Origin of the sequence: uncultured Tenacibaculum sp. (assembly GCF_947499065.1) — a bacterium.
Taxonomy (GTDB): domain Bacteria; phylum Bacteroidota; class Bacteroidia; order Flavobacteriales; family Flavobacteriaceae; genus Polaribacter.
In genome coordinates this window covers 173015-403700 of the sequence record NZ_CANMMT010000004.1, presented here as the reverse complement: position 1 = coordinate 403700, position 230686 = coordinate 173015, and the positions used below count along the sequence as shown (strand labels likewise).

Annotated in this window: 175 protein-coding genes (2 of these 175 cut by a window edge); 72 read left to right on the top strand and 103 right to left on the bottom strand. The window is 30.1% G+C overall.

Going from position 1 to position 230686, the window contains the following annotated elements; all coding sequences use genetic code 11:
* A protein-coding gene (locus Q0958_RS11290) for a cellulase family glycosylhydrolase (RefSeq protein ID WP_299123100.1) crosses the window boundary here: on the top strand, positions 1-1164 show its 3' portion. 351 nt of this gene lie to the left of the window's left edge; 1164 of the gene's 1515 nt are visible here — the last part of the coding sequence; its start codon lies beyond the left edge, outside the window; it ends in the stop codon at positions 1162-1164.
* A gap of 18 nt (positions 1165-1182) precedes the next feature.
* Here Q0958_RS11290 and Q0958_RS11285 read toward each other — a convergent pair whose 3' ends face one another.
* The 3 genes from Q0958_RS11285 to Q0958_RS11275 all read right to left on the bottom strand — a co-directional run bounded on the left by Q0958_RS11285 (position 1183) and on the right by Q0958_RS11275 (position 4049).
* On the bottom strand, positions 1183-2388 hold the full coding sequence (locus tag Q0958_RS11285) for a glycosyltransferase (protein WP_299123098.1): 1206 nt from the start codon (positions 2386-2388) through the stop codon (positions 1183-1185).
* A 103-nt stretch (positions 2389-2491) separates the two neighbouring features.
* A complete protein-coding gene (locus tag Q0958_RS11280) occupies positions 2492-3757 on the bottom strand; it encodes an oligosaccharide flippase family protein (protein ID WP_235274827.1) in 1266 nt (421 codons plus the stop codon).
* A 19-nt stretch (positions 3758-3776) separates the two neighbouring features.
* On the bottom strand, positions 3777-4049 hold the full coding sequence (locus Q0958_RS11275) for an STAS domain-containing protein (protein WP_150899548.1): 273 nt from the start codon (positions 4047-4049) through the stop codon (positions 3777-3779).
* Positions 4050-4190: 141 nt separating this feature from the next.
* Between Q0958_RS11275 and Q0958_RS11270 the strand changes: the two genes are divergently transcribed.
* A complete protein-coding gene (locus tag Q0958_RS11270) occupies positions 4191-6266 on the top strand; it encodes a tetratricopeptide repeat protein (RefSeq protein WP_299123091.1) in 2076 nt (691 codons plus the stop codon).
* A gap of 47 nt (positions 6267-6313) precedes the next feature.
* Here Q0958_RS11270 and Q0958_RS11265 read toward each other — a convergent pair whose 3' ends face one another.
* The 30 genes from Q0958_RS11265 to Q0958_RS11120 all read right to left on the bottom strand — a co-directional run bounded on the left by Q0958_RS11265 (position 6314) and on the right by Q0958_RS11120 (position 67221).
* Complete coding sequence (locus Q0958_RS11265; protein WP_299123088.1) at positions 6314-8764, bottom strand: DUF4114 domain-containing protein; 2451 nt, start codon at positions 8762-8764, stop codon at positions 6314-6316.
* 290 nt (positions 8765-9054) lie between these two features.
* A complete protein-coding gene (locus Q0958_RS11260) occupies positions 9055-11646 on the bottom strand; it encodes a T9SS type A sorting domain-containing protein (protein WP_299123085.1) in 2592 nt (863 codons plus the stop codon).
* Between the two features lie 115 nt (positions 11647-11761).
* Entirely contained in the window at positions 11762-12478 is a 717-nt protein-coding gene (locus Q0958_RS11255; RefSeq protein WP_299123083.1) for a LytTR family DNA-binding domain-containing protein, read from the bottom strand.
* Between the two features lie 5 nt (positions 12479-12483).
* Positions 12484-12801 (bottom strand): Hpt domain-containing protein, encoded by a 318-nt coding sequence (locus Q0958_RS11250; protein ID WP_299123081.1) that lies wholly within the window; start codon positions 12799-12801, stop codon positions 12484-12486.
* Positions 12802-12804: 3 nt separating this feature from the next.
* Positions 12805-13851 carry an ATP-binding protein gene (locus Q0958_RS11245; protein WP_299123079.1) on the bottom strand — a complete coding sequence of 349 codons (1047 nt, stop codon included), beginning with the start codon at positions 13849-13851 and terminating at the stop codon, positions 12805-12807.
* The gene (locus Q0958_RS11240; protein WP_299123077.1) at positions 13851-14990 is read right to left on the bottom strand and encodes an FIST N-terminal domain-containing protein; all 1140 of its coding nucleotides are present in this window, start codon (positions 14988-14990) and stop codon (positions 13851-13853) included. The genes Q0958_RS11245 and Q0958_RS11240 overlap by 1 nt, the downstream gene beginning before the upstream one ends.
* 6 nt (positions 14991-14996) lie before the next feature.
* Positions 14997-17093 carry a PAS domain S-box protein gene (locus Q0958_RS11235; RefSeq protein ID WP_299123076.1) on the bottom strand — a complete coding sequence of 699 codons (2097 nt, stop codon included), beginning with the start codon at positions 17091-17093 and terminating at the stop codon, positions 14997-14999.
* A 279-nt stretch (positions 17094-17372) separates the two neighbouring features.
* Positions 17373-17912 (bottom strand): heme NO-binding domain-containing protein, encoded by a 540-nt coding sequence (locus Q0958_RS11230; protein WP_150899557.1) that lies wholly within the window; start codon positions 17910-17912, stop codon positions 17373-17375.
* A gap of 3 nt (positions 17913-17915) precedes the next feature.
* Positions 17916-18329, bottom strand: a complete 414-nt coding sequence (locus Q0958_RS11225) for a response regulator (RefSeq protein WP_150899558.1) — start codon at positions 18327-18329, stop codon at positions 17916-17918.
* 151 nt (positions 18330-18480) lie between these two features.
* Positions 18481-20847 carry a hypothetical protein gene (locus Q0958_RS11220; protein WP_299123069.1) on the bottom strand — a complete coding sequence of 789 codons (2367 nt, stop codon included), beginning with the start codon at positions 20845-20847 and terminating at the stop codon, positions 18481-18483.
* 30 nt (positions 20848-20877) lie between these two features.
* Positions 20878-22230, bottom strand: a complete 1353-nt coding sequence (locus Q0958_RS11215; RefSeq protein ID WP_299123066.1) for a hypothetical protein — start codon at positions 22228-22230, stop codon at positions 20878-20880.
* A 139-nt stretch (positions 22231-22369) separates the two neighbouring features.
* Positions 22370-23167: a hypothetical protein gene (locus Q0958_RS11210; RefSeq protein WP_299123063.1), complete on the bottom strand. Its 798-nt coding sequence runs from the start codon at positions 23165-23167 to the stop codon at positions 22370-22372.
* A gap of 6 nt (positions 23168-23173) precedes the next feature.
* Positions 23174-25864 carry a TNT domain-containing protein gene (locus Q0958_RS11205; RefSeq protein ID WP_299123061.1) on the bottom strand — a complete coding sequence of 897 codons (2691 nt, stop codon included), beginning with the start codon at positions 25862-25864 and terminating at the stop codon, positions 23174-23176.
* A gap of 9 nt (positions 25865-25873) precedes the next feature.
* A complete protein-coding gene (locus tag Q0958_RS11200) occupies positions 25874-26563 on the bottom strand; it encodes a hypothetical protein (RefSeq protein WP_299123059.1) in 690 nt (229 codons plus the stop codon).
* A 2-nt stretch (positions 26564-26565) separates the two neighbouring features.
* Positions 26566-32091, bottom strand: a complete 5526-nt coding sequence (locus Q0958_RS11195; RefSeq protein WP_299123056.1) for a fibronectin type III domain-containing protein — start codon at positions 32089-32091, stop codon at positions 26566-26568.
* A 13-nt stretch (positions 32092-32104) separates the two neighbouring features.
* Entirely contained in the window at positions 32105-33457 is a 1353-nt protein-coding gene (locus Q0958_RS11190; protein WP_299123053.1) for a PKD domain-containing protein, read from the bottom strand.
* Entirely contained in the window at positions 33457-40704 is a 7248-nt protein-coding gene (locus Q0958_RS11185; RefSeq protein ID WP_299123051.1) for a T9SS type A sorting domain-containing protein, read from the bottom strand. Before Q0958_RS11185 ends, Q0958_RS11190 begins: the two co-directional genes overlap by 1 nt.
* Positions 40705-40729: 25 nt before the next feature.
* On the bottom strand, positions 40730-42562 hold the full coding sequence (locus Q0958_RS11180) for a hypothetical protein (RefSeq protein WP_299123049.1): 1833 nt from the start codon (positions 42560-42562) through the stop codon (positions 40730-40732).
* Positions 42563-42574: 12 nt separating this feature from the next.
* Positions 42575-43912 carry a hypothetical protein gene (locus Q0958_RS11175; protein WP_299123047.1) on the bottom strand — a complete coding sequence of 446 codons (1338 nt, stop codon included), beginning with the start codon at positions 43910-43912 and terminating at the stop codon, positions 42575-42577.
* Between the two features lie 9 nt (positions 43913-43921).
* Positions 43922-45997, bottom strand: a complete 2076-nt coding sequence (locus Q0958_RS11170) for a hypothetical protein (RefSeq protein ID WP_299123045.1) — start codon at positions 45995-45997, stop codon at positions 43922-43924.
* A gap of 17 nt (positions 45998-46014) precedes the next feature.
* Positions 46015-50745, bottom strand: coding sequence for a hypothetical protein (locus Q0958_RS11165; protein ID WP_299123043.1), 4731 nt, complete (start codon positions 50743-50745; stop codon positions 46015-46017).
* Positions 50746-51003: 258 nt separating this feature from the next.
* The gene (locus Q0958_RS11160) at positions 51004-52440 is read right to left on the bottom strand and encodes an alpha-amylase family glycosyl hydrolase (protein WP_299123041.1); all 1437 of its coding nucleotides are present in this window, start codon (positions 52438-52440) and stop codon (positions 51004-51006) included.
* A 3-nt stretch (positions 52441-52443) separates the two neighbouring features.
* Positions 52444-54552, bottom strand: a complete 2109-nt coding sequence (locus Q0958_RS11155) for a glycoside hydrolase family 97 protein (protein WP_299123038.1) — start codon at positions 54550-54552, stop codon at positions 52444-52446.
* Between the two features lie 2 nt (positions 54553-54554).
* Positions 54555-56216, bottom strand: a complete 1662-nt coding sequence (locus Q0958_RS11150) for an alpha-amylase family glycosyl hydrolase (protein WP_299123036.1) — start codon at positions 56214-56216, stop codon at positions 54555-54557.
* 2 nt (positions 56217-56218) lie between these two features.
* Positions 56219-59701: a TIM-barrel domain-containing protein gene (locus Q0958_RS11145; RefSeq protein WP_299123034.1), complete on the bottom strand. Its 3483-nt coding sequence runs from the start codon at positions 59699-59701 to the stop codon at positions 56219-56221.
* A 6-nt stretch (positions 59702-59707) separates the two neighbouring features.
* The gene (locus Q0958_RS11140) at positions 59708-61639 is read right to left on the bottom strand and encodes a glycoside hydrolase family 13 protein (protein WP_299123031.1); all 1932 of its coding nucleotides are present in this window, start codon (positions 61637-61639) and stop codon (positions 59708-59710) included.
* Between the two features lie 46 nt (positions 61640-61685).
* A complete protein-coding gene (locus Q0958_RS11135) occupies positions 61686-63992 on the bottom strand; it encodes a glycoside hydrolase family 65 protein (RefSeq protein WP_299123029.1) in 2307 nt (768 codons plus the stop codon).
* Positions 63993-64036: 44 nt separating this feature from the next.
* Positions 64037-64690: a beta-phosphoglucomutase gene (pgmB, locus tag Q0958_RS11130; RefSeq protein WP_299123027.1), complete on the bottom strand. Its 654-nt coding sequence runs from the start codon at positions 64688-64690 to the stop codon at positions 64037-64039.
* A gap of 2 nt (positions 64691-64692) precedes the next feature.
* Positions 64693-66069, bottom strand: coding sequence for an MFS transporter (locus tag Q0958_RS11125; protein ID WP_299123025.1), 1377 nt, complete (start codon positions 66067-66069; stop codon positions 64693-64695).
* A 135-nt stretch (positions 66070-66204) separates the two neighbouring features.
* Positions 66205-67221, bottom strand: coding sequence for a LacI family DNA-binding transcriptional regulator (locus Q0958_RS11120; RefSeq protein WP_299123023.1), 1017 nt, complete (start codon positions 67219-67221; stop codon positions 66205-66207).
* 197 nt (positions 67222-67418) lie between these two features.
* Between Q0958_RS11120 and Q0958_RS11115 the strand changes: the two genes are divergently transcribed.
* The 10 genes from Q0958_RS11115 (at position 67419) to thrC (ending at position 84325) form a co-directional block, all read left to right on the top strand.
* Positions 67419-70340, top strand: a complete 2922-nt coding sequence (locus Q0958_RS11115) for a SusC/RagA family TonB-linked outer membrane protein (protein ID WP_299123021.1) — start codon at positions 67419-67421, stop codon at positions 70338-70340.
* Between the two features lie 10 nt (positions 70341-70350).
* Positions 70351-71961, top strand: a complete 1611-nt coding sequence (locus Q0958_RS11110; protein ID WP_299123019.1) for a RagB/SusD family nutrient uptake outer membrane protein — start codon at positions 70351-70353, stop codon at positions 71959-71961.
* A 19-nt stretch (positions 71962-71980) separates the two neighbouring features.
* Positions 71981-73102: a SusE domain-containing protein gene (locus Q0958_RS11105; RefSeq protein ID WP_299123017.1), complete on the top strand. Its 1122-nt coding sequence runs from the start codon at positions 71981-71983 to the stop codon at positions 73100-73102.
* A gap of 30 nt (positions 73103-73132) precedes the next feature.
* Entirely contained in the window at positions 73133-74806 is a 1674-nt protein-coding gene (locus Q0958_RS11100; protein ID WP_299123015.1) for a SusE domain-containing protein, read from the top strand.
* A gap of 58 nt (positions 74807-74864) precedes the next feature.
* The gene (locus tag Q0958_RS11095) at positions 74865-77972 is read left to right on the top strand and encodes an alpha-amylase family glycosyl hydrolase (RefSeq protein ID WP_299123013.1); all 3108 of its coding nucleotides are present in this window, start codon (positions 74865-74867) and stop codon (positions 77970-77972) included.
* Positions 77972-78667, top strand: a complete 696-nt coding sequence (locus Q0958_RS11090) for a hypothetical protein (RefSeq protein ID WP_299123010.1) — start codon at positions 77972-77974, stop codon at positions 78665-78667. Before Q0958_RS11095 ends, Q0958_RS11090 begins: the two co-directional genes overlap by 1 nt.
* A 343-nt stretch (positions 78668-79010) precedes the next feature.
* Positions 79011-81452 carry a bifunctional aspartate kinase/homoserine dehydrogenase I gene (gene thrA / locus Q0958_RS11085; RefSeq protein ID WP_299123008.1) on the top strand — a complete coding sequence of 814 codons (2442 nt, stop codon included), beginning with the start codon at positions 79011-79013 and terminating at the stop codon, positions 81450-81452.
* 9 nt (positions 81453-81461) lie between these two features.
* Entirely contained in the window at positions 81462-82097 is a 636-nt protein-coding gene (locus tag Q0958_RS11080; protein ID WP_299123006.1) for a class I SAM-dependent methyltransferase, read from the top strand.
* Positions 82094-83026 carry a homoserine kinase gene (locus Q0958_RS11075; RefSeq protein WP_299123004.1) on the top strand — a complete coding sequence of 311 codons (933 nt, stop codon included), beginning with the start codon at positions 82094-82096 and terminating at the stop codon, positions 83024-83026. Before Q0958_RS11080 ends, Q0958_RS11075 begins: the two co-directional genes overlap by 4 nt.
* A 12-nt stretch (positions 83027-83038) precedes the next feature.
* Positions 83039-84325 (top strand): threonine synthase, encoded by a 1287-nt coding sequence (gene thrC / locus Q0958_RS11070; protein WP_299123002.1) that lies wholly within the window; start codon positions 83039-83041, stop codon positions 84323-84325.
* A gap of 44 nt (positions 84326-84369) precedes the next feature.
* On the opposite strand, the gene Q0958_RS11065 is transcribed toward thrC, so the two are convergent.
* A complete protein-coding gene (locus Q0958_RS11065) occupies positions 84370-85494 on the bottom strand; it encodes an alpha/beta hydrolase-fold protein (protein ID WP_299123000.1) in 1125 nt (374 codons plus the stop codon).
* Positions 85495-85673: 179 nt separating this feature from the next.
* Here Q0958_RS11065 and Q0958_RS11060 point away from each other — a divergent pair, with 179 nt between their 5' ends.
* The 3 genes from Q0958_RS11060 (at position 85674) to Q0958_RS11050 (ending at position 90962) form a co-directional block, all read left to right on the top strand.
* Positions 85674-87446 (top strand): long-chain fatty acid--CoA ligase, encoded by a 1773-nt coding sequence (locus Q0958_RS11060; RefSeq protein ID WP_299122998.1) that lies wholly within the window; start codon positions 85674-85676, stop codon positions 87444-87446.
* A gap of 72 nt (positions 87447-87518) precedes the next feature.
* The gene (locus Q0958_RS11055; protein ID WP_299122996.1) at positions 87519-89291 is read left to right on the top strand and encodes an AMP-dependent synthetase/ligase; all 1773 of its coding nucleotides are present in this window, start codon (positions 87519-87521) and stop codon (positions 89289-89291) included.
* Between the two features lie 45 nt (positions 89292-89336).
* Complete coding sequence (locus Q0958_RS11050) at positions 89337-90962, top strand: RluA family pseudouridine synthase (protein WP_299122994.1); 1626 nt, start codon at positions 89337-89339, stop codon at positions 90960-90962.
* A gap of 2 nt (positions 90963-90964) precedes the next feature.
* Here Q0958_RS11050 and Q0958_RS11045 read toward each other — a convergent pair whose 3' ends face one another.
* Entirely contained in the window at positions 90965-92260 is a 1296-nt protein-coding gene (locus Q0958_RS11045; RefSeq protein ID WP_150899587.1) for an MFS transporter, read from the bottom strand.
* Positions 92261-92339: 79 nt separating this feature from the next.
* On the bottom strand, positions 92340-93149 hold the full coding sequence (locus Q0958_RS11040; RefSeq protein ID WP_299122964.1) for a M48 family metallopeptidase: 810 nt from the start codon (positions 93147-93149) through the stop codon (positions 92340-92342).
* Positions 93150-93274: 125 nt separating this feature from the next.
* Between Q0958_RS11040 and Q0958_RS11035 the strand changes: the two genes are divergently transcribed.
* From Q0958_RS11035 to Q0958_RS11020, 4 genes are read left to right on the top strand one after another with little or no spacing between them, the layout of a single operon-like run.
* The gene (locus Q0958_RS11035) at positions 93275-94150 is read left to right on the top strand and encodes an alpha/beta hydrolase (protein ID WP_299122961.1); all 876 of its coding nucleotides are present in this window, start codon (positions 93275-93277) and stop codon (positions 94148-94150) included.
* Positions 94147-94623, top strand: a complete 477-nt coding sequence (msrB, locus tag Q0958_RS11030; protein ID WP_272149571.1) for a peptide-methionine (R)-S-oxide reductase MsrB — start codon at positions 94147-94149, stop codon at positions 94621-94623. The genes Q0958_RS11035 and msrB overlap by 4 nt, the downstream gene beginning before the upstream one ends.
* 49 nt (positions 94624-94672) lie before the next feature.
* The gene (locus Q0958_RS11025) at positions 94673-95227 is read left to right on the top strand and encodes a DUF1572 family protein (protein WP_299122957.1); all 555 of its coding nucleotides are present in this window, start codon (positions 94673-94675) and stop codon (positions 95225-95227) included.
* Between the two features lie 21 nt (positions 95228-95248).
* Positions 95249-95782, top strand: a complete 534-nt coding sequence (locus tag Q0958_RS11020; protein ID WP_299122954.1) for a GNAT family N-acetyltransferase — start codon at positions 95249-95251, stop codon at positions 95780-95782.
* Here the strand turns inward: Q0958_RS11020 and Q0958_RS11015 are convergent.
* From Q0958_RS11015 to Q0958_RS11000, 4 genes are read right to left on the bottom strand one after another with little or no spacing between them, the layout of a single operon-like run.
* Entirely contained in the window at positions 95779-96534 is a 756-nt protein-coding gene (locus Q0958_RS11015; RefSeq protein WP_299122951.1) for a LytTR family DNA-binding domain-containing protein, read from the bottom strand. The two genes, Q0958_RS11020 and Q0958_RS11015, sit on opposite strands and share 4 nt — an antisense overlap.
* Positions 96535-96538: 4 nt before the next feature.
* Positions 96539-97561 carry a histidine kinase gene (locus Q0958_RS11010; protein ID WP_299122947.1) on the bottom strand — a complete coding sequence of 341 codons (1023 nt, stop codon included), beginning with the start codon at positions 97559-97561 and terminating at the stop codon, positions 96539-96541.
* The gene (locus Q0958_RS11005) at positions 97558-98592 is read right to left on the bottom strand and encodes a histidine kinase (protein WP_299122943.1); all 1035 of its coding nucleotides are present in this window, start codon (positions 98590-98592) and stop codon (positions 97558-97560) included. Before Q0958_RS11005 ends, Q0958_RS11010 begins: the two co-directional genes overlap by 4 nt.
* Before the next feature lie 54 nt (positions 98593-98646).
* Entirely contained in the window at positions 98647-100002 is a 1356-nt protein-coding gene (locus Q0958_RS11000) for a hypothetical protein (protein ID WP_299122940.1), read from the bottom strand.
* 145 nt (positions 100003-100147) lie between these two features.
* Between Q0958_RS11000 and Q0958_RS10995 the strand changes: the two genes are divergently transcribed.
* The 3 genes from Q0958_RS10995 to folD all read left to right on the top strand — a co-directional run bounded on the left by Q0958_RS10995 (position 100148) and on the right by folD (position 103058).
* Entirely contained in the window at positions 100148-100672 is a 525-nt protein-coding gene (locus Q0958_RS10995; RefSeq protein ID WP_299122937.1) for a DinB family protein, read from the top strand.
* Between the two features lie 110 nt (positions 100673-100782).
* Positions 100783-102111 (top strand): signal recognition particle protein, encoded by a 1329-nt coding sequence (gene ffh, locus Q0958_RS10990; protein ID WP_299122933.1) that lies wholly within the window; start codon positions 100783-100785, stop codon positions 102109-102111.
* A 68-nt stretch (positions 102112-102179) separates the two neighbouring features.
* Positions 102180-103058, top strand: a complete 879-nt coding sequence (gene folD / locus Q0958_RS10985) for a bifunctional methylenetetrahydrofolate dehydrogenase/methenyltetrahydrofolate cyclohydrolase FolD (protein ID WP_299122931.1) — start codon at positions 102180-102182, stop codon at positions 103056-103058.
* A gap of 70 nt (positions 103059-103128) precedes the next feature.
* On the opposite strand, the gene Q0958_RS10980 is transcribed toward folD, so the two are convergent.
* The 5 genes from Q0958_RS10980 to Q0958_RS10960 form a co-directional block, all read right to left on the bottom strand.
* Positions 103129-104841: a thiol-activated cytolysin family protein gene (locus Q0958_RS10980; RefSeq protein WP_299122929.1), complete on the bottom strand. Its 1713-nt coding sequence runs from the start codon at positions 104839-104841 to the stop codon at positions 103129-103131.
* A gap of 519 nt (positions 104842-105360) precedes the next feature.
* On the bottom strand, positions 105361-105948 hold the full coding sequence (locus tag Q0958_RS10975) for a DUF4252 domain-containing protein (RefSeq protein WP_299122927.1): 588 nt from the start codon (positions 105946-105948) through the stop codon (positions 105361-105363).
* Positions 105949-106020: 72 nt separating this feature from the next.
* A complete protein-coding gene (locus tag Q0958_RS10970) occupies positions 106021-106527 on the bottom strand; it encodes a DUF4252 domain-containing protein (protein ID WP_299122925.1) in 507 nt (168 codons plus the stop codon).
* A 43-nt stretch (positions 106528-106570) separates the two neighbouring features.
* Positions 106571-107044: a hypothetical protein gene (locus Q0958_RS10965; RefSeq protein WP_299122923.1), complete on the bottom strand. Its 474-nt coding sequence runs from the start codon at positions 107042-107044 to the stop codon at positions 106571-106573.
* Positions 107031-107540 carry a sigma-70 family RNA polymerase sigma factor gene (locus Q0958_RS10960; RefSeq protein ID WP_299122921.1) on the bottom strand — a complete coding sequence of 170 codons (510 nt, stop codon included), beginning with the start codon at positions 107538-107540 and terminating at the stop codon, positions 107031-107033. Before Q0958_RS10960 ends, Q0958_RS10965 begins: the two co-directional genes overlap by 14 nt.
* 158 nt (positions 107541-107698) lie before the next feature.
* On the opposite strand from Q0958_RS10960, the gene Q0958_RS10955 reads away from it, so the two are divergent.
* Complete coding sequence (locus tag Q0958_RS10955; RefSeq protein WP_299122919.1) at positions 107699-109147, top strand: S41 family peptidase; 1449 nt, start codon at positions 107699-107701, stop codon at positions 109145-109147.
* Positions 109148-109189: 42 nt separating this feature from the next.
* Here Q0958_RS10955 and Q0958_RS10950 read toward each other — a convergent pair whose 3' ends face one another.
* Entirely contained in the window at positions 109190-110083 is an 894-nt protein-coding gene (locus Q0958_RS10950) for a DUF72 domain-containing protein (RefSeq protein ID WP_299122917.1), read from the bottom strand.
* 4 nt (positions 110084-110087) lie between these two features.
* Positions 110088-111041 (bottom strand): patatin-like phospholipase family protein, encoded by a 954-nt coding sequence (locus Q0958_RS10945; RefSeq protein WP_299122915.1) that lies wholly within the window; start codon positions 111039-111041, stop codon positions 110088-110090.
* A gap of 48 nt (positions 111042-111089) precedes the next feature.
* Here Q0958_RS10945 and Q0958_RS10940 point away from each other — a divergent pair, with 48 nt between their 5' ends.
* The 5 genes from Q0958_RS10940 to Q0958_RS10920 all read left to right on the top strand — a co-directional run bounded on the left by Q0958_RS10940 (position 111090) and on the right by Q0958_RS10920 (position 117721).
* Entirely contained in the window at positions 111090-112133 is a 1044-nt protein-coding gene (locus tag Q0958_RS10940; protein ID WP_299122913.1) for an oxidoreductase, read from the top strand.
* 77 nt (positions 112134-112210) lie between these two features.
* Positions 112211-115153 carry an amidohydrolase family protein gene (locus Q0958_RS10935; RefSeq protein WP_299122911.1) on the top strand — a complete coding sequence of 981 codons (2943 nt, stop codon included), beginning with the start codon at positions 112211-112213 and terminating at the stop codon, positions 115151-115153.
* Positions 115154-115172: 19 nt separating this feature from the next.
* Positions 115173-116471: an amidohydrolase family protein gene (locus tag Q0958_RS10930; protein ID WP_299122909.1), complete on the top strand. Its 1299-nt coding sequence runs from the start codon at positions 115173-115175 to the stop codon at positions 116469-116471.
* 94 nt (positions 116472-116565) lie between these two features.
* Positions 116566-117360: an RNA methyltransferase gene (locus Q0958_RS10925; RefSeq protein ID WP_299122907.1), complete on the top strand. Its 795-nt coding sequence runs from the start codon at positions 116566-116568 to the stop codon at positions 117358-117360.
* Between the two features lie 55 nt (positions 117361-117415).
* On the top strand, positions 117416-117721 hold the full coding sequence (locus Q0958_RS10920) for a DUF6787 family protein (RefSeq protein WP_235274740.1): 306 nt from the start codon (positions 117416-117418) through the stop codon (positions 117719-117721).
* A 102-nt stretch (positions 117722-117823) separates the two neighbouring features.
* Here Q0958_RS10920 and Q0958_RS10915 read toward each other — a convergent pair whose 3' ends face one another.
* The 9 genes from Q0958_RS10915 to Q0958_RS10875 all read right to left on the bottom strand — a co-directional run bounded on the left by Q0958_RS10915 (position 117824) and on the right by Q0958_RS10875 (position 127759).
* Entirely contained in the window at positions 117824-118012 is a 189-nt protein-coding gene (locus Q0958_RS10915) for a hypothetical protein (protein WP_299122903.1), read from the bottom strand.
* An 86-nt stretch (positions 118013-118098) separates the two neighbouring features.
* Positions 118099-118953 carry a mechanosensitive ion channel family protein gene (locus Q0958_RS10910; protein ID WP_299122901.1) on the bottom strand — a complete coding sequence of 285 codons (855 nt, stop codon included), beginning with the start codon at positions 118951-118953 and terminating at the stop codon, positions 118099-118101.
* Positions 118953-119639, bottom strand: a complete 687-nt coding sequence (locus Q0958_RS10905) for an aspartate/glutamate racemase family protein (RefSeq protein ID WP_299122899.1) — start codon at positions 119637-119639, stop codon at positions 118953-118955. Before Q0958_RS10905 ends, Q0958_RS10910 begins: the two co-directional genes overlap by 1 nt.
* Positions 119640-122354 (bottom strand): DNA gyrase/topoisomerase IV subunit A, encoded by a 2715-nt coding sequence (locus Q0958_RS10900; protein WP_299122897.1) that lies wholly within the window; start codon positions 122352-122354, stop codon positions 119640-119642.
* A 215-nt stretch (positions 122355-122569) separates the two neighbouring features.
* Complete coding sequence (locus tag Q0958_RS10895; protein ID WP_235274733.1) at positions 122570-124429, bottom strand: DNA topoisomerase IV subunit B; 1860 nt, start codon at positions 124427-124429, stop codon at positions 122570-122572.
* Positions 124430-124545: 116 nt separating this feature from the next.
* Entirely contained in the window at positions 124546-124908 is a 363-nt protein-coding gene (locus Q0958_RS10890; protein WP_299122893.1) for a hypothetical protein, read from the bottom strand.
* Positions 124909-125072: 164 nt separating this feature from the next.
* Positions 125073-125738: a response regulator gene (locus tag Q0958_RS10885; RefSeq protein ID WP_299122891.1), complete on the bottom strand. Its 666-nt coding sequence runs from the start codon at positions 125736-125738 to the stop codon at positions 125073-125075.
* A gap of 2 nt (positions 125739-125740) precedes the next feature.
* Positions 125741-127525, bottom strand: coding sequence for a tetratricopeptide repeat-containing sensor histidine kinase (locus tag Q0958_RS10880; RefSeq protein ID WP_299122889.1), 1785 nt, complete (start codon positions 127523-127525; stop codon positions 125741-125743).
* A 48-nt stretch (positions 127526-127573) separates the two neighbouring features.
* Positions 127574-127759 carry a hypothetical protein gene (locus Q0958_RS10875; protein WP_299122887.1) on the bottom strand — a complete coding sequence of 62 codons (186 nt, stop codon included), beginning with the start codon at positions 127757-127759 and terminating at the stop codon, positions 127574-127576.
* 373 nt (positions 127760-128132) lie between these two features.
* Here Q0958_RS10875 and Q0958_RS10870 point away from each other — a divergent pair, with 373 nt between their 5' ends.
* Complete coding sequence (locus Q0958_RS10870) at positions 128133-128696, top strand: hypothetical protein (protein WP_299122885.1); 564 nt, start codon at positions 128133-128135, stop codon at positions 128694-128696.
* A gap of 152 nt (positions 128697-128848) precedes the next feature.
* On the opposite strand, the gene guaB is transcribed toward Q0958_RS10870, so the two are convergent.
* Entirely contained in the window at positions 128849-130324 is a 1476-nt protein-coding gene (gene guaB, locus Q0958_RS10865) for an IMP dehydrogenase (RefSeq protein ID WP_299122884.1), read from the bottom strand.
* 187 nt (positions 130325-130511) lie between these two features.
* Here guaB and Q0958_RS10860 point away from each other — a divergent pair, with 187 nt between their 5' ends.
* The 3 genes from Q0958_RS10860 (at position 130512) to Q0958_RS10850 (ending at position 134279) form a co-directional block, all read left to right on the top strand.
* Positions 130512-131732 carry an imelysin family protein gene (locus Q0958_RS10860; RefSeq protein ID WP_299122882.1) on the top strand — a complete coding sequence of 407 codons (1221 nt, stop codon included), beginning with the start codon at positions 130512-130514 and terminating at the stop codon, positions 131730-131732.
* An 86-nt stretch (positions 131733-131818) separates the two neighbouring features.
* Entirely contained in the window at positions 131819-133216 is a 1398-nt protein-coding gene (locus tag Q0958_RS10855; protein ID WP_299122880.1) for a di-heme oxidoredictase family protein, read from the top strand.
* 1 nt (position 133217) lies between these two features.
* Positions 133218-134279 carry an imelysin family protein gene (locus Q0958_RS10850; RefSeq protein ID WP_299122878.1) on the top strand — a complete coding sequence of 354 codons (1062 nt, stop codon included), beginning with the start codon at positions 133218-133220 and terminating at the stop codon, positions 134277-134279.
* 58 nt (positions 134280-134337) lie between these two features.
* Here Q0958_RS10850 and Q0958_RS10845 read toward each other — a convergent pair whose 3' ends face one another.
* From Q0958_RS10845 to Q0958_RS10800, 10 genes are all read right to left on the bottom strand, one after another.
* Entirely contained in the window at positions 134338-135063 is a 726-nt protein-coding gene (locus Q0958_RS10845; protein ID WP_299122876.1) for an ABC transporter ATP-binding protein, read from the bottom strand.
* 2 nt (positions 135064-135065) lie between these two features.
* A complete protein-coding gene (locus Q0958_RS10840) occupies positions 135066-136679 on the bottom strand; it encodes an iron ABC transporter permease (RefSeq protein WP_299122874.1) in 1614 nt (537 codons plus the stop codon).
* Between the two features lie 36 nt (positions 136680-136715).
* A complete protein-coding gene (locus Q0958_RS10835) occupies positions 136716-137762 on the bottom strand; it encodes a Fe(3+) ABC transporter substrate-binding protein (RefSeq protein WP_299122872.1) in 1047 nt (348 codons plus the stop codon).
* A gap of 46 nt (positions 137763-137808) precedes the next feature.
* Positions 137809-140304 carry a TonB-dependent receptor gene (locus Q0958_RS10830; protein WP_299122870.1) on the bottom strand — a complete coding sequence of 832 codons (2496 nt, stop codon included), beginning with the start codon at positions 140302-140304 and terminating at the stop codon, positions 137809-137811.
* Positions 140279-141646 (bottom strand): HTTM domain-containing protein, encoded by a 1368-nt coding sequence (locus tag Q0958_RS10825; protein WP_299122868.1) that lies wholly within the window; start codon positions 141644-141646, stop codon positions 140279-140281. The genes Q0958_RS10830 and Q0958_RS10825 overlap by 26 nt, the downstream gene beginning before the upstream one ends.
* The gene (locus tag Q0958_RS10820; RefSeq protein WP_299122866.1) at positions 141639-142736 is read right to left on the bottom strand and encodes an imelysin family protein; all 1098 of its coding nucleotides are present in this window, start codon (positions 142734-142736) and stop codon (positions 141639-141641) included. Before Q0958_RS10820 ends, Q0958_RS10825 begins: the two co-directional genes overlap by 8 nt.
* A gap of 115 nt (positions 142737-142851) precedes the next feature.
* On the bottom strand, positions 142852-144048 hold the full coding sequence (locus Q0958_RS10815) for a DUF4856 domain-containing protein (RefSeq protein WP_299122864.1): 1197 nt from the start codon (positions 144046-144048) through the stop codon (positions 142852-142854).
* A gap of 102 nt (positions 144049-144150) precedes the next feature.
* Positions 144151-145662 carry a bifunctional metallophosphatase/5'-nucleotidase gene (locus Q0958_RS10810; RefSeq protein WP_299122862.1) on the bottom strand — a complete coding sequence of 504 codons (1512 nt, stop codon included), beginning with the start codon at positions 145660-145662 and terminating at the stop codon, positions 144151-144153.
* An 18-nt stretch (positions 145663-145680) separates the two neighbouring features.
* A complete protein-coding gene (locus Q0958_RS10805; RefSeq protein ID WP_299122859.1) occupies positions 145681-146502 on the bottom strand; it encodes a hypothetical protein in 822 nt (273 codons plus the stop codon).
* A gap of 3 nt (positions 146503-146505) precedes the next feature.
* Complete coding sequence (locus Q0958_RS10800) at positions 146506-147363, bottom strand: hydroxymethylglutaryl-CoA lyase (protein WP_299122857.1); 858 nt, start codon at positions 147361-147363, stop codon at positions 146506-146508.
* A 201-nt stretch (positions 147364-147564) separates the two neighbouring features.
* Between Q0958_RS10800 and Q0958_RS10795 the strand changes: the two genes are divergently transcribed.
* From Q0958_RS10795 to Q0958_RS10785, 3 genes are read left to right on the top strand one after another with little or no spacing between them, the layout of a single operon-like run.
* Positions 147565-148131, top strand: coding sequence for an RNA polymerase sigma factor (locus Q0958_RS10795; protein WP_246175104.1), 567 nt, complete (start codon positions 147565-147567; stop codon positions 148129-148131).
* The gene (locus Q0958_RS10790; RefSeq protein ID WP_299122854.1) at positions 148121-148651 is read left to right on the top strand and encodes a hypothetical protein; all 531 of its coding nucleotides are present in this window, start codon (positions 148121-148123) and stop codon (positions 148649-148651) included. The genes Q0958_RS10795 and Q0958_RS10790 overlap by 11 nt, the downstream gene beginning before the upstream one ends.
* Positions 148638-149711, top strand: coding sequence for a hypothetical protein (locus Q0958_RS10785; RefSeq protein WP_299122852.1), 1074 nt, complete (start codon positions 148638-148640; stop codon positions 149709-149711). Before Q0958_RS10790 ends, Q0958_RS10785 begins: the two co-directional genes overlap by 14 nt.
* Here the strand turns inward: Q0958_RS10785 and Q0958_RS10780 are convergent.
* Positions 149701-150267: a lysoplasmalogenase family protein gene (locus Q0958_RS10780; protein WP_299123138.1), complete on the bottom strand. Its 567-nt coding sequence runs from the start codon at positions 150265-150267 to the stop codon at positions 149701-149703. The genes Q0958_RS10785 and Q0958_RS10780 overlap by 11 nt on opposite strands.
* Positions 150268-150403: 136 nt before the next feature.
* On the opposite strand from Q0958_RS10780, the gene Q0958_RS10775 reads away from it, so the two are divergent.
* Positions 150404-151129, top strand: coding sequence for a head GIN domain-containing protein (locus tag Q0958_RS10775; RefSeq protein WP_299122850.1), 726 nt, complete (start codon positions 150404-150406; stop codon positions 151127-151129).
* Positions 151130-151205: 76 nt separating this feature from the next.
* On the opposite strand, the gene Q0958_RS10770 is transcribed toward Q0958_RS10775, so the two are convergent.
* The 3 genes from Q0958_RS10770 to Q0958_RS10760 all read right to left on the bottom strand — a co-directional run bounded on the left by Q0958_RS10770 (position 151206) and on the right by Q0958_RS10760 (position 156450).
* Positions 151206-152054, bottom strand: a complete 849-nt coding sequence (locus Q0958_RS10770; RefSeq protein ID WP_299122847.1) for a hypothetical protein — start codon at positions 152052-152054, stop codon at positions 151206-151208.
* A gap of 159 nt (positions 152055-152213) precedes the next feature.
* On the bottom strand, positions 152214-153653 hold the full coding sequence (locus tag Q0958_RS10765) for a hypothetical protein (protein ID WP_299122845.1): 1440 nt from the start codon (positions 153651-153653) through the stop codon (positions 152214-152216).
* A 160-nt stretch (positions 153654-153813) separates the two neighbouring features.
* Positions 153814-156450 carry a valine--tRNA ligase gene (locus Q0958_RS10760; RefSeq protein ID WP_299122843.1) on the bottom strand — a complete coding sequence of 879 codons (2637 nt, stop codon included), beginning with the start codon at positions 156448-156450 and terminating at the stop codon, positions 153814-153816.
* 187 nt (positions 156451-156637) lie between these two features.
* Here Q0958_RS10760 and Q0958_RS10755 point away from each other — a divergent pair, with 187 nt between their 5' ends.
* A complete protein-coding gene (locus tag Q0958_RS10755; protein ID WP_150899648.1) occupies positions 156638-157045 on the top strand; it encodes a DUF1573 domain-containing protein in 408 nt (135 codons plus the stop codon).
* A gap of 53 nt (positions 157046-157098) precedes the next feature.
* On the opposite strand, the gene Q0958_RS10750 is transcribed toward Q0958_RS10755, so the two are convergent.
* Complete coding sequence (locus Q0958_RS10750; RefSeq protein ID WP_299122839.1) at positions 157099-158439, bottom strand: aspartyl protease family protein; 1341 nt, start codon at positions 158437-158439, stop codon at positions 157099-157101.
* Between the two features lie 157 nt (positions 158440-158596).
* Here Q0958_RS10750 and Q0958_RS10745 point away from each other — a divergent pair, with 157 nt between their 5' ends.
* Positions 158597-159787, top strand: coding sequence for a pyridoxal phosphate-dependent aminotransferase (locus Q0958_RS10745; protein ID WP_299122837.1), 1191 nt, complete (start codon positions 158597-158599; stop codon positions 159785-159787).
* A gap of 2 nt (positions 159788-159789) precedes the next feature.
* Positions 159790-160797 carry a UDP-N-acetylmuramate dehydrogenase gene (gene murB / locus Q0958_RS10740; protein ID WP_299122835.1) on the top strand — a complete coding sequence of 336 codons (1008 nt, stop codon included), beginning with the start codon at positions 159790-159792 and terminating at the stop codon, positions 160795-160797.
* On the opposite strand, the gene Q0958_RS10735 is transcribed toward murB, so the two are convergent.
* From Q0958_RS10735 to aqpZ, 4 genes are all read right to left on the bottom strand, one after another.
* Positions 160794-161483 (bottom strand): SCO family protein, encoded by a 690-nt coding sequence (locus tag Q0958_RS10735; RefSeq protein WP_299122832.1) that lies wholly within the window; start codon positions 161481-161483, stop codon positions 160794-160796. The genes murB and Q0958_RS10735 overlap by 4 nt on opposite strands.
* Positions 161467-162036, bottom strand: coding sequence for a hypothetical protein (locus Q0958_RS10730; protein WP_299122830.1), 570 nt, complete (start codon positions 162034-162036; stop codon positions 161467-161469). Before Q0958_RS10730 ends, Q0958_RS10735 begins: the two co-directional genes overlap by 17 nt.
* Positions 162037-162819, bottom strand: coding sequence for a YHYH protein (locus Q0958_RS10725; protein WP_299122828.1), 783 nt, complete (start codon positions 162817-162819; stop codon positions 162037-162039).
* A gap of 146 nt (positions 162820-162965) precedes the next feature.
* The gene (aqpZ, locus tag Q0958_RS10720) at positions 162966-163652 is read right to left on the bottom strand and encodes an aquaporin Z (RefSeq protein WP_299122826.1); all 687 of its coding nucleotides are present in this window, start codon (positions 163650-163652) and stop codon (positions 162966-162968) included.
* Positions 163653-163789: 137 nt separating this feature from the next.
* On the opposite strand from aqpZ, the gene Q0958_RS10715 reads away from it, so the two are divergent.
* The 7 genes from Q0958_RS10715 (at position 163790) to Q0958_RS10685 (ending at position 171213) form a co-directional block, all read left to right on the top strand.
* Complete coding sequence (locus Q0958_RS10715; protein WP_299122824.1) at positions 163790-163996, top strand: membrane or secreted protein; 207 nt, start codon at positions 163790-163792, stop codon at positions 163994-163996.
* A 15-nt stretch (positions 163997-164011) separates the two neighbouring features.
* Entirely contained in the window at positions 164012-165112 is a 1101-nt protein-coding gene (locus Q0958_RS10710; protein WP_299122822.1) for a glycosyltransferase, read from the top strand.
* Positions 165103-165666, top strand: a complete 564-nt coding sequence (locus Q0958_RS10705; RefSeq protein WP_150899657.1) for a sigma-70 family RNA polymerase sigma factor — start codon at positions 165103-165105, stop codon at positions 165664-165666. The genes Q0958_RS10710 and Q0958_RS10705 overlap by 10 nt, the downstream gene beginning before the upstream one ends.
* A gap of 91 nt (positions 165667-165757) precedes the next feature.
* Positions 165758-166978 carry an Nramp family divalent metal transporter gene (locus tag Q0958_RS10700; protein WP_299122818.1) on the top strand — a complete coding sequence of 407 codons (1221 nt, stop codon included), beginning with the start codon at positions 165758-165760 and terminating at the stop codon, positions 166976-166978.
* 143 nt (positions 166979-167121) lie between these two features.
* Positions 167122-167892 carry a hypothetical protein gene (locus Q0958_RS10695; protein WP_299122816.1) on the top strand — a complete coding sequence of 257 codons (771 nt, stop codon included), beginning with the start codon at positions 167122-167124 and terminating at the stop codon, positions 167890-167892.
* A gap of 34 nt (positions 167893-167926) precedes the next feature.
* Positions 167927-168796, top strand: a complete 870-nt coding sequence (gene lipA / locus Q0958_RS10690; protein WP_299122814.1) for a lipoyl synthase — start codon at positions 167927-167929, stop codon at positions 168794-168796.
* Positions 168797-169092: 296 nt separating this feature from the next.
* Positions 169093-171213, top strand: coding sequence for a thioredoxin domain-containing protein (locus Q0958_RS10685; RefSeq protein WP_299122812.1), 2121 nt, complete (start codon positions 169093-169095; stop codon positions 171211-171213).
* On the opposite strand, the gene Q0958_RS10680 is transcribed toward Q0958_RS10685, so the two are convergent.
* The 9 genes from Q0958_RS10680 to Q0958_RS10640 all read right to left on the bottom strand — a co-directional run bounded on the left by Q0958_RS10680 (position 171210) and on the right by Q0958_RS10640 (position 187765).
* Positions 171210-172370: an AGE family epimerase/isomerase gene (locus Q0958_RS10680; RefSeq protein WP_299122809.1), complete on the bottom strand. Its 1161-nt coding sequence runs from the start codon at positions 172368-172370 to the stop codon at positions 171210-171212. The two genes, Q0958_RS10685 and Q0958_RS10680, sit on opposite strands and share 4 nt — an antisense overlap.
* A 4-nt stretch (positions 172371-172374) precedes the next feature.
* The gene (locus tag Q0958_RS10675) at positions 172375-173763 is read right to left on the bottom strand and encodes an MFS transporter (protein WP_299122807.1); all 1389 of its coding nucleotides are present in this window, start codon (positions 173761-173763) and stop codon (positions 172375-172377) included.
* Positions 173764-173773: 10 nt separating this feature from the next.
* Complete coding sequence (locus tag Q0958_RS10670; protein WP_299122805.1) at positions 173774-174787, bottom strand: LacI family DNA-binding transcriptional regulator; 1014 nt, start codon at positions 174785-174787, stop codon at positions 173774-173776.
* Between the two features lie 105 nt (positions 174788-174892).
* The gene (locus Q0958_RS10665; protein WP_299122803.1) at positions 174893-177136 is read right to left on the bottom strand and encodes a glycoside hydrolase family 3 N-terminal domain-containing protein; all 2244 of its coding nucleotides are present in this window, start codon (positions 177134-177136) and stop codon (positions 174893-174895) included.
* Between the two features lie 7 nt (positions 177137-177143).
* Positions 177144-178169: an SMP-30/gluconolactonase/LRE family protein gene (locus Q0958_RS10660; protein ID WP_299122802.1), complete on the bottom strand. Its 1026-nt coding sequence runs from the start codon at positions 178167-178169 to the stop codon at positions 177144-177146.
* 97 nt (positions 178170-178266) lie between these two features.
* Positions 178267-179856, bottom strand: a complete 1590-nt coding sequence (locus tag Q0958_RS10655) for a solute:sodium symporter family transporter (protein WP_299122800.1) — start codon at positions 179854-179856, stop codon at positions 178267-178269.
* A gap of 6 nt (positions 179857-179862) precedes the next feature.
* Complete coding sequence (locus Q0958_RS10650; protein ID WP_299122799.1) at positions 179863-183147, bottom strand: VCBS repeat-containing protein; 3285 nt, start codon at positions 183145-183147, stop codon at positions 179863-179865.
* Between the two features lie 91 nt (positions 183148-183238).
* Positions 183239-184780 (bottom strand): RagB/SusD family nutrient uptake outer membrane protein, encoded by a 1542-nt coding sequence (locus Q0958_RS10645; protein ID WP_299122797.1) that lies wholly within the window; start codon positions 184778-184780, stop codon positions 183239-183241.
* Between the two features lie 12 nt (positions 184781-184792).
* A complete protein-coding gene (locus Q0958_RS10640) occupies positions 184793-187765 on the bottom strand; it encodes a TonB-dependent receptor (RefSeq protein ID WP_299122796.1) in 2973 nt (990 codons plus the stop codon).
* A gap of 218 nt (positions 187766-187983) precedes the next feature.
* Between Q0958_RS10640 and Q0958_RS10635 the strand changes: the two genes are divergently transcribed.
* Positions 187984-188856, top strand: coding sequence for an AraC family transcriptional regulator (locus Q0958_RS10635; RefSeq protein WP_235274678.1), 873 nt, complete (start codon positions 187984-187986; stop codon positions 188854-188856).
* Positions 188857-189005: 149 nt separating this feature from the next.
* The gene (gene bglX / locus Q0958_RS10630) at positions 189006-191306 is read left to right on the top strand and encodes a beta-glucosidase BglX (RefSeq protein WP_299122794.1); all 2301 of its coding nucleotides are present in this window, start codon (positions 189006-189008) and stop codon (positions 191304-191306) included.
* 52 nt (positions 191307-191358) lie between these two features.
* Here bglX and Q0958_RS10625 read toward each other — a convergent pair whose 3' ends face one another.
* Both Q0958_RS10625 and Q0958_RS10620 read right to left on the bottom strand, forming a co-directional pair.
* Positions 191359-192720, bottom strand: coding sequence for a pyridoxal-phosphate dependent enzyme (locus tag Q0958_RS10625; RefSeq protein WP_299122792.1), 1362 nt, complete (start codon positions 192718-192720; stop codon positions 191359-191361).
* Positions 192721-192742: 22 nt separating this feature from the next.
* A complete protein-coding gene (locus tag Q0958_RS10620; protein WP_299122790.1) occupies positions 192743-193978 on the bottom strand; it encodes an FtsX-like permease family protein in 1236 nt (411 codons plus the stop codon).
* A gap of 64 nt (positions 193979-194042) precedes the next feature.
* Here Q0958_RS10620 and Q0958_RS10615 point away from each other — a divergent pair, with 64 nt between their 5' ends.
* The 5 genes from Q0958_RS10615 to Q0958_RS10595 all read left to right on the top strand — a co-directional run bounded on the left by Q0958_RS10615 (position 194043) and on the right by Q0958_RS10595 (position 198368).
* A complete protein-coding gene (locus tag Q0958_RS10615) occupies positions 194043-194627 on the top strand; it encodes a GNAT family N-acetyltransferase (RefSeq protein WP_299122788.1) in 585 nt (194 codons plus the stop codon).
* A gap of 33 nt (positions 194628-194660) precedes the next feature.
* Entirely contained in the window at positions 194661-195911 is a 1251-nt protein-coding gene (locus tag Q0958_RS10610) for a DUF1343 domain-containing protein (protein WP_299122786.1), read from the top strand.
* Positions 195912-196119: 208 nt separating this feature from the next.
* On the top strand, positions 196120-196713 hold the full coding sequence (locus Q0958_RS10605) for a hypothetical protein (RefSeq protein WP_299122784.1): 594 nt from the start codon (positions 196120-196122) through the stop codon (positions 196711-196713).
* A gap of 67 nt (positions 196714-196780) precedes the next feature.
* Positions 196781-197590: a HEAT repeat domain-containing protein gene (locus Q0958_RS10600; RefSeq protein WP_299122781.1), complete on the top strand. Its 810-nt coding sequence runs from the start codon at positions 196781-196783 to the stop codon at positions 197588-197590.
* Positions 197591-197609: 19 nt separating this feature from the next.
* Positions 197610-198368, top strand: coding sequence for a hypothetical protein (locus tag Q0958_RS10595; RefSeq protein WP_299122779.1), 759 nt, complete (start codon positions 197610-197612; stop codon positions 198366-198368).
* 3 nt (positions 198369-198371) lie between these two features.
* Here Q0958_RS10595 and Q0958_RS10590 read toward each other — a convergent pair whose 3' ends face one another.
* The 5 genes from Q0958_RS10590 to Q0958_RS10570 all read right to left on the bottom strand — a co-directional run bounded on the left by Q0958_RS10590 (position 198372) and on the right by Q0958_RS10570 (position 203653).
* Positions 198372-199013: an MIP/aquaporin family protein gene (locus Q0958_RS10590; RefSeq protein WP_299122777.1), complete on the bottom strand. Its 642-nt coding sequence runs from the start codon at positions 199011-199013 to the stop codon at positions 198372-198374.
* A gap of 69 nt (positions 199014-199082) precedes the next feature.
* On the bottom strand, positions 199083-199481 hold the full coding sequence (locus Q0958_RS10585; RefSeq protein WP_299122775.1) for a heme-binding protein: 399 nt from the start codon (positions 199479-199481) through the stop codon (positions 199083-199085).
* Positions 199482-199576: 95 nt separating this feature from the next.
* Positions 199577-200416 carry an AraC family transcriptional regulator gene (locus tag Q0958_RS10580; RefSeq protein WP_366140151.1) on the bottom strand — a complete coding sequence of 280 codons (840 nt, stop codon included), beginning with the start codon at positions 200414-200416 and terminating at the stop codon, positions 199577-199579.
* A gap of 20 nt (positions 200417-200436) precedes the next feature.
* Positions 200437-201435 (bottom strand): pyridoxal-phosphate dependent enzyme, encoded by a 999-nt coding sequence (locus tag Q0958_RS10575; RefSeq protein WP_235274666.1) that lies wholly within the window; start codon positions 201433-201435, stop codon positions 200437-200439.
* Positions 201436-201556: 121 nt separating this feature from the next.
* Positions 201557-203653, bottom strand: a complete 2097-nt coding sequence (locus tag Q0958_RS10570) for a S9 family peptidase (protein WP_299122771.1) — start codon at positions 203651-203653, stop codon at positions 201557-201559.
* A gap of 140 nt (positions 203654-203793) precedes the next feature.
* Between Q0958_RS10570 and Q0958_RS10565 the strand changes: the two genes are divergently transcribed.
* The 5 genes from Q0958_RS10565 to Q0958_RS10545 all read left to right on the top strand — a co-directional run bounded on the left by Q0958_RS10565 (position 203794) and on the right by Q0958_RS10545 (position 206403).
* Positions 203794-204117 (top strand): YbaB/EbfC family nucleoid-associated protein, encoded by a 324-nt coding sequence (locus Q0958_RS10565; RefSeq protein ID WP_299122768.1) that lies wholly within the window; start codon positions 203794-203796, stop codon positions 204115-204117.
* Positions 204118-204125: 8 nt separating this feature from the next.
* Complete coding sequence (locus Q0958_RS10560; protein WP_299122766.1) at positions 204126-204419, top strand: DUF2752 domain-containing protein; 294 nt, start codon at positions 204126-204128, stop codon at positions 204417-204419.
* A gap of 15 nt (positions 204420-204434) precedes the next feature.
* A complete protein-coding gene (locus Q0958_RS10555; protein ID WP_299122764.1) occupies positions 204435-204749 on the top strand; it encodes a CCC motif membrane protein in 315 nt (104 codons plus the stop codon).
* A gap of 164 nt (positions 204750-204913) precedes the next feature.
* The gene (locus Q0958_RS10550; RefSeq protein WP_299122762.1) at positions 204914-205630 is read left to right on the top strand and encodes an ATP-binding protein; all 717 of its coding nucleotides are present in this window, start codon (positions 204914-204916) and stop codon (positions 205628-205630) included.
* Positions 205631-205674: 44 nt separating this feature from the next.
* The gene (locus Q0958_RS10545) at positions 205675-206403 is read left to right on the top strand and encodes a YggS family pyridoxal phosphate-dependent enzyme (protein WP_299122760.1); all 729 of its coding nucleotides are present in this window, start codon (positions 205675-205677) and stop codon (positions 206401-206403) included.
* A gap of 44 nt (positions 206404-206447) precedes the next feature.
* Here Q0958_RS10545 and Q0958_RS10540 read toward each other — a convergent pair whose 3' ends face one another.
* Genes Q0958_RS10540 through Q0958_RS10515 form a run of 6 tightly spaced genes read right to left on the bottom strand, consistent with a single transcriptional unit; the run spans position 206448 to position 212601 of the window.
* Complete coding sequence (locus tag Q0958_RS10540) at positions 206448-207779, bottom strand: DUF58 domain-containing protein (protein ID WP_299123135.1); 1332 nt, start codon at positions 207777-207779, stop codon at positions 206448-206450.
* Between the two features lie 2 nt (positions 207780-207781).
* Positions 207782-208783, bottom strand: a complete 1002-nt coding sequence (locus tag Q0958_RS10535) for a MoxR family ATPase (protein ID WP_299122759.1) — start codon at positions 208781-208783, stop codon at positions 207782-207784.
* An 11-nt stretch (positions 208784-208794) separates the two neighbouring features.
* Positions 208795-210018: a DUF4350 domain-containing protein gene (locus tag Q0958_RS10530; RefSeq protein ID WP_299122757.1), complete on the bottom strand. Its 1224-nt coding sequence runs from the start codon at positions 210016-210018 to the stop codon at positions 208795-208797.
* Positions 210019-210022: 4 nt separating this feature from the next.
* Positions 210023-210754, bottom strand: a complete 732-nt coding sequence (locus Q0958_RS10525) for a DUF4129 domain-containing protein (protein WP_299122756.1) — start codon at positions 210752-210754, stop codon at positions 210023-210025.
* A gap of 4 nt (positions 210755-210758) precedes the next feature.
* Positions 210759-211643 carry a hypothetical protein gene (locus tag Q0958_RS10520; protein WP_299122754.1) on the bottom strand — a complete coding sequence of 295 codons (885 nt, stop codon included), beginning with the start codon at positions 211641-211643 and terminating at the stop codon, positions 210759-210761.
* Positions 211636-212601 (bottom strand): stage II sporulation protein M, encoded by a 966-nt coding sequence (locus Q0958_RS10515; RefSeq protein WP_299122753.1) that lies wholly within the window; start codon positions 212599-212601, stop codon positions 211636-211638. Before Q0958_RS10515 ends, Q0958_RS10520 begins: the two co-directional genes overlap by 8 nt.
* A gap of 119 nt (positions 212602-212720) precedes the next feature.
* On the opposite strand from Q0958_RS10515, the gene Q0958_RS10510 reads away from it, so the two are divergent.
* From Q0958_RS10510 to Q0958_RS10500, 3 genes are all read left to right on the top strand, one after another.
* Positions 212721-213437 (top strand): RDD family protein, encoded by a 717-nt coding sequence (locus Q0958_RS10510; protein WP_299122751.1) that lies wholly within the window; start codon positions 212721-212723, stop codon positions 213435-213437.
* 173 nt (positions 213438-213610) lie between these two features.
* The gene (locus Q0958_RS10505; protein ID WP_299122749.1) at positions 213611-216583 is read left to right on the top strand and encodes an AAA domain-containing protein; all 2973 of its coding nucleotides are present in this window, start codon (positions 213611-213613) and stop codon (positions 216581-216583) included.
* 75 nt (positions 216584-216658) lie between these two features.
* The gene (locus Q0958_RS10500) at positions 216659-217588 is read left to right on the top strand and encodes a hypothetical protein (RefSeq protein ID WP_299122748.1); all 930 of its coding nucleotides are present in this window, start codon (positions 216659-216661) and stop codon (positions 217586-217588) included.
* A gap of 70 nt (positions 217589-217658) precedes the next feature.
* Here the strand turns inward: Q0958_RS10500 and rocD are convergent, their stop codons facing one another.
* The 3 genes from rocD to Q0958_RS10485 form a co-directional block, all read right to left on the bottom strand.
* Complete coding sequence (gene rocD / locus Q0958_RS10495; RefSeq protein WP_299122746.1) at positions 217659-218903, bottom strand: ornithine--oxo-acid transaminase; 1245 nt, start codon at positions 218901-218903, stop codon at positions 217659-217661.
* A 140-nt stretch (positions 218904-219043) separates the two neighbouring features.
* On the bottom strand, positions 219044-219427 hold the full coding sequence (locus Q0958_RS10490; RefSeq protein WP_299122744.1) for a DUF6768 family protein: 384 nt from the start codon (positions 219425-219427) through the stop codon (positions 219044-219046).
* Positions 219428-219431: 4 nt separating this feature from the next.
* On the bottom strand, positions 219432-219977 hold the full coding sequence (locus tag Q0958_RS10485) for an RNA polymerase sigma factor (protein ID WP_299122742.1): 546 nt from the start codon (positions 219975-219977) through the stop codon (positions 219432-219434).
* A gap of 137 nt (positions 219978-220114) precedes the next feature.
* Here Q0958_RS10485 and rlmD point away from each other — a divergent pair, with 137 nt between their 5' ends.
* From rlmD to Q0958_RS10440, 9 genes are all read left to right on the top strand, one after another.
* Positions 220115-221566 (top strand): 23S rRNA (uracil(1939)-C(5))-methyltransferase RlmD, encoded by a 1452-nt coding sequence (gene rlmD / locus Q0958_RS10480; RefSeq protein ID WP_299122741.1) that lies wholly within the window; start codon positions 220115-220117, stop codon positions 221564-221566.
* 6 nt (positions 221567-221572) lie between these two features.
* Complete coding sequence (locus tag Q0958_RS10475; protein ID WP_299122739.1) at positions 221573-222049, top strand: DUF6452 family protein; 477 nt, start codon at positions 221573-221575, stop codon at positions 222047-222049.
* On the top strand, positions 222030-222728 hold the full coding sequence (locus tag Q0958_RS10470) for a DUF6048 family protein (RefSeq protein ID WP_299122737.1): 699 nt from the start codon (positions 222030-222032) through the stop codon (positions 222726-222728). The genes Q0958_RS10475 and Q0958_RS10470 overlap by 20 nt, the downstream gene beginning before the upstream one ends.
* Before the next feature lie 60 nt (positions 222729-222788).
* Positions 222789-223736: a 2-oxoglutarate and iron-dependent oxygenase domain-containing protein gene (locus tag Q0958_RS10465; RefSeq protein WP_299122735.1), complete on the top strand. Its 948-nt coding sequence runs from the start codon at positions 222789-222791 to the stop codon at positions 223734-223736.
* 4 nt (positions 223737-223740) lie between these two features.
* Positions 223741-224064: a translation initiation factor gene (locus Q0958_RS10460; RefSeq protein WP_299122733.1), complete on the top strand. Its 324-nt coding sequence runs from the start codon at positions 223741-223743 to the stop codon at positions 224062-224064.
* Positions 224065-224212: 148 nt separating this feature from the next.
* Positions 224213-225157, top strand: coding sequence for a DUF1835 domain-containing protein (locus tag Q0958_RS10455; protein ID WP_299122731.1), 945 nt, complete (start codon positions 224213-224215; stop codon positions 225155-225157).
* Entirely contained in the window at positions 225158-226027 is an 870-nt protein-coding gene (locus tag Q0958_RS10450; RefSeq protein ID WP_299122729.1) for a nucleoside phosphorylase, read from the top strand.
* The gene (locus Q0958_RS10445) at positions 226028-226888 is read left to right on the top strand and encodes a substrate-binding domain-containing protein (protein ID WP_299122727.1); all 861 of its coding nucleotides are present in this window, start codon (positions 226028-226030) and stop codon (positions 226886-226888) included.
* Positions 226889-226906: 18 nt separating this feature from the next.
* Positions 226907-227068, top strand: coding sequence for a hypothetical protein (locus Q0958_RS10440; protein WP_175578764.1), 162 nt, complete (start codon positions 226907-226909; stop codon positions 227066-227068).
* 53 nt (positions 227069-227121) lie between these two features.
* On the opposite strand, the gene Q0958_RS10435 is transcribed toward Q0958_RS10440, so the two are convergent.
* The gene (locus tag Q0958_RS10435) at positions 227122-227763 is read right to left on the bottom strand and encodes a protein-L-isoaspartate(D-aspartate) O-methyltransferase (protein ID WP_299122725.1); all 642 of its coding nucleotides are present in this window, start codon (positions 227761-227763) and stop codon (positions 227122-227124) included.
* 130 nt (positions 227764-227893) lie between these two features.
* On the opposite strand from Q0958_RS10435, the gene Q0958_RS10430 reads away from it, so the two are divergent.
* Both Q0958_RS10430 and Q0958_RS10425 read left to right on the top strand, forming a co-directional pair.
* On the top strand, positions 227894-228853 hold the full coding sequence (locus tag Q0958_RS10430) for a Gfo/Idh/MocA family oxidoreductase (protein WP_299122723.1): 960 nt from the start codon (positions 227894-227896) through the stop codon (positions 228851-228853).
* A gap of 37 nt (positions 228854-228890) precedes the next feature.
* Positions 228891-229778, top strand: coding sequence for a 3-hydroxybutyryl-CoA dehydrogenase (locus Q0958_RS10425; protein WP_299122721.1), 888 nt, complete (start codon positions 228891-228893; stop codon positions 229776-229778).
* 63 nt (positions 229779-229841) lie between these two features.
* On the opposite strand, the gene Q0958_RS10420 is transcribed toward Q0958_RS10425, so the two are convergent.
* Positions 229842-230686, bottom strand: the 3' portion of a protein-coding gene (locus Q0958_RS10420; RefSeq protein ID WP_299122719.1) for a MoxR family ATPase. Its footprint extends 109 nt past the window's final position; 845 of the gene's 954 nt are visible here — the last part of the coding sequence; the start codon falls outside the window, past its right edge; it ends in the stop codon at positions 229842-229844.

Here is a 230686-nt window from a genome sequence, read left to right as displayed (position 1 = left end):
ATTGAACAAAACACAAAGAATAACATTTCAATAGAATCTACTACAGTTGAACATCATCCTGATATTCTGTTTTTTAGTGAAGACGGACAATTAATTGTTTTAAAAGATGAAAATGTAGTTGAATACAAGAAAATTTACCATAATAAAAAGTTGATTTCTGAAATTACAGAAGTATCAAGTTATAAAATGATTTTACTTCTAGAAGATGGTTTTTGGAGGATTCGTCATTTGGTAAAAGAAAATACAAGTACCTATAATGAACCTAAGAATGATGCTTCTTTAAAATATGCTAACATAAAAGGTATTAACTATTACCCACAAGCAACACCTTGGGATATGTTTGGTAAAAAGTTTGACATTGAAATCATAAAAAAGGATTTTAAAATTATAAAGGATGCTGGATTAAACACCATTAGGATTTTTGTTCAGTATGACGATTTTGGCAAGGCAAAAGTTAAATATGAAAAGCTCGATAAACTAAAACAAGTATTGGACAATGCTGAAAAAGCTGGTATTGATGTCATAGTTACCTTATTTGATTTTTATGGAAATTATAGCACGCTTGATTGGACTTTAAACCATAGACATGCCGAAAAGATTGTTTCGACGTTTAAAGACCATAAAGCAATTATGGCTTGGGACGTTAAAAATGAACCTAATTTAGATTTTAAGTCCAGAGGTAAGGAAAATGTGATTGCATGGCTTAAAAGCATGATTACACTTATAAAATCTATAGATACAAAGCATCCGATTACCATTGGGTGGTCTGATGCCGATAGTGCTCCTATTTTACAAGACAAAATCGATTTTATTTCGTTTCATTATTACAAAGAGTTGAATAACTTTGAAAATGAGTTTTTTAGCTTAAAAGAAAAAATCAAGAACAAGCCTATAGTACTTGGAGAGTTTGGAATTTCTTCTTATGGTGGATTTTGGAGACCTTTTGCAGGCTCTGAAAAGAAGCAAGCACTATATTACAAAAAAATGCAAGAAGTCTTGAAAAAGCATAAAATTCCTTTTATTTCATGGACTTTGTATGACTTTAATAAAATTCCTGCTTCGGTAGTTGGAAGACGTCCTTGGAGAGTATATCCTCAAAAGAAATTTGGTTTCATAAATAAAGATGGCCAAAAAAAGCCATCTTTTGCACATATATCAGAATAATATATTCTTATTACTCTATTAAACAATTAAATCTCTAACGTATACTTCTTTTTTAGACATAATAGAATCGAATTCTTTCATATACATGTCTGTAATTCTTTCCATAGGAAAAGCAGTAGCTGCTTTATAATTAGCTTTTCCTAATGCAACTCTATACAAATCATTGGTAACAATTGTTTTGATTGCATCAGCTAAACTCACAACACTTTCAGGAGCAAAAAACTCTCCCAAATAGCCTTCATCTTTTACTAAAGAAGCTAAATCTCCCAAATCTGGCATTACAACAGCTTTACCATAACTACCTGCTTGGTGTAATACTCCAGAACTTCCTGTAGTAGATGTATATGGAAATACCACCACGGCACTATCATTAAAAATACCTTCAACATCTTCTTCTTCTACATAACCTGTAAAAGTTAACTGTGATACATGTTTATATTGTTCCTTTACTCCATCTAAATAACCTGGTACATTAGGATTATCTGTTCCTGCTATTACTATTTCTAAGTCTAAACCTGTAGCTTTTCTTACTTTCACCACAGCTTCAATCATATTTTCCACTTTTTTATAAGTTCCGAATTTTCCAAAGGTCATAATTTTCATAGGTCCTTCTGGTAATTTATAAGAAGGCTTTTTAGCTACTTCAAAAGTTCCATGTGGTATATTCATTACATTATTAGTTCCATATTTTGATTCTAAAATATCTACATATTTTTTCATCGTAACTGCAACTGTATCGGCCTTCAAAATTAATTTTGTTAGCGTTTTACCTATAAGATTATAGGTTTTTTGTAAAATTTTGTTTGAAGTAAAACCAGCACTTTCCAAATCAACTTGCTCCAAAATATTATGCAACAAAACTATGGTTGGAATTTTCTTTATTTTACATATCCAAGGTAGCATTAACCCTAAAGCTGCTGCTACTTTTTTATCTCCAAACTTCATAAACTGAAGATTAAATAAAATAGCATCTGGCTTTGTCTTGTTAATTGCTTTTACAACCGAGAATATATTTCTATAACTATTAAATTTCCAGCATTCTTTTACTGTTATTTTACATCCTTTTTCCGTAAAATTTAAATCTTTCTCTTTTGGAGTCTCATCTACCAATAAAATCAACTCTGTAATTTTCTCCTTCTGACGAAAACTTTTAACTAAATGATAAGCATACTCATTTAAAGTTACTTTACTTGGTGGGTACGAAGTTACAATGGCTAATTTCATCTAATTTAGTTTTAAGTTATTATATAAATTTGGCTTTTAAATATTAGAAATAATGGCATAACTAGTTTAAATACCATTAAGTGTAGATAAAAGGAATAAAAGCTTAGATATTCTGTTGATTCAGGAATCCTTTTCTATTTTCCAAAAAGAAGAAAAACAGCTGTACAAATAGTAGTAAAAACATAGCTATAATCTGTACATGTACCACCTGGGCTAAGTCTTTATGAAAAAGGACAACTAATACTATTTGCAGCATTCCGAAAATCCCTGATAATACTACTGGGATATATTTTTCTAACGATAAATAGTAGTAAGCAAATATATTGGACAATGCAAAGATACCCGTGGCTAGTGCATACTTCCATAATAGTGGTGTTACGCTTAAATAATCACCTCCAAATAATATCTGAATAATTGTATTTGGGAATAAAAAACAAGCAAATATTATTGCTGCAGAAATTACTGAAATATATCCTACATATTTTAATAAAACTGTATGAGTAGACTTTCCTTCTTTTTTTAATTGAACTACTGTTGGTAATAACATCATTACAAACATCCAAGCTATAAAATATACTACTCTACCAATTAATGCTAACGACGCATATAAACCTGCTTCATAAGCTTCAAAATAATGTTTAACTAGTAGTATATCGCTATTATTAATAATGATTTGAGTTAGTTCGTAAAAAGCTGTGATAATAAAAAAGTTACGCACTAACTTCTTCTGTGAATCATCTAAACTTACAGATTTGAAGAAAGATATATTCTTTAATTTATAAGGAAATAATCCAAAAACAAACGAACAAAGAATTCCTAATGCAATTATGATAGACGATTCTATATTGAGTATATATAATAACCCTAGAGTAATTAACAACCTACTTATCATTTCTGATTGATAAGTTATTGCTAAAGAATTGAATAACTTTTTTCCTTGAAAAACTCCCCTATTTATACTCATCATAAAATAAAAAGGCACTCCTATTCCAAACACAACAAACATATTACTTGTTTTGGTTTTGAAAAAAGCTTGTAATTCTGGTGAAAAAATCACGATGAGTGCTCCAAAAATGATTCCTGTAAAACAGGCACTCTTATAAACGTTTGATATAAACGTATTAAAAGCATCTCCTTCAAAAACTATAGCAAACTTGGCCGTTACCAATTGAAATGTCATAGCTATGAATGAAAGCACTAGTAAAAAAGTGATCATAATTGCTGCATCTGCAAACATTTCAGGCCCTAGTATTCTACCTAGTAATAAATTATATAGATAATTTCCTCCATTTACAAAAAGAGCACTTATCATAAATAAATGCTCTTGGGAAATTTTTATTTTTACTTTTTTTGATAATACAATCAACATTCTTTTTCAATTTATATTACTATGATATACCAAAATTGTTAAGATGTTTGAATGCACCTTTGTATCCAACTGTTAGGAATTTTTTTCGCTTTTTTAATGCAATAGCCATTAATGTTTTTATTGCATCCATACCAGCCATATCAATCTCTTTTACTTTATCCATGTTTATGGTTACGCTTTTACTCTTCGATATGTAATGTTCGAAATAAATTATAAAAGATCTAACGGTAGAACAGTTAATTCTTCCATTTAAGTAATAAACCCCTTTTCTTTCTAAAATTTGTAAAGCCATGATAAAAAAGTTTAATTGGTTAATAGTGAAACAAATATCTTTCTTATATTTAAAAAAAAATGTAATTATCGTTGAAAGGCAATTTCCTTTCGGTGAATGGTCAATAACAAATGCTTAAAGCGCATTTATTAAAAAAAGGTTATGATTTTAAAAAAAGTCCCCTACATCATACTTCTTTTAATGAGTATTTCTGTGGTTTCACAAAATATGAAAGAAGGTTTTACTTACTTAGAAACTGGAAAATATAAACAAGCCGAAACTTTTTTTAAAGAAATTTTAGGAGACTATCCTACCAATAAAACAGCCAGACTTTGCTATGGTAGAGCCGTTGGTTTAAATGGCGATGCTAAAAAGGCTAAAACCATCTTTATCAACTTATTAAAAGATTATGGAAATGATTTTGAAGTAAAGTTAAATTATGCTGAATCTTTACTTTGGGACAAAAATTTTTCAGATGCAAAATCCTATTATAAAAAATTAATTGATGAAGATGCTAAAAGCTTTTCTGCATTACTAGGTTATGCAAATACCTTATCCAACTTAAAAGAATATGAAGATGCTATTGTATATATAAATAAAGCTTTAACGGTTTCTCCAGGGAATCCTAATGCTTTAACTTCTAAAAAGTTTATTTATTTAGGATATGCTTATCAGCAACAACAATTACAAGACTACCCTAAAGCTGAAAGTATTTTAAAGAAAAACTTAACTTTTTTTAATAACGATCAACAAACTTTATTCAACCTAGCCAATCTTTACCTAATTGCAAATGAATTGGATAAAGCAGAAGAAATTTATACGCTTTTAGAAAAAAAAGAAGAAAGTAAACTAGCTGCTTTAAATGGCTTAGCATTAGTTTCTCACTTAAACGGAAAAGAGCCTGATGCTTTAAATACTAGTAAAAAAGCTTATGATTTATTATCAGATTCCTCTTCTCCTACTATAATTCAACAAACAAAAGAGCGTTATGTTCAAGCGTTAATTTGGAATAAAAAATTTAAAGATGCTGAAAGTTTAATCAATAATCTAGTAAAAGAATATCCTAATGAAAACTGGGTACTATCTTTAAGGGCAACTCTTAATATTTATAGAAGTGATTTTAAAAAAAGTGTTGCTGATTACAATCTGATTTTAGAGAATGATAGCTCTTCTTTTGATGGAAACTTAGGAAAAGCTAATGCCTTAAAAGCACTGGGTAATTACGATAATGCTTATAAAAGCGCGGAGAATACTTTAGTTTTTTATAAAAATCAAAAAGATGCTAGTAACTTTATTAAAAAGTTAGATGAAAGTTTTACTCCATTTATAGATAACAAAGCTTCTTATTCTTTTGATAATGGTGACAACGAGGCCTATTCTTACACTGCAAAAATTGAGTTTCCTTTATCTACAAGGTTCAAAGTTTTAGGGAACTATAACTTTAGAACCACAAAAAATACCGTTAGTAATATTAAAGCTACGTCAAATAACTTTTTAGTAGGGATTTCTTATGATTTATTAGGTAATTTAAATTTTAGCGGAAGTGTGGGAATTACATCTTCAAAAGCAGAAACGAAAAGCTTTAATCAAATTTTAAGTGATGTTTCTTTTAACTACAAACCTTTTAAGCTTCAAAACTTAAAAGTAGGTTATAAAAGAGAAATTCAAAATTTTAATGCGGAGCTTATCAATAGAGAAATTGTTCTAAATAACTTTTATGCTAACTATAGTTTAAACACAAACTTTAATGTTGGATTATTTTCTCAATACTTTTATACAACTCAAAGTGATGACAATGTTAGGAACTTACTTTTTGCTTCTTTGTATTATAATATTATGAACAAACCTTCTATAAAAGCTGGTTTCAACTTTCAAAATATATCATTCAAAAATCAAGTTCCTGCTATATATTTTAGTCCAAGTAAGTTTAATGCTTATGAAGTTTTTGTAAACATTATACGAAATGAAGTTGCTATTAAAAGTAAAGAATGGTTTTATGAATTAACTGCCGCTACTGGTTTTCAGTTTATAGAAAATGATGCAAAACAAAGTACTTATAGAGTTCAGGCTAAACTAGGTTACAAAATATCAGATCGTAGTTTGGTAAATATATTTGCTTCTCAAAGTAATATTGCCTCTGCAACTGCTTCTGGGTTTCGTTTTACCGAAATTGGAGTTCGTTTTAAATGGTTACTCATAAAGAAACCTATATTCAAGAAAAAAGAGCAAAAGAATTAACTTTTGCTCTTCAAAACTTAAACTACTGTGGAACTAATATCTCATTTTTAATTAATGAGTAACTTTAATGTGCTATACTTTTTTGAATCGCTTTCAATTCTGCAGATATACATTCCTGACATTAAATCTTTTCTTCCTATTGGAATTAAATTCTCTCCTACTTTTGTAGTGTAATTTGTTTTATAAACCAATTGGCCTAAGTAATTATATATATTTAACTTTACTTCTTCATTAATTTCTGATGTGAAATAGATATTACCTGAATTATTTATTGGGTTTGGTAATGCTAAAACCTTGTTGTTAAACTCAACTACTTCTTCTTCTATTTGCTCAGCTTTTAATCCAAAAGCTACATCATTTACATTCATTTCAAAAGGAACATAAGTACTATAATCTCCTTGTAATGAGAATACAATTGTTTTTACATCTTTAATATTTCCAGGTTTTCCGCTTTTGTCAAGAAAATCATTAAATGAAATACTGTATTCTTTTTCAAACTCATTTGCTGGGATTTTAATTCTTAAACGGTTATCCCAATCTTTTAAACCTTCTTGTACTAATATTACTTCTACTGACTTTGTATTTTGAATTTTAAATTGAATAGACTCAAAATCTGATACATCTAAAGTTTGATCTCCCGGTAACACATGTCTAAATAAGTTAATGGTTCCTTTTACTTGTCCGTTTACTGAAGGCTCTCTCTCTATTTGATAAATATTTTCGTCGTAATCTTCATCATTATTTTCTACAATGAAAGAACTTACATTTACATTTTCTTTCAAATAATCAATTCCCCAAGGACCGTCTGCTAAATATAAAGCATCTTGTTGCTGTGATAAGTTTGTACTTAATGAAAATCCAACATCAAATAATTGACCTGTAGGAATAACTACTTCATCATTCCAAGTACCTTTTAAGCTTATTACTTCAGACATATTCGTTTTATCTGCCACTTCTGTTTTAGATAATACTGCTTCAAAATTCATAGAACTTGCTTTAACTTTATTAACTATACTTAAATGTAAATTCCCATTTTTGTAATATCCAGAGCTAACAAATACTGGTGGTACTACATCTTCTAACGATGTACTAACTAAAGGCTTAATGTTTGTGAATGTATCTAAGATATGGTTACTCAATGTAAATACTTGAGAAAAAGAACTTCCCCATACTTGAAAATTGTAATAATCGCCATTAGGATATTGTTCAATATTCCAAAAACTATATAATTCATTTGCTGCATCTCCTAATTTAACTGAAAATCCTAATGTATATTCTACTTCACCTGTAGCTCTTTTAATTTTTGAACTTATTATTTGATGTCCTCTAACTTTTACTGTTCTAATATCTTCTAGAACCGAGTTATTTAACCTATCACATATTTCTTTTGAATGATCGTATACTTTTCCTTCTGTTGCAGTTGCTAATACTGCTGATATTCTTTCTTCTCCTGTATATAAATCTACTGAAAATACTTCTTTAGCATTGGTAATTCCTAATAAATCTGTTGGTGTTGACACGTATGCTTTTTCAGAACCATACATTCCAGTTTCTGGTAAAAAAGGTTCAATACTTGATGGATTTGCTCCTTTTGCAAGTAACAATTGTTTCTTTTTATATCTTTTTTGTAATGCTTTTTTGTTTAAAAGATTACCATTCTTTTCACGTTTGAAATTTCTTTTAGCAATTAAACTTGCTAACTTTCCATTACTTTCTAATCCTCCATCATGTGCTGATGTTACGTCCGTTGCACTAGATACATCTGCAAAATTTGTAGAAGTAATTGCTGAATATGGGTTTGCTGTTACATAAAAAACTGCATCGTTAAAATCGTTATCACAAGAACCATAATCTCTTCTAATATCTTCAAAACCTAAGATGATTCTTTCATTTTCTGGATCGTTAAGTAATACATTATGATGTCTTAAATTTTCATCTGCTTCAGGATTGTAATCTGGATTAGAATATACTTTCCAGTGTCCGTTCATAACTGTACTGTAGTTAGCACTCCATGCATTTGCTAATAATACCCAACCGATACCTGTTCCTGCTGGAAATGTTCCTATTTTTACTTTATCTCCTACTTGAAGTCCCCCTCCACTACCCAATGCAGACGCATTTGGAAAAATGATAGTGATGTCTTCTGGTGCTGGTGCCGTTGGTGATGGATTGTTTACATCGTACGTGTAAAACCCTAACACATTTCTATATCCTGCTCCTTCACTAATAAAAGTTACATAAATATCAGCCTCTTCTGTTAATTTTAAATCTGTATCGTAACCTGAAGAAATATAGTGTGGATTGTAATCTGGTACTGGGTAACTTTCAGGAATTGAATTGCTAATCATTTCTAATGTTTCTACAGATACTTCATCTCCTGGATTTTCTAAATATAAAGGAGTTCCATTTGATGTAAACTCACCTAAATACTGGTAGTTTTGTGCGTAGATATTTGCCGTCGTTATTAGTATTAATAATGTAAGTAACAATTTCTTCATAGTGCTTAAGTTTTAATGTTAATACTGTAAAATTAGGCACTTATTAAGCTGTTTCTTGAAATCTTCGCTATGTAGAACTTAAGAATAGCTTAAATACAAATTACTATAGTTTAAGGCTTTTTAATACCATTCGTCGATACTAAATTACTTTGTAATCCAATTATCATTATGTATACTCTTCTAAAAAATTTCTATAAATAAAATATCCGCTTAGTTAAGCGGATATTTTATTTAGTATGTTTATAATTTTAACGAGTGCTGAACAACTTAAAATTATTAGTGCACCATTTCTAATGCACTAATAATTTAACTGGCTTAAATGTATTTTTTTTGCCTATTATTTTGCAGAAATACAATCCTGTATGTAAAGATTGACGATTGAAATCGATTTTATTAATTCCAACTTCTGCTTTGTAATTAGCTTTATACACTAGCTTCCCTAATTGATTATACACTACAAATTCTAGATCTTCTTGTTCTTGTGCTTTAAAATATAAGCTTGTACTTAATGTTACTGGATTTGGTACAGCAGTTACTAATCCGCCTTCATACTCAATTAATTCTGTAAAATCTATTTTAGAAAAACGAATATTGTTTAAATTCATTTCTTTGGTTGTTACTGAACCATTTTCTGAAACCATTTTAAAAACTATAGTAGCTATATCATCTAATACTAATTCTCCTCCTTTTTTAGAAACAAAATTTGTAAAAGGTATCACGTAATCTTTAAAAGAATCGGATAATGCTATAGTAGTTTTATATTGATCTTCAAAAGAAGCTATACTTTTCTTAACAAAAGTGATTTCTAACTTACCTGTTCCTTTTGCTTTTAGCTTAAATCCATTGTAATCTGATAAATCAACCGGCATAAAACGTGGAGTTAATGCTCTATATGCTGCTATAAATGTACTTGTTGTTGCTGTTAATGCTACATTTCTTTCAACTGGAAAATCTTTTGCTTCAAAAGTATAATTATTTGGTGCTATTGCATAATTTGACACTACTGTATTTGCTCCCGAAGCATCTACTCCCCATGGACCGTCTGACATAAATAAATCATCTGGTGTAGCAATACCGTCTCCTAGTCTAAATCCTATATCAAATAAATTTCCTGTAGCTACTTTTAGATTTGTTATATAGTTTTGCTCAAGGTTTATAGTTGAATTTGATTTTTTCAAACTACTTGTTTCTGTTTCTCTATAACCTGCATCAAATTCTATTTCACTACTTCTATTTCTGTTTATGATTTGTAAATCTAAAGATCCGTTATTATACTTTCCTTTTCTAACAAAAACTGTTGGGGGTTTTGATGTTTTATAACCTGAAATTGGTTTGACGGCATTTAACAAACTCACTACCTCATTTGCTAAAAGATATAAATCATCTAGTGAATTTGACCATATTTGGAAATTATAAAACCCTACATTGCTCTCATACTTATCTAAATTCCAATGACTTTCTATTTCAAAATTAGCATCGTTATTAACTGCTTTTGCTGAAAGACTTAATGAGAATTCTACTGTATTGTCTGCATTCTTAATCAACGATTTTATAAATTGATGCCCTTCGATTTCTATGGTTGATACTGATATTAACTCTGCTCCAAGTAAACGATCACAAATGTATTTCGTATGTTCATATACTCCATTCTCAGTTTTTAAAGCTAATATTGAAGCTACTGGGGTTCCTTGTTCTACATAATCAACTGCATAAATATCAGTTGCATTTGTAATAGCTATTAAATCTTTTGGCGATGATTCTACTACTTTATCTTCCTTAATTACATCTAAAGGGATAAAGTCTTTTAATTCTACTGCTCCTCCTTTTTTCTTTTTATAATTTGAAGATTTTGTTACTCTAGCTGCTTTACTTCGATCGAACTTATAATTAACTTTTGCTCTGTTGTAATTACGTTTGTTAATTTGTTCTGATAATCTGTTATTACTTTCCAATCCTCCTTCGTTTCCTCCTGAAGTAGGCGCTAAAATTACACTACAATTCCCATAACCAGAACATGATGGATCATCACAATCTACTAAACCATCTCCATCATCATCAATTCCATTATCACAAATTTCTTGTGGTACCGGTGCTGTTGGACATCGTGCTCCATCATTACTTGAACTAGATGGTCCGAAGGCAAATAAATTAGAGTCTATTGCATTAGAACCTGTTAAGTTTTGAACTGCTTGTATTACGTATATAGTACCTGTTTGATTTGCAGACACATAAAATCGACCTGAAGCATCAAAATATACTGCTCCATAGGTATAATTCAGTCCTGACATAATTGGTACTTCTCCTAAGGATTGTACTACACCATTAGAAGGATCTACTCTATATAGTTTATTGGTCTTTTTTTCTACAGTATATAAATTACCATCTACTGCATTAAAGGCCCAATCATGAATATTTAAACTGGCTGATAAGTTTTCTGTCGCTAAATGTTGTCCATAAGTAGCTGAGTCTGGGTCTAAATCTATTTTGTAATAGGTTGTTCCCCCTCCTTTAAGATAGTAAACCCCATCTGCACTAATTCCTCCAATATATCTTCCACTTGAAGATAATTCATCAATGTAATAGGTAGTTACTTGAAAATCATTCCCTATTCGAACAATTGTTTTTGAAGGTGTACTTAATGATCCCCATATAAATCCATCTTGCGGATTGTATGCTGCTGCATTAATGCTACCTGGAGTAACATTTTCTGCAACTAGATAAGAGTTTCCTGATGCTAAATCAATTGAATAGACATCATTGAATTGAAATAAATAAGCATTGTAAACACAATTGAATGGTGTGTTTTGGGAAACAATACTTAAACTAAAAAATGCAATAAATATGCATAATAGCTTTTTTAAAAGAGTAATAGTTTTAATCATAATATAATAGTGTAAAATCTCTATTAAAAATAATTAACTATTAACTCTCCTCTTTAAAAGCTCGTTAAGTTGTAGCTTAAGTGTAGACGAAATGCAAAATTCCTTAGATAAAAAACTATAATAAGTCCAAACGCTTCATTAATTCAGGTCTTTTTGATCGACTTACAGGAATAACATTTTTCTTAATTAAAACACTATTATCCTCTATATCAATTATCTTTTTAACATTTATGATGTACGATCTGTGTATTTTTAGGAACAATGATTCTGGTAGTTTTTCTTCTATTTTTTTAAGAGTAGAATGAACCACATAATCTTTTTCTTCGGTTTTTATATTGATATAATCTCCTTTAGCTTCGACAAGATAAATACTTGGTAAATCAATTTTTATCAAGCGTCTGTCAATATTCACATAAAAATCGTTATTAACCTCTTGCTCTTTTGAAGAAGAAGATTCCTGAACTTTTGCTGCTTCTATACTCTTCTTACTCTTTGCTTTTTCTATAGCTTTATCAAAACGCTCTGCATCAATAGGTTTTAGTAAATAATCTACAATACAATCATATTGAAAAGCTTCAATTGCAAACTGAGGGTCTGATGTAGATAAAATAATTAAAGGAGGATTCTTTAACGTTTTTACAAAGTCAAATCCCGTAAAATCAGGCATATGAATATCTAAAAAGATAAGATCTACTTTATTCTCATTTAAATACTTAATGGCTTGAATTGCATTAGGAAATTCCTCAACAACGGTTATACCTTCCTTTTCATTACAAAGTGCTTTTATAATTGACCTTGCTAGTTTTTCATCATCAATAATAATACTGTTCATAAAGTTTAAATAGTTTTCAAATATTCAGAAATTGTTTGTAAAATTTTGTCAAATCCATCAGCTCCTTCTATACTATCCTCTCTAAGATTATGCTCATATTTATTAGCTTCTTCATAACTCTTAGTTAACCCTAAAATACTAATTTTATGTTTAATTTTATGAACATTTTCTTCAATCTTTTTATATTCTTTTTTTTCGAAGCTTTCTATATATTCTTGCTTTTCACCAGGAAACTCTGATTTAATAACATCTATCAATGTATTTTTTACAGACTCATCTCCTCGTGCTAATTGATCTATGTATGATAAGTTTGGTTGTTCCATAATTTATTTTTTTAGTGTAAAATAAAAAGTTGTTCCTTTTATTAATTCAGACTCTATCCATATTTTACCTTCATACTGTTCTATAATTTTTTTCACTATGGATAATCCTATTCCTGCCGATTTATAATCGTTCTCTAATTTTTGAAAAGCTAAGAATATTTTTTCAAAGTATTGCTCTTCCATTCCTTTTCCATTATCTTTAATACTAAATTCCCAAAAATCTTTTGTATCTGTAAAATCAATTGTTATCTCCCCCTCTTCCTTATCATTAAACTTAACTGCATTATCTATAATACTAAAAAACAATTCTTCAAGTCTAAAATTATCTCCTTGTACTATTGGTAATATTTCAGGGATGCTTACTGTAATATTTTGAGGTATTGATACTTTCTTTAATACTTTATTTACAATTTTATTCAGATCTACTTCATAGGTATCCTTAATTAGTTTTCCAATGGTTGAATATTTGGCTATTCCTTTAACCAACTCATCCATTTTTTCTACATTTTCTCTAATTAAATTAATTTTTTCTCTTCCATCTTCTCCTAACGCTTCTCTATAATCATCTCGTAACCAAAATGTAAGAGCATCTATACTTTGTAATGGCGATTTTAAATCGTGCGTTACTAAATGCGTATATTCATTTAACTCTTTGTTTCTTCGTTCTAAGTTTTCTAATAACCTATCTCGTTGTTTATTTATCTGAAGTATTTCTTTAGTTTGATTATCAATAACATCCACTAATTTTGAAGAATCTAATTCGGAGATTTCATCATTTTCTTCTGTTAAATCGTATGAGTTTAGTGTACTTATTACATTTCTTAGTTTTTCAATAACTTCTTTTTGAGATTTCGACTCTTTTCTAAGTCGCTCATTTGCTTGATAAAGTTCTTCGGAGCTTATGGCTGTTGCTCGTTGCAACATGCTAAACTGCTCCTCAGAAGTATTATAGGATTTACTTACCGCTTCAACAAGACTCTTTACCTCTTCATTCTCTTGTAAAGAAGGGCTAAGGTATTTTCGTAACTGTCTTTTTATTAACGGATTCATTATTCACTAATTAACGTAATTGTCATTGTTTGATTATGCAATTGACAATTTGTTTCATTTCTAAAAGGAGCTATTTCTCCATATGAATAAAGACCACAAATGGTTGTGTCTTTTCCTACTACTTCTAATACTTCTTCTACTTCCTCTTCTACTCTTTGATCTAAAACTAATTTTCTTCCAATACAACTCACTAAAATGGCTAATTCTGGATCTGTTTTTCTTAATTTTAAAGCATCAGAAGCTGCTTTTTCAGAAGCATTAACAATACTATCTACATTTGTCATCATCAATTGTACTCTAGAACCTTCTAATATATCTCCAGCTAAAATCATTGAGTTTTCTTCCTCATTAATATTTAAAATAGTTCTTACAATTGATTGTTTATCGTTTGTCGATTTTACTTTTAAAGGGTATAACAAAGCTGCTCCTGGCAGTTCTTCTGATTTATCTCCCAAGTATTTTTTATATAAATCTAAGGCTGGTAAATCATCTAATTCATATAGAATATTAGCGTCAGATTTTGTTACTATTCGTTCTGGTCCAAAAGGTGTCCAACCTCCATTAATTGAAAAACTTACATCTAAAGTTTCTCCATATAATCCTATAGCTACTATTTCTCCTTTTTTAGGCTGTTCATTGTAAGAAGCAATCGTTTTCTCAAAACGTGCTGCATCTCCACATAATGCTCCTGTAATTAGTAATTCATTATCTGTAGCCGCATTCATTCCTCTTGCTAACTGACTTCCATTTATAAAACTTCCTTCTGAAACAATAAATACATGTTTTAATCCTTCGCTTGAAAACTGTTTAATTAAATTTTCTCCTGTTACAAAACTTTTTTTGTTAGAATCATCATTCAATACATTAGCAGTTTTTATAACATATGTACTTTTTTCAAACTCTATTGCTGTGATTGTTATACTTTCATCATCAACATATTTTGACGTAATATCTCCTGATGTTGATCCAAAAACAATATGTCCATCATCAAATAGTCCTCTTACTTCATTATAAATATTTTCATCTTCTAATAAATATCTATTTCCAAATACCAATACTAAAGGCTCTTTTAACGAAACTTTTTCACTTAAGTATTCCCAATCGGTATTCTTCGTTTTTTTTAATTGTACAGTCTTCATATGTTGTTATTTTTTAATGGTAAAATAAAAGATAGTTCCTTTGTCTACTTCACTATCTAACCAGATTGTCCCTTCATATAAGTCAACTATTTTCTTAACTATTGAAAGCCCTATCCCAGTAGATTCTTTACTTTTATTTAATGAATGGAAAATTTTAAATATGCGGTCATGGAATTTTTTCTCTATTCCTATTCCATTATCTTTTACATAGAATTCATAAAATGAAGGTTCTTCTTTAAATCCAATATCTATAATTCCTTTTTCTTTATTTCCAAACTTTATAGCATTACTAATTAAGTTTTGAAATAATTGCTGGAACTTTGTTTTATCTCCTTTTACTATTGGTAAACCATCCTGTATATTTATAGTGGTATTTTCTGGTATGTAGAGCATTTCCTTTAAATCATTTAAAACCACATTCAAGTCCACATCTTGAGTTTCTGTAGTTACAGAATCTACACTTGAGTAGTTCAAAATATCTGAAATTAAACTCTCCATTTTTTCAAGAGTATTCTCAATTAAATCGAAATTTTGAAGTGTCATTTCGTCTAATTTCCCTTCATTATCTGCTTTTATCCATGAAGTAAGTGCATGCACACTTCTTAGAGGTGATTTTAAGTCATGAGAAACTATATGAGCATATTCATTTAACTCATTATTACTCTTTTCTAATTTATTAAGTAATTGAATATTTTTCTTTTCAGCCTTTTCACGCTCTCTAATATTCATAGCACTCTTTAGTTGCATTGAAACTAAGCTTGCTATGTGTTCTAACGTTTCAAGGTGATCTTTTCTAAAAAAGTTTTTGTCAGGGTGCTCAGAATCTATAACTCCAATTACTTTTCCTTCGCTAATAATTGGTACTGATATTTCAGAAAATCTTTTTTGTCCGTCAATAACATAACGATCGTCTTTAGAAGTATCTTTGATAATTTCTGCTTTTCCTGCATTTGCTACATGCCCAACGATTCCTTTACAAATAGGTAAGGAAAATTTATCTATAATTTCTTTAGCCTCACTTACTTTTGCCCCATAGGACGCTATTTTTTCTAGTGTATTATCTTCTCTATTTACTAAATAAATAACGCAATCGTCAGTACCTAAATATTCCGCAATTTTCTGAGTCATTTCCCATGCTATCTCAAAAATATTATTTTTCCCAAGAATAGATTTTGCCAAATCATTAATCATATCTATAATTAACGTTCTTTCTCTCTCATGAGTAATATCTTCTATAATAGCAACTTGAAATTTGATTTCCTCTTGACTATTTCTAACGGCATTTACATTAGTTTTCGCCCATAAAACTGATCCGTTTTTTCTTTTATACCTTTTGTTTAATACAAAATTATCTATCTCTCCAGAGTTCATCTTATCAATTAACTTTTTTGACTCTGGATAATCTTCTTTAAAAGAAATATCGGCTACAACAAGTTTAGAGAATTCTTCTTTTGTATACCCCAGTGCTTTTTGAAAAGATTCATTGGTTCTTAGAATACTTGTACCTTCTGTAAGTACAATTCCAAACGGTGAATTTTCTACAATGATATCAAGTTCTTTCTTTTGTTCTTCTATTAATGCTGAAGTACGTTTAGTTTCTGTGATATTCCTGATAATTCCTTGTGCAGCAACAGGGTTATTATCTTTATCATAGACTATGCTCGCATTAATTTGCACCCATTTTACTTGCTTATCTTTACTAAAAATTCTTGCAGTGTAATTTGAAAAGGTACCTTTATCCTTTAACTCCGTAAAAGATTTAAATGCATATACTGCATCTTCTGGATATATTAAGTTAACTACGTTTAGTTTTTCTTTTTCTATATCATATCCAAAAATATCAACTGCAGCATCATTCATTCGAAGCACATTTCCTTTTAAATCCATTATAAGGTATGCATCGATGAAGTTTTCGAAAACCCCCTCTAGCTGAGAAGATTTCTCGTTCAGTAAATTTTCGAGCTTAGCATTTGCGGCCTTTAACTCTTCAGACATCAAGTATAGTTCTCTTGATTTGTCTTCTAAGATTTTTTCTGCAGCTTTTCTGGCCGCTTTTTCTCTCGTTAAAGCGCGCTGCAATAGATCTGTCGTTGGGGGACTCATTTATTTTTCTTTTTAAAAACCCTTCTTAATTTTTACCCTTTAAAAAAAACAATAGCTAAGTATTTTTAAAAGTGCTAAATGTTACATTTTATCAGATATTAAATTCAGTATAGTTTATTAGCGTCTGTACCAAATCTAACATTTTTTTTTGATTTTTAAAAATTTTTACACAAGTTTTTTAGCTCAAAACCAACTATTTATGGCTCTAAATAAAATTACGAGGTTCAAAAACTCCCTCAACGACCTGATTATTTATTTACTTCTATTTTCGAAATAACTTTAATTTTTATTAATAATAAACTTTACTTCACTACCATCTTTCTTTGTTCTTTCTAACACTATGGTAGCCGTGCTATTAAAGTATTCAAACGTTTTGTTCATTAAACCTAAGCCAAAGTGATGCATTGCTCTACTTGATTTATAGATTAAAATTAACGAACTCTTCGTTTTTTCTTCTACAATAAATGTAGGAAGTTCTGCTTTCGGGTATATTTTACGCACCTCTACATGAATATGATTCTCTATTGATGCCAATAGTTCTATTGGATCAGTATAAGTGTTTAAAAGCCCTGGATAACTTTCTTCTAAGACGCTAAAAAAATGCTCTCCATATACCAAAAGTAAATTGTCTGTTGAAATCCCAGTATTATTACTCAGATTTCCCAACAATTGAAGCATCTCTGAAAAACGATATGTTCCAATTGAAGTATAGGCACCTCCAGATTCCAATTCAGATTGTGATATAATTTTATCAACCATTTCTAATCCAAACTTACTTTCTACAAGGTCCAAAAACTCTGTAAAAACTATCCCTTTCAATTGTTAACTATTCTTTAGTTCGTTTATTGACCAATATGCTAGGGTTGCTTTTATTTTTTCCACATAATCATCATACTTTAGTGGTTTTAACATATAACCAGATACACCTATTCTATAACATTCGTGAATGTCTTTTTGGTTATCTGATGTTGTTAAAATCACCGTTGGTATGTGTCTTAGATCTTCATCTTTTTTTAAGATTGATAAAAATTCTATACCATTTATTTTTGGCATATTTAAATCTAATAAGATTAGATCTGGTAAATTCTTTTTTGTTTCTAAAATGACCAAAGCTTCTTCGGCCGTTTTAGCTTCTGTGATATTATGTTTTAGTTCTAATAATGAAACTGTTCTATTCATTTTCATTATTTCTATCATATTATCCTCAATTAATAGTACATCTAATATTTTTGCCATCGAATTATTACAAATAAATTATGGGTCCAATTTAAGTTTAATTATCAAAAATTAAAGATAGATTGCGTCTAAATTAAAATAAGTGTCGATAAACGGTAAAAAAGTGTCGGTAAACTAAATATAAAAAAAAGGTTAACTAAATATTTTTTTTCTATTTCAAACTCTCTTGATGATACATTTTTGCAAATGCTATTTCAATATAAATTGCTACTTCAATGTTTGTTTTTCCTTCTTCTAATAACTTAAAAATTGTATTTAAGTGTTTCTTTTTAAAATCGTATAATAACCCTTTAGGTTCTTTTAAATCTAAGTATTTAATATCATTAAGTTTTTCAAGCATAAATTGATTTGCTTTGTAGGCATTTTCTCTTTTTGCTAAAAACTGTTTCATTCTTATACTTTCTTTCTTATTTGAGTTATTATATATAACTAGTGCTTTATTATATTTTTGCTCTACATTCCATTCAATTCTTTTTGCATCATTATAAAGCTTTTTTAAGCCCTTAAAAGTTAAATCGTAGTATGTTTTTAAGAATTTTTGTTGTTTGTGTAAATATTCTAAATAAGCTAGCGCTTTTTTCTTATACTTTCCTTTTGATTTTAATTCTGCATCTTTCATTTCTTGCTCCATCAATGATAACCTATCTCCAATAGTTTCAATCATTTTTACTTCATCAAATTTTGACTGCTTTGAAATTACTAATACTTCAGGAGTAATTTCATAAGGTTCTCCCGTAAATGTATAAGTCTTATATGTAAAGCTAAATTTCCCTTCTTTATTTTTCTTTACTCTTTTTTTAGCTGATAAATCAAATGCGTAATTGTATCCAAATGTAATTGTTAAATCTTGTGTATTTCTAGAACTATTTGATCTAAAAAGTTGGATAGCACTTAAATTGAAATTATGTTTTTCTTTATACACATAATTTGCATTAGCTCTTAAATTTGTTGCACTTGAATTTGTTGTTTTACTTTTGTTTTGATTATATGAAGTACTGAACGTAGCATTTAACTTATCTTTTAAAAACTTTTTATTAATTGCTAAGGTTGGTCCCCAAGTATATGACTCATCTCTTCCTATTGTGTTATATGTTGTATTTAAAGCTGATGTTATATTCATTTTTCTTTGTGGCAAACCAACCGTATAAGATGCATTGAAATTATGAAAAGTGGAACCATTTCCTATACGCACAATTCCATTTTCTGCATTTGCAACTGTTGCTAATGAATAATTTGTATTTAAATTTTGTCGTCTTGTTTTACTATTTTCTAGTATATAACTAACATTAACATTTGCATTTTGTGATAACTGTTTATAATTAAATCGCTCTTCTTGATTATCTAGTAAATTATCATCATTAATAACTTCAAACTGATCTATTTTGTTATTGGTATAAGTAGAGAAATTAGAATAACTTCCTGTAATATTAACCTTTTTACTCAGTGCATAAGTTGCATTTACACTACCTACTGTTCTACTTGTATTAGTTTCTTTCTGATTTGCTAAATCATCTCTCTGATATCCTATATTAAATGAAAGGTTAACTTTATTATTAAATATTGTTGTATTTCCATTTAATGTTATATTCTCAAAATCATTATTAAAATAATAAGCTCCTAGTGTTTGATAACCTGGGTCTATACGTTCGTACCCTACTCCAAAACGATATTTATCAAAACTATACTCCATTTCTGTTTTAAATGCCTTATAATATTCTGTTGAAGCTCTATTATTAAATAACAAACCTGCTACTCCGGTGCTATTACTTATTCTTTGTGCTCTTAAATCTTGTGTTATTGCTGTTGAAGCATATTCTCCTTTGAATTTTAAGCCTTCTGTTAGTATTACCGAACCCGACATACTTAAAACTAAATTTTCTTTTGGTAATACTTTCTTTTCTTCTGGAATAGATGATATTGAGTTTATTTCATCTTTTGCATAGAATCCAATAACCTCTATACTATATTTTTCTTTTTTAAAACCTACTTTAGCTCCATATCCCATACGTTTAAAAGCCGGTTGTGTTCTTGCATCGTTGGTATCTTCTGTTGCTTTTAACAAACGTCCATACATTGCCGAAAATGTAATAGGTCCTTTGGGTGTTAAATCTACCCCTCCTCCTGTAAATTGATGACCTGCTAAGGTGTATGGGGAAAAACTCATACTTACATCTCCAATATGAGCCTGTACCCATTTATATTTTGGATGTAAACTTAAACGATTAAAGCTAAATGGTAGCTGATATTCTAAATCTCCTCCTTGGTTAGAAAAACTATAACTAACTGGTATTGAAAATTCATAAATACTAAAATTTAAACTTCCTTGTAAAAAATATGTAAATGGCGCTCTTGCTACATTTTGATTGGATGAATAAAACACCGAGTTTGCAGCAATACTACCACTTACTTTAAAAGGTTTTCCTCTTCCTATGTTACCAAAATCTAATTGCTGTGCAATTACACTATTTGTGCATAATATCAATAAGGCTATTAACCTTAATATATTTTCCCTCCTCATTTTAATCGTCAAAATGTTCTCTTTCACTTTTTAATTCTTTCTCGCAAAACATCCTTTAGAATCTTTTACTTTTACTCTATATGTTCCTTTTCCTAGACTACTTATTTCTGTACTACTCCCATTTGTAAACGGGAACCAACTTTTCCCTCCTACTATTTGTACTACTCCATTTTTTGTTAACTGATATAAAAATGTTCTTCCTGTTTCTCCTGTGGCTGATACTTCTATATATCCATCATAAATTTCAAAGCAAGTTTCATCTGAAGTTTTTGCTATAGAAAATAAAACTTTTTTAGGCTTTCCTATTGTAAACTTCTCTGAAAACTCTAAGCTTTTCCAGGATAAATCACTGGTATTAATTCCTTCTTCTTTATTATGTGTTTGAAACTTTATTCTGTATGTACCAGCATCTAATGGTTTTTTCCATGTATAACTATAAGTGCCATCTCCATTATCTACAAGTGTTCTTGTAAACTCTTGATTAAATAATGTTGTTTCATCATTACCATCATAGAGCGTCATAACTAAAGTTTCTTTTTTACTTGTATATAAATCCCTTTTAAAATTTAAAGTAAAACTTCCATCATTAGAATAATTACATGTTGTTTCTTTATTTTCAACAGGTTCTTTTAACTCTGGAGAACAACCAACCATGACATAGGTAACTTTTTTCGTAGTTTTTCCAGAACAATAACGTTGCATTCTATATTGAATAGATTTTTGATAATACAGACTTGCTTTATTCCCAAACAATTCTTCTAAATCGAATGTAATTGTATCTACACCTTGAAAACTATTTGGAAAATCCGTCCATTTATCTGTTGCTGTACTTAAAACATCATAATATTGCCATTTATATACTTCTGGAGCAAACCCTTTTACATCTACATTAAGGGTTATTTTACACAATGCATTGTTTACTGGTTGTGGATTAATTTCTGTATAAGGTTCGATAGCTACTTTTATTGTATTGTTAAATCTTGTTAATAAAGTTGTTTTAGAATCACAATGATTAAAATTTACAGGAACCCTTTGATATTCATCTACAACAACATCTCCTCTTGTATTTTCTGCATACAATTTTTCTGAAATTGCATTTGGCAAAAAATTTACATAGGCTACAAAATTCACTTTTTCATCTATTAACTTACTACAGTTTCCTAAAGCCAGTACAAAAGATTTGTTTGTATTTGTATTTTCTAATAAGATACGATCATAAGAATTTCGTATTGGATCTGGATCACAAGGTTCTGCTTGTGCAAAAGCCGTGTATGTAATTTTATATTTTTGAGCATAGCCATATGCATTGCTAAAAAATAAAATTATAACTATCAATATTTTTTTTATATCCATTACCATTCTTTTTCCTGATCTTTTTTTCAAATTTTCACTCTATATGTTTCTTTTCCTAGGCTACTTGTCCTTATACTACTCACATTTGTAAATGGAAACCTGCTTTTTCCTTATGCTATTTGTAGTACTTCATTTTTTGTAAATTGATGTAAAAATGTTTTTATTCACTTTAGCTGTTCTTCATCTGCTCATATTCAAATGGGCGTATCATATTTTCTGGTAATTCAAAAAAACTAGCTCCTTTTATATTTTCTTTCTCCAATTCTTCCTTTATTTCTTCTGAAATTTTTATTACATTAAATACCCCCCAAAGAACATCTACATTATGCTTAAATACTCTATTTATAAACCTTAAATCATTTCTTATTACTTTTCCAGGTCTTTCAAGATCTGGATATGATCCTAGAGTAATTATATTCCCCTGCCCTAAACAAGCTTCTACATATTCTTCTCTTGTATTTATTGTTCCTTCAGGAAATTTATTTACTACAATTCTATTTCCTTCTTCATCTTCCGACAACTCTTTAAAAGTGCATTTATTATAGTCCATAACACTATCTTCACGTCCTGCTTTACCACCAGCAATATGAAAAAGATAATAATCCTTTCTAGTTTCTTTATTATATGCGCAATACATATGAATATTATAAAAGCGATGTGGCGGTAATTGGTACTTTTCTAGTATCTTTTTTACTTTTTCGCTAATAATAACTCCTGCTCCTCCTTTTTCTGGGCAATTTCCTCCCAATGTAAAATCACTAGACCATCGTATTATATCCATAAAAGGAGTTTCTCCATCCCATTCTGATAAATCTTCATAAGAATCTATTAATTCAAACTTTAATGGTAATTCTTGGATTGGAATAAATTGTTCTTTTTTAATAGCTCCAACAACTTCACTAAATTGGTTACTATTTAAAATTACGTCCCATTGGAAGACTTCACTTGAAAAATTATAAAACTTCATATCTTTTTATTTTAACATATTAGAAACATCTTGTTGAGTTATTAATTCATTTACCTTAGTTCTCTCCCATTTTTCAGTTCCTTTACCTGTCCCAATAACACTTTTTTCTACTAACATCTTTTTTACTCCTTTTCTAATTTTTTCTATATCACTTCCTATAAAAATTATAGCTTGAGCTTCACTACCATTATTAATATAATCATTCCATTGATCATCAATAACACTTCTCATTGCTTTATTATATCTATTGTGTGAGGCATGTACTCCTTTTTCGTATTTAAACCTTTCAAGCATTATTACATTTAATAATGATACTTCTCCATTTATATCTATTTCCGTGTGCCCTATCTGTTCATACCATTTTCTAAATCCTCTAGATTTAAATAATTCAACCACCAGTACGTGATGTGATTCAAATACGTTAAACCCATTATTTTTTAATGCATCATAAAAATCTTTCGGTTTTCCAAAATCATTTATAGATTTTAATTCTCCCTTTATTTCTACTTTATAAGCTTCATTAATGTCATCAAATTTATTCCCAAAAGAAAGATCTATTTTTTTCTCCTTAAGGCGAGCAAAAGTATTTGCTGCAACTTTACCTGTTGCTGATGCAGATTTAAAACATATTGGGTAATTAAACATCTGTAATAGTTCAGCTAAATTATAATCTCTTAATCCATAATTAATAACCACATCCTCTATTTCAAATGTTTTATCTACAATATTTTTGATATCTCTAAAACTAAATCTTGCGTTTACAAGTTCTTTATACTTTCTCAACTCCTTCCAAGCATCTATTAAGTCTTGGCCTTTATCTATTTGAGTAAAGTTTTCAATATTATTAATTAGTAAATTAGAATTTATTATAGAGCCACTAGGTCCATTTTTCTTTTTTTGGCTAGCAACAATAAAATCCTGAGTCATAATATCTTCTAAAAATTCTTTTTTTAAAGGTTCATCTAGTTTATTAAATGCTTCTAAAACATGACTAAAACCTTCTAACTTAGAGAAACTTTTTCTCAAGTTTGGTTGTTCTTTTAAAACTCTCCAAGCATCCATATGAGCTTCTGTAACATCTTCTAACTTTTTTATTAATAAATCACCTGCTTTAATTTTTGGGTTTTCATTAATTGCTCTATTATGAAGTAAATCCTCTACAAACTTTGCTTTTTCTTCTGAATCTTTAAATTTTTCTGATACCTTATTAGCTAATGTTGTATTTAATTCTTGTAGTTTAGCCCAATTAATTTGATCTTGAGTTCTATTAGATAGCTCTAAGAAATCATTTAGATATTCAATATCATTATTATTGGTACTATCTGGCCCTCTAGGTCTTGCATTTTCATTTAAGACCTCTTCTTTTTTACCAGCAGTTAATTCATACCATTTAGAGTCGCCACCTATTTCTCTTGGCACACTCGTTATAGCACCATCATTATGTATTCTAATAAATCCGTCAGTTGCGTGTACTTTATAACCTTCCCCTAAGGAATTCGCAAAATTCTGAGCACCTTCTAAATTTGTACATGATAGTAAACGTACCGTTTTACTATTCGGGTACTTTTCTGAAAGCCATTTTTTTAAGTCACTGATATTTTCACTAATATCTACACCATCTACTAATATTTTATTATCAGCTCCATGAACAATAATATCAATTACATCTTTTGTATTATCAGGCCCTATACTATTAATTTTTTCAAACTCTTTAAGTCTATCAATGGTTTTGTTTAAATCTTTACCTAAAACAACCATATTAGAGTTAGAAATAATAGCTTCAGATCCATTTAAAACATCTTTTACAAAACTCTTATTTTTCCAATGTTGTAATTTGGGATCTCCATTTGGTATGTCTTTAATTGTAATTTTTATGTACCCATCATCTAACAAATCCTTTAACGATTTGTATTTACCTGATTTATCAAATTTAAATAGTACTTGTTTCCCTCCTCCTTTATGGTTAAACCAAGGAATAATAGTTGATTCTTCTCCCTTTATAGGCAAATCTTTAAGTACCTCTATTTCATAATAAAGTTTATAACTACTTTCTTCACCTCGTAATGCTCTTTCTGGAAAAGAATATTTACCTGTAGTTGGAACTGGTGCTGTAAATTCTCCATCAAAAATAGGTAGACCATTGTCTCCTAAAGAGAACCAACTTTGATAACGATCAAAAATATCTCCTTTCTTTAATGCTATATTTTTATTATTATATCCACCATTCATCAGTGGCCATCCACCATTTAAGTTAAATTCATTAAATAGATCTTCTATTTTTTTCCATAAATGTGTTTTACCTCCTTTTGCTTGATTATAATAATTATATATAAGTCCTCTATAATGTTTACTTAACCTCTTATCTTTATCAAATGTATCCGCTAAAAGATGTTTAAGTTCAGATTCACTAGGAGCTGATTTCTCTAACCATTCAACCCATTTATGATATCCTCCTTGTTTTGAAACCTCCGATAAATTTTCTGCAACAATCTCAATTTCATTAATATTTTTACTTAAAGGAGACTTCTCTTTTGATAATATTAACCATGATTGAAATTTTTCCTTAGTTTCAAGAGTTTCAGCTAGCTGACTTACATCTGATAAATCATTTGCTAAAGAAACTACATTACATTCTTGAGCGTAAGTATTAATAATACTTGCCAAGATAATATGTAATAAAAAAAGTATTTTTTTCATAACAGATTTTTAATGTGTTAGTTTAATTATTTCTGAGGAAAATTCATTATTCTTGATAAAACTCGCCTCTAAATAAGTTATATTGTCTTTTTGATTTCTGTAAAACAATCTTTTAAACTCCCCTTTTGAAAAAGGTAAAGATGTTTTAGCTATTACTTTTTCTTGCTCAATATTATAATCTATAATTTCTATATTATTCCTTTGTACTATACGGATAACTTGACTGTTAATAAATATTACCCATTCAATATCAAAAGATGAATCAAGCCTTATTTTATGGCTTTCAAGAGATTTCATATTTGTTATTACAATACTTCTCTTATTTATTAAAACATGTTTATCTGAATAAAAATAATTTCCTCTAAAAGAATCATAAGTAATTCTACCTTTTTCTTTTATAAAAACCTTTAGCTTAATTGTTTTTAAATCATCCATTGATATCAAAGTACCATTATCATAAGGGATAAAAACAAATTTATTATTGTGTTCTGATTCTATATGAGTACTATTACTAATTGAACAAGCTATTTTATTTTGTCCAAAGATTTTCTCTGTATAATCTATATTATCCACATAAAGAGAATAATATATTATTTCTTCTCCTCTGTTAGGTTCCTCTGCTTTTAAAAACTTCAACTTTACTCTTTCTTTAGTAGAAACATTTAAATTAGGAATTGTATCTATTTTTTCTATTTTCATAATTAGTTACAAATTTTTTCTCCATATTTTTTTAGAATATTCCACGCCTCTACTCCTTTACTTGGTTTTGTTTTTAATAAATCTTTAAATTTAGAATTACTTTTGATATCGATTAATAATGAGTTTATAGAAGTTTCTTTTAGTTTCATTTTCTTTATAACTTCAACAATTTTATTAGTCTCGTTAACTGTATATCCTAACTCAATAATTCTAGTTTCAATATCTAGTTTTAACCTTTTCTTTATAACCTTTACATATTCTAATAAGGTAGTTTTTTCTTTAATATTTTTAATAGTATTTACTTCACTTAATATATCATCTATAGTATAAACTAAGTTGTCTACCTTTTTTATACTAGTTAACATACTTGGAATCGAAGTAGCTATGGATATCATTTGTAGTTTAAATCTTCCTTCTGGACTTAATGTGTTGTTATTTATTAAAGTTTCAGCAATTCCTGCAGCACTTGATACTAAATCTAAAGCTACAATTGATTTTCTTATAATATTTCCTGCTTTAAAGAATACCATGACTTCTCCAACACCAAATACCATTGTAACTGCATCTATACTTAACCACATTATTTTATCATTAACTATAGCTCTATTGCTATTACTCATAGCATATGCTTGAATCATAGGCATTGTAATAACACTACCTTGTTTAAATTTTTGCCCTAAAAATTCAAAATCACCAGCAACATAAACTACTACTTTTTGATTATAATCTAAAAGTTGATCTTTTATTTTAAATTGGTTTTTATTTTTTATTGTTGAAGAAAAATTATCAATACTCTCTCCAAATTTGAAAATATCTAAATCTGACTCTAACCCTAATAATTTTTCTTTTTTAAACTCTCCTTTATCATTTATTAATGACTCTATTACAACATCTTTAAAATGCCCTGTATTATGGATTTGTCCTCCCATCCAAACAGCAATTTTACCTATAGTTTTACTTGTTTCTTTGGCTTTAAGTTTATCAAAAATACTATCAATACCTATTTCTTCAATTGTTTTTAAAATTGATACATCTGTATCATCAAAACTGGATAATAATTTTAATAAAGCATTATCAATTTCTTGAAAACTTACAGAGCTAAAATCATTAGTACAAGAAAAATATGTTTTTAAAATTTTTAATCTGTCTTTACTGTCTACTTTACTTAAACTAGTTGAATTTTCATTAATATTAATCTGATTAAAAATATCTTTTAAGTTATCACATACAATATTTGTGTCTTTCCAAAAGTTGCTATTTTCAACTTTAACATTCTTTAAATGAATGTTAAGTTGTTCTTTAAATATTTTTAAATATTCTACTAGATTATTAGAAAATAAATCGTCTAATGTACTTTTATGCTCCCAATAATACTTAGCCCAAACAAAAACATCATTTATTTTAACAGTTTTAGAGTTTATAATGTGATTTGTATATATTACATCTACTAATTCTGATGGCCCACAAGAAATTCCAAAATTTACTGGTTTAACCCAAGACCAATCACTAAACACTGAATTTACTTTAGCTGTACAAAAAGCATCTGGTTTGCCAGATTTTTTTATTTTAAAATCTATTTTATCTCCTTGAGTAAAAGTTGAAAAAGCTTCTCTATTATTAAGCCTATCAATTGATAAATCAAATACTATTTTATAATCTGATAAACCTTTACAATCATCTATAAGCATATTAGCAAACAAATCAACTAATCTTGGCATTTTATCTTTCAGATTAAGATATTCTTTTGTTGTAGCTAATAATTCATAAATAAAAACTTTTTTATTTTCTTCTTTAACTACTTTATCATACTTAATTTTTATTAAAGTATTTATAAAATACCATTTGTCTTGGTCTTCTGTTAATTTCTTAATTCGATTAGCTAATAAGTGTAATAAAGAAGTTTCATTGTTATCTCCAAAAATGTAAAAGACTGAATCGTCAAATCTTTTAACTAAATTTTCAAATAAAGTTTGTTGACCTATATCTTCTTTTAATTTTGTTACAAAATTTTGTACGTCATCTTTTCCAATAAATCGTAATAATTTTACAATTGCTTTTTCTTGACCATTTCTTATTGTTGAATCCGAACCTAATCTGAAAAATAATTTTGATAATTTTTCTTTATCTACATTCTCAAAAACACACTTATAATGCATCTGATTTATAACCTCTACTATTTTAGCATTATTTGTTTCGTTAACAAGGTCTCCTATCTTTTTTATATCATTTTCTAATAAGTCTAAAATATCGGGAGAAGTACAATCTATAGAAATCTCTCTCCAAACACTACTATTTGCTTCTACATCTGAACTACAGGCTATTCCTTTTGATCTTGTAGAAGTATATGATGATATCATATTTATTATTTTTTGCTCTACTCCATTTTTACCTGAAGTTATTGCTTCTTGATGATCTTTTATCTCATCATAAGATAAGTTGATATATGATTTTTGTCCGCATCCTTTATTTAAATTAAAAAATAAATTAACAGATTTTTTCTGAGGTAATTTATTTCGGAGTGTTGTACTATAAACATCTGTTGAATCTCTATCATTTACATACCTTTCTTTAACAAAATTCCATGTATACTCCTTTGTAACTTTATTTGTTGACGGATTAACAATTTTAAACCCTGGTAAAGTACCAGTAATTAACATATTTGCCCTAGTAGCTCTTGTATGAATAGTCTTTGAATTATTTATATAAACAAATTTAAAATTTGGAGTTAAAGCATAACTATTTGCAAACTCCCCAGCTTCATCTCCTTGAAACCAGTATAGTTGAATTCCTGGAGCATGTAACTTTTGCCAATCCATATGGCTAAATGCTATACCTTCACCATTATTCATTAAATAATGATTTTCTTCTTTAGCTCCTGAAGCATTGTATTGATCAAATGGATGTTTCAATCCAAAAATACCATGTCCAAGTTCATGTGCTGCTATTCGACCTGCATCTTTTGTCTTAAATACAAAACCAAATTGACGCTTCAGCGGCATAAAACCTTTTAAATCTACCTTATCATCATCTAAGAAGAATAAATAGTACTGATCCTTTTTAGTTCCTTTCTTCTTAAAAGCATTAATAATCGTTTTTTCATCTTCTGTATAATGAGATAGAAGATCACTATCTCCCACTTCTAAAGATTTTATGTTTAATGTTAAATTATCTTCTTTAATATTAAACTTTATTCCAGCTTTGTTATATATTTTATTAATTCTGTCTCCAACACCTGAAATTGGGGTTCCATTTACAGAAACCAGCGTTAAGTTTATATTTTTTTGCTGTGCATGCCAAGTATTTAACTTACCTGCTACTGTATACTTTTTAGTAGAATCCTTAGGTTTTACTGTTGCTAATATTTCGTCTTTTGCAAACTTAAATCTTCTCTTTAACGCTAAGGTAGCTATGCTATCATTAGACCAAGTAGTCTCAACTTTTACTCCTTGTTTGGTTTTAAAAACTACATCTTTTTGTGTTTTTCCATTTGCAAAAGTTACTTCAGCTTTTATAATATCATTCTCATGATCTGGTATATCACTTATTAGTTTATATAAAACAGAATATTCTTTTTTATCATGTGTTTTTACAAACTCATACTCTTTTTTATACTTACTAGATTTTATATTTTCATTATACTTATCGGTACTATAATAGCCAGATGGAATAAACTTTACTCGAACATCTTTAGAAGTAATTTCTTTTACACTACCAGAACTTGCTACTCCTGAAGTATTATCTTTATTTGGCACTCCTCCATCAGCTGCTTTTCCTTCTTCTACAGAACCATCTTCTTTAACAGTCCATTGATCACCATTTTTATCTGTAATCGTAACTGGTTTATCACTAATTACAACATGTGTTTCTCCATCTTCTGTTGTAACTACAATATTTCCACTATCATCAACATCAACATCTTTTATATCTAAATTTGAAGCGTCGTAATTTGATACATCTCCATCATCTCCAGCTATATCATCTACTAAATCGTCTATATCAATAATATTTGACCAATTCGCATCATAATCTGTTACCACGACTCCATCAGTTAATTGATAACTTGAATTAATACTTACTCCACTAAATACTACTTTAATACGTGTAAACTTACCTATGTTTATGCTTTCTGATCCATTCTTATCATTACCATCATCTAAAATAGCATCAGATACAATATTTACAGCATCGACTATTTCTTTTATGTTTTCTAAAAAAGGTAATGTAATATATCCCCAACCACTAAAAGTTCCATTACTTCCAGATACTTCTCGTGTAACTACAGGAAAATCTCCAGCTGTAAACGTTTCATTAACACCTAACTTTGGTAATGGCTCCTTATTAGTTATGTTTATTTGAGGCATTAAACCACAATTATAATAAGCTGCTTCGTCTGTTGTTGGAGTTGTAAACTCTTGAATATTTGAATAAGCAAATCCAGAAAGTTGAGTACATTCTCCTCCTACCCTAAACTCATAAACTGTGTTGGCTTCTAAATTGAATATTTTACCTTCATTCGTATAACTATTTACCTCAAACCAATCGTCATCGCTAAAACCTTTTTTACGGTATTGTATACGATAACGTAAGTGATCGGAAATTTGCCAATTTACTTGCACCGATTCTGCAGTTAGTGCTTGTGAAATAACAAAGGTAGGTGCGCTACAGTCTTCTAAATATTTAAACCAAAATATTTCACTCTTACCATCATTTTTAAATACTGAGGTTTCATTTATTCCATCACTTACAAATGCTCGCACCTGCCAACCATATATTTTACCTGACAATAGTTGTGGTGCCTCTGGACCTACTAATAATGTTGTACTATGAGTTGTTGTTTGATAAAATGGTACTGAAGCTAAAAAGGAAGCTTGCGGGTTTTGTACATCCCATAGCTCTTTTAATGTATACTCATACTGTACATTACTTACGTTGCTATGGCGTGGTGTCCAAGTAAATAATATATTTTGCGGATTGGTAGCTGTTATAATATTATCATTAAATGGTAAGTTTAATATTGGTGGATCATTTTGTAATAAATAAGCCGTTGTACAATTTTTTCCTGATAATTTATGATTGGTAAAATAATCGTACACTTCAAAACAAAAGTCATAACCTCCATTTGGTAACGGACTATTATACTGCCCTGGTGTTATTCCTACTAAATTGTTTAATTGAAAATATGGTTGTAAATCTAAATTTGATAATCGTGTATTAATTCCCCCATCTAAATAAATTGGTGTTTCTCCAATTATTACATCTTGCGTTGTAATTGCTAAACCTTGGCCTTCAATGTACATTTTTAGTCGAACTCTACGTCCTACTTCATTAACATCAGTAAGTAATATATTTACATAAAGTTTCTCACTAGTTGTAGTTGCGTAATCAGATATTTTTAAACTGTACGGCGGTATTAGTTGTGGAGTTACTTGTACTGGATATGTTTGTGCAACTATTAATGTGTTAAAGAAAATACTTAACACTAAAACTAATTTTTGCAATATGTTTTTATAGCTTGGGGTAGTTTTCATAAACTTTTTCTTCTTATTTAGCTTCTTTTTGAATCTTTATGTCAACAATGATGTATGAGTTTAGTCCGTCTTTAACAAACTCTTTTATTTTAATAGCTCCTTTTCGTTTATCTGCTGTTTCAAAAACAATGATTCTTGGCTTTGTAAGACTGTCAAATTCTTTTAAACCTTCTACTGTTTCATTTACATTTAAATTTTTCAAAAATGTATCATTTTGCATTGCATCAAAACTTGCTACTGATACTGATGTTGAACAATTACATGATTCCTGTTTATTTATAAGTTTCGTTGCTATAGCATTTGGTATCTCTTCAAAAGCTAATGTTTGCGCTTTATCTGGACTTATAAACTTATTAAAAGTGAAACTTTCATTTAATCCAAAAAATACAATATCTATATCTTTTCCTATTTCTGAAGTAATCTCATTTTGTGTATATACTTTTCTTGTTACTGTTGAAAAATATGCTCCAATATTATTATTCTTGTGTGATGTATTAATTCCTAGCTTAATATCTTTAAAAACCCTCAAATTTGTATTTTCATACACTGTAATGGTTTTTGAAACTATTTTTTCATTCTTACTGTTTGAAGCTTTTAGTTTTAAATTATAAATGCCTGGATTTTCTAATATTATTTCAGGATTCTCATTAGTACTTTGAGTTATATTAGCTCCTTCAAAAGTCCATTGATATGCTGTAGCACTTACACTTTTATTCTTAAATGAAACTTTAACTGGTACTTGGTAATCATCGTCTTCAAAAGGTACTGAATATTCAAAGTTTGCTTTTAAAAGCGGTGCCACTTCTATTTCTTTTTCTAATACATACTCTTCCTCTCCATTACTTACTTTTAATATAATTTTATGCTTACCTGCACTAGTAAAAACTATATTCTCTGGATGTTGCTTTTTTGACGTATTTGGTAATCCTCCTTGAAAAAACCAATCGTAAGTTGTAGCTCCTGTTGTTGTATTAATTAATTTAACCGTTACAGGAGAAAAATTATTTTCTAAAACTTCTACTTTGAAATCAATATTTACAGCTGGTTTTACTACTATTTTTTCTTCCTTTATATCTACACTTCCATCTCGATTGGATGCTTCTAATTTTAAAATATACTCTCCTTCTTTTTCATAAGTAATTACTCCTGGGTTTTTTGCGTCTGAAGTTGCTGGTATTCCTCCATTAAAAGTCCATTTATAAGTGTCTGCTCCATCTGTAGTATTAATTATTTTAACTTTAACAGGAACTGTTTTATCGTTTTTAACTATTTCTGTTCTAAAATTTGTAACAACTGGTAAAGCTACTTCATTTACACAAGCTAAAACACTAAAAAGTACGATGATAAAAAATATTACTCTCTTCATTACTTAATTATTACTTTTCTAATTCTTTTTCCTTTTGGTGTTTCCAATAATAATACATAAACCCCTACAGATGTATTCATATCATACTCTATAGTATACTCTTTTTTACCTTTTAAATGTTTATCTACTATTACTGTGTTTGCACTTAAACTATATAAACGCAATGATATTTCGGCTTCCTTTTCTAATTCGACATCTACTTTAAACTTACCCTTATTTGGATTCGAGTACACTTCAAATTCTTTTATAAATGGATTTTTTGAATCTCCAACATCAGATAAATCTCTTGCTTTTAAAACATTTACTGTTTTTGTTGCTATTTTTTTACAATTACCTTCTGTTGCAATTAATGATAAATCATAATTTCCAGGAGCTGGGAAACGTAATACTAGTCCTTCTATTGTTTTTTGAACTATTGTTACATTCGAAGGTATTTTCCATTCAGTATTAGAGCTTATTGGATTTGACACATTAATTATTACAATATCCTCATTTACAAAAGCTTGAGATGTTAAAATTAATTGAGCATCAATTTTCACATCAGATTTAAAAATTTCTATATTCCTAGAAACTAAACATCCTTCTTTTGTTGTTACTGTTAATGTATATTTACCTCCTTCTGATAAAGTTACTATACTCTTATTACTTGTAAAACCATTGTCTGAAGTCCAAGTATATTTCGATACTCCATCCATAGTAACATCATATTCTATTGTTTCTCCAGAACATAAAGTAACTTCATCTGGTACTATATCAAAAACAAATTCCTCTACATTCTTTACTATAATACTCTTTACAATTGTACAACCTTTTTTATCTGTAATTGTAGCTGTATATGTTCCATGACATGCATTAGTTATTAATTTTCCTGTATCTCCTGTATTCCAAACTATGTTGTATGGAGCCAAACCTCCTTCTACTTCTAACTCTACTTTTCCTGTACATGTATTATAGCAAGTTACATTTGTTACTTTTGATGTTACTTTTAATGGTGATGGATTTTTTAATACAATATTTTTATTTGTTTTACATCCATTAGCATCGGTTATAACTACAAAATAACTTCCTAAAGACATATTTTTTAACTCTTTAGTTTTTGCACCAGTACTCCAAAAATAACTGTATGGTTTAGTACCTCCTGTGACATTTGCTGTTATTAACCAATCATTATCAGTTCCACAACTACCTGGTGTACCATCTATTGTAACTTCTAACACATCTGGTTGAGAAACAACAATATTTGCACTCTTTGTTTTATTTCCTTTACTATCTGTTACTTGTAGATAATAACTTCCTATTCCTATATTATCTAATGAAATTCCGTTGGATAGTAAAGTATTATTACTATCGTACCAAAAATAATTATAAGGCTTTATTCCTCCTGCAACTATAGATTTTATTGAAGCTCCTTTATCTCCATTACAAAAGACAATGTTGTCTTGCTTTAAGTTTACTAATAACTTATCTGGTTCGTTTACTTTATATGATACATTTACCTCACAGTTATTTTTATCTCTTAAAGCTAATGTATATGTACCTGCTTTAACATTTAATAAATCTTTTGTCAATGATACGATTGTACCAGATACATCTGTCCATGAATAAACGTATGGCTTAGTTCCTCCACTTACATTTAACGCTATTTTACCATTCGATAATCCAAAACCGCTAACATCTGTTATTGTTTCTTTTACTTCTAATAATAGTGGCTGTGTTATGTTAAAGTCTAAAACTTTGATTCCTCCTGATTCTGTTAAATAACAATCATTTGAATCTTTTATTTGAACTTGATAACTATCGCTCGATAAATTCTCTATTGAAACTGTTGAAGCGAATGAATTCCATGTTCCATAAGCATTAGTTCCTTTTTTTATTCTATAAAAATATCCACCTGTTCCTCCTTTAACGGATAATTCTATACTTCCATCTTTACTCTCAAAACACGATAAATTTTTAAAACTACTTGTTGCAGTTAACAAGGTTGGTTCTGTAAGATTATATACAGTACTTGTTGCATCTATTCCGTTTGCATCTACAACCTTTACATAATAAGATTCTGCTCCTAAATTTGAGATACTTACCGTATTACCAATTACTGCATTTGTTGTTGCATTATACCATGTGTAAGTATTTCCTCCAACTCCTCCAGTAGTTTCTAACTCTAAAACTCCTGATAAATCTCCATGACACTGGATACTCGAAGTCTCTTTTATTGATATTAATAATTTTTCTGGTTCATTTACTTTATATGATACATTTACCTCACAGTTATTTTTATCTCTTAAAGCTAATGTATATGTACCTGCTTTAACATTTAATAAATCTTTTGTCAATGATACGATTGTACCAGATACATCTGTCCATGAATAAACGTATGGCTTAGTTCCTCCACTTACATTTAACGCTATTTTACCATTCGATAATCCAAAACCGCTAACATCTGTTATTGTTTCTTTTACTTCTAATAATAGTGGCTGTGTTATGTTAAAGTCTAAAACTTTGATTCCTCCTGATTCTGTTAAATAACAATCATTTGAATCTTTTATTTGAACTTGATAACTATCGCTCGATAAATTCTCTATTGAAACTGTTGAAGCGAATGAATTCCATGTTCCATAAGCATTAGTTCCTTTTTTTATTCTATAAAAATATCCACCTGTTCCTCCTTTAACGGATAATTCTATACTTCCATCTTTACTCTCAAAACACGATAAATTTTTAAAACTACTTGTTGCAGTTAACAAGGTTGGTTCTGTAAGATTATATACAGTACTTGTTGCATCTATTCCGTTTGCATCTACAACCTTTACATAATAAGATTCTGCTCCTAAATTTGAGATACTTACCGTATTACCAATTACTGCATTTGTTGTTGCATTATACCATGTGTAAGTATTTCCTCCAACTCCTCCAGTAGTTTCTAACTCTAAAACTCCTGATAAATCTCCATGACACTGGATACTCGAAGTCTCTTTTATTGATATTAATAATTTTTCTGGTTCTCCTAAATTAAAAACCTGATTTAACTCACATCCTTTTTTATCTAATACCTGTAATTTATATATACCCGCTGGAATATTTAAAATACTATTTGTAGTACTTATAATATTACCTTTATCGTTTTCCCATTTAAAAGTATATGGTTTTGTTCCTCCTATAACAGAAACTGTAATTTCTCCGTCTGATAAACCTGCACCTGTTGGTCTTCTAAAAACATCTGTAACAATTTTATATTCATCAGGCTCTGTTATTGTAATTGTTTCTTCTTTTCTACATCCATTTTCATCTGAGACAACTACCTTATAAACTCCTTTAGTAATGTTCGATAAATCTTGAGTCTTTTTTCCATTACTCCATATATATGTATAAACTCCTGTTCCTCCTACAACTGTTAAATCAATGCTTCCATCATTACCTCCATAACAATTTACATCTGTCTTTGTATAACTTAATACTACTTCTGCATTCTCCTTTAATTTATAATCTTGAAATGCTGTATTCCCTTTGGAATCTTCTACTATTAATCTGTAATCTCCTGCTTTAGTTGTTAATCCTACTCCTGTTCCTATTACCTTAGTTAAGTTTAACTTATTATACCACTTGTAATCATATGATGAACCCGCTGTTAAAAATCCTCCTGTTACTGTTGAACTTATTGAGCCATCTTCTCCATTACATCGAATCTCTGAATTTAATGATAAAGATAATTCCAGTTTCTCTGGTTGATATATAGTATATTCTTTTATTAATTTACAGCCTTGTGAATCTGTTATTGTCATTTCATAAACAATTCCTGATACAGAACCTGCCAAACCTGTTACATTATTTGAAGTTCCTTTTTCTACACCTGTACTCTTTTCTTTTAAAGAGTAGGTATAAGGTGGTGTTCCTCCTGATACTGTTACATTTACACTTCCGTTTAATAAACCAAATCCACTCGCATCTGTTGTATTTGACCCTGAAATTGATAATCCTGCAGTTGGTTCTGATATCGTTACTGTAACTTCTTTTGTACATCCATTCTCATCTGATACAACTACCTTATAAACTCCTTTAGTAATGCTCGATAAATCTTGAGTCTTTTTTCCATTACTCCATATATATGTATAAACTCCTGTTCCTCCTACAACTGTTAAATCAATGCTTCCATCATTACCTCCATAACAATTTACATCTGTCTTTGTATAACTTAATACTACTTCTGCATTCTCCTTTAATTTATAATCTTGAAATGCTGTATTCCCTTTGGAATCTTCTACTATTAATCTGTAATCGCCTGCTTTAGCTGTTAATCCTACTCCTGTTCCTATTACCTTAGTTAGGTTTAACTTATTATACCACTTGTAATCGTATGATGAACCTGCTGTTAAAAATCCTCCTGTTACTGTTGAACTTATTGAGCCATCTTCTCCATTACATCGAATCTCTGAATTTAAGGATAAAGATAATTCCAGTTTCTCTGGTTGATATATAGTATATTCTTTGATTAATTTACAGCCTTGTGAATCTGTTATTGTCATTTCATAAACAATTCCTGATACAGAACCAGCTAAACCTGTTACATTATTTGAAGTTCCTTTTTCTATACCTGTACTCTTTTCTTTTAAAGAATAGGTATAAGGTGATGTACCTCCTGATACTGTTACATTTACACTTCCGTTTAATAAACCAAATCCACTGGCATCTGTTGTACTTGATCCTGAAATTGATAACTCTGCCAATGGCTCTGTTATCGTAATTGTAGCTTCCAATGGTGTACTTGGACAATTATTAATATCCTGTACTAATACTTTATATTTTCCTGCCTTTTGATTCTCTATTTTCTTTAAAGTTGAAAATACTACACTACTTCCTTCTTTAAACCACTTATAAGTATAATTATTTGCACCTCCAACAGCATTAATTTCTATAGCTCCTGTTGATTGACCTTTACATTTTACATTAGTAATTGTTGGTGTTCCTAATACTACTTTATTAGGTTCATTTAAAGTTATTTCATCAAACGCTTTTATTCCGGCTCCATTTCTATCTGTTATTTGAATTCCATATTTACCTGCACTTAAACCTTGTACTGATGAATTTGTTTTCCCAGAAAGAAATGATTTTGAACCATTTGATAAAATCTCATACCAATGATATTTATATGGTTTTAATCCTCCTACTACAGATACTTCTAACTTACCATCATTATCTCCATTACAAAATAAAACTCCATCTGATGGTATATTAATTGTTGGAACCAATTTATCTGGCTGATTTAATGGTACTTCAACTAATGTATCTGTACAACCTTTTGCATCAGTTACTACTAATGTATATTTACCTGCACCTACGCCAGAAAGGTCTTGAGATGTTCCTACATTTACTCCTAATTTATTTGTCCATTTATAAGTATAAGTCCCATTACCACCTGTTACTGAAACATTTATTCTCCCATCAGTTCCATTAAATGATAATGGATCTTGAGAGTTATCTAATGTAATCGTAAGTTCATTTATTGGTTCTCCAACAGTATATGTTTCTTCTAAAGTACATCCGTTCTTATCTGTAACAACAACTTTATAATTACCTTTTGACAAACCACTAATATTTTTTGTCTTAGCATTATTTGACCATAAGTATAAATATGGAGGTGTTCCTCCTCTTACATTTGTTAAATTTATTTCTCCATCATTACCCCCTTTACAGGAAACATTTTTAATTATTTTAACAATAGATAAATTTTCCGACGGTTGATCTATTACAGCAACATTAGATGTTTTTGTTTCTACCGTTTTACTATTATAAATAACTTTTACTTCTACTTTATAATAACCTACTCCTTTTGTTATAGAGCTTCCCGTATCTGATAATGTTGAAATAATACTTCCTGAAGCGGTAGTTTTATACCATTTATATTTATAAACATTACTTGCACCTCCTTTAACAGCTGCTGTAATTGTCCCTGTAGATTCTCCAAAACATTTTACATCCGTTTTTGTCAAATTAATTTCTAAAACATCTGGATCTGTTATAGCTACTGCTTTACTTTTAGTACAAACAGTTGTTTTGTCTACAATTTTAAATATATAATTATCTTTTTTTAATCCCTCAAACTTAACTGTTCCTCCATCTGAAACAATACTTCCAGATAAATTTACACCTGTTAAACTTGTTCCTTTAAATGTATATGTATATCCACTCGTTCCTCCATTAATCCTATATTCCACAAAACCATCTGAGGCTCCTGTCGAAGTTGTATTCCCTTGATCTATTTGACTTATAGATAATTCTTTAGATGGTCCTCCAATCGTAATTCCTGTTTTTAATGTAGTTCTACATTTATTACCATCTTCAATTAAAATTGTATAATTATTTGCTGCTTTTTTACCATTAATAATCTTAGTTCCTGTAAATGCCCCAGGTACTTCAACTCCATTTAAAAACACTTTATATGGAGATGTTCCTCCTGTAGGAGTTACTTTTATTGTTCCATTACTATCTCCAAAACATGTAACTTTTGTTGTTACAATATTACTTGAAGGTAAATCTAAAACACTTGGTTGAGATAAATTTTGAGTAGTAAATTTCTGGATGTATTTATCATTAACTGTAACTTTATAAGTACCATTTTTTAAATTATAAAAAATAATTTGCTTATAAGTATCTTTTGAATGCGCTAAATACGCTGTTTTAACTGGTGTAGTACCACTATTTTTATATAACTTTATTGTATAATTACCAGAAGCAGGTGCTACACCTCCTTTTACAATTACCTTTATAGAACCATCTCCTCCATTACAGGGTATTCCTAAATTTACAGATGCGTTAATTTCTAATAGTTTTGGATTTTTTAACTCTATTTGTTTGACTACTTTATTACAAGATAACCCTGAAGAATACTTATCATCCCTTAATTCTACCTCATACACACCTGAACTCAAACCTGTTATGGTTTTTTGTCCTTCACTTTCTGTTATAATACCTCCTCCTGGAGTTGGGGTTATTAAAACATTATTTTTCTTTATTATATAAGTATAATCTGCCCAACCTCCACTAGGCACTATAGTTAACTCTCCTTGGTTTGAATTATGGAACTCTAACTCTTTAACTGATAAACCTAAATTTAATTTTTCTTTAGGCCCATTTATATCTATTTCATAATAAATATTATTATTATCACTAGGGTCAGCAGTTTGAGAGTATACACCTGATACACTCGTTATTATTAATAAATTAAATAATAGTAATTTTATTTCTTTACTCATAACAGTTATATTCTTTATGAAAATATTATCTCGCATAACAATTTTTACTATCCTGTACTTTGATTCTATATTTCTTTTTCTCTAAACCATTTATAATTATACTTGGCCCTGTAAATTCTGTCCAATTTCTATAAAGTGTTACAGAAGTTCCGTTTACTTGATAAATAATGTACTTATATTTGGTTGTTTCTCCACTTGTAATATTTAATTGTATTTTCCCATCACCAGACTCAAAACAATTTTCATCATTTAGTTTTGTTGCTTTAAAATTTACTTTTGTTGCTCTTAAAACTGAAAATGGTTGAGACTCTTCAGCTGTAGTCCAAGTAATATCTCCACTAGGTAATTCTTGATTAAGATCTTTTAATGTTTGATATTTAACTTTATATACTTCATTAGGATCTAAAAACCCATTATTTAAACCTTTCCATGTGTAACTATAAGTCCCGTTTGAATTATCTGTTAGAGTTTCAACTTTTTCTTGCTTATAAAATTTAAATTTATTGTCTGAAAAATCTTTAAAATACACAGATAAAAACATTCTTTCATTAATTAACTGTCTATCAAAATTTATTTTAAAAGTACCATCAATACTATAATTACAAGTAGTTTTTATCGGTTCAGGTTCATTTGCTAATTTTGGAGCACATGGAAAAACTGTAAATGTTGTTGCCTTTGAACATAAATAAGGAGCCTTCGAACAATCAGCGTTTTTATAATATTTAATTCTGATTTTTACATTTTTATTAAGTGAAGCTCCTGTTAATTTTGAATAATCTAAATCAAAATAACTTTCTCTTCTTGCGTATGGTAATAAAGTTTTAAAATTCAAACCATCTACTGAATATAAAACCTCATAACTTGAAGTTTCATTACAATCATTAACATAAACCCTAAAGGGTTCACATACTTTTAATTCAGGACTACCAGAACCAAAATTTGTTTTATTATTATTTATTTGACGTAAATCACTATAAATACGATAAAAATTCAAATAATTTATTTTAACAGTACTACAAGAGTTAAATAAGTATTTATGCAATAAACAACCAGAGTTTTCATTTATCTTAACATTCTCTGTAGAATAAATTGTACTAAATCTATTTAACCCTCCGTCATTTTGATCTACACACTTTAAAAGAGAATTTGTTTTAAACATCATATCAACACGCCCGCTAATTTTGTTTAAAGGATCTTTAAATCTAACTATACTATCGTATTTTTTATTTTTTATAGATAATGGGTCTGATTCATATGCATCAAATACATCATCTTTATAAATCATTTTACTTTCTACTCCAGTTTTTAATGTTAAATCAAAATTTGCATTATACGCATCAAACTTTATACGATTCAAAGATTTATTATGCAAATCGATATTATACTCGATTTTATAATTATAATCTTTTTTAACTGTCAATACCTCAATATCAAATTTAACATCAATAATAGCTTGTCCTCCACCATTATCATAAGCAGCCATATTTCCTGTAGCAATACCGTTTGTATAACTTAAAACACTGCTAGTTTTATCTACAGACGCTGTATATCCATTACATGTTCCTATCCCATCTTGTTCGTGTATAAAAGAAGTAAAGCGAATACTTTTAGGTTTTTTTATTAAAAACCTATTAAATAATTCTGCTTCTTTTATTATTCTGGTATGATTAGTAAAATACAGTCTATCTGATGTATTATCTTCATAATTAACCCAAATAGCTATATGTTTGGCTGTCCCACATTGCCCACTTTTAGCCTTCATCCAATAATCAAAATTTTTAATTTTCAACTGATAATTATACTGTTGAGCATACCCCAATGCGTGAATAAAAAATATTAGATAAACTATTCTTTTCATTTGATTACTATTTTATCTTGCAAAACAATCTTTGCTATCTTGTACCTTAATTCTATATTTCTTTTTCTCTAACCCTTCAATAATTACCATTGGTCCTGTAAACTCTGTCCAATTCCTATAAAGTGTTACAGAAGCTCCATTAACTTGATAAATTATGTACTTATACTTGGTTGTTTCACCACTTATTATTTCTAATTTAATTTTTCCATCTCCAGACGTAAAACAATTTTCATCATTTAGTTTTTTTGCTTTAAAATTCACCTTTTCGGCAGGTAAAACTGTAAAAATATTAGACTCAGTCACACTTGCCCAACTTGGATCTGTGTGAGGTATTTGACCTCCTCCTTTAAGTGTTTGGTATTTAAGCTTATAATTACCTGGAGGTAAATTACCTTTCCATCTATAGCTATAAGTTCCATTAGAATTAGGCATTAAAACCAAAGTTTCTTCTTGACCATTTGGAGCTATATTATAGTTATTAGGTGTATATTCATAGTAAAGTGTCGCAATTAGTTTTTCTGTTGCTACTAAATTTCGATTTACAGTTAATGTAAAAGTTCCATCTTCTGAATAACTACAAGTTGTTTTTTCTGTAACTGGCGGGTTATTTACTAATTTAGGTGAACATTCTGTTAATTGAATTGTATATCTACTTACAGAATAAATTTTATCATTAGTGAAAGGTGCTGTGAATCTAAAACGTAATTGTAAATTTCCACTAAAGTTATTTCTCCAATTAGCGCCAAAAACATCTAGTAAACTAACATTTAAAGGATATCTATCTTTGAATTTAGGTAATGACTCCCATAAATTAGATTTATTTCTATACTCCCAAACTAAACCTGATACATTATGGTTTTTTCCATCTGAATGTTGAGGAAAAATATCCTGTTCTTCACACCTTCTATCTAAAGGTGCAATTATTTTTGGTAATAAAACAGCTTTATAACTTAAAGGTAAACAACTTTCTGCTCCACATACTATAGGGTCTGGTCCTGTATATGTAATCAATTCTGTATCAAAAAAATTTAATACTCTATTTACTTCTTTTCCTATACAAGCTTCCTGAAATTGCCCACAAGGCCCACTACAATTATCATAAGGATCATCATTATAACCTTCACCATAATCAACTATCAAATTAGCATTATTGTTTGTTATAGAATATTTTCCTTTTGGATGACTCAAAGTATAGCTATATCCATAATCTCCTATTCTACAATCGTTATTTCCATACTTACTACTTGGGGTATTGTTTACAGGAAACTTAGTTAAAACGTACAATTCAGATTGTGAAAAGATTGAAATAGATGTTAACAAAAAAAGTATACAAAGTATTTTTATTTTCATAGGCAATATCTAGTATTTTACTTCAATTCTTTTAATTTGACCTAAACTACCATCAATAAATACTGGACGTATTATATATGTATATATATTATTTGGCTTTACATCTTCATCTACTATTCTATTTATTGCTGGTAACACATTTCGCAATAAAGACATTTTCTTTCCTTTGGCAGCTTTATAAATCATTAATTCAACTATAGACTTTTCATTTACAACCTTCCAAAACAACTCTATAAAAGCATTTTTTTTATCGACATAACTCCCTATACTTTTAACACCATTAAGCAACTCAAACCTTGGAACTTCAATTGTTAATGGTTTAGTATTTAGTGATTTTAACTTGCTTTCATCTACTGCTTTGATTAAGTACTGATAATTCACTGCTCCTTCTACATTTGTATCCTTCCAATCTGTATACTCTACCTTAAGAGAATCTTTTGGTAACGTTGCTATTAAATTCCATTTAATACTATCTCTAACTTTTCTATATACTTCATGTTTAGCCACATCATCACTTTGACTATTTGCCCAAGTTAGATGTACTTTATCTTTTACTACTTCATAAAACGTAATTAAAGGTGGAGCTGGAGGTATAAAATCTGGCTTTTTTAGTGTTAATACATCTGAATATTTAGACATATTATACCTTTTGTCTACAGCAACAATTTTATAATACACTTTATTATTCAAACTCTTAACTGAAACGCTATCATAAAATTTTGTTCCTAAATGAGGATTTACTGTAAGTTGACTATATTCCTCATCTTTATTGTTACCTCTAAAAACTCTATAACCTAGCATATCTGGCTCTAGGTTTGGCTTCCATTTTAAAGTAACTACTCCTAAACTATCTACCTTACCTTCCAGACCTATTGGTTTTACTGGAGGTATTGAATCAACTGGCTGAACTAATACAGGATACGATGTTCTACTATTTCCTTCTTTACCAATAGCTGTAATAGTAAAATAATTAGTAGGATCTAATTTATCATATCTTATTTTTCTTTTATTGATTGGTATATTTCTTATAACTGTTTTATAATTTCCATCGGCTTTATTACTCTTATTCAATTCAAAACTTTGAATAAAATCATTTCCTTCTTTTAGAAATTCCCACTCAAGTATTACACTTTTATTATCATTTATTATTTCTTTTGTACTTATTTTAGGTACATAGGCCAATACTTTTATTCCTTTTCCTGAAATTATTTCTGAAGGTGGACTTAATTCTCCAAATGGTGTTCTTCCTTTTACTCTATAATAATAAGTTTTATTATTAGCTATTGAGTCTACATAATATATTCTTTTGGTATCAACTCTACCTCCACTATTTAATGTCGTATAAGGTAGTTTATTAACTCTATTAAATATCTTTCCATCTTCTGACCTCTCTATAAAATAACTATTATACTCTTGTTTATAAATCGCATAATTCCAATTCAACATTACTTTATTATCAGTAAAAATTGCTGCTAAATCTAATGGTTTTGGTAGTTTAGTATAATCTTGTAACCCTATAAAAACCCCACCACTTTTTATATTCATTTCATTTGTAGGTACTAAAGAAAATACTTTATAAACATATTTTTCTGTGGGTTTTACATTCAAATCTTCAAAACCTAAACCAGCTAATTTTGCAACATTAAAATCCTGATCAGCTACATATAAACCCCATGTAAAACGCTGTTCTTGTTCTTGAGACATATTTATTATTCCTTGTAATGTCCCCACTCCTTGAACATCAAAATTATCTCCAAATAACGATTGTGCCATAATAGCTGCATTATTATTTTTCTCTATAACTTTTAACCATTCATTTGGTTCAGCTGGTTTAAAAACACCTAAATCTTTTTCAATTGGCTTTGTTAATGTTTGCCCACTTATACTAATAGTATATCGTTTTAATTTATAACCATACTTACTCAATTTTCTAAATGCCATAGGTGTAGTTGGTCCCCAGCGTAATAATATTTTATTACCACTTTGGGGTCTAGCAAGAACTTTTATTTCATTCTCATTTGAGTTTTTTTGTGAAAAACTTAATAAAGTAGATAAAGTAAAAACTACGATTAAAACAGATTTCATTTTGTTATAAAATAGCATTAAAATTGGTTTTTATATTTAAATATTGCGCTAGTTCCTGTTATATTACCTGGCATTACGTATTGCATCTTCACTTTGTATTTCCCTGATCTAATTGCTGGAAAAACTCCATCAATTATATAACTGTACTTCTTTATTTCCGAAGCATACTTAGTAGGGTTATCTATATATTTGTTTACAACTTTGTACTGTATATCTACAAAATCTTTCTTGTAATAATAAGGTAAATGATATCTATAAGGCATTCTCGAATCTAATAACGAAAAATTAGGTCTTTCTCTTAAATAAGGTACATACCATGTTAGAATATCTACTCCCCTTTTAGGAGGTATCCCAAGTTTATCTACATCTCTATTTACTGTAAATTCAGGCTCTAAAGGATATTGTTGATATATAAGTTGATAAATTCTATTTTTATAATAAGAATCATCTAATGTTGCTTCTACTAATACTAGTGGTTTTCCTTCTGTAAATTTATCTCCTTCTAACTCTGCAATATCAAATCTCTCAGAACTCCTAACATCTGTTTGTATTGCATGGACATCTGAATAAATTGGTTCTAGATAATGTTCAACAGCATGCTTATTTTCAATTTTATCTTCAAAAGTATCATATGCACTTGTCTTAAAAGTATATTTCAAAATTTCTGTTTCAACATTATTTTTCACTACCGTTTGCACATTTTTATTTTTCACCTTCACTGTGTTCCCTTCATAACCAGGATTTTTCTCAGTATAAGTCACACCGTTTTCTGAACTTTCTTGACTAGCTGGAAAGCTTACAATTTTTAATGTATACTTTTTTATATTATTTAACTTACTAAGCTTAAAATTAACTTGCCTGCCTCCTTTATCATAAGTAACTGTATTATCTACAAGATGTCCTTCTTCATTTTCATAACGAACTCTTTGAGTCCATTCTGTTTCTGGTTTAAATAAATAAGGTTGTCCTCTTTTTAACTTTACATAACCATGTGAACTCTCTTTTTGATAAAAATATGATTGCTCTATTACTGGATATGTATAAACAATATTCTTAGTGGGTATATAGTCTGGCGCTTCTCCTGTTATAAAAGTTCTCTCTTCTATCTCTTGCGCTTTCTTTCCTTTATGCATAAGTGTAACCCATGCTCCTGACTTTAATTCTTGAAAACTTACTGCTACTTTTACCTTGATAGTTGATTTAGGTGGCAATACATCAAACGAAACATAATTTACAACATCATTAGAATCATTCCACTCTAACTCTCCAACTACTTCAGTTCCTTCTTTTGTAACGGTAAATTCGTCTAACAAAATTCTATAGGTTTTAACCCCTTCATCATCTTCTAAATCAAAAGGCTTGTTTATTTTCATATTAAATGCTGCTTGGGGTGTTGTGAAAACATCTACATCTGAAGATTCATTATCAGGACTTACTCCTGATATAATTTTTAAACCTCCCAGCGGTGCTCCTCCCACTATTTCACATTCATCTCCTAATTCTATTTTAAACCTAAATCGCCCACTAATTAATCCTCCTAACACACTAAAATGACCTCCTACATACCCTCTAAACCAAGCTGGATTTGGTAGCTTTGCTTGTAATAATACTGCTGCTCCTGCTTTTAAGATTGGGATTTTAGCTTTATAAAACCATAAATTTACTTTTATACCTAACTCTCCTTCTAAATATGCATATGCCTGTCCGTTTGCATACCATCCATCAATTCCAATTTGACCACTTCCTTTACATGCTGTTTCTCCATAATCTTTGATCATTATATCAAATCCAACTCCAGCTCTCAGACGCGCATAAAATATTAAGAAATTCATTTCTCCTGTATCTACGCTCAAATCCATTCCAATAGCAAAACCTCTACCATCTCCTAATGCATTTAGATCTCTCATATAATCTAAATCATTTAGTTTTACTCCTAAAATATCTGCTACCGCTTGAGGTGGTGGTGGACTTCCTGGGATTTTATCTCCGATCATTAAATAAGTTGTTGCTTTAACACTAAAAGCTCCAATTCCTACTCTTAAACCAATCCGATCTTTTGGTTTCCCCATGTGTAAATACCATCCATCTGGACCTGCATGAAAAACTGCCCAACCTGCTCTACCTCTTGGACCAACTCCACTAAAAAAGTTTCCTGGTGTATTTAAATACACTTCCATTTCACTATGAAAAGAGTTGTTTACAAAATCCATTTCCATAGAAAAATGAGCATCAATCCCCATATCAAAACTTAATCCATCTTGAGGGAAAGACACCTTACTATATTCTACTAAATTAGTTTCTTTTAATTTTTGAATTATTTTATTGTTAGCTCCAAAATTGTTGATTTTATTTTCCATTTCGGTAAGCTTCTTCTTAAACTCATCTCCGAATTTAATATTGATTCCTTTCATTATATGGCCTTCACCAAAAAAGAAAATTCTATTTAACCCCCCATGGTTATTAAAATCTATTTCAAACCCAACTTTTCCATTAAAAGCTTTTTCATTAGGTAAATTAAACCCAATCATTGCTCTAAAACCTAACCCATTCTCTGCATAAGGAGTATAATCCATTCCTGATGGTGGTTTAGGTGTTATTACTGGAACAGGGTTTCCATCTTTATCTAGTTCTCCTTGATATACTAATTTTGGAGCATTTGATGTTTTCTTCATATGATAGTAAGCTCCTCCACCGATACCATTTACTTGAGTAGGTCCTATCATTGGTTTTGTTGATAAATTTGAAAGATCTGCATATGCATCTACATACCAGTATCTTATATCTGTTTTACCAAACCAAGCTGTTGCTTTTACCTTTATATTGTTAAAATCGGCATTTAATTCGCCATAAATTCCATTACCATATACAGGATCATTCTCTTTTACATCGGCAAAACCTTCAAATTTTACTTTTCCTAAATCGGCCTTTATATCAATTCTATGTAATTTTATTTTTTCAAATTTCCAACTCTGAATTTTTTCTTTTTCTTCAAAACTTCCTACTATTTCTAAATCTGTCTTCCCTCTAAATCCTTTACGCATTAGATTTACATCTAACTTAAATTTTAAAGAGGCTATTTTATCATTTGTTGCAACACTAACATCAGATATTGTTACTGGAAATCCAGAGAAATTTGAATCTCCTTTATACCCCATATGGTCAACTGAAATATATGGTGACTCAGTTTGTAATTGAAGATTTTCAAATGTTACTCCTTTAAAATTAATTAGTTTCTTTCCTACATTATTTCCTCCTTTAATGTTTAAGCTACCATATAAATTTGCTTTAGGACGAAATTTTCCATCTTTAACTTTTAATGTAATTTTGGAATTAGATTTTAAATGTGCCTGAGCTGCAAAAACAGGAAAGTGTACTCCATTTTTTGATAAAGGCTCTACTGCTAAACTGTACTCATCATTACCTACATCGATAATAGCAGTATATTTCATAGCTTTTTTTACACCTTTTACATGCTCTGTCTGATTTACTATATCTTCAGTAGTTAGTTTTCCTGTTAAAGGCAAACCTATATGTCCTCCAAAACCTGCACCTGTAATATCTCCTGCTATAAAAGAAGCATATAAATCTGTTACTGATATTGGCCAACCAGAAGCAGAACCTTGCTCTATTGTTAACAAATTTTCAACACCAAATCTACCTGTTAACCCTTCTCCATCTATTAAAAATCCTTCCGCAGAGAATTTAAGTCTATTACTTTCATTTCTTTTTGCAAATTCTTTAGGCAACGTTACTTTTATTTTTTCAATAGCAACTCCTTTCCATAACTCTTCATTACCTGGTATTAAATACTTCTCTTTATACCCTTTTGGGAATTTTACTTTTTCAGAATTTCTTAAATCTGAAAAATCAAAAACAGCATTTTCAACCTCAAAAATAAATCCTCCTTTACCTAGTTTATTTACGGAACCATTTCCCGTTTCTTTTTTTCTTATATGAAATGGATAATTAAAATCTACTTCTGCTAAAATATCATTCCAATCACTTGCTTTTGCTTTAAATGAACCTCTTACCTTCGCCTTTTTATCTTTAACTACCGTATAATCTGGATTAAGAGGCTCTATCATCTTTCTAGAAAAAACGACATCAGCTGCAATACCAAATTCTTTAATTCCAGAGCAATCAATAGATACATAAGTATTATCTTCTTTTGCCCCTGTTTTCATATCAAAATTTCCTTTCAGTTCTAAAAAAGCATTGTTTCCGTTAATAGGTATAGCCACATCTCCTAATAAAGAAATATTCATATCTCCATAAATTCCCCCTTTATGAGATATTTTTACATTATCTGCTCCAAAAAACAGTTCTTTTTGCTTTCCGTTAGCCCCTACTTGTGGTATTGCTATTTTTAAAAATAAAGTTACTTCGGTATAATTAGGATAAAATTTTGCTTCACTAACCCCCATTATAGTTGTGCATGTTCCAATTTTTTTCTTCACCCCTATAGGCAAACTAATCATATCATCTGCCCCCAATACACCAGTATAACTACCCGAACTAGCAATACTATTGAATAGTGCTTTAGCTTTTCCTATAAGGCTATCTGCCTCTGCTGCTACTGGGTAATTTTCTTCTAAATACTTATAATTAAATTCTCCTTTAACTTTTGATGAAAAAGAAAATGCTTTAGATAATTCTTTCTTAACAGAAATACTATCTATAGGATTCAAATTGCTTGAAAATATTGTATATGTAAAAAGTAAAAAAAAGAATAGTAAACTTTTTTTCATAGCTATAAGGGGTTATTTTAATGAAACACAGCGTACAAAACTACAGATTACCAGCTGTAAAAACAAAAAAAATTAACAAAAATTTTAACATAATTATTTTAGGGTGTAAAGATATTTTTACAATCTTAAATTAATAAGATGAATGTTTATTCTAAATTTCTTGTAGAAATAATGATAAAGCCATAAACAATCCTCACACTTATAATAAAACAATTTTTACTCCATAAAAAAACCAAGCATTTAGCTTGGTTTTTATTATTATTTCTTTATTAATATTTTATACTCCCATGGTTCTAATGGAATTTCTTCTCCAGTTAGCTGAATTTCTTCTCCCGACATATAATCAACAAAACTTCCTTCATATTGAATACTTTCTTTAATTGGTTGCTTTGATAGATTTCCTATAAATACCACTTCTTTATCACCTTTTTTTCTTGAGAATACTAAAGCTTCTTTGGTTGCATCAAATAAATCATATGACGCTGCTACTTTTCCTCCACTTAAAGCTACATTAGCTGTTTTAAGCTCTCCTAATTTTTTTAATAAATCCCACTCTTTTCCTTTTGTATGCGGAATAGAATCTTTTTCAAAAAACTTTAATCTGTGATCTAATCCATATTCTTGACCAGAGTATATTAATGGCATTCCTGGAGCTACATAAGTTAATGCTGTAAAAAGCTCTGCAGCATCTCCCATTCTTTCTTTAATTGTACCATTCCAAGAGTTTTCGTCATGATTGGTTACAAAGTTCATTAGAATATCATCTTTTTCATACAAAGTATCTATTTGTACCATTCTTTTATTCCAATCTTTTACACTTTCTTCTCCCTTTGCAATATGATTCATTCTATGGTGTGTATCCCATCCATATCCCATATCAAACAAACCTTCTTTCATTAATTCTGGTTCCCAAGCTTCTGCTAACATAAAAATGTCTTTTTTAGCTCTTAATTGCGGAATTGCTTCTTGCCAAAAGTCAGTAGGTACTGATCCTGCAACATCACAACGGAATCCATCTACTCCTTCTTTTGTAATCCAATATTGCATGTCTTTTACCATCTCTTTACGTAGCTCTTTGTTATCGTAATTTAAATCTGCTACATCTGCCCAACCTACTGGTGTTCCATCTTCATTTAAAGGATCTGTAATTTCTCCTTTATCATTTTTAGTATAAAATTCTGGATTTGTTTTTAACCATGTATGATCCCATCCTGTATGATTTGGCACCCAGTCTAAAATAACATACATATTATTTTCGTGTGCTGTTTTTACTAACTCTCTAAAGTCTTCTATAGTTCCAAACTCTGGATTTATCTTAGTAAAATCTGATACTGCATAATAACTTCCTAATGCTTTTGCTTGTTCTTTTGGATCGGTTAATTTGGATGCAAAATCTCCTCCTGTTGCTTTTCTTTTTGTTTGTGAAATTGGGAAAACTGGCATTAACCAAATAATTTTCACTCCTAATTCCTTTAACTGAGGAATGTCTTTTGTAAACTGTTCAAATGTCCCTTCTTTTGAATATTGACGAATATTTGCCTCGTATATAATAGCATTCTCCATCATTTCATTTGTAACTGGAGCTATTGAAACTTCTTTTGTTTCTTTTACCTCTTTTTTAGCTACTTCTTTTTTCTCTGTTTTACAAGCAAACAACATTGCTGCTACTAAAAAAATACTAATTGTTTTTTTCATTCTTTATTGTTTAATAATACTCATAGCTACACCCCCACCTGAAGCTAATTTTATGTTCATTTTAGTTTTATTGGTTACTTCTATTGTTTCTATTTCTAAATCTAATGGATTGTTATTCCAATGCGCATTTTTACCATCTTTATAAATGGTTACCTTATAAGTTCCTTCTTCTAAAAAATTAAAATCTAATGGTATCTCTCTTGATTTTTCGTTTGTAATTGCTCCTAAAAACCAATTATTGGTATTTCTTTCCTCTCTTGCAATTGTTACATATTCTCCTACCTCTCCATTTAAAACTTTTGTTTGTTTCCAATCTACACCTACCTCTTTTATAAATTGTAAGGCTTTTGGATTTGCTTCATAATGTTCTACTAAATCTGCCGCCATTTGTACTGGACTATAAATAATAACATATAAAGCTAATTGCTGTGCTACAGTGGTATTTACCTGATTATCTTTTTTAAACTCATCAAACTTTATATTGAAAATCCCTGGTGTAAAGTCTATTGGCCCTGCTAACATTCTTGTAAATACAACTATTGGCAAGTGCTCTGGTGGGTTTCCTCCATCAGAGGCCCAAGCGTTAAACTCTTGTCCTCTCAATCCTTCTCTCGATATTGTATTTGGATATGTTCTTCTTAATCCAGTAGCTTTAATTGGCTCATGTGCATTAATTGCTATTTGATATTTTGCAGCCTTCTCTACAGTATTATTGTAATGATTTACCATTTTTTGTCCATGATGATACTCTCCTTTTGGTAATATCTTACCTACATAACCTGTTTTTACTGCATGCATTCCGTACTTTTTCATTAATGCAAAAGCAGTGTCTTGTTGCTTTGTATAAGTAGCTGTTGCTGCTGAAGTTTCATGATGCATTATAATATCTACTCCTTTTTCTTTTCCATAACGAACTATTTCTTCAATATCATAATCTGGATATGGTGTTACAAAATCAAAAACTCCTTCTCTATCTTCAAATCCTATCCAATTTTCCCAACCTGTATTCCAACCTTCTACTAATACTCCTTTGATATTATTCTTTGCTGAAAAATCGATAAATCTTTTTACATTTTCTGTCGTCGCCCCATGTCGTCCATGAGCTTTACCTAAATCTACCCATTTTCCATTTTCATCTTTAGTCATTCCATAATCCCAAGACGATTTACCTAAATGCATTTCCCACCAAACTCCTGTATATTTCATTGGTTTGAACCAAGAAACATCTCCTAACTTATTTGGTTCATTTAAATTAACTATCAAGTTAGATGCTATTAAATCTGAAGCATTATCTGTTACTTGAATTGTACGCCAAGGTGTATTAAACGGTAGTGTTCTTTTTACTTTATAATCATTGTTTTTTGAACCTACCAAAATACTCTTCAGTTTTAATTCTTTTTCATCTACTCCTAATGTCATCCCTGAATAATCTACTAATGCTGCTTCATGAAAACTTAAATGCAACCCGTTTTTACCAACCATAGTTACTGGTGTATTAACGGCATTATGTGGTATTTGTGTTTGGGCTAAATTTCCATGATTTGCTTTTGCTAATGCATCTATTTTCGATAATGGTGTTGTATTATATAAATGCTCGTAACTATCCCAATCTCCTGGAATCCAAAAAGTTTTATAATCTTCCGTTAAATTAAATTCTGTATGTTCTTCTGTTATTAAAACTTCTGATAATCCTTGTTGTTTTGGAAACTCGTATCTGAAGCCTATTCCGTCATTATAAACTTTAAATACTACTGAGAACTTACGTTTTGAACCGTCTTCTTCTAAATTTACTTTCAATTCATTGTAATTATTTACAACTTCTTCTTGCTCTCCCCAAGGCATTTGCCAAGTTTCATTAAAAGTACTTGTTTCTGTATTTAATACTTTTAAGTTTTCTTTTAATGCTTTTGCATTTTTAAACTCAAATCCTAAATACGATGTATCTATTACTATTTCCTTTTTTCTTTTAACGATATAGTATGATGATTTACTCTTATTTAAACCAAACTCTACTTTTAATTTCGCATCTGGTGAAGTTATTTCTATATCTTTTTTACTCTTACTACATGAAAATAAGAGTACTGTAACTGCTAATAAGACTAGTTTTTTCATCTTTAATTTATCTTTTCTAATAAAACTACCGGCTGACTTCCTTTTACCGCTATTTTTCCTTCTTTTACTTCGTAAGTAAGATTTGAAAAAGTATCTTTCAGTTTATCTCCATCTTCAAATATTGGAGAAACCATAATCTCATTGGTTTCATTAGCTAAGTTTAATCCAACCACGACTTTATCTGTATAATCTCCTTCTTTATAAACTCTAGAAAAAACATAAGGTTCTTTAGTTATCATCTGATGTTTTCCCGCTCCTACTGCCGGATGATTTTTACGAAACTGTCCTAACTTTTGCCAGTATTCTAATATTTTTTGCGTTTGTTTATTATTCGTTATTTCTTCCCAATTCATAAATGAACGTAACGTTGCATCTCCTTCTGTTCCTTCTATGACTAAAGAGCGTGCTGACTCATCTCCATAATAAACTTGTGACGTTCCTAATCCTAATAACAATCTATTTGCTGTTTCAAATGGCTTTTCTCTTTTGGGATCAAATGGCTGACCGTCATCATGTGAACTTACATAATTTAAAGTTCCATAACCTTTTAATTTTTTATTTAAAATACTATCGTACTTCACATTCGAGTCTTCATAACTCAATTGTTTTGCATTCCATTTAAATTCAAAATTGATTAAACTATTAAATGCTTTATCAAAATAGTTTACTTTTTTATCGCCAAAATCATAGTTTTTTTCTCCACTTATTCCATATCCATATACTTCTCCTACTAAATAAAATGGTGTTTTATCTAACACTTTCTCTGGGTGATCTTTTTTCCATTTTTCAAATGCATAATCACATTCTTTTTTAAATTCTTGCCATACATTTTCTTCTGTATGCTTTACTGTATCTACTCTATACCCATCTATTCCATATTCTGTAATATAGTCTGTTAACCATTTTATAATATAAAATCTTGGTGCTCTTGGGTAACCTGTTCTAGCAAAAAACTCATCTAATTCTTTTACTTCTTCTTCATATCTACCTTCTTGCTTCCATTTTTCTACTAGTTGTGGTGGTAATTCTACATTTTCATTACTCTCTGTTTTTATATCTGGTAAATTTTTAACCAATGTACATGTTACTGTATTTTTATAATTATTGTATACACATTGTGGTTCTGTCCTTACCCATTCTGATGGCCATACTGGGTCTTTTTCTGTAACTGGACCTGTATGGTTTATTACAGCATCTAACAAAATTCTAATTCCGTTTTTATGTGCTATTTCTACTAGTTTTTTTAAGTCTTCTTTGGTTCCATAATTAGGGTCTATTTTTGTCCAATCTTTTGTCCAATATCCATGAAAACCATAAGTTACTCCTGTTCCTTCATCTGTTCCTCCATGTATTTGTTCAACTATTGGAGTCATCCAAATAGCATTGATTCCTAATTTAGTAAAGTAACCTTCTTTTATTTTTTGGGTAATTCCTTTGATGTCTCCTCCTTCAAAACCTCTTAACTTCCCTGGTTCTTTTGTTCTATCAAAATTAACGTCGTTGGCTGTATCTCCATTATTAAACCTATCGGTTAATAAAAAATATAAGTTTGCTCCATTCCATACAAAAGGAGTTTTTTGTTCTTTTTTTACTGGTTCCTGCACTTTTGTTTTACAAGCTACCATACTTACCACTAGAAGAATTACAATTGCTAGTTTCCTCATTTTTAAAACTTTATTTTTATGTTTTTTGAAGTTGTTGTTTTCCAAGTAACTGGTATTCTTAAAACTTTTGTTTTAGCATTCCAGTCTATTTTTTCTTTCTTTTTCCCTACTTTAATTCTTGTAGGCTTAGCTTCAATATTGTGAATTATTAAACTAATTTCTTTTTCAGAAGTAGCATATTCTTTTCCTTTTTTTGAACTTAATTTAATTTCTAAACCTTTCTTGTCTAATTGACTTTCAAAAGTGATCAATTCAAATTTTCCTTTTTCAAAAGCTTTTACTGTTCTTCCATCATCATTATAGAGCTCTCTTTTACTTTTTTCTACTGAGGCATCATGATAATAATGAACATTTATCTTATTCTGATTATACTCTTCTGTATTTTGAATTATTTCTGTCATCGGAATAAAAGCTCCAGCTCTTACATAGGTAGGTATTGATGCTTCTATTACCTGTACTTTTTTTGTCTTACCTCCAATAATTTTTTCACCTGTATAAAAGTCAAACCAAACATTGTTTTTTGGAAAATACACCTCTTGTTTTCTAATTTTTGATTTCACGATTGGTGTTACTAAAAAATCATTCCCCCATAAATAGGTAGTTGATTTTCCTTGTAAAACTTTGTTTTCTTTTTCCTCAAAAAACAATGGTCTCATTAATGGTTTTCCATATTGGTTATTTTCAAAAACTAAGTGATAGTTATAAGGCAACAACTGATATCTTAATTCTATCGATTTTTTTGCTAATGCTTTTGTTTTTGGCTCTCTAAATACTGGTTCGCTCGCTACTTCTTCTTGTGCATGTGGCCTGTATATTGGCTGAAACACTCCATATTGTAACCACCTAGTATATAATTCGTCATTTAAATTTGCTCCTGCAAAACCTCCTAAATCTGAATGCATATACCCTAAACCTTGCATTCCCATTTGTAATGCTATTTCTGGCTGACTATGTAATCCTCCCCAAGTTCTATTTACATCTCCAGACCATGGTACCATTCCAAATCGTTGTGATCCTGAATATCCTGCTCTCATTAATATAAATGGTCTTTCATTTGGGTATTCTTTTTGGTAACCTTCAAAGATTAATCGTGCCCAATCATGTCCGTAAATATTATGTACTTCATCTGCACTTCCTGTTGCATGTTGTACCCAAGTTGGATGTACTTCTGGTTCTCCTAAATCTCCCCAAAAACCTTGTATCCCTAATGATTTTATATCTTTATAAATATTCCAAAACCATTCTTTTCCTTGTTTACTGTAAATATCTACTATTCCTGTATTACCAAAATAGAAATCGTAATTAGCGGGATTTCCTATAGAATCTTTTGCTAATACATTATTGGCTACAGCATCTTTCCATTTTTTTGATGTTGATACTATAAATGGCTCTGTTATTAAAACTGTTTTAACTCCTTCTTTTTTAAAATCGGAAACCATCTTTTTCATTTCTGGGAAAGAATCTTTATACACCTCTAAATTCCCCATTGTTCCTTGAATATCTTTACCAAACCAATATAAATCAAGGATTACTGCATCTACAGGTATTTTTTCTGATTTAAACTTTGCTATGGTGTTTTCTGTTTCTTTTTGTGAATGATATCCAAATCGACTTGAAAAATTTCCTAGCGCCCAACGTGGTAACATTGGTTGCTTCCCTGTTAAATTGGTATAATTATCTATTAAATTCAACCAAGAATCTCCTGCAATTACCTGATAGGTTTTTCGCCCAGAAATAGTTTCATAAGTCAATGTATTATTTTGTTTACTATCTAAATCTAAATAACCAATTGGAGCATTGTCAAAATGAATAGCATATAGATTTGAAGAGTATACTAATGGTATTGTGTAGTTCATTAGTTTCGATTTCTCTTCATAACCATAATGCGCTCTATTGTACAAGCGTAAACGATTCCCTCTTCTATTCATCCCCAAAGCTCTGGCTCCTCCACCATATAAAACTTCGTTTGGTTGTAAGTTAAATTGTAATGTTTCAAAATCGTCATTTCTTTGGTAACCATTTTTCTCCGAAACTAACTCTTTTCCTTTGTACCAATAAGAAATGTTAAATGGTCTTTTTTGAATGACTACAGAAACATCTTTTGTACTTAATTTTATTTTTTCTTTACTTTCTTTAAACTTAACATCTTTATATACTGAATTAATAACCACTGCATGTGATGCTTTTTTAGCTTCTTTTTGATCTTTAGGAACAAAAGTTGTTTCTACTATTTGAGAGTTTAAAAACTTAATCAAATAAGAACCATCAGAAACCTTTATTTTTAATTCATCTTTTACAAATTGTACTGAATCGAATTTTCTTTCTTCTATTTCATTTTTAAATAGCCATAAAATAGTTTCTTCAAAATTAGTTTTCCATAATTCTTCATTATGCTTTCCTTCTGGAACAACTTTTACTTTTATATTTTCTGATGGAAAATTCTGTTCTTTAAGAACATCTACCATCAAATTCATATCTCTTACTGTCTTACTTATTTCATTAAAAGCTATATTTCCACCTTCTTTTCCACCTGCTAAAAAATACATTTTTGTATCTGATAGATTTCCTTGCTTCTTTGAAAACTCTACAACTTCTGGAGCAAACCAAAAAGAAGGAGAGTACACTCCTATTTTACCAAATACTTTTGGATATTTTAATCCTGCATAATGAGAAATTAATCCTCCCATAGAACTACCAATAATTCCTGTATTTGGTTTATTCTTTAAAGTTCTGTACTTGCTATCTATATATGGTTTTAATGTGTTTACAATAAATTCTAAATAAGCTTCTCCTTCTCCTCCTCCATATTTATTATTCTTCCATGGTGAGTACTCATCTAATCGTTTTGAACCTCCATTGTCAATTCCTACAACTATAAGCTGTAAGTTTTTATCCTCATACAATTTATTTAACGCTTCATCAACTTCCCATTCTCCTGAAAAAGAGGTTTGTTTGTCAAAAAGATTCTGTCCATCGTGCATATACACTACTGGATAAGATTTTTTCGATTTTGTATAACCTGGTGGTAAATACAGTCGAATTGTTCTTTTCCTATTTAATTCTGGAATCTCAAATTCTTCTGATATAACTGTTACGTTTTTAGAAGCTGTTGAACTTTTCTCTGAACTTGTTAAATGAGACCAACCGGCTATTTTGATTTTTAAAGTATCATTTGCTTTATTGAACTTGTATGATCTATTATCTATACTTGTTCCATCAGCTGCCGATTCTGCAGTTTTCCATGAACCTTGCGTAAACTTGAATAAAATGTTTTTTGATTGTTTCGGAAGTGTTATGCTATAAACCCCCTCTTTATTGTCTAATTGATATTCTTTTTTACCACCAGACCAACCTTCAAAATTTCCAGAAATGAATATTGGAGTATCTTTTAAAGTTCCACTTGGTAATTCATCAATTGTAATAGTTACCTGTGCTAATAAATTGTAACCTATAAATAAAAATAATATACTTAAAAGTTTTTTCACTTAGTTTTATTGTTTTGTAGTTAATAACAAGCTTCCTTTTTTATTTAAAAGAAGACTATCTTGCCATACAATAGTTTTGTTTGTAATTATATTTTTAAACGCTTTTCCTTTAAGATTCATTTCTTTAAAGCGATTCAAGTCTAATGTATAAGGTTTATCGTTCTTATTTAAAATCAGTACCACTACTTCATCTTCATATTTTCTAAATAAGACATATACTCCTTCTTTTGGAGCAAAATGCACTGTTTTCCCCTCTTGAATTGCTTTACTTTTCTTACGATAAGTTAATAGTTTTGAAACAAAGCTTTGCATTTCTATTTGTTCTTTAGACAAACCGTTTTTTGTAAATGCATTTATTTTGTCACCTTCCCAACCTCCTGGAAAATCTGTTCTAATTAATCCATGATCTCCAGGTTTAGCAGTATCGTCCATTAAAATCTCAGTTCCGTAATATACTTGTAATATTCTTGGTAAAACTGCATAAGTAGCTAATGCCATTTTTGTATTTACAACATCCTCTTTAAGCTGCGTGTAAATTCTACTTTTATCATGGTTATCTGGAAAAATTAAAATGTCTTTTGGTGTTTTATAGTGAAAGTCGTTGGCTAAACCTTCATATATTTTAACTAGTCCTTTATTCCATTTTTCTGGTTCATTTAATGCATCTACAACATTTTTTTGCATTGCAAAATCCATAGTAGACTTTAAATTTGATTGATAACCATCTCTATTCTTTTTTCCTTTCTGCCAGTATCCTATTAACAATGGATTATAACTCCACTCTTCTCCTACAATTGAAAAATTCGGATATTCATTCATAATAGTATTTACCCAATGTGCCATAAACTTTTTATCTGGATAAGGGTATGTATCTTGTCGAATTCCTCCTAAACCTAAGGTTTCTATCCACCAAATTGAATTTTGAATGATATAGATAGCCATAAAAGGGTTTCGTTGGTTTAAATCTGGCATATCGGAAACAAACCAACCTTCAGTATTTTCTTTCGCATCTATTTCTGAAGCATATAAATCTTGATTTGTTGTTCTTTTATGATTTGAGTGTTTTACAGTTTTCCATGACCAATTTTCTTTATTTTTTTCATAGTATGATTGATAATTAACCCAATTATCAAAAGGTAAGTCTTTCATCCACCAATGCTCTAACCCACAATGATTAGCTACCTGGTCCATTATTAATTTCATTCCTCTTTTAGACAGCTCTAATGATAATTTTTTATATTCATCTAAAGTTCCAAATCGAGGATCTACTTTATAATAATCGGTCATAGCATAACCATGATAAGAAGCATTCGGCATATCATTTATTAAAACTGGAGTTAGCCAAATAGTCGTAAAACCTAAGTTTTCTATATAATCTAAATGATTTATAATCCCTTCTAAATCTCCTCCATGTCGTTTATAATCATCATTTCTATCGACACCAGTTTCTTTAAGGTTTTGAAAACTATCATTTTTTGAGTTTCCATTTGCAAAACGATCGGGAGTGATTAAATAAATTGCATCTGAACTATTGAAACCGATATACTCATCTGCTGATTTTTTTCTTGGCTTTAATTCGTACGTATGTGTTTTTTTTGAGTTATCGTTTAAAGTAAAAACAATATCAAACTTTCCTGGTTTTGTTTTTTTATCAATCGTTAAATCGATGAATAAATAGTTGTTACTTTTTGCTTTATGAACCTTGTTTATAGTTATTCCTTTGTAAGAAATTGCAGGTTTTGAATTTCCTATGTTTTTTTCTTTCACTAGTAACTGAAGTGTATCAGTTGTAAAACCCACCCACCAGTTTGGAGGCTCTACACGTTCTAAAAAAGTATTTGAAACGGCTACCTGAGTTTCTTTTATTTCACCTTCTTTTTTTTCAGAGTTACATGAAATAAAAACTAATAAAATAATATATAAACCTATTTTTTTCATAAGAATAAAACCTCACAGAAATTCATCTGTGAGGGATTAATTTTGATTACACAGTAATCATACTATTAGGGGATATTTTTATGCTTTTTGATTCGAATAAAACTTCTAATTCTTCAGTTCCTTCTAATTCAAATTCAGTCTTTTCGTGATTTACAGATACTTTTAATATTTGATTTCTAAAGTTAACTTTAAAAGAGTATCCATCCCATTGCTTAGGAATCTTTGGTTCGAATGAAAGTTTATTTTCTTTAATTCTCATTCCTCCAAAACCTTCAACAATACTCATCCAAGTTCCTGCCATTGAAGTAATGTGTAGCCCTTCTTCTACTTCTTTGTTATAGTCATCTAAATCTAAACGAGAAGTACGTAAATAGAACTCATATGCTTGATCCATTCTATCTAATTTAGCTGCTTGAATACTATGTACACAAGGCGACAATGAGCTTTCGTGAACTGTAAATGGTTCATAAAAATCGAAGTGTTTCTCTAATTGTTCTTTTGAAAAATGATCTTCAAAGAAATAGAAACCTTGTAATATATCTGCTTGCTTAATATATGGTGATCTTAATATTCGATCCCAACTCCATTTTTGATTAATTGGTCTTTGTGACTTATCTAAATCTGCCACTGACACCAATTCTTTATCTAAAAATCCATCTTGTTGTAAGAATACGTCATGCTTTTCCGAATACGGGAAATACATATTTTCTGCTACTTTTTTCCAAGCTTCTAACTCTTCATTAGTTATTTGAGTTTTTTCTAAAATTCGCTCGTAATCTTTAGCATAGTCCTTAGCTACTTTAGCAATGCTTTCTAAAGCATATTCTATACACCATTTGGCAGTATAATTTGTATACCAGTTATTGTTTACATTATTTTCATACTCATTTGGACCTGTTACTCCAAGAATTACATACTTATCTTTTGCAGTTGAGAATGTAGCTCTTTGCTGCCAAAAACGCGCAATTCCAATAAGTACTTCTAATCCTTTTTCTGGTATATATGAATAGTCTCCTGTATACCTGAAATAATTGTAAATAGCAAACGCTATAGCTCCATTTCTATGAATCTCTTCAAAAGTAATTTCCCACTCGTTATGACATTCTTCTCCATTCATTGTTACCATTGGATACAATGCAGCTCCATTGGTAAATCCAAGCTTTTCTGCATTTTCTATGGCTCTATCTAAATGATGATAACGATATTCTAACAAGTTTCTTGCTACTTTTTCGTCTTTTGTAGCCATGTAAAATGGTATACAATATGCTTCGGTATCCCAATAAGTACTTCCTCCGTATTTTTCTCCTGTAAACCCTTTAGGCCCTATATTCAATAAAGGATCAGTACCTAAATAAGTTTGATTTAATTGAAAAATATTAAATCTAATTCCTTGTTGAGCTTTTACATCTCCAGAGATTGTTATATCTGAAGTTTCCCAAATCTTTGCCCAAGAGTTTTTCTGTAGTTCTAGCAAGTCATTAAATCCTAATGACGTAGCTTTTATTAAAACTGATTTTGCAGCTAAAACTAACTCGCTTTTATCATGATTTCTATCAGCAGTATATCCAGCAAACTTAAATATGGTATAACTTTCTTTCTCCTTAACCTCAGTTGTATAATTAAAAGAAACTTTCTTTTCTGACTTTACTACTTTTGGCTGAATACTTAGTTGTTTTCCATTCAATTCTAATTGAGACTCCATGAATGTACAAGTATGAAACTTAGTTTTCATTGTATGCGCCTCTATAAATGCTTGATTTCCTTCTGTTGATACATTTAGAGTGTTCCAGAATTTCGCATCCCAGTTTGTATCTTCATTAGTAATTCCACTATCTAAATATGGCTCAAAACTAATTGTGGCATTAGAATTTAACGGAGTTATTGTATACTTAATAGCACCTACTTCATCTAATTCTAAACTTAAAAAACGTTTTGCTTCTACAGAAATTTCTATTCCATTTTGTAAAGTCGCTTTGAAGGTTCTTGATAACCAACCTTCCTTCATATTTAACTCTCTTCTGAATTCTGTAATTTTTGAACAGGTATTTAAATCTACTTGTTCGTCATTTACTTTTACGTTAATTCCTATCCAGTTTGGAGCATTTAAAACTTTTGCAAAATATTCTGGATAACCATTCTTCCACCATCCAACTCTTGTTTTATCTGGGTAATAAACCCCTGCGATATAACTTCCTTGAAAAGTGTCTCCTGTATATGTTTCTTCAAAATTGGCGCGTTGCCCCATAGCCCCATTTCCAATACTGAAAAGGCTTTCTGATGATTTTACACGTTCTGCATTAAATCCCTCTTCTATAATACTCCATTCGTTGGATTTGATATAATCTTGATTCATTTTAAATCATTCTATTTTTTAAAACTCTACTTAAGTTTTGTATTCTATTTCTCTATTAACTCTTTTAAAAAAGCGATGCTTATCTCTGTAAAATCACTAAAAACATAATCTGCTTCTTTTAAAACATCTTTATCTCCAATACCTATTGATATCATGTTTGCATTGTTAGCAGCTTGAACTCCTGCTAAAGAATCTTCAAAAACAATACAGTTTTCTGGAGTTATTTCTAACAATTTCGCAGCATTTAAAAACACTTCTGGATCCGGTTTTGCTTTTGATACATCATTACCATCAACAACAGCATTGAAATCTGAAATTAAATTCACCTTTTTTAAAATTTGTCTAGCATTTTTACTTGCTGACCCCAGCGATATTGGCTGGTCTTCTTTTTTTAAGTAATTCAATACTTTAGGAACATCTGGCAAAATCTCACTTTCATCCATCTTGGCTATATAACTCAAATAATCATTATTTTTTTTTGCCATTAGTTCCATAAATTCGTCTTCTGGGATTGTTTTATTCCCCCAAGACAATATTTTTTCTAAAGATTTTACTCTACTTACTCCTTTTAATTGTTCGTTTTGAGTTTCGGTAAAATCAATTCCTATATCATTTGCTAATTTTTTCCAAGCTAGAAAATGATATTTTGCGGTGTCAACAATAACACCGTCTAAATCGAAAATAAATCCTTTCTTCATTTTTATTCTTCTACTGTTTGGTAAGTAATTGCTTTAGGGTTTGTTATTAAGAAGTTTGCTAAACCAGCTAATAGTAAACTTACCCCAGCTACTGTCATTGCATTAATAGCTTCTTCCCCTAATAAACCAGAAATAAAATTAACTCCTCCTAAGGCAGCAACTATCTGAGGTATAACAATAAACATATTGAATATTCCCATAATTACTCCCATTTTTTTGGGATCAACGGAACTTGACAACATTGCATACGGCATTGACAAGATACTTCCCCAAGAAAATCCTATTAAAACAAATGAGATTGTTAAATATTCTGGCGATGGTATAAACTTCATCATTAAGAAACCTAATCCCCCAAGGATTAAAGAAACCATGTGAACATACTTCCTATTAATTCTTCTTTTTGATGTATATAACACTAATAATAATGCAAAAGCCATTGATGATAATCCATATGTCCCCATATATGACCCCACCAAGTTTGATGATTTTTGAAATGCTGTATTCGCTACATTAAATGCTTCTGCTTGTGCAGCCACAGCCATATCATAGTTCGCTTCTATTGGCGCAGGCGTTTTAAACACGTGTTCTGTAAGAGCAGGGTTTGCCATACTCCACATAGTAAAAAAAGCAAACCAACTAAAGAATTGTATTACTCCTAATCTTTTCATAGTCGAAGGCATACTTCCTACATTATTTAAAATATCTGGAATAAATTGATTCTTCTTAGCTTTTTCTTTTTCAAAAGCTTCCATATCCTCTGGCGGATACTCTGAAGTAGTAAAAACTGTGTAAAGAATACTTATTAAGAAAACAAAAGCTCCAATTGCAAAGGCTACTTTTACCGACATTGGTACCACTCCTGAAGCAGCAGAATCACTTACTCCAAATTGTGAAACCATCCACGGTAAATTACTTGCTACCCAAGTTCCAATACCTATAATTAATGTTTGTACAACAAACCCATAAGAACGCTGAGATTCTGGCAACTTATCTGCTACCAAAGCTCTAAATGGTTCCATAGATACATTAATTGACGCATCTAAAATCCATAAGAAACCAGCAGCAATCCATAAAGCTGGAGAATGCGGTACTAAAAATAATGCTAAGGAACTTAAAATAGCTCCTATTAAAAAATAAGGACGCCTTCTCCCCCATTTCACACTCCAAGTTCTATCACTTAGATACCCTATAACTGGTTGAACTAATAATCCTGTTAATGGAGCTGCAATCCAAAGCATAGGAATGTCATCCTTAGCAGCACCAAGAGTTTGAAATATTCGAGACATAAAGCCTCCTTGTAAGGCAAAACCGAACTGAATCCCTAAGAAACCGAAACTCATGTTCCAAATTTCCCAGAAACTTAATTTACGCTTTTTCATTATCGTAATTAATTAGTTTATACTACGATAAGCGCTATGACTTATCTATTTATTTGTGGAATAAAAATTATTGATAAGTCTTTTTGTCGTGATAAAGATATAACTTAGATTGTTAACTATAAAAAAAAGTTACTATTACGATTTCGTAGATTCTCTAATCTTCAAGTTACTGGAAATCACTTTTGTTTGAAACCTTTTTTTATCATCTCCATTCTCTATTCTATCTATTAACATTTCTGCTGCTTGTTTCCCCATAGTAAACCCATGTTGAACAACCGTAGTAATAGATGGTGATGAATATTCTGATATTAAACCATCTGTAAATCCGACTATTGAAATATCTTCAGGTACTCTCAAACCTTTTTCTTTTGCTATTCGTATAGCGATAGCTGCATAAATTTCGTTTACAGCAAACACAGCATCTACCTCATGCTTAAACAATTCTTTTATTTGAGTATAAATATCCTTCTCTTCATCTACTTCAATAATTAAATCCCTATCAATAACTTCTCCTTGTTCTTTTAATGCTTTTTCATAACCTTGCTCTCTATGTAAACCTACTGTTACATGCTCAGGAGTAGTTATAATTGCTATTTTTTTACAACCTAAATCTAATAAATATTTAGTTGCTTTATATCCAGCCCCTATATCATCGACTATTACTTTATCACAATTTATGGATGCGTGCGTTCTATCAAACAACACTAAAGGAACTTCATTTTCCGTTAATCTTTCAAAATGAGAGAAAGTATTATTTTCTAGTGTTTCTTTTGCTATTGAAACTAATAAACCATCAACACTTCCATTAGTTAAAACATCTATAGTTTCTGCTTCTTTCTTCTCATTATTATTAGAAAAACAAACCATGATATTATACCCTCTTTTATTCGCCTCGTCTTCAATACCTTTAATAACTGTTGAAAAAAAGTGGTGTACAATTTTGGGTAAAATAATACCAATAACTTTTGTTTTCTGATTTCTTAATTGTAGGGCTAAATTATTAGGTCTATAATTATAGTAATCGGCATATGCTTTTATACGATCTTTTGTCTCCTTACTAATCTCATAACTGTCTCTCAAAGCTTTAGAAACTGTTGAAACAGATACACCTAACTCTTTCGCTATTATCTTTATGGTAATTTTTGGCTTCATATTTTACAAAACTGATAAATTTTTCGGTTAATATTATCGATATGTTAAGTTAAAGTAAAAAAGTTATTAACACGAAAACGTTTTCGCAGCATTAATAGTACCTAGAAAGACATTTTAATGACTACCTTCACGGAGTGGAATTTAAATTATTGATTGCTTATTAATCAAATTTACAGTTATTATTTAATAATTTATACATGAAAAATTTAAAATTATTGTTCAGTGGAATTCTACTACTTTCCTCTATAACAATGTTTGCCCAACAAACTGTTAAAGGTAAAGTTACAGAAAAAGACACGGGTGAACCTTTACCCGGTGTAAGTATTATCATAAAAGGGACAATTAAAGGTACTGAAACCGACTTTGATGGTAATTATAGTATTCAAAATGTTAAACCTACAGATGTTCTAATTTATTCCTTTATAGGTTTAAAAACAAAAGAAGTATTAGTAGGTAATCAAACCGCAATCAATGTTTCGTTAGAAAACGACAACCAAAACTTAGATGAAGTTGTTGTAGTTGGTTACGGTACTACTACAGTAAAAGATGCTACAGGTTCTGTAGAAGCTATTACAGCAAAAGATTTTACAAAAGGTAATGTTGTAACTCCAGAAAACTTATTAAGCGGACGAGTTTCTGGTGTAGAAATTAAAACAAGTGGTGCACCAGGTTCTGGTTCTGAAATCAGAATTCGTGGTGGTTCTTCTATCAGTGCCTCTAACAATCCTTTAATAATTATAGATGGTTTACCTATTGAAGAAAAAAGTGTTGAAGGGTCTCGTGGTATTTTAGCGAATATAAACCCAAATGATATAGAATCATTCTCTGTATTAAAAGATGCTTCTGCTACAGCTATTTATGGTTCACGTGCCTCAAATGGTGTAATTATCATTACAACTAAAAAAGGTAAAAGAGATTTCACTTTAGATTTAGATTACCAATTTACTTATGGTGAAATTAGAAATAGAGTGAATGTTTTTTCTGCAGATGCTTTTAGAAGCTTAATCCAACAAAGAAGACCAGGAGATACTGGCTTATTAGGTACAGCGAATACAAATTGGCAAGATGAAATTTTTAGATCTACAGGTTCTTCTCTTACTAATTTAACTGCTAAAGGTCAAATCTTCGGAGCTATCCCTACTAGGTTATCTTTAGGGTTTGCAAATCAAGAAGGAAACGTATTAACATCTAACTTTGATAGAAAAACTATATCGTTATCGATGAACCCTACAATATTAGATGATCATTTAAAAATAAGCTTAAATTATAATAGAAATTTTGAAGATAGTAGATTTGCAGACGCTCAAGGACAAATAGGAGCAGCTTTACGTTACGATCCTACACAACCTATTTATGATCCTTCTTCTCCATTTGGAGGTTTTTACCAACATAGAAATGGAGATGTAGTTTTAAATGGAACTCAGAACCCTGTAGCTGCATTATTACAAGCTAATAGTAATGGTAAAGTTTTTAGACATTTTGGGAATTTAAGTTTTGATTATAAACTTCACTTCTTTCCAGATTTGAGGGCTGTAGTTAATGTTGGTTTTGATAAATCTGAAGGTAGTTCAACTTTCTCTAAACCTTTTGATCTTGGAAATGCTAATCCGATATTACGTTTTGCTGGTGAAAGATCATCTAAATACTCACAAAGAAGCAATGAATTATTAGATACATATTTAAATTATACTAAAGAATTAGAAAAAGTAAATTTTGATATTACTGCTGGATATTCTTACCAAAGATTTAAATATTCTGGTGGTGAATCAGGAAATATACTAAACCCTACATCTTTTGCAACAACATTTGCAGAACCTAACGTTGTAAACATTGGTTTCTTTGGTAGAGTAAAAGTTGATTATTTAGATAAATATTTACTTACTTTAAACTATCGTAAAGATGGAACTTCACGTTTTAGTAGTAATAATAGATGGGGAGACTTTGGAGGTGCTGCTTTAGCTTGGAAAATAAGTGAAGAAGACTTCTTAAAGGGGTCTGATGTTATCTCTGATTTAAAATTAAGAGTTAGTTACGGTTTAACTGGACAACAAAATTTACCAGACATTAATGATGTATATTTAAACAGGTATCGTTTTGGAAATCAGAATTCACAATTCCAATTTGGTAATAATCCTATTAAAGCTACGATTCCTTCAGTTATTAACCCTAACTTAAAGTGGGAAGAGACTGCTACTTTAGAATTTGGTATTGATTATGGATTATTTAACAATAGATTTGACGGTTCTTTAAACTATTTTAATAAAAAATCAACAGACTTATTATTTAACACAGGTTTACCTGATGGTATTAACTTTAGTAATCAAGTAATTCAAAATGTTGGTGATTTAGAAATTAACGGTATTGAATTCACTTTTAATGGTGATATTATAAAAACTGAAGATATTAATTGGAATTTTACTTCTAATGTTACATATCTTGATAGAAAAATTACTGCTTTATCAAATAATAGTGATATTAGAACAGGAGATATCTCTGGAGGTACAGGTAATAAAATTCAACTTTTAAGAGAAGGATTTGCTCCAAACTCTTTTTACGTATTCAAACAACTATATAATAGTGCAGGAAAACCTATAGAAGGGGCTTATGCTGACTTAAATGGTGATGGAATTATAAATGACGATGATCGTTATTTAAAAGAAAACCCTGCTGCTGATTTAATTTTCGGTTTCCAATCAAACTTTAACTACAAGAATTTTGATTTATCTTTCAACTTAAGAGCTAATATTGGAAATTATGTTTATAACAATGTAAATTCTGCTAGAGCACAATATGCTTTATTAAAAGATAATGAAGTATTAGGTAATATACCTACTTCAGTTTTAGCTACTGACTTTGTAAATACTTCAGATGTTTTAAATTCTGACATCTTTATAGAAAATGCATCATTCTTAAGAATGGATAATATTACTATTGGTTATACATTTGATAGACCTATTAAAAAGTTTTCAAAAAATAGTATTCGTATTTGGGCTGGGGTGCAAAATGTATTTACTATTACAAACTATAGTGGTTTAGACCCTGAGGTATTTGGAGGAATTGATAATACTATATATCCAAGACCAAGAAACTTCCTTATCGGTACTAATATTAAATTTTAATACTAAAAAAATGAAAAAATATATTCAATCAATAAAGTTCATAGCTTTCTTAGCAAGTATAGCTTTGGTTGTTTCTTCGTGTACTAAAGATTTAGATATTACACCACAAGATGATCAAACTGTATTAAGTGAGGAGTTATTTAAAAATGAAAGTGCCTATAAAGAAGTTTTAGCTGGTGTTTATGCTAATTTATCTTTAACAGGAGTAGATGGAGCTGGAAGTTCAAACGTACAAGGTTTAGATGCTGGTACAAGTCAATATGGTCGTGTATTAGTATACTTACAAACTTTATCAGCAGATCAGATGATTTGGTCGTACGAAAACGATCCAGGTACTAGAGAAATTCAACGTAACATTTGGACTGCTCAAAACCCATTACTATATGGTTTCTTTGGTAGAGCTTCTGTTTCAATTTCTTTTGCTAACAACTTTTTAAGAGAAACTACCGATGCTAAATTAGATGCTAGAAATGTTTCTGCTGCAACAAGAACAAATATTAAAACTTTTCGTGCAGAGGCTAGATTATTAAGAGCATTATCTTATTATCATTTAATGGATTTATTTGGAAAAGCTCCAATGATAATTGAAACTGATCCGGTTGTTAATTTTAATCCACCACAAGCAGATAGAGCTGCTCTTTTTACTTTTATAGAAAGTGAACTAAAAGCTATTGAAGCAGATTTAATGGATCCAATGACAAACGAATATGGACGTGCTGACAAAGCTGTAGCATGGATGATATTAGCTAAAATGTACTTAAATGCAGAAGTATATATTTCCCAGAATAAATATACAGAGTCTTTAACATATCTTACTAAAATAATTAACGGAGGTTATACTTTAGCTCCTGATTATTTAAACAATTTCATGGCGGATAACAATACTAACCCTGCTAAAAATGAAATTATCTTTCCTTTAATTTCTGATGGTATTACAATACAAAACTTTGGTCCAACAACTGTTATGGTTAATGGAGAAGTTGGTAGCATTGAATCAAATGGAGTTTCGTTAGGTGTTGGTGCCAACGGATGGGGAGGTGCTTTAAGGGTTAGAAAGCAATTTGCTGACTTATTTAATGGTGGTGTATTTAACAATGACTCTAGAAATACATTAATCACAGCACAAAGAAATGCAAATATTACTGATATTTCAGATCAGGATCAAGGATATATTATTGCTAAATATTCTAATCGTACTTCAACAGGAGCACAAGGTAGCGATCAAACGTTTGTAGACACAGATTTTCCTTTATTTAGACTTGCAGATGTATACTTAATGTATGCAGAAGCTGTTTTAAGAGGTGGTACTGGTGGAACAAATGCTAATGCCCTTAACTATGTAAATCAATTAAGAACACGTGCAAACAACCCACAGACAATTACGGCTGCTGAGTTAACTTTAGATTTTATTTTAGATGAAAGAGCTCGTGAATTACACTGGGAAGCTCACAGAAGACAAGATTTAATTCGTTTTGGAAGATTTACAGGTGGAAATTACAATTGGGCATGGAAAGGAAATGCTAGTAATGGTATTTCTATCCCTAACCACATGAATGTATATCCAATTCCTAGCAATAGTTTAGCTTCAAATCCTAATTTAACTCAAAATACTGGGTACTAATATTTGAAAACATTTAATTATGAAAAATAAATTTTTAAAACTAACAAGTTTAGTCATTGCATTAGTTACACTTAGTGTGTTTAATGCTTGTGATGATACTTCAGATATATTTACAGTATCCGATGGAACTGCATCAGTTTTAGCCGATGTTAGTATAAATAAAATCACATTAGATCCTGTTAACACTACAACTCCTGCGTTAACTTTAAATTGGTCTAATGCCAATTACGGACAACAAACAGCTATTAATTATGCTGTACAATTTTCTAGTGATGAAGCTTTTACTTCACCTGTAACTGCTACAACATTAACTGGAAAAAACGATGTGACTTTTTCTATGGCTGAATTAAATTCTGCTGCAGGAAATGCAGGTTTAAATCCTTTTGAGTGGAGTACTGTTTATGTAAGAGTCGTTTCTTCACTAGGAACTCAAAATGGAAACCCAGTAAATTCTAACACAATTAATTTAATGGTTTACCCATACTTTAACTATGTGTTTAAAGATTATTATTTAGTTGGAAATGCAACAGCTGCCGACTGGAACAACAACAATAATAATCCTGCTTTATTCCGTAAACCTAACGATGAGAACGAATATACTTATACTGCTTATTTTGGAGCAGGTGAATTTAAAGTTCTTGAAACAAAAGGTCTATGGCAACCTCAATGGGGTACTAATGATGGTAACTTAAATGGAGGGGAATATGCTGGTTCAATTGAAGTAAATCCAGGTGGAGGAACAGATCCGGGTACATTCCCTGCTAATAACAATGCGATAACAGCTGGCTTTTATACACTTACTATCAACTTTGCTAGTAAAAAGTATTCTTTCAAATCTTATGATGCAACTGGAAAAACTAGCCCTGCCTCATTAGCTATACAAGGAACTGCTGTCACTGCTTCTACCCCATTAACAGCATCTACTTTTGATGGTCATATTTGGAATATTAGTAATGTACATTTAACTCCAGGAAATTTAAAGTTTGTAACAGGAGCTGGAGCTTCTTGGGGAAGTAATACTTCATTTTCTGGAACTGCAACTGATGGAGGTGCAGATATTCCTGTAATTGTTGAAGATGATTACGATGTTTGGTTTAATGATTTAACAGGAGAATATATCCTTGTTCCATTAAACTTATAAAAAATAGATTTTAACATAATCACAATAAAAATGAAATATTTACATAAATTAAGCCTAATATTATTAGCTTTCACGCTAATATTTAGCTCTTGTGATACGGAAGAAAGTTTAAATATTGTTACTCCAGAAGCTAAATTTGTATTGAATGCACCTGGAATTTCAAATGTATTTTTAAACTTTTCTTTACCAGACAACCCTGCTTTTACCATTACTTGGATTGATGAAGTTACAGGTAGCACTGATTATATGGTAGAAATGGCTTTAGAAGATACTTTTGCTAGTCCTGTACTTTTAGGAACTACAAATAAGAATAGTTTTACAATGACAGTATCTGAATTCAATACTGTTTTAAGTAATGCAAATATCAAATCATTTACAGAAACTGGTGTTTATATCAGATTAAAAGCTGGTAGTGAAACTTCTAATACTATTTTATTACAAGTATCAAAATTTGCCGTAAAAGTTCCTGTAATAACTAGCCCAGATAATACATTTACAAAAGTATTATCTGATACTGACCCTAGTTTAACTGCATTAACAATTAATTGGAACGACCCAGAGGCAGCTGATAATAGTAGTGTTAAAATTACTTATGAAATAGAAATGGCTCTAGGAGGAACTAATTTTGCTACCGTAAGTAATATTGGATCAACAGAAAACAAATCATTCGAAATTTCTCATGAAGCTTTAAATGATGCAGTTATCGCTGCTGGAGGAGTTGCTAATACTGCTGCTAACTTTGATTTTAGAATAAAAGCAATTGCAAAAACAGCTTCGGGAGATTTATCTAGAACATCTGAAATGATTACTATTTCATTAACTCCATATAAAGGTGCTGTGCCAGACAACTTATTCATGGTAGGTTCACATAATGGATGGAATAATGCTGATGCAACTCAAAAGTTTTATAATGATGGAAACGGAGTATTCTCAAGAGTACAAATGTTCAATGCAAACGACGAATTTAAAATGTTACCTACTTCAGGTTCTTGGGATGGAGACTGGGGAGAAGACCCAACAAATACTGGTAAAATAGTACAAGATGGTGAACAAAACATTAAAGTTACTACTGCAGGAAACTATATCGTAATTATCGACTTTAACACATTAAGTTTTAAGCTTTCTAAAATAGATAACTTATACATGGTTGGAGCTCATAACGGATGGAATAATGCAGATGCAACTCAGCAATTCAATACTTCAGGAAATGGAGTATTTACAAGAATTCAAACTTTCTCAGCAGGTGATGAATTTAAAATGTTACCAACTTCAGGTTCTTGGGATGGTGATTGGGGAGAAAATAAAAACTCTTCAGGAAAAATTATCCAAGATGATGAACAAAACATAAAAGTAGCTGACGCTGGTACTTATATGGTAACAGTTGATTTCAATGACTTATCATATTCATTAGTAACTGTTCCTTCTGCTCTACATTTGGTAGGATCAATTAATGGATGGGATAATACTACTGCAGCTCCATTTACAAAAATTTCAGAAGGAGTATTTGAAATTAATCAAGTATTAACTGCTGCTGATGAATTTAAGTTTTTACCAATGCAAGGATCTTGGGATAACGATTGGGGTGAAAGCTCTAAATATCCAGGAATGATTGTTAGAGATGGTGAAAGCAATGTTAAATCGCCAGGAAATGGTACATATAAAATTACTGTAGATTTTAATAAAGGTACAGTAACTGTTAAATAATTTTTTGAAAAGGCTGGTTTATAACTAAACCAGCTTTTTCTTTTTCTACCAAATTACAATGAAAAAAATCCTACTATCCCTTTTTACATTTATAGTATCAATAGGTTTGTTTTCTCAACAACAAAACATTGATTTTGCTATAAATCCAAATACGTTTAATGAAACAGATGATATAACAATTACTTTTTCAAATATAAATCCTGCAACATGGGGAGTTACTGATTTATATTTATGGAGTTGGTCATATGATACAAATGATTTGAATTCAATGGATGCTCCAAATAATGGTACTTGGACAAGCTCCAATGAAGCTCAAAAACTAACAAAAAACAACAACGGAACATATTCAATTACATTAAAACCAACCACATTTTACAACAGAACTGGTATTGGTAAAATAGGTTTTTTAGTAAAGGCAAAAGATGGTTCTGGAGACAAAAAAACGCAAGATATGTATGCTGAAGTTGGGGCTGCCATTCCTGACCCTATTGTTACAGAAGCTACATTACCAAATGGTATGAAAGATGGATTAAACTTAAATCCTAATGATAATACAAAAGCTACTTTTGTACTATACGCTCCTCAAAAAAAATTTGTAAACCTTATTGGAAGTTTTAATAATTGGCAAAGAGATGATGTAAACTACTTATTAAAAAAAGATAGTGCTAAAGACCGTTTTTGGATTGAAGTAACTAATTTAACACCTCAAACAAATATCACCTATCAATACCTAGTAGATGGTGATTTAAGAATAGCTGACCCCTACTCTACCACAATATTAGATCAGAATAATGATTCTGGTATTAATGCTACAACTTATCCGAATTTACCAGCATATCCAACAGGAAAAACTGAACATGCTGTATCCTTATTCAAAACAGGAGAAGCTGCTTACAATTGGCAAATTACCAACTTTACAAAACCAGCTAGAACAGATTTAGTAATCTACGAACTATTAATAAGAGATTTTGATCAATTACATAGTTTTGACGCTGTCAAAAACCGTTTAGATTACATCCAAAATTTAGGAGTTAACGCAATCGAATTAATGCCTGTTAGTGAATTTGATGGAAATGAATCATGGGGATACAACCCTTCTTTTCATATGGCCTTGGATAAATACTATGGAACAAAAGAAGCGTTTAAGCAATTTATTGATGAATGTCATAAACGTGGAATTGCTGTTATTTTAGATGTAGTTTATAATCACGCTACAGGACAAAATCCGTATTTCAGAATGTGGAATACAAGTAATGGTGGTTACGGAGGTCAACCAGCAGCAGATAGTCCTTTCTTTAATGTTTCTGCAAAACATTCATTCAATGTTTTCAACGACTTTAATCATAGCAAACAAGCTACAAAAGATTATGTAAAAAGAACATCACAATACTGGATTGACGAATTTAAAATTGATGGTTTTCGTTGGGATTTAACCAAAGGTTTTACTCAAAATTGTTCAGATGGTAACGATTCTTGTACAAATGCATATCAAGCAGACAGAGTTGCTGTTTTAAAAGAATATGCGGATTACCAATGGGAAAAAGATGCTAATTTCTATGTTATTTTCGAACATTTAGGAACAAATCAAGAAGAAACTGAATGGGTGAATTATCGTTTAAACGAAGGTAAAGGTATTATGTTTTGGAGCAATTTAAATCATCAATATAATGAAGCTACATTAGGATATCATGATAGTGGAAAATCAGATTTTTCTTGGATAGATTATCGCAAAAGAAACTGGACTACTCCTGCTAACATTTCTTATATGGAAAGTCATGATGAGGAACGCTTAATGTATAAAAACTTACAGTTCGGTAATTCAAACGCAAGTTATAGTGTTAAGAATTTAGCAACAGCATTAGAAAGAATGAAAGTAGCTGGTGCATTTTATTTTACCATACCAGGTCCTAAAATGATTTGGCAATTTGGTGAACTAGGTTATGATATAAGTATTGAAGAAAATGGTAGAACTGGTAATAAGCCTATTCTTTGGAATTATGAAAATGAGCCAAATAGAAAAGCTATTTATGATACTTGGAAAGACTTAATCAAATTAAAAAATGGAGATCCTATTTTTAGAACTGGAGATTTCACTTTAGATGTTAATAAAACTACAGGTTTAAAAACCATTCATTTAACAAAAGCTTCTGCTACAGGTAATGAAGTTAAATATGTTACTATCATTGGTAATTTTGGAATTACAACACAATCAATAAATCCAAAATTTCAAGAAACTGGTGATTGGTATGAGTTTTTAAATAACAACTTAAAAACAACTATTACTGATGTTAATGGGTTAATTTCACTGGCGCCAGGAGAATTTAAAATCTTTGGTAATAATCCTTCTAGTTTATTTGCGAATAATGATACTGATGGTGATGGTGTTTTAAATAGTAATGATAACTGTCCAAATACTCCTGCAGGAGCTAAAGTAGATGTTTTTGGCTGTGAAATATTTACCTTACCTGCAAACAACTTTTCTTTACAAGTTTTAAGTGAAACTTGTAGAACTAGTAACAATGGTAGTATTATAATTTCTGCTCAGAAGAATTTAAACTACACAGCAACGCTTACTGGTAATTCGGTTTCTTTAACTAAAACATTTACTACAACACACACTTTTGAAAATCTTTCAGCTGCAACTTATGAAGTTTGCATTACTGTAGATGGGCAACCTAATTATAAAATATGCTTTAATTCAGTTATTACAGAACCAGAAGATATTACGGTTGCTTCTAAAGTTGCAAAGAAAAGCAAAACAGTGGAGCTTAAATTAGAAGGTAGTAAAAACTATAATATTACGCTAAATGATAAAACTTATAAAACATCAAACTCGTTTATAGAATTACCTCTTTTACAAGGAAAGAATACATTAAAAATTGTAGGTGATAAAGATTGTCAAGGAATTTTTGAAAAAACAATTTATTTAGGCGAAGAAATTAGCACTTTCCCTAACCCGTCAACTACTCATATTAATGTTTATTTAGGTACTTTAAAAGAAAAAGCATCAATAGATATATATGCGTTGAATGGAAGTTTAATTTATCAAACATCAGCAAATTCTGAAACAAAAAGAATCGATGTTTCGGATTTAGCTAAAGGAATGTACATTTTATATGTAACAAAAAACAATGAAAGTAAATCGTTTAAAATAATTAAAGAATAATGGCTTTTCGTAATATATATTTTATCCTTTTTTCAGGTTTAATTTTAACTTCTTGTGGAGGTGGTAGTAGCGCGGAAGATATTCCACCAGCAGCTCCAACTAAAGCTACATTAGTTTTCCCTGAACAAAATTCTGAATGCAACGAAGGAACTATTATTAGTGATACTCAAAGTTCAGTAACATTTAATTGGTCTGATGCGACAAACACAACTAATTATGAAATCTTTGTAAAAAACTTAGACACTGATGTTACTTCTACATATACAAGTAGCGATTCTGAAAAGATTATCACTATTAACAGAGGAACTCCATACTCTTGGTATGTAGTTTCAAAAAATTCAGGTACACAGGTAGCACAAAGTGATACGTGGAAGTTTTATAATGCAGGTAAACCTGTTTCATCACACGCTCCTTTTCCTGCTGATCTAGTGAGTCCATCTATGGGAGCTAACTTAGCTAGTACTACAACAACCGTAAATTTAAAATGGACAGGTAGTGACGTTGACAATGATATCAATAAATATACAATTCAATTAAATACAACAAGCCCCCCTACTAGTTCTATAGGTACAGTAACGACAACTTCGTTAGACACCAATGTAAGCTCTAATACGACATATTATTGGAGAGTAATAACTGAAGATTCTAAAGGTAATACATCAACCTCAGAAATATTTCAGTTTAAAATTAACTAGAAAAAAAGGCATTTACTAAGTAAATGCCTTTTTTATTTCCTCTCTCTAGTGGTAAACACTAGCCCTAACCTATTATTTTTCAAAAAATTAAAAAAGAATAGCATTAATTCAAAAAAAAGTATACATTTGAATCGATGTTAAACAACAAAGGAAATATTAATTCTTTACCAGTCGTAAACTTTACGACTTCTTTTGTTGGCACTACTACAATTACTACTATCATTACGGGTACCCTTTAGGGGGTTCATTTTTTACATATCATCTTAGGCTATAGTTATATTTTTGAAAGACTCAAAAACAGATAACTCATTCAAAATCAATTTATAATTTCACACATTAAACAATGAAAGTTTTAAAATTTGGTGGATCATCAGTTGCCAATCATCAAAACATCAAAAAGGTTTTACATATTGTAAAACAAGTATCTAAACACGAAAAAGTTGCAGTTATAGTCTCTGCTTTCGGAAAAACAACCGATAAATTATTAGCAACAGCACAAGTAGCTTTAAAAGATAATAGTACCGTTAATCAATCAATTACAGAATTAGAAGAGTTACATTTTTCTGTAATTAAAGAATTAATTTCTGAAGAAAAACAATTAAAAGTAATTCAAGAAGTTCAGTTTTTATTTAACAGATTGAAGGCTATTTATGAAGGTATTTTTCTCTTACAAGAGCTTTCCCCTAAAACTCTAGCTAAAGTAGCTAGTTTTGGAGAAAGATTGTCATCTTATATTATTGCCAATGCTGCAAAGGAATTAATAAATGCAACACATAAAGACAGTAGAGAACTTATAATTACAAATAGTGATTCTTTAAATGCTCAGGTAAATTTTGAACTAACTAATAAAAACTGTAGCAGCTTTTTTAAAGAAAACTTTTTTGATGCAGTTATCTTAGGTGGGTTTATAGCTTCCAATGTAAAAAATGAAACAACAACTCTAGGACGTGGTGGTTCTGATTATTCTGCAGCCATTTATGCAGCTGCTCTTAATGCTAATGAACTTCAAATTTGGACAGATGTTAGTGGAATGTATTCAGCAAATCCTAGCATAGTAAAACAAGCATTTCCAATTACTCAAATTTCATATGAAGAAGCAATGGAATTATCGCATTTTGGAGCCAAAGTCTTGTACCCTCCTACTATTCAACCAGTATTAGAAAAAGAAATTCCTATTCGAATCAAAAATACATTTGATCCAGAAAATGAAGGAACTCTAATTTCTAAAGAATCTACCAATCATAAGCCTGTAAAAGGAATTACGCACATAGAAAATATAAATCTCTTAACTCTTGAGGGAAGTGGCATGATTGGTATTCCTGGTTTTTCAAAACGAATGTTCGAAACATTGTCTCAACAAAATATCAATGTAGTATTTATAACACAAGCTTCTTCTGAGCATTCTATTTGTATTGGAGTTTACGAAGAAGACGCTTCACTAGCGAAAGAATCATTAAATGAAACTTTTTCTTTTGAAATTCGACAACATAAACTTAATCCAGTTTTAGTTGAAAACAACCTTGTCATTATAGCTTTAGTAGGTGATAAAATGAAAAATCACCAAGGTTTGAGTGGACAAATGTTTAGTGCTTTAGGAAAAAATAATGTAAACGTAAGAGCAATTGCACAAGGAGCTTCAGAAAAAAATATTTCGGCTGTTATAAATAGTTCTGATGCAAAAAAAGCGCTGAATACATTACATGAACAGTTTTTTGAAGAAAAAGTAAAACAATTAAACCTGTTTGTAACAGGTGTTGGAAATGTAGGTGAACGATTTTTAGCACAGGTTTACCAACAAAAAGAGTTTTTAAAAGAAAACTTAAAATTAAACATTCGAGTAATTGGAGTTTCTAACTCTAGAAAAATGGTATTTCATGAAGAAGGTATCGATTTATCGAATTGGAAAAAACAGTTAAAAAATGGCGAAGAAAGCTCTATACAATCATTTTTTGAACGTTCAAAATCTTTCAATCTTCGTAATTCTGTTTTTGTTGATAACACAGCCAATCAATCGGTTTCTGAAATTTACGAAAACTATCTACGTAATAATATTGCAGTAGTTACTTGCAATAAAATAGCTTGTGCTTCAGATTTAGAAAATTATAAAAAACTAAAGAAAATCTCCAATAAGTATAATGCTCCGTTTTTATTTGAAACTAATGTTGGTGCTGGACTACCAATTATAGATACTTTAAAAAATTTAATCGCTTCTGGAGATAGAGTTCATAAAATACAAGCTGTTTTATCTGGAACTTTAAATTTTGTATTCAATAATTTTAATAACAAGAATACTTTTCATGATGTTGTTGCTGATGCACAAGCACAGGGCTATACTGAACCAGACCCGAAAATTGATTTAAGTGGAATTGATGTTGCTAGAAAAATATTGATTTTAGCTCGTGAAAGTGGTTTTAACTTAGAATTATCAGACATTAAAAACAATGCGTTCTTACCTGAAAAAAGCTTAAAAACAACCAATAATGATGAATTTTACGCTAGTTTAACTGAATATGAAGTTCATTTTCAAAAAATATTTAAAAATGCTAACAATCAAAATTGTCGTTTAAAATATGTAGCTGAATTTGAAAATGGGAAAGCTAATGTTGGTTTACAGCATATTCCTTCTGACCATCCTTTTTACAATTTAGAAGGTAGCGATAATATTGTGTTATTCTTTACAGATAGATATCCTGTAAATCCATTGCAGATAAAAGGTGCTGGTGCTGGTGCAGATGTAACTGCTTCAGGAATTTTTGCTGACGTTATTAGAATAGGAAATAATTAAAATTGAATGGTGAATAAGTATCAACATATCATAGAAACTTATAATAAGGTATCACAGCAATACCATGATAAATTTATGGAAGCAACTGTATATCATCATAGTTATGATAGGCTTTTAAAACATTGTAAAAATGACCATAAAACAATCTTAGATGTTGCCTGTGGTCCTGGAAATATTACTAAGTATTTACTTAATAAAAGGAGTGATTTTAAAATTCTAGGGATAGATGCCGCAGAAAATATGATTCAATTAGCAAAAGAACATGTTAAAGATGCTAGTTTTAAAGTAGAAGACTGTAGAAACATTAAATACTTAAATCAAAAATTTGATCTTATTATTTTCGGTTTCTGTTTTCCATATATCTCAAAAGAAGATTGTATTCAGTTAATTCAAGATGCTTATACTATCTTAAATGAAAATGGATTACTTTATATAAGCACAATGATAGGCGATTATAATACTGACTCTGAATATAAAACTAGTTCAGATGGAAAAAATAGCTTATTTATTCATTACCATAATCGAGAATATTTAGTTGATGCTTTACAAAACAACAAGTTTCAACTATTAGAAAATTACACAAAAAAATACCAAGAAGGTACTACGATTGGTGATACCGACTTATTTTTAATTGCAAAAAAATGAACTATATAAAAATATTTGCTCCAGCAACAGTTGCTAATGTTTCTTGCGGATTTGATTCTATGGGATTTTCCGTAGATACGATTGGCGACGAAATGACTTTTACAAAAACTGTAGAAAAAGGAGTTAAAATAACACAAATAACTGGCGCTAAAGGTTTGTCTTTAAACCCAAAAGAAAATGCGGCAGGAGTAGTTGCTTTAGCTATGCTTAAAGAACATTCAGTAGACTTTGGTATAGAAATTACTATGCATAAGGGATATTCACCTGGAAGTGGATTAGGAAGTAGCGCTGCAAGTTCTGGAGGTACTGCTTTTGGTGTAAATGAATTATTAGGAAAGCCATTTTCTAGCTTAGAGCTTACAAAATTTGCAATGTTAGGTGAAAAAGCTGCCTGTGGGACTCCTATAGCTGATAATGTAGCCGCAGCTATTTTTGGAGGTTTTGTCTTAATAAGAAGTTATGAACCTCTAGACATTATAAAGCTGCCTGTTCCTAATGAATTACAATTAGTTGCTATACATCCACAAATAGAAGTAAAAACTAAGGACGCTAGAGATGTATTACCTCAAAAAGTATCTTTAAAAGATGCTACAACTCAATGGGCTAACGTTGGTGGTCTTGTTAGTGGATTGTATACAAATAATTATCTAGTAATAGCCAATTCATTAACTGATGTTATTGTAGAACCAGTTAGAAAGCATTTAATTCCTCATTTTGATTTAGTTAAAAATGAAGCTATCAAAGCAGGTGCATTAGGAGCAGGAATATCTGGTTCTGGCCCTACAATTTTTGCATTATGTAAAGGTGAAAAAACAGCTAATAATGTATATAAAGCTATACAAAATGCATACAGTGATAAAAACATTGATTTTAATCTTTTTACATCTAAAATAAATACACAAGGAGTTAAAATATTAGAGACAAAATAAACACAACACAAAATGAAATATTACAGTTTAAATAAAAAATCACCAAAAGTTAGTTTTCAAGAAGCTGTTGTAAACGGATTAGCTCCTGATAGAGGTTTATATTTCCCAGAAAATATTACTCCTTTAGACAAAGACTTTATTGAAAATATTGGAGAATATTCTAATGAAGAAATTGCATATAAAGCTATTCAACAATTTGTAGGAGATGAAATACCTACCGAAACTTTACAAGAAATAATTAAAGAGACATTGTCTTTTGATTTTCCTGTTGTTTCAATTGAAGAAAATATTGGAACCTTAGAATTATTTCATGGTCCTACTATGGCTTTTAAAGACGTAGGAGCTCGTTTTATGGCACGTTGCTTAGGATATTTTAATAGAAACAACAACAATAAAGTAACTGTTTTAGTAGCTACTTCTGGCGACACTGGAGGTGCTGTTGCTCATGGATTTTTAGGGGTAAAAGGTGTAGAAGTAGTTATACTCTACCCTAGCGGAAAAGTAAGTGATATTCAAGAAAAACAATTAACTACTTTAGGGCAAAACATTACAGCTTTAGAAGTTAACGGAGTATTTGATGACTGTCAAGATATGGTAAAAACTGCTTTTCTAGATTCAGAAATAAATCGCGTTTTAACTTCAGCTAACTCAATTAACATTGCTCGTTGGTTACCTCAAATGTTTTATTTTTTCTTTGCTTATAAACAGGTCTATAAACAGCAAAAAGATGTTGTATTCTCTGTTCCTAGTGGAAACTTTGGTAACATTTGTGCTGGTATTATGGCTCAAAAATTAGGCCTTCCAATCAAACATTTTGTAGCCGCTACGAATGTAAATGACACTGTTCCTAACTTTTTAAAAGACGGAAACTATAACCCAAAACCATCAATAGCTACAATTTCTAATGCTATGGATGTTGGAAACCCTAGTAACTTTATACGTATTCAAGAATTGTTCAATAATGATTTAAATGCTTTAAAAAGTACTTTCTCATCCTATTCTTTTACAGATAAAGAAACACGTGGTGCAATGAAAGCAATACACAAAGAAAGTAATTATATTGCCGATCCTCATGGAGCCGTTGGGTACTTGGGAGCTAAAGAATATCAAAAAGAAAATCCAAATTCTATAAGTTTATTTTTAGAAACAGCACACCCAGTAAAGTTTTTAGATGTAGTAGAAAATACATTAGGTATTCAAGTAACTATTCCTGAACAAATTCAATCGATTATGCATCGAAAGAAGAGCGCAATAGCCATAAACTCATATGAAGATTTAAAAACTTTTCTTAATTCTTAAAATAAAAAAAGCCTCAATATTTTGAGGCTTTTTAAATAAATAATTTATAATTTATTCTTCGCTATTTTAAGTCCTTTCTTCATTAACTTATCAAACTCAGATTTAGGATATTTCTTTATACCTTCTTCAAAAAACTTAATAGCATTTTTATAATCTTTATGCTTTAAATAGAATTGAGCTAATCTATTTTTCCAATAAGCACTATCATATCTTCTCGTATCTAAAACATCTTTAAACTCTTCCATAAAAAAGCTAAAGTATTTAAAATTGTCACGTCTCCATGCTAACCATATCAATGAATTTTTAGTGCTATTATCTATTTTACCACTACCCCCAAAACGTTTAGCTCTTTCTTTAAAAAAAGACTTTAAATACGGAATTCCTCCTGCTTTTTCATAAGCTTCAATACTTTCAAAGACTAAGGAATCATAATTATGATAATAATACATAATCCCTTTGTACATTGCTAAATGTGGCATTGTTTCATGTACTTCATCATTAAATAATTCATATTTCCAAAGTAAATTTTCGGGATTGTGCTTTTTCAATTCTTTACTAAACGCTTCTGTTGAAGATATATAATAAATATCTTTCTTAGAATTCGCTATGTACAGATATACATCTTTAGTCGATTTAAAATTTTTAATAATCTTCTCAGATGCAAAACCTCCATCAGTTATAATAGCACCATTAAACAATTCGTTTTTTTCTAAAATTAGCTTACTAACATAATATGCAGCTGCTTCCCATCCATATATGAGTCGTTCATTTGTAGTTCTAAAGTTACCATCTATGAAACTAATCACTTCTTTCTCTAAAAATGATGTAAATTTTGTTCTCTCGTTATTAAACAAAGTTCTTCTTAATGGGTTTTTATTTTTAATTCCAACAATAATCATTTCTGGAATAGCTCCTGGAGTCCTTAATGATTTTTGAATCCCTACTCCGTTTGTAAAAAACCACTGCCCATCTAAAATATACATTACTGGATACCTTTCTTTTGAGCTATCATAACTATCAGGTAAATAAACTTGAATTTCTCTATTTTCATTTAAAATAGTTGATTCAATTATATAATTAGTACCAATGGTTATTTCATTTCCTTTCTTTTGAGAATAGGAATGAAATGTAACCAATAACATTAAAATTAAGATTGTTTGTTTAACCATAGTTTGAAAAGTTTTTTCTCAAATTTAAAAATATAGTTATCATATAATTAACGTTTTAGCTTCTTTATAAATATTTTAACTAAAACTTAAAAAACATTGATGATGCTTTACATAATTAATTTTTAACAATTAACTCTTTCACTTTTTTTTCATAGATTTATGGCAAACCGCTTACATTTATGCAAAAACCTACAGAAATTACTCGCCTTTTTGATTTCCCTTATTACCAGTTACATACCTATCCACAACAAAAATGTTTAGTTTATAAAGAAAATGATACTTGGAAAGATATTTCAACTCAAGACTATATAAAACAAGCTAATCAAGTAAGTAGAGCTTTATTAAAATTAGGAATAAAAAAAGGAGATAAAATAGCTGTAATTACGTCTGTAAACCAACCAAAATGGCATATTTTAGATATAGGCGTTATGCAAATTGGAGCCATAAATGTACCGCTATATCCTACATTCTCTGAAAAAGATTATGCATATATTTTAAATCACTCTGATAGTGTATTCTGTTTTGTTTCTGATGATGAATTATATCAAAAAGTGATAAAAGTTCAAGATCAAACGCAAATTAAAAAAGTATACACTTTCGAAGATATTGATGCTGACTATAGCTGGACTTCTTTCTTATCTCAAGGAAAAAATAATGAATTACAATCAGCTGTAGAAAACTCTAAAGATAATGTACAACCTGAGGACTTAGCTACTATTATTTATACATCAGGAACTACAGGTACTCCAAAAGGAGTTATGCTTTCACATCAAAATGTAGTTAGTAATATTTTTGCAGTAGGTGATTCCTTAGATTTACACGACAACCAAAAAAAGGCTATCAGTTACCTTCCTATCTGTCATATTTTCGAAAGAGCAGCGTCCTATTATTGTCAATACATGGGCTTTGAAATTCATTTTGCTGAAAGTATTGAGAAAATTGGAGATAATTTAAAAGAAGTTAGACCTAACTTTATGGCAGTAGTGCCAAGATTATTAGAAAAAGTTTTTGATAAAATTGTAGATAAAGGAAGTAACTTATCAGGTATAAAAAAACGTTTATTCTTTTGGGCACTTAAACTTGGAGAACAATACAAACCTTATAAGGCAAATGGTTGGTGGTATGAATTTCAACTAGGAATAGCTAGAAAACTTATTTTTTCTAAATGGCAAGAAGCTTTAGGTGGTCAGTTAGATTTTATGTTAGCAGGAAGTGCACCAATGCAGCCAAGATTAATTAAGGTATTTACTGCAGCAGGAATCCCAGTTTTTGAAGGTTATGGAATGACCGAAACATCTCCTGCCATTTCAGTAACAGACATGCGTAATAATGGTTTTAAAATAGGCACAGTTGGAAGAATCATTAAAGACGTTGAGGTTAAAATTGCTGATGATGGAGAAATCTTGGTAAAAGGTCCAAATGTAATGATGGGATATTATAAAAATGAGGAACAAACTAATGAAACCATTAAAAACGGTTACTTACATACAGGAGACATAGGAGAAATTGACTCAGAAGGTTTTTTAAAGATTACAGATAGGAAAAAGGAAATTTTTAAAACATCTGGTGGTAAATACATAGCTCCTGCTGTATTAGAAAGTGAATTAAAAAAATCACGTTTTATTGAACAAATTATGGTTATTGGAGAAAGTGAAAGAATGCCTGCAGCACTGATTCAAATATCTTTCGAATTTGTATACGAATGGGCTAAAAGACATCATCATACAATTACTGATGTTTCTACTGATCAAAAACTGATAAATCGTATTCAAAAAGAAATTGATTTTTACAATAAAAAATTTGGTAATTGGGAGCAAATTAAACGGTTTGAAATCACTTCAGATGAATGGACTACCGATGCTGGGCATTTAACCCCAACATTGAAAATGAGACGTAAAATTATCTTAGAAAAATACAACGATTTATATAAAAAAATATATAATTCACAATAAATCAAGCATTAAGCTCAAACTTGTGCAATCGGTCTATTTTTCATAATTTGCAGAGCCCAAAAATTTGAACATATGTCGATTGAAATTACTCGTCTTTTTGATTTCCCTTACTATCAACAAGAAACTTATAATTTAAAAAAAGCTTTTACAACAAAATATAATGGCAAATGGCAATCAATATCAACTCAAGAATATATTGACCAAGCAAATGCTATTAGTAGAGGTTTACTTCGTTTAGGTGTACAGCCAAACGATAAAATTGCAGTAATATCAACAAACAACAGAACCGAATGGAATGTTTGCGACATAGGAATTTTACAAACTGGTGCTCAAAATGTGCCTATTTATCCTACTATTTCTAAAGAAGATTACGAATATGTTTTAAATCACTCAGAAGCAACTTATTGTATTGTTTCTGATACTGAAATTTTAGAAAAATTAAATCAAATTAAAGGCAATACAAAACTTAAAGATGTTTATACTTTTGATGAAATTTCTGGAGAAAAAAATTGGAAAGAAATTTTAGAATTAGGTAAAGATGATAGCAATCAAAACGAAGTAGAAGAACGAAAAAATAATGTAACTTCTGATACACTAGCTACACTAATTTATACTTCAGGAACTACTGGTAGACCTAAAGGTGTAATGCTTTCACATGGAAACATTGTTTCTAATGTTTTATCTAGTGAAAAAAGAGTTCCACTTTTATATGGAGAGGAACGTGGACTTAGCTTTCTACCTGTTTGTCACATTTTCGAGCGAATGATATTGTATTTATACCAATATTGTGGTGTTTCAATTTATTTTGCTGAAGCAATTGATAAATTAAGTGAAAATGCTCAAGAAGTAAAACCTCATGTAATGACAGCCGTTCCTAGGTTGTATGAAAAAATATATGATAAAATTTATGCCAAAGGAGCTGATTTAACTGGAGTAAAGAAAAAATTATTCTTTTGGGCTATTGAATTAGGACTTAAATATAAGCCATATGGTGCAAATGGATGGTGGTATGAAAAACAACTAGGTATTGCACGTAAATTAATTTTCTCTAAATGGCAAGCTGCTTTAGGTGGAGAATTGAAATTAATGGTTTCTGGTTCTGCTGCACTTCAACCTCGTTTAACAAGAGTATTTGCTGCGGCTGGAATGCCAGTTATGGAAGGTTATGGACTTACTGAAACTTCTCCTGTAATCTCTGTAAACGATGTACGTAATGGTGGTTTTAGAGTTGGTACTGTAGGTCGTATGATAGATGGTGTTGAGGTTAAACTTGCAGATACCGGAGAGATATTAGTAAAAGGGCCTAATGTTATGAAAGGATACTATAAAGATCCTGAAAAAACAGCTGAGGTACTAAAAGATGGATATTTCCATACAGGTGATAAAGGAGAGATTTGTCATGATGGATTCTTAAAAATTACAGGACGTACCAAAGAGATGTTTAAAACCTCAGGTGGTAAGTATGTTGTTCCACCTTTATTAGAAGGTGAATTAAAACAATCTCGTTTTATAGAGCAAGTAATGGTTATTGGTGAAGGTGAAAAAATGCCTGCAGCACTTATTCAACCAAATTTTGAGTTTATTAGAGAATGGGCTGTAAGACATCATGTAACTCTAGGCGATAATGAAGATTTAATTAAAAACCCTAAAGTTATAGAGCGTATTCAAGAAGAAGTATCTCTTTGCAATTCTAAATTTGGAAAATGGGAGATGATTAAAAAGTTTGAATTAACATCTGAAGAATGGTCTATAGATGGTGGACACCTTACTCCTACCATGAAAATGAAACGAAAAATAATTAAAGAAATTTATAAAGATTTATACGATAAAATTTATAATAATTAATTTTACTAAAGTGTTGTGTAAGCAACACTTTTTTCTTTTTAAAATATGACTAAGTTTATTCATTTTACATCTAGTATAAATACTATTTCATTACCTCCAAAATTTGATTATCCTCATAACTATTCTCCTCACAAGTTAGCTATAATAGCTGCAAATGAATTACAAAAGTATTTAAAAAAACAAACAGATTTTGAGCATAACTTTGGAATAGAAAACAATACAACTAAAGATGCTTTAGGTAAAATGTTTGGTGTTTTAGTAGTAAAAAACTCAAACGAGGAAATAGGTTATTTGGCAGCTTTTTCAGGAAAAATTGAGAATAGTTCTGTACATCAACATTTTGTTCCGCCTGTTTATGATATACTAGATAAAAATGGTTTTTATATACAAACCGAAAATAAACTCAATCAAATTAATCAAGAGCTTTTTGAACTAGAAAACAATATTCAGTTCACAACAATTAAAAATGATTACAATACACTTTCGTTAACTAATGAAAAACTTTTAAACGAAGAACATTCTAAAATAAAAGCAAGAAGAAAGCTAAGAAAACAACTAGGTAAACAAAACAATCAATTAAATATTAATGAAGAGTTTTATTTACGAGAATATGAAGTTTATTTAAAAGCTAAGATTCCTCCTTTAGAAAAAGAATTTTTAAGCTATCAACAAAAAGTTAATCAATTAAAAAAACAACGAAAAAAACTTTCTGCTTGGGTACAAACTGAAATTTTTAAACACTATCAGTTTTTAAATCAAGAAAAAGAAACTCAAAATCTTTTAGATGTCTTTAAAAACTCAAAGCAAAACATTCCTGCAGGAGCTGGTGACTGTTGTGCTCCTAAACTACTTCAATATGCTTTTAAACATGGTTTAACACCTATTTGTATGGCAGAATTTTGGTGGGGAAAACCCTTAGCTACTTCTGTAAGAAAGCATAAAAACTTTTACCCAGCTTGTACTGGAAAATGCAAGCCTATTTTAACACATATGTTAAAAGGTATATTAGTAACTAAAAATCCTTTATTAGAGCAATTATCTGTCAATAAAAAGGATATTACAGTTATTTATGAAGATGATGCTTTAATGGTTATTAATAAACCAGAAGAATTGCTTACAGTAGCTGGTAAAGAAATACAAGATTCCGTTTATCAACGTATCAAAAATAAATACCCAAAGATTACTGGCCCAATAATCGTACATCGTTTAGATATGTCTACTTCAGGTATTTTATTAATTGCTAAGAATGAATATATATATAAAGCTTTACAAGCTCAATTTATAAACAAAACTGTGCATAAACGCTACGTAGCTTTACTTGATGGAACTTTATCTAAAAATAATGGATCCATAAACCTACCTCTAAGAGTTGATTTAGATGATAGACCCAAACAGTTAGTTTGTAATGAACATGGGAAACCTGCTTTGACTAAATGGGAAACAATTGAAGTTAATGATGGAAAAACAAAAGTACATTTCTACCCAATTACAGGACGTACCCATCAATTACGCGTGCATGCTGCTCATAACTTAGGTTTAAATACTTCTATTGTTGGTGATGATTTATACGGTGAAAAATCTAACAGATTGCATTTACACGCAGAACATATTGAATTTATACATCCAATAACCAAAGAAAAAGTGAGTTTTACCTCAGCTTGTACTTTTTAAAGCTATTCTACATACTTTGTTTTCTTAAGAGTACTTAAGATAATAAATGATATTAAAAAGAAAATTGCCAAACATAATACACTCCACTGCATTGAGTTTGTAATTGCATATAAAGCACCATAAACAGCGGTTCCTAATACGATTGCTATTTTTTCAGTAACATCATAAAAGCTAAAGTAAGTAGCATGATCTTCGGTTTCTGGTAATAGTTTGGAATAGGTAGATCTTGTTAACGATTGAATAGCTCCTTGTACCAAACCTAACAAACCTCCTAGTCCATAAAAATATAATTCAACATTCTCTTGACTTTTGTCTAACATAAATGCTGAAAAACAAACTAGCATCCATATTCCTATAGTAACTTTTAAAGCTGTAAAATTTCCATATCTATCAGAAAATCTTGAAAAGAAAAAAGCTCCTACAATAGCTACCACTTGTACCAATAGTATAGTAATTATCATGTTTGTTGAAGGTAATTCTAATTCAGTAGAACCAAAAATAGCTGCCATTAAAATTATGGTTTGAACTCCAATACTTAAAAAGAAAAAAGCTACTAAAAACTTCTTTAAAGTAGGATAATTCAAAACCTCTTTAAAAACAATTTGCAACTCTCTATATCCTTTCCATATATAATCATTGTCAGGTTGTTTATTATAAATATCATCTGGTAGCTTACGAAAAGTAATTTGTGCAAAACCAATCCACCAAATCCCAACCATTACAAAAGAAAGTCTCGAAGCCATTCCTGTGGTAATTCCTAGAGCATCAGGAAACATAATCATTCCTAAATTGATAATTAATAAAATTACAGATCCAATATAACCATATATAAAACCTTTTGCGCTTGCTCTATCTTGTTGCTCTGGTAGTGCTATTTCTGGCAAATAAGCATTGTAAAATACCCAACTTGCCCAAAAACCAATACTTGCTAAGATGGTAAACCAAATTCCAATCCATACAGTATCTACTCCATCAAAAAAGTATAATGATGCTACAGATAAACCTCCTAACCAACAAAAGAATTTCATAAACTTTTTCTTACTTCCTGTATAATCGGCAATACCCGATAAAATAGGTGAAATAAAAGCTACTACTAAAAAAGAGAAAGATAAAGCATAACTATACAAACTATCTGGATGTTCCCAATCCATTCCTAAAAAACGAACTGTTTTACCTTTGGTTACAGCACTATAATACAATGGAAAAACGGCTGTACTAATTACTAATGAATATACTGAATTAGCCCAATCGTAAAATGCCCAGGCATTAATCAGCTTCTTATCTCCTATTTTATACATATTTATTCTATTCTTTATACAAAAAAAACCGTTCAAAAAAATGAACGGTTTGCAATATAATATAAATTATTGAGTGCTATTATTTTTTAGCAGGTACATTGTATTTTGCTGCTAAACTCCTTGCTTCAGGTAAAAATGCTCTTAATGTTTTAATACGCTCTTCATTTGAAGGGTGTGTACTTAATATTTGTGCAGGCTGCTTACCTTTAGCTCGTTGACTCATTCGTACCCATACCTCAGCAGCTTCTTCTCCATTATATCCAGCCATAATCATAAAAACTAATCCTAACTTATCTGCTTCAGTTTCATGTTTTCTACTAAAAGGCAACATAACTCCTACCTGAGAACCTATACCATAAGCCATATTCCAAATTTTAGCATTCTCACTATTTCTAGTTCCTAAAGCCACTGCAGCTCCACCTAATTGTTGTAACTGTCCTGTAGACATACGCTCTTGTCCATGCTTAGCAAAAGCATGAGCTACTTCGTGCCCCATTACAGCAGCAACCCCATCTTCATTTGCACACATTGGTAAAATTCCAGTATAAAAAACTACTTTTCCTCCTGGTAAACACCAAGCATTTACTGTTTTGTCTTCTATTAAATTAAATTCCCATTTATAGGCATTTGCTTCTGCTACCATTCCATTGGCTCTCATAAATCGATCTACAGCTGCTGAAATTTTCTTACCTACTCTTTTTATCTGATTTGATTTTGCTACATTTTTAGACAGTTTATTTTTTTCTATAAATCCTTTATACTGAGCAAAACTTGCTGGAAGCACCTGAGAATCACTTACAAAATTAATACGTTTCCTTCCTGTAATTGGCACCGTGCTACATTGTATTAAGAATACTGTTAAAAAAGCTAAGGCTATACTTCTTTTCATTATTAATGTTTTTATTTGTTTGAGTTATATTATTGAGACACATCATTCAAAATAATGTCACAATTTTAGAACGCTTTATATTATTTAAAATTACAAATTCTATCTTTATCCAAAAAATCAATTTCATGAATTTTATGAATTCAAATATATTTCCTCCTAGTTTAACAATTCCTAAACCAGTTATTGCTATCGCTAAGGTTACACAATTTTTTTCAACTTCTTTAACTGCTAAACTTGCTTCAAAGCTTTTTATAACTCCTATTGGTTTTTCAATACCAAAAAGAGAAAAAGTAATGTTAGAAAGTGCGCAAAAGAAAACAATAAATATACCATCTATAAATCAAAATATTCAAGTTTTATCTTATGGATATTCCAAAAAGAAAGTTTTATTAGTTCATGGTTGGGCAGGTAGAAGTACACAATTATTTATGATTGCCGATAAACTTTTAGAAAAAGGATATATGGTAATTTCTTTTGATGGACCAGCACATGGAGCTTCTACAGGAAAAACTACTATGATGCCTGATTTTTTGGATACTATTAATGAAATTAATCAACAGTTTGGACCTTTTGAAGCTGCTGTGGGTCATTCTTTTGGAGGAATGTGTTTATACAATAGTATCGATAGAGACAATTTTAATATTAAAAAACTAGTTACTATTGGTTCTGCTGATAAAATTTCAGATGTGATTCTAAATTTCACCAACAACTTAAAAGTGAAAACTATAGTTGCTAAAAAGATTAAAGCTAAATTTGACAAACAATGGCAAACTAATATTGATAAACATTCCTCAAGTACTGTAGCAAAAAGTGTTTCTATTCCAACTTTAGTTATTCATGACTCTCAAGATGGAGATGTTCCTGTAAGTTGTGCACAAAACATTCGTCAAAATTTAAAAAGCGGAAAATTACTCATTACACAAGGCTTAGGACATACTAAAATTTTGCGTGATAAAAATGTAATAAACCGTGCCGTTAATTTTATTATACAAAACGAATGAAACAATTATTAGCTATCTTATTTTTAGGACTTTTTATTAGCTGTGCAGGAAATGCTCAAACTAAAAAAAGTGAAAAAAAGTACAAAGTTGAAAAAACAGCTTCTGAGTGGAAAAAAACACTGACTCCAAAACAATACTATATACTTAGAGAAGCTGGAACAGAACGCCCATTTAGTAGTAAATTAAACAAAGTTTATTCTAAAGGAACTTATGTATGTGCAGGTTGTGATACTCCTTTGTATAAATCTGAACACAAATTTGATTCTGGTTCTGGTTGGCCTTCTTTTGATAGAGAAGTAAAAGGTAATGTTGAACTGGATGTTGATTATAAAATAGGATATGCTCGTACTGAGTTAAAGTGTAATACTTGTGGTGGACATTTAGGACATTCTTTTAACGACGGACCTCGAGATACTACAGGAAAGCGTCATTGTATTAATGGAGCTGCTTTAAAATTTATTCCAAAGAAATAAATTCAAAAAAACAACGTAAATTAGAGCTAATTAAACTAGCTCTTTTTTTATGGATACATCTTACTTAACTAGCGTTAAAAAACAATTTGAATACTATAAAAGTTTAGGCGATAAAACTTTTATTCAGCTTACTGAAGAACAATTTTTTTGGCTTCCAAATGCTGATGATAATTCTATAGCTATTATTGTAAAACATATAGCTGGAAATATGCTTTCTAGATGGACAAATTTTTTAACTGAAGATGGTGAAAAAGAATGGCGAAATAGAGATGATGAATTCATCAACTCTTTTACCACTAAAGAAGAAGTTATTGCTTATTGGGAAAATGGATGGCAATGTCTTTTTAAGGCTTTAAATTCTATAACTGAAGAGAATTCTGACACTATTGTTTATATCAGAAACCAAGGACACACAATTACTGAAGCTATAAACCGACAATTATGTCATTATTCATATCATGTAGGACAAATAGTATTCTTAGGGAGGTTACTTCTGGGTAAAAATTGGCAATCATTATCTATAGCAAAAAATGCTTCTAAAGATTATAATGCAGAGAAATTTTCAAAAGAAAAATCACGTACACATTTTACTGATGATTTATAAGTAAAATTATAAATTTGCACTATGCAAAATTATCTTTTTACTTCAGATCGTTTAGGTTTTAGAAATTGGACAGATTCTGACCTTGACGCTTTACATGAGATTAATTCTAATCCAGAAGTTATGCGTTATTTTCCTACTATTTTAAAAAAAGAGCAAACGCTAGACTTTATTCATCGAATGCAAAAACAATTTAATGAAAAGGAACTTTGTTATTTTGCTGTAGAAATTATCGAAACTAAAGAATTTATTGGTTTTATTGGTCTTTCTGAACAAACCTATGCTGCCGATTTTAATCCTTCTATTGATATTGGCTGGAGATTACATCCTAGTTTTTGGGGCAAAGGTTATGCTACTGAAGGAGCTAAAAGATGCCTTGAATATGGTTTTTCTCAACTAAAACTTAAAGAAATTGTTTCTGTTGCTCCTATAATTAATACTCCTTCAATTATAGTGATGGAAAAAATCAATATGAAAAAAGTAAAAGAATTTAAGCATCCTCTTTTAGGTAACTTTCCTAAAATAGAAGCTTGTGTTTTATATAAAATTAGTGATTAATCACCTTCAAACCAGCTTTTAAAAGCAGATACTTTTTCTCTACTTACAATAATTTCTTTCTCTACATTTACTTTAGGAGTTATTTTTAAACGACTATTTGAGTATACTATAACATCTTCTACTCCATTAAGACTTACAATAAAAGTTCTATTTACTCTAAAAAATTCTGAGGACTCTAAAACTTTAATTAAGTCTTCAAGCTTATAGTCTAAAATATACTTTTTGTTTTCTTTAGTTACTAAATAAACTGTTCTTCCTTCAGCATAGAAAAGCAATATATCTGTAGTTTTTATAGAATGAATATGATTACCTAACCGAACTAAAAATCGATCTTTTGTTTTTAATTTTGTTACACTGCTTTTTACTTTATTGATAGCTTCTTCATTTACAAACAAACTTTCCATTGTTTTTAGTTTCACCATTGCCTTAGATACATCAGTAAATGTTATTGGTTTTAATAAATAATCAATACTATTTACTTTAAATGCATCTATTGCATATTCATCAAAAGCAGTAGTAAATATTACTGGCTTCGTTATTTTTACTTGATTAAATATTTCGAAACTCAAACCATCTGTTAATTGAATATCCATAAATGCAACATCATAATCAATTCCTTTTTCAAACCAAGTTACTGCGTCTACTATGCTACTTAGTTTTATTAAAACAGATACATTTGAATTATACTTTTGTATATATCGCTCTAACTTTTCTGCTGCTAAATGCTCATCTTCTACAATTACTATCTTCATCTCTTTAAGCTTTTTCTATAGTTAATTTTGGTAATAAAATTTTTCTCATCGCACTTGTTTCTTCTATTTGAATCTCAGAAGTACTATAAATACTAAAAACTCTTTCTATTTCTTTTAAATTTTCAGGTTTAAACTGTGTTGTAATTTTATCATTCGGACTATATTCAATAACCCAATAATTTTCCTCCTCTTTAAGAGAAATCTCTAATGTTAAAGAAGAAGTTATTGTTGTTCTTACAATTTGTTCTATAACAAATAACAAACTTTTAGGTACTGTTAGAAAATTAGACGCTATTTCATTTATTAAAACTATATTTCTATAGGGTAAATAATTGAACAAATTAATTAATTCGTTTACTATTTCTATTTCCTCTTCAATAGCTACTAATTGTTTTTTGTTACTTGATAGGATGTATCTGTAAATAGTTGCTAAATAATCTATAAAATCATCTGCTTTATTTTTTTCTTGCTCTATAAGAATTAACAATACTTCTAGGCTTTCAAATAACAATTTAGGATTTATACCTTGCTTAAAATCTATAAAATCGGTCTCTATAATTTGTTTTATTTCCTGCTCTTTAAATAACTTTTCTGTATTTGTTTTGTGCAAATACTGATTGCTTATAAATAATAAAATATAAATAAGTGTTACTACACTGAAAACACTATTAAAAAGCCATAACTCTTCAGAATTTGGTGAAAAACCTAATACTTGTTTATAGTACACAGTAATAGACACACTAACTATTACTATGCATAAAAAAAGTGAAACAATTATTTGCAGTCCTATATTCAACAAGATACTTTCTAACTTAGGTACTTTTTTAAAAAGAATAAGTAATATCCTAGAAAACTCTTGAACAATATATGATAGTCCTATACATACATACAGTTCTTCTCCTAAAAATTGCTCTTGTAATTGTGATACATTATTATTTACTAGTAGTATTAGTAAATAAATAACGGCTCCACTAAATACCGGACTTAATAACCTAAATAGAGGCTTATGGATAAATAATTTTTTCATCGTATGATAGGTATTTTAACAACAAAATTATTTCCATTAGTTATGATAATTCCTTCACCATGTAACAATAAGTATCTAGAACTAATATTTTTCAATCCAATTTTAAAAGAGTTTACTTTATATGGCATTGAAGTTATATTATTTTGAATAGTAATATGTTTTTGATCTGAAGTAATATGAATAGACAATGGTTCTTCATTACTCATAGTGTTATGTTTTACCGCATTCTCTATCAACATTTGCAATGTTAAAGGTGGAATTTTAGTTTCTATTAAATTATCATTTATTGAAATTTTACAACTAAATTTATTTTCAAAACGAGTTTCAACTAAATAAATATAAGAATGTACAAACTCTAATTCTTCTCGTATCGTTATCAATTTTGAATGATAACTTTTTAAGGTATAATCGTACATTTTTGCCAGCTTACGGATAAAAAGCTTGGCTCTAGTTTCATCTTTATAAATTAATGATGAAATTGTATTTAAACCATTAAATAAAAAATGAGGGCTCAATTGAGATTTTAAAGCATTCAACTGCAATTCTACTTGCTTTCGCTCTTGTTTTACTTCTTCTACCTGTAAAGAAGCATAAGAATAATATGAATAAAGAGCAAAATATATTATTTGATATATAATAGCTAGTATAAATAAGAGTATTCCTAACTTTATAAATACTGGTTGATATTTACTCAATATGCCTTCGATATCAGAAAGGTTATAAATACTAAAAAGAATAAAAAATAACGAAAAAGACAGTACAAAATGTGCTATAATTCCTAATAATAATCGAGTTCCAACTTGCTTTTTCCAAGGAATACTTTTATCTAAAAGTTTTGTCATTAGATAACAACCATACCCTATAACTATACCACTAAATGCTGTTAGAAAAAATTGAGGAAGCGTAAAATTTTGTTGCTCGCCAACTAGCAAATAATATCCTAGTAAAGCTCCAATTAAAGCTCCTAATAAAGTTATGAAAAAATGTTTTTTCACTTTAGGTTGATTAATTAGCTGATTGATTTTTTGCATGAAACTAAGGTAAGTAAATTTCGTTCTGAATATTTACTTACCTTAGTGAAGTTTTTAATAAATAGCCTTCATAGCTCTTCCGAAATATGTATCGGAACTTAATGATTTAGCTACATTCATGTAAGCATCTTTTACTCTTTGACTACTATTCTTTACTTGAGATCCGAAAGCAACCAAAGAACTCGATAGATAATTATTTGAACTCATGCTCTTCTTCATAGATTCAAATGTTTTTATCAATTGGCTTTCTGTTAATCTCTTCTTTGCTAATTTTTTATAAATTCCAGAAGCATAATAATCAGAACTCACATTTTTAGATACTAACTCTAATAATTTATCTAATGATTTATTATCTAAATCCTTTTTAAGTAATTCCTTTATAATATTTGAGGCATAATGATCTGACCCTACATCATCCATAGAAGAGATAAAAGTATCGTAGTTTTCAGAAGATAAATTTTTCTTTTTCAAAGCTTTCTTTAAAACTTGTGCTTTATAATAATCAGAACCAATACTTTTTGAAAGCTTCATAATTTTATCCATATTCGACTTATTTAACTCTCTATTTTTAAGAATATCTGATAAAACTTGCGATAAATAATAGTCCGAACCAATGCTACTTGAAATTTGTAATAAATCTGTTAATTGATTATCTGAAATTCCATCAGTTTTTATGGCCTTTCTTAACACTTCTGATAAATAATAATCAGATTTTATGTTTTCTGAAGCTTTGATATAAGCTGATAATGTTTGTGAATTACTTAAAAATGCTTTTTGATTTTTTTGTAATGTTTGCGATAAATAATAATCAGACTTTATATGTTTTCCAGCCGATTGTAATACTTTGACTAAAGCATCATTATTTAAATCTTTTTCTAGCAAAAATCCGAAGTATTTAGATTGAACAAAATCACTTTTCATCTCTCTAATTTCAGCTAGCACAGCATCTACTCCCCCTTTATTATAAAATCTATCTACTCTAGATTTTGCAGCAATTACAGTAGTTCTCACAATCTCTGGTAAAATTTCTGCCAACCATGCTTTACCTTCAGGATTAAACGCTTTTTCATTCCAACCTACATAATATCGTTTATTTAGTTTTCCACTTTCGGCTTCGATAACAACTTTTCGTTTTTTACCAAAACTCGATTTTTTTATGATGATAAAACCTCCTCTTGAAATAGCTATAATATCTTTATCGTCATCTGATAAAGTAATATCTCCTTCATATTCAACACTAAAATTATTCTTATCATTCTTTACATTAATTCTATGTACTCCTGTTTCTGTAGAAGTAACATGCGTATAGTTATCTGAAGATTTTTTTTGTGCAAAAACAAAAGTAGTACTAAACACAAATAAGAAAGCTACTAAACTTATTGTTCTTTTTAAATTAAATATTGATTTCATAATGTTTATTTTTTCATTTGGATACCTCAAAAGTATTTCCTCATTGGAATAAAAAAAAACTAAATGTAGTGAACTGCAGAATTTATGTATTCAATTGTATTTCTTTTTAAATTTCATATTTTTAAAGCTTTAAATAACATCATTTATGGATAAAGAAGGTATTGTTAATTTACTTGAAGAAAAGCATCAGGAGTTTTTTAAATGGATAGAAAATCAACCAGAAGATAGTTTTGAAAAAGGGCCTGAAGATAAATGGACTTTAGGACAGCATACAGTACATTTAGTGGATTCTTTAAAAAAATTAAACACAGCTCTAAGTATTCCTAAATTTATTCTCAAATATAAATTTGGAGTTACAAATCGTGAACTTCGCTCATACGATGAAATCTCAAAGCGTTATCAAGATAAACTTTCTAAAAATCTCGATAAAGCAAGAAAGTTTAATAGTTCAGTAAAAACACCAAGCAAAAAAAAGTTTCAACAACTACTTACTACTCTTCAAGTTCAAAATAAAAAGTTACAGTATAAAACACAGCATTGGAAAGATAAAGATTTGAATAATTTAATTTTACCACACCCTCTTATGGGAAAAATGCCTGTTCGTGAAATAATTATGTGGACAGCCTATCATACTGATCATCACCTGAATATTTTAAAAGAGAAACATTAATTTTAAATTTTCTTTAAAAAAATGAAAATATTCAAATAATCAGCATATAAAAACCTACAGTCCTAACAACTAAATTATTATATTTGTGCCTCTAAAAATGAAGTAGACACATGTTTAATAATTTAAGCGAAAAGTTAGATAAAGCGTTACATACGCTGAAAGGACACGGAAAAATTACCGAAGTTAATGTTGCTGAAACACTAAAAGAAGTTCGTAGAGCTTTATTAGATGCCGATGTTAACTTTAAGATAGCCAAAGAGTTTACTAAAAGAGTACAGAAAAAAGCCATAGGACAAGATGTATTAACTACATTAAATCCTGGTCAGTTAATGGTAAAGTTAGTTAAAGACGAATTAACTGAATTAATGGGTGGAGATACTGTTGGTATAAACTTAAAAGGTTCTCTTACGGTTATTCTAATGTCTGGTTTACAAGGTTCGGGTAAAACAACCTTCTCTGGTAAATTAGCTAACTTCTTAAAAACTAAAAAATCTAAACAAGTTTTATTAGTAGGATGTGATGTTTATCGTCCAGCCGCTATTAATCAATTACAGGTTGTTGGAGAGCAAATTGGTGTTGATGTTTATGCTGAAGAAGGAAACCAAAATCCTGTAGAGATTTCATTAAACGCTATTAAGCATGCAAAAGCAAACGGTAAAAATGTAGTTATTATAGATACCGCTGGTCGTTTAGCTGTGGATGAAGAAATGATGAATGAAATTTCTAACATTCATAAAGCTGTAACTCCACAAGAAACATTATTTGTTGTAGATTCTATGACAGGGCAAGATGCTGTAAATACAGCAAAAGCATTTAACGATGTTTTAAATTTTGATGGTGTAGTACTTACAAAATTAGATGGTGATACTCGAGGAGGTGCTGCATTATCTATTAAAACAGTTGTAAACAAACCTATAAAGTTTATCGGTACGGGTGAAAAAATGGATGCTATTGATGTATTCCACCCAAATCGTATGGCTGATCGTATTCTTGGAATGGGAGACGTTGTTTCGTTAGTAGAACGTGCCCAAGAACAATACGATGAAGAAGAAGCTAGAAAATTACAAAAGAAAATTGCTAAAAATCAATTTGGTTTTGATGACTTTTTAAGTCAAATACAACAAATCAAAAAGATGGGTAGCATGAAAGATTTAGTAGGAATGATTCCTGGTGCAGGTAAAGCTTTAAAAGATGTTGATATTGATGACAATGCTTTTAAAGGTATTGAAGCTATTATTCAATCCATGACTCCTCTTGAAAGAAGCACTCCTTCTACCATAAATGCAAGCCGTAAGAAAAGGATTGCAAAAGGTTCAGGAACTTCTGTCCAAGAAATAAATCAATTGATGAAACAATTCAACCAAATGAGCAAAATGATGAAGATGATGCAAGGTGGTGGCGGAAGAAAAATGATGCAAATGATGAAAGGTATGAGATAATATAAAGAGAAGCTACGGCTTCTCTTTTTTTATATACAACTTAACAACAAACCCACAACACACTAAAAATGATTTTACTAGACGGTAAAAAGACATCCGCCAACATTAAAGAAGAAATTGCTCTAGAAGTATTAGAATTAAAAAACCAAGATAAAAAAACACCTCATTTAGCAGCTGTCATAGTAGGTAATGATGGAGCGAGTTTAACTTATGTAAATGCTAAAGTAAAAGCTTGTGAGCGTGTTGGTTTTGAATCTACTTTAATTAGATTACCTGAAGAAACTACTGAAGAAGAATTATTAAACGAAATAAGCATTTTAAATGTTGACAATGATATCGACGGTTTTATAGTTCAACTTCCTCTACCCGATCACATTGATGAACAAAAAATAATAATGGCGATAGACCCTAATAAAGATGTAGATGGTTTCCATCCAACCAATGTCGGGAAAATGGCTTTAAATCTACCTACATTTATATCTGCTACACCTTTTGGTATTTTAGAATTATTAGACCGTTATAATGTAGAAACTAGTGGTAAAAATGTAGTTGTAATTGGACGTAGTCATATCGTTGGAAGTCCAATGAGTATATTACTGTCTCAGAAAAGAAAAGTGGGTAATGCTACAGTTACTTTAACTCATAGTAGAACTCAAAACTTAAAAGAAATAACTTTACAAGCTGATATTATTATAGCTGCTATTGGTATTCCTGAATTTTTAAAAGCCGATATGGTAAAAGATAATGTAACTGTGATTGATGTTGGAATTACTCGTGTTGCTGATCCTTCTAAAAAAAGAGGTTTCCGTTTAGTAGGTGATGTTGCTTTTGATGAAGTTTCTAAAAAATCAGATTTTATAACTCCAGTTCCTGGTGGAGTTGGACCAATGACTATTGCTATGTTATTAAAAAACACATTATTATCAGTAAAAAATAAGCAAGCTTAATTTTAAGCTGCCCTGTAAAATATAATGGAGGTATTATTAAATTAACACCTCCATTTTTTTTATTTAAAGTTTAATCTAAAAAGTAAATATTATAGAAAATATTTAAAGTACTACCATCAACTTTATTTACAAATACATGTTGACGGTTCCAATCTAATGCATCTAAAATAGTATTACTAGCACCTGGCCTACCACCATGTCCAGTCCAAGTTTTAGAAGCTGCACTGTATTCATAAAATACTGGAGCAACTCCTCCATTTGGTAAAACAGTACAAGTTGCATCACATTCTCTAGCTGTTGATACAACTCTAAAACGCTCTCCATTAATTTCGTCTATATCAAAGTCTACAAAACGACTTCCTCCTAAAATACTATAACTATTACTATACTTATAATAATCTCTTTGAGTATGTTCTACTCCATACCCCCACCAAAATGGGCTAACGGCATCGTACCATTGATTTAAATCTCTATCATACTTTTGTACTTTAAACCATCCTTGTATTTCTAAGCCTGATGTATTATGATCATAAGAATAGTAATCTAATAAAACTGCTGTAGGATTAAAACGTACTCTTCTTCTAGTTACTAATTCACAATTTCTTTGTGTATATTTCACATTACTAACTACTTTATATGGAGAATTATTTGATACATAATTTACTTTATATGAAATTGGGTATCCTGGGTTAGTTCTAGATACATTTGCTCCTTTTTCTAAGAATGCATTTATAGCAGTTAAATCTCCAGCCATTGCTCTTAATCCTGCAGTAATTCCAGGTTGAGCATCACCACCTATTTGTTTAACTTTTACTGTAGTATTCTGTAATGTTTGACTATATTTTGTTGATACATCTGCAGTTACAGAACCTATTGCTCCTTTATAAGCAAAGTTTAAGGCAGCCGATACATTTCTAGCACTTTCAGATGATTCATATATTAAAGTAAATAATCTACCATAAGTTACAGATTCTACATAACCTGCAGGGTTCATATCAACATTTGAAACCTCGCTTTTAAAGTCTGTTACGTAAGGAGCTAAGTCGTTTGGAGTAACATTTGAATTGTACCAACCTCTTTTTCCTATTAACTGAGCTTTAGGAGTCACAGTTGCTGTAAAAAAACGTTGTTTTAATGTTACAACATAACGAGTTTTTTTCTCATTAAAATTGATTCCTAATTGCCCCGCAACATCAACTCCATATCCTGAGTATCCAGCTTTTAAAGCAAATTGTAAATCACTTGCATTGTGAACTCTTTCTATAGAAACTTCAAACGCCGCTGGAAAGCTAGCACCAGAGTCATAGTAATTCCCCAGAATTCTATTTAACTCATTTCTAACAGTACCAGGAGAAGGGCTTCCCACTACTGTAGAGGTTGATGCAGCTGTTCCAGAAATGACGTCTAAACCTATTTCTATTGAGTTTCTATCCGTTCCATAAAAAGGAACAGATGTTGGTGCTCCGTCTTGAATTGATCTTAGAGCAACTATATTACCAGGCCATAATAAACTACCATTAGGGTTAATTAAAAAGAAATCCGAATCAGTTTTATCAAAACTTACTTCTTTCTCTACACAATTAGCTTCTACTTCTGATCTTGAAGCTAGATTATTATTAATTTCTTTAATTTCTAAATTGCTAATTCCATCAGGAATATTTTCATTTAAAAATTGACCTTTTGACAGTTCTAAGTTTTTTTCTACTAAAACTTCATCATTTTTACATGATACAACCATTGCTAAACACAATGAAAGTATTGTATATCCAATATATTTTTTCACGTTGAAAAATATTTTTTATGTTAATTATAATTTTTATTTATTAAAAACAAGGAAACAAATCTGCCAAACCGTTTGTTTAAAAAGGTATTCCTACCGAAGAAATTAATCTCTTTATGCTATTTCTAAGAAATGAAACATTTATAAGTAGATTTAAAACAATAATGAAATTATTTAATCTCATTATGTAATTCAATTGCATCCGGGGGGCTATGCTATCGCTTATTTTTTCAATAACCAACTATAATTATAGATGACTAGTATACTTAACTAAAGTTAAATTATTGGCTGCCAAAACTACAGCTTTATATCTAAAAAACAACACTTTAATGAAAAATATTTACATTTTATCTAAAAAAAATAGCAATACCCTACTAAAATAAGGGTTTCTATAAATTTAATTTAAATAAAATGTTTTTGGTTTTTTCTATATTTTAACTCAAAAAATATACAAAAACAAAAAAACAGCTAAAATGTATGCATGCATTTTAGCTGTTTTTAACTTGAGTTATAGGATTATAATTATTCTGTTTCTTTTACTTTAATTTCTTTTCTTTCTTCTGCTTTTATAACATTTTCTCCTAAGATAGATTTGAACTTTCCAAAATCTAAATTCTTTTCATCTAATTTAGATTTTTTCATCATATCCATAATTTTTGCAGGATTCATATTATCTCCTAAAAGACGAGCAATTCCTACTCCCATTTCTTTGCTATATCCAAATGCAATAATTTCATCAATAGCATCTGCTTCACCTGTGTAATAAATCACTGCTGTTGCTCCATCTTTTTTGAAATTTATTAACCTTTTATAATCAGAGTTCTTAAAAATCTCTTTTAGTTTATTCTTTTCAGCTTCATAAGTAGCTTCATCGGTTTCTTTAAAAGGTAATCCTGTAACATTTATTTTACGAATACTTTCGTAAGCTTTTTTATCTTCCTCTGATGCGTTATCTGTACTTAACTGTAAAAGACTAGCAGGTAAATCAAGAGAAATAAATCCTTTTTTGTCTTGGCTTTCTACTAAATAACCTTGTAATGATTGTTCTTTTTTACAGGAAATAGTAGCAAATGCCACTAATAATAATGAATATATAAATAATTTTTTCATCAGAGTATTTTTATTGGTTAGTAAATAGAAGTTGAGAAAATCTCAACTTCTATTTTTGTAATTTGGTTTTAATTATTTCTTTTTATCAGAATATTTACTAGCTATTTTAGATAGTTTATTTACGTCAATATCACCAGTTAAAGAAATAATAGTTGAGCTTAATTTACCATCTTTTTCATTTCTATTCATGTTTTTCACAAACATTAACACTTCACTAACAATATCTTTATTTTTAGTTGCCTTCACATAAATTTTTACTCTAGAACCTTTGTCTTTAACACGCATAAGTTGTGTTAAATCTGACCCTTTAATTGCTGAATTCACCATATTTTCCATTCTTGAAGCGACACTAGAATCTTCAGTAGAAAATACTTTTAATTCATTTAATCCTTTAGCTGTATTAAAAATCTCCATGTCTTCAGATTTTGCATCTGGAAATTTCTTTAATAAATCGAACATATCTTTTGTTACCACTACAGATGATACTTCATCAATATCTTCTAATTTATCAAACAATGATTGTCCGAAACTAAAATTTGCTGTGATAACAAACGCGAATAATAATATTATTTTTTTCATGATTTTCTTAATTTAAAAGTACTTGGTTTACTTGTTGGTTTACTTAATAATTTACTTTGTTTATAACTTTGTTTACAGTTTCTTCGTAGGTATTCAATTGTTGAATTGCATCATTCCCTTTGTTTAAGTTGTTTGAAACTGCATATAATGCTTCGTTTCCTTTGTTTAAATTGACTGAAACCATTTGCAACGCTTCTTTAATTTGTGCAAATTGCTTTCTTTGTTGATGTTCATCATACCTTTGTTTCCCTAGAAAAACGCTAAACAATAAGACTACTGACGCTGCTACTGATAACCATTTCCAGTTCTTCTTAGTTTTCTCAGGTTTTAACTGAATGGTTTTTGTAAAGGTTTCATCTTTGCTTTGTTTAAAATACCCGAAAAGCATACTATATTCTTCTAAATGTGGTGCCACATTTCCTGAAGTAAAGTAGTCTTGTAATACTTGTTCTTCTTGAAGAGTTGTTTCTGCCTCTAAGTATTTATCTACTAATTTTTCTATGTTAGCTAACTCCATAGTTATGTTTTTTTATTAGTTCTTGTCTTATTGTTTTTCTTGCTCTTGATAAGGCTACTCTAACAGCGGTTGGTTTCATGTCCACCATTTTGCAAATCTCATCAAAATCGTATTGTTCTATATCTCTTAACTGAATAATTATTTTCTGTTGTTCAGGTAATTTTTCAATTAATTCATGTACTTTGTTTACACTATCATTATTTTCTACTCTCTTGTCTAAAGATGTATCTTTTTCTTTATAATTACTATGAACTAACGTTAAATTACTAGCTTGCTTTGATTTTAATCGATCGTAGCAATAATTTTTCGTCATTGTCATAGCAAATGCTTCAACATTTTTGTAATTAGACAATTTCTCCTTGTTTCTCCACAATTTAAAATACAGTTCTTGCGTAGCATCTTCAGCTTCCTCTCTGGAAACCAGAAGTCTTTTTGCTAAGCGAAAGACTTTGTCTTTAAATGGTAGTACAACTTTTAAAAAGTCTGATTGGTTCATTGTTTAGTTAATTAGTTTAATGTAAAACCTAATAAATATTGTTTATTATTTTAAGGTTTACATAACTACGACGACGTAGTTACAAGTTTGTTACATCAATTTAAAAAAAAATAATATTATTGATTAAATTGCGTTGTATTATAGCTAATATATTCCATATGAAATTACTTAAAATATTCTTAGTTGCTTTTTTAGCAGTATCAATAACCTCTTGTAGTGATAAAGATGATACTCCTGCAAATATTCAAATTCCTAACTTTGTTTGGAAAGGTATGAATGCTTATTATTTATGGCAAAATCAAGTTCCTGATTTATCTGATAATCGTTTTTCTAATGATCAAGAATTATATAGTTATTTGTCTAATCAAAGTGACCCTGCTACTTTTTTTAGTAACTTACTATATATGCCTAATGAATACCCTAAAGATCCTAATAGAACTTATTCTTGGATTGTTGATGACTACGTAGCTTTGGAACAAGCTTTTCAAAGCAATCGTTTAACAACTGGTATGAAAGTTAAGGGTAAAAGTTTTTCAGATGGTTCTGGTGGCTATTATGTTTATGTGTATGATGTTGCTAAAGGTTCTAATGCAGAAACCAACGGAGTTAAAAGAGGAATGTTAATTACTCAAATAAATGGAACAACAATTACTGAAGCAAATGTTAATTCGTTATTTAACAATAGTTCATTTACCATCCATTTAGCAAACTACAATGCAGGAAATCCTATTGCTAACGGAACAACTATTTTATTAACCAAATCGCAATTAACTGAAAATCCAATAAAAGAAGCTAAAGTAATTACTAGTGGTAGTAAAAAGATTGGGTATATTATGTATAATCAATTTTCTAATGCTTTTGATGGCGACTTAAATGCTGAATTCTTAAAATTTAAAAATGATGCTATTGACGATTTAATTATCGATTTAAGATATAATGGTGGTGGTTCTGTTCAAACTGCTGTTTATTTAGGTAGTATGGTTACTGGGCAATTTAAAGATCAACTTTTTTCTAAACAAGTTTGGAATAGTAAAGTAATGGCTGTAGCTAATCCTAATCAGTTAATCAACAACTTTACTGATCAAATTTTAAATAAAGATGCTAGTGGTAATGTAGTTTTAAACGAAACTATCAATAGCTTAAATTTAGGCACTGTATATTTTATAGTTTCGGATAAAACTGCTTCTGCTTCAGAACTTATAATAAATGCTCTATCTCCTTACATCAATGTAAAATTAGTAGGGGTTCAAACTTATGGTAAACACGTAGGCTCTATTACTTTATATGATTCTGAAAACTTTAGAAAAAATGGTCCAAATTTTAGAACAAATCATACATGGGCTATGCAACCTATTGTATTAGAAATTCAAAACAAAAAAGGAGAAAACAAACCAGATGGTTTTATTCCTGAGGTAACTTTGGAAGAAAATCCTGGAAACTTAGGGATTATTGGTGATCCTACAGAACCTTTACTACAAAGAACTATTCAATATATTACTACAGGTTCTAAAGGTTTTCCTTCAGCTCCAACAATAAGAACTCATATTCCTTGGAATTCATCTATGAGTAATATTGATTATAACAATATGTATATTGATTTAAAATAAAAACCAATAAAAAAAGACCAGCTTTAAAGCTGGTCCTTTTGTTTACAACAAACTCATTTGTTGACCATTATCTTCATTTGGTATTTTTAAATTAATACTTAACTCTTTATTTAGTTTCTTAATAAAATGTGCTGCTAATAATGGGGATTCGATTTCTAAATTTTGATGTATAAAAAAGTGAATATTCTCCAAACCTAAATCAACCCATTCTTTTAATCTTACAACCCAATCGTCTAAACGAGTATAATCTGATACATGATTAGCTCCTACGTATCGTATAAATGCCTCATTATTTGTTAAACGCATATGTGCCATATCTCTTCTTCCTGCTGTATCAACCAATACATTGGCTATCTGATTTTCTTCTAACAACTCTGTAAACTCATCAAAAATAGATGAATCGTCATACCAATCTTTGTGTCTTAATTCTACTGCTAGTGGAATTCCTTTTGGCCAGCTTACAACAAAATTCTTTAGTGCTTCAAAATTTTTAGGCCCAAAATTAGAATGCATTTGTAAAAATATAGTCCCTAATTTTTCTTTTAAATGTACCGAATTATCTAAATACAAATTAACAGCATCTTGTACTCCTTGTAAACGCTTCCAATGACTTATCTCCTGCCCTAACTTAGGGAAAAACTTAAAATTTTCAGGTGTTTTCAATCTCCATTTATCAAATTGTTCTGCTGAAAATTGACGATAAAAAGTAGCGTTCAACTCTATTGAATTGAATTGCTTAGAGTAATATGCTAATTCATCTTTAGTTCCTCTAGGATAAAAACCTTTTAAATCGGCCTTGTTCCATTTAGCACAACCTACATAAACATTCAATTTATTTTCCTTCCTTTGAGAACTTAACAAATCAACTGTTTTTGTATGTGTAACAGGTAATGAAAAATCTATTAATTCTGGGTAATCTACCTTTCCAAATTTCATAACACTAAGAGTTTTCTAATCCTTCTTCAATTTCTTGATTATCTATCATTTCTGGCCTAAACTCACTCATTTTTTCTTCATTCAATCTTTTAGCATATTTATAACCAGACTTCCACCATTTTTTCATCTTCTCTTTCTCAAAAACTAAAGAATTGGTTGTTAAAACGGTAGGTGTATAGTATAGATTCAATTTTACATCGTGCTGTTTAGCAGATAACTTCCCTATGGTAATATTATGTTTTTCAACATTTTCTAGCATAAAATCGAAAGTATCCATCATTAAAGAAAATGGATTTCTAGCTGGTAATCTATTTATTTGAGTAACTTCAGTAGCTAAGATAATAGCATCTACTTCGGTTGCTCCTCTTAAAATAGCTTCTCTTATAGGAACTAAACTACCAAAACCACCATCTGCATATTGACAATGGTCTTTTTCTAACAAACTCATAAAAGGAACATAATTGCACGAACCCCAAACCCAATCGCAGAAATCATCATAACTACAATCTAAAATAGATTTATATTCAATTTGATTGGCTGTTAAATTAGAAACCGTTACTACAACATCTTTATTAGCTTCTCGTATTTGGTGGTACATCTTTTTAGTAACACTTTTTTTTATCAGCTTTCTTAGATTCTTACTTTCTCCAAAAGTCTTTCGTCCATTTAAAAAGTTCCAAAAAGTATTTCTGTGTCTAATAGAAATTACTTTGGCGCCATTTACTTTTCTAATTTTAAAAGGACTGTTACTAAAAATAGATTTTTGGTCTACAGAAGTATAAACATCTTTTAATTCATCAACCATCCCTAAAGCTAGGTGTGATACCATTAAACTTCCTGTTGAAGTTCCTAAAAACATATCGTAATCCTTTCCTTTTTCTTTCATTAAATATTGAGCAACGCCACCTGCGAATGCCCCTTTACTTCCACCTCCAGAAATTACTAATGCTTTCTTCATAGAATTAAATTGATTTATCTATTTTTATTTCTGTAAAAATATCAAAAAATGAAACGAATTTCACTTTTAATTTTAGTCGTAATTATTTCTTTTTCTTGCAAAAAAGAGTATACTCCTAGAAATATCGATTCAGTAAAAATAACTGAATATAAACAAGATAGTATTAGTATTCGTGCTATACAAGTAATTTCCGAAAACGAATTATTATACGCTGGTTCTAAAGGTGCTCTCGGTTTAACTCAAGACGGAGGTAAATCTTGGGATATAAAACGTCTAAAATACAATGATTCTATCATTCCTAATTTTAGAAGTATTGCTATGAACAAAGAAGGAGTTTTTGCTCTTTCAGTTGCAAATCCTGCATTATTATTTAAGGTGAATCTAGAAAAAGATACACTAGTTTACAAAGAAGAACATGAAAAAGTATTTTACGATTGTATGAAATTTTTTGATGATGGCTTGCATGGAATTGCTGTTGGAGACCCTACAGAAGATTGCCCTTCAATCATACTGACTTCAAATGGTGGAATTACTTGGAAAAAATTACCATGTGAAAAACTTCCTAAATTTGAAGAAGGTGAAGCTTTTTTTGCTGCAAGTAATACCAATATTACTATTATAAATAAAACCGTGTGGATAGCTTCTGGTGGTAGCAAAGCTAGAATTTTAAAATCTGTAGATTACGGTAACACTTGGAAAATTTACAATACACCAATTGTACAAGGTGATGGTCCTCAAGGAATTTATTCTATTGATTTTTATGATGAAAATAACGGGATTGCTATTGGGGGAAACTATTCTAAAGAAGATGATAATTGTGCTAACAAAGCTATTACTAAGGATGGTGGTAAAACATGGACTGTTGTTGCAGACAATCAAAACCCTAATTATAAAAGTTGTGTACAGTATGTACCAAACACCAATGGAAAAGAAATTTTTGCAGTAGGTAAAACTGGAATTTCATTTTCTAATGATGGTGGAATCTCATGGAAAGAAGTTAGTAAAGATAAATACTACGCCATTCAATTTGTTGATGAGAATACAGCTTGGCTTTCAGGACATGAAAAAATTGGAAAATTAATGCTTAAATAATTCTTAATTATTTGTTAAAACAAGATACTTTCTTTTTAGAAAAAGATACCTTTAACCTTTAATCAATTTAATTATCAATGAGAAAAACACTCTTACTCCTATTATTCATGTGCTTGTCTACAGTGTATGCACAAGAATATTTTCCAAATAACAAAGGAGTCAAAACATCAAAAAATAATGTATTTGCATTTACGAATGCTAAAATTTATGTAAATCCAAATACTATTATCAAAAAAGGAACATTACTTATAAAAGACGGTAAAGTTGTAAGTAGTGGAAAGTCTGTTTCAATTCCAAAAAATGCACAAGTAATTGACTTAAAAGGAAAAACTATTTATCCTTCATTTATCGATGCCTATACTACTTTTGGTATACAAGCACCAAAAGGAGAAGGATGGTCACGCAAGCGTCCACAATACGATGCTGGTAGAAAAGGATACTACTGGAATGATCATATTAGACCTGATGTAAACCCTTTAAATCAATTTAAATTTGATACTAAAAAAGCTAAAGAATTATTAAACTTAGGTTTTGGTGTTGTAAATACACACTTAGAAGACGGTATCATGCAAGGAAATGGAATATTAGTAGCACTTAACCCAAATAGTACTAATGCTTATAGAATTTTAGACAAAGAATCAGGAAACTATTTATCTTTTAGTAGAAGTAACAAATCGCGTCAAATGTACCCTACTTCTCGTATGGGAGCAATGGCTTTACTAAGGCAAACTTATTTAGATGCTGACTGGTATGCTAAAGGTAAAATGAAAAACACTGATTTATCTTTACAAGCATTGAATAATAAAAAAGACTTAGCTCAAATTTTTAGAGGTGGAAACTATCTAGACGATTTAAGAGCTGATAAAATTGGAGATGAGTTTGGAATTCAATATACCATAGTTGGTGGTGGTGACGAATTTGAGCGTATTAATGATATAAAGAATACCAATGCTACTTTTATAATTCCTATTAATTTTAGAAAAGCTTACGATGTTAGCGACCCTTTTTTAGCTGATCAAGTAGCACTTAGTGATATGCGTAAATGGAACCAAGAACCATCTAATCCATCAGTATTAGCTAAAAATAAAGTTCCTTTTGCTTTAACAACATATCAATTAAAAAAAGCAACTGACTTTACTGCTAACTTAAGAAAAGCTATAAAATACGGTTTAAACAAAACAAAAGCTTTAGAAGCTTTAACTACAGTTCCTGCAAACATTCTTAAAAACACTAAGATTGGAAACTTAAACAATGGAAGTTATGCTAACTTCTTAATTACTTCAGGAGATATTTTTGATAAGAATACTACTTTATACGAAAACTGGGTTCAAGGAGACAAAAATGTTGTAAACCCAATGAACATTAAAGACCTTTCTGGAGAATACACTTTAACTGCTAATGGTAAAACATATAACATGACTATTAGTGGAAAAGGAGCTAAACAAAAAGCAACTATAAAACAAGGTGATAAAAAAGTAAATTCTAAATTTTCTTTTAAAGATAACTGGGTAACGATTACTTTGAGAGAAGGTGATAATTTTACACGCTTATCAAGTTTTGTAGAAGATAAAAACTTAAAAGGAACTGCTATAGATAATAATGGAAATACATCGCAATGGACAGCAGTTTTCAACTCTAAAAAGAAAGATAAAAAAGATAAAAAAGGAGACAAAAATAAAACTCCTGAAATAGTGACTGTTACTTATCCAAATGTTGGATATGGTAATACTAATAAACCAAAGCAAGAAAATATTTTAATTAAAAACACAACAGTTTGGACTTCAGAAAATGGAACTATTTTAAACAATACTGATGTTTTAATTAAAAATGGAAAAATTAGTCAAATAGGTAAAAATCTTTCTTCTAGAGGAGCTAAAGTTATTGATGGAACTGGAAAATACTTAACAGCTGGAATTGTTGATGAGCATTCACATATTGCTACTTCAGCAGTAAATGAAGCAGGACATAATTCAACTGCTGAAGTTACTATAGAAGATGTTGTAAACCCTGATGATATTAATATTTACAGAAACTTAACAGGTGGTGTAACTTCAATACAAGTATTACACGGTTCGGCAAACCCAATTGGTGGACGTTCTGCAATACTTAAATTAAAATGGGGTGAAAACGCTGATAAATTAATTTACAAGAACTCTCCTAAGTTTATCAAGTTTGCTTTAGGAGAAAATGTAAAGCAATCAAACTGGGGAGATTTACAAACTGTGCGTTTTCCACAAACACGTATGGGAGTTGAACAAGTTTATATTGATTATTTCCAAAGAGCTAAAGAATACGATGCTAGAAAGAAAAGTGGTCAACCATACCGTAAAGATTTAGAGTTAGAAGCTTTGGCTGAAATTATAAATAAAGAACGTTTTATTTCATGTCACTCTTACGTTCAATCAGAAATTAATATGTTAATGAAAGTTGCTGAAATGTTTGATTTCAACATTAACACATTCACACATATTTTAGAAGGATATAAAGTAGCGGATAAAATGAAAAAACACGGTGTTGGTGGATCTACATTTGCCGACTGGTGGGCTTATAAGTATGAAGTAAATGATGCAATTCCTTATAATGCAGCAATCATGCACAGACAAGGAGTAACGGTTGCTATAAATTCTGATGACGCAGAAATGTCTAGAAGATTAAATCAAGAAGCAGCTAAATTGGTAAAATATGGTGGATTATCAGAACAAGAAGCTTGGGCTACAGTAACTATAAATCCTGCTAAGTTATTACACTTAGATCAACAAACTGGAAGTATTAAAGAAGGTAAAGATGCCGATGTTGTTTTATGGAGTGGAAACCCTCTTTCTGTATATTCAAAAGCAGAAAAGACAATTATTGATGGTACTATCTACTTTGATATTGATGCCGATTTACAAAAGAGAAAATCAATTAAAGAAGAGCGTTCTAAATTGATTAACATGATGTTACAAGAAAAATTAAAAGGAGCTAAAACTCAAGCACCTTCTAAGAAAACTAAAAAATTATTCCACTGTGATACTGAATAAGAACTTAAAAAAAACAAACATGAAACTAAAAGTAATATATAGTCTATTGTGTTTCTTATTCATAGGAAATATAATGGCACAACAAACGCCAGCTTCTAAACAAACTACCGATTATAGTATTGAGGGAGCTACAGCTCACTTAGGAAACGGAGAAGTAATTGAAAACTCTTTAATTATGTTCTCTAAAGGTAAAATTTCTTTTGTTGGAAGTGCTAACATGAAAATAGCTCGTGCAGGTACGGTAATTAATGCTAAAGGAAAACATGTATATCCTGGTTTTATTGCTGCTAATACTTCATTAGGTTTAGCTGAAATTGATGCTGTAAGAGCTACTAGAGATTTTGATGAAACAGGAAATATGCTTCCTCATATACGTAGTATTATTGCTTACAACACAGAGAGTAAGGTTGTTGAGAGTATGAGACCTAATGGTGTTTTTATGGCACAAATAACTCCAAGAGGAGGTGTAATATCAGGAACATCATCGGTTGTACAATTCGATGCTTGGAACTGGGAAGATGCTGTTTTAAAAACAGACGATGGTGTTCATATGAATTGGCCTAGTAGCTTTAGACCTACAAGCTGGAGCTTTGGTGGTGTAGGGAATTTTAAACCTAACAAAAACTACCAAAAAAGTATTAATCATATAGAAAAATACATTACCAGTGCTAAGAATTATTTAGCTGGTAAAAAAGAAGCAAAGATTTTACCATACGAAGCTTTACAAGGAGTGTTAAATGGTACGCAAAAAATGTTTGTCCATGTAAATGGTCAAAAATCGATAACAGATGCTGTAAATACTCTAAAAAAGCTTGGCATTAAGAATATTGTAATTGTAAAAGGTAGAGAAGCAGAAAAAGTAGCTGATTTATTAAAAAGCAATAATATTCCTGTAATTTTAGAAAGAGCGCACAGATTACCTGGAGGTGAAGATGAAGACTATGATTTACCTTTCCGTTCTGCTAAAATGTTAAGCGATGCAGGAATTTTAGTAGGTTTAGGTATGGAAGGAGATATGGAACGTATGAATACAAGAAATCTTCCTTTTTATGCTGGAACTTATGCCGCTTATGGTTTAGATAAAGAAAAAGCTGTACAACTGATCACAGAAAACAATGCAAAAATTTTAGGAGTAAGCGATAAAGTAGGAACTTTAGCTGTAGGTAAAGACGCAACTTTATTTATTTCAGAAGGTGATGCTTTAGATATGCGAACAAATATTTTAACAGACGCTTTTATACAAGGAAGAAAAATTAGTTTGGAAACACATCAAACAAAATTATGGAAACGATATTCCAACAAGTATAAAAATCAATAACAAAGAAGCTCGGTATTAACCGAGCTTTTTTTATACTTCAAAATTTATCTAAAAACTAGTAAGTCAAATACGCTATATTCAATATTTTTGCAACATGAAAATAATTAGCAGTACGCAAAATTCTTACATAAAAGATTTATTAAAACTACAAGACAAATCTAGAGAACGAAAGAAAAAAGGGTTGTTTTTAGTAGAAGGAAAACGTGAAATATCTTTAGTAATTAAAGGAGGTTATCAAATAGAAACAATTTTATTTGTTCCTGAATTATTTTCAGAAAAAAGTTTACAAGAAATACAAAAGCATACAACTAACTGTATTGAAATAACCAAAGAAGTATACCAAAAATTAGCTTACCGAGATACTACCGAAGGCGTAATTGCAGTAGTTAAAACTAAAAGTTTTGAGTTGAGTGCTATTCAATTTAACACTCCTACTCCACTTGTTTTAGTATTAGAAGGAATTGAAAAACCTGGGAATATTGGAGCTATGTTACGATCGGCAGATGCAGCCAATATTGATGCAGTATTAATAGCTAATCCAAAAACTGATTTATTCAACCCTAACATTGTACGTTCTAGTGTTGGTTGCTTATTTACCAATCAAATAGGTGTTGGTACAACAGAGGAAACTATTACTTTTTTGCAACAGCAAAATATTCATATTTACAGTGCTACATTGCAAAATTCTAATGAGTATCATAAAAACGATTACAAACAAGCTACAGCATTAGTGGTAGGAACTGAAGCAACTGGATTAACACAAGAATGGCGTGACAAAGCAACTCAGAATATAAACATTCCTATGCAAGGAGAAATAGACTCTATGAATGTTTCCGTGGCCGCTGCTATATTAATTTTTGAAGCTAAACGACAACGAGATTTTAAATAAAATCTATTTGTCTGCACTTAATCTTTTAACTATTTTTGCAGTCGATTATTTACTTATGGAAAAATTAAAACAACGTTGGGGTATTGAAAATAATTGGGCAATCATAGCAATCCTAATTGTTTTCGCTATTAACGGTTCTTTTGCAGCTTGGGTTGCTAAACCTATTACAGCTTTCTTAGGGCTTCACCAAGAAACAACTGCTGCTTGGATTTATTGGCCATTACGTATTTTATTAATTTTCCCTATTTATCAAGCAACATTACCTATAGTTGGATGGGTATTTGGTCAATTTAAATTCTTTTGGGCTTTCGAAAAAAAGTTTTTAGGTCGTTTAGGTCTAGGCTTCTTGTTTAAAAACTAATTTTTAATAATAGTAAATATTATTATTAAAAACATTTCATAAAATTAAGATTCAATTAATTCTATATAAAAAAGCTTAACATAAATGTTAAGCTTTTTCTTTTTAGTTTAAAATGTACTCTTGACAAATCTTTTCAAATTTCGCGATTAACCTTTGAGAACCTTCCTCATCACCTCTTCTAAGATGTCTATCTGATCTATTAAGTAACCTTTGACATCTTCTTATACTTGGACCTCCTGCAAATATTTCTGATTGTTCTTCTCTGGTTAATTCTTTTCCTAGTAATTTCATGTTTTAAAATTTAAATTAATAATGCTAATCTAGAGCTAAAAAATAAATTTCACATATATTTTGCTATAATTTTTTCTTAAAAATATCTATACCTTGAGTACTTTATGAATAGGAATTGGAAGTTGTACTCCTTCAGCTAAAAAACGTTTGTGTACAGCTTCTTTTAAAGCACACTTTGTTTTAAACTCTTGAAAAGGTTCATTCAACCAAACATAGGCACGCATATGTATGTGATCTGGATGTATATCTATTACACGTACATCTACTTGCTCTGCGTTTGCCATTACTTGTTCTGGAGTTCTAAAATCAATTACAGTTGGTAATTTTATAGCTTCTTCTTGTATAATTTTTCTAGCTAAATCAATATTAGCCTTTATACCTAGTTTGAAATTATTAAAACTTAAAACATGTGAATCTTCTATCGTATGATTCAATACTGAATCGGTACTAATTACCGAATTTGGTATAATTAATCGTTTATTTTCAAAATTATTAATTACCGTATGACGTAAAGTAATGTCTTCTACAATACCAACCCTTGTATCGTCTAATTTAATATAATCTCCTACTCTAAATGGACGGAAAATAACAATAAAAGCTCCCGCTATTAAGTTCGATAAAGCTGCCTGTGCCGCGAAACCGATTATCGCAGCTAATATACCGGCTCCTGAGAATATTAAAGTAGCTTTACTTCTAAAAGCTGGCACAGTCATAATAATATAGGCTATACCGAAAAGACCTAGAAAAAACTTAACCGAATTTCTAAAAAACAAGATACTTGTTCTTCCATAGCGATCTGTTTTTCTTCGTTTTATTATTTGAACTATAATATAACGCGTAATTCTAGATAATAACCAAACTACTAATCCGACGAGAAGTATATAACCTACAATTCCAAAAAAAGAATCTAAATTAAACTGGTATGTATGTAGTTCTTTCATTACTTTGAAAGATTAAATGCTTTTGTTGCGTGAATGGTTGTAGTATCAAAAACAGGAATTGAAACATCTTCTTGTTTTATCAATAAAGGTATTTCAGTACATCCTAAAATAACTCCTTCTATACCTTGCTCCTCTAATTTACGTATAATTTTTAGATATGCTTCTTTAGAGTTTTTATTTAAAACTCCTTTAGCCAATTCATTATAAATAACTGTGTGGATAATAGTTCTATCTTCTTTATCAGGTATTATTGTTTCTATACCCATACTTTTTAATACATCTGTATAAAAAGTTTTCTCCATAGTATACTTTGTACCTAACAATGCTACCTTTTTTAATTTCTTTTCTAAAATTACCTCACCAGTAGCTTCTGCAATATGTATGACAGGAATTTGTATGGCTTCTTTAACCTCGTTTATAGTTAAATGCATGGTATTGGCACATATTACAATACAGGATGCACATGCCGCTTCTAAACTTTTTGCTGCATCAACCATGATAGTAGCCAAAACATCCCATTTACCTTCGGTTTGAAGTTGAGATATTTGACCAAAATCCATAGAATTAATAAGAACTTTTGCCGAGTGCTTTTCGCCAAACGATTCTGTGGCTAACTTATTTAGTACCTGATAGTACATAATAGTTGACTGCGGTGTAATCCCTCCTATTAATCCTATTGTTTTCATTTAAAATAAGGCTGTTTGACTATCGTCATCTTCTTCGGCACTCTTTTTCTTCTTTTGAAGTGCTCTTGCCAATGCTTTCTTTGCTTTATCCTCTTTAGTTTCTACAAATTCCTTTTGCGGAGCTTCCTCTACTTCTAAAGGCAATGTTTCTTCAATTGTTTCTTCTTCGTTTACCTCTATCTCTTCTACTTTCTCCTCTTCTGGTTCTTCGTATGGTAAAGATTCTAATAAATTAACTGTTCTAATTTTATCAGTTGTTAATTGATTTCCTAAAGCTTTGATACCTTTTATAGAAATAAACTCTTCAAAGTTTACCTGAATTCTTTCTAAACTTCTCTTTGAAAAAACAACCTCAGCCATTGGTCTGTAATCCGTAGCAATAATTTCTAATTTAGATTTTTCACTTTCAGAAATAAAAACCTCTTCCTTGTCTGGAGTTTCTATTAAGAAACGTTTCACATAGTAACGCTCTTTTGCTCCTTCAAAATAAATAGCTGATATTGGCTTCTTAGGATTCCATTTCTCCAGTACAATCATATCATTTTCAAAATGCATTGCTAAATCTGGTGAAACTGCTTTTATTTTTCCTGATTGTGTTGCTATTAATATTTTGTCTTCTGCTCTAAATTCTCCTAATAAATCTCCTCTTCCATCTACATTTAATCGTTGAACAGCATCGTCGAACCAAATCTTACGAGGTTTTAAAGTAGAAACTCCTGCTGATTTAAATTCGATTTTTTTAATTGCGAATTTTGTTATTTGGTTTCCTCTTACCCCTCTTCCTTTTATAGCTAAATCGGCAAAATCAATATCCCATTTTAACTTTTTTATACTACCTACAGCACGTAAGTTAATTGTAACTACCTCTGCTTCTCCATTTGGATTTGCTGAAAAGTATAAAACTTTTGAACCTTTATTTCCATTGGTTAAATCGTATTCTTTGTCGCGAGTTACACTCGTTACATTGAATCGCTTCATATAACTTGGTCCTTTGGTTCCATCTTTATACATCATATTATACACCGTACGTTTGTCTTTCTTTTTAAAGACTGCTATGTGTAAAATTCCTTTTCCTACAAAGGTTTTTGATGCTACTTTTGTTACAATCATAGTACCGTTATCTCTGAACACAATGATATCGTCAATATCTGCACAATCGGTAACATATTCATCTTTTCGTAAAGAAGTACCTATAAATCCTTCTTCTTTATTTACGTATAATTTGGTGTTACGCATTACTACCTTAGTAGCTACGATATCATCAAATATTCTAATTTCAGTTCTACGTTCGCGTCCTTTTCCGAATTTTGCTTTTAAAGCTTTAAAATAGTCAATTGCAAAATCAATCAAATTATCTAAATGATGTTTTACCTCTGCTATTTTTTCTTCTAAAGCTTCTATATGCTGTTTCGCTTTGTCAATATCGAACTTAGAAATCTTTTTAATTCTAATTTCTGTTAATCGGACAATATCTTCCTCAGTTACTGGACGCTTTAAATGTTTTATATGTGGTTGTAATCCTTTATCTATTGCTTCAATTACTCCTTCCCATGTTTCTACTTCCTCAATATCACGATAAATTCTATTTTCAATAAAAATACGTTCTAACGATGCAAAATGCCATTGTTCTTCTAATTCGTGTAATTGAATTTCTAACTCTAACTTTAACAATCTAACAGTTAGGTCTGTTGAATGTTTTAATATTTCAGATACTCCAGCAAATACCGGTTTATTATTTTCAATCGTACATGCTAATGGTGATATTGAATTTTCACAATTCGTAAAAGCATATAAAGCATCTATGGTTTTATCTGGCGAAACATTTGGAGGTAAATGCACTAATATTTCTACATTAGCTGCGGTGTTATCCTCTATCTTCTTTATCTTAATTTTACCTTTATCGTTAGCTTTTAAAATACTATCTATTAACGATGTAGTAGTTGTTGCAAATGGAATTTCGGTAATTACCAGCGTTTTCTTGTCTAACTGCGAAATTTTAGCTCTTACTCTTACCTTTCCTCCTCTTTTACCATCGTTATAATTGGTAAAATCAGCGATTCCTCCAGTTAAGAAATCTGGTACTATTGTAAAACTTCTTCCTTTTAAATATTTTACCGAGGCATCTATTAACTCATTAAAGTTATGCGGTAATATTTTAGTCGATAATCCTACAGCAATACCTTCTGCTCCTTGTGCTAATAATAATGGGAACTTTACTGGTAAATCTATTGGCTCTTTTCGTCTTCCATCATACGACATTTTCCATTCTGTAGTTTTTGGATTAAAAACTACTTCTAGAGCAAACTTTGATAAACGTGCCTCAATATAACGTGATGCTGCCGCTCTATCTCCTGTTAAGATATTACCCCAGTTTCCTTGCATATCAATTAGCAGCTCTTTTTGTCCCATTTGTACCATGGCATCAGCAATAGACGCATCTCCATGTGGGTGATACTGCATGGTATGACCTACAATATTGGCTACCTTGTTATAACGCCCATCATCTAAATCTTTCATCGAATGCATAATACGACGTTGTACAGGTTTAAACCCGTCTTCTATTGATGGTACAGCACGTTCTAAAATTACATACGAAGCATAATCTAAAAACCACTCTTTATACATTCCTGTAACCTTGGTAATGGTTTCAGTTTGTTCGTGATTTTGATTTGCTAATTCTTCGTCGTGTTCGTAATTGTTGTTTTCTTCACTCATTGAATAATGTGTATTCTTTTAAGAGTTCTTATTTGTTAGTTTTTTACTACTCAAGTATATTATTAGATACACTAAAATAGCAACTATCATTCTTACATAATTCTTACTATTTCTACTCCAACTTAAATCATTAAAGTCGAGGTTAGAAACACTTATAATAAAAAATGTTGCAGCTACAAGTAAATATATTTTTATTCTTCTCTGCTTATCCATTTTTATGAATTCTCCTCAGCTAAGTCTAATTCTACCTTTAAATTTTCTATAATAAACTTTTGGCGATCTGGTGTATTCTTACCCATGTAGAATTGTAACATTTGATCTATAGACATTTCTTTGTCTAACATTACTGGATCTAAACGTATATCATCTCCAATAAAGTGTACAAATTCATTTGGCGAAATCTCCCCCAATCCTTTAAATCGAGTTATTTCTGGCTTTCCTCTTAATTTATTTATAGCTTCTTGTTTTTCTTCTTCTGAATAACAATAAATCGTTTCTTTTTTATTTCGAACTCTAAAAAGTGGTGTTTCTAAGATGTATAAATGTCCTTCTTTAATTACTTCTGGGAAAAACTGTAAGAAGAAAGTTATTAATAATAAGCGTATGTGCATTCCATCGACATCGGCATCGGTTGCGATTACAATATTGTTATATCGTAAATCTTGTAAACCATCTTCTATATTTAATGCTGCTTGTAATAAATTAAACTCTTCATTTTCGTATACAATTTTCTTAGTTAATCCGTACGAATTTAAAGGCTTTCCTTTTAAACTAAATACTGCTTGTGTATTTACGTTTCTCGATTTTGTAATCGATCCACTTGCCGAATCCCCCTCCGTAATAAACAAAGTAGTATCTAAGTATGCTTCCTTTTTTGTGTCTCCAAAGTGAATACGACAATCGCGAAGTTTCTTATTATGTAAGCTTGCCTTCTTGGCTCTATCTTTTGCTAATTTTCGTATTCCTGAAAGCTCTTTACGTTCCTTTTCAGCTTGTAAAATCTTTCTTTGTAAAGCTTCTGCTACTTCTGTATTCTTATGTAAGTAATTATCTAATTTTGTTTTTACAAAATCGTTGATATAGGTTCTTACGGTTGGTAAATCGCCTCCCATATCTGTAGAACCTAACTTTGTTTTTGTTTGACTTTCAAAAACTGGCTCCATTACCTTTATGGAAATCGCCGAAATAATTGATTTTCTAACATCTGAAGCCTCAAAATTCTTTCCGTAAAATTCTCTAACCGTTTTTACAATCGCTTCTCTAAATGCAGCTTGGTGTGTACCTCCTTGTGTAGTATGCTGTCCATTTACAAATGAGTGATATTCTTCTGAATATTGTGTTTTACTGTGTGTAATTGCAATTTCAATATCGTCTCCTTTCAAATGGATTATTGGATACAACATATCATCTTGATTGTTGTTATCTTCTAATAAATCTTTTAATCCATTTTCTGAATGAAATTTCTCCCCATTAAAAACAATGGTTAACCCTGGATTTAGGTATACATAGTTTTTAAGTAATCGGATTATATATTCTGGACGGTACTTATAATTTTTAAAGATAGAGTCATCAGCAATAAATGTTACTTTAGTTCCTCTTCTACGCGATGTTTCTTCTAAAAACTCTTGATTTGTTAAACTTCCTTTTTCAAACTCTGCAGAGGCTGACTTCCCGTCTCTTGTAGATTCTACTCTAAAATACGTAGATAAGGCATTAACCGCTTTGGTTCCTACCCCATTTAGTCCTACCGACTTTTTAAAAGCTCTAGAATCGTATTTTCCTCCCGTATTCATTTTCGACACTACATCGACTACTTTTCCTAACGGAATTCCTCTACCGTAATCTCTTACAATTACTTTTTCTCCTTGAACAGATACTTCAATTGTTTTTCCAGTACCCATTACAAACTCATCAATAGAGTTATCTAAAACCTCTTTTACCAAGATATAAATTCCATCGTCTGGAGATGAACCATCTCCTAGTTTTCCAATGTACATTCCCGGACGCATTCGGATGTGTTCTTTCCAATCGAGCGAGCGTATATTATCTTCGGTATATTTTGTTTCTTGAGTCATAAAATTTAAGGAAATTGAAGTCTCTGCTAAAATAGTATTTACTCTGTAAAAACAAAAAACTCTGTTGAATTAATTTTCAACAGAGTTAAGGTTTTCTATTCTATTTTCTATAATTTCTATACCTCCATCGCCACTGGCTTAACAACTAATGTCATTGTTGCAGACGATTTTGAGTTTCCATCAGATACTTCTACATCAATTAAATATGTTTTTGGTGGAGTTGTTTTTCCTGCTTGAACTCTTAAAGTTCCATCGCTTGAAATTGTAAACAAATTACTTTCGTCTTTCTTTATTGAAAACGTAAGTGAATCATCTTCTAAATCTGTAGCTACTATTTTTAATGTTATTATTGCATTTTGAAAAACCTCAAAAGCTTGTGCTTTAATAATTGGTGCTGTGTTTATTACTGCATCGTCTTTTGAACATGAAGTGAATTGTATTAAAAAAATTAATGCGAATAATGTGGTAATTTTTTTCATTTTATGTTTGCTTTTATAATTTTCTTCGGCAAACATATTAGCTTGTTTTTCTCTTTTATTCTTTTTGTTTCCCAACGTTCTTTTTTTGTTTCCGTATAATAAAAAACACTGTTAGTTTTAGTTCTAACAGTGTTTTTTATTATTCTTTTGCTAATCGTTTTTTTCTAAATCAACCCAAAATCTTTAGTTATTGCTATTAATTGAGTGGGATTTTTAGCATTAAAACTTTCTTTCAAAATTTTTAATCTTTTCTCTACCGAGCTAATACTATTTGGTTTTATTTTATTTATTTCTAATTCTTTACAAATACCTCTTTGATCCAATCCATTTGCTAATTTTTTCAACAAAAAAACATCATAATCTGTAATCTCAAAACTTTCTTTTTTCTTTAGAACATGTGATAATTTTGGAGATATAAAGAATGTATCATTATATACTAGTTCTATTGCAGTTTTTAACTCCCTTTCTCCATGTATTGATTTCCATACATAAGCATTTATCTTCAACTCTTTACACAATTGCTGTACTCTAAAAGGTTTATCTTCTACAGAAAAGATAATCGTTTTTAATAAAGGCTGTAGTTTTTTTGCCTCAGAAATTAAATCTTCCCCTGTCTCCAGTCTTTGTGGATTTGGATTTTCTAAGAAAGATAAATCGCTAATTAACAAATCAAAAGGTTCATTATCTAACCATGCCTTTTTTAATTTTAAAAAAGCTTCATCACAATATTTTGCGTATTCTATTTTTGGAATTTCTATACTTTCTAATGCTGCTTTTATTCCACTAGACATAAAATCGGCATCTTCTGCTATTAATACTTTTTTAAACATATTTATTTCTTAAATCGAAACGTTACATGAAATCCTTTTTGTGTTTCTAAATCAAAAGTAATAGTTCCTCCTATCGATTTAATACGGGTTTCCATATTTTTCAATCCACTTTTCATTTCTATTGTATCAACTCCCACTCCATTATCTTTGTATTCCACCTTTAATGTATCTTTTATCTCTGAAAATGCTACAATTACCAAACTAGCTTGACTATGCTTTTTCATATTTACTAAGAGCTCCTGTAATAATCGATACAACACAATTTGTTTTTCTTTTTGTAAAGCATTTAGGTTTACCTCGGATAACCCTTTATTCATTATTTTACAAGTATCTGAAGTAAAATCTACAAATAATTGTTTAAAAAAACCTTCAAACAATTTCCCTGTAATAACTGGACTATTTTCTCTGGAAATATTTCTAGTAAGTGTGTATATTTTTTCTAAATCGTATAATATTGAAGTATTTTCTCGCTTTTCCTTTTGTAGTTTATTCATGACTAAATACATATCATTTGCTAGTACATCATGAATCTTTTTAGCCAGACGAGTTTCAGTATTATACACCTCTACAATTTTTTCTTTTTTGGTTTTATTTCTTTTGTAAAAAACATAACTAACAAACCCAAGAAATGAAGTAAGACCTATAAAAGTCCAAAATTGTTTTTGTGTTTTTTGCTCTTGAGCTACTAATTTGTTTTGTAGTGCTTTTTTTTCATTCTCTTCGCTTTCATATTTTACTAATGCATATTTATATTGTGATTTCTCTTTTGCTAATTGCAAACTATCACCTATTCTAATTCTCTCATTTACATAAATAAGCGCCTTTTCAGGTTTTTCTTTTGAAGAAATTTTGTCAATAGCCTCCATAACATCATAAGGGCTTTTTTCTTTCTTAGAAACATTATACATTTTATATGCATATTCTAAAGATTCGTTCTTATTCAAATTATAATAATAATCTGATAAATGTGCATAACTAGCTTTTAATCCATTAAAATCTTTTTCTTCTTCTCTAATTAATTTAGCCTTAACAAGTTCTTTTAATACATTCTTTTTTGGATTTTGCAACCATTTCGTATGTGCTAAATTATCTATAATTCGTGCTTGTGTTTTTGGTTCTATTTTAAAAAAAGAATGGGTTAATAGAGTTTCTAAAATCTCAATAGATTTTGAGTATTCTTTTAAATCTTTATAAACATTTGCTATATTATTTTTATACTCAATAATGTTCTTGTTATTGTTTGATAAATTAATAGCTTTTTGATAATAGTTAATAGCTCCTTTAAATAGCTTTTGCTTTCTATAGTTTATTCCCAAATTATTATAAATCACTGCACTATACTTTTTATTATTATTGAAATAATTCAGTGCTTTAATTGCTGTTGTATTACTTTTTTCATAATCACCAAAACTAGATTCTATAATAGCTTTATTTGAATACACTTTACCTAATCTTATACTATCTTTTATTTCAATAAAAAATAGTATTGCATTATTATAAAAATAATATGCTGAATCTGTTTCATTAAATTTTTCATAATAAAGACCTAATCTATTATAAGCTTTTCCCGAATATAGCAAGTTATTATTATTTAAGGCTTTATTTAAATATTCTTTAAGGTTAAGTTTTGTTCTTTTTTGATCACCTTCTTTATGAGATTTTTTAACCTTATCAGCTATGAATTTGTAATCTTCTTTTATTATTTTTTTTTCATCTTTCTTATTACAAGAACAAACAATTAAAATTATTAATAAAATTAAATTGTATAATTTCTTTCTTTTTTTCATTTGTCTAAAATAAAAAAGGTTGAGTAAATTACTCAACCTTTTTTATTTTTAATCTTCTTCATCATCATCTATTGGGGTTTGTCCATCTTCCCCTCCTGTATCCAAATTTTGATTACCTGTTGTACTTTGAAGTTGCTCCTCTATTTGGTTTTGTACAACATCTTCCGATAAATCTGTACAAGATGTAAATACCCCACTTATTATTAAAGCTACTATAAAAATTATTTTTTTCATTATTCTGTCTTTTAAAATTTGGGATTAAGTCCCCACTCCAAGCACATTACTTAGAGTTTATTAGTGTTTGAAAACACTTGAAATTTTAAAAGAGTCGCGCGCCTCTTTCATGGGAAGTGGAGATAAAAAATCAGTAAGTTTTAATAGCTTCCCCTCTAAAAAAATCACCGATTTAAAATCTATTTTTAAAGAATTTATTGACTTATATTTTAAGTACTTAATCAATTAATTCTGTAGCAAATATTGTTTCTATTGATAAATTTCTATGGAAAAGAATTGGAAAAGAATTGGAAAAAAACTTCCTTTTTACGGATTCCCTTTTTATTAGCCTTTTTCACCTATCTACATTTGCGAGAACCCAAAAAAACCTACGATGCTCAAGGAATTATTAAAACAACTTTATTTAAATCTTGAAAACGAAATTGAAAATGATAGAAAAAATAAAACGGGGAATTTTGATTTTTTTGAAGAAAGAATTTTAAAACAAGAACGATTTAAAAAACACAAAAACGTAAGCGTTACTTCAAAAACCATGAAGAACTACTACGAAAAACATGTTGAAGGAAGAAAAAATAAATCAAAAGAACCAAATATTGATTTAAAAAATCTAATTGCTGAATATTTAAATTATGAGAGTTATACAGATTTTATATCCAAATCAGCAATAATTAAAAGTTCTAAAAAAAAGAATAAGAAATCAACTAATTTTTCTTCTTTAAAATTATATAGAAAACTTAGTCATCAAATGGCTATGTGTTGTTGTATACTGTTTATATCTACGTTATCTCTTTTCTTTTATATAAACAACCATCATTCCAATAATAACTACATTGTTGTGCATGACCTGCATCATAAAAAAAACATTAATGATAAACATGCTATAAACATTACTATTTTAAAAAAAGAAACTGTAAAAAAGAACACTATTTTTTTTTAATTCAAGAAGGTTACTTCTTCGTATTGAAGGATTAGAAAAGTATTTTCAGATAGAGAGTCCCCCATCCCCCAAACTAAAATACTTATTTACATAAAAAAACGCCGCTAGTTTTAAAAACTAACAGCGTTGTATAATTTATATTTAAATAGATTTTATCTTCTACTATAATTTGGTGCTTCTTTGGTAATTGCTACATCATGTGGGTGACTTTCGTTAATTCCACTTGCTGTAATACGAACAAATTTCCCTGTATTTTTCAAAGTCTCAATATCCTTTGCTCCACAGTATCCCATACCTGCACGTAAACCTCCTACAAATTGATGAATGCTTTCTACCAATTCTCCTTTATATGGTACACGTCCAACAATTCCTTCCGGTACTAATTTTTTAATATCATCTTCTACATCTTGGAAATAACGATCTTTTGAACCTTGTTTCATTGCTTCTACTGATCCCATTCCTCTATACGACTTGAATTTTCTTCCTTCGTAAATAATAGTTTCTCCTGGGGATTCTTTAGTTCCTGCTAATAAAGACCCTAACATAACACAATCAGCACCTGCTGCTATTGCTTTTGGAATATCTCCTGTATAACGAATACCTCCATCGGCAATTACTGGTACTCCTGTTCCTTTAATCGCTGCAGCTACTTCTATAACAGCTGAGAATTGTGGAAATCCTACTCCAGCAACTACTCTTGTTGTACAAATAGACCCTGGTCCTATTCCTACTTTTACAGCATCTGCTCCCGCTTCTACTAAATATTTTGCTGCTTCTGGTGTTGCTATATTTCCTACAACAACATCCAATTCAGGGTATTTATTTTTTACTTCTTTCAATACTTTTACAACACCTTGTGTATGTCCGTGTGCTGTATCGATAATTACAGCATCTACACCTGCGTTTACTAATGCTTCTGTTCTTTCAACTGCATCATGTGTTACTCCTAAAGCAGCTGCTACTCGTAAACGTCCATAACTATCTTTGTTAGCAGTAGGCTTTAAAGTAAGCTTTGTGATATCTCTAAAAGTAATTAAACCTACTAACTTATCGTTATCATTAACAACTGGTAACTTTTCAATCTTATTCTCTTGTAAAATTACTTCTGCTTCTTTTAATGAAGTTCCTTCTGCTACTGTAACTAAATTTTCTGAAGTCATTACTTCAACAATTGGACGCTCATTGTTTTTCTCAAAACGTAAATCACGATTCGTTACAATTCCTACTAGTTTTCCTGCTTCATCTACAATTGGAATTCCTCCAATTTTATGCTCACGCATTGCTTGCTTTGCATCTAAAACAATAGCTTTTAACGATAAGGTAATTGGATCGATAATCATTCCACTCTCTGCACGTTTTACTTTACGTACTTCTTGTGCTTGCTGAGCTATTGTCATATTTTTATGCAACACTCCTATTCCTCCTTCTCTTGCCATAGCAATAGCCATAGCAGATTCGGTTACAGTATCCATTGCAGCAGATACTATTGGAACATTTATCGTTATGTTTTTTGTGAATTTTGTTTGGATTGAAACTTCTCTTGGAAGCACTTCAGAGTAAGCTGGAACTAATAGTACATCATCGTACGTTAAACCTTCGCCTACAAATTTTGATTGATGAGCTTGCATGTGCAATTAATTTAGTGTGTTGTTAATTAATTGCGTACAAATATACTATAAAAAAAGTGAATTTTACCTTTAAATTATAGTTAACAAAATATAGTTAATAATTTTATTTAAAATAAATCTAAATAAAATTTGCTCAACTCAAAAAGTCAAGTACATTTGTGTATTATTTTAAATAAATCTAAATAAAATGAAAAAAATTTTAGGATTAACAATATTATTAGCCTCTGCTACATTTGTTAGCTGTTCTGATAGTAACGACGTAAATCCGGCAACTGCCATAGAAAATAAAAAAACAGAATTTGTTGCAAATTATGTAAACATTGTAGAAGCTAACTATAATGATGCTTTAGTTAAGACTAAGGAATTAAAAACTGCAATTGATGCTTTTGTAGCTGCTCCAGATGCTAATAAATTTCAAACTGCTAAAGACGCTTGGTTAGCTTCTCGTGAACCTTATGGTCAAACTGAAGCATACCGTTTTTACGATGGTCCAATTGATGGTGCTAATGGAGAACCTGAAGGATATATTAATGCTTGGCCATTAGATGAAGCCTTAATTGACTATGTTGCTACTGGTACTGGTGGACAACAAACTTCTGATGATAGACAAAATATCGTTAACAACTTAGCTAAATACCCAACATTATCTAAACAAGTTTTAAGAGATATTGCTGGATATAACAATAATGAATCTAATGTTACAATGGGATACCATGCTATTGAATTTTTATTATGGGGACAAGATTCGTCTACTCCAGCCGATAAAAAAGCTGGTCAACGTATATATACTGACTATACTACTGCTACTAATGCTGATAGAAGAAAACAATATTTAAAATTAGCTACTGAAATTTTAGTAGATGATTTACAATCTGTTGTAGATCAATGGAAAGATGGAGCTGCATATAGAAAATCGTTCTTAGCATTAGCTAAAAATGATGCAATTGATAAAATTTTAACTGGTGCTGCTAAGTTGAGTAATGGTGAATTAGCTGGTGAAAGAATGACTGTTGCTGTTAAGAATCAAAATCAAGAAGATGAGCATTCTTGTTTTTCTGACAACACTCACAGAGACATTTTCTTAAACGCACAATCTATTAATAATATAATTAATGGTACTTATAAAAAAGTTGATGGAACTACAATTTCAGGAACTTCTTTATTAGATGTTTTAACTTTAGTGAAAGCTTCAGAAGCTGCTACTTTAAAAACTACTGCTGCTGCTGTTATGCAAAAAGTAAAAGTTATTTCAGATGCTAAGTATTTTGACAACCAAATCATAGGTGAAACTATTGATAATAATACTAAGCCAGTAATGTCTGCTGTATCTTCTTTAGAAAAACAAGGTGATGAATTAGCGCAAGCTGGTAAAACAATTACTGGAAAAAATATTGATCCAAAAGTATAAAGCTATTTATACTTAACATAACAAACAACACTAACCAAACTATCTTTATAGGTAGTTTGGTTTTTCCGTAAAAAAACATAACAAAAGTGAGAAGATTTTTCATTTACTCAATACTAACATTACTATTCTTTTCTTGTAGTAGCAAAAGTGAGTATACTTCAATGTATCCTTATGAAAATGGAGAAGAATTGTCTGCTGGTAAACTAACAACAACAATACTTGGAGCTAATGCTTTTGATCAACAAGTACCAGGATTAAATCAACTAAATAGGCGTTTATTTTTTGTAGGAAATTCTTTATTCAGACAAAATTGGGTAAGTGCGCCAGCCTCAACAACTGCAAGAGATGGTTTAGGTCCAACTTTTAACGCAAGAGCATGTAGTTCATGCCATAACAAAGATGGTAGAGGAACTCCTTTACAGGCAGGTCAACAATTTTCGGCAGGTTTTTTAATGCGTGTAAGTACACAAGGTATGGGAACTCATGGTGGTCCAAACCCTGTCCCTAACTATGGAGACCAAATACAAGAACACGCTAACTTAGGAGTAGCTTATGAAGCTAAAGTTTCTGTAAAATTTGAAACTATTAAAGGAACTTTTAATGATGGTGAAACTTACGAGCTAAGAAAACCAATTTATACTATTGCTAATGAACAATTTGGTTCATTACAGAATGTATTGACCTCTCCAAGAGTAGGACAACAAGTAATTGGTTTAGGGCTAGTTGATGCTATATCTAATAAAGATATTATTGCCAACGTAGATGAATTTGATAGCAATAATGATGGTATTTCTGGTAAAGCAAATTACGTATGGGATGTAGTAAAAAAGGAAACTACTCTAGGAAGGTTTGGCTGGAAAGCAAATCAACCTAATTTAAAACAACAAGTTGCTGGTGCTTTTAGTGGCGATATGGGATTAACTACTTCTCTATTTCCTGATGAAAACTGCCCTTCTCCTCAACAAGATTGTAAAGATGCTCCTAATGGTGGATTGCCTGAAATTACTGATGAAGCTTTAAAAAATATTATGATATATTCTTCATCTTTATCTGTTCCTGTGAGAAGAAACTATAAAGATGAAGAAGTCTTAAAAGGAAAACAATTATTTAGAGATATGAAGTGTGCTAGCTGTCATATTGAAAGCTTTACTACCTCAAATAGTTACCCTTCAAATACTGCATTACAAAATGTAAAAATTAGACCTTACTCTGACTTTTTATTACACAATATGGGTGATGATTTAGCAGATAATAGACCTGATTTTTTAGCTAATGGTAAAGAATGGCGTACGCAACCTTTATGGGGTATCGGCTTAATTTCTGAAGTCAATAGTCATACATTTTTATTACACGATGGTAGAGCACGTAATGTTGAAGAAGCTATTTTATGGCATGGTGGTGAAGCTGAAAAAAGTAAAGAAGAATACAAAAAATTAACTAAAGAAGATAGAACAGCTGTTTTATCTTTTATAAACTCATTATAAAATGATTAAAAATATTTTAATTACTATACTAGGATTACTATTTATAATAGCCTGTAATAGTAACTCAGATTCAGTACCTGCATATGATATAAAACAATTACGTACCGATATTATTAATAATGTTGAGAAACCTACAACTGATAATTTTGTTAAAAGCATTGATGATTTAAATATGGCTATCAATAATTTTATGTCAACTACAAATGAAGCAAATCTTGAATCAGTTAAAAAGGCATGGAAATTAGCTGCTCAAAACTATTCATTAATTCAAGTATTAAATATTGGTGATATCAAAACTTCTTATATACAAACTTCTTTTTTTAGTTGGGTAGCAAATGAAAACGCTATTGAAGATTATATTTCTTCAACCAAAGAAATTTCTGAACAAGCAATTAATTCTATTTCTACAAACTCTAGAGGTTTAAGCGCCATTGAACTTTTAATATTTAAGAATACAAATACCGAAACTCTTCAGAGTTTTTCAAATACCAGAAGAAAAAATTATTTAAAAGTATTGGGATTAAATTTAGTTTCTAAAGCAACTATTTACAATACTAAATGGGCTTCTTTTAGAACTAAATTTATAGAAAATCAAACTACTGGTATTAGTGGAGGAATTAATCAAGTAGTTAACCAAATGTATGCTTTATTAGAAGACGTAAAAAGCTATAAAATTGGTCAGCCAGCTGGAATTGAAAAAACTGTTTCACCCGATGCTTCGATATTACAAGCTACTAAAAGTTCTTACTCTTTAGAACTTATTAAAAAGAATATTGAAAATGTAAAAAATATCTACTTTGGAAAAGACAATGGTATTGATGATTATGTGAGTTTTATTGCTAAAAATGAGGAGTTAAACAACAAAATTAAAAATCAAATACAAACTTTAGAACTTAGTATTTCTTCTTTAAATACTACTTATTTAAAGGATGCAATTTTCAATAAAAAACCTGAGGTTAAAAAATTATACGATGAAGTAAGAAATTTATTAATTCTAATAAAAACTGATGTAGCTAGTACCTTATCTGTTACAATTACTTTTACAGATAATGATGGTGATTAATCTCTAATTATATTTTATAAAAAAAGCGGAAAATACTTCAATATATTTTCCGCTTTTTTTACATATTTTGAAATAGTTTTTTCACATAGGATTCTTCTGGTTTTTCATGTACCTCTTTGGTACTACCTTCTTGTAAAATAATTCCTTGCTTTAATATGATTATTTGATCTGAAATAGTAATCGCATCTTTTATATCATGCGTTACAAAAATAGCTGTGGTATTCGTCTGTTTTATTATTTGTAGTATATCTTGTCTTAATTGACTTCTTAAAATCACATCTAAATTACTAAAAGGCTCATCCAATATTAAAAGTTCAGGTCTTGGTGCCAAAGCTCTAGCCAGTGCAATACGCTGTTGTTGCCCTCCTGATAATTCATGAGGATACCTTTTTTCCATTCCAGATAAACCTACCAATTTTAGTACTTCTTTTACTCTTTCTTCTTTATTTTCTTGTTTAGAAAGTCCGTATGCAATGTTTTTAAATATTGTAAGATGTGGAAACAATGCATAATCTTGGAATACCATCCCAACATTTCTTTGTTGTGGCTCTATAAATACTGAATTAGAAGAAACTGTTTTATTATTTATTTCTATCTCTCCACTATCTAAGGTTTCTAAACCTGCAATTAAACGTATTAAAGTTGTTTTTCCACTTCCACTCTCTCCTACTACTGCCAATACATCTCCTTTTTCCAAAGAAAAACTAACATCGTTTAAGGCTTTTACTTTACCTGAATTAAACGTTTTATGTAAACTTTGTATTGTTAATAATTTAGTACTCATTACTATTCTTTAGAGATTAATCGATTTAAAAATAATACGGGGATAATTCCTGTTAGAATTATAAACAGCGAAGGTAATGATGCTTCTGCTACTAATTCGTCACTTGCATATTCGTATGCTTTTACTGCTAGTGTATTTATATTATATGGTTTTAAAATTAACGTTAAAGGTAATTCCTTCATAACATCAACAAACACTAAAATAAAAGCGCTTAATATTGCTGGTTTTAATAATGGAAACTCTACTTTACTAAATGTTTGAAAATTTCCTTTTCCTAAAAGCTTTGAGGCTTCTGATAAAGACTTACCAAACTTTAAGGTACTTGCCTCAATTGGGTTATAAGCTACCGCCATATAACGTACAATATATGCATATAATAATGCTATGATTGTTCCATTCAATATAAAACCTATTTTATAATTTACTACTTCTTTAAAAAATGTTACCAACCATTTATCTAAAGAAAGAGTTGGTATTAAAACTCCTACTGCTATTACTGCTCCTGGAATTGCATAACCCAACACTCCTATTTTTGCGATGGGTTTTAATAAAGCTAGTCGATTCCATTTTGTTAAGAATATTAATAACAACGCAAATATTACCGTTCCTAATGCTGCTATAATTGCAATTCCCAAACTCTGTAATGAAATAGTTATAAAACTTTGAGTAAATACATCTTCATAAGTTAAGTATGCCCAATACAACAATTGGAAAACGGGTAATAAAAAGCCAAATAAAACTGGGATAAAAGCTACTGTAAACAAAGCTATTTTTTTCTTAACTGTACTTTGTTCTCTTTTTGCTTTCTGATGATTTCTGGTAGTATTCGAATATCCTATTCTTCTTCGCTGCCATTTTTCTAAACTAATTATTAGAAAAATAATTGCCACCAATATAGCTGATAAGTAAATTGCTGTTTCTGGCTCTTCTAATGAAAACCATGCTCTAAAAATCCCTGTTGTAAATGTATTGATACCATAATATTTAGCTGCACCATAGTCGTTTAAAACTTCCATTAATACTAAGGTGAGTCCACCTATAAATGCTGGACGAGATAATGGTAATATTAATTTAAAAAAAGTTTTAAATTCTCCTGCTCCTAACAATTTTGAAGCTTCAATAATATTGTTTGATTGATTTAAAAAAAAGGCTCTTGAAGCTACATATACATATGGGTATAATGAAATACTTAAAACAAAAATAAGTCCAAGGTGATTCATTACATCTACCTTCACAGCAAAGAGTTTTTCAAAAACACCTCCATAATCAAAGATCCCTGCATAGGCATAAGCAGTAATATACGATGGTATGGCTAATGGTAAAATTAATAACCATTCTAACTGTTTTCGAAAAGGAAAATAATATCTAGATACTGCATAAGCAGATGATATTCCAAATACTAATGTAAGAATGCTAGTTCCTAGAATTAACCAAAAAGAATTTAGTAAATAATTAGGCAATAAATTAGCCACTAAATGACTCCATGTTTCACCAGGCCCATAAAATAAATTGATAAAAATGGTAATAACTGGAACTGCTATAAACAAAACAATGGTCAATAAAATTATTGACCATTTGTTAGTGTCTCTTTGTATATTTTGTAACCTGTTTATCACTAGGAATTATCTAATTTAAAACAACAAAGGTATTGATTATTTCCATTGAGCTGAATCAAAAACTAAAACAGCTTTTTTATTGTTTTCTCCTAACTTAGTTAACGATAAAGTATCTTCTTTAAATTCTCCCCAAGACTTTAATAAATCTGATGAAGCAACTTCTTTGTTTACTGGATACTCGTAATTAGCTTTTGCAAATACTTCTTGCGCTTCTTTACTTGCTAAAAACTCAATAAATTTAATTGCATTTGCTTTGTTTGGTGCATATTTAGCAACTCCTGCTCCACTTACATTGATATGTGTTCCTCTATCTGCTTGATTAGGGAAAAATATTTTAATTCCTTCTCCAGCTTTTACTTCTTCTGGATTCTTTGAATTTAATAATTTACCAATATAGTATGTATTTACAACAGCTACATCTCCTTCACCAGCAACAACTGCTTTTACTTGATCTCTATCATTTCCTTTTGGTGAACGCGCCATATTTGCTACCATTCCTTTAGCCCATTCTGTTGCTTTTTCTTCTCCTATATTTGCTATAATTGAAGCTAATAATGATTGGTTATAAATATTTGATGAAGAACGAATTAATATTTTGTTCTTCCATTCATCATTCGTTAATGCTTCATAAGTAGATAACTCTTCTGGCTTTACTTTTTCTGGATTGTAAACTATTACACGTGCTCGTTTTGTTAAGGCAAACCAATTATTATCAGCATCTTTTAAATGTGCTGGAATTGTTTTATCTAAAAACTCAGAAGTAGCCGATTGTAACAATCCTTTATTCTTAGCTCTTACTAAACGTCCTGCATCTACAGTAATTAATACATCTGCTGGTGATTGCTCTCCTTCTACCGTCATCTTTTGCATTAACTCATCTGCTTTTGCATTGACTACATTTACTTTAATTCCTGTTTCTTTTTCAAACTTGGCAAATAATTCCTGATCTGCTTTATAGTGACGGTGTGTATAAACATTTACCACCTCTTGTTTTTTCTCTTCCTTCTTTTCTTCTTTTTTTTGCTCATTTTTACACGATGTAAAAATTATTGCTAAAACTAAAATTGTGAATATTTTTTTCATTCTGATTGATAAATTTAGTACTGCTAATATATATTATAAAATAACTTTAAAGTTTAAATTGTAATGTTACATAGTAACTTCTTGGTGAAGAAGGAATAATTCCTGGTCCTGGATATCCTGTAGCTCTTCGTGTAAAATAGCTTTCATCTAATAAATTGTTTACTCCTGTTTCTATTTTCCACTTTTTATATGAATATGAGAAAGAAGCATCTAAAATAGAGTATGCTGGAATTGGACCTATAGTACCGTAACTAGGATGCGTATTATCCACAACAGCATGAGTAGCATCTGTTTGTTGTTCTGATAAATGTGTAAACTGTAAGCTACTTAAGAAATTTTTATACCCAAATTTAATTCCTGTTTTTAAATTTACATTAGGTATAAACTCTACTTGATTTCCTACTACAGATTTTTCTACTGATTTTGTATATTCAGATTGGGTCAATGCAATATTTACAAAATAATTTAATAAATAATCTTTAGAAGAAAACTCAAATACATTCGCTAAACTTACATCAGCAAAACCTTCAAAACCATAAATAAAAGCATCTCCTACATTAGTTCGTAATCGATCTCCTTTATTAGGACCTTCACTAACCCAAAAAATACCAATTCGTTTGTTATAAAACAATGCAAATCCACTTAAATCATAGGTTATAAAGTTTTTAAACTTCCCTCTAATTCCCAAATCAGCAGTACCTCCTTTTTCATCATCTATATTTTCATCTACTTGAAAAGTTGGACTTACTGTACGAATATCATTAAAAGTTACTGACCTATAATTTTGTGAAACATTTGCATACACTTCTAAGGATTTTGTAGGTTTATAACTCGCTCCTATTCCAAATAAAGCAAAACTTCTTTCTTTTACCCTATCGTCTCTAAAAGTATTAATTCCATTTGGTAATGGAGCCCCACTAGAAAGATCTGCATTATTCCAAAGAACAGTTTTATAACTTCCATTACTTTCAGTTTTTATATACTCTAAACGAAAACCAGGAGTAATAGAAAACTTATTAGATATATTAAAAATATGCTCTCCAAATAATGCTATGTTTGTATTTGGAAATTTAAAATCAGATGATGCATATTCATTTACATCAGTAAAATTAAAATCTGCATCTGTTCCTTTAGTCCCAGGACCTTGCTGCTCTGAATTATTTGCCTTATAATATTTTATTCCTACTAAATAAGTGTTTTTGGTATCTTTAAAATTATAATTAGATAAAAATCTAACTTCAGCTCCCCAGTTTTTATACTTCCCTACAATTAAATCTCTAGTAGCATAGGCTCCATCAAATAGAATTTCATCAGGGAACTCAATTGGACTTGTATTTCCTGATTTATAATTCCCTCTAAAACCAACTGCTTTTCGAGAAGCATCTAAACCGAACAAGTTTACACTTAATTTTGAATTTTCACTAAAATTATGATCTAATTTTACAGCCCATAAATTCCAATTAATTCGAAACCAGTTTCTTGATCTATTACTTTGTAATGGATTTTGATTAAACCAAGTATCCTGTAATCCTCCAGCTTGTTTAGCTAAATAGTTTAAATAAGTGGCTTCAACAGTTAAGGTAGTTTTATCGCTTAGTTTATGTTCAATATGCCCATAAACATTAATTGAATTAAAAGCAGAATTTGGTCTAAAACCATCTCCTCTCTTATAATTTATATATCCATAATACCCCGTTTTCCCAACAGTTCCTCCAACACTATTAAACGAATTGAACAATCCAAATGAACCTAGAGATTGACGTGTTGTTAATTCAAATTCTTTATTCTTATTAGGCTCTTTAAATTTAAAGTTTAGTAATCCTCCAAACTGCGTTCCATATTGCAAAGATGCTGCTCCTCTAATTACCTGTATTTCTTTTAATGCTTCTGCTGGTGGTGTGTAATAACTTTCTGGATACCCTAAAACATCTGCACTAATATCATATCCATTTTGCCTAGTATTAAAGTTAGATGTTCTATTCGGATCCAATCCTCTACCTCCAATATTTAATTGTAATCCAGCATCATCGTTTTCATAAATATTAAGTCCTACTACTTGACTATATATTTGGCGCGCATTATTTGCTGCTTTATTACCTACAGTTTCTTCTAACAATACTACTTCTGTTTTTTTTCCGGCGTAAATAGCTGTTCCTTCTACCTCTTTTAATCTTTTTAAACCAAAAACTCTCCTTCTTCTTTGAGTTATGACTACTTCTGAAAGTTCTTCATCTAATCTTAAAAGACTAATGTTTGCTATTACATTCTTATTAGATAAAACGATTAGCTTTTCCTTTATTTCAAAATTATACGAAAAATATACTACTTTATAACTCCCAGGTTTTAGCTGTTTTGTTTCATACTTTCCATCAGTATCGGTTTTCCCTAAAGTTCCTCCAGAAGCATTAAAAATTTCAACATCTGCTATTGGGTTCCCTTTTTCATCAGAAACCTTTCCTGATATAGTATATTGAGCCACAATACTTTGTATTGATAAAAGTAATACAAAAACGATGCTATAATCCTTTAATTTTAATTTCATGATTAAATGGTGTAATCCAATTTTTATGTTTAAAACTTTCTTTTTGTTGATATAAATCCACAGTTGGATCTATAAATTGTGTGCTTAGGCGTCCATTAAGTGTTACATAACTATCTACATATACTTGAGGGTTTTTCATGCCTCTTTCTTTGTACGTGTCACCTAAAAAATGAGCAAACTCTAATATAAAATCAGGTTGAAAGCTCATCTGTTTTTCTTGTATTGTAGATAAAAAATCACTATTTGTAACATAAAGTTGCTTATTCGTTTCTTTATCTATTATTTTAAATTCTGCATATCCTGCTTTTTCTATCAACATGACTCTCCATGAAAAACGATATCCTTCTTCTGTCCAGAACAATTCTCCAGGGTATAATAAATATCGAAAAGGGAACAGTAACTGAAAAATAAAAAACACAGTTAGTATTCTTACAATAGCTTTTTGTTTCTTTACATTAAAGAGCGTCTTATTCTGATCAAAATATTTCTTAGATATTCTAAATATAGATGCTACGACCTCCAGTATTCGATGATGTAGTTTCGCATCAAAAAAGATAATTGTAGACACAATCATTATGTAAGGAAACATTCCTATTGAAAACAATATTCTTGTAAACACATGAAATACCACTACCATAATAAAAGCATAGATTCTTGTTCTCTTATATAGTAATAAAAAAGGTATAGTTAAATCGTATATAGCTCCTGCCCAACTCATTGCAAAATGAAACCACACTTTAGGCATTAAAGAACCTACAATTGGTAAGTCGTTTTGTACTGGCAACCAAATATTTAAAGGAGAAGATCTAAACAACCAATCTGAATTTAATTTGGCTAATCCTGCATAAAAATATACGATACCTAGCATTAACTTTATACTATCAATAGTCCAATTAGGAACTTTTTGAAAAGAAAGCTCTTTGTTTTTCTTTGCATCAATAGAAAAATATGCATTTGCTGGTAAAAAAATTAAAATAAAAGCTATTAAACTCACAAAATAATAGTGGTTTAAATAATAACTTTTATCCATTAACTCTATATAAGTAAAACTTAAGAAAAAAGTTACTATAGCTATTCTAAATTTATACCCTAGCATAACAAATACTGCTGCAATAGCACAAATAATAAATAGAATGTATGTATAATTCCCCAAAGGTTTTATCCATTCAAAGCCATAAAATGAAAAAGAATATTTTGGTTTAATATATAACTCATCAATCCATCCTTTTAACCAAAATCTAACAAGGCTACAGAACATCATAAAACCAAAAAAAATACGAAACACTGCAAGTGGAGCAGCTTCCGTATTTTTTTGTAAATATTTTTTTACAGTTTTAATCATTATCAGCGTCGGTAGAAGTATTTTTAATACTCATCGCACTCATCATATCTGGTTTAAAACTTTTTAATAACGACTGCAAAGAATCGTATGTACTTAAAAATACAATTTTGTTACTTTGAATTTGACTTGCAAAATCATTATCTAATGCAGTAGCTTTTTGTTCTATATCATCAAATTTTGTATTAATTAAATCTGCTAAGTCTTTCCTTTTTAAAAACTCCAAATATTGTTGTAAACTTTTTCCTGTATTTCCATTATAACCAACTCCTTTAAAAAAGTTTTTAGTAGCTGTTAGAGCTGTAGTAAATAACTCTTTTGAAATATCTTTTTTATAATATGCCTCTACTAGCTTTACATCAGGTATTCCCGTCTTAGCTCCAGATGGATTTGCTATTTTAGGATCTCTTAACTGCTTTTCATAGAAAGGAATTACATAGAAGTTTACTAACTTATCTACACTACTAGAAATTGAGTAACCATCACTATCAATGAATGTTTGTCTATAACTACCTTTCCAATCGTCATACACTGACTTAGTTAATGTATGTACTCTAATAGCAACATCGTTTAAATATGTCTTATACTTTCCAGCATTTGTAGCTGTAGCATAAAAAGTAACAGTTTCTGCATCAGTCCCCTGTCCATTTAATAAATAGTCTAGTGCAGGAAAACCTTGCACGGCTAATAAGTTTGGAGACTCTAAATTATATGTTCCAGAAGTTGCGTATGAATTTAATTGAGTTACACTAACAGGAATAGTATTCATACTTCCTACCATATTTACTTCTTGTGCTTTCCCTACTTGAAATAAAGATACTTTTTGCCAAGATACATATGCATTTTTCCAAGCATTTCTAGCAGCTGTTAAATTTGCTTCTGTAACATCATTTACGAATGTATTTACAGCATCTTTTAATAAATTAGTTTTTGTTTCAAAATCTTGATAAGAAGGAATAATCATTTGATCTGCCCAAAAAGTAAGCATCTCTTTCCTATTAAAATTATCTGGATTTACGTTTACATCACCATTACTACTTGAACTACAAGCGATAATAAATAAAACTAAACATGAATATATTATTTTTTTCATTTTTTTAATGAATTGTTAATTTTTTATTAATCTAAATAAAAAGCAAAAGTAACAAAAATAGCTATGTTTTCACATAGCTATTTTATTTTTTTTAGCATTTAAGCTTCTCGTATACTTAGTCTTTTAAATTTACAGCATCTGCAACACTAAAATTAAAATATCCAGCTAAAGCACCTGCTATTTGATCTAATTGAGCATCTGTAACAGACCATAATCCATTATTAGCTTCTAATGCAGCAATAGAATTAGCTATTTGTGAAGCTTTTACTTGACTTCCATTAATTTCAGCATAGCGTAATGATAATACAAATCCGTAAGCTTCTGATAAAGCATGTAATTTATTTGCATCCTTAGCTCCTTTACCATTTAATAAATAGTGAGCTGCCATTACACCTATTACTTTAGAAATTGACTTTCTAATAACTTCTGCTTGTTTCCCTGCTAAAGTATAATCTTTTGCATCTACAGCAGCTCTACCTAATTTAAATGCATTATAAACATCATTAAATATTCCTTTAAATTTAGTATCGTTATCTACACTCTTTAAATAAGAATTTAAAAACCCTTTTCTGTCATTTAACGAGTTTACTGGAGTTGCAGGAGTATCTTCTAAACCAAAAACATAACCATACGCTTCATCCCATCCATGTTGCAAAGCAGTATAGTTTTTAGTAGCATCTCCTTTATAAGGCTTTCCAGCTTCGTGATCTGCTTTATTTGCATCGATAAATTTTTGCGACACATATTTATTTATAATTTGGTCAGCCATTACAGCACCAATTAATGTTTTAGCAACAGCTTGATTATATTCAAATCCCTTTGCACTTACATATACAGTTCTAGAACCTGTAGTTAATTTACCAGCTGTTCCTGAAACTGCATCTGTATTCCAGTTATTATAAACAGTTGTTGCATGATCAGTAATCCAGCTATCCATTTTAGTTCTTAATGCATCAGCTTCTACTGCTGTTACATTAGAGTTTGTTGCTGATGCAACTGTAGATCTTAATTTTTTATCACTGTCATTTAAAGACTTTCCATTTGATGGAATAGTTCCAGCAAATCCTTTACCATCTTTAAACATCTTTACTAATTCAGCTTCTGTTTTAGTATTAGTACCTAATGCAGATTTTAATTCTCCTGCCATTTTTAAACGTGCTTCCTGTCCAGTAAAACTAACGTTTGACTTCCCATCTTTACCTACAAAGGCATAAGTAGCTGGAGCCTGAACTTGTGCAGGTGAATTATCATCAGAACACGATGTTAACACCATAGCTGAAACAGCTAACATTGAAAAAATTACTCTTTTCATTTTTATTTAGATTTAATTTTGATAATTTTCTGCAAATCTACAGAACAAAAGTAAATCTCCAAACTTTATTTAGATTTATTTTAATTTAAAATAAAGGATTGATTATATTGTCTTTAAATATTCTATAACTCCTTTCCTTATATCAAAACTTAATTCTGATTCTTTTGGCTTATAAATATTAAGTACTCCAGGGTTTTTATCTGATAACATAGGAATATCTAAACCTCTTAATAAATAATCTGAAAAAGCTACTTTATAAACTTTAGTATCTTTAATTTCTTTTCCATCTATTAACCACTTACCTTTTACTTGTTTTACATTGTAACGCTGTAAGTATGCTCCTGTACCTGCAGCCTTTAAGCCATAATCTAAAACTTCTTTTAATAAGCTACCTTTTATATCAACTTTCAATACAGCTCCTCCATATGGTAATACTCTGAAAATATCAATAACTGTAACATCTCCTGTTAACTCATCATCTATACGAACAGAGCCCCCGTTTACCAAAGCACAATCTACTTCGTTTTCATATGCAAAACTCATTGATTTTGTAATGATATCTCCCATATTTGTTTGTACTGTTCTAATAGGTGTTTCCCTAGCATCTAAAGGTATTTCTGTTTTATAAATTACTTCATAAGGATTAGGAACAATCTCTTTTATTTTATTATTTAAAATCTTCTGCCATTTATCAACTATCACATTTACTTTTTCATCAGCAACAATTTGATCATTAATTTCTTTTAATTCAGATTTAAACTCAACTTTTTTAGTTGTTGGGTCGTATTCAAAACGATGTATATATGCTGTTTTAGCATTAGCATCTGCTTTTGTTATAATAACATCTCCAACTTTATCATAACTGTTTGTATGCTCATGACCTCCCATAATTAAAGGTACATTTGGTAACATTTCAGCTATTTTTTTATCTTGCGCTAAAGAACCATGTGTTAAACCTATTACCACATCAACCTTATCCTTTATCTCATTATAAGAACGTTCTATTTCTTTATACATATCTCCATAATACACATAACTTCTTGGATTTGACGGGATGCAAACACTAATAAAACCTACTTTTAATTGAGTTCCATCTTCATTTTTAAATTCTTTAATGAAAGAATCCTTTAAATACTTTTTTTCTCCATTAACCATTTTATGAAAATATTCATGCTTTCCATCTACATTATGCAAAACATTGGCTGATATCCAATCGAACTTACTTTCATTAAGTCTTTCTTGTAAGTTTTTATAACTCAAGTCAAATTCATGATTTCCAAATGCAACTAAATCAAAATTCATTGCATTCATTACTTCTACCATTTGTTTTCCTCTTACTCTAGTCCCATCTACTTTCATTGTACCTATTAAAGAAGGATTTAAAAAATCACCTGCCAATACTAGCATTACATTTTTATCTTCCTTTAATAAGTTTTGATGTACCGTTTCTACTCGTGCCATTCCTCCATACTTTCCTCCTTGGATAGGCGCAATTTCATAAACATCATTTAGTTGTAAAATTGTAAACTTAGTTTTAGCAGTTTCTTTTTTTGAAGCGCAACCAATTGTAATAACAGCTAATGCCGCTACCATTAAATATTTAATTTGTTTCATTAAGTATGTTTTTATTAATTACCTTTTAGGCTTGTAATGTAAGTATTTACGAGTGTTTTTCCTTATCATCCTTCTGTATTCTACTAACTCTGGAAATTGATAAAAGAAATTTATTTTTTTATGAGCAATTGTACGAGGCTTTCTAATTTTTGGTCTAAGTACAAAAGCTGTCCAACTCTCTACAATATCTTCTTCTGGGCTTTCAGCAGCATAATCAGTAACAAACTCTGTACGATTATTATCATACAAATCGTATAATTTCTCTACACAATTAGCTTCTGTATAACAATATTTTTTTTGAATAGTATCCCAACTATCTAACAATCTACCTTTCCAAAACAAATTAACAAACCTATTAATGTAGCTACTTCTATATGCCTCTCCTTCTAAAGTTAAATATAATTCTCCTTCTTCTTGAGTTGCTTTTGTAGTAGGCCTTATCTGTGTTCTATTTAAAGTCAATAAATGTCCAAATTCATGTACCATAGTATAAACAGACTCGTGAAGCCTCCTTCTATCATTTGTTTTAAGATTTACATCCTGAACATCTATTTCCAATTGCCACTTGTCATTTCTAGAGTTTAAAGATACTAAGGCCCCTGTTTTTTCATCAATCCCATCAGTCATTAAAACAATACGTTTAATATATTTTTTGGTTAATTTTTGAGGAAAAATTCGATTAAACTCATTCCAATAATAACTAGCTAATTCGTTTTTACTTGATTTATTTTTTAATAAAACCCCATTTTTTATATGCCATACACCTATTCTTCTATCAGTTTTTGCTTGATAGAATGTAGAAAAAAAGAAAAAAAGAGTTAATATTTTAATTTTCATCATTTATTAAAAAACTTCTAACGCTTTATTATAAGCGCTTTCAAAACTCATTGGTTTAATATTTGTTTCAACTTTTTCAGCTGTAAAGTATGATAATAACTTTTCTGTTGGCATATTACCTGTTAATTCGTCTTTTGCCATTGGGCAACCACCATACCCTTTAATTGCACCGTCAAAACGACGACAACCAGCTTTAAAGGCACTATCTACTTTTTCGTGCCATTTTGTTGGCGTTGTATGTAAATGGGCTCCAAACTCAATTTGTGGATAATTAGGAATTAAATTTGAAAATAAATAATCTATATCTTCTGGTGTTGAGCTTCCAATTGTATCAGACAATGATAAAATCTTAACACCTAATTTAGATAATTTTTCGGTCCACTCTCCTACTATATCTACATTCCATGGATCTCCATAAGGGTTTCCAAACCCCATAGACAAATATGCTACAACTTCTTTATTTGTCCTATTTGCTATAGCCAATACTTCCTTTAACGTATCTATTGACTGTTCTATTGTCTTATGTGTATTTCGCATCTGAAAATTTTCAGATATTGAAAAAGGATATCCTAAATAATCAATCTCTTTAAATTGTGATGCATCATTTGCTCCTCTAACGTTTGCTACAATTGCCAATAATTTACTTCTTGTTGTAGACAAATCTAACATTGATAAAACCTCCGCTGTATCTCTCATTTGAGGAATTGCTTTAGGCGACACAAAGCTTCCAAAGTCAATTGTATCAAAACCTACCTTTAACAATGAATTAATATATTTTGCCTTCAACTCGGTTGGAATAAAGTGACTTTTAATTCCTTGCATTGCGTCCCTAGGGCACTCTATAATTTTAACACTGTCAATCATTGTGCCAAATATACGTATTTTGATTCATTTTTTCTGTTGAACTTCCTTATCAATTAAGCTAAAAACCAAACACCACATAAACCATTAAAAAACAACAAATTAACCAATAAAATCAAATGTTTTACAAAAAAAAGTTACTTTTATTTAAAATAAACTGTCACAATTTAAAAAGTAAATTGTCTCTAGTATAGAATGATTTCTTTGGAGTCTAAAAAAACACATATCAACCAACTAATCGAACGCTGTAAGAAAAACGATAGCACTGCTCAAATGCAGGTGTACGATGCATATTATAAAGCAATGTATAATACTGCTTATCGTATTTTGAAAGATGAGTTTGAAGCTGAAGATTTAATTCAAGAAGCTTTTTTAACTGCTTTTTCAAAGTTACATACTTTTAAAGGTGAAGTTACTTTTGGTGCTTGGCTAAAAAAGATTGTAATTAATAAAAGTTTAACTCAATTAAAAAAGAATATTCGTTACGATGAAGTAAAAATGGAAGTAGTTTCTAATTATGAAGTAGAAGATACGGCTATAGATTACAATTCTTTAAATGTTAAACAAGTACTAGATAGTTTACAAAGTTTAAAAAGTAATTATCGAATTATCCTTACTTTAAATTTGATTGAAGGATATGATTATGAAGAAATTTCTCAAATAATGAAGTACACTAATGAAAATGTGCGTACAACAATATCGAGAGCTAAAAAGAAATTAAAGCAAGTTTTACTTGCCAATACTAATAAAACACAAGTGTATGGAGGATAAATTACATCAATTTTTTGATGAAAATGATTTCGATATTTTCGAACCTCATTCGGGGCATTCGGATCGTTTTCAAAGAAAACTTCAGCAATCTAAAAAAAATAACAAACCAACGCTTTTTTGGATGAGTATAGCAGCATCTGTAATATTGGTTTTAGGTTTTTACCTTGGTAGCTACCAACAAAAAAGTGTTTATGATTTAGCTGATGTTTCCCCTAAAATGGCCGAAGCTCAAAGCTTTTTTGTATCAACAATTAATCAGGAATTAAAAGAAATTGAACAATATAGAAGCATTGAAACAGAATCTATTATTGAAAATTCTTTAGATGAAATCGAAGATTTAGAAGATAGATATCAAAATTTAATCAAAGAACTCTCTAACAACGACAATAAAAGACAAATTATTCAAAAATTGATTAACAATTACCAACAAAGATTGGAAATTTTAGAGAGACTTTTATTACAATTAGAATTACAAAATAACCCAGCAAAATTAGAACTTAAAGACGATGAAATTATATAAATTACTTTTCTTATTTTTTCTTATTCCAACTGTTTTAACAGCAAATAATGATAGGAAACACGAAAAAAGCAAAACCATTAATAAAAACTTTACGGTAAATAAAAATGCCACTTTATACATTAGTAACAAATATGGTAATTTAAATGTTACTACATGGAATGAAAATCGTATTGAAATTAAAGTAAAAATAACTGTTAAAGGTGATGATTTAAGTAATGTAGAACAAAAACTAGAGGCTATTGATGTTCTTTTTGAATCTTCAGAAAACTTAGTCGAAGCTCGTACTAAGGTTGAAAACACCAAATCTAAATGGTCTTGGTGGGGTAAAAATAACACCAACTACAAGATAAATTACTTTGTAAAAATGCCAATAAGCAACAATGCTGATTTAAACAACAAATACGGAAATATTGAATTATCAAGTTTAGAAGGTAAAGCTAATTTAAACTGCGATTATGGTAATATAGAGGTTGATAGACTTTTAAACAACACCAACTCTATTAGTTTAGACTACTGTGGAAATTCAGAAATCAATTATATAAAATCTGGTATTATAAGTGCCGATTATTCAAAATTACGAGTTGAAAAAACTGAAATCTTAAAGGTTAGCTCTGATTATTCATCTATAAAAATTGGTGAAGCTGAAAACCTTAAATTCAATAGTGATTACGGAAGTATCTCTGCTAGAAGCGTTACCAACATTAATGGTGGTACTGATTATGCTGCTGTAAAAATTGGAGACTTAAAAAAGCGCTTACAAATTAATACCGACTACGGAAGTATTAGAGTTCAAAACATAATGAAAGGGTTTGAAAGTGTTACAATTCATGGAAGCTATGCCGGTATCAAATTAGGGACTAGCAGTGACAATAACTTTAAATTTAATATTGATTTAGGTTACGCCGGATTTAACTATCCTAAAAGCAAAGTAGACATGTTTAAAAACATTAAAAAAACGACTAAAAAATATTACGAAGGTACTTTTGGTAATGGTAATTCAAATTCAGTCATCAATGTAAAATCTAGGTACGGAGGTGTCTCTTTAAAACTTAACGACTAATTTTCTTTCGTTCAATCATAGATACACAAATTAAGTAACGCGCTACATAATACATAGTTGTATAAACAATTACATAAATTATATTATAATCTAGAAATTTATTAAAAGCTATTAAAACATCTGCGGTTACAATAAGTAAAATACCAAATAAAAAGAACTTACTTCTTTTATTCATTTCATTTAAATAATTGAAAAAAGATAAGCCTATTATTATTGCAGAAGTGACACCTAGTAATATGAATGAAATAGAAATTTCTTGAAGATATGGTTTTAACAACACAAAAATAGTTGTAAATAATAGCAAACTAGGAATTACATAGATTAATAACATTTTGGGGTTTGTTTTAAATAATGCTCTTCTAGATAAAATAATATACAAAAATCGATTGGCTAGTAGTAAATAAATACCAAGCATCATAAAAGCATCATCGAAAATTAAAAATGTATCGGATGCTATGGAGTTCATTAAAACTAATAAATAGAAATAATTAATTTTTTTTGAAGAACTTAAATATAAAAATGACAAGAACATTAATGAGAAAATTTTGATAATCATCTCAGTAATTGAATTGCCTGTGTCAATAAAAAACAAAGAGGCAAAACATGCTAAAAAATAAGCAACACTATATAAATTGATTTTTTGAGGCATATAAAACTTAAATATAACCAATTTTAACTTTAAAATAAATAAAATGAAAAAACAACTTATTACAGCTCTTATAATTTTACTTTCACTTAACATTAATGCACAAAGTTGGTGGAATTCTAAAAAAATAAAGGGTAACGGAAACGTAGTTACTAAAACAAGATCTATTAGCTCTTTTGATAGAGTAAGCGTTGGTGGTTCTTTTGATGTTAACTTAGTAGCTGGAACTGAAGGAAAAATAACGATTGAGGGAGAATCTAACATAATTCCCCATATAGAAACTGAGGTAAAAGGTGGTAAATTAAAAATTAAATTTAAGGAAAACACAAATATTAGAACTACAAGAAAACTAGTAGTAACTGTTCCTTTTGAAAGAATTAGAGCTGTTTCATTAGGAGGTTCTGGTAATGTACGAGTGCAAAAAAGAATGAAGGCTGACGATGCTTCTTTTAATATTGGTGGTTCTGGAAACATCTCTGCTGATGTTGATGCGAATACTGTAAAAGCTTCTATTGGAGGTTCTGGAAACATTAAATTAAAAGGTAAAACAGATAACTTTAAATGTTCTATTGCTGGTTCTGGTAGTGTAAAAGCTTACGGTTTAGATGCAAATACTTTAAAAGCTAGTATTGCTGGTTCTGGAAGTGTACAAACTAGTGTAAGCACTAAAATTAAAGCTAGCGTTGTAGGTTCTGGTAGTGTTTACTATAAAGGAAATCCTAAAATTGACAGCAATTCTATTGGTTCTGGTGATGTTATCGACAGAAACTAATACATTGACTCTATTATAATTTAAAAAACCACATAGAAATTATTTCTATGTGGTTTTTATATAATGTAGAAAAATGTTAGTTTTTTGGTTCTAATAATTTTTCTAACTTTTCTAATCGGTCAGACAATCCTTTTAATTTTTTCAATTCTTTTTCTTGCTCTTTAATTTTCTTTTCTTGTTGAATAGCATACAAGGTTAACTCCTCTATTTTTTGTAATAACTTTGCATCCATTTCTCCTAAATAGATACCATTTTTAAGCACTTCCTTTTCTGAAGGAATATCTTTTAGATGCCCTTTTTCTTTAATATAAGTTTCTACTTCATCTAGAGTTGGCAAACTATACTCTTTTTCAAATACAAAATCTGACCAACCTATTAAATCTACCTTAACTTCTTTCGTATGTATGTTTCCATTTACAGCTAATTTAGAATCTGGTGAAATAGTTCCCATTCCTATTTTCCCATCAGACTGAATATAAAAACCATTTGTAACACTATTTATATTTAATATCACGTCTCCTTTTCCATTTTGCCAAAACTCTGCTCCATTCCCTGAATTATACGAACCTGATAATTTAATTAAAGGAGAACCTGGTGATTTTACTCTTAACTGTTTATAATCATCAACACCACTAACAATATCCATTATATATTCAGGATTTGAAGTTCCTATACCCAAATACCCTAAATTATTCATCACTATTTGCTCAGCTCCGTTATTTCCAAAAGAAATTCCTCCTGTATAAGAGGTTAAAAATAGTTTTCTCCCTACCGATTCTATTCTATTTCTAGAGCCATCCCATTGGCCAAATTCAATTGAACTTGTATTCTCTTTAACCTTAAATCGAGTATTTACCAAATTGTTTTGTGCTTTAATATTAGCATATAACATTAATAACATAACTCCTAGTATTGTTTTCTTCATTATTATAAATTTATTTTTAATTATTGAAGAAATAAAAAGTGCAAAGCAATTCTGTAGTCATTCATAGCAATTTTATTTCTTTTTCAATGCAAATGTACATTATAAAAACAAAAAAAGAGTTCTTATTTTGAACTCTCTTTGTTACAAACCGATTATTATTTATTTACTTTTCAATAGCTTTTCTAACTTAGACAACCTATCAGATAAATCTTTTAATGATTTTAATTCCTCTTCTTGTTTTTTAATTTTTTCCTCTTGCTCTTTAATTTTCTTTTCTTGTTGAATAGTATACAAGGTTAACTCTTCTATTTTCTGCAATAACTTTGCATCCATTTCTCCTAAATAGATACCATTTTTAAGCACTTCCTTTTCTGAAGGAATATCTTTTAGATGCCCTTTTTCTTTAATATGAGTTTCTACTTCATCTAGAGTTGGTAAACTATACTCTTTTTCAAATACAAAATCTGACCAACCTGTTGCTTCTACTTTAATTTCTCTTGCTCCTATTGATCCTTCTACCGCTAATCTATGACTCCCTGTAGTTGTAGTTCCTATACCTACTTTACCATCAGAATTAATAACAAATCTTCGTGTTCCAGCTAAAGAAATTTCCAATCCATCATTACTAAACCCTGAAATATACGGGTTAATATCAACATGATTTCCTCCTGTAAACCCTGTATTCAATCTTAACGCATTAACTCCAGGACCACCACTTTCTACATAAATTTCTTGTTTTGCTCCTGGTGTTGATGTTCCTATACCTACGTTACCGTCAGTTTTAACTATAACCTTCTCTTCACCACCTGCTTGTAAACTAAGATTTTTTGTTGACTTAGCTCCCACTATTGCTTTGTCTCCAACCCAACTTAACACTCCAAAATCTGCTGCTGGTCCCCAACTAACTACCCCATCTCCTCTAAACTTTATTCTATTATTTAATTGTAATGTTGTCACATCATAAGTTCCTGCATCATTAATTTGCAACTTAGCACCAGGATTTGATGTTCCTATACCTGCATTACCATTCTCATCTATATAAAATCTTGATTTTACACTTAGCTCATTTCCGACTGTGGTTTGTACTGCATTTGGTGTTGATAAAAACTCTAAGGTTCCTTTACTTAATCTTAATGCACTTCTCTTTGCGGAAAAATTATCAAAAGTAGATACTAACTGCCCTGCTACCCCTTCATCTTTCATTCCGGCTGCTCCATATCCTAATATTAACGCTCCAGAACTATAGTTTGAACTTAATGTCCCTATATAATCGTTTCCTCCATATTTTTGTGCTAAAAATATTCCTCCCTTAGTTGAATCTTTATCCCCTGCTTGAATAACACCTTCTACATGTAATTTAGCATTAGGAGACGTTGTTCCAATCCCCACTTTACCTGTAAATGAAACATTTCCGTTACTATAAAACTGTGTCGCCTTAGCCCAATCCCATGCACTATTTGTTTTAGGTGCAACTAATAAAGAGGTTCTATCATCTGGAGTATGGAAAATCCACGAATTTGCACCTCCGCTTATTAAGTCCTGAGATTTAACACTAAAACTCACTACAACTAACATGATTAATAAAATTGTTTTTTTCATAATTATTTTTTTAACGTTTAATAAATCAAGAAGAAATAAATACGTGAAGAAACCACATAGTTAGGCTCAGCAATTTTATTTCTTTTTCATTTCAAAAGTACACTTTTCAATATAAAAAAAGCTCCCAAAAGGGAGCTTTAAATTATATACTAACATTTATTTAAGCTAAAGATGCTAAACTCGATTTAATCGTTTCAATCTTAGCTAATGTATCCGATTCTTTTTTACGTTCTAATGCAATTACTTGTTCTGGTGCATTGCTTACAAAACGTTCATTTGATAACTTCTTTTGAATTCCAAATAAGAAACCTTCTGCTCTTTTTAATTCTGCATTTAATTTCTTTGTTTCAGCTTCTACATCAATATTTTCAACAGAAATAGGAACAAAATATTCATTAGACTTTACTCTAAACGAAGCTCCTTCTACCTTTTCTGACACATAGTTAATTACTGAAGCATTTGTTAACTTTTGAATAACTACATCAAAATCATTACCAACATTCTCGTTATTTACTACAAATAACTCTACTGCTTCTTTAAACGAAATATTTTTATCTTTTCTAATTGTTCTAATACCTGAAACAACATCTGTAGCAAACTCAAACTCATTGATAATTGCTGTATCTACCTTTTTAATCTCTGGGTATTTAGCAATAATTAAAGCTTCCTCTGGTGTTCTTTCTGTAATGTGCTGCCAAACTTCTTCTGATAAGAAAGGCATAAACGGATGTAATACCTTTAAGTTATCTTCAAAAATAGCAATTACTGCATCAAATGTTTTCTTATCAATTGGTTGTTGATATCCTGGTTTTACAGTTTCTAATAACCATGAAGAAAAATCGTCCATGATTAATTTATAAATTGCCATTAAGGCATCTGATAAACGATATTTAGAAAAATGATCTTCTATTTCGGCTAGTACTGTTTGAAACTTCGCATTATACCATTCTAATCCAATTTTTGCAGCTTCTGGTTGCTCTATTGTAGCATCAACTTCCCAACCTTTTACTAAACGGAAAGCATTCCAAATTTTATTTGCGAATCCTTTTCCTTGTTGACATAAATCTTCATCAAACATTAAGTCATTTCCTGCTGCAGAACTTAATAATAATCCTACACGAACTCCATCAGCTCCGTAATCGTCAATTAACTTTAACGCATCTGGTGAATTCCCTAACGATTTAGACATTTTTCTACGTTGCTTATCACGTACTAAACCTGTTAAGTATACATTTTCAAATGGACGCTCATCCTTGTATTCGTATCCTGCAATAATCATACGTGCTACCCAGAAAAATAAAATATCTGGCCCAGTTACTAAATCGTTTGTAGGATAATAATATTTAATTTCCTCATTCTCTGGATTACGGATTCCATCAAAAACAGACATTGGCCATAACCAAGAAGAGAACCAAGTATCTAATGCATCTTCATCTTGACGTAAATCTGCTTCTGACAACGAGTTATTACCTGTTTTTTCTTGTGCCAATTTAAGTGCAGCATCTATATTTTCAGCTACTACAAAATCTTCTTTTCCATCTCCGTAGTAAAATGCAGGAATTTGTTGTCCCCACCATAATTGACGTGAAATATTCCAATCACGAATATTTTCCATCCAGTGGCGGTATGTATTCTCAAACTTTTTTGGATATAACTTAACCTCACTATCTTCTCCTAAAACTGCATCGATAGCTGGTTTAACCAACTCTTCCATTTTTAAGAACCATTGATCTGATAATCTTGGTTCAATAACAGCTTTAGTTCTTTCTGAAGTTCCTACTTTATTTGTGTGAACCTCAGTTTTTACTAATATTCCTTTTTCTTCTAACTCTTTTGCTATTTCTTTACGAACTACAAAACGGTCTTTCCCTTCATAATGTAAACCAAATGAGTTTAAGGATGCATCTTCATTAAAAATATCTACAACTTCTAATTGATGTTTATCTCCTAGGACCTTATCATTCTCGTCATGTGCTGGAGTTACTTTTAAACATCCAGTACCAAACTCAACATCAACATATTCATCTTCTATAATAGGAATTACTCTATTACAAATAGGTACAATTGCTTTCTTACCTTTTAAGTGTGTAAAACGTTCATCATTTGGATTGATACAAATTGCAGTATCTCCAAAAATAGTTTCAGGACGTGTGGTTGCAATAGTTAGTGTATCCTCAGAACCTTCTATTTTATATTCTAAATAATAAAGGTTTCCTTGCTTTTCTACATGAATTACTTCTTCATCAGATAAAGTTGTTTTTGCTTCAGGATCCCAGTTTACCATTCTGTATCCACGGTAAATTAATCCTTTATTATATAAATCAACAAATACTTTAATAACTGATTCAGACAACGCTGGATCCATAGTAAAAGCAGTACGCTCCCAATCGCAAGAAGCTCCTAATTTTTTTAATTGCTCTAAAATTATTCCTCCATACTCGTGTTTCCATTCCCAAGCATGTGCTAAAAACTCTTCTCTAGTTAAATCGTTTTTATCAATTCCTTGCTCTTTTAACTTCGCTACTACTTTTGCTTCAGTTGCTATAGATGCGTGATCTGTTCCAGGAACCCAACATGCATTTTTACCTTGTAAACGTGCGCGACGAATTAACACATCTTGAATAGTGTTATTCAACATATGTCCCATATGCAATACTCCTGTTACATTCGGTGGTGGTATTACAATTGTATATGGTTCTCTTTCATCTACTTCAGAATGAAAATAATTGTGTTTCATCCAGTAATCGTACCACTTTCCTTCTACCTCTTTTGAATTATATTTTGATGGAATATTCATATATTTTTATATCTTTATAACCAATTATTGTCTAAGACTTAATCTTTGGCATTATTTTTGAAATTTCGAAAGCAAAAATACAACTATCTCTGAGGTACAGAAAATAAGATGTTGTTTTTTTGGAACTAAAAAAATAATACTAAATTTGTAACGGTTTAAATTAAACCCCTTAATTAATTTCTAAATTATGAAAACAATTTTATCATTCCTAGCTGTTTGTTTTATTACGTTAACAGTAAACGCTCAAGAATTTAAATTTGAAACTGAAACTATTAACTACGGTAAAGTAGCTATTGGATCTGAAGGAAAACGTACATTTGAATTTACTAATGTTGGTGATGCACCTTTAATTATTAAAGATATCAAGTCTACTTGTGGATGTACAGTTCCTAAAAAACCTGAAGCTCCAATTATGCCAGGACAAAAAGGACAGATTGAAGTTTCTTACGATACTAACAGACCAGGTGGTTTTTCTAAAGCTATTACTGTAATTTCTAACGCTAAGAAATCTAGAACAATGCTTAAAATAAAAGGATTTGTTTCTAAAAAAGCTGCTCCAGCTAAAGAAAAAAGTATGATGAATGATAGTGAATAATTAATTTCACACTACATATAAAAAAAACATCACCAATTTTGGTGATGTTTTTTTTATATCCTTTTTTCTAATCTAAACTCAAACCTCAAATCGACATCTCCTCTTTTTACTTTTATCCTTATCTTTTTGTTTGGTTTTTTATAAAACATTTCAACTATTTCTTCCAAAGTAAACCCATAAGCTTTCTGGTTATTTATTTCCTCAATCCTATCTCCTACTTTAATTCCAGCTCTATCTCCCGGAGACCCTTTGACAACCTTGTCTATTTTATATTTTGGTTTAAACCTATATTGATACGTATTAACAAAAGAAATTATATCATTATTTGCCAATCGATTCCCTTCACTATATGTATCCACTATTTTTCTCACTTCTCTTTCTTTAACCAACTCTTTACCCTCAAAAACGACATGTAAACCACTCATGTTATAAAAAAAACCAGCTTTTAAAGATGAATTCTTTTTTAAGGTCATCTTTTTATTCGGATAATCAATCCATACCTTAAACCTCCTTAAAATACTACCTCCTATACTACCATTTCTTTCTCTAAATTGACGTGCATTAAATGTTGATGTTGAATCTAAAAAGGATACTGTAGGTTCTTTTAGCTTAAACCTACCTAATGATACATGAGGTATTTTACTTCTATTACCATAAATAGTACCACTTATACCTTCACCTAAAATATCTCTAAAATTTTTTATAGGTGTTTTTATAATATCTTTAGTATCTTCAAACAACCACATTGCATCACTTCCTCCTGAATCAACCAATACTTTTAAAGGAGTTTCAATATTATTTACCGTATCTATTCTAGCTTTTATATCTATATAAGGTTTATTTCTGTATAACTGTAAAGGAAAAACTTCACACTTTCTACATTTAGACTCTTTATATTTTTCTGGGTTATAAAAAACAATTCGTTTAGTATTATAATTTATTTTAACTATAACATCTTTTAATAAATTATATCCTATTATTCCATGTATGGTAACCCCCATTTTGGCTGACAAATTAAAGGCGTCTTTTAAAATAACATAAATTTCTTGATTTAAACCTACTATGTTTTTTATTCTAAATTTATTACCTCTTGACAATAATGCTTCAATAGGCTCTCCATCTCCTAATCCTCTTATGAAAACTTTTTTGACATTATTTAATCCTATACTATCGTTTTTTGACAGGTTGAATAAAATTGTTTTATTCACTCCTGTGTCTAGTATAAAAGATAATTTATTACCATTTATTTCTAATGGAATTACAATTAAATTATTAATCAATTCAAACCTTAGTTCCTGTTTATCATCATTCTTACCGAAGAAACGAAATTTTTCTTGAGAATAAATTGTGACACATAAAAAGAAACTAATAAAGTAAAGTAATCGTTTTTTCAAAAGGGAAAGTTTTAAGGTATAATTTTAAATATACAACCTTCATTTTATATTTTCATTTTTTTAAGATTTTTTTAACCACTCATTTTCATAAAAAACAAGTTAATTTTATCAAATATATTTTGCAAATTTGCCAAACAAATAACTAATTCTATTTACAATGCCATCTATTTCTATAAAAGGAAATTCTATGCCACAATCGCCAATTCGTAAATTGGTGCCTTATGCTGAAGCTGCTAAAAAGAACGGAACTAAAGTTTATCACTTAAACATTGGTCAACCAGATATTAAAACTCCTCAAGTTGCACTTGACGCTGTTAAAAACAACGCTATTGAGGTATTATCTTATGCCCGTTCTGAAGGTTCTGAAGAATACAGAACAAAATTAGCTAATTATTACGCTAAAAATGATATTCATGTAAATGCTAATAACATTATTGCTACAACAGGTGGTTCCGAAGCTTTATTATTTACTATTGGTAGTATTACTGACCCAGGTGATGAAATTATTATTCCTGAACCTTTTTATGCTAACTACAATGGTTTTTCAACTGCATCTGGAGTAAAAGTAGTTCCAGTAATTTCTAAAATTGAAGATAACTTTGCTTTACCTGCAATTGAAGATTTTGAAAAGCTTATTACTTCAAAAACTAAAGCTATTTTAATTTGTAACCCAGGAAATCCAACTGGATACTTATATAGTGAAGAAGAAATTGAAAAGTTGAAACAAATCGTTTTAAAACACGATTTATTTTTAATTGCTGATGAAGTTTACCGTGAGTTTACTTATGATGGTGAAAAACACAATTCAGTAATGACTTTAGAAGGTTTAGAGCAAAATGCTATCATGATAGATTCTGTTTCTAAACGCTATAGTATGTGTGGAGCTAGAATTGGTTGTATTGTTTCTAAAAATGAAGAATTTATTAATACCGCTATTAAGTTTGCACAAGCTCGTTTAAGTCCTCCTACTTACGCTTTATTAGCTAGTGAAGCTGCTTTAGACACTCCTCAAAGTTACTTTGATGAAGTTATTGAAGAGTATGAAGATCGTAGAAATACTCTAATCTCTGAACTACAAAAAATTGAAGGTGTTAAAGTAGCAAACCCTAAAGGTGCTTTTTATTGTGTTGCTGAATTACCAGTTGAAAATGCTGATGATTTTGCTCAATGGATTTTAGAAAAATTCAATCACAATAACGAAACTATTATGGTTGCACCTGCTAGTGGTTTTTACTCTACTAAAGGAGAAGGTAAAAATCAAGTTCGTATTGCATATGTTTTAAACAAAACTGATTTAAAACGTTCAGTTGAAATTCTAAAAATTGCTTTAGAACAATACAATAAATAACATTGGATATTCAAGAAAATATATCATTAAAAAAGTACAATACGTTTGGCATTGATGTTAATGCCAAACGTTTTGTTTCTATTGATTCTCTCTATAGTTTACAACAACTTTTAAAAGAAGAACAAGATTTATTTCTAATTAGTGGTGGTAGTAACATGCTATTAACTAAAGAAATCGAGAAACTAGTAGTTCATCTCAATTTAAAAGGTATTTCTATAGATAGAGAAAATGATAATGATGTTTATCTAACTGTAAATGCTGGTGAAAACTGGCATGATTTTGTCCTTTGGTGTGTTTCACAAGACTATGGCGGATTAGAAAACTTATCTTTGATACCTGGTAATGTTGGTACTTGTCCTATTCAAAATATAGGTGCTTATGGTGTTGAAGTAAAAGATACTATTACCCGTGTTCAAGCTATAGACATTGAAACAGGAAAATTAGTAGAATTTTCAAATTCTGAATGTAAGTTTGGTTATAGAAATTCTATTTTTAAAAACGAAGCCAAAGGTAAATACATTATAACTTCTGTGAGTTTTTTACTTACTAAAAACGAACACCAGCTAAACACTTCTTATGGAGCTATTGAAACTGAATTAGCTTCAAAAAATATTACTAGTCCGACTATTAAAGACGTTTCAGATGCAGTAATTGCTATTAGACAAAGTAAATTACCAGACCCTAAAGAAATTGGAAATAGTGGTAGTTTTTTTAAAAACCCTGTTATTTCAACAACGCTTTTTCAAGAACTACAAAAAGATTTTCCTAACATTCCTAGTTATCCAATTTCTGAAGAAGAAGTTAAAGTCCCTGCAGGTTGGTTAATAGAACAAAGTGGTTTTAAAGGAAAACGTTTTGGTGATTATGGGGTACATGAAAAACAAGCTTTGGTTTTAGTCAACTACGGAAATGCTACAGGTAAAGAAATTTATGAGTTAGCTCAAAAGATTCAAAAGACCATTGAGAATAAGTTTTCTATTGAATTAGAAATTGAAGTAAACGTTATTTAACCTTCTTTTTTTAAGATTTCTATATGACGAATTAGTCTTTCTGTATCTAAGCCTAAAGTACCGTTATAAACACCTCTAATACGTCCTTTTTTATCTATCAGTACAAAGTTTTCTGTGTGAATAAAAGCGTTTTCATCTTGTGTTTTTGCAAAGTCTTCATCAGCAAAATATGCTTTTCTTGCTAGGTTATAAATTTGCTCTTTATCGCCAGTTACTAAATTCCATTTATCTGAATTTATATCATTATCTAATGCATATTTTTTTAATACAGGTACAGAGTCTTTTACTGGCATTACAGTATGTGATAATAGAAGTACATCCTTATCATCTTTAAATTTTTCTTGAAGCTTACTCATATTCTTTTCAAGAATAGGACAAATTCCAGGACAAGACACGAAAAAGAAATCTGCTACATAAATTTTCCCCTTATACAAATTACGGCTGATTCCCTTTCCGTCTTGATTTACCAAATTAAAATCTGGTATAGTATGTATTTTATCATATTTGGATGAGTCTTCTGAAATCCATTCTGGTGTAAATTCTGCCGAATTAAAAAATGGTAGTGTAACTTCTTTATTTATCTTTTTTTCAGTTTTACAAGCTGTTAAACTAAAAAAAAGAAGCATTAAAAAATAGATTATTCTACTTTGACCTATACTACCTATAATTTTATTTGAATGACTCATCTTTAACATTTACTGAATAACATTTTTTTAATCCTATTAACCCAAATCTTTCACCATTTTTGGTAACAAAATTTGCTCTTAACTTTCCATCACCTTGCCACATCTTTTGACTTCCATTCTCCTCACCTTCTTTGTAATTAAAATCTTTATATATCTGTCCGTTCTTATACCAAATTTTAACACTACCATCATACTCTCCTTTAGTATTGAAGTAATAAATAAATTTTTGATTTCCATTCTCCCACCAAGCTTTATGAATTCCAGACTTTAATCCTTTTTTATAAAATCGTTGCTCAGCTATACTCCCATTTAAATATTTTTTCAACTCTTCTCCTTCTTTTTTTCCGTTCAAATATTGAGCTGAATCATTTGTTTTATTTACTTCATTATAAGAAATCATAGTGCCCGAAAATGGAACTCCTTTATAAAAAAGGACTCCATTTTTCAATTCTATGTTATTATTAGGATATTGAATTTTTAGTGCAATTTTCTCTGGCTTTTCTACACAAGAAAAAAAACTAACACATAGCCATATAAAAAATAACTTCTTCAATTATTGTGAAATATTTCCAGGTGTACCATAAAATGCATTTCCATTAATATACGGGTCATCAGCAGTAATATGATAGTGATAGATTCCATTTGGAAAATCCACAGTTGCTGAAGTATGTCCATGGTAAATATCTAAATCAGCACTTGTAATTGTTGTTCCATTTTCCTCAGGACCATATACTGGAAAACCATCAGCTAATAATCCTAAAAATGCACTTTTTCCATTTTGAGCTGTAAGAAATAATGGTTCTTGGTGATAATGATATTGACCTGAATTTTGCGGATGTCCTAAATACTGATCAAAAGAATTTATCTCATTGGTTAATGGTTGATTATTAGGCCCTGCATACTGATTATAAAACGCAACTCCATTTATAGCTAATCCCATTGGCCCAAGAGAAGTATTCGTTTTGGTAGATGCTTCTGATGGATTTAACGGAATTTGAAATGTTATATTCTGAGAAGCTATTGTATTAGGGTTTTGGTTCCAATTTGGGTTGGTTCCATTATATGCTTCATAATTTGCATTTCCTACTCCCCAATATGGACTTTTATGATTAGGTAAATTATTTGTTGTAAAAGTTACTACATTTCCATTGATAGCATATGTTACTCCAGAAACTCCATCAAATTTGGATAAGATAGGTGTAATATCATATGTTGTTCCTGAAGGATTACTTCCATCACCATTATCACTTACATCGTCACTTGAACTACATGCATATAATACACTCGTTACTACTAATAATCCTAATAATGCTTTAACTAGTTGATTTAAATTCATTTTAATGGGGTTTTTAGTTTATACAAGATACTCATTTCTTCTAAGACCTTCAAAAACTCAAAAAGTTTAAAATGAATTAATTTTTTTTCAAAAAAAATAGACATCATAATTATGATGTCTATTTTAAACCTTCAATAAAAGTAATATTATTCTTTATTTATCAAGTTCTTATAAATAACTCCTGCTACAATTGCTCCTCCAACTGGAGCTATCCAAAATAACCAAGATTGAATTAAATATTCTCCTCCAACAAACAATGCTTGACTCATAGAACGTGCTGGATTTACCGATGTATTTGTTATCGGAATACTTATTAAATGAATTAAAGTAAGACCTAAACCAATAGCTATAGGAGCAAAACCTTTTGGAGCTTTCTCACTAGTACTTCCTAAAATAATTAACAAGAAAAACATTGTTAATACAAACTCAGCTACAAAAGCAGCTATTAAATTATAACCACCAGGAGATAATGTACCATAGCCATTGGCAGCAAAACTTCCTATTGACTCAAAACCTTCTTTATTAGAAACTATTAAAAATAAAAAACTAGCCGCTAAAATAGCGCCCAATAATTGAGAGGCTATATAAGGAACTAATTCTTTTGAAGAAAATTTTCCTCCAGCCCATAAACCCAATGATACTGCCGGATTAAAATGTCCTCCAGAAATATGTCCAACTGCATAAGCCATGGTTAAAACTGTTAAACCAAAAGCTAGTGCTACTCCTAAAAACCCTATCCCTAAATCTGGAAAATTTGCAGCAAAAATTGCACTACCACAACCTCCAAAAACTAACCAAAATGTTCCGAAAAATTCAGCAAAATATTTTTTCATATGATTATATAATAAATTAATTGATTATTAATTAGGACACTTAAAAAAATAAAAGTCACAACATTACAAACTACACAATAATCCATTTATATAATCTAGGAAGTTTGTATCTTTGCCTCACTAAAATTTTTCAAGAAATGAAATTAGTTTTCGTAACAATTGGATTATTAGCGCTTGCATTTGCAGGAATTGCTATTAAAATTTGGGCTAAAAAAGATGGTGAATTTGCTGGAACTTGTGCTAGCCAAAATCCTGTTTTAAATCAAAGTGGTGAATCTTGTGGTTTTTGCGGTAAAACACCAGACCAGTTCGATTCTTGCAGTGAACCACAACACGCAAACTAAATTTATTTTATTTATATGATCTTTACTGTAGTTTTCTACATTTTTGTAGCAGTTACGATTATACAAATAATTTATTTTTTAAGTTTTTCCGTTTTTGCTTTTAAAAAAGAAAAAAAAGCAATCTCTAAAAATATTCCTATCTCAGTTATCATTTGTATTAAAAATAAAGCAAATGAGTTAGCAGATTATATTCAAGAGTTTTCTAAACAAAATTATACTGATTTTGAAATTGTTTTAATAAACAATGCTTCTTCTGATGATACACTTGATGTTATGGAAAATCTTCAAGAGGAATATTCTAATATCAAAATTGTAAATGTTGTAAATACTGAAGCTTTTTGGGGAAATCGTAAATACGCTTTAACCCTAGGTATAAAAGCTGCAACTCATGAACATTTATTATTTACAGACATTTCTTGCAAACCTGATTCAGCCTATTGGATTAAGGAAATGAGTTCTAATTTCTCTCAAGAAAAATCAATTATTTTAGGCTATCAAAAAATAAAATCTAAAAAATTATCTTTCTCAAACCTACTTATTAGATTCGATAATATTTTTAACCATATTTTATCTTTCTCTTTTGCTAAATTTGGAAGTCCTTTTAGCGCTAATATTAAAAACTTAGGATATACTAAAAGTGAGTTTTTTAAAGTAAATGGTTTCATTAAACACATGGATAGTTTTATAGGTGAAGATGATTTATTTATAAAAGATGCTGCCAATAATAAAAACACAGCTATTTCTATAGCTGAAAATAGTCGTGTAACTTCTAATTCTTATATTTCTTTTAAAGATTGGTTTACACAAAAAAGGAAATTATCTATTATATTTCCTTTGTATAAGTTTAAACATCGTTTTTTCTTAAACCTTTTCAAGTTTACGAAAATTATTTTTTTCCCTTTAGCTGTTTATGTACTTATCTTAAAATGGAAAATAACTCTACCTATTGTTTTATTCTACTATTTCATACAGTTTTTAGTTATTGGAAAATCAGCTTTTAAACTTCACGATAAAAAAATCCTTTTCTTATTGCCCATACTTGACATTTGTTTAGTATCATTACAAATCATTATATTTATAACAAATACAATTTCTAAACCTACACATTGGAAGTAAATAAAGAAAAAGTTCTTCACCACATTCAGCTTGCTAAGAAAGGAAACCAAATTTCTTTTAATTTCCTATTAGACACTTTCTGGGGAAATGTATACAACTATCAATTATCAAAAATTAAAAATGATAATGATGCTGAAGATATTACTATTCAAACTTTTTCTAAAGCTTTTGATAAAATAGACACCTTTAACGAAGAATATCAATTCAAAACTTGGTTAATTACTATTTCTAAGAATGTACATATTGATTTTCTACGTAAAAAAAAGTCTACGATTTCAATTGACACTTCTAAAGAACAAGAAGAAGCTGCTTTTCAGGTAGTCGATGATGCTCCTTCTCCTGAAGATAAAATTATTACAGAACAAAATTTAGCTAAACTTTTAAAGGATATAAAAAAGCTAAAACCGAAATACCAAGAAATAATTAATTTACGTTTTTTTCAAGAGTTAAGCTATAAAGAAATCTCAGAAAAAATAGGGGAACCGATGAATAATGTAAAGGTTAAATTATTGAGAGCTAAAAAATTATTAGCAGAAATAATAAAGAAATCTTAAATTGCCCCAACTTTAGCAATTAAAAAACTAAAGAATTGTATAATTTATTATACAGTATCAATTAATTTAACATTTTCTTTCATTTCCCTTTATGAAAAAGTCTTTTTTAAATTTACTTGGTCCTGGTTTGTTATTTGCTGGTGCTGCAATAGGAGTTTCTCACTTGGTACAATCTACAAGAGCTGGTGCCGATTTCGGTTTTGGTTTACTTTGGGCTTTACTAATCGTTAATATTTTTAAATATCCTTTTTTTCAATTTGGACCTCGTTACGCTTCGGCTACTGGCGAAACTTTGTTAGATGGTTATAAAAAACTTGGCAAATATGTTTTAGTTAGCTATTATATTTTAAATTTTGCCACTATGTTTACTATTCAAGCTGCGGTAACAATTGTAACTGCAAGCTTAGCTTCTAACATCTTTGGTTTTACCAATGATTTAGTAATATGGTCAATTATAATAATGTTTATTAGTGTAATTATTTTAGGAATTGGAAAGTATAAATTACTAGATAATTTAATGAAATACATTATACTAACATTAACTATAAGTACTATTTTAGCTGTAAACATTGCTTTATTTAGCACTCAAAAAGGATTTAGTTTTCAACAAATAGTACCTAGTGGTACTGCTCAAATAACTTTTTTAATAGCCTTTTTAGGCTGGATGCCTGCTCCTTTAGATATTTCTATTTGGCATTCAATATGGTCGGTTGAAAAAAGTAAAACTACTTTCGAAAAAATAAAACCTAAACATGCTATTTTCGATTTCAATGTTGGATACATTGGAACCTTCTTTTTAGGTGTTTGTTTTGTAATGTTAGGAGCATTGGTTATGTATAGGTCTGGTGAATCTTTTTCTAGTAAAGGAACTGTATTTGCCTCTCAACTAATTAATTTATACACAAAAAACTTAGGTGATTTTTCTTACTTATTCATTGGTATAGCTGCTTTTACAACCATGTTCAGTACTACATTAACTACATTGGATGCTTCACCTAGAGCCATGAGTAAAACTTCCACTTTAATTTTTAATAAAAAAACAAAGGCTTCTTATTGGTTCTGGATGTTATTTTTAGCTATTGGTACTTTTCTTATTCTAAAATATTTTTTATCTGACATGGGATTTTTGGTTAAAATAGCTACGGTATTATCTTTCTTAACAGCTCCATTCTACGCTATTTTAAATTATATATTAATTACCGGTGAACATACTCCTGAAAAGCATAGACCTGGTTTAGGCTTACGTATTTTAAGTATTACTGGTATTGTATTTTTAATCGCATTTAGTATTTGGTTTTTATTAAATTTGTGATAAAAATTAATATGAAATTCACCGAACTTTCTCTTTATAATGAGTCTGGTAAAGCCCCTATAACAAATTTATCATTAGTCCTTATTTTTGGAATATTTATCACACTTTTTGCTAGTTATTTTTATAGCTTAATTGTAACCTTTATGCCTTTAATTTATTTTAATTTTATACTAGGTTTAGTATTTGGCTATTCAATTTCTCAAATTAGTTATTTACTTAATAGAGTATTTAAAATAAGGAATCGAAAAAAATCTATAATAATAACTTTAATCTTAGCTTTTTTAGGAGTGTATTTTCAATGGGTAAGTTATTTCTATATAATATCCGTAGAAGAAGTAAAATTAGTAATCGACACTAAATTTTTTATTCAAATTTTAATAAGACCAGATTTACTAATAGAGAACATAATAACCCTTAATAAAATAGGAAGTTGGGAACTTTTTGGTTTTCTCATTAAAAATTTCTCACTATCCATAATATGGATTCTAGAAGCTACAATAATTATACTTATGGCATATTCTGGATACAAAAACATAAGTATTGAACCTTTTTCAGAATCAACCAATAAATGGTATAAAAAGCTTTATATCGATAAAGATTTCGAGCAAATACATTTAAAAAAGGACTTCATAGAACATTTTAATAATAATATACTTGACACTATAAACTCTTTAAAATATGGAAGTGCAAATCGTTATTCTAGAATTTACATTTATTGCTTAGAATCTGAAACTAGGAGTTTAATTTCGATTGAAAACGTAGTAATATCTCATAATGATAATGGAAAGAAAGAAGTAACAGAAATATTACCTCCTTGTTATATTGGAATTGGTACTATTAGTCAATTAAAAAAAGAATTTAGTTTAAAAAAAATTAGCTTGATAGATTCCATTAAAGATCTTTATCAACAATAAAAATTGTAAATTTGCAGTTCAATTTTTTTATAAAATGGAAAATAAATCTGTAGTACTACCTGAAAGAACAAAAAAGCCAAAATGGTTACGCGTAAAGTTACCTGTTGGTAAAAAATATACAGAACTTAGAGGTTTAGTAGATAAATACAAGTTAAATACTATTTGTACTAGTGGTAGCTGTCCTAATATGGGAGAATGTTGGGGAGAAGGAACTGCTACTTTTATGATTTTAGGAAATATTTGTACTCGTTCTTGTGGTTTTTGTGGTGTAAAAACCGGTAGACCAGAAACTGTTGAATGGGACGAGCCTGAAAAAGTTGCTCGCTCAATTAAATTAATGAGTATTAAACATGCTGTATTAACTTCAGTAGATAGAGATGACTTAAAAGATGGTGGATCTATCATTTGGGCTGAAACCGTAAATGCTGTTAGAAGAGCAAATCCTAATACTACTTTAGAAACTTTAATACCAGATTTTCAAGGAAATGAAAAATTACTTGATAGAATTATAGAGGTAGCACCTGAAGTAGTTTCTCACAATATGGAAACTGTTCGTAGATTAACTCGTGAAGTTCGTATTCAGGCTAAATATGATAGAAGCTTAGCTGTTTTAAAATATTTGAAAGATAATGGTATGCGCACTAAATCTGGAATTATGCTAGGTTTAGGTGAAACTGAAGAAGAAGTTATCCAAACAATGAAAGATTTGCGTAGTGTTGGGTTAGACATTATTACTATTGGTCAGTATTTACAACCAAGTAAAAAACACTTGCCAGTTAAGCAATTTATTACTCCTGATCAGTTTAAAAAATATGAAACTTTAGGTTTAGAAATGGGCTTTATGTATGTTGAAAGTGGTGCTTTAGTTAGATCTTCTTACAAAGCGCATAAGCATGCTAGTTAATTAAAACACCAGTTTATTAATAAATTGTTAAAATTAACAGTTCACCTACACATTTGTTAACACAAAGACTATATATAGTTAAAAAATTGTGAATTCTTAAACATCAACTTCAAAAACATATAAGTAATTCGTAATTTTGGCACAGAATTTGAAAGCAATAATTCGTAGACAAGTAATATTGTTTTCATTGTGTAAATTATTTGAATTAGTTGATTAACAAAAGCCCACTCATATGAGTGGGCTTTTGAATTCTATCCCATAAAAATTTATTATTTTTGGTTACAACCTTATTTAATATGTTTTTAAAAAAGATTTTATTCTGCTGTATTATTTTTTTCATCCTATCATGCAAAAACACCTCAACAAAAAATGATACTAAAAAACATAAATACACCAATAGCTTAATTCACGAAACAAGCCCGTACTTATTACAACATGCGCACAATCCTGTAAACTGGTATCCTTGGAATGAGAAAACATTAGAACTCGCCAAAAAAGAAAACAAACTTTTATTAATTTCTATAGGATACTCTTCTTGCCATTGGTGCCATGTTATGGAGAAAGAATCTTTTGAAAATGAAGAAGTTGCTAAAATAATGAACGACAATTTTATTAATGTAAAAATTGACAGAGAAGAACGTCCTGATATTGATAAAGTTTACATGACTGCTGTACAACTTATGACTGGAAGTGGTGGGTGGCCCTTAAACTGCATAGCTTTACCTAATGGAAAACCTGTTTTTGGCGGAACTTACTTTCCAAAAGACCAATGGATTAATGTTCTTAACCAAATTTCCTCTCTATACACAAAAGAACCTCAAGAACTAATTAATTACGCTGAAAAACTAACAGAAGGCATTAAAGAAAACTCTTTAATTTCTATTAATAACAAAGAACAAGATTTCAACAAATCTTATATAAAAAATTCCTTAGACAACTGGTTCAAACACTTCGATAATTCATTTGGTAGTATTGATAGTTCTCCTAAATTTCCAATGCCTGTTAATTATGAGTTTCTATTACAATACGCTTATCTCACAAAAAACAAAGAACTTTTATCTCATGTTAATACTACCCTAACTAAAATGGCTTTAGGTGGTATTTTTGATCAAAGTGAAGGTGGCTTCTCTAGATACTCCACTGATAAAAAATGGCATATTCCTCATTTTGAAAAAATGCTCTACGACAATGGTCAACTAGTTAGTCTATATTCTAATGCTTATACAGCTACACAAAAGCCTCTTTACAAGGAAACTGTATATCAAACATTAAACTTTATAGAGAAAGAATTAATGGATAAAAGTGGTGGTTTTTATTCATCTCTAGATGCAGATAGTAGTAACGAACATAATAAACTTGAAGAAGGAGCTTATTATGTATGGACTAAAAACGAACTTACTTCAATTATCCCTAAAGATGATTTTGATTTATTTTCAAATTATTTTGGAATCAACTCATATGGATTATGGGAAGAAGAAAAATATCATTTAATAAGAAAATTTACCAATGAAGAGTTTTCTAAAAAATACGATGTATCATTAAATAAACTAAACAAAAAAGTAGCGCAATGGCGTTCATTATTAACAAAACATAGAAGCAAAAAAAACAAACCTAGATTGGATGACAAAATCCTTACTTCCTGGAATGCTTTAACTCTAAAAGGTTATGTTGATGCTTACAAAGCTTTTGACGATTCTCACTTTTTAAATATCGCTCTTAAGAATGCTAATTTTATTAAAGAAAATTTAATTAAACAAAATGGTGAAGTTTTCAGAAATTATAAAAATGGTAAAGCAAGTATTAATGCTTATTTAGAAGATTATGCTACCCTAATTAACGCCTATTTAAGCTTATATCAAGTCACATTCGATTCTCAATGGCTATCACTATCAAAGAAGCTTACTGATTATGTTTTTAATCATTTTTACGATGAAAAAAGTAATTTCTTTTATTATACTTCTAATTTAGAAAAAGAATTAATCGCTAAAAAGATTGAAACCGATGATAATGTTATTGCTTCTTCTAATTCAATCATGGCTAAGAACTTATTTTTATTAAGTCATTTTTATGAGAATGAAGAGTATTTAAAAGTAAGCAAGCAAATGCTACACAATATTAGTCCAGAAATGAATAATTTTCCTTCTTCTCATGCAAATTGGCTTTCTCTATATTTAAATTATACCTATCCTTTTTATGAAGTTGCTATTTCAGGAAATAAAGCTCTTGAAAAATCTACTCTATTAAATAAAGTTTATTTACCAAATAAGTTAGTTGCTGGTAGTCTTAAAGAAAGTAATTTACCTTTATTAAAAAACAGGTTTTCTTCTAAAGAAACATACATATACGTTTGTATTAATAAAGCTTGTAAATTACCTACTAGTGATGTAAAAAAGGCAATAAATCAATTGAAAAATTAAATATCAGACACCACATTCAAACACATCCTAACTATATGATATGGAGTTTTCCACATAGCTACTTTATGTTCTAGCCTCTCTCCATTCTCTGTTATTTTTGAATGCCATTCTCCATTATTATTATCAATAAAATTACCTTTCACAAAGCACCATACTTTATTCAAGCTAATTAAATACTCTTCTTTTTTAGCTTCTTTATACAGCGTATAAAAAGCAAGCATAGCCTCAGTTTGTACCCACCAATTCAATTCAACATCTAATTCTTTAGAAGCTATATTTTTCCCTGTTAACACTGCCCCATCAAACGTTACTGCTTCATTTAGAAAATTAGCAATACTATACTTCATTTTTTCAACAATAATTTCTTCATATTTTTTATAACCAAGAGACCTCGCTATATCTAGCAACATCCATGGAACCTCTGCATTGTGTCCAAAAGAAATTGTTTTACTTATATCAACCCATTGTTCATCAAATTCTAAAACTAAACACTTATCGTTTTTCCAAAATTTGTTTACAATAGTTTCTAATAAATATATTATTCTTTTTCCTAATTCTTTATTTTCATACACTTTATACAAAGCACTATAACCTTCTAACAAATGCAAATAAGTCCCTAACTTCTTAATCTTATCTTGAACTCCTTCTTTAAAATCTTCATTCAAATAACTTCCATCAGAAGACCTCAATTCTTTCTCAACAAACTCAAACAAATTTACTGCCCAAGTTTTTACTTCTTCTTTTTTTGATAATTTATAATATTCTGACAATCCTAAAATAGTATATGCCTGGGCTATTGTATTTTTTGTTGTATCTATTGGTTCTCCGTTGTAATTAAGCTCCCAGTATACAGTTGATGTTTCTTTATCTTTAAAAAAGTACTTTAAGTATTGATAAGCTCTGTTAGCAAACGCTTCATTATCTTTTACACCTTCTTGATTACAAACCGCTGAAAAACTCCACAAAGTTCTGGCATTCAATATAATTCCCTTTGGTGCTTTTGGTATCACATTTCCTTTATTATCAACTCCGCCAAAAAAACCTCCTTCTAAATTATCTATAGTATTCGTTTTCCAATAATCTAATACATTTTGTAATTCTTTTCTTATTTCAACTTGAAGCTCTCTTTTAATAGAACTACCTACAACTCCTACCATCTATTTACGAATTCCTTTGTTCATTTAACACCTGCTCTACTTCTTTCATTTTTTTAGTTGTTAATGGATAAAAAAGTAAAGCCACTACAGCTAACAACACAAACAATGCTGGAACTAAACTCATATTCAATTTTATCCCCTCAAGCATTTCCGCAGTTTTAACTGCTACATCCCCTTCATAATTATACATATTTAAAATAGCTAAAGTTATTGCTCCAGCTACCCCTCCTCCAAATTTCATTGCAAATGTACCTGCCGAGTAAATTAAACCAGTGGCTCTTCTTCCATTTTTATATTCTGAATAATCGGCTGAATCACCCAACATAGCAAAGAAAAGTATAGGCATTAATCCTGCCCCAAACTCTGAAATTATACCAAATAAAAATATACTCCCCACTTGGTTAGGCTCTAACCAATAGATAGCTCCTGCAGTAATTGACGAAAGCAAGACACTTAAAATAAAAAGCCTCTTTTTCCCTATTCTTTTTGATAAATACGGAGCAAACAATGTAGAAATCATAGATATTACCAACAATGAAAGTAAGTATAATCCAGCTAATCCATTTTCTCCTCCCCATCTCGAAAGACTTCCAAAAAAATTTGTTTCATCTTGTACATAATGTGTAAAATAATACATTGTTGCACTTTGTTTTATTACATTATATGTTACAAAAACAAAGCCTAGAAACAATAAAATCAACCACGCTTTATTCGTTATTAAATCTTTATAATCTTGCTTTACATTCGATTCACTATTTATAACTGGTATCCTCTCTCTTGTAGTTAAAAACGTAATTACTGAGAAAATAGCCAATATAAACGCTAACACATACATAGTATATTGATAACCTAAGTTTTTATTTCCTTCTCCTAAAAAATCTACCAATGAAATAACACCAATTGTTGCTATTACTCCTCCTAAATAAGCTCCAAAAAAACGATACGACGACAAAACGGTTCTTTCTTTTATATTAGAAGTCATAACCCCCATTAAAGCTGAATATGGAACATTATTAGCCGTATACATCAAAGTATAAAATATAGAAGTTGCATAAGCCCAAATTAGCTTTCCCGACAAACTTAAATCAGGCGTTGTAAACTGTAATATTAAGGCTACTCCAAATGGTAATGCTGTCCATATTAACCAAGGCCTAAATTTCCCCCATTTTGTTTTAGTTCTATCTGCAATATTCCCCATAATTAAATCGGTAACACCGTCTCCTAAGCGAATTACAAATAGTAACATAGCTACAGCTGCCGTACCCAAACCGAAAACATCGGTGTAAAAAATAGGTAAAAAGGGGCCTATGGTTCGCCAAGCAATATTTGCTGCTGTATCCCCTAAAGCATATCCTATTTTTTCCTTTATTGATAATTTATTTTCGGTTGACATATATTTTGTTTTATCTATTTTTTGTTGTTTCTCTAAGTTCTATACTCGTATTTATAACCTTTGTTATTCTTTCTACTGGAGCTTTCCCTTCTATTCTTTCAATAATCATACGAACAGCATTTTTCCCTATCTCTTCAGAATGCTGTGTTACTGTTGATAATTTTGGATTACAAAAAGGCAATACATTTTGGTCTGAAAAACCTATTATTGAAATATCATCTGGGAATTTATATCCAAAATCCTTTGCCTTATTTATTGCTATCACTCCTAATGTATTATCAATAGCTAAAATTCCATCTACTTCATCATACTCTTCAAATACTTTACTCACTTGTTCTTCTAAATCAACAGTAGTATCTATATTTACTATTACTGGTTTTTCTTTATACGTCTTACTTTCTGTAATTGCTTTTAGGTAACCATCTGTTCTAAGTTTTCCAACATTTAAACCTTCAAGCGTACTTAGCAAAGCTATTTTTCTTCTCCCTTCTTTTAATAATTGATTTGTTGCTTTATAAGCCGCTCCAAAATCATCAATAATTACCTTATCACAATTTACATTCTCTATCATCCTATCAAACATCACAATTGGTAATTGTTGCCTTAAAATAGCCTTAAAATGCTCTACCTCATCCTTTCTTTGTGTTTCTTCTGCTACCGAAATAATGTAACCATCCACACTACCATTAGCCAAAAGTTCTATATTCTTTTTTTCATTTTTATATAATTCATTTGATATACAAGTAATAATACTATACCCTAATTTTGAAGCCTCTTTTTCAATTCCATGTAAAGACTTTGCAAAAAAATGATTTAGAATATCTGGAATAATAACACCTATAGTTTTTGTCTTACTTTTTTTCAAGCTTAACGCTGCTTTATTAGGCTTGTAATTATATTCCTTGGCTAATTTTTGTACTTTTTCAATTGTCGCTTGACTAATTTCATAGCTATTATTTAGTGCTTTTGATACTGTAGATACAGAAATATTTAGCTCCTTGGCTATATCTTTAAGTGTTATCATTTTTTTCTATAAAACTAATGAAATTAAACTGACTATTGTAAACGGCAAACTATCACTATTGATAATTTATTCTTAATTTATAAAGTAAAATTCTATAACTAATTATTACTCATAGATAAACTCTAACTTTTCTTTTGAAGCTGAACTCGCTCCTATCCAAACATTGAATTTCCCCTTCTCAACCCCATATTCCAATTGATTATTATAATATTTTAAATCTTGGAGTTTTATTGTAAAACTTACCTTTTTCTTTTCATGAGGTTTTAAACTTATTCTTTTATAACCTTTTAATTCTTTTACTGGTCTTGTAATACTCCCTACTACATCTTGAATATACAACTGAACCAACTCACTCCCCACTCTCTTTCCTATGTTAGTAATATCAACTGAAGCGATTATATCTCCACTATCAGTTAACTTATTTGTTGATAGTGTTAAGTTTGAATATTTAAACGTTGTATACCCCAATCCAAAACCAAAAGGATATTCAGGTTCATAACCGGCATCTAAATAATGAGAAGTATTCCCTAAAGAGCTTTGCCATGCTCCAATTGGTATACTATCTATATGTACAAACTCTTTAGCACTTGCTGGCCTCCCTGTATTCTTATGATTGTAATATAATGGTAATTGACCAGCCATTTTTGGCCACGTTATTGGCAATCTTCCTTTGGGTTCTTTTACTCCATAAATCATCTCATAAATAGCATCTCCTCCCATAGTTCCAGGGTGCCATGTCATTAAAACACCATCAACTTTATTTTTTATGTTTTGTAAAGTTATTGGACGACCTGCCATAATTGTTAATATTATCGGTTTTTTAAGCTTAGACAACTCTTTTATTAACTCTTCTTGTGCTCCTGGTAAATTTATATTCGCTCTACTATGTGCCTCTCCTGATAATATTGCTTCTTCTCCTCCTATAAACAAAATAACATCTGCTTTTTTAGCTTTAGACATCACTTCTCTAAATTGTTTTTTACTTGTATCTCTACTATAAGCTAAACCTTCTATAAACTCAAAATTTGCGTTATGGTTTTTAAAAGACATTACCGGTGTTACAGTATAATTCTTATCTCCATCAAAAGTCCAAGTTCCTAATTGTTCCCTAGGTTTATCAGCCAAAGGCCCAACTATAAGTATTTTCGTATTTTTATCTAAAGGGAGAATATTGTTTTCATTTTTTAATAACACTGAACTTTTTATAGCTGCTTCTTTTGCTAACTCTAAGTGTTTAACATCGTAAAGTTTTCCTGTTTTATTCCTATACGGATTCTCAAACAACCCCATTCTTATTTTCACTCTTAAGATATCTGCTACCAATTTGTCTATTTGATTTATTGATAACTTTTTTTCTTTTAATAGTTCTTTTACATTATCCTCATAAGACTTACTTGTCATTTCCATATTCAATCCAGCATTAATAGCCTTTTCTGCTGCTTTCTTTTCATCTTCTGCGTAACCATGAGCTATCATTTCTGTAACTGAATTCCAATCGCTAACCACAAAACCATCAAATTTTAATTGCTTTCTTAAAATGTCTGACAATAATTCTTTATCCCCTGATGCTGGTACTCCATTTACTTCATTAAATGAAGTCATTACGGTTTGAGCTCCCGATTCAAAAGCTGATTGAAATGGTGGTAAATAAGTATTATATAATTGTTCTTTACTAATAATTGCTGTATTATAATCTCTACCTCCTATTGCTGCTCCATATCCTATAAAATGCTTTGCACATGCAATTAAACTTGTTGGATCAGATAAACTATCTCCCTGAAAACCTTCTACATATGCTTTTGCCATTTGTTTTGCCAGATATGGATCTTCTCCTGGCGATTCTGCTACCCTTCCCCATCTTGCATCTCTAGCTATATCTAACATTGGTGCAAAAGTCCATCTTACCCCAAATGTAGAAGCTTCTATTGCTGCTACTCTAGAAGAATTCTTAGCAACTTCTTCATCCCAAGACGCAGCTATCCCCAAAGGAATTGGAAAAATTGTTTTAAACCCATGAATTACATCTCTTGAAAAAATTAACGGTACTTTATTAGGACTTTCTTCTACAGCAATTCTTTGCAATTCATCTGCATATTCTTTATTCATCACATTTAAGAAAGCTCCTATTCTTCCTTCTCTAACAGCTTTTTTCAATGACTCTGGCAATGTTCCTTTCACCCTACTAGAAGTTCCCCTAAGATTTAACTGCCCTATTTTTTCTTCTAATGTCATTTTAGACAAAAGTTTTTGTACTTTAGATTCTATTGGGGTATTCTCTTTTTTATCCTTTTCACAACCTATTGCGAAAAACATTATAATTCCTAATAAAAAAATAAATATTGCGCGCATATTGTTTTTACTTTATTTGTTCTACAACTAACTTTTCTTTATTATAAACTGGAGTTTTAAAATAGCTTGACCTCACCCCTTTTACTCCTGGAATAGCAACAAACACAGAGCCTGCTAATGGATATTTTTCTCTTTCTTCTTTTGTCATATCAACACTTGCAGTTGTTATATATAGTTTATCTAAGTTTTCTCCTCCAAACGCACAAGAAGTTACATTATGAGCTGGCACTTTTATTTTAGTAACCAATTTTCCTGTTTTAGGATTATATTGAGCTACTGCATTTCCATTCCACATTCCTACCCATAACATATCATTTTCATCTATAGTCATTCCATCTGGAAAACCATCTTTTTGATTAACCTTTACTGCTATTCTTTCATTTGAAATTGTATTTGATTTTAAATCAAAATCAAAAGCTCTAATATTTCCTGTTGGAGTATCTATATAATACATTATATCCCCCTTTTTAGTCCATACAATTCCATTAGAAATTGTTATATTTTCTAACATCGTTGTTGTTTTCCCTTGATTATCTACTTTATATAACTTTCCACTAGACTTTGTTTGCTTTAAATTCATTGACCCTACCCATAAATTTCCACTTGGATCACATTTCCCATCATTAAATCTATTTTCCTTAATTAAAGCTTCAATATCCGACAGAAGTGATATTTCTTCAGTATCTGTATTCACTAAATAAATCCCATCTTCCAAAGCTACCACTACTTTATCTCCTGTTTCTGAAGGAACAACTGTTCCAATTTTTGACGGCATTATTATTGTCCTATTCTCTTTATTCATTGGATTATATATGTGTAATCTCTTTTTTTCTATATCTACCCAAATGAAATTTTTCTTTTTATAATCCCAAAATGCCCCTTCTCCTAATTTTGCAGGAGTTTGATATTCTAAAACTGCTTCAACCGAATGATTTTTTACCTTACACGCTTCTAAAATCATAAACCCCACTACTAACAATAGTATATTTATAAGTACTGCTATTTTTCTTTCTTTTAATTTAGTCAACCTCATTCTTAATGATTTTTATTTCAAAATAAATGTATAACTCCCTTTCCTATTCTTTAAAAACAGGCAATTAAACAACTCCATTTATTAAACATCTATTTATCTATGAGAAGTATAAAAATGTTACTATCACAATAACACATATTAATATCCCTACTAATTTTACATGTTTCCAAGGTGTGATATCTACTTCTTTTGTGAATTCTTGGATATAATCTTTATCTCTTGGATTCAGTTTACCTATTAATAACATTATTAGCACATTCAACACAAATAGTATTGCCATAACATGTAAAAAGTGAGGATAATTCTCCTCTCCAAATACATAAGGTTTTAAATAGAATTGACTAATCACATACAATACAACTCCTGATATTATGGCGACTTTTGCTGCTATAGCTGGTACTTTTTTAGTTAAATACCCAACAACAATTATTGTTAATATAGGTATACTATAACAACCATTTACTTCTTGTAAATAACCAAACAAACCATCTGGTGCATTAGCAATAAAAGGTGCTACGAACATTGATAATACCGCCAATACAACTCCGAATTTTTTACCTGCTAATACCACCTGTTTTTCACTTGCTTCCTTATTTATATATTCTTTATAAATATCTATTCCGAAAAGTGTTACCGAACTATTTAGTGCACTATTAAACGAACTTAATATTGCTCCAAACAATACAGCAGCAAAAAAACCTACAAATGATAATGGTAAAACCTTAGTTACTAGCTTTGGATAAGCTTCGTCTGGGTTTGTTAATGATTCTCCAAAAAGATGAAATGCTATAATACCTGGCAATACTACTATGATTGGTCCTAAAATTTTAAAGAATGAAGCTAATAATAATCCTTTTTGACCTTCTTTTAAATTTTTCGCCCCTAGAGCTCTTTGTATAATAGCCTGATTAGTTCCCCAATAAAACAATTGTACCAACATCATACCAGTGAAAATAGTAGCAAATGGTATTGAGGAATCACTTCCCCCTATTGAATTTAGTTTTTCTGTATGCGTAGTTGTTAAAATAGTTACTCCTTCTACAAAGCTTCCTTCTCCAACTTCAATTAAACCAAAAACTGGAATTAACAAACCTCCTACTATAAGTCCAACTGCATTAATTGTATCTGATACAGCTACCGCTTTTAAACCTCCAAAAACTGCATAAATAGACCCAACTATTCCTATTGAAAATATACATATCCATAAAGCTGTTTCTTTTGATACTCCCAATAATTCTGGTACATTAAACATTGTACTTATTGCCAACGATCCTGAATATAATACTATAGGTAAAAAAACTACAACATAACCAGATAAGAACAATCCTGATGCTATCGATTTTGTTATTTTATCATATCGTCTTTCTAAAAAAGTTGGCACCGTTGTTAAACCTCCTTTTAAATACCTAGGCAACAAAAACACTGCTGTAATTACCATTGCTATTGCCGCCAAGGTTTCCCAAGCCATTACCAATATCCCTTCTTTAAAGGCTTGTCCATTTAAACCTACTAATTGCTCAGTAGATAAGTTTGTTAATAATAACGATCCCGCTATAACTGTAGCTGTTAAACTTCTTCCTCCTAAAAAGTATCCTTCTGAAGATTGTTCATTTGTTTTTCTAGTTGCCAAATAAGCTATAACTGCTACTAAAACCGTAAACCCTATAAAGGAGATTATACTTAACATATTCTTTTAATTATTAATTTTTATAAACTGTAGGTAATCGTTATTTTTTACTGAAATGATATACTTTTGATTACCCACTGTAATTGGCACCAAATCTTTTACATCTCCTTCTGTAAAAAACCCACTATTCATTGATGGAATTGATTTGAATTTTCCTTTCCCATTCCCTTCTAAAAACACTCCATAGCTTCCATCATTTCTTGGTGTTTCTACTTCTGAATTATATAAATTTCCCGCCATTAATGCGTCTAAATCCCCATCGTTGTTAAAATCATTTACTATAATTTGATTGATACTTGAAAATTGAGCTTCGATTGGTAATTCATGTACAATTAATTTACCTTCTTTATTTTCCAAATAGATACTTGCAAATGAACTTACTTGATAATGCAAGGAGTTTTCTAAATTCTTACTCCCATAAACATCCACCAGAGTAGCTGTTGAAAATTCATTGTAATTTTTAAACTTACTTTTTAGCGATGGAATTTGTTGAGACGAACACTGCTTTCCTCTAACTGGATATTGCTTTCCTTCATTATAATAACTCAATACAATATCATTTTCATTGTTTTTATCAAAGTCATTTACATAAATATCAAATGTTTCTTTTTCTGTAGCTTTATACTTATAGTTTAAACCATTATTTCCAACGATGTAATCCATATCTCCATCATTATCAAAATCTCCTTGATTTACACTCCACCACCAACCTGTGGTATTTTTAGTTAGCCCATATTTTTCTGAAACTTCTTCAAATTTTCCTTTATGATTTACAAACACTTTTATTGACATCCATTCTCCAACAACTATAATATCTTCCCATCCATCGTTATTTATATCAGTAACAACTGCTGATGTTGCCATTCCTAAGTTTTTAAGTAACGGTATTTTTGAACTTGTTACATTATTGAATTTTATAGATTTTTCATCCGAAGCATTCTCTAATAAAGTACTTGATGCTGGTAACGGATACTTTCCTGGAATTTGCCTTCCTAAAACCAAAACATCTTGTTTACCGTCTTTATTAAAATCTAATTTATAAGCTCTTGAACCACTGTTTTGTAGTTGTGGCAACGCTTTTTTTTCTTTCTGAAAATTACCCTTTCCATCATTTACATATAATCTATCTTGTAGCATTGTTGATTTTTCCGCATATTCATACCCCCCACTAACCACATATAAATCCTGATCTCCATCATTATCTGCATCAAAAAATAACGCTCCTAAATCTTCTGATAACTTGTCTTTTGTTATTTCTAAATTTTGTTTTTCATAAAAGCCTTCTTTCTTTTGAATAAATAATTTTCCTTCGTTTCCAAAAGAGCCTCCTATAAAACAATCCTCTAAACCATCATTATTTACATCAGCTACTGCTACAGTTGGTCCTAAAGTTGACATTTTGTGTGGTAATAAAACTTGTTTATAAAAATCGTTTATATCATTCTCTACGGGTTTGTACGCTAATAATTTTGAATTTTCATTTGAAAATATTTTCTTTTTTGCTAAAATTTTATCTTTTCCTTTCCCCGCATTAGCATACTCTAAAACTATAGACTGATTCGTTTTTACCCCTGTAAGAACTTCTTCTATTCCTCTAGGCCAAACTACTTTTAAACTATCTATTTTTTTAGCATCTCCTAAACCGAAATGTAATTTTGGTGCTACTGACGACTGAAATCCTCTTGTTAAAGTTAATTCTTGTTTTTGTAGATTTTTTCCAACATAAGTATAAACTTTAGCTCCTAATCCAAAAGGATTTTTTTGAGTCCCTTTAAAAGAAACACTTAAATAATTTTTATCATTTCCTTTATTTTCAAATACACTTGCAACTTCATCAAGATTATTGATAACTACATCTAAATCTCCATCATTATCAAGATCAGCATAAGTCCAACCATTTGAAAACCCTTTATGCTCTATTCCCCATTTTTTATTCACTCTTTCAAACTGAATTCCATTAACATTTTTAAACATAAAATTGTCAATTTTTTCAGAAGGAATCATTTTTGTTTTCTCTAATAATGAGTATTTATTATACTCTTCTCCATCTATTTTCTTAAAAAAATCTTTGTTATTTACCTCTCTTCTTGTTCCATTGGTTATATATAAATCCTTAAAGCCATCATTATCAAAATCGGCAAACATAGGGCCCCAACTCCAATCTGTAGATGAAGTTCCTGAAATCCTAGATATGTTTGAGAATTTTGGAACATTATTTTCTATACTTCCTACATTTAATTGCAAGCAGTTATGCATGTATTGATAATGGAATCCGTAAAGCACTGTTTCATAAAATAATCGAGGATTCATACTTGCCATATTGGCTTTTTGTCGTCGATTATTATTCGATTCCATATCTACTTGAAACACGTCTAATAACTCATCATTATTGATATCAGCAATATCAATCCCCATCCCATAAAAAGAAGTTTGAGAAGTTGCTTCTTTTATCACCTCTTTAAATGTTCCATCTTGGTTGTTTATGTATAAAAAATCTGGAATACTGTAATCGTTCGACACATATAAATCTTGCCAACCATCATTATTTAAGTCTGCAGCTACGACTCCTAATGAAAAACTATAATTTTTCACTCCAGATATCTCTGTAACATCAGTAAAATAACCTCCGTCATTTCTATACATTTTATCTGTTTCTTCATCTGAAACATTTTTCATTCTATGGTCATATATTGCATTTGAAGTAGTTGGATGAGCAATTGGATAATTTGCCACATACAAATCTAAATCTCCATCATTATCAAAATCAAAAAAAGTTGCTTGTACTGAATTCCCTAATGCATCAATTTGATATTCTTTTGCTTTTTCTGTGAATGTATTATCTCTGTTATTTATATACAACTCATTTCTCTTATCTCCATTTTTACCTGAAACTGAACAATAGATATCTAAGTAACCATCAGCATTTACATCTGCCATTGTAACTCCTGTATACCATTTTGAACTTCCTTCAATTTTGGCTTTTCCTGAGATATCTTCAAAAGAAAAGTCACCCTTGTTTAAGTATAATCTGTTTTTGACTTGGTTTCCTGTAAAAAATAAATCTACCAATCCATCATTATTTATATCACCTGCAGCAACACCTCCTCCCATATAAATAGAGGTATATTTAAAGTAATTTAAAGAATCTGTTTCTGTTAAATTATTTTCAAAACGAATACCTGTTGTATTGAATTTTAACTCATTGAACAACAGGTCGTTTTTTTTAGTACTTTTTTGATTAGTACACGCTACAAATAATATTACAATTATGATTAAAAAGGGAAATCTCATATACTTAAATAAGACTTAATAAACTAGATAGTTAATTGCTTTTTTTAACAATTAACTACCTAGTTAAGTCAATAATAAAACAAAGTTTTTTTTAATATCCTGGGTTTTGATCTGCACTCGTTAACTTAGAGTTCTTGTCAATTTCTGTAATTGGTATTGGAAATAAATCGTTTTTAGGAGTATATCCTGTACCTGCTAACTCAGTTGCTGCTTTACCCCAACGTACTAAATCCCAAAAACGCTGACCTTCATGTGCTAACTCTAAAAACTTCTCGTTAACAATTGCTTCAAATAAATTGTTTCCTGACAAAGTTGGATCAACATCTGAAAGTCCAGCTCTTGTTCTCACTTTATTCAATTCCGTTCTTGCATCAGCATCTTGTCCAGTTTTATTGTATGCTTCAGCAGCTAGCAATAAAACTTCTGCATATCGGAACAATCTAAAGTTTGTTGAATAATTCAATTCTTTTACTCCACCCGAACTTGTATCCTCTGATTTTGTACTATATTTTATTCTTATTGAACCTTCATAATCCCAAACAGCACCTCCAGGAGCAGCTGATTGATCTACACTTCCTCCTGCAGCTATCAATTCAGCTTCTGTCATTAAAGTAGCTGCTTTTCTATTAGTATCTCCTGCCGTTATAAAAGCATCTGTTAGTTTTTTAGTTGGCAAGTTGAATCCCCAACCATTTAATAAGTTAACCGCTGAAACATCAAAAATACCATCTCCTCTAGGCCCCATTAACTGAATGTGTAAGTTACTCTCATTTCTTCCTCCCCAAGCTATATTTCCCCAATCTCTTCCTGTTGTTGAAACATATCCTATTTCTAATAAAGATTCTCTACCAAACTCTTTATTAATACTCCAAATATCATTTGGCGATGCTTCTAAATCGTGAGATGAATTTGAAATAACACTTTGAAAAAACGGTATAGCTTCTGAGTTTTTATCTTGAAATACTAAAACCTTTCCCATTAAAGCTTCTGCTGCTCCTTTTGAAACCCTAAATGAGTTTCCTAACACCGATTTTTCTGGTAATGATGCTATTGCATCTGTTAAATCTGCTTCTATTTGAGCATACACTTCTGTTCTTGTAGATTTACCGATTCCAAATTCTTCTGGTGTTGTTGGTACTGTTAAACGTAAAGGAATATCTCCAAACATTGTAGTTAACTCAAAATAACACCATGCCCTCATAAATTTAGCTTCTGCTAATGCTCTATCCTTATTACTTAAATTAGAATCTTTTATATTTTCAATCACTAAATTAGATAAAGCTATTGTTCTATAAAACAAATCCCATACACTTGATATTGATGCATTTGAAGACGAAACATTTGTAAAATCATCTATATCTTGTAATTGAGGTTGATCTTGAGAATTACCTCCTGCTGCATTAGCATCATCTCCTGGTAATAATTTTACTAAAAAGGCACTATGCCAATCTCTTCCATAATTGTATTGCATTAAATCATAGATACCTATCACTGCAGACTCAACATTTTCCTCCTTTAAAAAGAACGTTTCTAAGTCCTGTACATTTTGTGGAGGATTTACTGTAAAATCTTTATCACAAGCAAACACCCCTATTAAAAGTATTGCTATAACTGTTAAAAATTGTTTTTTCATAATTTATAAATATTAAAAATCTAATGATAGTCCTAACAATGCTTTTCCTGGTGTTGGATAATAACCTCTATCTACACCGATATCATTATTTCCAAAGTTTCCAATCTCTGGATCAAGACCTTTATAATTAGTAAAAGTGAAATAATCATCTAAAGACACATAAACTCTTAAATTGTTAAGATGTAATTTATCTGTTAAAGATTTAGGAACTCTATATCCTAGTTGAATTTGTTTAATTCTTAAATACGATCCATCTTCAACCACTAAATCTGTATCATATGCTGTATTAGCGTATTGCGCAGCTGGAAAAGATGCATTATCTCCTGCTTGTGTCCATCTATTATTGTAAAAATGTATTGGTTTGTTCGTTATAGGTCTTGATGGCTGATGATATGTAGCCATAATATCATTTCCTATTGTTCCTTGAAACTGTACGTTAAAATCGAAATTCTTGTATCCTAAACTAACATTACCTCCATACAATACATCTGGATGTGGTGAGCCAATCATTGTTTTATCAGCGTTATTTACTGAACCATCACCATTAGTATCTACTAAATTAATTTGCCCAGTTGCTGGGTCAATACCATTAGTTTTGTATCCATAGAAATACCATACCGGTAATCCTTTTGTAAATCGAGTAACTCCATCATTATTTTGCGGCGCACTTGCTCCAACTATTGAAGTTCCTTCTGGTACAAATAATACTTCTGTTACTTCATTATTTAAAGTAGATAAATTAAGATTTACATCGTATCTAAATCCACTTTCTGATTCATCTCCGTAACCTAACTCAAATTCAAAACCTTTATTTTCAATTGTTCCTGCATTAAACGCACCAAATGGAAAACCAGCAGAACCTGGTGTTATTAATTCTCCAGTATTCAATATCAAATCTTTTGTTGTCTTAACATAATAGTCAACTGAAAAGTTCATTCTATTATTAAAAGCTTTTAAATCTACTCCAAAATCCAATTGTTCTGATGTTTCCCATACTAAGTTATCATTAGCATAACTTGTTAGCTGAGCCCCTAAAGCTCCTAAATAATTAATTGGATTACCTCCTATAAAACTAGTCATAAAAGTTTTATCTGTATTACCTGGTAAATTACCCCAGCTACCATTTTGTCCCCAGCTTGCTCTTACTTTTAAATAATCAATTTTTGAATCTTCATTCCAGAAGTTCTCTTTAGAAACTACCCATCCACTTGATACAGCTGGAAAAAATGCTGTTTTATTTTTCGTAGGAAACTTATCTGATCTATCACTTCTAAATGATGCTTCTAGTAAATACTTACCTGAGTAATCATACGACAATCTACCGAAAGCTGAAACTAAATTATTTCTGTATACTGGCACAAAAGGACTTACTCCTTGAGTATCTACTAACTTTGTAGTCGTTTTAGTATCCTCTGCTGAATAACCTACTAAAGCTGTAAAACTATGCTCTTCGATTTCTTTAGTATAAGTTGCAAAGTTTTCCCATAACCATCTGTTACTTTCAACATCAGCCGTTGATCTAGTTAAAGTTGTATTTTGAGCTTCTGAAGAAACATAATAAGGATAATTAGTATTTACAGTACTCCATGTATTTTGCTCTAACCCTAGTCTAGTTGTAAAAGTTAAACCTTCTAAAATTTTGAACTTAAAATAGGTAGTATTTAAAAATTGAGTTGCATCTGTAACATTACTATTCATCACATTAGAGTACGCCACGGGATTTACCACCTCTCCTGTAGAAAAACTTGGATATCCATATACATTACCATTAGCATCTAGTAATAATGGTACTCCATTATTTGTAGCATTATCAATTACTGTTTGAGGCACTTGCCCATTAGGATATATAACAGGAGTTAAAGGATCAATTATTAACATATTTTGTATAACCCCTCTAGTATCACTGTTCTCTGTAATACCATTTTTATCAGTTATAGAATATGTAGCATTCAACCCTACTTCTAACCAGTTTGTTAATTCTCCTTTAAGATTCAACCTAAAGGTAGTTCTTTTAAAAGATGAATTATCTTTTCCTACAATACCTTTTTGATTCAGATTAGATGCAGAAAAATAATACGACCCTTTCTCTCCTGCCCCAGATAAACTTACATCATTTCTATACATTGGAGCTGTAACAAATGTTTCATCAATCCAATTGGTATCATAACCATTATTTACTACACCTGTTTGACCTGCTTCATTCATATAAGTAACAAATTGAGAAGCATTCATTAACTTCATATCTGTTCTTACACTTTGAGAAACAAATTGAGAATTAACACTAACTTTTAACCCTCCTTTTTTTCCTGTTTTTGTTGTAACAATTACAACTCCATTAGCACCTTCTGTTCCGTAAATAGCTGAAGAAGCAGCATCCTTTAAAACTTCAATATTTTCAATATCACTTGGAGGTAAATTATCTAAGTTAGCCACTTTCATTCCATCAACGATAAATAATGGATCAGAATTACCATTAGAACCAGCACCTCTAATTCTTATCTTTGCTCCAGAACCTGGTGAACCTGATGATGCTACAACTGTAACCCCCGAGGTTCTTCCTTGTAAAACTTGCTCTACTCTTTGACTAGAAACACTTTTTATCTCTTTACTATCTATACTAGAGATAGCACCAGTGACTAAACTTTTCTTTTTTGCTCCATAACCAACAATTACAACTTCATCTAAATTGTTAGAATCCTCTTCTAATAAAACATTTATAATCTTTCTTCCATTTACACTTACCTCTTTTGTTTTATACCCGACAAAACTAAAAACAAGAATTGCATCTGGCTTTACATTATTTATTGTATAAGACCCATCCATTTCGGTTACTGCACCTATGTTTGTACCTTTTACTACAATATTTACTCCTACTACCTCTCCTAAATTATCTGTCACAACCCCTTTAACGGTTTGTGAATACCCATAAATACTTAGAAGAAAAGCAGATAAAAGTATTAACTTTCTAAAAAAACTGTTTTTCATAATTAATAATTAAATTATATTTTTCTGTTATATCACTAATAATCTCATTCGTTTTTTAAAGACTTCGTAAATAATTAAAGATTACTCAAATTAGTCTACAGTTTACGAAAAGGATTTAGATGATACAAAACTATACGTTAAAAAAGCTACTTAATAATATATTTTTGTCATTTAGTAATATATTTTTTATATTATTGAACCATAAAACCATAAAAAAAATGCAAAACAACATTCACAGAGAGATTACTCAACTATCTCCTTCAGACAGCTTTTTAGTATATTATAGAGTAAAAGACGAATTTGATTTCCCCTTACATTTCCACCCCGAATATGAAATAAACCTCATCCATAAAGGAGCTGGAGTTAGAAGAATTATAGGAGATCATATTGAAAAAATTTCCGATTACGAACTAGTACTAGTTGGACCTAACCTTCCACATTGTTGGGAACTTCACGAGTGCACCAACAAAGAAATACATGAAGTAACCGTTCATATTCATAATGATTTACTAGACGAAAAACTACTTTCTAGAAGAGTTTTCAAATCCATAAGAGATATGTTTAATAGATCTATTCATGGAATTCTTTTTTCTGAAAAAACCACAAAAGAAGTTATGCCTAGACTAAAAAACCTCCCAAAAACCTCTGGAATTGACTACTTTATAGAATTCATCTCTATACTACACGACCTTTCCACCTCTAGAAACCAAAAGCTTCTATCTACAACCTTTTCTAATATTGAAAACTTCGAAAACAGCGATAGGATCAAAAAGATATACGAATACATACAAGAGAATTACCATAAGAAAATTACTCTTGACGAGATATCTGAACTCATTAATATGAGCCCAGTATCCTTTAATAGATTTATAAAAAAGCGTACAGGAAAAACATTCATCGCATACCTAAACAGTACACGTGTAAGCGCAGCCACGCGACTCTTATTAGAAACCGATTTAAGCATTAGCGAAATCGCTTTTAAATGTGGTTTTAACAACATTGCCAACTTTAACAGAATCTTCAAAAAAGTAAAAAACTGCACCCCTAGCGAGTTCAAAACTGAGTTCAAAGGAATACAAAAAGTTTTATAATACTATTTTGTCATTTAAGAACACATAAAAAACAATAAGTTAAAAAAAATACCACCTTTTGATTATTTATGTATACTTTTCAAACACTCTTTCTTTTAATTTTGCATACCATAAACATTAGTTCAAAACATAATTCCACAAGTTAAAACATGAAAAAAATTATTATTCCAATAGTAATCGTAAGCTCATTAATCATTCTTGTTGGATGTTATTCAAAAAATGAACAACACAAGAAAGGTGATATAATGATGAACACAGAAATTGAAAAAAAAATTGATTCCCTCTTAGAAAAAATGACCGTTGAAGAAAAGGTAGGACAAATGAATCAATATAATGGTTTTTGGGATCTTACTGGGCCAGCGCCGAAAGAAGGAAGCGCCGAAACCAAATACCAACACCTTAAAAATGGATGGATTGGTTCAATGCTAAATGTAAGAGGTGTAAAAAATGTAAGAGCTGTACAAAAAATTGCCGTAGAAGAAACTCGCTTAGGTATTCCTTTAATTATAGGTTTTGATGTAATTCACGGATACAAAACACTAAGTCCAATACCTTTAGCTGAAGCTGCAAGTTGGGATTTAGAAGCTATAAAAAAGTCTGCAAGTGTTGCAGCAACAGAAGCCTCTTCTGCTGGAATCAACTGGACTTTTGGGCCGATGGTAGACATATCAAGAGACCCTAGATGGGGACGTGTAATGGAAGGAGCTGGTGAAGATCCTTTTTTAGGAAGTAAAGTTGCTGTTGCTAGAGTCCATGGTTTTCAAGGTACTGACCTAAAATCGTCAAATACCATAGCTGCTTGTGCTAAACATTTTGCTGCTTACGGTTTTTCTGAAGCGGGTAAAGAATACAATACTGTTGATATTGGTACCTCTACTCTCCACAATGTTGTACTACCTCCTTTTAAAGCCGCAGTTAATGCAGGAGTTAGAACTTTAATGAATTCTTTTAACGAACTTAACGGTGTACCTGTTACGGGAAGCAGTTACTTACAAAGAGACATTTTAAAAAACGGATGGGGCTTTAATGGATTTGTTGTTTCTGACTGGGCATCTATTAATGAAATGATTAATTGGGGGCATGCTAAAGATAAAAAAGAAGCTGCTGAAATAGCTGTAACTGCTGGTTCTGACATGGATATGGAAGGTTATGTTTATGTAAAAGAATTAGCCCAATTGGTTAAAGATGGTAAAGTAAATGAATCCTTAATTGATGATGCAGCTAGAAGAATTTTACGAGTAAAATTTGAATTAGGTTTGTTTGATGATCCATATAAATATTGTAACGAAGAAAACGAAAAAAACTCTTTATACAATCCTAAACATCAAGAAGCTGTTTTAGATGTAGCAAAAAAATCTATCGTATTACTAAAAAACGAAAACGATTTATTACCTCTTAAAAAGAGTGGTCAAAAAATCGCGCTTATAGGATCATTAGCAAACGACAAAAACAGTCCTTTAGGTAGTTGGCGTATTGCTTCTGATGACAACACTTCTATATCTGTTCTTGAAGGAATGCAACAATACAAAGACAATATTTTGAACTACAGTAAAGGAGTTGATTTAATTACCGAAAAAACATCTTTCACTAGCGAAGTAAAAATAAATTACACGGATAAAAGTGAGTTCAAACACGCCATAGCAACTGCACAAAAATCGGATGTAGTAGTTATGGTACTTGGAGAACATGGTTTTCAAAGTGGTGAAGGAAGAAGTAGAAGTGACATAGATTTACCTGGACTTCAACAAGAATTATTAGAAGAAATATATAAAGTAAATAAAAACATCGTACTTGTATTAAACAACGGTAGACCTTTAGCTATTGGATGGGCTTCTGAAAACATTCCTTCAATTGTAGAAGCTTGGCAACTAGGTTCACAAGCTGGAAATGCTATTGCTCAAGTTTTATATGGTGATTACAACCCAAGTGGAAAACTTCCTATGACTTTTCCAAGAAACGTTGGTCAAATTCCTATTTACTACAATTATAAAAACACAGGAAGACCAATAGATAAAGACAATAACGTATTCTGGTCTCACTATATTGATGTTGAAAACACCCCTCTATACCCTTTTGGTCACGGCCTAAGCTACACTACTTTCAACTATTCAAACTTTAGAATTAGTAAAGAATCAGTGTCAGTAAACGATGCTATTAAAGTATCTGTAAATGTTACCAACACTGGTAAATACGACGGTAAAGAAGTTGTTCAACTATACATTCGCGACATGGTTGGTAGTAACACACGACCTGTAAGAGAGTTAAAAGGATTTGAATTAATTGAATTAAAAGTTGGAGAAACTAAAACCGTAGAGTTTACTCTTGACAAAAATACTCTTGGGTTTTATAATAATGATGGGGAATTCATTACTGAACCTGGAGATTTTAAAGTTTTTATTGGTGGTAGCTCCACCACAACATTAGAAGGACAATTTGAATTAATTCCTTAACAATAAAAAAGCCCGTAAGTATTACGGGCTTTTTTATTTTATATTTCTAAAATTAGCTTATTGCGCTAATTACATCGTATTTAGTAATAATGTGGTGCTTACCATTTTCTAAATCAACCAATACTGCTTGATTCTCTTTAGAAATCAACTTAGAAACCTCATCAATAGAAGCGTTTAATTTAACTTCTGCATATTTAGCTCCCATTACATCCTTAATAGGCTTATCTGCTATGTTTTTATCTTCTAAGTAGCTACGTAATAATGTTGATTCATCTACCGACCCCACAAATCCATTGGCGTCTCTTACTGGAATCTGTGAAATTTTAAAATCACGCATTCTTTCAATTGCATGAGAAACTAATTCTTCAGTTTGTACAGTAACTAATGGCTTATCAATATGCGACTTGATTAAATCTTCAGCTGTAGTTACTTCTTCTTCTAAAAATCCTCTATCACGCATCCAATCGTCGTTAAACATTTTTCCTACATATCTACTTCCGTGATCGTGGAATAACACAACAACTACATCGTCTTTTTTAAACTCATCTTTTAATTGTAACAATCCTTTAATTGCTGACCCTGCTGAATTTCCTACAAAAATACCTTCTTCCGAAGCTATTTTTCTTGTATACACAGCTGCATCTTTATCTGTTACTTTAGTAAATCCATCAATTAAAGAAAAATCTACATTCTTAGGTAAAATATCTTCTCCAATTCCTTCTGTGATATATGGATATATTTCGTTCTCATCAAAAATACCTGTTTCATGATACTTCTTAAATACAGAACCATATGTATCTACTCCCCAAATTTTAATGTTTGGATTCTTTTCTTTTAAATATTTAGCTGTTCCAGAAATAGTACCTCCTGTTCCTACTCCAACTACAAAATGTGTTATTTTACCTTCTGTTTGTTCCCAAATTTCAGGTCCAGTTTGTTCGTAATGCGCTTTTGCATTTGATGGATTATCATACTGGTTTACATACCAAGAGTTTGGTGTTTCTTCTCCTAATCTTTTTGATACTGAATAATACGAACGTGGATCATCTGGCTCTACGTTTGTTGGACAAACAACTACCTCCGCTCCTACAGCTCTTAAAATATCCATCTTTTCCTTAGACTGCTTGTCAGAAATTACAAAAATACATTTGTATCCCTTTATAATTGCTGCTAAAGCTAATCCCATTCCTGTATTTCCTGAAGTACCCTCAATAATAGTTCCTCCTGGCTTTAAACGACCATCTGCTTCTGCATCTTCAATCATTTTTAACGCCATTCTATCCTTTACTGAATTCCCTGGATTGAATGTTTCAACCTTAGCCAATACTAAAGCATCTACTTCTTTTGTTACTGAATTTAACTGAACTAAAGGTGTATTACCAATAGTCTCTAATATATTTTTTGCGTATTTCATCTTCTAAAATTATGCTGCAAATTTATGCAAATCGAATGGATTTTGAAGGGTGTATTTTGGTTACTATATATGACGGAACTATTAACATGAAAAAACATAGGATAAGTGTCCCTATATTTAACAATAAGATAACCCAAAAACTAATTTCAACTGGCACTGAAGACACGTGATAGGTTTCAGGATCTAATGTTATAGGTTTGAAATATTTCTGAATAAATAATAAGGTAACACCAATAATATTCCCCCAGAAAAGCCCTTTCAATATTAAATAAAAAGCATTGTATAAAAAGATTTTCCTTATACTCCAGTTAACACTTCCCAATGCTTTAAGAATACCAATCATTTTAACACGTTCTAATATCAGTACTAATAAAGCTGTTATCATATTTATACCCGCAATTAAAATCATGATTGCAATAATAAATCGAACATTATTATCAAAAAGTTTAATCCAATCAAAGATTAACGGATTACTTTCTACAATAGTACTACTATTTAAAGTTGCTCCTACATTTGAATAAACTTCATCTCCTTTTTCCGCTAGCATATCAAAATCATCAATTACAACTTCAAAACCTCCTATTTGATTATCGCTCCAACTATTAATTCTTTGTACTTCTCTAATATCTCCAATTAATATAGATTTATCAAACTGCTCTAGTCCTGTATTATAAATCCCAACAATAACAGGTTTACGTCTTTTATGCTTTAATTTACTTTTTTCAGAACTAAACAATGTTTCAATAGTATCATTCAGTTTAAAATTTAATCGATTCGCTATCGACTCTGATATTAGTATCTCTTTATTTCTTCTTTGATTAAAATTAGGTAATCGTCCTTCTTTTAAATATTCTTTAAAAAAAGAAAAATCATAATCAGACGATACCCCTTTAAATATAATTCCTTCAAAATCGGTTGGAGTTCTAATAATCCCTCCTACATTCGCAAAAACTTGTACGTTTTTAATTCCATCAATATTTTTAAACTCGGGATAGAAATCTTGGTTTTTATCAATTGGAACTGTAGATAAATCAGAATTATTATTATCGTAATTTACAATTTGAATATGCCCTTTAAAGCCAGACATTTTATCTCTAATCTTCTTTTGAAAACCCGATGCTATCGATACCGATATTAACATAATAGCAATACCCAACGCAATAGCAATTGTAGCTATTTTAATTATTGGTGACGATATACTACTTTTATGCTCTTTACCAGCAATAATTCGTTTAGCTATAAATAATTCGAAATTCAAAAGTTGTTGTTTTTTTAAGTAAATCCAAAAGTAATTAATTCTTCTTTAAATAATATTATTTATCATGATTAAAGCTTCATTTTCTGACAAAGAATTAGTTACTGATATTTTATACAGTGCTTTTGTCAACATCAAAAAAGACAATTCTATAAGCTTTGTTGTAAAACAAGATTCCAAAAGAAATAAACGTCTTCGTTTTTTAATGGAATATCTATTTTTAACTTCTTTTGAATTTGGTGAAGTTTTTATTTCTGACAATAAAAAAGCATGCCTACTTATCAACTACCCACATTTACAAAAAACAACCTTAAAAAACTCTTATTGGAAACTTCTTTTAATCATTAAAACTATTGGAATTTTTAATGTGTTTAAAGTACTTAAAAGAGAACGTGAATTAAACAAACATCATATAAAAACACCACATATTCATCCAATTATTATGGGTGTGCTTAACGAGCATCAACACAAAGGCACTGGTGTTCGACTCATTGAGGAAGTGCTTTTACATTTTAAAAACAATCAACTTCCTTGTATTATAGAAACTACTACCAAAGAGAATTTAAAGCTGTATAAAAAATTTGGCTTTAAAATTGTAAGAGAAACTCATAGTTTAAATTATCCACTATTTTTCTTACGAAAAGATTTTTAAACTGTAACTTTATCTTTTAAAACATACATTTAAATGAAGAGAACTTTTAACCACCTTTTATGTTTAATTTTTATCAGCTTTCAACTAAACTCTTGTGCTCAACAACAGAAATCAAAAACCAAAAAAGCTATAAAAGAAACAGAAACTTTACAAGTAAGAACTGGTGCTGATAGAATTAATTTATACTTACCAAAACTAAAAGGTAAAAACGTTGCTATTGTAGCCAATCAAACATCAGTTTTAGAAGTTTTACAAAGAGCCGAAGTAGCTCCAAACGTAATGGGTTCAAAGTTAGTTCAATTTCATTTAGTTGATTACTTAAATGATTACAATGGAATTAACGTTCAAAAAGTTTTTGCTCCTGAGCATGGTTTCCGTGGAAAAGCAGACGCTGGTGAAACTGTTATAGATGGTATTGACACTAAAACAAAGTTACCTATTATATCGTTATACGGAAAAAACAAAAAACCTTCTACCGAACAGTTAAAGGGTATTGATGTTGTCGTTTTTGATATACAAGATGTAGGAGCTCGTTTTTACACTTATATTTCTTCTTTACATTATGTTATGGAAGCCTGTGCTGAATCTAATATTCCAGTTATTGTTTTAGACAGACCTAACCCTAACGGACATTATATTGATGGTCCTGTATTAGAACCTAAACATAAAAGCTTTGTAGGAATGCATCCTGTTCCTGTAGTTTACGGAATGACTATTGGTGAATACGGACAAATGATTAATGGTGAAAAGTGGTTAAAAGAAGGAATCCAATGTGATTTAACTGTAATTCCATTAGAAAACTATACACACGATTACAAATACAACTTACCAATAAAACCTTCTCCTAATTTACCTAATGATACATCCATAAACTTATATCCTAGTTTATGTTTTTTTGAAGGAACAAAGGTTTCTGCTGGAAGAGGAACGGATAAGCAGTTTCAAATTTACGGTTCTCCATTTATAGCTAATGCTAAATTTAGTTTTACTCCCCAACCAAACGAGGGTGCTAAGTACCCTAAGTTTAAAGGTGAATTATGTTATGGTGAAGACTTAAGAAAAACTCCTTACTTAGCTGAATTAAATCTTTCTTGGTTATTAAACGCTTATACAAACTCTCCTAAAAAAGGCTTTTTCAATGCTTTTTTTACCAAACTAGCAGGAACTAAGAAATTACAGCTACAAATTGAACAAGGTATTTCTGAAAAAGAAATTAAAAACTCTTGGAAAAAAGACTTGGAAAACTTTAAAAAAGTTAGAAGCAATTATTTACTTTATAAATAACTATCAATACTTAATTATAAAAATGCATAGCGCATATACATAAGTTTCATGTATATGCGCTATATTTTTTAACTATATTTGTTTGAAAAAATTGCATGGAGTTTATTCCTACATACTTTGTACACCTAAATAAGTTTAGTTTAATCAATAATGAAAAGCATCGATTCAGATAACTAAAAGTTTATCTTTAAAGAAATTGTCAACCAATATGAAAAGAAATTCCGTAAACACCCAAAAACGAAATCAATACTCTATCTTATTCCCTATTTTGACAATTCTTTCAATTGGAGCTATTATTGTTTTTGCAAATAATTACGAACCTAATTGGAGTTATAATTGGAGTGGAATTAGAGTAAAAATAAAAGACTCCATAAAAAAATCGGAATTACGAGGAATTACAAGCGGTGTTGGCGGAATGGGAGTTTCTACAATAGATGAAGTAGATAGAAGAAAATGGATTATGAAACACGCTACAAAATCTGAGCTTCAAAAATTGATTGAATACCCTAATGGGACTGTCAAAGCAATTGCATATGAAGGTCTATTAAGAAAAAAAGATTTTGTCAATAAAACTGAATTAGTTTTGAAAGCAATCCAAGACACAACATATCTTTTAGAGTTTCAATCTGGATGTACTGGATGGAACAGAGAAATTGGAAGGTATCTAGTTCAAGATGTTTTAATGATTGACGACCAAATTCCTAAATTACCTCCTAGTATGCGCACAAATTTTGGGTTATCCAAAATTGATAAAGACAAAATATTATCCGAATATAAAAAGCTCCCAAAAGAAGAATATTAAAATACTATACTTTACAACGTTCTTGTAGAGGTACACTCCATATATAAACCATTCATTAAAAACATCTGTGAATAAATTAACCAATTATACAACTGAAAAGATATTTACTAGACTTTTAACAAATAAGTCTAAGAAAAACTATTGGAATTATGTGGGTGAATTACGAAAGCGAAAAACTGACGAAATTTTTAAAAGAAGTGTTTTATTAACCAAATCTAATTTTGCTAAAGAAAGAATAATAGGAATAGATATACTATCTCAATTTGGTTTTCCAAGACTTTATAAAAAAGAAATATTAACATTATTCTTTGATTTATTAAAACACGAAACTAATAAAAATGTTATAACTTCAATATTATATGGAGTTGGACACAACAATGAAAAATTAACAAATAAACAAGTTGAACTGCTTTGTTCTTTTCAAAACCATAAAAGTGTATCCGTAAAACGTAGCTTAATTTCTTCTCTTCTTTCGGTTGAAAAAGATAATGCTATAGATACTTTAATAAAACTATCGAATGATAAAGATTCTGACATAAGGGACTGGTCTACTTTTGGAATCGGAAGTCAAATTGAAACAGATAACGAGAAAATAAGAACTGCTTTATGGAATAGAATTTCAGATAAAGACGAAGAAACAAAATATGAAGCTATTACTGGTTTAGCTCAAAGAAAAGATGAGCGAATAAAAGAAGTTTTAAAAAAAGAACTTAAAAACATTGACGGAAATTGTTCTCTTATTTTAGATTCTATTGAGTTACTCAATGCTAAAGAGTTTATTCCATTACTAGAAAAGAAAGTTATCGAAAATAAAAAATCAAAAAAAGTAAATGAAGATTGGCTTTTAGATACTATAAACAAGCTAAACGAAAAATAAATTCATAACAATAATGTAAATGAAGCAAGTATTAGTTATAATATTAATTTTTGGAAGTCTAAATTTATTTGGACAAAAATCAGATATTGAAAATTTAATTAATCAAATCGTTAAAGATGAAGTTCCCGAAAATTTTAAATATTTTTTTTTAGTTTCTAAAAGTATTGAACAACAAAAAATACACGAAATACGGCTAAATCATGAAATAAGAAAATTAAAATTAGCTAATAAAAACTTTCCTAACGATTTTATTTATACACAAGCTGAAAAAGATACTATTAATTGGGAAGATTATAATTTAAATAAAGTAAAATATGTTTCTTCTAAGAAGAATTATATTCGTTATTTATCCCCTCCACAAACTAAAAAAATAAGGTTTGTTAAATACAGAATTGACCAAAAGAAATATGACAGTTTAATTAACAACAAAGAACCATATACATTAATTGTAAAAAAGAAATGGTTATGGAATAAAAAAAGAATTTGGCATAACAAAAAGTTCTATGATACTTTTGTTAAAAGCTGGAATATTGACGATAAAAATAATCCTGAAGAAACTGTTTATTTTCATTTTTCAAAACCAATTTTTTCAAGTAACAAGAAATATGCATTAGTTTCTATAATCAAAAAAAGACGTTGTAGCGGAAGTGAGTTTACAACATTTTATAAAAATGATAATGGAGTTTGGAAAAAAATTAAAGAATTTAAACTCGGTTTCTTTAGCACTTTTACAACACATATTAGATGCGAAGATATTAAAAGGGTTAATTATGAATAAAAACTACTCCTCCCTAACCATAAACTTCCATAATAACATTGCTAAAACACTTCCTAATATAGGTGCTATAATATATATCCATAGTGAATGAATATTTCCAGAAAGTACTGCTGGTGCTAAACTACGAGCTGGATTAAAAGAACCTCCTGAAATTGGACCTGCAATTAAAATAATTCCAGTTACAAAAACACCTATAACTATTCCTGCTAAACAACTGTAATCTTTTTGACTCGTTACCCCCAGAATTGTTAGCATCAAAAAAAATGTTAATACAGTTTCTAGCACAAATGAAGAGATTACACCTCCACTAGGTAAGGTTTCGCCTAAAGTTTGTGTTTCTGCAAAGATTAAGTATAATAATACGCTTGCTAAAAAAGCCCCAAGTACTTGAGCAATCACATAATGTATCACTTCTCTTTTAGGTATTAACTTACCAACTGCTAAAGCAATGGTAACCGCTGGATTGATATGCGCTCCAGAAAATGCTCCAAAGACATAAATAATTCCCATTATAACAATTCCAAAAGCTGCTGAGATTCCTAACAACCCTAAACTTCCTTCTGATAAAGAATTTACAATTACAGCTCCTGTACCGCAAAAAACCAATGTAAATGTCCCAATAAACTCAGCTATATATTTTCTCATAATTACTTAGCTATATTCAATAAAAAAAGGATAGCCATGGCTACCCCCTTTCTTTCACCTTTTCTTCTTTTAAATTGCGTTTGCTCCTGCTTCTGCTACTATATGATCGTTTTCTACTGAGCTACCACTTACTCCAACAGCACCAATAATAGTTCCGTCTGCATCTTTTACAGGTACTCCTCCTGGAAATGTAATTAATCCATTATTAGAGTTCTCTATATTAAATAAAGGCGCTCCTGGTTGCGATAATTCTCCTATTACTCCAGTATTCATATCGAAAAAACGCGATGTTTTTGCTTTTTTAATTGAGATATCTAACGAACCTAACCATGCTCCATCCATACGAGAAAAAGCTACTAGATTTGCTCCTGCATCTACTACAGCTATGTTCATTTTAGTATGTATTGCTTCAGACTTTTCTTTTGCTGCTACAATTATTTTTTCTGCTTGTTCTAATGTAATATTCATCTTCTTATTTATTAATATTTCCGATGCAAAATTACAGTAGCTTCAAAGCTTAATAGTTACAAGATAGGTTCATCTTGTTATGAAAAAAGGTCAAATTAAATTTCTGATGGATTGATTCCAAACTGATTTTTAAAAGCAGCACTAAAGTTTGACAGGTTATTATATCCTAAATCTAAGTATACATCCGAAGGACTCTTGTTTCCTTTTTCCAAAAGCTCTTTAGCTTTATTCAATCGTTTATTTCTAAACCATTTTCCTGGAGATTCCTTGTACTCTTTTATAAAGTGTCTTTTAAACGTTGAAAGACTCATATTACATAAAAAAGCTATTTCGTCTAAGGTAAGTGATGTATAAAGGTTTTTCTCAATAGTCTTTTTTAAAGGAGAAGCTTCTTTTGATATTAATGAGAATAAATAGTCTTCAAACGATTCGCCATACTTGGTAATTAAGTACACCAATAACTCATCAAACTTAATAGCTAATAAACTTTCTACTAACTCTGACTTTGTGTTCTTAATGGTATTCAATGAGTTTAAATAAGATTCTATATAATCGTCATTTTCTATTACATAGCATGAATTAGCTTGCATCTCTTTTTCTGTACTACGACCATGTTTTTGAAAAAACTCTTTTAGTTTTTCTTCCGAAAAGAATAGCAATTTACAATAATAAGTTTCTTCAGCATCTAATAACTCACTCCAAAGGCAATTCCCTTTTTTAATTAAAATTGATTGTGAATTATCTACTAAAAAAGCGCCTTCTGCAAAATGAACCTGCTTTTTCCCAGTCTGTAAAAAACTAAACATATGCATGTTCAGATTTACTTTGGTTTTAATAGCATCCTCATTCATCTTGAGGTCATACACAAAAAGCTCAGGAAGTTTTGTACTTTCTATATAAGATTCAGGTATGTTATCTATAGGTATTTTACTCACTAAGCTATTTTCTTAAACTGTTAATTTAAGAAACCTTGCTCTTGCATCCAAGAGTCAGAATAAATTTTGTCCATGTATCTTATTCCGTGGTCTGGTAAGATTACCACCACTACACTATGTTCATCGAACATATCTTTATCGGCATACTGTTGTACTGCTTGCATTACTGCTCCAGAAGTATATCCACAAAATAATCCTTCAGTTTTTACCAACTCTCTCGATTTCAAAGCAGCTTCTTTATCAGCTACTTTTTCATAGATATCTACAACGTCGAAATCTGTTGATGAAGGAATTAAGTTTTTCCCTAAACCTTCTATTTTATAAGGAGAGATTTCGTTTGAATCAAACTCGCGAGTCTCATGATATTTTTTAATCACAGATCCAATTGCATCTACTCCTAAAATTTGAACATTAGAATTTTGTTCTTTTAAGTAACGCCCTGTTCCAGAAATGGTCCCTCCCGTTCCACTTGCTACAACAACATGTGTTACTTTACCTTCGGTTTGTTCCCAAATCTCAGGACCTGTAGTATGGTAATGCGCTTCAATATTTAGTTCATTGAAATATTGATTGATGTAAATTGAATTTGGAGTTTCTTTATGAATTCTTTTTGCTGTTTCATAATACGAACGAGGATCGTCTGCAGCTACATTTGCAGGACACACATGAACCTCAGCTCCCATTGTTTTTAAAACATCAATTTTGTTTTGAGATGACTTATCGCTTACTGCCAAAATACACTTATAACCTTTTACCATAGCTATCATTGCTAAGCTAAAACCTGTATTTCCTGAGGTAGTTTCTACAATAGTATCTCCTGGTTTCAGAATTCCTTTTTTCTCTGCATTTTCAACAATATGTAAAGCTATTCTATCTTTTGCTGATTGCCCTGGATTGAATGCCTCAACTTTCGCGTAAAATTTACCCGGCAAGCCTTTTGTAATTCTATGTAGTTTAATTAAAGGGGTTTGTCCTACTAGTGCTAGTATATTATCGGCTATTTGTTGATTTCTATCCATTATATTTAATAAAAAAACGTCATTACGAGGGTGAATAACGAAGTAATCTTTTTTTATTGAGATTGCTAATCTTCGTTGCTCTCGCAATGACGCTTACACTCAATCGAGCGCAAAAATATAACTATTTTTCTAACTTATCTTCTAACATTAAAAAGAATGCATATTCTTCAGCTGTTTCTTTTAATGCATCAAACCTACCTGAAGCACCTCCATGTCCTGCATCCATGTTTGTATGTAAGAACAACATGTTATCATCAGTTTTTAAATCTCTAAGCTTTGCTATCCATTTTGCAGGCTCCCAATATTGTACTTGACTATCGTGTAAACCTGTAGTAATTAACATATTTGGATATGATTTTGCTTCTACCTGATCATATGGAGAATACGATTTAATGTAGTCGTAATATTCTTTATCGTTAGGATTCCCCCATTCGTCATACTCACCAGTAGTTAATGGAATACTATCATCCAACATAGTTGAAATTACATCTACAAATGGTACTGCTGATATAATTCCATTATACAGTTCCGGATTCATATTGATAACTGCTCCCATTAGCAATCCTCCTGCTGATCCTCCCATTGCATATAAATGCTCTGGCGATGTATATCCGTTATCAATTAAATATTTAGAACAATCAATAAAATCGGTAAATGTATTTTTCTTATTCAACATTTTACCATCTTCATACCACTCTCTTCCTAAATACTGACTTCCTCTAATATGTGCTAATGCATACACAAAACCTCTGTCTAATAAACTTAAACGTGTTGTTGAGAATCCATCAGAAATAGTATATCCATACGAACCATATGCATATTGTAATACTGGTGTATTTTTATCAATCTTAGTGTCTTTATGATGTACAATTGATAAAGCTACTTTTTTACCATCTCTAGCTGGCACCCAAATACGCTTACTTACATAATTTGTTTTATCAAACTTTCCACCTAATACTTCCTGTTCTTTTTTGATTTCTTTTGATTTATCTTTCATGTTGAAATCAATTACCGAACTTGGAGTTGTCATAGAATTATATGAGTAACGGATGATATCTGTATCAAATTCTGGATTTGAATACACTCCTGCTGAATAAGTTTCTTCATCAAAAGGTAAGTAATAATCTTCCGAACCATCCCAACGCTTAATTCTAATCTTGTTTAATCCGTTGTTTCTTTCTTCTAAAACTAAATAGTCTTTAAAAATTGAAAAATCTTCGAATAATGTATCTTCTCTATGAGGAATAACATCTACCCAATTCTCTTTAGTAGTTTTATCTTCTGGAGTTTTCATTAACTTAAAGTTAGTTGCTCCATCTTTATTTGTTTTGATATAGAAATGATCACCATAATGCGCAATATCATATTCTAAATCACGCTCACGTGGTTGAACAACTCTAAAATCTCCATCAGGATTATCAGCTTCTAGTACTTGATACTCTGTAGAAACCGTATTATACGAACCAATTACTAAGTATTTTTTCGATTTTGTTTTCGTTACAAAAGTTCCAAATGTTTCGTCTTTTTCTTCAAAAACCAATACATCTTCAGATGAATCTGTTCCTAAAACGTGCTTATATATTTGTGAACTTCGTAATGTTTTTGGATCTTTCTTTGTGTAGAAAATTGTTTTATTATCATTTGCCCAAACTGATCCTCCTGTCGTATTTTCAATCTTATCTGGATAAACTTCACCAGTCTCTAAGTTTTTAACTTTTATAAAATACTGACGACGGCTTACTGTATCTGTTGCAAAAGTTGTTAATTTATTATCAGGTGATACACTTAAACCTCCTAATTGGAAGTAATCATGTCCTTCTGCTTCATCATTAACATTAAACATTATTTCCTCTTCTGCCTCTAAACTACTTTTCTTACGACTATAAATTGGGTATTGTTGTCCCTTTTCATAACGAGTTATATAGAAATATCCGCTTTTCTTATAAGGTACTGATTCATCATCTTCCTTAATACGACCTTTCATTTCCTCAAATAACTTCTCTTGAAACTCTTTCGTATCTTTTGTTACTTCATCGTAATATGCATTCTCTGCATTTAAATAATCGTATACTTTTTGGGTTTGATTGTCTTTAACTTCGGCATTTTTTTGCTCATCAGTTAAACGCATCCAAAAGTAATTATCTATACGCACATCTCCGTGTTTCTCTAAGGTAGTTGGCTGCTTATCAGCAACTGGAGCTTTTATGTCTTTCTTCATTTCTTGTTTTTTGCAGGACGCAAAAATAAGGCTAAATGCGATAGCGGGGAACATAATTTTTTTCATTTTTATTTAAATTAAACATTTTACTTGTGAAAATACTATTTTTGCTTGTATATAAATAATAAAAAAGACGATTAATGTTTGGAGATATTTCTGGTATGATGGGCAAAATAAAAGAAGCCCAGCAAAAAGTTGAAGAAACTAAAAAACGTTTAAATACAGTTTTAATTGACGAATCTGCTGCCAGTGGTGCTATAAAAGTTACGGTTACTGCCAATAGAGAAGTAAAAGCAATCACAATAGACGAATCTTTGTTAGAAGACAAAGAAGAATTAGAAGACTATTTAATTTTGGCTTTAAATAAAGCTTTAAAAAGAGCTGGTGATATTAATGAACAGGAATTAGCTATTGCTGCCAAAGCTGGTATGCCTAATATTCCTGGAATGGATATGTTTAAATAACAACTAAGATGTTTGTACAGTTTGAAGATTATATGTTGCCTTGCTTAAACAAAAAACTCTTTGGAGTTGATTGTTTAGGATGTGGTATTCAACGTGCTTTAGCTCTAATTTTAAAAGGTGAATTTATAGAAGCTTTTAAAATGTACCCTGCTATTTACACGCTTCTTCTTTTAGCTTTTGTTATTATTCTTAACTTCTTTTATAAAGTTAAACATGCTCAAAAAATAATCAGTATTTTAGCTGTAATTAATGTACTTATTATCGTGATAAGCTATATTATAAAAATGAATCAATTAACTTAATTTTATAAATCTACTATGGAAAAACAATTTAACCCAACTGTTATTTATGTATTATCAATTATAAGTTTTTTATGTTGTTGTTTTGGTGGTTTAGGTGTTGTTTTAGCTGCACCTGCCTTTATTATTGCAAACAACAAAATGAAAGATGCTGAAGCAAACCCAGAACAATATGATGCTGCATCTTTAAAAGCAATAAAAACTGCTAAAACAGTTGCTATGATTGCATTAATTATTAACGTTGTTTATTTAGCTCTTACTGGTTACAGATTGGCTACTGGTTGGGATGAAATGATGGAACAAATAAATGAGATAATAGAACAAAGTAGATAAAAACTTCTGTTTAAATAAAAAGCGATCCAATTGGGTCGCTTTTTTTATACAACTATTTCAACAAAAACCTTCATAAAGTAAGGATTCCTAATTATATTTGCAACCTCTAGATTTCTTCATGTTTTAAGAAAGTAGAAATCAATTGATTTTTAATAATAAGTATAATGCAAAGCAATTTATATATAAAGTCAAATAACATAGTTATTGATAACTTAGATGAAATTCATTTTAGTCAATCTAACAAAACAATTATTGAGCAGTTCTTAAAAGAATTCAAACATAGAAAAGCGCTACAAGAATTTAATTTGCCAATAGATAATAAAATTCTCCTTTATGGTCATACTGGTTGTGGTAAAACAATGACGGCAAAGGCTATAGCTGGTGTTCTTAAAAAGCCAATGGTTATTCTAAATTTAGGTGGCATTGTTTCTTCTAAACTAGGGGAAACTGCTAAAAATATTCAAAGTTTATTTGACAAGGCTATTAGACAAAACGCAGTACTGTTTATTGATGAGTTTGATGCAATCGCAAAAATGCGCGACTATGATCAAAAAGACTCTGGAGAAATGAAAAGATTAGTGAATACTATTATTCAACTTATAGATTATTTACCTGATAACGTTATTTTAATTACTGCTACCAATTATAAAGAAATAATAGATACTGCAATACTAAGGAGGTTTCAAATACAACTAGAGTTTAAGCTTCCTACAAACAGTTTATTGGATGTATATTATACAAGCTTACTATCTCAGTATCCTGAAAAATATAGAGATATTCAAAGAATCTATAATGTTTCTTATGCAGAAGCAAAAAACACTGTTTTTAAAGAGTTAAAACGACAAATTATTTTAGAAGAAGAACTAAAATTAAGTATTTAATAATTACTGAACGATACAAAAAAAAAGTTCAAAAACATTGATTTATGAGTACAACTATCGTAGATAATTTACGCATCATACAAAACCGAATAAATAATGCTTGTAAAAATTCAGGAAGATCTACAAAAGAAGTTCGGCTTTTATTAGCAACTAAAACTGTTAGTCCCGAAAAAATTAGTATTGCTATGCAAGAAGGTGTTACTTTAATGGGTGAAAATAAAGCTCAAGAGTTTAAAGATAAATGCAATGCTGTTGCTGAATGGAATCCTGAAATTCATTTTATTGGTCATTTACAATCCAATAAAATAAAAGAAGTATTAAAATGGTGTACTTGTATTCAGTCCATAGACAGGCTTTCTCTTGCCGAAAAACTTCAGCAAAGACTCTCTTTTGAAAATAAAGAAATAGATGTGTACATTCAAGTAAATACATCTAATGAAGAAAGTAAGTTTGGTATTAGTCCTGAAAATGCAATTGAATTGATTAAACAAGTTTCGAAACTTAAAAACATTCATATAAAAGGCTTAATGACCATTGGTTTATTAAGTTCTGAGTCAAACGAAGTACGAAAGTGTTTTAAACTATTAAAAGCTATTCAAGAAGAAGTTATTCAATTAAATATTCCTAATGTATCTATGGATGAATTATCAATGGGCATGAGTAATGATTTAGAAATAGCTATTGAAGAAGGTGCTACTATTGTTAGAGTCGGAACTGCCATATTTGGAGAAAGAATTTACCCTGATAGTTTTTATTGGAACGAACAAAATTAAAACACACTTAACCTTACATAGTTAGAACTTATTTAAAGCATAATTTAAATCATACCTTTTGCCTTAAACTCTAAGTATTTGTTTATTACATTTACCGATAATTGTGCTGGTTTTGTTAAAATAGCATGCACACTATTTTTTTCTAGCTCTTTAACTATCAACCTTTTTTCATAGGCATATTTTTCGGCTATTGTTTTGTGATATATGCTTTGTAAATCTTCTGTATTTTCTGTGATTAACTTATCTAATTCTGTATTTTCAAAAAATACTGTAACTAATAAATGTTTTTTAGCAATCATTTTCAAATAAGGCAACTGTCTTTTTAAAGCTGAAATATGCTCAAAGTTTGTATATAAAATCAATAAACTTCGTTGATTTATTTTTCGCTTTATAGTAGCATATAATAAAGCAAAATTAGCATCTGAAAAATCGGTTGTGATTTTATATAATTCTTCATTTATTACCGATAAATTCGTTTTCTTATTACTTGCTGCTATTATTTTTTCTACATTTTTAGAAAACGTAAGCATCCCTGCTTTATCATTCTTTAACAATGCTATATTTGAAAAAGCCAATGTTGAATTAATTGCATAATCTAACAACTTCAATCCTTCAAAAGGCATTTTCATAACACGTCCTACATCAATAATAGAATATATGGGTTGTGATTTTTCATCTTGGTATTGATTCACCATCAACTCTCCCCTTTTTGCTGTGGCCTTCCAATTTACAGTTCTGACATCGTCACCAGGAATATAGTTTTTTATTTGCTCAAACTCCATGGTATGTCCAATACGCCTAATTTTCTTCATTCCAAACTCTGTCAAATTATTATGCATTGCTAAGAATTCATACTTCTTCATTTGAACATAAGAGGGATATACTTTTACGGCTTTATCATTTGAAAAAACATATCTTCTTGAAAAGATCTGTAATAATGTTGAAACAAATACATGCAAATTTCCAAACTTATACTCTCCTCTTTCTACTGGACGAACATTATAGGTAAACGATTTTTTATCGGCTACTTGAAGTGATGTTAGATAATCAAAATCTCTTTTTTGAAATTGTTCTGGCAATTCATCGATAACTGAAACAAAAACCTGAAATGGATATCTATTTTCTAATGTAATTGCTATTTCATTTTCATCTGAATTAGATAATTTATCAGAAACTATACGTTGAGCTGAAAAACCTTTTTTAAATCGATATAAAACTATTAAATCAATACACATGGTTATTAAAAACAACCAAACAAACATCCACGTAAGTGAATATAATACAGGTAACCAGAACGACAATAAAAATAATCCTGATATAATGCTTATGTATATAAAAAAGCGATTATGTATGTATATAGATTTAAAAAACTGAATCACTATCTTGGTACTTCTACTGATTGTACAATTATTTCTATGACTTTATCTGCAGTCATTCCTTCCATTTCTCTTTCTGGAGTTAACATTATTCTGTGGCGAAGTACTGGATAAATACTTTTCTTCACATCTTCTGGAATTACAAAATCACGTCCGTTAATTGCTGCAAACGCTTTTGCTGCCATTAATACTGCAATACTTGCTCTTGGTGAACCTCCTAAATATAAATGCGAATTATTACGTGTATTTGAAATTAACTCAGCAATGTATTTTATAATTTTTTCTTCTACTAAAACATCAAATACTTTACTTCTATACTCTAACAGCTCTGTCTCCGTTAAAACAGTTGTTACTTTTGTTTGAGGCAACGCTCCTTTACGTTCGTTATGAGCTGTTAAAATTTTAATCTCCTCTTCTAAATTTGGATAACCTACATTTATCTTAAACAAGAAACGATCTAATTGAGCTTCTGGCAATGCATATGTTCCTTCTTGTTCTATAGGATTTTGTGTTGCTAACACCATAAACGGTGGTTTCATTTCATAACGAGTTCCATCCATGGTAATTTGTTTCTCTTCCATTACCTCAAATAAAGCAGCTTGCGTTTTTGCTGGTGCTCTATTTATCTCATCAATTAGAACAATGTTAGAGAATATAGGTCCTTTTTTAAATTCAAAATCAGAAGTTTTCATATTCAAAACAGAAGTTCCTAATACATCAGAAGGCATTAAATCTGGTGTAAATTGAATTCTACTAAAATCTGTAGCAATTGTTTTTGCTAACAACTTAGCTGTTACTGTTTTTGCTACTCCTGGAACACCTTCTATTAAAACATGTCCATCTGCTAACAATGAAACTAATAATAAGTCTATAAAATCTTCTTGTCCAACTATAACTTTAGCTAGCTCTTCTTTTATTTTTACTACTGCTTCCTTTAATTTAGATAAATCTATTCTATTTGAAAACAATTCATTTGATTCGATTGTTGGATTCTCTACACTCATCCTATTCTTTTTTATTCTTTAAACGCTTCTATAGCTTTGTTTAACGCTATTAATTCTTCTTCTTTTATATGTTCTTTTGACGCTATTGCATCTATCTTTTTAAACAAATTGACTACATCTTCATATGGTTTTCCACTCCTACTTGATAATTTCTCATAGAAAGCTTCGTCTATTTTTAATGTTGACAATCTGTAAGTAGTTCTTATATATTCTAAAAAGTAATTTATTTTATGTGATGCTATATTTTTATGATCTGATTTTTCATAATACATGTTAGCTATTGTTCTTGTAAAAGCTAAGGTTTGATTTTTTAAAGGTGTAATTACTGGAATAAATCGCTGTTTTCTTTTCCCTTTAAAAACAATAAAAAACAATACCCCTATTAAAGCCACATAATAAGCCCATTTTAAATGTTTTGAACTTAACACATAATGCATTGGCGAGGCTATTCTACTCTTTCCCGTTTTGTAATATGTGTCCCATAAAATTATATTATTACTATAACTTTTTCCTTCGCCAATACCTGAATTATCTTCATCTAAATACGACAATACATTTCCTACATATTCATAATTATCTTCTAGCAACATACTATAATTAGTAAATGCTTGGGGAAAAGTATGCAAATAAAAATACCCTTTTCCGTACTTTGTTCTAATATAATTAGCTTTGGCACTTTCAATTACACCATCTCCATCTTTAATAATTATCTCTCCTAAAATGGTTGTATTTAATGTGTCAATTTCTGAAAAGTATCGTTTCGGAAAGTCTCTATCAAAATAATACTCTTTGTTTCCAAACTCTGGATTACTCATTTTTTGATATGCCTTTTCTTCAAATGCAGACGTACTTAATTGCTTTGTTCTTACATTTAAAGTATCTATATAAATACCATTTGTTGCTATAAATACATTATTTCCTCGTTCTACAAAATCTAATAATTCTTCAAACTCTTCATCTCCAAAATTAAGAGCATTATCTATAAACAAATAAGTTCCTTTACGTGTAGAATCTTTTAAAAATAGATACGGGTTTTGATATATATCTTTTACTTTCTTTTCTGAAAAAAGAGATGGCAACTCTTCGTGTAAAATATATGTTCCATAAGGTATCTTGTGATTTGCAGCATAACTTGGAAACCAATTTATTTCTTTTGGTTTTACTGATTCAATATAAACAATACCAAGTATTATAAATATCAATAAACCAATATATATTTTTAGTTTTTTATCCAATTCCTTAAATTTTAGCAATCACACTTTTAAAGTTTGTTTCGGCTTGTAAAAACTTTTCTTTATCTATTAAAAAATCTCCATACCAAACATAATCATATAAATAAGTCAGTTTTTTAAACTCTGAGTACAAGCTTTTGTTTAACGATAACTCTTTTATATAATCTTCGTTTGTTTTTTCTTGTTGCCAAGAAATCAATTCTTTTTCCGATAGATTTTTCAACAACAATAAGTAATAATAACGTACTGCTAGTTGATAATTTCCTTCATTAATTGCTTTTTGAATTAAACCTGGTAAATCCTTATCTCTTATCAACGCTTCATCTTCTGAAAGATTTACAATAGACTTTGCGTTTTTACCTTCCATAATACTTCTTGCTTTTACTTTTAAAAAGAATTTTATAATAAAAAATAATACTAATCCAGCAATTATATATGGTAAGGCTCTTAAAACATCCCATAAAAAACCTACAGCTGGAGTAATATCTTCAAAGAAATAAGACAATATATTTTTTACAATCCTTTTTAACCAATCCCAAAATTTGTCAAAAACTGTCGGTTCACTTTCTTGAACAATATATATAAACTCCTTTTGTTTTTTATACTCTTCTATTTTTTCAGCATCAAATTTCTTTTGCTCGATTCTAGAATCGTCAAACTGAACTTCCTTTTTTTCTTCTTGTGAAAAAACACATAAAGAAAATAATAAAAACGTTATGTAAAAAAGATACTGTTTCAAAATATTATTGACCTAAACCATCTATTTTTTCAATTGTTCCTGTTAAGTTCTTTTGCTCATTAATATCAAAATATATAAACACGTTTGTTATTAATGTTATAGAATAAAAAAAGAATCTACCTATATATGCTATAATTGTTAAAATTAAAAAGATAGGATCCATAAAAATATTAAAAATCTGAGTTGGATCTTGATTTTTAACTCCTATTCCCATTTGTACGAATTGATATATAGTTGCAGGTATTTGAAATATATAACCTAAAATCATAACTAATAATCCAACAACAATTACAACTCCTAATGTTTCCCAAAAATGACCATTTATAAAGTTAAAGCTTTTTCCAATTGCATCAGTAGCAGAAACATTTTCATATACAAATATAGAAGCAGTTAAAGACAAAACAGGTATGGTATAAAAAAGCGGTAAAAAACACAGCATAGCACTAATCACAAAGATTATTCCCATTAAAAAAAGCATTCCTGTAAAAGACCAAAACTTTGATTTAATTTCTTTTTTAATATAATCTTCTTTTACAATTCCCTCATTGTCTATATAAGATTTTATATAATACATACCAGCCAAATTAACATAAACCAATGCTATTAAGTAAAAAATAGACATTAGTATAGCTGATAAAAACATTCCCCCTGCAAAACCTAAATTAGGAGTAGGATTGGAATTTGTTTCAAAATCTAATCCTGAAAACATACTAGAAGCAGAATACATGTAGAAAATTAAAGATGCAATTGCTAATAATATAGGAATAATAGATACTTTCATTATTGTTTTAAAAAAAGGCTTTCCTTCTAACCTTATGAATTTAAAAGCATCGGTAATAATACTTCCTAAATCTCTTTCTCTTTTAAATTCTATATATTCTTTAGTCATTTGTTAATTGATTTTTATGTACTTGTATTGGATAGATTACGTAATAAAATATTATAATAGTCAAGGATGATAAGATTATCAAAACTGCTAACCAGTCTGGCATTTCAGTATGTCTGGTTACAAAACCTTCTAAAAAACCAGCTATGATGAAAAAAGGAATGGTACTTACCATAATTTTCAATCCATCTTTCATACTTCTTTTAAAAGATTCTAATCGAGAATATGTTTTAGGAAATAACAATCCATTACCCAAAACTAATCCTGCACAACCTGCTATTACAATTACTGATATTTCTATGGTTCCATGAATCCAAATGGTTCTTGAAGATTCCCACAACAAACCTTTATCGTAAAAGAAATACAAAAACGAACCTAGCATAATTCCATTTTGCATCATTATATATAAAGTTCCTACAGAAAATAACATTCCTAAAACAAAAGCATACATTGCTACTCTTATGTTGTTTACTGTAATACCTATAAACATATCTAATTCATTCGCTTTTTTATAAACTGCCATAGGATCACCTTTCTCTATGTTTTCTAAAGTCATGTTTACATAGTTATCACCTAAAATGAGTCGTACAAAATCAATATCGTTTGCTGATGAAAAAGCTCCACATAAAGTAAAAAAAGCAAATACTCCAAAAGCAATTAATAGTTGCTTTTGATGCTTATAAAACAATAATGGAAATTCAGTTTTAAAAAAACTAAAGAGTCTATTCTTACTCTCCTTCTTGGTTTTATATATTTTTTGATGTGCTACTGAAGCAATCGAATTCAAGTACACTACAGTATTTCCTTTTGGATAAAAGGTTTTAGCGTAGCTTAAATCGTCAGTCAATTCAACATATAAATCAGATAATTTATCAGGGGACACAACTGCTTTGTTGTATAAAACATCTTCAAAAAGTTGCCATTTTTCTTTGTTCTTATTTACAAAAGCAGCTTCTCTCATTTTTTAAGAAAAATAGTAGTTTTCTTTCGTGCAATTTCTTTAATCATAGAATCTTTTTATCTTCGCTAAGCTAAAAAAAGTTAAAGAAACAACAATAAAAAAAATTGAAAAACTAATCAATGGATAATTTTCAAATAGAAACTGCACAAAATATTTCTATAAATCAAAATGTAGCTCATATAACAACGCGCATAGGTTCGTATTTAATTGATGCCTTATTTATAATTGGTTATTATATAATAATCATACTTATTATGGGGATGTTAGACATAGCTCCAAGTATGGAATACATGAGTTTATGGGCACTTATTAGTTTACCTGTCTTTTTTTATAGCTTAATTTTTGAGGTATTAATGAACGGACAAACGCCTGGTAAATATTTTAACCAAATTCGTGTTGTAAAACTAGATGGTTCTAAACCTACATTTGGAAGTTATTTAATTCGTTGGTTATTACGTGTTATCGATTTTACCTTGGCTAGTGGTTCTGTCGCTGTTTTAACTATTCTTTTAAATGGGAAGGGACAACGCTTGGGTGATTTAGCTGCTGCAACTACAGTAATTTCTGAAAAGAAAAGGATTAGTTTAAAAGACACTATTGCTAGTGATATCGACAACAATTACACTCCTACATACACACAAGTTACTTTATTAAAAGATAGTGACATACATACTATTAAAAATGTATTTAATGATGCTAGAAGAAAAAGAAATCATAAGGTAATTCTAAAATTACATCAAAAAATCATTGAATTAACAGGTATTCATACTGAGGAAAAACCAATAGACTTTATTAATACTGTTATTAAAGATTATCATTATTACGCACAACAATAAATTACAGACTAAATTCTTTTAATTTATTTCACTGGAAATTAAACGACTAAAAAGACTCCCCTTTTTTCGTTAATAAAAAGCTTTTAAAAAAGCAGATTTAACAATTTTAATCTTTTATTTTCGCCCTCCCCTTATCCAAAAAAACACAAATTTCTGACCGATAAGAAATAAGCATGGCAAACGAAAAAAACTGGTTACAATACTATAAAAACAGTTTATTTGATAGTGAAAACTTAGCAATAGATATTGCTAAAATTAAAAACCTTTTTCATCAAAACTCATCTGATTTGAGTAATGCTCTAATCAATTCAAAGCAAGTAAATGAATTGTTAGATGTTGAAGAAAGAAGAATTAACAGATTAAGAGGAGTTACCAAAAAAGACGATCCAAAGTGGCATCAAGTAGAAGAAACTAAAATACTTATAGCTCCTTTTCATTTAACATATCAAACAGAAAATCCAAAATATAAAAATAGAACTATACATCCTTTTTGGATAACTGTTGTTGCAAATAGATCTGGACAATTATCTGCTCCAAAAGAGATATTTCCTTTAATTGTTCGTAACTATTTAACTCCAATGGCTGATGTAAAAAATGATTTTATTTTTTCATCAATAGACAGCATTTTAGATGCTAAAAATATAGAAGAACCAGAACCTGAATATGAAGATGAACCAGTTGCATGGGATGAATATTGGGATTATATCAATGAGGTTTTTTTAGATGTTACACGTCATAATTTATACAGTTATAAAACAGAAGGATATAATACAGTACATCAACTAACTTACTTTGCTGTAAGTTCTAAAATTGCCACTGCAAAAAGTATTCTTTTTCTTTATGAAAACTTATTAAAAGATGAAGAAGAACTTCCTGCTCTTTCAAAAATAATTAGTCCTTATGTGAGAGAAAGAAGACAAGCGATTACAGATAAAGAGTTTTTAAGTTACAATCATTTGCATTTAGGTCAAATGTCTAATGAATTTCCTTTATCTATTAGTCAGCGTAAAACATTACTTTCATATTTAGTAGCTGAGGAAAATGCTGTTACAGCCGTAAACGGACCTCCAGGAACTGGAAAAACTACATTACTACAAAGTTTAGTTGCTACGGAATTTGTAAAAGCTGCTATTAGAGGTGAAGATGCACCTGTTATCGTGGCTTGTTCTAATAACAACCAAGCAGTAACTAATATTATTGATAGTTTTATCAATTCAAAAAGTACCATGGAAGGTTTATCTGAACGATGGATTCCAGATTTTAATGGATATGCCACCTACCTACCTTCTAACTCTAAAAGTGAAAAAACTTTAAAAGGAATTAATTTTTTAAAAGGAAATCTTTTCAAACATGAAGGTACTTTATGTAATTTAGAAAATGAAGATTATATACAAGAAGCGGCTTACTATTTCCTAACTAATTACTGTAATTACTTTAACGTATCTTCAAATTCTCTTGAAGATGCTTGTAATCATTTACAAGATGAAATTATAGCAATAGAAGACATTCTAATTGATGGAGTTGAATTTTCTGAAAACTATATCAATTCTATAGAAAATATAAACAGCATCCTTTTAAATGAAAGTGATTTCATAGACAAAGATGATTTTAAAATTGGAAAACTTCAAGAATGGAGAACCATTATAACCAATTTAAAAAACGCATCGAAAGACATGGATTTCAAAACTAAAGTACAGCAGTATTTTAGTATTGGTAGCTCTTCAAATACTGAAGACTGCATCTTTAAAATGGATGAATTTACATTTAATAATCAAAATAGAACTGTTTCATTTTTAAAAGAAAGTATTAACAACTTTAATTTAATTCTACAGTCTCACCTGAAATTAAAAAATTGGAAATATGAAAATAACATCCAAGGCTTTCCTTCTACTAAAGAAGCGCTGATGTGGGATAATGAATATGAGAAATTAAATTCGACTGATAAAAGCAATCGTTTTTATTACGATGAATTAGATGTTAACTTACGTCATAAAGCCTTTCTTTTAGCAACCCATTATTGGGAGGCCCGTTGGTTATTAGAAACTCAAGACGCTATAGAAAACGATACAGAAAGAGGTACTGGAGAATTAGCTATTCAAGCAAAATGGAAGCGTAGAGCTATGCTAACACCTTGTTTTGTGGCTACTTTTTATATGGCTCCAACACATTTCTTATTTAGTCAATTTCAAGGAGAAAACGAATACGGAAAACCTGTTTTTGAATACCTACCGCTATATAATTTTTTAGACTTATTAATTATTGATGAAGCTGGACAGGTAACTCCAGAAGTTAGTATCCCTATGTTTTCTTTAGCTAAAAAAGCCTTTGTTGTTGGCGACTTAAAGCAAATTGAACCTATATGGTCTATTCCTGAAAGGATTGATGTAGGAAACTTAACTAGCCTTAATATGCTTGAAAATAAAAGCGACACTTCTTATCTTGGTGATATTGGTTTTTTGGCATCAAGTGGAAGTATTATGAGAATGGCTCAAAACGCTTGTGAGTATGAAACTCCTTTGAAGGAAGAAAAAGAGCAAGGATTAGTTTTATTAGAACACAGAAGATGTAACGATGAAATTATTGATTTTTGTAACGAATTAGCTTACAATGGTATCTTAAAACCTATGAAAGGAAAAACAAAAGATACTCAAGCCTTTCCTCCTATGGTCGCTTATCATGTTGAAGGAGTTAGCGAACGTAAATACAATAGCCGTCGTAACATAAAAGAAGTAAACGCTATTATAACTTGGTTACAGCAAAACAAGGAAACTATTCAAAAAGCTTATGGTGTAGATACTATTGAAAAGCAATTGGGAATCATTACTCCATTTGCAAGTCAAAAAGGAGAACTTTCCAAAGCTTTAAGCGAAGCTGGTTATAAAGTTAATGATATTAAACTAGGAACAGTGCATGCATTACAAGGAGCTGAACGTAATATCATATTATTTAGCTCTGTATATTCAAACGAAGATGAAGGAACCATGTTCTTTGAAAAAGACAACAAACCTAACATGTTAAATGTTGCTGTTTCAAGAGCAAAAGAAAGTTTTATACTATTTGGTGACACTCGAATTTTTGACGAAACAAAAAACACACCTTCGGGAGTATTAAAAAAGCATTTACATGTGCATGAAATGGTAAATTAAATGTATTTAATATATTTGAATAAAATTAATTGCTTAAAAAGTTACTACTTTTTTGCGCCTAAATATTAAACTACTATGAAAGTAAAAATTAAAATTGCTATCCTAGCTGCCATAGGATTTATTTCAACGTCCTTCGCTCAAGGACACCAATTTAACGTTACAAAAAATAGTCCTAATTTTCCGAATGGTGTTGCTAATCAAGTTTCTTATATTGACTTTGGAGACATCCAGTTTTGGGGCTATATGGAAATTACTCTAACTTCTGGATACAGCTATCAAAACAGCGTTGGAAAATATACTAAAATTTATGAAATCGGTAAAAACCCAGGTAATTTACTCTATAGATCTTCAAGTGAAACAAAAACAGTTTTTGGTTTATTATCTAACCAATGGAAATTAGGAGAAGCTTTTTTAGATACAAACAATCATTTAAAAATCCCCATATATCATTTAGTATCTACGAGCAATACTCTAACAATAAACATTAATGGACTATCTAAAACAACCTTTGATAAAAACTTAATTACAATTACCTCACCAACTGTAGTTTCAAACAATGAAACTAGAGACTATGTAACTTATAAATCTCAAGTTAACATTATGGATAAAGTAGGTATAGGAACGTTAATCACAGGTCCTCATAAATTAGCAGTAGAAGGTTCTATTGGCGCTAGAGAGATAAAAGTTTTAGCAGCTCCTAACTGGGCTGACTTTGTTTTTGAAAGTAACTATAATTTACCAACGCTTTTTGAAGTTGAAAATCATATAAAAGAAAAAGGGCATTTAAAAGACATTCCTAGTGCCAAAGATGTTAAAAACAATGGGTTCTTTTTAGCTGAAATGGATGCTAAACTACTTCAAAAAATAGAAGAACTAACTTTATATACCATTACTCAGGAAAAACAATTAAAAATTCAAAAAGAAAAAATCAAAACATTAGAAGCTCAAACTAAAGAAATTAAAGAACTGAAAGAATTAGTAAAAAAGCTTTTAGAAAATAAATAAAGGAAAAACTTCATAAAAAAAGCAGTATTGAAATTTCAATACTGCTTTTTTTATCACCTCTAAAAGTTTATTATTTCTTAAACTCAGAAATTGTTTTCTTTATAATAGAAATACAATCACGTAATTGCTCCTCATTCATCACTAATGGTGGTGCAAAACGGATAATGTTTCCGTGAGTTGGCTTAGCTAATAAACCATTATCACGTAATTTAATACAAATATCCCAAGCAGTTGAGCTTTCTTCTGTATCGTTAATTAAAATCGCATTTAATAATCCTTTACCTCTTACTGAATTTACTAAATCTGTTTGCTCAGTAAATGCTGCTATTTCCTCTCTAAAAATCTTACCTAAACGCTCTGCATTTTCAGCTAATTTTTCTTCTTCAACAACTTCTAAAGCCGCTATAGCAACAGCTGCTGCAACTGGATTTCCTCCAAAAGTAGAACCATGATTACCTGGCTTAATAACATTCATAATGTTATCATTTGCTAATACTCCAGAAACTGGATAAGCTCCACCACTTAATGCTTTACCTAAGATTAAAATGTCTGGTTTTACATTTTCATGATCTACCGCTAACATTTTTCCTGTACGTGCAATACCTGTTTGAACTTCATCTGCTATAAATAATACATTATGTTTTTCACACAATACCTTAGCTGCTGCTAAATATCCTTCAGATGGTACATATACTCCAGCTTCTCCTTGAATAGGCTCAACTAAGAAACCAGCTATGTTTTTATCACTTTCTAAAGCCTCTTCTAAAGCTTTTAAATTATTATACTCTATTTTAATAAACCCATTTGTATAAGGTCCGAAGTTCTTACGAGCAACAGGATCATTAGAAAACGAAATAATTGTAGTAGTACGTCCGTGGAAATTATTTTCACAAACTACAATTTGTGCATCATTTTCATTAATTCCTTTTACTTCATAAGCCCATTTTCTACATAACTTTAAAGCAGTTTCAACAGCTTCAGCACCAGTATTCATTGGTAATAATTTGTCAAAACCAAAAAGTTCTGTTGCAAATTTTTCATACCTTCCTAACATGTCATTGTAAAATGCACGAGAAGTTAATGTTAATGTTTGCGCTTGATTTACCATTGCTCCAACAATTTTTGGATGACAATGCCCTTGGTTTACTGCAGAATAAGCAGATAAAAAGTCATAATACTTCTTACCTTCAACATCCCATACGTACACTCCTTCACCTTTACTTAAAACCACTGGTAATGGGTGATAGTTATGTGCTCCGTGTTTGTTTTCTAAATCGATCGCTTGTTGCGAAGTTAATTGGTCTAAAACAGCCATTTTTAATAATTTTAAATTTATAAAATAACCATTCCTTATCTACCTTTATCCTTTCGAAGAAGTTTCGAAAATTCAGCGTGGGAAAGAAATCATCCCTAAAAAGTCCTGCAATTTACTAAATATTCAGGGCATTTAAAATCTTATTCCGATATTTTTCCAGACAATGAAGAAACTTGCAACTCCAATCTTTTAATCTCTCTTAATAATGCATTTTTATCCATTTGCATCCATGCGAATATTTTTAACATACTTACACCTAGTAAGAAAATCATAGTTCCTACCCCCCATTTTATTAAATCTTTTGTTGCTTCCGAATTAAAAAACTGAACAATACAGTAAATAAAAAGCCCAAAGAATACTAAGGTCATGATATTCATTAAAACCATAATCCATTTATTCTTCCCTTGAAATAACCCACCAATCATTTGAAAAACATTCTGTTCATCTAATTCCTCATAAAATCTTGCCTCCTCTTCAGTTAAGGTTTCTTTTATTAATTTGTCAATATCTTCTGATTTCTCCATAATTTTATGTTTTTATTATTTTCTTTAATTTTTCTCTTGCATGAAACAACCTTGATTTTGCTGTTCCAACCGATATATCTAAAAGTTTACTTATTTCTTTAAGTGAATATGATTCAGTATAAAACAACTTAACAACCATCTGTTGTTCTATTGATAATTTTTGAATTGCTTTTAACAAACTACTTTTCAATTTTTCTTCTTCATTAACTTCTATAGAAACAACTTCTTTTGCATGCTCATTGTAATATTTTTGGTACTTATCTAATACTCTTTTATCTGCTCTCAACCAATCTATCGCCTTTCTATTTACAATACTAATTGCCCAACTTTTAAATCGATTGGGGTTTTCAAGTTCTCCTAACTTTCTTATAATAACCTGCCAACTTTCTTGAGCTATATCTTTAGCTATATCTCGGTCTTTTACATACCAAAAAGCAAGCTTACAAAATTGAACATGCCATTTTTTCACTAAAGCTGTTAGTGCTTTTTGATTTCCTTCTTTATAGGCTAAAATCAAATCTTTATCAGTAATATTATTCAATTTTTTCATTATCGATTACACCTCATAGACGTATGAAAAGCTAAAAGGTTCAATTTTCTTTTTAAAAATAGAAATTTAAGTTTGAGTTAAAAGTATTTGAAACCATATCTTTTCCTAATTTTGCAAACCATAAATTATAGTTTACAATGCCACGTAGAGAACGAAATAAGTTTGTTAAGAGAAACGAAACGATAGAAATTTTAATTGAAGATTATGCCTTTGGAGGAAAAGGAATTGGAAGAATTCGCTCAGATGAAGGAGTTTTTGTTGTTTTTGTTCCCAACACTTTACCAGGACAGTTGGTAAAAGCTCGTGTAGTTAAGTCGAAAAAGAAATATGCTGAATGTAAACTAGTAGAGGTTATAAAACATTCAGAAAACGAAGTTGAAGTTCCATATCAAGATATTCCAGGTGCTCCATATATTCAGCTACCTATTGATCTTCAACATCAATACAAAAAAGAAAGTACACTTTCTTTGTTTAAACGAATTGGTAAAGTTGAAAATATAGAAGATTTATTTGACGAATTCGTTGCTTCTCCTAATGTATTTCACTACCGAAATAAAATGGAATATGGATTTTCTGCTATAGGTTACGATAGAGTTAATAAAAAAGATGATGATTTTTTCACCCTAGGTTTTAAACGCCGTGGTGTTTGGTGGATGGGAGATAATTTAGATAAAGACTCTGGATTATTTGATGCTCAAGTTGAAGATAACTTAAAAGTAATTAGAGAATACTGTGAAAAAACTGGTTTAGCTCCTTGGCACGGACCAAAAAAAGAAGGATTCTTCAGATATTTTGTTGTTAGAAAGTCATACAAAACCAATGAGTTATTATTTAATTTGGTAACAACTTCATATGATTTACCTAAATTTGACTTACAAGCTTTTGCTAATTTATTAAAAGATATTTTTGGAGATCGATTAGCAGGATTACTACATACCATTAATGATGAAATTGGCGATAGAACTATTGCTACTTCTGGAAGTATTAGTCTTGTTACTGGAAAAGATAAAATTGTAGAAGAATTATTAAATCTAAATTTTGAAATAAGCATGAAAAGCTTTTTTCAAACTAACCCAAAATCTGCAGAAAAACTATATACCAAAGTTGTTGATTATGCGTTAGAAAACAAGGATGCAATAGACAATACAGTTGTTATGGATTTGTTTTGCGGAACTGGAACTATAGGTCAAATAATTGCTTCAAAAGCTAACAATACTAAAATTGTAGGTGTAGATATTGTAGTCTCAGCTATTGAAGATGCTAAGAAAAATGCTGAAAGAAACAATATAAAAGGTTTAGAGTTTTATGCTGCTGATGTTGGTAAATTTTTAAATGAGCACCCACAATTTAAAAACAAAATAAGAACTATCATCTTAGATCCTGCTCGTGCTGGTATTGCTCCAAAAACACTTAAAAAAATCATAAATCTAAATGCAGATAGAATGGTTTATGTATCTTGTAACCCAGCAACTCAAGCTAGAGATACAGAAGAGTTAATGAAAAATGGCTATCAATTAAAAAAGATTAGCTTGGTAGATCAATTTCCGCATACAGCGCATATTGAAACAGTAGTATTATTTGAAAAATAATTTTTAATGAAAAAGTATATTTTATTTTTTGTCGTAATAACAGGATTACTTTCTTGTGAGAGAGATGATTTTTGTGTACAAAATCTAGTAACTCCAAATTTAGTTTTACGTTTTTACGATAAAGACGATAATAGTCAAACAAAAGCAGTACAACGCTTATCCATTATAGCTCAAGGAAAAACGGATAGTTTATTTACCAATCAAACAATTGATAGTATTGCTATCCCATTAAATTCATTAGCTACAGAGACAGTGTATACACTTAAAATGAATAATATTGATAATACTTTAGCTAACAATCAAATAGCTACACTTACTATAAAATATATTCCAGAAGAGGATTATGTTTCTCGTTCATGCGGATACAGAGTTATCTATAAAGATGTTAATTTAACATACACTGGTTGGATTGATAATTTATCTACTTCATTAATCACTAATATTGACAATCAAGCAAAAGCCCATGTACAAGTATATCATTAGTCTTTGTCTTACACTTAGTTTTTTACAAGGATACGCTCAAAAAGCAAAGAGTTCTGAAGCAAAAAAAGATACGATAACTTACAAAACAGGTTATGGACTTCGTTTAGGGGTTGATATTAGTAAACCCGGACTTTCTATTTTTGATAAAAGTTATAATGGATTAGAAATTGTAGGTGATTACCGTGTTTCAAAAAAATGGTATATAGCTACAGAATTAGGATATGAAAAAGAAATAACTTTTGAAGATTTCACTACTTCGACTTCTAAAGGTAGTTTTATTAGGTTAGGAGCCAATTATAATGCATATCAAAACTGGTTAGACATGAACAATGAAATTTATGTTGGAATGCGTTATGGATTTGCTCTTTTTGACCAAACTTTAAATAGCTATAAAACAAATGTTGGTAATAGTTATTTTCCATCAAATACAATTACAACTCCTGTAACAGAAACTGGACTAACAGCCCATTGGACTGAATTCCAACTAGGTATAAAAGTTGAAACTTTTAAAAACCTTTTTGTTAGCGCTGGTTTTTCTTACAAAATAATGATTAGTGTAGACGATCAAACAAACTTCAAAACACTATACGCACCAGGATTTAATAGAGTTTTTGAAAGTAAGACTGGTTTTGGATTTAACTATACAATATCGTACCTAATACCTTTTGTTAATAAGTAATTTTAAATATTACCCTTGTTTTTAATACCTTTACAGTCATTTTTATAAAAGTTATTAACAATGAGTAAAGTCCCAAGCGTAAATTTAGCTGACTTTTTATCGGGTGATGAAAGCAGAAAACAAAAATTTATAAACGAAATAGGTAATGCTTATGAAACTATTGGTTTTGTTGCATTAAAAGGTCATTTTTTAGATGATGAACTAGTAGACAATCTATATAAAGAAATTAAAAACTTTTTCGAATTACCTACTGAAGTAAAAGAGAAATATGAAATACCAGGAATTGGAGGGCAAAGAGGATATGTTTCTTTCGGAAAAGAGTCTGCAAAAGGGAAAAAAGAAGGAGATTTAAAAGAGTTTTGGCATTTTGGTCAGTACGTAGATGCTGATTCTAAATATGCAAAAGAATATCCTGCTAATGTAGAAGTTGAGGAGCTTCCAGAATTCAATAGAATAGGAAAGCAAACATATCAAATGTTAGAAAAAACAGCTAAATATGTTTTACGTTCATTAGCATTACACTTAGGATTAGAAGAAACTTATTTTGATAATTATATCAAAAACGGAAATAGTATTTTACGTCCAATACACTACCCTCCTATTGAAACTGAACCAAAAGGAGCTGTAAGAGCTGCTGCTCATGGAGACATTAACTTAATTACATTGTTAATGGGAGCTCAAGGAAAGGGATTACAAGTACAAGATCATGATGGAGTTTGGCATGACGCAATTGCTCAACCTGATGAATTAATGATTAACGTTGGTGATATGTTATCTCGTCACAGTAACAATAGATTAAAATCAACTATACACAGAGTAACAAATCCTCCTAAAGAATTATGGGGAACTTCTCGTTATTCTATTCCATTCTTTATGCATCCAGTTTCAGACATGAAATTAGATGTTTTGGAAAACTGTATTGACGACAATAATCCAAAGCAATTCGAGGATATTACAGCTGGTGAATTCTTAGACGAACGTTTACGTGAATTAGGATTGAAAAAGTAATTTAATGGATTTACAAGATCAATTAAAAAACTTATTTCCAGGTCATCAATTTGAAGAAAAACCAACTGAAGAAAAACCAGATATTTGGCTTCAAGATGATCCTATCCTTTGTAAATATGAAAAACGCAAAGGAAAACCTGTTACAATTTTAGACGGGTACAATGGTGCTACTCAAGATTTTAAAAAGCTTGCTAAAGAAATAAAAACCAAACTAAGTGTTGGTGGTAGCTTTAAAGATGATACTATTATTATTCAAGGTGATTACCGTGATCAAATAATGGAAATATTAAAAGATAAAGGCTTCAAAGTAAAACGCGTTGGAGGCTAATATTATTGAAGTGTCAAGAATCTTTTTTCTTGACACTTTTCCTTCAAACAACTTTAAAGTGTTAAAATATAGGTAATTAATAATAACGTAGAAAAATCAGCGTTTATTATATACCAACAGAAGAAATCAAAAAGAATTCCTCAATATTATGACATCCTCATTATTACACATTACCAACGGAGACACAACAACTCTACAGTTAAAAAACTTAAATTTTAAAGGAGATATTATTACATGGAGAGAAATGTTGTGCGAAGGAAAAACATCCGTTGATGTAGGAAGTGAAAACTTTTGGAAAACCCGTTTTGATTTTCTCAAATCCTCCTATAAAGTAACTAAAAGGAAGTTTATTGACTACACTTTAAAAGAGTATAGAAATCTTTGTAATCAAAAAAAGCAAGACGAAATAGTCTTATGGTTTGAGTACGATTTATTTTGTCAAATAAATATGTTGGCCGTTATTAGTTGGCTTAAACGTTATAGAAAAAATCAAAAAATCTCTCTAGTTTGTAGTGGTAAAGTAGCAAACAGTGAAAAAATGTTAGGTTTAGGAGAACTATCTCCTATTCAATTAAAAGAACATTTTAAAAACAGAACAATACTTAACCAAGACGATATAGAATATGCTGACTATATATGGCAACTTTATTGCTCAGATAGTCCTTTACAACTAGAAAATTCTTTAAAACTCAACCCTAAATCACCTTTCGTGTATTTAGAAGAAGCTATAAAAGCACATTTACTACGTTTTCCATCTATAGAAAATGGATTGAATCATATTGAAAACAATATTTTAAAAACTGCTAAGAACAATAAATTTGAAACAAAAAATAAGTTTATTGGTCACCTATTATCAAATCAAGAAGTTTATGGGTACGGTGATATTCAATATGTTAATAAAACAAATCAATTAAAAAGCTTATTTTCTTCATTTAACCCAGTTAAATTAAATAAAATAGGTAAAAAAGTACTGCATAATCAAACAAACTATTATGCAAAAATGCGTTCTGATTTTTCGTATCTTGGAGGCGCAAAAAAATACAGCTATCTATATGTAAACTCTACAAACAAGCTGTTAAAAATTACATCATAAATGAACATACAACATTCTGAACTCATCTTAAATCCTGATGGAAGTATTTATCATCTAAATTTAAGACCTGAGCATATAGCTACCGATATTATTTTCGTTGGAGATCAATATCGTGTTGACAAAGTAACACAACATTTTGATTCTATTGAATTTACAACTCAAAAGAGAGAATTTAAAACTACTACAGGAACTTATAAGGGAAAAAGATTAACTGTTATCTCTACAGGAATAGGACCTGATAATATTGACATTGTTTTAAATGAACTTGATGCTTTAGTAAACATTGATTTAGAAACACGTCAGGTAAAAGAAACTCATACACAGTTAAATATTACTAGAATTGGTACTTCTGGTTCTTTACAAGCCGACATTCCAGTAAATAGCTTTTTATTAAGCTCTCATGGATTGGATTTAAACGGTATGTTACAATCTTATCAAGTAGAAGAAATTGCTAATTCTGAATTAGAACAAGCTTTTATTAAACATACAGATTGGAGTTCTAAAAAATCGTATCCTTTGGTAGTAGCCAACGGAAAAGCATTAGAAGAAAAATTACTTTCAGATAAGGTACATAAAGGTATTACAGCTACTGCTGGCGGTTTCTATGGACCTCAAGGACGTGTTTTACGTTTAGGACTACAAGATGCTCAATTAAATGCTAAAATTGATAGTTTTAATCACAATGGTAATAGAATTACAAATTTAGAAATGGAAACTTCTGCTATTTATGGCTTATCAAAATTACTAGGTCATAACGCAGCTTCAATGAATGCTTTAATTGCCAATAGAGCTAATGGAACATTTAGCGAAAATCCTGGTAAAGTTGTTGCAGATTTAATTCAATACACTTTAGACAAATTAGTTGAATAGATGCTAAATTTAAAAGTAGGTGGTGTACCAGAGCATTTCAACTACCCTTGGTACATTACCTTAAAAAATAAAGAATATACCGACAACAACATAAATTTACGTTGGCAAGACTTCCCTGGAGGTACTGGTGCTATGTGCAAAGCATTACGTTCAGGAGAAATCGACATTGCAATTGTACTTACTGAAGGAATTATCAAAGATATTATCAATGGTAATCCTTCAAAAATTACACAAACCTTCGTAAAAAGTCCTTTAATTTGGGGAATACATGTTGGGGCTAAATCTTCTTTCAAAAAAATTGAAGATTTAGAGCATGCAACAGTAGCCATTAGTCGTTTTGGCTCTGGATCTCATCTAATGGCTATTGTAAACGCACATAATAATGGTTGGGATGTTGAAAAACTAAAATTCAAAGTTGTTGGTAATTTACAAGGAGGAATTGATGCTTTAACTAATGGTGAAGCTGACTATTTTATGTGGGAACATTTTACCACTAAACCTTTGGTTGACAACAATACTTTTAGACGTTTAGGAGATTGTCCTACACCTTGGCCTTGTTTTGTAGTAGCAGTTCGTAATGAAGTTTTAGAGAATAATTTTAATGAAGTAAAAAAAGTTTTAGATATAATCAATAACTGCACTTCTGACTTCAAAAAAATTAAAAACATCGATAAAACATTGTCTATCAGGTACGAGCAACAATTAAATGATATTCAAGAATGGTTATCTATTACAGAATGGAATGATGGAGAGCCAGTAACTGAAAATTTAATTACAAGCATACAAAATAAAATGGTTGAGTTTAACGTTATTGATGAGAAGAAAGATTCTGGTGAGTTAATCAGAAATATGTATATTTGATTTTTTAAAACCCAAAAAATGAAAAAAATAGTATTTATTGCAATTTGTGTTGTTAGTTTAGTAGGTTTTTCTTCTTGCGGAAGCACAAGTCCTTGCGGTTTAGCAAAAACTAATCAAACAAAACAAAACCAACATCAACAAGAAATCATAGTAGCCGATGCTACTGAGATAGCTGAATAAGTTGATGTTTCTTTTATTCAAATTCAATAAATCCGCTTTTTTAGGCGGATTTTTTAGTTCTTCTTTTTTAACATTGGAACAAATTTAAAGTCTCCCAATTCATGTTTCTCAAATTCCTTAGGTGATTTTCGAAGAAATAAAGTCATAACTTGCTCCTTATCCCCTACTGGTATTAATAACCTTCCTCCTATTTTTAACTGCCCTAATAAAGCTTTTGGCACGTATGGAGCACCTGCTGTTACTATAATTTTATCAAACGGAGCCTCTTCAGGTAAACCTTTGTAACCATCACCAAAAATAAAACGTTTTGGTCTATACCCTAATTTAGGTAAAAACATTGATGTTTTTTTAAATAATTCATGCTGACGCTCTATTGAGTATACCTCAGCGTTTAACTCTAACAAAACAGCTGTTTGATATCCAGAACCAGTACCAATTTCTAAAACTTTTTCCCCTGATTTAACTTCTAATACTTGCGATTGAAATGCAACAGTAAAAGGATGTGAAATTGTTTGATCTGCTGCAATAGGAAATGCCTTGTCTTGGTAAGCATGTGATTCAAAACTACTATCAATAAACAAGTGCCTTGGAATTTTTCGTACAGCATTTAACACTTTTATATCATATATCCCTTTAGCTTCTAAAACCTTTGCTAATTGATTTCTAAGCCCTTGATGTTTGGTAGTATCTCTCACAAATAGTAAAATTTCGACGGGCTAAAAGTAGTAATAAATCTCTACAAAAGTGTATCTTTGTTAGCGTTGATTTTTTGTATAAATCATTTCTTTTTATATAAATATTCAAATAACTAATAATCTTTCACTTATGCTAAAAGCCGGAGTTTTAGGCGCAGGACATTTAGGTAAAATACACTTGCGTTTGTTACAACAATCAGAAAAATATGAATTAGTAGGATTTTATGATCCTTTTACCGAAAATGCACAAAAAGTAGCTAAAGAGTTTGGTTACAAATTATTTAACTCTATAGAAGAACTTATAGATGCCGTTGATGTAGTTGATATTGTTACACCAACCTTATCTCATTTTGATTGCGCCAAACAAGCCATCGAAAAAGGAAAACATATTTTTATAGAAAAACCAATTACAAATACTTTGCAAGAAGCAGAAGGTATTAGAACCTTAGCTAGTCAGAATCACATTAGAGGACAAGTTGGTCATGTGGAGCGTTTTAATCCTGCTTTTACAGCTGTTAAGGATGTTATTGATACTCCAATGTTTATTGAGACTCATAGATTAGCTGAATTTAACCCAAGAGGAACTGATGTCCCTGTAGTATTAGATTTAATGATTCATGATATTGACATTATTCTATCCGTAGTAAAATCGAAAGTAAAAAATGTTCATGCTAGTGGTGTTTCTGTTATTTCTGAAACTCCTGATATTGCCAACGCTCGTATTGAATTTGAAAATGGATGTGTTGCTAACTTAACATCTAGCAGAATTTCAATGAAAAACATGCGTAAAAGTCGTTTTTTCCAGAAAGATGCATATATCTCTGTAGATTTCTTAGAGAAAAAATCGGAAGTAGTAAAAATGAAAGATGTTCCTGAAAATCCAGATGAATTTGCTATGATTTTACAAAATGCTGAAGGTGTAAAAAAGCAAATTTATTTTGACAATCCAGAAGTAACACCTAACAATGCAATTCTAGATGAGTTAGAATCTTTTGCCAATGCAATTAATACTGATACAACTCCTGTTGTTTCTTTAACTCAAGGAACAGAAGCTTTAAGAGTCGCTCAAATGATTATTGATTGTTTCTAATCAAACTTTAAATAAAAAATAAAACTATACATACAACATGGAAAATATCGCAGTAATTGGAGCTGGAACTATGGGGAATGGAATCGCTCATACATTTGCTCAATTTGGATATAACGTTCAACTTATTGATATATCACAAGATTCTTTAGATAGAGGTATTGCAACCATTACTAAGAACTTAGACAGAATGGTAGCTAAAGAAAAAATTAGCTCTGAAGACAAAGACAATACTTTAAACAATATTACCACTTTTACCTCTATAAAAGAAGGTGTACAACAAGCTAGTTTAGTAGTAGAAGCTGCTACAGAAAATGTTGACTTAAAATTAAAGATTTTTAAAGATTTAGATGAAGTTTGTCCTGAAGAAACAATTCTAGCAACTAATACTTCTTCTATTTCAATAACTCAAATTGCTGCGGCAACTAAAAGACCTGAGAAAGTAATTGGAATGCACTTTATGAATCCAGTGCCAATTATGAAGTTAGTTGAAATCATTAGAGGATACAACACTTCTGACGAAGTAATGGACTTTACAGTTGATTTAACGAAGAAAATAAACAAAGTTCCTGTAGAGGTTAATGACTACCCTGGTTTTGTTGCAAATCGTATCTTAATGCCTATGATTAACGAATCTATAGAGACATTATACAATGGAGTTGCTGGTGTTGCTGAAATTGACACTGTAATGAAATTAGGTATGGCACATCCAATGGGTCCTTTACAATTAGCCGACTTTATTGGTTTAGATGTATGCTTATCTATCTTAAATGTAATGTATGATGGATTTAAAAACCCTAAGTATGCTCCATGTCCATTATTAGTTAACATGGTTATGGCTGGTAAATTAGGTGTTAAATCTGGTGAAGGTTTTTACGACTATAGCGAAAGTAGAAAAGCCGAAAAAGTGGCTAAAATGTTCTCTTAATCGCTTTATAAGCTTAACAATAATAAAAAAGGAAGTTTCTGATTTGAAACTTCCTTTTTTATTTTAAAATAACGAACCTATAATTTCTTTTATAGTAATTCCTTCTGCTTCCGCTTTATAATTTTTGACAACCCTATGCGATAAAATAGGAATTGCAACTGCTTGAACATCTTCAATATCTGGAGAATATTTTCCTTTAACAGCTGCATGCGCTTTAGCAGCTAATATTAAATTTTGTGAAGCTCTTGGTCCAGCTCCCCAGTCAATGTATTTTTTAACAAAACTAGTAGCTCTATCAGATTTAGGTCTTGTTTTACCAACTAAACCTACTGCATACTCTATCACATTATCTGCTACTGGAATTTTCCTTATTAATTTTTGCACCTCTATAATTTCTTGAGCAGAAAAAATTGATTTTACGTTTTGATTAATTATTGAAGTCGTATTCTTTACTACTTGTACCTCTTCTTCAAATGATGGATATTCCAAGTTAATAGAAAACATAAACCTATCTAATTGCGCTTCCGGTAAAGGATAGGTTCCTTCTTGCTCTATTGGATTTTGAGTTGCTAGCACAAAAAATGGTAAATCTAACTTATATTGATGCCCTGCCACTGTTACAGATTTCTCTTGCATTGCTTCTAACAATGCAGCTTGTGTTTTAGGAGGTGTACGGTTAATCTCATCAGCCAAAATTATATTAGAAAATATTGGTCCTTTAATGAACTTAAAATTTCGATTCTCATCTAATATTTCACTTCCTAAAATATCAGAAGGCATTAAATCTGGAGTAAACTGTATACGACTAAATTGTAAGCCTAATACGTTAGAAATTGTATTAACTAATAATGTTTTTGCTAAACCTGGAACACCAACTAAAAGAGAATGTCCTCCACATAAAATAGACA

Bases quoted from the DNA above. Each gene is read 5' to 3' on its own strand.
- Q0958_RS10560 (WP_299122766.1), top strand. From the start codon at position 204,126: ATGTTTGTACAGTTTGAAGATTATATGTTGCCTTGCTTAAACAAAAAA.
- Q0958_RS11020 (WP_299122954.1), top strand. From the start codon at position 95,249: ATGCAAAATTATCTTTTTACTTCAGATCGTTTAGGTTTTAGAAATTGG.
- Q0958_RS11000 (WP_299122940.1), bottom strand. From the start codon at position 100,002: ATGAAATCAATATTTAATTTAAAAAGAACAATAAGTTTAGTAGCTTTC.
- Q0958_RS10430 (WP_299122723.1), top strand. From the start codon at position 227,894: ATGCTAAAAGCCGGAGTTTTAGGCGCAGGACATTTAGGTAAAATACAC.
- Q0958_RS11220 (WP_299123069.1), bottom strand. From the start codon at position 20,847: ATGAGGAGGGAAAATATATTAAGGTTAATAGCCTTATTGATATTATGC.
- Q0958_RS10680 (WP_299122809.1), bottom strand. From the start codon at position 172,370: ATGGTAGGAGTTGTAGGTAGTTCTATTAAAAGAGAGCTTCAAGTTGAA.
- Q0958_RS11210 (WP_299123063.1), bottom strand. From the start codon at position 23,167: ATGAAGTTTTATAATTTTTCAAGTGAAGTCTTCCAATGGGACGTAATT.
- Q0958_RS10475 (WP_299122739.1), top strand. From the start codon at position 221,573: ATGAAAAAGTATATTTTATTTTTTGTCGTAATAACAGGATTACTTTCT.
- Q0958_RS10450 (WP_299122729.1), top strand. From the start codon at position 225,158: ATGAACATACAACATTCTGAACTCATCTTAAATCCTGATGGAAGTATT.
- Q0958_RS10925 (WP_299122907.1), top strand. From the start codon at position 116,566: ATGAAAATAATTAGCAGTACGCAAAATTCTTACATAAAAGATTTATTA.
- Q0958_RS10535 (WP_299122759.1), bottom strand. From the start codon at position 208,783: ATGAGTGTAGAGAATCCAACAATCGAATCAAATGAATTGTTTTCAAAT.
- Q0958_RS11170 (WP_299123045.1), bottom strand. From the start codon at position 45,997: ATGAAATCTGTTTTAATCGTAGTTTTTACTTTATCTACTTTATTAAGT.
- Q0958_RS10425 (WP_299122721.1), top strand. From the start codon at position 228,891: ATGGAAAATATCGCAGTAATTGGAGCTGGAACTATGGGGAATGGAATC.
- rlmD (WP_299122741.1), top strand. From the start codon at position 220,115: ATGCCACGTAGAGAACGAAATAAGTTTGTTAAGAGAAACGAAACGATA.
- Q0958_RS11225 (WP_150899558.1), bottom strand. From the start codon at position 18,329: ATGGCAAAAATATTAGATGTACTATTAATTGAGGATAATATGATAGAA.
- Q0958_RS10545 (WP_299122760.1), top strand. From the start codon at position 205,675: ATGAGTACAACTATCGTAGATAATTTACGCATCATACAAAACCGAATA.
- Q0958_RS10520 (WP_299122754.1), bottom strand. From the start codon at position 211,643: ATGACTAAAGAATATATAGAATTTAAAAGAGAAAGAGATTTAGGAAGT.
- Q0958_RS10945 (WP_299122915.1), bottom strand. From the start codon at position 111,041: ATGAAGAAAGCATTAGTAATTTCTGGAGGTGGAAGTAAAGGGGCATTC.
- Q0958_RS11270 (WP_299123091.1), top strand. From the start codon at position 4,191: ATGATTTTAAAAAAAGTCCCCTACATCATACTTCTTTTAATGAGTATT.
- Q0958_RS10765 (WP_299122845.1), bottom strand. From the start codon at position 153,653: ATGAAAAAAACAATTTTATTAATCATGTTAGTTGTAGTGAGTTTTAGT.
- Q0958_RS10710 (WP_299122822.1), top strand. From the start codon at position 164,012: ATGATCTTTACTGTAGTTTTCTACATTTTTGTAGCAGTTACGATTATA.
- Q0958_RS11105 (WP_299123017.1), top strand. From the start codon at position 71,981: ATGAAAAATAAATTTTTAAAACTAACAAGTTTAGTCATTGCATTAGTT.
- Q0958_RS10515 (WP_299122753.1), bottom strand. From the start codon at position 212,601: ATGAGAGAAGCTGCTTTTGTAAATAAGAACAAAGAAAAATGGCAACTT.
- Q0958_RS10785 (WP_299122852.1), top strand. From the start codon at position 148,638: ATGAAATTATATAAATTACTTTTCTTATTTTTTCTTATTCCAACTGTT.
- Q0958_RS10760 (WP_299122843.1), bottom strand. From the start codon at position 156,450: ATGAATATTCCATCAAAATATAATTCAAAAGAGGTAGAAGGAAAGTGG.
- Q0958_RS10835 (WP_299122872.1), bottom strand. From the start codon at position 137,762: ATGAAAAAAATATTCACAATTTTAGTTTTAGCAATAATTTTTACATCG.
- Q0958_RS10675 (WP_299122807.1), bottom strand. From the start codon at position 173,763: ATGTCAACCGAAAATAAATTATCAATAAAGGAAAAAATAGGATATGCT.
- ffh (WP_299122933.1), top strand. From the start codon at position 100,783: ATGTTTAATAATTTAAGCGAAAAGTTAGATAAAGCGTTACATACGCTG.
- Q0958_RS11190 (WP_299123053.1), bottom strand. From the start codon at position 33,457: ATGAAGAGAGTAATATTTTTTATCATCGTACTTTTTAGTGTTTTAGCT.
- Q0958_RS10935 (WP_299122911.1), top strand. From the start codon at position 112,211: ATGAGAAAAACACTCTTACTCCTATTATTCATGTGCTTGTCTACAGTG.
- Q0958_RS10485 (WP_299122742.1), bottom strand. From the start codon at position 219,977: ATGAAAAAATTGAATAATATTACTGATAAAGATTTGATTTTAGCCTAT.
- Q0958_RS10610 (WP_299122786.1), top strand. From the start codon at position 194,661: ATGAAGAGAACTTTTAACCACCTTTTATGTTTAATTTTTATCAGCTTT.
- Q0958_RS10685 (WP_299122812.1), top strand. From the start codon at position 169,093: ATGTTTTTAAAAAAGATTTTATTCTGCTGTATTATTTTTTTCATCCTA.
- Q0958_RS11135 (WP_299123029.1), bottom strand. From the start codon at position 63,992: ATGAATCAAGATTATATCAAATCCAACGAATGGAGTATTATAGAAGAG.
- Q0958_RS10470 (WP_299122737.1), top strand. From the start codon at position 222,030: ATGTACAAGTATATCATTAGTCTTTGTCTTACACTTAGTTTTTTACAA.
- Q0958_RS11165 (WP_299123043.1), bottom strand. From the start codon at position 50,745: ATGAAAAAAAGTTTACTATTCTTTTTTTTACTTTTTACATATACAATA.
- Q0958_RS10900 (WP_299122897.1), bottom strand. From the start codon at position 122,354: ATGAGTGAAGAAAACAACAATTACGAACACGACGAAGAATTAGCAAAT.
- Q0958_RS10970 (WP_299122925.1), bottom strand. From the start codon at position 106,527: ATGAAAAAAATAATATTATTATTCGCGTTTGTTATCACAGCAAATTTT.
- Q0958_RS10590 (WP_299122777.1), bottom strand. From the start codon at position 199,013: ATGAGAAAATATATAGCTGAGTTTATTGGGACATTTACATTGGTTTTT.
- Q0958_RS10665 (WP_299122803.1), bottom strand. From the start codon at position 177,136: ATGCGCGCAATATTTATTTTTTTATTAGGAATTATAATGTTTTTCGCA.
- Q0958_RS10615 (WP_299122788.1), top strand. From the start codon at position 194,043: ATGATTAAAGCTTCATTTTCTGACAAAGAATTAGTTACTGATATTTTA.
- Q0958_RS11195 (WP_299123056.1), bottom strand. From the start codon at position 32,091: ATGAAAACTACCCCAAGCTATAAAAACATATTGCAAAAATTAGTTTTA.
- Q0958_RS10635 (WP_235274678.1), top strand. From the start codon at position 187,984: ATGCAAAACAACATTCACAGAGAGATTACTCAACTATCTCCTTCAGAC.
- Q0958_RS11180 (WP_299123049.1), bottom strand. From the start codon at position 42,562: ATGAAAAGAATAGTTTATCTAATATTTTTTATTCACGCATTGGGGTAT.
- Q0958_RS10880 (WP_299122889.1), bottom strand. From the start codon at position 127,525: ATGAAAAAAAGAAAGAAATTATACAATTTAATTTTATTAATAATTTTA.
- Q0958_RS10790 (WP_299122854.1), top strand. From the start codon at position 148,121: ATGGAGGATAAATTACATCAATTTTTTGATGAAAATGATTTCGATATT.
- Q0958_RS11120 (WP_299123023.1), bottom strand. From the start codon at position 67,221: ATGAAGCCAAAAATTACCATAAAGATAATAGCGAAAGAGTTAGGTGTA.
- Q0958_RS11185 (WP_299123051.1), bottom strand. From the start codon at position 40,704: ATGAGTAAAGAAATAAAATTACTATTATTTAATTTATTAATAATAACG.
- Q0958_RS10895 (WP_235274733.1), bottom strand. From the start codon at position 124,429: ATGACTCAAGAAACAAAATATACCGAAGATAATATACGCTCGCTCGAT.
- Q0958_RS10775 (WP_299122850.1), top strand. From the start codon at position 150,404: ATGAAAAAACAACTTATTACAGCTCTTATAATTTTACTTTCACTTAAC.
- Q0958_RS10505 (WP_299122749.1), top strand. From the start codon at position 213,611: ATGGCAAACGAAAAAAACTGGTTACAATACTATAAAAACAGTTTATTT.
- Q0958_RS11280 (WP_235274827.1), bottom strand. From the start codon at position 3,757: ATGTTGATTGTATTATCAAAAAAAGTAAAAATAAAAATTTCCCAAGAG.
- Q0958_RS10670 (WP_299122805.1), bottom strand. From the start codon at position 174,787: ATGATAACACTTAAAGATATAGCCAAGGAGCTAAATATTTCTGTATCT.
- Q0958_RS10700 (WP_299122818.1), top strand. From the start codon at position 165,758: ATGAAAAAGTCTTTTTTAAATTTACTTGGTCCTGGTTTGTTATTTGCT.
- Q0958_RS11055 (WP_299122996.1), top strand. From the start codon at position 87,519: ATGTCGATTGAAATTACTCGTCTTTTTGATTTCCCTTACTATCAACAA.
- Q0958_RS10955 (WP_299122919.1), top strand. From the start codon at position 107,699: ATGAAATTACTTAAAATATTCTTAGTTGCTTTTTTAGCAGTATCAATA.
- Q0958_RS10940 (WP_299122913.1), top strand. From the start codon at position 111,090: ATGAAACGAATTTCACTTTTAATTTTAGTCGTAATTATTTCTTTTTCT.
- aqpZ (WP_299122826.1), bottom strand. From the start codon at position 163,652: ATGAAAAAATATTTTGCTGAATTTTTCGGAACATTTTGGTTAGTTTTT.
- Q0958_RS11010 (WP_299122947.1), bottom strand. From the start codon at position 97,561: ATGAAAAAATTATTTATCCATAAGCCTCTATTTAGGTTATTAAGTCCG.
- Q0958_RS10565 (WP_299122768.1), top strand. From the start codon at position 203,794: ATGTTTGGAGATATTTCTGGTATGATGGGCAAAATAAAAGAAGCCCAG.
- Q0958_RS11265 (WP_299123088.1), bottom strand. From the start codon at position 8,764: ATGAAGAAATTGTTACTTACATTATTAATACTAATAACGACGGCAAAT.
- Q0958_RS10570 (WP_299122771.1), bottom strand. From the start codon at position 203,653: ATGAAGAAAGACATAAAAGCTCCAGTTGCTGATAAGCAGCCAACTACC.
- Q0958_RS10460 (WP_299122733.1), top strand. From the start codon at position 223,741: ATGGATTTACAAGATCAATTAAAAAACTTATTTCCAGGTCATCAATTT.
- Q0958_RS10500 (WP_299122748.1), top strand. From the start codon at position 216,659: ATGAAAGTAAAAATTAAAATTGCTATCCTAGCTGCCATAGGATTTATT.
- Q0958_RS10645 (WP_299122797.1), bottom strand. From the start codon at position 184,780: ATGAAAAAACAATTTTTAACAGTTATAGCAATACTTTTAATAGGGGTG.
- Q0958_RS11100 (WP_299123015.1), top strand. From the start codon at position 73,133: ATGAAATATTTACATAAATTAAGCCTAATATTATTAGCTTTCACGCTA.
- Q0958_RS10640 (WP_299122796.1), bottom strand. From the start codon at position 187,765: ATGAAAAACAGTTTTTTTAGAAAGTTAATACTTTTATCTGCTTTTCTT.
- Q0958_RS10780 (WP_299123138.1), bottom strand. From the start codon at position 150,267: ATGATTATCAAAATTTTCTCATTAATGTTCTTGTCATTTTTATATTTA.
- Q0958_RS10745 (WP_299122837.1), top strand. From the start codon at position 158,597: ATGCCATCTATTTCTATAAAAGGAAATTCTATGCCACAATCGCCAATT.
- Q0958_RS10820 (WP_299122866.1), bottom strand. From the start codon at position 142,736: ATGAAAAAAATAATATATTCATGTTTAGTTTTATTTATTATCGCTTGT.
- Q0958_RS10585 (WP_299122775.1), bottom strand. From the start codon at position 199,481: ATGAATATTACATTAGAACAAGCAGAAAAAATAATTGTAGCAGCAAAA.
- pgmB (WP_299123027.1), bottom strand. From the start codon at position 64,690: ATGAAGAAAGGATTTATTTTCGATTTAGACGGTGTTATTGTTGACACC.
- Q0958_RS10850 (WP_299122878.1), top strand. From the start codon at position 133,218: ATGATTAAAAATATTTTAATTACTATACTAGGATTACTATTTATAATA.
- Q0958_RS10875 (WP_299122887.1), bottom strand. From the start codon at position 127,759: ATGAAAAAAATAATTTTTATAGTAGCTTTAATAATAAGTGGGGTATTT.
- Q0958_RS10755 (WP_150899648.1), top strand. From the start codon at position 156,638: ATGAAAACAATTTTATCATTCCTAGCTGTTTGTTTTATTACGTTAACA.
- Q0958_RS10870 (WP_299122885.1), top strand. From the start codon at position 128,133: ATGCTCAAGGAATTATTAAAACAACTTTATTTAAATCTTGAAAACGAA.
- Q0958_RS10885 (WP_299122891.1), bottom strand. From the start codon at position 125,738: ATGTTTAAAAAAGTATTAATAGCAGAAGATGCCGATTTTATGTCTAGT.
- Q0958_RS10910 (WP_299122901.1), bottom strand. From the start codon at position 118,953: ATGAAAGAACTACATACATACCAGTTTAATTTAGATTCTTTTTTTGGA.
- Q0958_RS11245 (WP_299123079.1), bottom strand. From the start codon at position 13,851: ATGAATCCGTTAATAAAAAGACAGTTACGAAAATACCTTAGCCCTTCT.
- Q0958_RS11095 (WP_299123013.1), top strand. From the start codon at position 74,865: ATGAAAAAAATCCTACTATCCCTTTTTACATTTATAGTATCAATAGGT.
- Q0958_RS10465 (WP_299122735.1), top strand. From the start codon at position 222,789: ATGAGTAAAGTCCCAAGCGTAAATTTAGCTGACTTTTTATCGGGTGAT.
- Q0958_RS10555 (WP_299122764.1), top strand. From the start codon at position 204,435: ATGGAAAAACAATTTAACCCAACTGTTATTTATGTATTATCAATTATA.
- Q0958_RS10860 (WP_299122882.1), top strand. From the start codon at position 130,512: ATGAAAAAAATTTTAGGATTAACAATATTATTAGCCTCTGCTACATTT.
- Q0958_RS11110 (WP_299123019.1), top strand. From the start codon at position 70,351: ATGAAAAAATATATTCAATCAATAAAGTTCATAGCTTTCTTAGCAAGT.
- Q0958_RS10965 (WP_299122923.1), bottom strand. From the start codon at position 107,044: ATGGAGTTAGCTAACATAGAAAAATTAGTAGATAAATACTTAGAGGCA.
- msrB (WP_272149571.1), top strand. From the start codon at position 94,147: ATGAAACAATTATTAGCTATCTTATTTTTAGGACTTTTTATTAGCTGT.
- Q0958_RS10950 (WP_299122917.1), bottom strand. From the start codon at position 110,083: ATGAAATTTGGAAAGGTAGATTACCCAGAATTAATAGATTTTTCATTA.
- rocD (WP_299122746.1), bottom strand. From the start codon at position 218,903: ATGGCTGTTTTAGACCAATTAACTTCGCAACAAGCGATCGATTTAGAA.
- Q0958_RS11005 (WP_299122943.1), bottom strand. From the start codon at position 98,592: ATGCAAAAAATCAATCAGCTAATTAATCAACCTAAAGTGAAAAAACAT.
- Q0958_RS11060 (WP_299122998.1), top strand. From the start codon at position 85,674: ATGCAAAAACCTACAGAAATTACTCGCCTTTTTGATTTCCCTTATTAC.
- Q0958_RS11285 (WP_299123098.1), bottom strand. From the start codon at position 2,388: ATGAAATTAGCCATTGTAACTTCGTACCCACCAAGTAAAGTAACTTTA.
- Q0958_RS10575 (WP_235274666.1), bottom strand. From the start codon at position 201,435: ATGGATAGAAATCAACAAATAGCCGATAATATACTAGCACTAGTAGGA.
- Q0958_RS10920 (WP_235274740.1), top strand. From the start codon at position 117,416: ATGGAAAAATTAAAACAACGTTGGGGTATTGAAAATAATTGGGCAATC.
- Q0958_RS10550 (WP_299122762.1), top strand. From the start codon at position 204,914: ATGCAAAGCAATTTATATATAAAGTCAAATAACATAGTTATTGATAAC.
- Q0958_RS11015 (WP_299122951.1), bottom strand. From the start codon at position 96,534: ATGAAGATAGTAATTGTAGAAGATGAGCATTTAGCAGCAGAAAAGTTA.
- Q0958_RS10735 (WP_299122832.1), bottom strand. From the start codon at position 161,483: ATGAGTCATTCAAATAAAATTATAGGTAGTATAGGTCAAAGTAGAATA.
- Q0958_RS11235 (WP_299123076.1), bottom strand. From the start codon at position 17,093: ATGAGTCCCCCAACGACAGATCTATTGCAGCGCGCTTTAACGAGAGAA.
- Q0958_RS10825 (WP_299122868.1), bottom strand. From the start codon at position 141,646: ATGATTAAAACTGTAAAAAAATATTTACAAAAAAATACGGAAGCTGCT.
- Q0958_RS10905 (WP_299122899.1), bottom strand. From the start codon at position 119,639: ATGAAAACAATAGGATTAATAGGAGGGATTACACCGCAGTCAACTATT.
- Q0958_RS11035 (WP_299122961.1), top strand. From the start codon at position 93,275: ATGAATTTTATGAATTCAAATATATTTCCTCCTAGTTTAACAATTCCT.
- Q0958_RS11160 (WP_299123041.1), bottom strand. From the start codon at position 52,440: ATGAAAAAAACAATTAGTATTTTTTTAGTAGCAGCAATGTTGTTTGCT.
- Q0958_RS11075 (WP_299123004.1), top strand. From the start codon at position 82,094: ATGAACTATATAAAAATATTTGCTCCAGCAACAGTTGCTAATGTTTCT.
- Q0958_RS10930 (WP_299122909.1), top strand. From the start codon at position 115,173: ATGAAACTAAAAGTAATATATAGTCTATTGTGTTTCTTATTCATAGGA.
- bglX (WP_299122794.1), top strand. From the start codon at position 189,006: ATGAAAAAAATTATTATTCCAATAGTAATCGTAAGCTCATTAATCATT.
- Q0958_RS10995 (WP_299122937.1), top strand. From the start codon at position 100,148: ATGGATAAAGAAGGTATTGTTAATTTACTTGAAGAAAAGCATCAGGAG.
- Q0958_RS10510 (WP_299122751.1), top strand. From the start codon at position 212,721: ATGGATAATTTTCAAATAGAAACTGCACAAAATATTTCTATAAATCAA.
- Q0958_RS11240 (WP_299123077.1), bottom strand. From the start codon at position 14,990: ATGAAGACTGTACAATTAAAAAAAACGAAGAATACCGATTGGGAATAC.
- Q0958_RS11260 (WP_299123085.1), bottom strand. From the start codon at position 11,646: ATGATTAAAACTATTACTCTTTTAAAAAAGCTATTATGCATATTTATT.
- Q0958_RS10725 (WP_299122828.1), bottom strand. From the start codon at position 162,819: ATGAATTTAAATCAACTAGTTAAAGCATTATTAGGATTATTAGTAGTA.
- Q0958_RS10440 (WP_175578764.1), top strand. From the start codon at position 226,907: ATGAAAAAAATAGTATTTATTGCAATTTGTGTTGTTAGTTTAGTAGGT.
- Q0958_RS10810 (WP_299122862.1), bottom strand. From the start codon at position 145,662: ATGAAACAAATTAAATATTTAATGGTAGCGGCATTAGCTGTTATTACA.
- Q0958_RS10830 (WP_299122870.1), bottom strand. From the start codon at position 140,304: ATGAAATTAAAATTAAAGGATTATAGCATCGTTTTTGTATTACTTTTA.
- lipA (WP_299122814.1), top strand. From the start codon at position 167,927: ATGGAAAATAAATCTGTAGTACTACCTGAAAGAACAAAAAAGCCAAAA.
- Q0958_RS10625 (WP_299122792.1), bottom strand. From the start codon at position 192,720: ATGAAATACGCAAAAAATATATTAGAGACTATTGGTAATACACCTTTA.
- Q0958_RS11150 (WP_299123036.1), bottom strand. From the start codon at position 56,216: ATGAGGAAACTAGCAATTGTAATTCTTCTAGTGGTAAGTATGGTAGCT.
- guaB (WP_299122884.1), bottom strand. From the start codon at position 130,324: ATGCAAGCTCATCAATCAAAATTTGTAGGCGAAGGTTTAACGTACGAT.
- Q0958_RS11025 (WP_299122957.1), top strand. From the start codon at position 94,673: ATGGATACATCTTACTTAACTAGCGTTAAAAAACAATTTGAATACTAT.
- Q0958_RS10805 (WP_299122859.1), bottom strand. From the start codon at position 146,502: ATGATGAAAATTAAAATATTAACTCTTTTTTTCTTTTTTTCTACATTC.
- Q0958_RS11205 (WP_299123061.1), bottom strand. From the start codon at position 25,864: ATGAAAAAAATACTTTTTTTATTACATATTATCTTGGCAAGTATTATT.
- Q0958_RS11045 (WP_150899587.1), bottom strand. From the start codon at position 92,260: ATGTATAAAATAGGAGATAAGAAGCTGATTAATGCCTGGGCATTTTAC.
- Q0958_RS10660 (WP_299122802.1), bottom strand. From the start codon at position 178,169: ATGAGGTTGACTAAATTAAAAGAAAGAAAAATAGCAGTACTTATAAAT.
- Q0958_RS11125 (WP_299123025.1), bottom strand. From the start codon at position 66,069: ATGAAAAAGCGTAAATTAAGTTTCTGGGAAATTTGGAACATGAGTTTC.
- Q0958_RS10490 (WP_299122744.1), bottom strand. From the start codon at position 219,427: ATGGAGAAATCAGAAGATATTGACAAATTAATAAAAGAAACCTTAACT.
- Q0958_RS11065 (WP_299123000.1), bottom strand. From the start codon at position 85,494: ATGGTTAAACAAACAATCTTAATTTTAATGTTATTGGTTACATTTCAT.
- Q0958_RS10650 (WP_299122799.1), bottom strand. From the start codon at position 183,147: ATGAGATTTCCCTTTTTAATCATAATTGTAATATTATTTGTAGCGTGT.
- thrA (WP_299123008.1), top strand. From the start codon at position 79,011: ATGAAAGTTTTAAAATTTGGTGGATCATCAGTTGCCAATCATCAAAAC.
- Q0958_RS10445 (WP_299122727.1), top strand. From the start codon at position 226,028: ATGCTAAATTTAAAAGTAGGTGGTGTACCAGAGCATTTCAACTACCCT.
- Q0958_RS10595 (WP_299122779.1), top strand. From the start codon at position 197,610: ATGAAGCAAGTATTAGTTATAATATTAATTTTTGGAAGTCTAAATTTA.
- Q0958_RS10890 (WP_299122893.1), bottom strand. From the start codon at position 124,908: ATGAAAAAAATTACCACATTATTCGCATTAATTTTTTTAATACAATTC.
- Q0958_RS10975 (WP_299122927.1), bottom strand. From the start codon at position 105,948: ATGAAAAAATTATTTATATATTCATTATTATTAGTGGCATTTGCTACT.
- Q0958_RS10655 (WP_299122800.1), bottom strand. From the start codon at position 179,856: ATGTTAAGTATAATCTCCTTTATAGGGTTTACGGTTTTAGTAGCAGTT.
- Q0958_RS11200 (WP_299123059.1), bottom strand. From the start codon at position 26,563: ATGAAAATAGAAAAAATAGATACAATTCCTAATTTAAATGTTTCTACT.
- Q0958_RS11250 (WP_299123081.1), bottom strand. From the start codon at position 12,801: ATGGAACAACCAAACTTATCATACATAGATCAATTAGCACGAGGAGAT.
- Q0958_RS10915 (WP_299122903.1), bottom strand. From the start codon at position 118,012: ATGAAATTACTAGGAAAAGAATTAACCAGAGAAGAACAATCAGAAATA.
- Q0958_RS11155 (WP_299123038.1), bottom strand. From the start codon at position 54,552: ATGAAAAAACTAGTCTTATTAGCAGTTACAGTACTCTTATTTTCATGT.
- Q0958_RS11050 (WP_299122994.1), top strand. From the start codon at position 89,337: ATGACTAAGTTTATTCATTTTACATCTAGTATAAATACTATTTCATTA.
- Q0958_RS10815 (WP_299122864.1), bottom strand. From the start codon at position 144,048: ATGAAAAGAGTAATTTTTTCAATGTTAGCTGTTTCAGCTATGGTGTTA.
- Q0958_RS10770 (WP_299122847.1), bottom strand. From the start codon at position 152,054: ATGAAGAAAACAATACTAGGAGTTATGTTATTAATGTTATATGCTAAT.
- Q0958_RS11040 (WP_299122964.1), bottom strand. From the start codon at position 93,149: ATGAAAAGAAGTATAGCCTTAGCTTTTTTAACAGTATTCTTAATACAA.
- Q0958_RS11175 (WP_299123047.1), bottom strand. From the start codon at position 43,912: ATGAAAATAAAAATACTTTGTATACTTTTTTTGTTAACATCTATTTCA.
- Q0958_RS11140 (WP_299123031.1), bottom strand. From the start codon at position 61,639: ATGAAAAAAATAGGTTTATATATTATTTTATTAGTTTTTATTTCATGT.
- folD (WP_299122931.1), top strand. From the start codon at position 102,180: ATGATTTTACTAGACGGTAAAAAGACATCCGCCAACATTAAAGAAGAA.
- Q0958_RS11090 (WP_299123010.1), top strand. From the start codon at position 77,972: ATGGCTTTTCGTAATATATATTTTATCCTTTTTTCAGGTTTAATTTTA.
- Q0958_RS10845 (WP_299122876.1), bottom strand. From the start codon at position 135,063: ATGAGTACTAAATTATTAACAATACAAAGTTTACATAAAACGTTTAAT.
- Q0958_RS10800 (WP_299122857.1), bottom strand. From the start codon at position 147,363: ATGATTGACAGTGTTAAAATTATAGAGTGCCCTAGGGACGCAATGCAA.
- Q0958_RS11275 (WP_150899548.1), bottom strand. From the start codon at position 4,049: ATGGCTTTACAAATTTTAGAAAGAAAAGGGGTTTATTACTTAAATGGA.
- Q0958_RS10960 (WP_299122921.1), bottom strand. From the start codon at position 107,540: ATGAACCAATCAGACTTTTTAAAAGTTGTACTACCATTTAAAGACAAA.
- thrC (WP_299123002.1), top strand. From the start codon at position 83,039: ATGAAATATTACAGTTTAAATAAAAAATCACCAAAAGTTAGTTTTCAA.
- Q0958_RS10695 (WP_299122816.1), top strand. From the start codon at position 167,122: ATGCCTTTAATTTATTTTAATTTTATACTAGGTTTAGTATTTGGCTAT.
- Q0958_RS10455 (WP_299122731.1), top strand. From the start codon at position 224,213: ATGACATCCTCATTATTACACATTACCAACGGAGACACAACAACTCTA.
- Q0958_RS10715 (WP_299122824.1), top strand. From the start codon at position 163,790: ATGAAATTAGTTTTCGTAACAATTGGATTATTAGCGCTTGCATTTGCA.
- Q0958_RS11255 (WP_299123083.1), bottom strand. From the start codon at position 12,478: ATGAACAGTATTATTATTGATGATGAAAAACTAGCAAGGTCAATTATA.
- Q0958_RS11115 (WP_299123021.1), top strand. From the start codon at position 67,419: ATGAAAAATTTAAAATTATTGTTCAGTGGAATTCTACTACTTTCCTCT.
- Q0958_RS10605 (WP_299122784.1), top strand. From the start codon at position 196,120: ATGAAAAGAAATTCCGTAAACACCCAAAAACGAAATCAATACTCTATC.